This is a genomic window from Allorhizobium sp. Av2, assembly GCF_021462805.2.
In the GTDB taxonomy this organism is placed as follows: Bacteria; Pseudomonadota; Alphaproteobacteria; order Rhizobiales; family Rhizobiaceae; genus Allorhizobium; species Allorhizobium vitis_G.
Genome location: NZ_CP192696.1, coordinates 3,500,001 through 3,730,686, shown reverse-complemented (window position 1 = coordinate 3,730,686; position 230,686 = coordinate 3,500,001). Strand labels below are relative to the sequence as shown.

General features: G+C 57.8%; 206 protein-coding genes, 4 tRNA genes, 2 rRNA genes, 1 other RNA gene and 3 pseudogenes (1 of these 216 running past the window's edge). 83 read left to right on the top strand and 133 right to left on the bottom strand.

Translation table 11 applies throughout. The features are described from left to right. Positions 1–63: 63 nt before the first annotated feature. The 5 genes from FS819_RS17370 (at position 64) to FS819_RS17350 (ending at position 5,893) form a co-directional block, all read left to right on the top strand. Entirely contained in the window at positions 64–1,074 is a 1,011-nt protein-coding gene (locus tag FS819_RS17370; RefSeq protein ID WP_156629798.1) for a hypothetical protein, read from the top strand. Continuing rightward, complete coding sequence (locus tag FS819_RS17365) at positions 1,055–3,064, top strand: SpoIIE family protein phosphatase (RefSeq protein ID WP_156629799.1); 2,010 nt, start codon at positions 1,055–1,057, stop codon at positions 3,062–3,064. The genes FS819_RS17370 and FS819_RS17365 overlap by 20 nt, the downstream gene beginning before the upstream one ends. Before the next feature lie 3 nt (positions 3,065–3,067). Then, the gene (locus FS819_RS17360; RefSeq protein ID WP_156629800.1) at positions 3,068–3,502 is read left to right on the top strand and encodes an ATP-binding protein; all 435 of its coding nucleotides are present in this window, start codon (positions 3,068–3,070) and stop codon (positions 3,500–3,502) included. 210 nt (positions 3,503–3,712) lie between these two features. Then, a complete protein-coding gene (locus FS819_RS17355) occupies positions 3,713–5,380 on the top strand; it encodes a Na/Pi symporter (protein ID WP_156629801.1) in 1,668 nt (555 codons plus the stop codon). A 138-nt stretch (positions 5,381–5,518) separates the two neighbouring features. Continuing rightward, complete coding sequence (locus tag FS819_RS17350; protein WP_234624729.1) at positions 5,519–5,893, top strand: nuclear transport factor 2 family protein; 375 nt, start codon at positions 5,519–5,521, stop codon at positions 5,891–5,893. A gap of 249 nt (positions 5,894–6,142) precedes the next feature. Here the strand turns inward: FS819_RS17350 and FS819_RS17345 are convergent, their stop codons facing one another. Further along, positions 6,143–6,523, bottom strand: a complete 381-nt coding sequence (locus FS819_RS17345; protein ID WP_156629802.1) for a tautomerase family protein — start codon at positions 6,521–6,523, stop codon at positions 6,143–6,145. A 95-nt stretch (positions 6,524–6,618) separates the two neighbouring features. Between FS819_RS17345 and FS819_RS17340 the strand changes: the two genes are divergently transcribed. The 3 genes from FS819_RS17340 to FS819_RS17330 all read left to right on the top strand — a co-directional run bounded on the left by FS819_RS17340 (position 6,619) and on the right by FS819_RS17330 (position 8,959). Beyond that, a complete protein-coding gene (locus FS819_RS17340) occupies positions 6,619–7,476 on the top strand; it encodes a LysR family transcriptional regulator (RefSeq protein ID WP_156629803.1) in 858 nt (285 codons plus the stop codon). Positions 7,477–7,684: 208 nt separating this feature from the next. Then, positions 7,685–8,491 carry an AraC family transcriptional regulator gene (locus FS819_RS17335; protein ID WP_156629804.1) on the top strand — a complete coding sequence of 269 codons (807 nt, stop codon included), beginning with the start codon at positions 7,685–7,687 and terminating at the stop codon, positions 8,489–8,491. 66 nt (positions 8,492–8,557) lie between these two features. Continuing rightward, entirely contained in the window at positions 8,558–8,959 is a 402-nt protein-coding gene (locus FS819_RS17330; RefSeq protein WP_008994910.1) for a DUF2000 domain-containing protein, read from the top strand. Positions 8,960–9,380: 421 nt separating this feature from the next. On the opposite strand, the gene FS819_RS17325 is transcribed toward FS819_RS17330, so the two are convergent. Beyond that, the gene (locus tag FS819_RS17325; protein WP_156629805.1) at positions 9,381–10,490 is read right to left on the bottom strand and encodes an IS110 family RNA-guided transposase; all 1,110 of its coding nucleotides are present in this window, start codon (positions 10,488–10,490) and stop codon (positions 9,381–9,383) included. Positions 10,491–10,604: 114 nt separating this feature from the next. After that, positions 10,605–11,648 (bottom strand): SDR family oxidoreductase, encoded by a 1,044-nt coding sequence (locus FS819_RS17320; RefSeq protein ID WP_156629806.1) that lies wholly within the window; start codon positions 11,646–11,648, stop codon positions 10,605–10,607. A 75-nt stretch (positions 11,649–11,723) separates the two neighbouring features. Between FS819_RS17320 and FS819_RS17315 the strand changes: the two genes are divergently transcribed. Beyond that, the gene (locus FS819_RS17315) at positions 11,724–12,149 is read left to right on the top strand and encodes a MerR family transcriptional regulator (RefSeq protein WP_156629807.1); all 426 of its coding nucleotides are present in this window, start codon (positions 11,724–11,726) and stop codon (positions 12,147–12,149) included. A 607-nt stretch (positions 12,150–12,756) separates the two neighbouring features. Here the strand turns inward: FS819_RS17315 and FS819_RS17310 are convergent. Beyond that, on the bottom strand, positions 12,757–13,659 hold the full coding sequence (locus tag FS819_RS17310) for a LysR family transcriptional regulator (RefSeq protein WP_156549133.1): 903 nt from the start codon (positions 13,657–13,659) through the stop codon (positions 12,757–12,759). Between the two features lie 109 nt (positions 13,660–13,768). Here FS819_RS17310 and FS819_RS17305 point away from each other — a divergent pair, with 109 nt between their 5' ends. From FS819_RS17305 to FS819_RS17290, 4 genes are all read left to right on the top strand, one after another. Continuing rightward, positions 13,769–15,340, top strand: coding sequence for an NADH-quinone oxidoreductase subunit L (locus tag FS819_RS17305; RefSeq protein ID WP_234624730.1), 1,572 nt, complete (start codon positions 13,769–13,771; stop codon positions 15,338–15,340). A 19-nt stretch (positions 15,341–15,359) separates the two neighbouring features. Continuing rightward, positions 15,360–17,798, top strand: coding sequence for a YbcC family protein (locus FS819_RS17300; protein ID WP_156549129.1), 2,439 nt, complete (start codon positions 15,360–15,362; stop codon positions 17,796–17,798). Positions 17,799–18,011: 213 nt separating this feature from the next. Continuing rightward, positions 18,012–19,574, top strand: a complete 1,563-nt coding sequence (locus FS819_RS17295) for a putative bifunctional diguanylate cyclase/phosphodiesterase (RefSeq protein WP_234624751.1) — start codon at positions 18,012–18,014, stop codon at positions 19,572–19,574. Between the two features lie 111 nt (positions 19,575–19,685). Next, complete coding sequence (locus FS819_RS17290; RefSeq protein ID WP_156549127.1) at positions 19,686–20,678, top strand: adenosine kinase; 993 nt, start codon at positions 19,686–19,688, stop codon at positions 20,676–20,678. A 43-nt stretch (positions 20,679–20,721) separates the two neighbouring features. On the opposite strand, the gene FS819_RS17285 is transcribed toward FS819_RS17290, so the two are convergent. Beyond that, entirely contained in the window at positions 20,722–21,261 is a 540-nt protein-coding gene (locus FS819_RS17285; protein ID WP_156549125.1) for an SH3 domain-containing protein, read from the bottom strand. Positions 21,262–21,549: 288 nt separating this feature from the next. On the opposite strand from FS819_RS17285, the gene FS819_RS17280 reads away from it, so the two are divergent. Further along, positions 21,550–22,554, top strand: coding sequence for a 2-hydroxyacid dehydrogenase (locus tag FS819_RS17280; protein ID WP_156549122.1), 1,005 nt, complete (start codon positions 21,550–21,552; stop codon positions 22,552–22,554). Between the two features lie 79 nt (positions 22,555–22,633). Here the strand turns inward: FS819_RS17280 and FS819_RS17275 are convergent, their stop codons facing one another. Genes FS819_RS17275 through recF form a run of 3 tightly spaced genes read right to left on the bottom strand, consistent with a single transcriptional unit; the run spans position 22,634 to position 25,083 of the window. Continuing rightward, the gene (locus FS819_RS17275) at positions 22,634–23,110 is read right to left on the bottom strand and encodes a GNAT family N-acetyltransferase (protein WP_081355219.1); all 477 of its coding nucleotides are present in this window, start codon (positions 23,108–23,110) and stop codon (positions 22,634–22,636) included. A 42-nt stretch (positions 23,111–23,152) separates the two neighbouring features. Beyond that, entirely contained in the window at positions 23,153–23,923 is a 771-nt protein-coding gene (locus tag FS819_RS17270) for a molybdopterin-synthase adenylyltransferase MoeB (protein ID WP_156549420.1), read from the bottom strand. A 35-nt stretch (positions 23,924–23,958) separates the two neighbouring features. Next, positions 23,959–25,083 carry a DNA replication/repair protein RecF gene (recF, locus tag FS819_RS17265; RefSeq protein ID WP_156549120.1) on the bottom strand — a complete coding sequence of 375 codons (1,125 nt, stop codon included), beginning with the start codon at positions 25,081–25,083 and terminating at the stop codon, positions 23,959–23,961. A gap of 191 nt (positions 25,084–25,274) precedes the next feature. On the opposite strand from recF, the gene FS819_RS17260 reads away from it, so the two are divergent. Next, the gene (locus FS819_RS17260; RefSeq protein WP_156549118.1) at positions 25,275–25,499 is read left to right on the top strand and encodes a SlyX family protein; all 225 of its coding nucleotides are present in this window, start codon (positions 25,275–25,277) and stop codon (positions 25,497–25,499) included. 41 nt (positions 25,500–25,540) lie between these two features. Here the strand turns inward: FS819_RS17260 and dnaJ are convergent, their stop codons facing one another. The 4 genes from dnaJ to FS819_RS17240 all read right to left on the bottom strand — a co-directional run bounded on the left by dnaJ (position 25,541) and on the right by FS819_RS17240 (position 31,887). Continuing rightward, positions 25,541–26,683, bottom strand: a complete 1,143-nt coding sequence (gene dnaJ / locus FS819_RS17255) for a molecular chaperone DnaJ (protein ID WP_156549116.1) — start codon at positions 26,681–26,683, stop codon at positions 25,541–25,543. 4 nt (positions 26,684–26,687) lie between these two features. Continuing rightward, positions 26,688–27,149 (bottom strand): hypothetical protein, encoded by a 462-nt coding sequence (locus FS819_RS17250; RefSeq protein WP_060719309.1) that lies wholly within the window; start codon positions 27,147–27,149, stop codon positions 26,688–26,690. Next, entirely contained in the window at positions 27,149–29,065 is a 1,917-nt protein-coding gene (gene dnaK / locus FS819_RS17245; RefSeq protein WP_156549114.1) for a molecular chaperone DnaK, read from the bottom strand. The genes FS819_RS17250 and dnaK overlap by 1 nt, the downstream gene beginning before the upstream one ends. Positions 29,066–29,385: 320 nt before the next feature. Continuing rightward, a complete protein-coding gene (locus FS819_RS17240; protein ID WP_156549111.1) occupies positions 29,386–31,887 on the bottom strand; it encodes a transglycosylase domain-containing protein in 2,502 nt (833 codons plus the stop codon). A 214-nt stretch (positions 31,888–32,101) separates the two neighbouring features. Between FS819_RS17240 and FS819_RS17235 the strand changes: the two genes are divergently transcribed. Further along, on the top strand, positions 32,102–32,425 hold the full coding sequence (locus tag FS819_RS17235) for a hypothetical protein (protein WP_012654727.1): 324 nt from the start codon (positions 32,102–32,104) through the stop codon (positions 32,423–32,425). 128 nt (positions 32,426–32,553) lie between these two features. Here the strand turns inward: FS819_RS17235 and FS819_RS17230 are convergent, their stop codons facing one another. The 3 genes from FS819_RS17230 to FS819_RS17220 form a co-directional block, all read right to left on the bottom strand. Beyond that, entirely contained in the window at positions 32,554–33,012 is a 459-nt protein-coding gene (locus tag FS819_RS17230; RefSeq protein WP_156549109.1) for a YbaK/EbsC family protein, read from the bottom strand. Positions 33,013–33,492: 480 nt separating this feature from the next. Further along, the gene (locus FS819_RS17225) at positions 33,493–34,881 is read right to left on the bottom strand and encodes a dipeptidase (protein WP_156549107.1); all 1,389 of its coding nucleotides are present in this window, start codon (positions 34,879–34,881) and stop codon (positions 33,493–33,495) included. Between the two features lie 72 nt (positions 34,882–34,953). Next, complete coding sequence (locus FS819_RS17220; RefSeq protein WP_156549105.1) at positions 34,954–35,403, bottom strand: MarR family winged helix-turn-helix transcriptional regulator; 450 nt, start codon at positions 35,401–35,403, stop codon at positions 34,954–34,956. Positions 35,404–35,789: 386 nt separating this feature from the next. On the opposite strand from FS819_RS17220, the gene polA reads away from it, so the two are divergent. Then, a complete protein-coding gene (gene polA, locus FS819_RS17215) occupies positions 35,790–38,768 on the top strand; it encodes a DNA polymerase I (protein WP_156549103.1) in 2,979 nt (992 codons plus the stop codon). A 42-nt stretch (positions 38,769–38,810) separates the two neighbouring features. Here the strand turns inward: polA and FS819_RS17210 are convergent, their stop codons facing one another. The 5 genes from FS819_RS17210 to FS819_RS17190 form a co-directional block, all read right to left on the bottom strand. Then, positions 38,811–39,671: a C40 family peptidase gene (locus FS819_RS17210; protein WP_156549101.1), complete on the bottom strand. Its 861-nt coding sequence runs from the start codon at positions 39,669–39,671 to the stop codon at positions 38,811–38,813. Between the two features lie 2 nt (positions 39,672–39,673). Continuing rightward, positions 39,674–40,024 (bottom strand): MarR family winged helix-turn-helix transcriptional regulator, encoded by a 351-nt coding sequence (locus FS819_RS17205; protein WP_012654721.1) that lies wholly within the window; start codon positions 40,022–40,024, stop codon positions 39,674–39,676. Between the two features lie 90 nt (positions 40,025–40,114). After that, a complete protein-coding gene (locus tag FS819_RS17200) occupies positions 40,115–41,485 on the bottom strand; it encodes a cytochrome b/b6 domain-containing protein (RefSeq protein ID WP_156549099.1) in 1,371 nt (456 codons plus the stop codon). Positions 41,486–41,670: 185 nt separating this feature from the next. Continuing rightward, positions 41,671–42,318 (bottom strand): YceI family protein, encoded by a 648-nt coding sequence (locus FS819_RS17195; RefSeq protein ID WP_070163939.1) that lies wholly within the window; start codon positions 42,316–42,318, stop codon positions 41,671–41,673. A gap of 648 nt (positions 42,319–42,966) precedes the next feature. Then, the gene (locus FS819_RS17190) at positions 42,967–44,355 is read right to left on the bottom strand and encodes a leucyl aminopeptidase family protein (RefSeq protein ID WP_070163940.1); all 1,389 of its coding nucleotides are present in this window, start codon (positions 44,353–44,355) and stop codon (positions 42,967–42,969) included. A gap of 274 nt (positions 44,356–44,629) precedes the next feature. Between FS819_RS17190 and FS819_RS17185 the strand changes: the two are divergent. After that, positions 44,630–45,439 (top strand): annotated as a pseudogene (locus tag FS819_RS17185) (tetratricopeptide repeat protein); the annotation flags it as partial. 96 nt (positions 45,440–45,535) lie between these two features. Here FS819_RS17185 and FS819_RS17180 read toward each other — a convergent pair. From FS819_RS17180 to phnG, 15 genes are all read right to left on the bottom strand, one after another. Further along, a complete protein-coding gene (locus FS819_RS17180; protein ID WP_156549096.1) occupies positions 45,536–46,165 on the bottom strand; it encodes a LysE family translocator in 630 nt (209 codons plus the stop codon). Positions 46,166–46,369: 204 nt separating this feature from the next. After that, entirely contained in the window at positions 46,370–46,993 is a 624-nt protein-coding gene (gene phnN / locus FS819_RS17175) for a phosphonate metabolism protein/1,5-bisphosphokinase (PRPP-forming) PhnN (protein WP_409050031.1), read from the bottom strand. Next, a complete protein-coding gene (locus tag FS819_RS17170) occupies positions 46,993–48,144 on the bottom strand; it encodes an alpha-D-ribose 1-methylphosphonate 5-triphosphate diphosphatase (RefSeq protein WP_156549095.1) in 1,152 nt (383 codons plus the stop codon). The genes phnN and FS819_RS17170 overlap by 1 nt, the downstream gene beginning before the upstream one ends. Continuing rightward, positions 48,144–48,845, bottom strand: a complete 702-nt coding sequence (locus tag FS819_RS17165) for a DUF1045 domain-containing protein (protein ID WP_234624733.1) — start codon at positions 48,843–48,845, stop codon at positions 48,144–48,146. Before FS819_RS17165 ends, FS819_RS17170 begins: the two co-directional genes overlap by 1 nt. A 112-nt stretch (positions 48,846–48,957) precedes the next feature. After that, a complete protein-coding gene (gene phnE, locus FS819_RS17160; protein ID WP_156549090.1) occupies positions 48,958–50,457 on the bottom strand; it encodes a phosphonate ABC transporter, permease protein PhnE in 1,500 nt (499 codons plus the stop codon). Between the two features lie 9 nt (positions 50,458–50,466). Continuing rightward, complete coding sequence (phnE, locus tag FS819_RS17155; RefSeq protein WP_156549088.1) at positions 50,467–51,429, bottom strand: phosphonate ABC transporter, permease protein PhnE; 963 nt, start codon at positions 51,427–51,429, stop codon at positions 50,467–50,469. Positions 51,430–51,633: 204 nt separating this feature from the next. Beyond that, on the bottom strand, positions 51,634–52,542 hold the full coding sequence (gene phnD, locus FS819_RS17150) for a phosphonate ABC transporter substrate-binding protein (RefSeq protein WP_156549086.1): 909 nt from the start codon (positions 52,540–52,542) through the stop codon (positions 51,634–51,636). A gap of 155 nt (positions 52,543–52,697) precedes the next feature. Then, complete coding sequence (gene phnC / locus FS819_RS17145; RefSeq protein ID WP_070163946.1) at positions 52,698–53,537, bottom strand: phosphonate ABC transporter ATP-binding protein; 840 nt, start codon at positions 53,535–53,537, stop codon at positions 52,698–52,700. Between the two features lie 116 nt (positions 53,538–53,653). After that, on the bottom strand, positions 53,654–54,277 hold the full coding sequence (locus tag FS819_RS17140) for a DapH/DapD/GlmU-related protein (RefSeq protein WP_156549085.1): 624 nt from the start codon (positions 54,275–54,277) through the stop codon (positions 53,654–53,656). 75 nt (positions 54,278–54,352) lie between these two features. Then, a complete protein-coding gene (phnL, locus tag FS819_RS17135) occupies positions 54,353–55,081 on the bottom strand; it encodes a phosphonate C-P lyase system protein PhnL (protein ID WP_070151207.1) in 729 nt (242 codons plus the stop codon). A 12-nt stretch (positions 55,082–55,093) separates the two neighbouring features. Then, on the bottom strand, positions 55,094–55,870 hold the full coding sequence (phnK, locus tag FS819_RS17130) for a phosphonate C-P lyase system protein PhnK (RefSeq protein ID WP_234624734.1): 777 nt from the start codon (positions 55,868–55,870) through the stop codon (positions 55,094–55,096). Next, complete coding sequence (locus FS819_RS17125) at positions 55,867–56,775, bottom strand: alpha-D-ribose 1-methylphosphonate 5-phosphate C-P-lyase PhnJ (protein ID WP_156549083.1); 909 nt, start codon at positions 56,773–56,775, stop codon at positions 55,867–55,869. Before FS819_RS17125 ends, phnK begins: the two co-directional genes overlap by 4 nt. 142 nt (positions 56,776–56,917) lie before the next feature. Next, on the bottom strand, positions 56,918–58,024 hold the full coding sequence (locus FS819_RS17120; RefSeq protein ID WP_156549081.1) for a carbon-phosphorus lyase complex subunit: 1,107 nt from the start codon (positions 58,022–58,024) through the stop codon (positions 56,918–56,920). After that, on the bottom strand, positions 58,025–58,630 hold the full coding sequence (gene phnH / locus FS819_RS17115) for a phosphonate C-P lyase system protein PhnH (protein ID WP_409050030.1): 606 nt from the start codon (positions 58,628–58,630) through the stop codon (positions 58,025–58,027). It abuts the gene before it with no gap. Then, the gene (gene phnG, locus FS819_RS17110; RefSeq protein WP_409050029.1) at positions 58,630–59,103 is read right to left on the bottom strand and encodes a phosphonate C-P lyase system protein PhnG; all 474 of its coding nucleotides are present in this window, start codon (positions 59,101–59,103) and stop codon (positions 58,630–58,632) included. The genes phnH and phnG overlap by 1 nt, the downstream gene beginning before the upstream one ends. Before the next feature lie 93 nt (positions 59,104–59,196). Between phnG and phnF the strand changes: the two genes are divergently transcribed. Then, positions 59,197–59,934: a phosphonate metabolism transcriptional regulator PhnF gene (gene phnF / locus FS819_RS17105; RefSeq protein WP_234624752.1), complete on the top strand. Its 738-nt coding sequence runs from the start codon at positions 59,197–59,199 to the stop codon at positions 59,932–59,934. Here the strand turns inward: phnF and deoA are convergent. The 9 genes from deoA to FS819_RS17060 form a co-directional block, all read right to left on the bottom strand. Then, positions 59,918–61,237, bottom strand: coding sequence for a thymidine phosphorylase (gene deoA / locus FS819_RS17100; protein WP_156549073.1), 1,320 nt, complete (start codon positions 61,235–61,237; stop codon positions 59,918–59,920). The genes phnF and deoA overlap by 17 nt on opposite strands. 1 nt (position 61,238) lies before the next feature. Continuing rightward, positions 61,239–62,012, bottom strand: a complete 774-nt coding sequence (gene deoC, locus FS819_RS17095) for a deoxyribose-phosphate aldolase (protein WP_197434078.1) — start codon at positions 62,010–62,012, stop codon at positions 61,239–61,241. Then, on the bottom strand, positions 62,005–62,814 hold the full coding sequence (locus FS819_RS17090; protein WP_156549069.1) for a purine-nucleoside phosphorylase: 810 nt from the start codon (positions 62,812–62,814) through the stop codon (positions 62,005–62,007). The genes deoC and FS819_RS17090 overlap by 8 nt, the downstream gene beginning before the upstream one ends. Further along, complete coding sequence (locus tag FS819_RS17085; protein ID WP_012654697.1) at positions 62,811–63,203, bottom strand: cytidine deaminase; 393 nt, start codon at positions 63,201–63,203, stop codon at positions 62,811–62,813. The genes FS819_RS17090 and FS819_RS17085 overlap by 4 nt, the downstream gene beginning before the upstream one ends. A gap of 1 nt (position 63,204) precedes the next feature. Beyond that, positions 63,205–64,176 carry an ABC transporter permease gene (locus tag FS819_RS17080; RefSeq protein WP_060719335.1) on the bottom strand — a complete coding sequence of 324 codons (972 nt, stop codon included), beginning with the start codon at positions 64,174–64,176 and terminating at the stop codon, positions 63,205–63,207. A gap of 12 nt (positions 64,177–64,188) precedes the next feature. Then, positions 64,189–65,352: an ABC transporter permease gene (locus tag FS819_RS17075; protein ID WP_156549067.1), complete on the bottom strand. Its 1,164-nt coding sequence runs from the start codon at positions 65,350–65,352 to the stop codon at positions 64,189–64,191. 7 nt (positions 65,353–65,359) lie between these two features. After that, positions 65,360–66,871 (bottom strand): ABC transporter ATP-binding protein, encoded by a 1,512-nt coding sequence (locus FS819_RS17070; RefSeq protein ID WP_234624735.1) that lies wholly within the window; start codon positions 66,869–66,871, stop codon positions 65,360–65,362. A 163-nt stretch (positions 66,872–67,034) separates the two neighbouring features. Beyond that, positions 67,035–68,027, bottom strand: a complete 993-nt coding sequence (locus tag FS819_RS17065; RefSeq protein ID WP_156549063.1) for a BMP family lipoprotein — start codon at positions 68,025–68,027, stop codon at positions 67,035–67,037. Positions 68,028–68,601: 574 nt separating this feature from the next. Further along, the gene (locus tag FS819_RS17060; RefSeq protein WP_156549061.1) at positions 68,602–68,922 is read right to left on the bottom strand and encodes a hypothetical protein; all 321 of its coding nucleotides are present in this window, start codon (positions 68,920–68,922) and stop codon (positions 68,602–68,604) included. A 308-nt stretch (positions 68,923–69,230) separates the two neighbouring features. Here FS819_RS17060 and FS819_RS17055 point away from each other — a divergent pair. Beyond that, positions 69,231–69,320 (top strand) — tRNA-Ser (locus FS819_RS17055). A 72-nt stretch (positions 69,321–69,392) separates the two neighbouring features. Here FS819_RS17055 and FS819_RS17050 read toward each other — a convergent pair. Further along, entirely contained in the window at positions 69,393–69,878 is a 486-nt protein-coding gene (locus FS819_RS17050; RefSeq protein WP_156549059.1) for a MarR family winged helix-turn-helix transcriptional regulator, read from the bottom strand. A 61-nt stretch (positions 69,879–69,939) separates the two neighbouring features. Here FS819_RS17050 and FS819_RS17045 point away from each other — a divergent pair, with 61 nt between their 5' ends. Together FS819_RS17045 and FS819_RS17040 are read left to right on the top strand one after the other, a co-directional pair. After that, the gene (locus tag FS819_RS17045) at positions 69,940–70,896 is read left to right on the top strand and encodes a quinone oxidoreductase family protein (protein WP_194417160.1); all 957 of its coding nucleotides are present in this window, start codon (positions 69,940–69,942) and stop codon (positions 70,894–70,896) included. Positions 70,897–71,051: 155 nt separating this feature from the next. After that, complete coding sequence (locus FS819_RS17040; protein ID WP_194417161.1) at positions 71,052–71,564, top strand: hypothetical protein; 513 nt, start codon at positions 71,052–71,054, stop codon at positions 71,562–71,564. Between the two features lie 16 nt (positions 71,565–71,580). On the opposite strand, the gene pncB is transcribed toward FS819_RS17040, so the two are convergent. The 7 genes from pncB to FS819_RS17005 all read right to left on the bottom strand — a co-directional run bounded on the left by pncB (position 71,581) and on the right by FS819_RS17005 (position 80,340). Next, positions 71,581–72,885: a nicotinate phosphoribosyltransferase gene (gene pncB, locus FS819_RS17035; protein WP_156549057.1), complete on the bottom strand. Its 1,305-nt coding sequence runs from the start codon at positions 72,883–72,885 to the stop codon at positions 71,581–71,583. A 179-nt stretch (positions 72,886–73,064) separates the two neighbouring features. Next, positions 73,065–73,346 carry a hypothetical protein gene (locus FS819_RS17030; protein ID WP_156549055.1) on the bottom strand — a complete coding sequence of 94 codons (282 nt, stop codon included), beginning with the start codon at positions 73,344–73,346 and terminating at the stop codon, positions 73,065–73,067. Between the two features lie 82 nt (positions 73,347–73,428). Next, positions 73,429–74,391: a 2-hydroxyacid dehydrogenase gene (locus tag FS819_RS17025; RefSeq protein ID WP_156549053.1), complete on the bottom strand. Its 963-nt coding sequence runs from the start codon at positions 74,389–74,391 to the stop codon at positions 73,429–73,431. Between the two features lie 28 nt (positions 74,392–74,419). Next, positions 74,420–76,048: an ABC transporter ATP-binding protein gene (locus tag FS819_RS17020; protein ID WP_156549051.1), complete on the bottom strand. Its 1,629-nt coding sequence runs from the start codon at positions 76,046–76,048 to the stop codon at positions 74,420–74,422. After that, positions 76,045–77,181: an ABC transporter permease gene (locus FS819_RS17015; RefSeq protein WP_156549050.1), complete on the bottom strand. Its 1,137-nt coding sequence runs from the start codon at positions 77,179–77,181 to the stop codon at positions 76,045–76,047. The genes FS819_RS17020 and FS819_RS17015 overlap by 4 nt, the downstream gene beginning before the upstream one ends. Then, positions 77,181–78,272 (bottom strand): microcin C ABC transporter permease YejB, encoded by a 1,092-nt coding sequence (locus tag FS819_RS17010; RefSeq protein ID WP_012654685.1) that lies wholly within the window; start codon positions 78,270–78,272, stop codon positions 77,181–77,183. Before FS819_RS17010 ends, FS819_RS17015 begins: the two co-directional genes overlap by 1 nt. 172 nt (positions 78,273–78,444) lie before the next feature. Further along, positions 78,445–80,340, bottom strand: coding sequence for an extracellular solute-binding protein (locus FS819_RS17005; protein WP_197434080.1), 1,896 nt, complete (start codon positions 80,338–80,340; stop codon positions 78,445–78,447). Positions 80,341–80,629: 289 nt separating this feature from the next. Here FS819_RS17005 and mepA point away from each other — a divergent pair, with 289 nt between their 5' ends. The 6 genes from mepA to FS819_RS16975 all read left to right on the top strand — a co-directional run bounded on the left by mepA (position 80,630) and on the right by FS819_RS16975 (position 86,652). Beyond that, positions 80,630–81,640: a penicillin-insensitive murein endopeptidase gene (mepA, locus tag FS819_RS17000; protein ID WP_156549410.1), complete on the top strand. Its 1,011-nt coding sequence runs from the start codon at positions 80,630–80,632 to the stop codon at positions 81,638–81,640. Positions 81,641–81,723: 83 nt separating this feature from the next. Then, the gene (locus FS819_RS16995; RefSeq protein WP_070163966.1) at positions 81,724–82,104 is read left to right on the top strand and encodes a methylglyoxal synthase; all 381 of its coding nucleotides are present in this window, start codon (positions 81,724–81,726) and stop codon (positions 82,102–82,104) included. Between the two features lie 47 nt (positions 82,105–82,151). After that, positions 82,152–83,174 carry a glucokinase gene (locus tag FS819_RS16990; protein ID WP_156549048.1) on the top strand — a complete coding sequence of 341 codons (1,023 nt, stop codon included), beginning with the start codon at positions 82,152–82,154 and terminating at the stop codon, positions 83,172–83,174. Between the two features lie 104 nt (positions 83,175–83,278). Continuing rightward, complete coding sequence (locus tag FS819_RS16985; RefSeq protein ID WP_156549047.1) at positions 83,279–85,069, top strand: ABC transporter ATP-binding protein; 1,791 nt, start codon at positions 83,279–83,281, stop codon at positions 85,067–85,069. Between the two features lie 100 nt (positions 85,070–85,169). Next, complete coding sequence (dapB, locus tag FS819_RS16980) at positions 85,170–85,982, top strand: 4-hydroxy-tetrahydrodipicolinate reductase (protein WP_156549408.1); 813 nt, start codon at positions 85,170–85,172, stop codon at positions 85,980–85,982. A gap of 34 nt (positions 85,983–86,016) precedes the next feature. Beyond that, positions 86,017–86,652 carry a 2,3-bisphosphoglycerate-dependent phosphoglycerate mutase gene (locus FS819_RS16975; RefSeq protein ID WP_087727025.1) on the top strand — a complete coding sequence of 212 codons (636 nt, stop codon included), beginning with the start codon at positions 86,017–86,019 and terminating at the stop codon, positions 86,650–86,652. 53 nt (positions 86,653–86,705) lie between these two features. On the opposite strand, the gene FS819_RS16970 is transcribed toward FS819_RS16975, so the two are convergent. From FS819_RS16970 to FS819_RS16940, 7 genes are all read right to left on the bottom strand, one after another. Then, a complete protein-coding gene (locus tag FS819_RS16970; RefSeq protein ID WP_156549044.1) occupies positions 86,706–87,242 on the bottom strand; it encodes a TIGR02281 family clan AA aspartic protease in 537 nt (178 codons plus the stop codon). Positions 87,243–87,372: 130 nt separating this feature from the next. Next, positions 87,373–88,002, bottom strand: a complete 630-nt coding sequence (gene upp / locus FS819_RS16965; protein ID WP_060719365.1) for a uracil phosphoribosyltransferase — start codon at positions 88,000–88,002, stop codon at positions 87,373–87,375. An 84-nt stretch (positions 88,003–88,086) separates the two neighbouring features. Further along, a complete protein-coding gene (locus FS819_RS16960) occupies positions 88,087–89,085 on the bottom strand; it encodes an adenosine deaminase (protein WP_156549042.1) in 999 nt (332 codons plus the stop codon). After that, the gene (locus FS819_RS16955; protein ID WP_070163972.1) at positions 89,082–90,302 is read right to left on the bottom strand and encodes a phosphopentomutase; all 1,221 of its coding nucleotides are present in this window, start codon (positions 90,300–90,302) and stop codon (positions 89,082–89,084) included. The genes FS819_RS16960 and FS819_RS16955 overlap by 4 nt, the downstream gene beginning before the upstream one ends. A gap of 146 nt (positions 90,303–90,448) precedes the next feature. Next, entirely contained in the window at positions 90,449–91,033 is a 585-nt protein-coding gene (locus FS819_RS16950; protein WP_070163973.1) for a TadE/TadG family type IV pilus assembly protein, read from the bottom strand. Beyond that, positions 91,030–91,653 (bottom strand): TadE/TadG family type IV pilus assembly protein, encoded by a 624-nt coding sequence (locus tag FS819_RS16945; protein ID WP_156549040.1) that lies wholly within the window; start codon positions 91,651–91,653, stop codon positions 91,030–91,032. The genes FS819_RS16950 and FS819_RS16945 overlap by 4 nt, the downstream gene beginning before the upstream one ends. A 232-nt stretch (positions 91,654–91,885) precedes the next feature. Beyond that, positions 91,886–92,281 (bottom strand): pilus assembly protein N-terminal domain-containing protein, encoded by a 396-nt coding sequence (locus tag FS819_RS16940; protein ID WP_234624736.1) that lies wholly within the window; start codon positions 92,279–92,281, stop codon positions 91,886–91,888. Between the two features lie 426 nt (positions 92,282–92,707). On the opposite strand from FS819_RS16940, the gene FS819_RS16935 reads away from it, so the two are divergent. The 11 genes from FS819_RS16935 to FS819_RS16885 all read left to right on the top strand — a co-directional run bounded on the left by FS819_RS16935 (position 92,708) and on the right by FS819_RS16885 (position 102,670). Continuing rightward, a complete protein-coding gene (locus FS819_RS16935) occupies positions 92,708–92,893 on the top strand; it encodes a Flp family type IVb pilin (RefSeq protein ID WP_012654669.1) in 186 nt (61 codons plus the stop codon). 188 nt (positions 92,894–93,081) lie between these two features. Further along, positions 93,082–93,267 (top strand): Flp family type IVb pilin, encoded by a 186-nt coding sequence (locus FS819_RS16930; protein ID WP_070163975.1) that lies wholly within the window; start codon positions 93,082–93,084, stop codon positions 93,265–93,267. 202 nt (positions 93,268–93,469) lie between these two features. Further along, a complete protein-coding gene (locus FS819_RS16925) occupies positions 93,470–93,988 on the top strand; it encodes an A24 family peptidase (protein ID WP_156549038.1) in 519 nt (172 codons plus the stop codon). A 110-nt stretch (positions 93,989–94,098) separates the two neighbouring features. Beyond that, on the top strand, positions 94,099–94,908 hold the full coding sequence (gene cpaB / locus FS819_RS16920) for a Flp pilus assembly protein CpaB (protein WP_012654666.1): 810 nt from the start codon (positions 94,099–94,101) through the stop codon (positions 94,906–94,908). 14 nt (positions 94,909–94,922) lie between these two features. Continuing rightward, entirely contained in the window at positions 94,923–96,482 is a 1,560-nt protein-coding gene (locus tag FS819_RS16915) for a type II and III secretion system protein family protein (RefSeq protein ID WP_409050034.1), read from the top strand. An 11-nt stretch (positions 96,483–96,493) separates the two neighbouring features. Then, positions 96,494–97,186: a CpaD family pilus assembly protein gene (locus tag FS819_RS16910; RefSeq protein ID WP_156549035.1), complete on the top strand. Its 693-nt coding sequence runs from the start codon at positions 96,494–96,496 to the stop codon at positions 97,184–97,186. 26 nt (positions 97,187–97,212) lie between these two features. After that, positions 97,213–98,499 carry a CpaE/TadZ family protein gene (locus FS819_RS16905; protein ID WP_156549034.1) on the top strand — a complete coding sequence of 429 codons (1,287 nt, stop codon included), beginning with the start codon at positions 97,213–97,215 and terminating at the stop codon, positions 98,497–98,499. 48 nt (positions 98,500–98,547) lie between these two features. After that, positions 98,548–100,026, top strand: a complete 1,479-nt coding sequence (locus FS819_RS16900) for a TadA family conjugal transfer-associated ATPase (RefSeq protein ID WP_156549032.1) — start codon at positions 98,548–98,550, stop codon at positions 100,024–100,026. 3 nt (positions 100,027–100,029) lie between these two features. Next, the gene (locus FS819_RS16895) at positions 100,030–101,034 is read left to right on the top strand and encodes a type II secretion system F family protein (protein WP_156532479.1); all 1,005 of its coding nucleotides are present in this window, start codon (positions 100,030–100,032) and stop codon (positions 101,032–101,034) included. Between the two features lie 10 nt (positions 101,035–101,044). Continuing rightward, positions 101,045–102,025 (top strand): type II secretion system F family protein, encoded by a 981-nt coding sequence (locus FS819_RS16890; protein WP_156549030.1) that lies wholly within the window; start codon positions 101,045–101,047, stop codon positions 102,023–102,025. A gap of 267 nt (positions 102,026–102,292) precedes the next feature. Then, positions 102,293–102,670 (top strand): hypothetical protein, encoded by a 378-nt coding sequence (locus FS819_RS16885; RefSeq protein WP_156549028.1) that lies wholly within the window; start codon positions 102,293–102,295, stop codon positions 102,668–102,670. Positions 102,671–102,764: 94 nt separating this feature from the next. Here the strand turns inward: FS819_RS16885 and FS819_RS16880 are convergent. Continuing rightward, a tRNA-Leu gene (locus FS819_RS16880) sits at positions 102,765–102,851 on the bottom strand. Between the two features lie 393 nt (positions 102,852–103,244). Between FS819_RS16880 and FS819_RS16875 the strand changes: the two genes are divergently transcribed. After that, positions 103,245–103,652: a BA14K family protein gene (locus tag FS819_RS16875; protein WP_156549026.1), complete on the top strand. Its 408-nt coding sequence runs from the start codon at positions 103,245–103,247 to the stop codon at positions 103,650–103,652. Between the two features lie 250 nt (positions 103,653–103,902). Here FS819_RS16875 and pheT read toward each other — a convergent pair whose 3' ends face one another. From pheT to infC, 9 genes are all read right to left on the bottom strand, one after another. Then, positions 103,903–106,341: a phenylalanine--tRNA ligase subunit beta gene (pheT, locus tag FS819_RS16870; RefSeq protein ID WP_156549024.1), complete on the bottom strand. Its 2,439-nt coding sequence runs from the start codon at positions 106,339–106,341 to the stop codon at positions 103,903–103,905. Next, positions 106,338–106,757 (bottom strand): hypothetical protein, encoded by a 420-nt coding sequence (locus FS819_RS16865; RefSeq protein ID WP_041696084.1) that lies wholly within the window; start codon positions 106,755–106,757, stop codon positions 106,338–106,340. The genes pheT and FS819_RS16865 overlap by 4 nt, the downstream gene beginning before the upstream one ends. Then, a complete protein-coding gene (pheS, locus tag FS819_RS16860; protein WP_156549022.1) occupies positions 106,757–107,842 on the bottom strand; it encodes a phenylalanine--tRNA ligase subunit alpha in 1,086 nt (361 codons plus the stop codon). The genes FS819_RS16865 and pheS overlap by 1 nt, the downstream gene beginning before the upstream one ends. A 126-nt stretch (positions 107,843–107,968) precedes the next feature. Then, a complete protein-coding gene (gene rplT, locus FS819_RS16855) occupies positions 107,969–108,373 on the bottom strand; it encodes a 50S ribosomal protein L20 (RefSeq protein ID WP_012654655.1) in 405 nt (134 codons plus the stop codon). Positions 108,374–108,412: 39 nt separating this feature from the next. Continuing rightward, positions 108,413–108,616 carry a 50S ribosomal protein L35 gene (rpmI, locus tag FS819_RS16850; protein WP_012654654.1) on the bottom strand — a complete coding sequence of 68 codons (204 nt, stop codon included), beginning with the start codon at positions 108,614–108,616 and terminating at the stop codon, positions 108,413–108,415. 227 nt (positions 108,617–108,843) lie between these two features. Further along, positions 108,844–110,199 carry a sensor histidine kinase gene (locus FS819_RS16845; protein WP_234624737.1) on the bottom strand — a complete coding sequence of 452 codons (1,356 nt, stop codon included), beginning with the start codon at positions 110,197–110,199 and terminating at the stop codon, positions 108,844–108,846. After that, the gene (locus FS819_RS16840; RefSeq protein ID WP_156549018.1) at positions 110,193–110,861 is read right to left on the bottom strand and encodes a response regulator transcription factor; all 669 of its coding nucleotides are present in this window, start codon (positions 110,859–110,861) and stop codon (positions 110,193–110,195) included. Before FS819_RS16840 ends, FS819_RS16845 begins: the two co-directional genes overlap by 7 nt. A gap of 154 nt (positions 110,862–111,015) precedes the next feature. Continuing rightward, on the bottom strand, positions 111,016–111,462 hold the full coding sequence (locus tag FS819_RS16835) for a PepSY domain-containing protein (protein WP_156549016.1): 447 nt from the start codon (positions 111,460–111,462) through the stop codon (positions 111,016–111,018). A gap of 819 nt (positions 111,463–112,281) precedes the next feature. After that, entirely contained in the window at positions 112,282–112,818 is a 537-nt protein-coding gene (infC, locus tag FS819_RS16830; RefSeq protein WP_041696081.1) for a translation initiation factor IF-3, read from the bottom strand. 321 nt (positions 112,819–113,139) lie between these two features. Between infC and FS819_RS16825 the strand changes: the two genes are divergently transcribed. Then, entirely contained in the window at positions 113,140–113,949 is an 810-nt protein-coding gene (locus FS819_RS16825; RefSeq protein WP_156549014.1) for an alpha/beta hydrolase, read from the top strand. A gap of 179 nt (positions 113,950–114,128) precedes the next feature. After that, on the top strand, positions 114,129–114,743 hold the full coding sequence (locus FS819_RS16820; protein ID WP_041696079.1) for a transglutaminase-like cysteine peptidase: 615 nt from the start codon (positions 114,129–114,131) through the stop codon (positions 114,741–114,743). A 78-nt stretch (positions 114,744–114,821) separates the two neighbouring features. Here FS819_RS16820 and mbfA read toward each other — a convergent pair whose 3' ends face one another. From mbfA to cmk, 3 genes are all read right to left on the bottom strand, one after another. Then, positions 114,822–115,805, bottom strand: a complete 984-nt coding sequence (mbfA, locus tag FS819_RS16815) for an iron exporter MbfA (RefSeq protein WP_156549012.1) — start codon at positions 115,803–115,805, stop codon at positions 114,822–114,824. A 160-nt stretch (positions 115,806–115,965) separates the two neighbouring features. Continuing rightward, complete coding sequence (rpsA, locus tag FS819_RS16810; RefSeq protein WP_060719485.1) at positions 115,966–117,669, bottom strand: 30S ribosomal protein S1; 1,704 nt, start codon at positions 117,667–117,669, stop codon at positions 115,966–115,968. A 168-nt stretch (positions 117,670–117,837) separates the two neighbouring features. Further along, the gene (cmk, locus tag FS819_RS16805; RefSeq protein WP_234624754.1) at positions 117,838–118,482 is read right to left on the bottom strand and encodes a (d)CMP kinase; all 645 of its coding nucleotides are present in this window, start codon (positions 118,480–118,482) and stop codon (positions 117,838–117,840) included. Between the two features lie 280 nt (positions 118,483–118,762). On the opposite strand from cmk, the gene FS819_RS16800 reads away from it, so the two are divergent. Together FS819_RS16800 and FS819_RS16795 are read left to right on the top strand one after the other, a co-directional pair. Further along, positions 118,763–119,149 (top strand): TIGR02300 family protein, encoded by a 387-nt coding sequence (locus tag FS819_RS16800; protein WP_060719389.1) that lies wholly within the window; start codon positions 118,763–118,765, stop codon positions 119,147–119,149. Positions 119,150–119,300: 151 nt separating this feature from the next. Further along, a tRNA-Ala gene (locus FS819_RS16795) sits at positions 119,301–119,376 on the top strand. Here FS819_RS16795 and FS819_RS16790 read toward each other — a convergent pair. Continuing rightward, on the bottom strand, positions 119,365–119,658 hold the full coding sequence (locus FS819_RS16790; protein ID WP_156549008.1) for a hypothetical protein: 294 nt from the start codon (positions 119,656–119,658) through the stop codon (positions 119,365–119,367). The genes FS819_RS16795 and FS819_RS16790 overlap by 12 nt on opposite strands. Positions 119,659–119,818: 160 nt before the next feature. Between FS819_RS16790 and FS819_RS16785 the strand changes: the two genes are divergently transcribed. Beyond that, positions 119,819–121,198, top strand: coding sequence for an MFS transporter (locus FS819_RS16785; protein WP_156549006.1), 1,380 nt, complete (start codon positions 119,819–119,821; stop codon positions 121,196–121,198). Positions 121,199–121,279: 81 nt separating this feature from the next. Here FS819_RS16785 and FS819_RS16780 read toward each other — a convergent pair whose 3' ends face one another. Then, positions 121,280–121,816, bottom strand: coding sequence for a hypothetical protein (locus FS819_RS16780; RefSeq protein ID WP_070163995.1), 537 nt, complete (start codon positions 121,814–121,816; stop codon positions 121,280–121,282). A gap of 236 nt (positions 121,817–122,052) precedes the next feature. Here FS819_RS16780 and FS819_RS16775 point away from each other — a divergent pair, with 236 nt between their 5' ends. Next, positions 122,053–122,688, top strand: coding sequence for a trimeric intracellular cation channel family protein (locus FS819_RS16775; protein WP_012654642.1), 636 nt, complete (start codon positions 122,053–122,055; stop codon positions 122,686–122,688). A 64-nt stretch (positions 122,689–122,752) separates the two neighbouring features. On the opposite strand, the gene irrA is transcribed toward FS819_RS16775, so the two are convergent. After that, a complete protein-coding gene (gene irrA / locus FS819_RS16770) occupies positions 122,753–123,169 on the bottom strand; it encodes an iron response transcriptional regulator IrrA (protein WP_070147497.1) in 417 nt (138 codons plus the stop codon). A gap of 307 nt (positions 123,170–123,476) precedes the next feature. Here irrA and fabA point away from each other — a divergent pair, with 307 nt between their 5' ends. The 3 genes from fabA to fabI are packed head-to-tail and all read left to right on the top strand — an operon-like array spanning position 123,477 to position 126,062. Further along, the gene (gene fabA / locus FS819_RS16765; protein ID WP_070163996.1) at positions 123,477–123,992 is read left to right on the top strand and encodes a 3-hydroxyacyl-[acyl-carrier-protein] dehydratase FabA; all 516 of its coding nucleotides are present in this window, start codon (positions 123,477–123,479) and stop codon (positions 123,990–123,992) included. Positions 123,993–124,026: 34 nt separating this feature from the next. Beyond that, a complete protein-coding gene (fabB, locus tag FS819_RS16760) occupies positions 124,027–125,250 on the top strand; it encodes a beta-ketoacyl-ACP synthase I (RefSeq protein ID WP_156549004.1) in 1,224 nt (407 codons plus the stop codon). A gap of 5 nt (positions 125,251–125,255) precedes the next feature. Beyond that, positions 125,256–126,062 carry an enoyl-ACP reductase FabI gene (fabI, locus tag FS819_RS16755; RefSeq protein ID WP_156549002.1) on the top strand — a complete coding sequence of 269 codons (807 nt, stop codon included), beginning with the start codon at positions 125,256–125,258 and terminating at the stop codon, positions 126,060–126,062. Positions 126,063–126,132: 70 nt separating this feature from the next. On the opposite strand, the gene FS819_RS16750 is transcribed toward fabI, so the two are convergent. From FS819_RS16750 to FS819_RS16705, 10 genes are all read right to left on the bottom strand, one after another. Further along, complete coding sequence (locus FS819_RS16750) at positions 126,133–127,149, bottom strand: class I SAM-dependent methyltransferase (RefSeq protein WP_156549000.1); 1,017 nt, start codon at positions 127,147–127,149, stop codon at positions 126,133–126,135. A gap of 173 nt (positions 127,150–127,322) precedes the next feature. Beyond that, complete coding sequence (gene pnp / locus FS819_RS16745; protein ID WP_156548998.1) at positions 127,323–129,467, bottom strand: polyribonucleotide nucleotidyltransferase; 2,145 nt, start codon at positions 129,465–129,467, stop codon at positions 127,323–127,325. A 438-nt stretch (positions 129,468–129,905) separates the two neighbouring features. Further along, positions 129,906–130,175, bottom strand: a complete 270-nt coding sequence (rpsO, locus tag FS819_RS16740; protein WP_234624738.1) for a 30S ribosomal protein S15 — start codon at positions 130,173–130,175, stop codon at positions 129,906–129,908. 204 nt (positions 130,176–130,379) lie between these two features. Continuing rightward, complete coding sequence (gene truB, locus FS819_RS16735; protein ID WP_156548996.1) at positions 130,380–131,309, bottom strand: tRNA pseudouridine(55) synthase TruB; 930 nt, start codon at positions 131,307–131,309, stop codon at positions 130,380–130,382. Positions 131,310–131,313: 4 nt separating this feature from the next. Next, positions 131,314–131,727: a 30S ribosome-binding factor RbfA gene (gene rbfA, locus FS819_RS16730; RefSeq protein ID WP_012654633.1), complete on the bottom strand. Its 414-nt coding sequence runs from the start codon at positions 131,725–131,727 to the stop codon at positions 131,314–131,316. A 164-nt stretch (positions 131,728–131,891) separates the two neighbouring features. Further along, positions 131,892–134,678, bottom strand: coding sequence for a translation initiation factor IF-2 (gene infB, locus FS819_RS16725; RefSeq protein WP_234624739.1), 2,787 nt, complete (start codon positions 134,676–134,678; stop codon positions 131,892–131,894). Between the two features lie 103 nt (positions 134,679–134,781). Next, on the bottom strand, positions 134,782–135,477 hold the full coding sequence (locus tag FS819_RS16720; protein ID WP_234624740.1) for an RNA-binding protein: 696 nt from the start codon (positions 135,475–135,477) through the stop codon (positions 134,782–134,784). Further along, a complete protein-coding gene (gene nusA, locus FS819_RS16715) occupies positions 135,477–137,093 on the bottom strand; it encodes a transcription termination factor NusA (protein WP_070164003.1) in 1,617 nt (538 codons plus the stop codon). Before nusA ends, FS819_RS16720 begins: the two co-directional genes overlap by 1 nt. A 58-nt stretch (positions 137,094–137,151) precedes the next feature. Then, positions 137,152–137,766, bottom strand: a complete 615-nt coding sequence (gene rimP / locus FS819_RS16710) for a ribosome maturation factor RimP (RefSeq protein WP_156548992.1) — start codon at positions 137,764–137,766, stop codon at positions 137,152–137,154. A 73-nt stretch (positions 137,767–137,839) separates the two neighbouring features. Further along, positions 137,840–138,256: a hypothetical protein gene (locus FS819_RS16705; RefSeq protein WP_234624756.1), complete on the bottom strand. Its 417-nt coding sequence runs from the start codon at positions 138,254–138,256 to the stop codon at positions 137,840–137,842. Between FS819_RS16705 and FS819_RS16700 the strand changes: the two genes are divergently transcribed. After that, positions 138,138–139,697, top strand: a complete 1,560-nt coding sequence (locus FS819_RS16700; RefSeq protein WP_234624755.1) for an MFS transporter — start codon at positions 138,138–138,140, stop codon at positions 139,695–139,697. The two genes, FS819_RS16705 and FS819_RS16700, sit on opposite strands and share 119 nt — an antisense overlap. An 83-nt stretch (positions 139,698–139,780) precedes the next feature. Then, complete coding sequence (locus FS819_RS16695; protein ID WP_156548990.1) at positions 139,781–142,282, top strand: beta strand repeat-containing protein; 2,502 nt, start codon at positions 139,781–139,783, stop codon at positions 142,280–142,282. A 72-nt stretch (positions 142,283–142,354) separates the two neighbouring features. On the opposite strand, the gene FS819_RS16690 is transcribed toward FS819_RS16695, so the two are convergent. Further along, positions 142,355–143,401: a glycosyltransferase family 61 protein gene (locus tag FS819_RS16690; RefSeq protein WP_156548988.1), complete on the bottom strand. Its 1,047-nt coding sequence runs from the start codon at positions 143,399–143,401 to the stop codon at positions 142,355–142,357. 328 nt (positions 143,402–143,729) lie between these two features. Between FS819_RS16690 and FS819_RS16685 the strand changes: the two genes are divergently transcribed. After that, complete coding sequence (locus FS819_RS16685; protein WP_156548986.1) at positions 143,730–148,679, top strand: beta strand repeat-containing protein; 4,950 nt, start codon at positions 143,730–143,732, stop codon at positions 148,677–148,679. A 442-nt stretch (positions 148,680–149,121) separates the two neighbouring features. Then, a complete protein-coding gene (locus FS819_RS16680) occupies positions 149,122–152,559 on the top strand; it encodes a beta strand repeat-containing protein (protein ID WP_156629809.1) in 3,438 nt (1,145 codons plus the stop codon). 42 nt (positions 152,560–152,601) lie between these two features. Here FS819_RS16680 and FS819_RS16675 read toward each other — a convergent pair whose 3' ends face one another. Together FS819_RS16675 and recR are read right to left on the bottom strand one after the other, a co-directional pair. Beyond that, the gene (locus FS819_RS16675) at positions 152,602–153,834 is read right to left on the bottom strand and encodes a lytic murein transglycosylase (protein ID WP_197434089.1); all 1,233 of its coding nucleotides are present in this window, start codon (positions 153,832–153,834) and stop codon (positions 152,602–152,604) included. Between the two features lie 61 nt (positions 153,835–153,895). Then, positions 153,896–154,501 carry a recombination mediator RecR gene (gene recR, locus FS819_RS16670; protein WP_156548978.1) on the bottom strand — a complete coding sequence of 202 codons (606 nt, stop codon included), beginning with the start codon at positions 154,499–154,501 and terminating at the stop codon, positions 153,896–153,898. Between the two features lie 56 nt (positions 154,502–154,557). On the opposite strand from recR, the gene FS819_RS16665 reads away from it, so the two are divergent. Then, positions 154,558–155,175 carry an MOSC domain-containing protein gene (locus FS819_RS16665; RefSeq protein ID WP_156548977.1) on the top strand — a complete coding sequence of 206 codons (618 nt, stop codon included), beginning with the start codon at positions 154,558–154,560 and terminating at the stop codon, positions 155,173–155,175. Positions 155,176–155,337: 162 nt separating this feature from the next. Then, on the top strand, positions 155,338–155,895 hold the full coding sequence (locus FS819_RS16660; RefSeq protein WP_234624741.1) for a DUF992 domain-containing protein: 558 nt from the start codon (positions 155,338–155,340) through the stop codon (positions 155,893–155,895). A 76-nt stretch (positions 155,896–155,971) separates the two neighbouring features. Here FS819_RS16660 and FS819_RS16655 read toward each other — a convergent pair whose 3' ends face one another. Continuing rightward, complete coding sequence (locus FS819_RS16655) at positions 155,972–156,973, bottom strand: aldo/keto reductase (RefSeq protein ID WP_156548973.1); 1,002 nt, start codon at positions 156,971–156,973, stop codon at positions 155,972–155,974. Positions 156,974–157,177: 204 nt separating this feature from the next. Here FS819_RS16655 and FS819_RS16650 point away from each other — a divergent pair, with 204 nt between their 5' ends. Beyond that, positions 157,178–158,068, top strand: a complete 891-nt coding sequence (locus tag FS819_RS16650; RefSeq protein WP_156548971.1) for a LysR family transcriptional regulator — start codon at positions 157,178–157,180, stop codon at positions 158,066–158,068. A gap of 46 nt (positions 158,069–158,114) precedes the next feature. On the opposite strand, the gene FS819_RS16645 is transcribed toward FS819_RS16650, so the two are convergent. Beyond that, the gene (locus FS819_RS16645; RefSeq protein WP_156548969.1) at positions 158,115–159,068 is read right to left on the bottom strand and encodes an aldo/keto reductase; all 954 of its coding nucleotides are present in this window, start codon (positions 159,066–159,068) and stop codon (positions 158,115–158,117) included. Between the two features lie 142 nt (positions 159,069–159,210). Here FS819_RS16645 and FS819_RS16640 point away from each other — a divergent pair, with 142 nt between their 5' ends. Beyond that, positions 159,211–160,197: a Gfo/Idh/MocA family protein gene (locus FS819_RS16640; protein WP_156548966.1), complete on the top strand. Its 987-nt coding sequence runs from the start codon at positions 159,211–159,213 to the stop codon at positions 160,195–160,197. A gap of 19 nt (positions 160,198–160,216) precedes the next feature. Here FS819_RS16640 and FS819_RS16635 read toward each other — a convergent pair whose 3' ends face one another. Further along, positions 160,217–160,591: a GtrA family protein gene (locus FS819_RS16635; protein WP_156548964.1), complete on the bottom strand. Its 375-nt coding sequence runs from the start codon at positions 160,589–160,591 to the stop codon at positions 160,217–160,219. Further along, positions 160,588–161,592, bottom strand: coding sequence for a glycosyltransferase (locus tag FS819_RS16630; RefSeq protein WP_156548962.1), 1,005 nt, complete (start codon positions 161,590–161,592; stop codon positions 160,588–160,590). Before FS819_RS16630 ends, FS819_RS16635 begins: the two co-directional genes overlap by 4 nt. 160 nt (positions 161,593–161,752) lie before the next feature. On the opposite strand from FS819_RS16630, the gene FS819_RS16625 reads away from it, so the two are divergent. Next, entirely contained in the window at positions 161,753–163,648 is a 1,896-nt protein-coding gene (locus FS819_RS16625; protein WP_156548960.1) for a hypothetical protein, read from the top strand. A 30-nt stretch (positions 163,649–163,678) separates the two neighbouring features. Here the strand turns inward: FS819_RS16625 and FS819_RS16620 are convergent, their stop codons facing one another. Then, positions 163,679–163,906: a hypothetical protein gene (locus FS819_RS16620; protein WP_156548959.1), complete on the bottom strand. Its 228-nt coding sequence runs from the start codon at positions 163,904–163,906 to the stop codon at positions 163,679–163,681. Between the two features lie 152 nt (positions 163,907–164,058). Between FS819_RS16620 and xseA the strand changes: the two genes are divergently transcribed. From xseA to FS819_RS16600, 4 genes are all read left to right on the top strand, one after another. Further along, complete coding sequence (xseA, locus tag FS819_RS16615; protein WP_156548957.1) at positions 164,059–165,684, top strand: exodeoxyribonuclease VII large subunit; 1,626 nt, start codon at positions 164,059–164,061, stop codon at positions 165,682–165,684. 324 nt (positions 165,685–166,008) lie between these two features. After that, complete coding sequence (locus tag FS819_RS16610) at positions 166,009–166,218, top strand: cold-shock protein (RefSeq protein ID WP_025427963.1); 210 nt, start codon at positions 166,009–166,011, stop codon at positions 166,216–166,218. A gap of 428 nt (positions 166,219–166,646) precedes the next feature. Continuing rightward, entirely contained in the window at positions 166,647–166,871 is a 225-nt protein-coding gene (locus FS819_RS16605; RefSeq protein ID WP_156548955.1) for a hypothetical protein, read from the top strand. A gap of 33 nt (positions 166,872–166,904) precedes the next feature. Next, complete coding sequence (locus FS819_RS16600) at positions 166,905–167,285, top strand: DUF6481 family protein (RefSeq protein WP_156548953.1); 381 nt, start codon at positions 166,905–166,907, stop codon at positions 167,283–167,285. 161 nt (positions 167,286–167,446) lie between these two features. Here the strand turns inward: FS819_RS16600 and FS819_RS16595 are convergent, their stop codons facing one another. The 3 genes from FS819_RS16595 to FS819_RS16585 all read right to left on the bottom strand — a co-directional run bounded on the left by FS819_RS16595 (position 167,447) and on the right by FS819_RS16585 (position 169,776). Next, positions 167,447–168,697 (bottom strand): aminopeptidase, encoded by a 1,251-nt coding sequence (locus FS819_RS16595; RefSeq protein ID WP_156548951.1) that lies wholly within the window; start codon positions 168,695–168,697, stop codon positions 167,447–167,449. A 197-nt stretch (positions 168,698–168,894) separates the two neighbouring features. Then, positions 168,895–169,368: a Cys-tRNA(Pro) deacylase gene (gene ybaK / locus FS819_RS16590; RefSeq protein WP_156548949.1), complete on the bottom strand. Its 474-nt coding sequence runs from the start codon at positions 169,366–169,368 to the stop codon at positions 168,895–168,897. Between the two features lie 48 nt (positions 169,369–169,416). Further along, a complete protein-coding gene (locus FS819_RS16585; RefSeq protein ID WP_156548947.1) occupies positions 169,417–169,776 on the bottom strand; it encodes an ArsC family reductase in 360 nt (119 codons plus the stop codon). A 346-nt stretch (positions 169,777–170,122) separates the two neighbouring features. Here FS819_RS16585 and FS819_RS16580 point away from each other — a divergent pair, with 346 nt between their 5' ends. Next, a complete protein-coding gene (locus FS819_RS16580; RefSeq protein WP_156542678.1) occupies positions 170,123–170,491 on the top strand; it encodes a hypothetical protein in 369 nt (122 codons plus the stop codon). A 53-nt stretch (positions 170,492–170,544) separates the two neighbouring features. On the opposite strand, the gene FS819_RS16575 is transcribed toward FS819_RS16580, so the two are convergent. Further along, on the bottom strand, positions 170,545–171,948 hold the full coding sequence (locus FS819_RS16575) for a nicotinate phosphoribosyltransferase (RefSeq protein WP_234624742.1): 1,404 nt from the start codon (positions 171,946–171,948) through the stop codon (positions 170,545–170,547). Between the two features lie 403 nt (positions 171,949–172,351). On the opposite strand from FS819_RS16575, the gene FS819_RS16570 reads away from it, so the two are divergent. After that, positions 172,352–174,496 carry a hypothetical protein gene (locus FS819_RS16570; RefSeq protein ID WP_156548943.1) on the top strand — a complete coding sequence of 715 codons (2,145 nt, stop codon included), beginning with the start codon at positions 172,352–172,354 and terminating at the stop codon, positions 174,494–174,496. 47 nt (positions 174,497–174,543) lie between these two features. Here the strand turns inward: FS819_RS16570 and FS819_RS16565 are convergent, their stop codons facing one another. The 3 genes from FS819_RS16565 to FS819_RS16555 all read right to left on the bottom strand — a co-directional run bounded on the left by FS819_RS16565 (position 174,544) and on the right by FS819_RS16555 (position 177,686). Continuing rightward, complete coding sequence (locus FS819_RS16565; protein WP_012654602.1) at positions 174,544–175,491, bottom strand: AEC family transporter; 948 nt, start codon at positions 175,489–175,491, stop codon at positions 174,544–174,546. Positions 175,492–175,603: 112 nt separating this feature from the next. Beyond that, positions 175,604–176,098, bottom strand: a complete 495-nt coding sequence (locus tag FS819_RS16560) for an acyl-CoA thioesterase (protein ID WP_070164098.1) — start codon at positions 176,096–176,098, stop codon at positions 175,604–175,606. A 163-nt stretch (positions 176,099–176,261) separates the two neighbouring features. Beyond that, the gene (locus FS819_RS16555; protein ID WP_197434090.1) at positions 176,262–177,686 is read right to left on the bottom strand and encodes a phosphomannomutase; all 1,425 of its coding nucleotides are present in this window, start codon (positions 177,684–177,686) and stop codon (positions 176,262–176,264) included. Between the two features lie 829 nt (positions 177,687–178,515). On the opposite strand from FS819_RS16555, the gene FS819_RS16550 reads away from it, so the two are divergent. Both FS819_RS16550 and FS819_RS16545 read left to right on the top strand, forming a co-directional pair. Then, the gene (locus tag FS819_RS16550) at positions 178,516–180,042 is read left to right on the top strand and encodes an alkaline phosphatase family protein (protein WP_156548939.1); all 1,527 of its coding nucleotides are present in this window, start codon (positions 178,516–178,518) and stop codon (positions 180,040–180,042) included. 98 nt (positions 180,043–180,140) lie between these two features. After that, positions 180,141–180,767: a ribonuclease D gene (locus tag FS819_RS16545; protein WP_156548937.1), complete on the top strand. Its 627-nt coding sequence runs from the start codon at positions 180,141–180,143 to the stop codon at positions 180,765–180,767. Positions 180,768–180,846: 79 nt separating this feature from the next. Here FS819_RS16545 and lepA read toward each other — a convergent pair whose 3' ends face one another. Together lepA and ftsZ are read right to left on the bottom strand one after the other, a co-directional pair. Beyond that, positions 180,847–182,670, bottom strand: a complete 1,824-nt coding sequence (gene lepA / locus FS819_RS16540; RefSeq protein WP_156548936.1) for a translation elongation factor 4 — start codon at positions 182,668–182,670, stop codon at positions 180,847–180,849. A gap of 87 nt (positions 182,671–182,757) precedes the next feature. Then, positions 182,758–183,744: a cell division protein FtsZ gene (gene ftsZ / locus FS819_RS16535; protein WP_070164102.1), complete on the bottom strand. Its 987-nt coding sequence runs from the start codon at positions 183,742–183,744 to the stop codon at positions 182,758–182,760. A gap of 184 nt (positions 183,745–183,928) precedes the next feature. Here ftsZ and FS819_RS16530 point away from each other — a divergent pair, with 184 nt between their 5' ends. Both FS819_RS16530 and FS819_RS16525 read left to right on the top strand, forming a co-directional pair. Continuing rightward, positions 183,929–184,513 (top strand): helix-turn-helix domain-containing protein, encoded by a 585-nt coding sequence (locus tag FS819_RS16530; RefSeq protein WP_156548932.1) that lies wholly within the window; start codon positions 183,929–183,931, stop codon positions 184,511–184,513. 16 nt (positions 184,514–184,529) lie between these two features. After that, positions 184,530–185,054 carry a GNAT family N-acetyltransferase gene (locus FS819_RS16525; RefSeq protein ID WP_156548914.1) on the top strand — a complete coding sequence of 175 codons (525 nt, stop codon included), beginning with the start codon at positions 184,530–184,532 and terminating at the stop codon, positions 185,052–185,054. Between the two features lie 49 nt (positions 185,055–185,103). Here the strand turns inward: FS819_RS16525 and FS819_RS16520 are convergent, their stop codons facing one another. Beyond that, entirely contained in the window at positions 185,104–185,292 is a 189-nt protein-coding gene (locus FS819_RS16520) for a YegP family protein (protein WP_012654592.1), read from the bottom strand. Positions 185,293–185,432: 140 nt separating this feature from the next. Between FS819_RS16520 and FS819_RS16515 the strand changes: the two genes are divergently transcribed. Then, positions 185,433–185,756, top strand: coding sequence for an Rdx family protein (locus FS819_RS16515; RefSeq protein ID WP_156532528.1), 324 nt, complete (start codon positions 185,433–185,435; stop codon positions 185,754–185,756). 36 nt (positions 185,757–185,792) lie between these two features. Here the strand turns inward: FS819_RS16515 and FS819_RS16510 are convergent, their stop codons facing one another. From FS819_RS16510 to ffs, 3 genes are all read right to left on the bottom strand, one after another. Beyond that, entirely contained in the window at positions 185,793–186,116 is a 324-nt protein-coding gene (locus tag FS819_RS16510) for a YbaB/EbfC family nucleoid-associated protein (RefSeq protein WP_012654590.1), read from the bottom strand. A 99-nt stretch (positions 186,117–186,215) separates the two neighbouring features. Beyond that, entirely contained in the window at positions 186,216–188,111 is a 1,896-nt protein-coding gene (locus FS819_RS16505) for a DNA polymerase III subunit gamma/tau (RefSeq protein WP_156548911.1), read from the bottom strand. 71 nt (positions 188,112–188,182) lie between these two features. After that, positions 188,183–188,279, bottom strand: an RNA gene (gene ffs / locus FS819_RS16500) — signal recognition particle sRNA small type. Positions 188,280–188,424: 145 nt separating this feature from the next. Between ffs and FS819_RS16495 the strand changes: the two genes are divergently transcribed. The 3 genes from FS819_RS16495 to FS819_RS16485 all read left to right on the top strand — a co-directional run bounded on the left by FS819_RS16495 (position 188,425) and on the right by FS819_RS16485 (position 192,062). Beyond that, on the top strand, positions 188,425–188,832 hold the full coding sequence (locus FS819_RS16495) for an HIT family protein (RefSeq protein WP_156548909.1): 408 nt from the start codon (positions 188,425–188,427) through the stop codon (positions 188,830–188,832). Beyond that, a complete protein-coding gene (nudC, locus tag FS819_RS16490; protein WP_156548907.1) occupies positions 188,829–189,794 on the top strand; it encodes an NAD(+) diphosphatase in 966 nt (321 codons plus the stop codon). Before FS819_RS16495 ends, nudC begins: the two co-directional genes overlap by 4 nt. A gap of 297 nt (positions 189,795–190,091) precedes the next feature. Next, positions 190,092–192,062: a glycoside hydrolase family 3 protein gene (locus FS819_RS16485; RefSeq protein ID WP_156548905.1), complete on the top strand. Its 1,971-nt coding sequence runs from the start codon at positions 190,092–190,094 to the stop codon at positions 192,060–192,062. 41 nt (positions 192,063–192,103) lie between these two features. Here FS819_RS16485 and FS819_RS16480 read toward each other — a convergent pair whose 3' ends face one another. Together FS819_RS16480 and FS819_RS16475 are read right to left on the bottom strand one after the other, a co-directional pair. Continuing rightward, positions 192,104–192,901, bottom strand: a complete 798-nt coding sequence (locus tag FS819_RS16480; protein WP_070147540.1) for a prephenate dehydratase — start codon at positions 192,899–192,901, stop codon at positions 192,104–192,106. Between the two features lie 67 nt (positions 192,902–192,968). Next, positions 192,969–193,718 carry a 3-deoxy-manno-octulosonate cytidylyltransferase gene (locus FS819_RS16475; protein ID WP_156548903.1) on the bottom strand — a complete coding sequence of 250 codons (750 nt, stop codon included), beginning with the start codon at positions 193,716–193,718 and terminating at the stop codon, positions 192,969–192,971. A gap of 157 nt (positions 193,719–193,875) precedes the next feature. Here FS819_RS16475 and FS819_RS16470 point away from each other — a divergent pair, with 157 nt between their 5' ends. Then, on the top strand, positions 193,876–194,433 hold the full coding sequence (locus FS819_RS16470) for a c-type cytochrome (protein ID WP_156548901.1): 558 nt from the start codon (positions 193,876–193,878) through the stop codon (positions 194,431–194,433). Between the two features lie 153 nt (positions 194,434–194,586). Here the strand turns inward: FS819_RS16470 and FS819_RS16465 are convergent, their stop codons facing one another. From FS819_RS16465 to FS819_RS16415, 11 genes are all read right to left on the bottom strand, one after another. Continuing rightward, on the bottom strand, positions 194,587–196,308 hold the full coding sequence (locus FS819_RS16465) for an ABC transporter substrate-binding protein (protein WP_156548899.1): 1,722 nt from the start codon (positions 196,306–196,308) through the stop codon (positions 194,587–194,589). A gap of 44 nt (positions 196,309–196,352) precedes the next feature. Beyond that, positions 196,353–196,634, bottom strand: a complete 282-nt coding sequence (locus FS819_RS16460; protein ID WP_070164113.1) for a DUF2160 domain-containing protein — start codon at positions 196,632–196,634, stop codon at positions 196,353–196,355. A gap of 13 nt (positions 196,635–196,647) precedes the next feature. Then, positions 196,648–197,460 carry a carbohydrate ABC transporter permease gene (locus FS819_RS16455; RefSeq protein ID WP_156548896.1) on the bottom strand — a complete coding sequence of 271 codons (813 nt, stop codon included), beginning with the start codon at positions 197,458–197,460 and terminating at the stop codon, positions 196,648–196,650. A gap of 3 nt (positions 197,461–197,463) precedes the next feature. Then, positions 197,464–198,351, bottom strand: coding sequence for a carbohydrate ABC transporter permease (locus FS819_RS16450; RefSeq protein WP_087726971.1), 888 nt, complete (start codon positions 198,349–198,351; stop codon positions 197,464–197,466). Then, positions 198,348–199,442, bottom strand: coding sequence for an ABC transporter ATP-binding protein (locus FS819_RS16445; RefSeq protein ID WP_156548895.1), 1,095 nt, complete (start codon positions 199,440–199,442; stop codon positions 198,348–198,350). The genes FS819_RS16450 and FS819_RS16445 overlap by 4 nt, the downstream gene beginning before the upstream one ends. A gap of 3 nt (positions 199,443–199,445) precedes the next feature. Continuing rightward, entirely contained in the window at positions 199,446–200,549 is a 1,104-nt protein-coding gene (locus tag FS819_RS16440; protein ID WP_156548893.1) for an ABC transporter ATP-binding protein, read from the bottom strand. A 260-nt stretch (positions 200,550–200,809) separates the two neighbouring features. Further along, positions 200,810–202,360, bottom strand: a complete 1,551-nt coding sequence (locus FS819_RS16435; protein WP_197434081.1) for a glycerol-3-phosphate dehydrogenase — start codon at positions 202,358–202,360, stop codon at positions 200,810–200,812. A 76-nt stretch (positions 202,361–202,436) separates the two neighbouring features. After that, complete coding sequence (locus tag FS819_RS16430) at positions 202,437–203,207, bottom strand: DeoR/GlpR family DNA-binding transcription regulator (RefSeq protein ID WP_156548891.1); 771 nt, start codon at positions 203,205–203,207, stop codon at positions 202,437–202,439. A gap of 83 nt (positions 203,208–203,290) precedes the next feature. Then, positions 203,291–203,692, bottom strand: coding sequence for a DUF2177 family protein (locus FS819_RS16425; RefSeq protein ID WP_156548890.1), 402 nt, complete (start codon positions 203,690–203,692; stop codon positions 203,291–203,293). Between the two features lie 27 nt (positions 203,693–203,719). Further along, positions 203,720–204,412, bottom strand: coding sequence for a ChrR family anti-sigma-E factor (locus tag FS819_RS16420; RefSeq protein WP_156548888.1), 693 nt, complete (start codon positions 204,410–204,412; stop codon positions 203,720–203,722). Next, positions 204,412–204,978, bottom strand: coding sequence for a sigma-70 family RNA polymerase sigma factor (locus tag FS819_RS16415; protein WP_234624744.1), 567 nt, complete (start codon positions 204,976–204,978; stop codon positions 204,412–204,414). Before FS819_RS16415 ends, FS819_RS16420 begins: the two co-directional genes overlap by 1 nt. A gap of 247 nt (positions 204,979–205,225) precedes the next feature. On the opposite strand from FS819_RS16415, the gene FS819_RS16410 reads away from it, so the two are divergent. From FS819_RS16410 to FS819_RS16400, 3 genes are read left to right on the top strand one after another with little or no spacing between them, the layout of a single operon-like run. Continuing rightward, the gene (locus FS819_RS16410) at positions 205,226–206,584 is read left to right on the top strand and encodes an NAD(P)/FAD-dependent oxidoreductase (protein WP_156548887.1); all 1,359 of its coding nucleotides are present in this window, start codon (positions 205,226–205,228) and stop codon (positions 206,582–206,584) included. Further along, positions 206,581–207,384, top strand: a complete 804-nt coding sequence (locus FS819_RS16405) for a DUF1365 domain-containing protein (protein ID WP_156548885.1) — start codon at positions 206,581–206,583, stop codon at positions 207,382–207,384. The genes FS819_RS16410 and FS819_RS16405 overlap by 4 nt, the downstream gene beginning before the upstream one ends. Next, positions 207,381–208,595: a class I SAM-dependent methyltransferase gene (locus FS819_RS16400; protein ID WP_156548884.1), complete on the top strand. Its 1,215-nt coding sequence runs from the start codon at positions 207,381–207,383 to the stop codon at positions 208,593–208,595. Before FS819_RS16405 ends, FS819_RS16400 begins: the two co-directional genes overlap by 4 nt. 66 nt (positions 208,596–208,661) lie before the next feature. Here the strand turns inward: FS819_RS16400 and FS819_RS16395 are convergent, their stop codons facing one another. The 3 genes from FS819_RS16395 to FS819_RS16385 all read right to left on the bottom strand — a co-directional run bounded on the left by FS819_RS16395 (position 208,662) and on the right by FS819_RS16385 (position 210,752). Further along, a complete protein-coding gene (locus FS819_RS16395) occupies positions 208,662–209,432 on the bottom strand; it encodes an SDR family NAD(P)-dependent oxidoreductase (protein ID WP_156549395.1) in 771 nt (256 codons plus the stop codon). After that, positions 209,432–209,986: a DUF3833 family protein gene (locus tag FS819_RS16390; RefSeq protein WP_156548881.1), complete on the bottom strand. Its 555-nt coding sequence runs from the start codon at positions 209,984–209,986 to the stop codon at positions 209,432–209,434. The genes FS819_RS16395 and FS819_RS16390 overlap by 1 nt, the downstream gene beginning before the upstream one ends. 67 nt (positions 209,987–210,053) lie before the next feature. Continuing rightward, entirely contained in the window at positions 210,054–210,752 is a 699-nt protein-coding gene (locus FS819_RS16385) for an SDR family NAD(P)-dependent oxidoreductase (RefSeq protein ID WP_156548879.1), read from the bottom strand. A gap of 130 nt (positions 210,753–210,882) precedes the next feature. On the opposite strand from FS819_RS16385, the gene FS819_RS16380 reads away from it, so the two are divergent. Further along, the gene (locus tag FS819_RS16380; protein ID WP_070164126.1) at positions 210,883–211,284 is read left to right on the top strand and encodes a hypothetical protein; all 402 of its coding nucleotides are present in this window, start codon (positions 210,883–210,885) and stop codon (positions 211,282–211,284) included. 13 nt (positions 211,285–211,297) lie between these two features. Then, positions 211,298–211,777, top strand: a complete 480-nt coding sequence (locus FS819_RS16375; protein WP_156548877.1) for a hypothetical protein — start codon at positions 211,298–211,300, stop codon at positions 211,775–211,777. On the opposite strand, the gene iolB is transcribed toward FS819_RS16375, so the two are convergent. From iolB to FS819_RS16345, 6 genes are all read right to left on the bottom strand, one after another. Next, positions 211,774–212,592, bottom strand: coding sequence for a 5-deoxy-glucuronate isomerase (iolB, locus tag FS819_RS16370; protein ID WP_156548875.1), 819 nt, complete (start codon positions 212,590–212,592; stop codon positions 211,774–211,776). The genes FS819_RS16375 and iolB overlap by 4 nt on opposite strands. After that, entirely contained in the window at positions 212,589–212,795 is a 207-nt protein-coding gene (locus FS819_RS16365; protein WP_070164129.1) for a hypothetical protein, read from the bottom strand. Before FS819_RS16365 ends, iolB begins: the two co-directional genes overlap by 4 nt. A gap of 108 nt (positions 212,796–212,903) precedes the next feature. After that, complete coding sequence (gene iolE, locus FS819_RS16360) at positions 212,904–213,806, bottom strand: myo-inosose-2 dehydratase (protein WP_156548873.1); 903 nt, start codon at positions 213,804–213,806, stop codon at positions 212,904–212,906. 1 nt (position 213,807) lies between these two features. Then, the gene (gene iolD / locus FS819_RS16355) at positions 213,808–215,643 is read right to left on the bottom strand and encodes a 3D-(3,5/4)-trihydroxycyclohexane-1,2-dione acylhydrolase (decyclizing) (RefSeq protein ID WP_156548872.1); all 1,836 of its coding nucleotides are present in this window, start codon (positions 215,641–215,643) and stop codon (positions 213,808–213,810) included. 27 nt (positions 215,644–215,670) lie between these two features. After that, positions 215,671–217,575, bottom strand: coding sequence for a bifunctional 5-dehydro-2-deoxygluconokinase/5-dehydro-2-deoxyphosphogluconate aldolase (locus tag FS819_RS16350; protein WP_234624746.1), 1,905 nt, complete (start codon positions 217,573–217,575; stop codon positions 215,671–215,673). A gap of 127 nt (positions 217,576–217,702) precedes the next feature. Next, positions 217,703–218,551, bottom strand: coding sequence for a MurR/RpiR family transcriptional regulator (locus tag FS819_RS16345; protein ID WP_234624747.1), 849 nt, complete (start codon positions 218,549–218,551; stop codon positions 217,703–217,705). Positions 218,552–218,805: 254 nt separating this feature from the next. Here FS819_RS16345 and iolG point away from each other — a divergent pair, with 254 nt between their 5' ends. Together iolG and FS819_RS16335 are read left to right on the top strand one after the other, a co-directional pair. After that, the gene (iolG, locus tag FS819_RS16340) at positions 218,806–219,795 is read left to right on the top strand and encodes an inositol 2-dehydrogenase (RefSeq protein ID WP_156548869.1); all 990 of its coding nucleotides are present in this window, start codon (positions 218,806–218,808) and stop codon (positions 219,793–219,795) included. 227 nt (positions 219,796–220,022) lie between these two features. Next, positions 220,023–221,027 (top strand): hypothetical protein, encoded by a 1,005-nt coding sequence (locus FS819_RS16335; protein ID WP_156549389.1) that lies wholly within the window; start codon positions 220,023–220,025, stop codon positions 221,025–221,027. An 81-nt stretch (positions 221,028–221,108) separates the two neighbouring features. Here the strand turns inward: FS819_RS16335 and FS819_RS16330 are convergent, their stop codons facing one another. Further along, positions 221,109–222,140, bottom strand: coding sequence for a LacI family DNA-binding transcriptional regulator (locus tag FS819_RS16330; RefSeq protein WP_156548867.1), 1,032 nt, complete (start codon positions 222,138–222,140; stop codon positions 221,109–221,111). Between the two features lie 162 nt (positions 222,141–222,302). On the opposite strand from FS819_RS16330, the gene FS819_RS16325 reads away from it, so the two are divergent. Together FS819_RS16325 and FS819_RS16320 are read left to right on the top strand one after the other, a co-directional pair. After that, positions 222,303–223,250 carry a dihydrodipicolinate synthase family protein gene (locus FS819_RS16325; RefSeq protein WP_197434083.1) on the top strand — a complete coding sequence of 316 codons (948 nt, stop codon included), beginning with the start codon at positions 222,303–222,305 and terminating at the stop codon, positions 223,248–223,250. A gap of 317 nt (positions 223,251–223,567) precedes the next feature. After that, a complete protein-coding gene (locus FS819_RS16320) occupies positions 223,568–224,950 on the top strand; it encodes an MFS transporter (protein ID WP_156548865.1) in 1,383 nt (460 codons plus the stop codon). Between the two features lie 167 nt (positions 224,951–225,117). Here FS819_RS16320 and FS819_RS16315 read toward each other — a convergent pair. Further along, positions 225,118–226,140 (bottom strand): annotated as a pseudogene (locus FS819_RS16315) (IS5 family transposase); the annotation flags it as partial. A 65-nt stretch (positions 226,141–226,205) separates the two neighbouring features. On the opposite strand from FS819_RS16315, the pseudogene FS819_RS16310 reads away from it, so the two are divergent. Beyond that, positions 226,206–227,431 (top strand): annotated as a pseudogene (locus tag FS819_RS16310) (IS3 family transposase). 261 nt (positions 227,432–227,692) lie between these two features. Here the strand turns inward: FS819_RS16310 and FS819_RS16305 are convergent. The 3 genes from FS819_RS16305 to FS819_RS16295 form a co-directional block, all read right to left on the bottom strand. Further along, a tRNA-Met gene (locus FS819_RS16305) sits at positions 227,693–227,769 on the bottom strand. A gap of 130 nt (positions 227,770–227,899) precedes the next feature. Further along, a 5S ribosomal RNA gene (gene rrf / locus FS819_RS16300) occupies positions 227,900–228,014 on the bottom strand. A 340-nt stretch (positions 228,015–228,354) separates the two neighbouring features. Continuing rightward, positions 228,355–230,686, bottom strand: a 23S ribosomal RNA gene (locus tag FS819_RS16295); it runs 467 nt beyond the window's last position.

The following is a 230,686-nucleotide window of genomic DNA, read 5'->3' as shown; positions in this document are numbered from 1 at the left end:
CGCCCTCGCGGCTGCAGCCTGATTTTTTTGGACGACACCCTATAGCACTGTGGATTAGTTCTTTTGCCAAATTCGACGACGATACCCGACACCTATTTCATCGGACTGACGCAGCAATCGTCGGCAGGCGGACTCGCCCGTCTTGCCGCCGGTGCGGCCGAAATCCTGCCGGCGTTCAAGGTCTATCCCGGCCGCGCCAGCTTTGCGGAGTTCGTGCGTCCGATCGAGCAGCGTCTGGATGGCGATCCGCATGTCGAAAAGGTCGCAATTCAGCCGGTGTTGGGGCGCTACGGGGCAAGTCAGGAGCTATCAGTCGGCCTGGAAATACTGGCGTCGGAAGGGTTCAATGCGGCAGCATTGGCCGAGACCGTGTTCCGGCAGGCGCGAGCGGCTCGGCAACTGGACGCTTTCGTTGGGCGCGTTCTTCTGCCCGGCGAGTGGACGGATAATGCGAGGCCAGGATTGACCGTCCTGTTCCGTGAGCCGCGCCGCATCGGAGAATTGGGTTCATTGCGCGCCGAAATCGGTTCGTTTCCGGGCGAGGGTTGGCCGATCGACGGCTTCACCACCATACCGATCCGCGGCGGAATGGTGGGCATGGTGAAAGGGCTGCGCTATGTTTTTCTACCCGAGATCAGCATCCGATGGGACGCGGCACTGTACGAGCGATTGGCAGGAGAGCCGGAAGAGATGGAAATCATCCTCATTGATCAGGCCACGAAGATCGGCAGGCTTCGCAAGCCGCTTCTTCAGCATTCCTATATCGAGGACGCCTATCTGAACTGGTTCGACGTGATCGTAGGAGGGATAGAGAACTATGACGAAATCATTGGGCGGCTCGCGGCGACGGTCGCGGTGCACGTCCGCAATCACGCGTCGATGACGCGTAAGCCATTCTCGGAGATTTTGCAGCTCGACAGTGCGGCAGTGCTCCAAGACCGGCTTTTTCACATAAGGGCATCTGCCATGATGCTCGGCCAAACAACTGCTTCACGCGCGCACGATCTGCAGAGCACCTCTCGCACCGGGATTGTCGAACCGAAAGTGAGTGAGAATGTCCAAGCCTACGGCTGAACCGAGCGGTTCCCTTTTTGCGCGCTACAACAGAATTATGCGCGGGACGTTTCTGGCGGTGCTGGTCGTCGCCTCCGCCTTGCTTTATCTTCAATACACGCAGCAGCGAGATGCGAACCTGCTCATTCTGTCGCAGCGGCTGCAGGAGCAGTCGGTCGCGCTGGATGCAATTCTCAAAAGCAGCGCTGATGCAGTCAAAGCCATGCGAATGCAAGGCGAGACTTGGTATGCGACCCATCCCGGCTCAACTGCTCCATCCGTGCTTTTGCAGTCGATCATCGCGTCGCAGGCTCAAGGAAAAGTCACCCTCGATTCCATTCCAGCGCCCTGGACGCCGGGGGACGTCGGAAATCTGACCGTCGGGGCCGATCTCGTCGACCCGCCCTTGCTGAAAGACATGGAGATGGCTTTGGATCTGAACACGTCGTTTAAGTCTGTTAAAGCCAACATCCCTAATGCGGCCTGGATCTATTACACGTCGAAACGCGGCTTCATAAACATCTATCCGTGGATTGCCTCATCCAAATTCGCCTATTCCGACACGCTGCTGGAGAAGGCGTTTTACCGCGGTGTGACGCCGGAAAAAAATCCCGATCGCTCCGTTTTGTGGACGGAGGCCTACCTGGATGAGGCTGGACAGGGTCTCATGGTCACCGCGTCATCGGCCATCTACGACGGCGATACTTTCCGAGGCGCTGTTTCACTGGATTTGACGCTGAACGAGCTCAATACCATTGTCGGCAGCTGGCAGCTCCAGTTCGGCACCCTGTTCATCATCAACGATCACGACCAACTCCTGGCTCATCCCTCACTGATAACACCCGGATTGACCGCTGTTCTTCCGGCCGCAGCCGCGTTGCCGAATAATTTGGGGATCGATACCGTCAGACATAATGAGGCCGTCCTCGGATTGGTGGGTGACTATTACGTCGAAATGCTAACGGTCAAGAACGCGCCGTTCAGTCTCGTGCTTGTCGTTCCCAGGAACGACCTGATGCTGTCATCCCTGAAAACCGGCATGCTAACGGTCGCGCTCCTCGTCGGCGGCCTGACATTGATCATTCTACTTTCCAATCTACTGACGCGGCGTGAAGCCATCTCGCCGGCACAACAGCTGGTGCGCTATATCGAAGATGAAAGCCGAGGGGCCGCGCTCGCCATCCCGCACGTCCCACCGGCATGGCGACCTTGGTTCGAAACGATCCGGCGCGTCTTCAATGCCCACAGCCAACTCATCTCGATACAACAGGAGCTGGATGTCGCAAGACGCATGCAGCAGTCAATCGTTCCGACCCGGTTCCCAAGCCGCCGGGATCTGGCGCTCTTTGCCAGAATGATCCCCGCCAAGGAAGTGGGCGGCGATTTTTATGATTATTTCTGGTTGAGCGATACGCGCATCGGTGTCGTGATCGCCGACGTTTCGGGGAAAGGCGTGCCCGCGGCCTTGTTCATGGCAGTGGCGCGGACGTTGTTGAGAGCAACCGCACCGGCGGCAAACGGGCCGGGATCATGTCTCACGATGACGAATAATCTTCTCGCCCAAGACAATGACGCGACGATGTTTGTCACTTTGTTCTACGGGATCATCGATGTCGAGACCAATGAACTCGTCTACGCCAATGGTGGCCATAATCCGCCCTTTGTTCTCGATAAAGAAGGCGCTGTGCGATCGTTGCCGGCAACTAAAGGGATGGCGCTCGGCGTGTTGGAGGATATGGTATATGAGGAGAGGTCTGTGCGTCTGGAGCCGGGAAGCACTTTGTTACTGTATACCGACGGAATTACGGAAGCCTTCAATCCCTCCGGCGAGGATTTCACCGAGGAACGCCTTGAACGGGCATTTTCGGGATGTGTGGATCTGCCGGTTGAGGAATGCCTGGAAACCATTGTGACGGCCGTGACGACATTTGCCAGCACAGCTCCGCAGTCCGATGACATCACTTGCCTGGCTGTCCGTTACTTTCCACCCCGAGATCCAACCGGGGTTTGAACGATGGGACAGCACTTCTCATGCAGGCTGCCGCCGACGCCGAGCAACGTAGGAGTATTAATTTCAGGTGTGGAAAGTTTTCTTCACGCTAACGGCATCCCCGAGAACCATCAACATTTGTTTGCACTCGTCTTGGATGAAGTCCTTATGAATATCGTTAGTTATGGCTTTAAGGCAGATGGTAATCATTTTATGGAGGTGAGCTTGACCGTCGCCCAAGGTCTCGTTCGGACCGAAGTCGTCGACGACGGTATCGCTTTCAATCCGTTGCTCTCTCCAGATCCCGACACCACGCTTGGGGTGGAAGACCGCGAGATCGGTGGCCTGGGGCTCTTTTTAGTTAAGAAGCTTATGGATAAGGTCGAATATGAAAGACGCGATAATCTCAACAATCTCAAATTTACGAAAGATTGTTCTGCAAAAGGCGCTTCATCGTAGCCTCATGGCGTCACCCCGTCTTCCTTTTCCAAGGGAAGGGGCCGGACGAATTATGATTCGGCCCAGGAACGGTCGTGGCAGCCTTTCTTCGACGGGATATGCGCTGCTGCTCTTGCGCACTCGGGGAATTTTCACCATTTGGGTTCGGCAACTGTCATCATCGTTCATTACCTGATTTTGGTTGTTCGTCAGAAAGAATGATGGGACAAGATGAGCATCTTTGCTACGATCTTTGCGGGGCTGGGTTTATTCTTTATCGGTGTCAAGCTGATCGGCGGCAATCTCCGATTGATGGCCGGCCGAGGCTTCCGCGCAGTGATAGGTCGCGCCGTAGCCAGGCCTTCGATCGCAGCCGCGCTGGGCGTCGTCGCCGGCGCTCTGACCCAGAGTACTAACGCTGTTACCTTCATCTGTATCAACACGGTGGCGGCCGGATTGGTGCAGGCGCGCCAGATTCTTCCGGTCATGATCTGGGCTAATGTGGGTACATGTGCGCTTGTGTTGTTGGCGGCGCTTGATGTTCACCTTCTCGTCCTGCTGCTGATCGGCACGGTCGGACTGCTTTACTATCTGGAACTCGACAAATCCGCACGGTTTCGGCATCTCGTGGCCGTCTTGCTAGGGGTAGGGCTGTTGTTCTTCGGCATCGACCTTATCCGCGATGGCGCCGATGGACTGAGGCGGATGCCCGAGGTGCAGACGGCAATCAACTATGGCCACAGCTCGTTTATTCTTATCTTCCTGATTGGTGTTGTCATCACCGTCATCGCCCAATCCTCGTCAACGGTAACGGTGGTTGCCGCCGCTATGGCGCAGGCCGGCGTCCTGGATCTGAACCAAGCTATCATTATCGTCTATGGAGCTGGTCTCGGTTCCGGCATCGCCACTTGGTTGATGGCCGCCAAGCTCTCCGGCACACCCAAGCGCCTAGTGCTGCTGCAGACCTTCACCAAATCCGTCGGCATCGTGGTGCTCGTACCGCTTTTGGTTGTGGAGATGCAATTCGAGCTACCATTGGCGAGGTCTCTGGTTGAGTTTCTATCACCCAGGGTGCAAGAGCAGATCGCTCTGGTCTATGTCCTTTATCAGCTGATCTCGGCCTTCGTCATCTCCGCTGCATTGGATCCCTTCTATCGACTGATACAGCGACTCTATCCCGAAACGATGGAAGAAAGCTTGTTCAAGCCACAATTCGTCTATGCCGGGGGTGATATCGAGGCAGAGACCGGAGCGCTGCTGGTGGAAAAGGAGCAACAGCGCCTTGTCGGCTTCATCCGCGACAGCCTTGACCATGTGCGCGCGGACGCGGAGGCAGGCAAAGCCGGGCGACCCAAACCGCAGCTTTTGCATCAGGCGCGGCAATCCGTCGGCAGCGAGATCTCGGCCTTCATCGGTGAGCTTATGGGTTCATCTCCGCCTCGGGAGACGATGGAGCATTTGGCCGGCCTTCATTCGGCTCAAGGCTTGCTTGACGACCTCGGTAATGAGGTTCATACGCTCGTAATGCATCCGGGTGTTTATACGCCCGCTTCCTCATTGGCCTCGCTAATCAACAATATGATCGAAAGCCTGCATCTGATCGTCACGACGTTGTTTGACGAACTGGAAGATCCCGAGGCATTCCGGTATTCCAGTCTCCTCGCAATGACGTCCGATCGTTCCGATATGATGGGTAAGTTGCGGCGGGATTTGATCCGTGGGAACGAGGCACTCGGTAACACCCAGCAGGAGACACTCTTTACCGCGACGACAGTCTTTGAGCATTCGGTCTGGTTGGTTCGGCGCTATCTTTCATTGGTGAATGCCGGAAAACTTTCAGCGCAGCCAGAGCCTCTCGTCGCGTCGCTCTCAAGATCAGGATTGGCTCCTAGACCTTAGGACACTTCTAGCACACCAAGGAAAAGGTGCGATGGCCGCGAGGATAAGAAGAGCTGCCTGGCCGTCTTGTGCCCCTGACTTTCTTTGATTGGTCGTGAGGGATGCGTCCTGTATCAACCCAAGCCCCGCGAGACACCAGTGAGCGCCACCCCTGCCGATAACGTCTACCCTGTTCAAATGCAGCTTGAGGCCTATAACGCCAGAGACATCGAAAGCTTCATGCAGTGGTGGGCCGAGGATTGCCGGTACTATGCCTTCCCCGACACACTTCTTGCAAACGGCACCGACGCAATACGGGAACGTCACGTCGAGCGGTTCCAGGAGCCGGACTTGCATGGGACGCTTCTGCACCGCTTAAGCGTCGGCAATATGGTAATCGACCACGAGACCGTCCGCCGGACCTTTCCCGAAGGTCTCGGCGAGATTGACGTTGTCTGCATCTATGAGGTCGAGAACGGCAAGATCGCGAAGGCTTGGTTCAAGATCGGCGATAAGCGTCTGCTCGACCGTTAAACGAACTCCAATGGGCTGACCAACGTCGACTCTCTTGAGTTCTGGTTAATCTGCTGAATGGCTTTGAAGGGTCGTACCGTTCCGTCCTTCACCTGCTGGACGCCGATATACCCGAAAGGCCTGGCATAGCTCGCCCCATGCCAGACGGTCTCCGGGGATCAGCCTGATACAGTCCCCCAGACATCGATGGCATCGCCGCCGTCACGTTGAACGAGACAGAGCCGTCCACCACACCCAAAGGCTCTTGCCTCAAGCGTATTGCGCAAGGCCATTCCCGAGCGACCAGTTCTCTTTTGCCACTTCGACGATGTTGACGAACACGTCCTGTGGCCGAATGCCGGGGTTCTCACCGAGCAACTCCACGATCCGCCGGAACAGTGCCTTCTTCTGCTCTACGGTGCGGGTGTTGTTCGCGGTGATCTGGACGTAGACGAGGTCATCGCTCCGATCGACCCCAAGATAGGACGCGCTGTACCGGAAGTTCTCGGCGTCATGCTCAGTAATTGTCATGAATTGATCGTCTTCTGGCACTTTGAACGTTTCATGCATGGCGTGATATAGGCCGTCGAAGATTGCCTGGCGGTACGTCTCCGGCTTTCCAGCGCGCAGCGAGATATGAACAAGCGGCATCGTAGTTCCTTTCCATTTTTTCTCCGCTTGACAGTAGCCGGGGAAGAGTCATTTTGGCATGACATGGAATCGGATATTTAAGATTAAGATTGCAAATGATGGACCATCCTCTTGACCTTGATGCGGTCCGAACCTTCGTGCGTATCGCCGAACTCGCGAGCTTCACACGCGCCGCGGAGGCGACGGGGATGACGCAAGGAGCGGTCAGCCTGAAGCTGAAGCGTCTCGAAGAGAGGCTCAAGTGCCGCCTCTTCGAGCGAACGCCGCGATATGTACAACTCTCGGCATCTGGCGCCGCCTTCCTTAATCTCGCCCGCGAACTGCTGGAGGTTCATGATCGTGCGCTCGCCTCGCTTGCGCGGGAGCGGCAGCGCATCGCCATCGGTATCAGCGACCACGTGGCGGGGCCTGAGCTTCCTGCCCTGATCGCGCGGATGAACGCACAGGATCCGCAGCTGGCGATCGAAATCCGCATCGGCTCATCGGATGATCTGCTTCAGAGCTTCGATCGACGCGAACTCGACACGGTGATCGTCCGCTTGCACACGAGGCGTGACGACGGCGAGCTCCTCACTGAAGAACAGTTTGGCTGGTTCGCGGCGCCAAGCTGGCAGCAGCGGGCGGATGAACCTTTGCCAATTGCCACCATGGCCGAGCCCTGTGGGGTGCGGGCATTGGCCGGGCAGCTTCTCGACGCGGCAGGCGTGCGATGGACGGAGATTTTCGTCGGCGGCGGTGTGACGGCGGTGGCGGCGGCCGTCACGGCCGGGCTCGGCGTCGCGGCGTTGTCGCCGCGCATGGTGCCGTTTGGCGCTGTCGACGTCGGTCCAAGGCTCGGGCTTCCTGCCTTGCCGCGTCTCCCTGTACTCCTCCACACCAGGATCAAGGACGGACGACCGCGCGACGCGCTCGCGGCACTTTCGGCCGCCTTCAGGAGTGCGGTCCGAGGCTGATGATTCCAACACAGTCGAGGAACGGCGGCTTGGCTGGAGTATCGTGGATGGTCGCCGCTTTGTGGCCGGCACTACGCTTGCGCTCAAAGTGGAATGCTTTGCGACATACGCTTTAAAAACATGGGGAAAGTGCCCGTGATGCGCGCAAAATGGTCGACTGCGCGCCTCGCTGCTTTATTTTCTCCGGCAAATGACTCAATTCTAGACGATGCAAACAGGACGCTACCATCACCTGAGCTGGCTGCAGGGCATCGAAATCTTCGAAGCCGACTTCACCTCGCACACTTTTGGGCGCCATTCTCATGAAGGCTTCGCAATCGGCGCCATCGCAGCGGGAGTCGGCGGATATCTGTTCCGGGGAGCGAACGTCCTACTCCCGGCGGGCTCCCTTTCGCTCATGAACCCGGATGAAGCCCATACAGGGCATGCAGCATCTGATGAATTGCGTTACAACATGCTTTACGTGAGCGAGGAAGCGGTCCGCACGCTTCTCGACCTGCGCGAGCTACTAGGGTTCTCGCAGATCGCGCCGGGGGACCCAGGCCAGGAGCTTTCGCATCGGCTCGCTTTTCTGGCCGCGCTTCTCAACGCGGCCGGAACCGCAGATCAGCGTCTCGCGATCGAAGAAGGCGTGCACTCGGTTCTTGGCGGCGCATTCGTTCGGTACGGCCGCGCCAAACTGCGTGCTCCCGGCAGCGAGCCGAGAGCCCTCGTGGAACTGCGTGAGCGGATCGCAGCCGCCGTTGCAGACGGAAGCGGCCTGTCACTGGGCGAGCTGGCCGCCGGCATCGGTTTGCATCCCTCCTATCTCATCCGGACAGTTCGCCACGCCACCGGTATGACGCCTCACGCCTTGGTGCTCCAAAAAAGAGCCTCGCGCGCCCGCGAGCTTCTGCTCCAGGGTATGCCAGCGGCCCAGGCCGCGACGGCAGCGGGCTTCAGCGATCAGGCGCACATGATCCGGCAGTTCCGCCGGCACTACGGGGTGACTCCTGGAGCACTGATCCGCCACTGAAGGTCAATTTCCTTCAATCCGTGAGGTGGGCCAAACGGCATGGGTATGGTGGAAAGGATTCTCCGCATGTCCCTTAAACCTGTTGTTATTCTCGCAGAAACCCTGCCCATCGGGCTGAAGGTCAACTTCGCCGCCGTCCTTGCTATGAGCCTCGGAAAGCTCATGCCCGAACTGATTGGGGCCGACACGCCCACCGAAGACGGCGTCGGCCTTCCTGGCATCACCACCGTCGGAGTGCCGATTTTAACCGCCCCGCAAGGCGCGCTTTCAGGACTGTTCCTTGAGGCCGGGAGTTTACCGCTGCGCCTCGTCTACATGCGTGCAGCGTTCGAGGCCCGGACCTACGAAGACTACACGCTCAGGATCGCGGCGGCGCCATTTGAAGCGCATGACCCGCAGGCCCTTCTTCTTGCCGGGCCTCGTAAGGCCGTCGATCGGATCTGCGGCCGCTTGGCTCTGGTGAAGTAACGCATGGGTGCGGATCGAGACGGTGAGCGCCACGGCTGCGTTTGCCTTAGTCGCCTCTAGCGGGCAGCACGCGGCCATGATCGGGCATTACGTCTACGCCCTCATGCCCGTCATTTTGGAGTAGAAGCATAGCAAAGCGACGTCGATGATAACGCGACGTGTGTTTTTTTCAACCTGACGGGTGTGCCGCGATCCGATCGGCGACGATCAATCATGCTCTCATCCGCGGATTGGCTACCGCATTTCCCATGTCCGTCGCGGGCCTGCCTCTGTCTATAGACGGGCATAAGCACGAAGCTTGCCCTAGCCTAGATCGAGGATTGCCTATCATCCCAGGATTTCGCGGCACGCCGGTCAGGTTGTTATCAGCATTGCCGGGGTCAATCTCCTTTCCTCCGATGGTTCTTGCGGCGATTGATGATCAGCGCGAAGCGGTCGGCGTCTTGCGGGCGATGTCCCAGACAAAGCCGACCAGTTCGCGCGCAATAGCGACGATGGCCTTCGATGGAGGCTTGCCCGCGGCGACAAGCCGGCGATAGCGCTGACACAAACGGGTCTGCGCTTTCCAGCCAATGGAGCGGATTGCCTCGGGTAAACCATCGACCCGTTTGCGATATCCCCACGCTTCCCGGGCTGGGTAGTGATAGCACCATGCTGCTTCCACCAGCATGGCCCGCGCCTCACCATTGCCTGCTCCGGTGATTGCGCCGCGACGGGTGCGTTTGCCGCTTGAGGCCTCCGACGGCACAAGCCCCAGCCAGCTCATCAGATGCTTCGGAGAAAGGAACCGGCTCATATCTCCGATTTCCGCCACCAGCGTCGCCGCTACGACGAGCCTCACGCCGCGCAGGGCTTGCAGCGCCCGGACGAGAGGCGCCAGTGACCAGTTGGCGACAGCCTCTTCCAGCATCTTATCCAGCCGTTCACAACGCCCCTGACATTCCTCGATCCGGCGCAGGCATTCGGCAAAGACGAATTGCTGGTGTGAATAGGAGAATGCCTGCTCCCCGAGCCACTTCCAGTAGCTTCGCGTCCAGGTCTTCCGTCCCGGATACTTGCGGCCATGCCTCAGCAGGAAACCATGCAGCATCTGGCGCGCCATCGTGAAGTCGGTCTTTGCTTGCCGACGAGCGCGCACCAGGTCGCGCATGGCCTCGTGATGTTCGTCCGGCACCCACACCGCGGTCAGTTCGCCAGCACGCAGCAACCGTGCCAGGGCAACTGCATCGCGACGATCATTCTTGATCCGGTCACCCGGCTTCTTCGGCATTTTCGACGGCGCGACGATGATGCAGGATGCGGCCAACTGCGTCAGTTGACGATAGAGCCCATAGCCGCAGCCTCCAGCTTCATAGCAGAAGTGTAGTTCAATCTCCGGTCCAGAGAGCCTGTCGAACAAGCGGCGTACCGCATCCGGGGTATTGGGTATCATTCCGTAAAAACGAGCCGTGCTGGCGCGCTCCTCATCGACCACCGCGACTGCGATTGTCTCCTTGTGAACATCAAGGCCAATGAATTTTATCTGGAGCATGACTTTTCTCCCGAAAGTAAGTTGCGTCGAAATCAGCTATGCAACTTACTCCCTTCACCGGGGGAAATGGCGGGCATAGGGTCTATAGCCTTTAATTGCGCCTATTCACGCCCCTCAACTCGGCAAAAGGCCGTGCCGCCGGAACCAGTCAACTTCGTCGCGCAAGGTTTCGGTAACCGGCCGGAACTCCAGACCTAATTCTCGTTTGCTCCTTGCCGGGTTATAGCGAGAACGATCATTCTCGGTCGCAACCGTACGAGCCATCGCCCAACTCAAAAGCACTGGCCTGCTGGTTATCCGGGCGTAAAGTTCATTGCCAGCACCGATCAGATACAGAAGGAACAAGGGAATGCGCCGCGTCGGCGCTGCGACTCCGACGGCTTGCGCGATCAGCGGCAGTAGGTCGCCCATCGTCATATGGCGCCCTGCTGCCAGGTAGCGCTCGCCACGTCGCCCCTGTTTGTTGGCAAGGATCATTGCCTTGGCCACATCTCGGGCGTCGACCACCGAGAAGGAACCGGGCGGAACACCGGGCAGCCGTTCGAACGCCACGTCCAGGACGGTTTGACCTGCCGATGTCGGCCCAATATCACCCGGTCCGTGCATCCAGCCGGGGAGCACCATCAACGCCCAGAAATCGGGATGCAAATCGAGAAAGCTGAGCACGGCGCGGTCCGCCAAGATCTTGCTTCGGTAGTAGTCGTCGGCGTCTCGCTCATCCCGGAGCATGGTTTCGTCGATGATCTGCCCAGGGATACCGCGCAGCACCGCAACCGAACTCGTGTGGACGAAGCGCCGCACACCTGCACGCCAGACGTGATCGAGCAAATCGCGCGTGCCTTCAACGTTGGCCGCATGGAGCGCATCCCAATGCCGCCCTCCTTTGTAGGAGTCCCGAAAATAGGCGGCCGTGTGGAAAACTACGTCGACGCCCTGAAGAGCATCCGCAAAGCCGGGTATATCGAGCATGTCGCCGGTCACGATCTCTAAATCTAGACCGGCAAACTGCTTGGCCGCCTTTTCAGGCGAGCGGACCAACGCCCGCACGCGCCAGCCATCGGCGATCAGTTCACGCACCAGGTTGTTGCCGAGGAGCCCGGTCGCTCCTGTCACGAAGGCAAGCGGCGAAGGGAAAACGGTATTGTCATTGATCGGCATGAAACTGCTCCACAGGTGATGAAGCATGGTCTATAAGGCTGGACCAAGGTCCATGGTCAAGAGTGAAAGAGACAAATGCTTATCGGGGAATTCGCCCGCCGGACGGGGCTCAGCCAAGACACCATTCGCTTTTATGTTCGCAAGGGTCTGCTCACGCCGCAGGTCGGTGTAAAGGGCGGTCGCAACCCCTACCAGATATTCACCGAACGGGATGCCTCGTCGGCGCGGATGATCCGTTTTGCGCAATCGCTGGGTATGCCGCTCAAGGAGATCGCAGAGATCGCCAGCGAACTGCAACGTGACGGCCTTTCACAGGTGCGTGAAATCGAGATTATGGATGACCAGCTAGCCAAACTCGTGCAGAAGGCAGCCGAGCTGGCCGAATTGACTGATTATCTACGAGCAAAGCGCGACTGGGTCACGCGCGGTAAGCCAGGTGATGAGCCGCGGTTTACCGACGAAGCACTTTGCCTGGCTTCGACATGGACGGGCTTGCGATAATGTGTGGGCTATCGGCGGTATTTGCACAGCATCGCGCAAGATAGCGCGCTATAGGGCACAATCGGCGGGGCTGGCGGGGCGGAAGGGATTCGAACTCCACATAACGGGATGGCCGGGAACGTCCACCTCGCCGAAACCAGATGCGCCCCTTCCGATCACGACAGGTTAAGATCGCCGTGCCGAATTTCTGCTGGGAACAACATTGGGGGAGGGTGGACGCAACCCTAATTCAGCGAACGCTCGGCTGCGACAATGATAGGCATACATCACGACGCATGGAGAGAATCGGATCGTTTCCTGAATTGCGCGGTTGACGATAGTCCTCGAAAGCACGATTTCCGATTTCAGAACAAAAAGTGCAATGATTTCAAGAGCGCCGTTTTTTGACGGTTTGACAGTCGGCACGTTGAGAACAGAAATATTTTTTATACATATTTTTCAGTATCTTAACTTAACCGCCAATGATCGAGTGGGAATGATGTAAAGCTGGGACGGGACCGCTTCTCGTCCTATTTTGCCCAGATCCTTGGCGCGCACGCATTGTTAGAGCACTGTGCAGAAAATCGAAACCAGCACGATGCTCTCAGTTTTTGTGTGCGCATCGGATTTATCCGAAAACCGGTTCCCACTTTTCGGTCCGATGCTCTAGCAATTCAGCCAGCAAGGTATTTGGAAACCGCCGCTTCTGAATGATGGCATAAAAGCTCTCCGTGACTTCGGGAATACGGCAATGCTCGATGAGCAAGCCAGCCTCCAGTTCGTCGCGCACGACAATAGGCGGCACCAGCGTGACACCTTCGCGCTCGCGCGCCAGAAGGCGCAACATCGCCATGTCATCGACCTCGGCAAGAATGATGGGTCTGATGCCGGCCATTTCGAGAATCCGGTCGAAGGCCACGCGGATATCACTGTCGAGGCTGGGCAAAAGCAGCGGCTCGGTGCGCAGATCGTCGGGGAATGTGAAACTCTGCCCACCAGGCCGGGGCCGCCCGACCAGGCTGACCGGCTGCTCGTTCAGCAGATGATTGCGCAGCAGTGAGCGTGCATCGCGCGGGGCGGCGCTGTTTGCCAGCACCACATCGACGGCATGGGCTTCGAGTTGCGCTAAGAGATCACGCATATTGCCGGAGCGCACGATCAGTTCCACGTCGGAGCGACCGACCAGCGGGCGCAGGAATTCCAGCTGGAAGTTGCGCGACAGCGTCGTCAGCGCGCCAACCCGCAACACTTGGCGGCTGGAGGTGGGGCGGCCACTGAGCGTGCTCATTAATTCGTCACCGGCCTTGAACACCGTATCTGCATAATCGAGCGCGATCTGCCCAGCCTCTGTCAGCACCAGCTTCTTGCCGACACGCTCGAACAGCGCATGCCCCATCTGATGTTCAAGTTTCTGGATCTGAACCGAGAGTGCCGATTGCGACAGGTTCATGTGTTGAGCGGCACGTGTCAGGCTGCCTTCATGCGCGACCGCCCAGAAATAGCGCAGATGATTGAAATTAAGATCTCTCATATCGTTCTTTTAAAACGAACGATATCGACAAAACAATGAATTTTTCTTGGGTTCAGCGCTTGGATAAGAGTGGTCCCTGAAGTGATCATGCCTGAAGGGAATACCACCCGTGTCCATCCAGTTCCTGCCCTTACTGGCGCCCTTTGCCCTGCTTGCGAGCGCCGCCATCAGCTTTGCCCAAAAACAGCAAAGGCCCAGACATAGCCCTCGGATTGCAGAAGTAGCCGCGCTGCTGGCGCTTGCAATCGCGCTGGCCTCCGTCATCGCGCTGATCATGATTGGCCCCGGCAGCAGTCCGTTGATCGGATTTTCCACGGTGGGTCTATCGGTTCGGCTGGATGCTGTCAGCGCCACCATGCTGGTTCTGGTGACATTCATTGGCTGGGTGGTCATACGCTATGCCGCCACCTATCTGGACGGCGAGGACCGGCAGGGGCCGTTTACCGGCTGGCTCTGCACCACACTTGCCTCGGTGCTGCTGCTGGTCACGGCGGGCAACTTGCTGCAACTGGTGCTCGCCTGGATCGCCACCAGCCTGTTTCTCCATAAATTGCTGTTGTTTTATCCGGGCCGGGTGGCGGCCCAGCGCGCCGCACGCAAGAAATTCATCACCGCCCGCCTCGGCGATGCAGCGCTGGCTGCGGCGGCCGCTTTGCTGGCAATCGCCTATGGAACCGCCGATATCGGCGCAATCCTAAACGCGGCCCGTGCCGGACATGCCGCAGGGCAGAGCGGAGGCCTTGTTGTTGCCGCAGTAAGTCTTCTAGCGCTGGCAGCCGCGCTTAAATCTGCGCAGTTTCCCACTCATGGCTGGCTGACCGAGGTGATGGAAACCCCGACCCCCGTCTCAGCGCTCTTGCATGCGGGGGTGATCAATGCCGGTGGCTTTCTGCTGATCCGTTTTGCCGATGTCATGCTGCTTGCCCCCGGCGTGCTGGCAGCGCTGGTCATACTGGGCGGTTTCACTGCCTTGTTCGGCAGTCTGGTGATGCTGACCCAGCCGGCGGTCAAGACCTCGCTCGCCTGGTCAACCGTTGCGCAAATGGGCTTCATGATCTTCGAATGCGGCCTTGGGCTGTTTACGCTAGCCCTGCTGCATATCGTGGCCCATTCGCTCTATAAGGCCCACTCCTTTCTCTCCTCCGGTGGCGCGGTGGAGCGGGTCGCCGCACTTCCCCGGCCCGGCCCGGTGGCCGTACCCGATGCGGGCGCGGTCGGGCGAGCTTTTCTGTCGGCTCTTGCCATCTATTGTGTCGTCGGCCTGTGTTTTGGGCTGACACATAAATCGCCACAGGCCATTGCACTTGGCGCCATCCTGATTTTCGGTGTCGCCTACATGCTCGCCCAAGGCTTTGCCGATGCAGCCCCCAAGGCATTGACCCGGCGCACGGCGGTTTATGCCATAGCGACCTCGGTCGGCTATTTCGCACTGCAAATGGCTGCCACCCTGATGACCTCAGGGATCTTGCCCCCCACGCCTGCACCGCAACCGCTGGAATGGGCGCTGATCGTGCTGGCCGTCGTCAGCTTCGGTCTGGTTGCCGTGGTGCAGGCCATGTTTCCGCTCTGGGCCTATCATCCGGCAGCGGCGGGCCTGCGCGTCCATCTTTCCAACGGCTTCTACGTCAATGCCATCTTCGACCGCCTGGTCGGTGGCTGGTCGATCCGTAGCCTGTCTTGATGAAATCGGAGTTTTGACCATGTTGCATAGCCATATTTCGACCAAAGCCGATCCAATGATCTTCGAGACGGCGGCAGACCGTGCCGCACGAGCCATTCCTCCCGTCTGGCCGCTGATGTCGAGCGTCGCCGTCAATCCCTTTCTCGGGCAGGCTGGCGAAACCCTAGCCCAGGCGGGCGCCCGGCTGGCGCGCGTGGCAGGCATCACCATCACCATGCCGCGCCACTGGTACCAGCAGAAGATCGCCGCAGGCGAGATTTCCGATGCGGATCTGCTGGCCGCCTGGGCCTGCGCGCCTGCCGATCTGCGGCCAACCGATCTTGCCGCCCTGAAGGCTGCCGCCACTCTCAACCCACCAAGGCCAAAAGCACTGGCCTCAGTGGCGGATCTGGCGGCGCAGGCCTCCGGTGTGGATTGGCCAGGTCTCATCACTGAACGGTTGAGCGCCTGGATGGCAGGCTATTTCGATGAGGGACAGGCGCTTTGGGCCGCGCCGCGTGGTAAGAGCGCCTATGGCGCCTGGCGGGCCGTGGCAACCCATGACCTGACGCCGGAAATCGCCGGTCTGCGCGGCTTTGCCCGGCATGTCTCGGAGGCGCCGGAAACGGCGATGGCGGTTATTGCCCGTGCATCCATCCGTCTAGGTCTGTCTGCCGAGGCGCTGGAGACCTATTTTCACCAGATGCTGATGTCATTGGGCGGTTGGGGACAATATGCACGCTACAAGCTCTGGCAAGCGGAACTGGCCGGTGGCACCGACCAGACAACCACCGACCTTCTGGCAATCCGCCTGATCTGGGAAGAGGCGCTGTTCCTGCACTATGGCGCTCAGATCGGCGAGCCATGGGTGCATGTGCGGGCGGCCCATGCGGCACCGGTCGTGGCGACTCCCGATCTAGTAATCAACGCCATCCTTCAGGATGCCGCCGACCGCGCGGCACAGCGGAAACTGGCTCGGACTCTGACGCAGACGCGGGCAAAAAACGCCTCGCAGATCCACGAGACTCGGCCTCTGGTCCAGGCCGCCTTCTGCATCGATGTGCGCTCGGAAGTGTTTCGCCGTGCGCTTGAGAGCATCGACCCTCATATCCAGACGCTCGGCTTTGCAGGCTTTTTCGGTCTGGCCACATCGCATCGCCGCTATGCCTCCGATGTCGCGGAATCAAGGTTTCCGGTTCTGCTTAATCCTGCGCTCAAGTCCCACGCTGGTGGACCCTACAGAGCCGAGGATGCCGAGCCGCAACGGGTCAAGGCGCGGGCAAAGCGGGCCTGGGGCCGCTTCAAGCTGGCCGCCGTCTCCTCCTTTGCTTTCGTCGAGGCGACAGGGCCGATCTATGTCGGCAAATTGCTGGGTGATGCCCTCGGCCTCCCCCACGCTCCAGTTCCAAATGATCCCGCCCCCCAACTCGACCCGGCGCTTGATGTAGCGACCCGGATCAAGGCCGCCGGTGCGGTGCTGCGCGCCATGTCGCTGACCACGGGCTTTGCACGGCTTGTGCTTCTGGCAGGACACGGCGCCAATACCGTCAACAATCCCCATGCCAGTGGCCTGCATTGCGGCGCCTGCGGCGGCTATTCGGGCGAGGTCAATGCCCGGTTGCTGGCGGCCTTGCTGAATGACCCTGATGTCCGGGCCGGACTGATCGAGACCGGTATCGCGATCCCGCAGGATACACTGTTTCTGGCAGCCCTTCATGATACGACCACCGACCGGGTGATGCTCTATGCGGATGATCATCCCTCCCAAACCCATGAGGCCGATATCGCGCAGGCCAGAACCTGGCTTGCCGATGCCGGCAGGCTTGCAAGAGGCGAGCGTGCCCTTCGCCTACCGCGTGCCGCAGACGAGGCATCCATCTCCAAACGCAGCCGCGACTGGGCAGAGACCCGGCCCGAATGGGCGCTGGCTGGCTGCAAGGCCTTTATCGCCGCCCCCAGATCCCGCACGGCTGCTAAAAACCTCGAAGGCCGGGCCTTCCTGCATGATTATGATTGGGCGCTGGACAACAGCTTCAACACGCTGGAACTGATCCTGACCGCCCCGGTCATCGTTGCGAGCTGGATCAGCCTGCAATATTACGGCTCGACCGTGGCACCGGACGCTTTCGGCGGCGGCAACAAGCTTCTGCACAATGTCACCGGCGGTATCGGCGTGGTGGAAGGCAATGGCGGGCTTTTGCGGGCCGGTCTTCCCTGGCAATCGGTCCATGACGGACAGGATTATGCGCACGAACCGCTGCGCTTGTCGGTCTGCCTTGAGGCGCCCGTCGAGGCAATCACCGAGGTGCTGGACCGCCATGAAGGGGTACGCGCCTTGTTTGACAATGGCTGGCTGCACCTCTTTTCTCTTGATGAGGAGGGCCGCATGGCCTGGCGATACAATGGCGGTCTGCAATGGGTGTCGATGGGTGACACAGAGGACGCCGAACAGAGGCCAAAATTCAAGGTTGCCGTGTAATCAGGACTGGCGGCGAAAACAGGAATTCAATGAGCGCGGTCTGGGGTGGGCATCCCGTCGGTGATGATCCCAATCTGGCATCACAATTATGCCCATCACATCTGCGTATTTCCTATTTAAGGAATATTTTTAACGGCTATTTCACAGTGATTGTGCTTTCGTCATGACTGGCAAACGGGGTTGACCGTAGCCGGGGAGATCGACAGCGTGAAGATGGCATCTATATTTCGAAACAAGCCAATAAAAGACGGCGCTATATTGCTGAGCGTCGGGGCTGCGATATGGGCCATTGCTATCCAATTCGACTTCCATGAGCATCTCGATGCCTTCCTGCACCGCAATGAAGCCTGGCAACTCGATGAATTTTTCAACGTCGTGACGATTACCGGTCTGCTTAGTCTGATCTTCGCGGCCAGGCGCATTGGCGAGTTGAAGGCCGAGATCCGCTTGAGAAACACCGCCGAAGACAATATGGACTGGCTGGCCCATCACGATCCCCTGACGGGCCTTCCCAATCGCCGGGCCCTGTCCGATCGGCAGGCGGAGATGGAAACCTTGCAGGATGGACGCCATTGGGTGATCTATTCGATAGATCTCGACGGGTTCAAGAAGGTCAACGACCTCGTGGGCCATCAGGGCGGCGACCTGCTTTTGCGGGAAGTGGCGCAGCGCTTAACGCATGCCTTGCCCAATGCCGATGTCTACCGGATGGGCGGCGATGAATTCCTGCTGGTCAGCCCTCGCTCGGCGAATATGGATTATCGCCATGCAGGCCAGCATATCGCCAGGCTTTTGTGCAATCCTTACGATATTGGCGGCATGACCAGCGAAATCGGTGCCAGTGTCGGCTTTGCACTGTTTCCGGAAGACAGCGACGACTTCAAGGATGCCACGCACTGCGCCGATGTGGCGATGTATGTCGCCAAGAAAGCCGGGCAGAACAGCGTCTATGGCTTCGAGCGGATCATGGAAGACCGGGTCATGCGGCGGGCCGAAACCGAAATGGCGCTGAAGCGTGCGATCCGCGACAATCTGATTGTTCCCTACTACCAGCCATTGATTGACCTCAAGTCCGGTGAATTGCGTGGATTCGAGGCTTTGGCGCGGTGGAAGACCGGCCCCAACCACTATGTCCCCCCCAGCGACTTCATCGAATTGGCGGAAACCGCCGGGCTGATCGTTGAGCTGTCGGATAGTCTGTTTCGCCAGGCCTGTCTTGACGCGCTGCATTGGCCCGACACGGTGCGGCTGGCCTTCAACATCTCGCCAACGCAATTCATTGACCGGCAGTTGAGCCTGCGGATCATGTCGATCCTGATGGAGACAGGATTTCCGCCCAGCCGGCTGGAAATCGAGATCACCGAGACAGCGCTGGTGCATGATATCGAACTGGCATCCCAGATCCTGGCCGACCTCCGACAGAGCGGCATCCGCATTGCCTTGGACGATTTTGGCACCGGCTATTCCAGCCTGTCGCAATTGTCGAAATTCACCTTCGACAAGATCAAGATCGACCGGAGTTTCGTCATGAGCTACGACGTCGATAAAAAACAGGAAGACATCATGCGCGCCATTCTGGGCCTCGGCCAGGGTCTTGGCATTGCCACTACCGCCGAGGGTATCGAGGACGAGAACCAGTTGGCATTTCTGAAAAGCATCGGCTGCGATTTCGGCCAGGGCTTTTTGTTCAGCAAGGCGCTGCCAGCAGAAGAGGCGCTCTCATTAACGACCAAGGATGCCACAATAAAGCCAGATTCGGCAACCGTGGCACGATAGAAACTGAGCTCGATAGCCGGCGGGGCCATTCAGGCCGGCAATTTTATCTTTCCTGAACGCCAAAATTCGCTAAGAGCTTATCGTAATATCAATGGACGGATTCAGCCTCCCATGACGCAATTTGACGTGCTCACCATCGGCAACGCTATCGTTGACATCATCTCCCGCTGTGAGGATCAGTTCCTGGAAGAAAACGGCATCGTCAAAGGCGCCATGAACCTGATCGATGCGGAGCGCGCCACACGGCTCTACAGCTTGATGGGGCCAGCCATCGAGGCCTCCGGCGGCAGTGCGGGCAATACGGCGGCAGGCATTGCGAATTTTGGCGGCAAGGCGGCCTATTTCGGCAAGGTCGCCGAAGACGAATTGGGTGAAATTTTCGCCCATGACATTCGCGCCCAGGGCGTTCATTACCAGACCACGGCCAAGGGCCAGCATCCGCCAACCGCTCGCTGCATGATTTTCGTCACCGAAGACGGCGAGCGCTCGATGAACACCTATCTCGGCGCCTGCGTGGAGTTCGGTCCTGAAGATGTCGAGCCGGAGGTGGTGAAACAGGCCAAGGTCACCTATTTCGAAGGCTATCTCTGGGACCCGCCGCGTGCCAAGCAGGCGATTGTCGATTGCGCCCGCATTGCCCATGAGCATGGACGGGAGATGTCGATGACCCTGTCCGACAGTTTCTGCGTGCATCGCTACCGTGCCGAATTCCTCGACCTGATGCGCTCAGGCACCGTCGACATCGTGTTTGCCAATCGGCAGGAAGCACTCGCCCTCTATGAGACGGAGGATTTCGACGCAGCGCTGGACCAGATCGCCAAGGATTGCAAACTGGCCGCCGTGACCATGAGCGAAGAGGGAGCGATGATCATCCGCGGCAGCGAGCGCATCCATGTGCCTGCCACCACCATCGCCGAACTGGTCGACACGACCGGTGCTGGCGATCTGTTCGCCTCCGGTTTTCTCTACGGCTATACGCAGGGGCGATCTCTGGAAGAGTGTGGCAAGCTCGGTTGCCTGGCAGCCGGTCTGGTCATCCAGCAGATGGGACCGCGACCGCTGGCCTCGCTGCAAGAAGCAGCCGCCGAAGCAGGGCTTATTTAAAAGGCCCGCTTATGGGAAGCCTTACGTTATCTAGAGGCTCCCCTTATTTGAAGGCTTCTCCGGGATAGGCGCCCCAGATTTCACCCTGGGCAACCCATCCTTTGGTGCCGTCGACTTCGGCGCGGCACCAATTGCCATTGCATTCCAGCAGCTTTATCAGCACGCCGGGTTGAAGCTTGGCGACCACGCCCGCCCCGGCCTGCCCGTCGCGCCGCATATTCACATAGATATCGTCGCCCTTGCCCTTCATCCACGGAGCTGCAAGGGCGCTGCGTTCACCGGACAGCAATGTCTGGTTTACCCAGCCCTCGGTACCATCGGCGTCACGAATACGCCGCCAATTGTCATATTCCTGAATGATTTCAACCGGCAAACCTGCACGCGTATACATCCAGGACGTGGCATAATCCGTGCTGGGACCGATTCGCAGATTGACCCGCGCCGATTTCAACGTCACGAAACGCGGCAGCGGCAGGCCGCTCATGCCCTTCGTTGGACCTTGCGCGACGGCGGCGCCTGCCCATATGACACAGAGAGCGGCGATGAAAGGAATGAGACAGGAGCGTTTGAACCCGTTGGGCATGGCATTTCCGTTGATCGATCGATAAAACGAAACCCGAAGCCCCCGCCAGCGGTTCCGTCGCTTGTATGTGATCCTTAACGGCGAAGATATAATTGTCTTCCCGAACAGGTTTGATAGAAATAAGCCGGACTGCGCAATATCTCTCTCGACCATAATGGCTCGAGAATAATAGTGCGGAGCTGGCGAAACCTCTTGAAACATCCGTCCCGCGCCAGCGACGCGCGACGACTGGCCGGAATCATCGCCTGTGTTGGTTAAGGACCTGTTTACAAAGCATCGAAAGTCTTCATGACCCAGCGGAAAAAGACCAAGGTTTACATCACGCGCAAACTGCCGGACGCAGTGGAAACCCGCATGCGGGAATTGTTCGAGGCAGAGTTGAACATTGACGACACGCCGCGCAGCCGGGACGCCCTGATGGATGCGGTGAAAACCTGTGATGTTCTGGTGCCGACCGTGACCGACCGAATCGATGCCGGATTGATCGAGGCGGCTGGCCCGCAACTGAAACTGATTGCCAGTTTTTCCAACGGCACCGACCATATCGATGTCGATGCCGCGGCCCGCAAGGGCATTACCGTGACCAATACGCCGAATGTGCTGAGCGAAGATACCGCCGACATGACCATGGCGCTGATTCTCGCCGGCCCACGGCGCCTGGCGGAAGGCTCGCGCATTCTGACCGACCAGCCCGGCGAATGGGCCGGATGGTCGCCGACCTGGATGCTGGGACGGCGGATCTGGGGCAAGCGGATCGGCATTGTCGGCATGGGCCGGATCGGCACCGCGGTCGCCAGGCGGGCCAAGGCGTTCGGACTTGCTATCCACTATCACAACCGCAAACGGGTCAGCCCGCAGACGGAAGATGAGCTGGAGGCAACCTATTGGGACAGTCTGGACCAGATGCTGGCGCGGGTTGATATTGTCTCGGTCAATTGTCCATCCACACCGGCCACCTATCATCTGCTTTCGGCGCGGCGTTTGGCGTTGATGCAGCCGACCAGCTATATCGTCAATACCGCCCGGGGCGGCATTATCGACGAGAGTGCCCTCATTCAATGCATCCGTGACGGCAAGATCGCGGGCGCAGGTCTGGATGTGTTCGAGAATGAACCGGCGATCAATCCGAAGCTGTTGAAACTGGCGGAAGACGGCAAGGTCGTGTTGCTACCGCATATGGGATCGGCGACGATTGAAGGCCGGATCGATATGGGTGACAAGGTGATCATCAATATCCGCACCTATTTTGACGGCCACAGGCCACCGAACCGGGTTCTGCCAGGGCGCGACTGATCACACGTACTTTCATAAAAGGCTTGAGGTAGTCGAAACTGAAATACGAACAGCCATGTTGAATGGCTGTTCGTATCAATCAGACGAGTGGCTTTTCCATCAGCACGAACGTCGCCCGGTCATAACCGGGATGGCTTTTTTCCCCGACAACATGGAAGCCCCATTTTTCGAAGCGCTTGTGATTGTTATCAAGCTCGATACGGGTTTCCAACTGCAAGTGCCTGACACCACAGGCATGAGCAACACCTTCTGCCGCTTTCAGCATGGCGCGGCCAATCCCTTGCCCCTGAAGACCCGGAAGAACGGCGACCTTGCCGACATAGAGCCGATCCGCCTCACTCTGGCGGCAGAACAGACAGCCGACCAGCTTGCCATCGATCAGGGCGGCATAACCGATTTCCTCATGCGCCTTGGCTTTCAGGGCTTCCGCCGTCAGCTTCAACGCCGAAGATGGCGGATCGATCAGCGGATGCATGTAGTCGAAAGCTTCCAGCACCAGGGCCAGAAGATCATCCCAATTTTCAAAATGCTCGTCGATCTGAATGATCTCGACCATGGTCAGCCTTTCCTGTTCCTGTCACCGCTCTGGCCTGCTCTGTCATGGCGCGGACCTGTTCTTGTCACGGCGCCGATAGCGCACTGTGTCAAACCGGGCGGACAGGGCATCATACATTAGCAGACGGCCTACTAACGGTTCCCCAATGCCGGTAATAAGTTTGATCGCTTCCATCGCCATCAAGGTGCCGATTACCCCGGTCAGCGCACCGATAATGCCGGTCTCGGCGCAGGTGGGAATGAGACCCGCAGGCGGCTTTTCCGGAAAAAGATCGCGGTAGCCAGGATAGAGCACTCCATCAGGCCCGGTCTCATAGGGTTTCAGCACGGTCAGCGAGCCTTCAAAACGCCCAACAGCACCCGTCACCAATGGGCGGCAATGCTGTTGTCCGGCATCGGCGGCAGCATAGCGGCTGTCGAAATTGTCCGAACCGTCGATCAGCAGATCGAACCCGGGCAGATGCGTTGCGGCGAAGTCCGCATCGAAGCGCTGCTCGAACTGTATCACGCGCACATGGGGGTTGAGCCTGGCAATCGCCTTTGCGGCGCTTTCCGTCTTCAGGTCGTTCAGCGTGCCGCTGTCATGGATCACCTGCCGTTGCAGATTGGACAGCGAGACGTGATCGTCATCGGCAATGCCCAGCATGCCGATACCGGCTGCCGCCAGATATTGCAGCACGGGCGCGCCGAGCCCGCCTGCGCCAATCACCAGCACGCGGGCGGCTTTCAGCTTCTGCTGACCTGCCCCGCCGATTTCCGGCAAGAGGATGTGGCGTTGATAACGCTGGATTTCTTCGGGTGAAAGCGGCTCCATCGCCTGTTGTCGCATGTCTTTGGCTTTCCGAATAGTCACAATGACAGATGGCCGTCATCCACGGTCACGAATTGCGCGCGATCCCCCAGACTTGCAAACATCTGTGCATCGGTGCCGGTCATGAAGGCCTGGCCGCCGAGCACGTCGATCCGGTCGAACAGGGCAGCACGTCGGCCCTCGTCGAGATGGGCGGCAATTTCATCCAAAAGCAGGATCGGTGCAAAGCCGGTCATGGTCGCCACCAGTTCGGCATGGGCAAGGATCAGGCCGATCAGCAGAGCCTTTTGCTCGCCGGTCGAGCAACGTTCAGCCTCCATGTCTTTTTCCCGGTGCCTCACCAGAAGGTCGCTGCGATGCGGCCCCTCCAGCGTGCGGCCTGCCGCTGCATCTCTGCCCCTGGAACCGGCCAAACGATCGCGATAGCTGTCTTCGAGATCGATAGCCGCCGTGCCCGCATGGTCATCCATGAAGCCCGACAGCATCAGTTCTGCCCCCGGAAAAGTTTCAGGCTCGCGTCTCTGCTCGATAAGGGCGGCCAACAGCCGCATCATCTCCTGCCGGGCGAGCGCCATGGCAATGCCAAGCGCTGCCATCTGCTGCTCGATCCCGGCAAGCCAACTGGCGTCGAAACGGCCCTCGGAGAGCAGTTTGTTGCGGCTGCGCATGGCGCGCTCGAAGTCGCTGGCGCGGCGGCCATGCTGCGGGTCAATCGACAGGACCAGCCGATCCAGAAAGCGACGGCGCTCGGAAGAGGAGCCGGTAAAGAGCCCGTCCATGGCCGGCGTCAGCCACAGGACGCGCAAATGATCGGTCAATTCGTCGACGGAGCGCACCGAGGCCCCATTGATGCGCAGACGCCGCACCGCCGTCTCCTCCAGAACCTCCGAGCCGGTGCCAAGCTCCACGTCCCCGGCCATGCCCTCCAGGCTGGCAAAAATCGAAAATCCACCTGCCGCACCAGCCCGCGCCACATCCGACAGTACCGCCCGGCGCAACCCGCGCCCCGGCGACAGAAAGGAAACCGCTTCCATCAAATTGGTCTTGCCGGAACCGTTATTGCCGGTCAGCACCACATGGCGACCATCGAGCCGCAAAGAAGCAGAACCGTAATTGCGGAAATCTGTCAGTTGCAGGCGGTTGATGAAGGTTTTCTCAGCCATGCATTCCCATATCAAGCCGTCTCACGGGACAAAGCTGTAGTGTCATATGTAAGACACGAAAGAAGCTGTATCATTTTATTGTCCGCATCAAGCCCAAAGCAATTCCGTTTCAGGCAATTATGCAGTAGCTCGTCCTGACGAAGACAATGGCAGCAGCACACCGGCCAAGAAGCAACCGGAAGGAGCACACCATGGCTAGCGCAAAAGAGCCCGATCCAGAAGGCCGCCTGATCCGGCTTGAAGAAACGGTTGCCTATCAGGCCAAGACCATTGAAGAGCTTTCGGATCAGTTGACCGAGCAGTGGAAAGTGGTGGAGCAGACCCGGGCCAAACTTGATCGGCTGACGGAACGGTTTCTCAGTCTCGAAGAACAATCAGCCGACAGTGTGCCGATCACCAAGCCACCGCATTATTGACCATGGAAAAGGCCGATGCGAAACGCACCGGCCTTTTTTCATCAACCCTCGAAGAACTCTTTCATCCGGGCGAAGAATCCAGTCGATTCCGGATTGTTCTCCTTGGAGGAAATCTGGTCGAATTCCTGCAGCAGCTCGCGTTGACGCTTGGTGAGCTTCTGCGGCGTCTCGATCTGGATCTGGATATAGAGATCACCCATCTGCGCCGAGCGCAGCACCGGCATGCCCTTGCCCTTCAAACGGAACTGCTTGCCGGGCTGGGTACCATCAGGCACGGTAACGCGCGACTTGGTTCCATCCAGCGTGGTCACGTCGAACGTGCCGCCCAGTGCGGCTGTTGTCATCGAGATCGGCACGGAGCAGTAGAGATCTGCACCTTCACGCTGGAAGAACTGGTGCGGCTTGACCGACAGGAAAATATAGAGATCGCCTGACGGCCCGCCTCGCAGGCCCGCTTCGCCCTCGCCTTGAAGACGAATACGTGTCCCATCTTCAATACCGGACGGAATGGACACTGACAGCTGACGCTCTTCCGTAACGCGGCCCTGGCCATGGCACTTGCCGCAGGGATCGCTTATCGTCTGGCCCCGGCCCTGGCAGGTCGGGCAGGTCCGCTCAATCGAAAAGAAGCCCTGAGCAGCCCGCACCCGGCCAGACCCCTGGCAGGTGGCGCAGGTGGTCGGCTTGGTGCCGGGCTTGGCGCCCGAACCGGAACAGACTTCGCAGGTAATCGAGGTTGGAACCCGGATCTGCGCCGTCTTGCCGGTAAAGGCTTCCTCCAGCGAAATTTCCATATTGTAGCGCAGGTCGGCGCCGCGTTCACGGCCACCGGTGGAGCGTCCACGCGCATTGCCGCCACGTCCGCCGCCCATCATCTCGCCGAAAATGTCCTCGAAAATATCCGAGAAGCCGCCGCCGGCAAAACCGCCACCGCCGCCAGCGCTGCCCATGCCACCCTGCTCAAAGGCAGCGTGGCCGAAACGATCATAGGCCGCCCGCTTTTGCGGATCCTTTAGCGTTTCATAGGCCTCGTTGATTTCCTTGAACTTCCGCTCGGATTCCGCATCACCCGGATTTTTGTCCGGGTGAAACTTCATCGCCAACTTGCGGAAGGCGCTTTTCAGCTCTTTTTCATCTGCGGTTTTGGAGACACCGAGGGTCTCGTAGAAATCTGCTTTTGCCATCGTCCTACAAAGCTCTCAAAGCTTTTTCCACACCCGCGTGGTTGCTTGTCTTCTGTCCCACCTGCGCGTCGCAAGCAGACATGTCCCTGTTAAAATCCGCCGCCGCCTGGCGGGCATCATCCATCAGCATTTTTCGCGCAGCACCCTTTTGTGTGACTGCCTCCGACAGCGACATGCCAGCAAAGCCCAAGGAGTGGGCCGCCAGATCGCAGGACGACACCTGCCCACCGGACTTCTTGCGCTTCAAGGCATCCTCGATCAGCGGACCGAGACCACCAACGGTTCGCCGCAGCAGCGCCGTATCCCGCTTGGCAATCGCCTGGAGGATAGACGCTTCGGCAGCACTGACTTTCTGGTGAACATCGGCCCCCGCTGCCGCATGCGCGGCGAGGCACCCTGCCAAAGCAAACGCGGCTGGCCCGAAGGCCAGCCATCTCACAAAGGTATGACGCCGCGAAGTCCGCATCAAGCAGACTTCTTCGTGTTGTCGTCCTTCACTTCTTCATAATCGGCATCGACGATGCCGTCATCATGGTGACCACTTGGCCCACCCTCGGCACCGCCTTCGGCCTGCTGGGACTCGTAGATCGCCTGACCAAGCTTCATGGACACTTCCATCAAGGTCTGGGTCTTGGCCTGAATGTCCTCGGCGTTCGGCTCCGAGGTTTCAACCGACGCCTTCAGGGCTGCAATCGCATCCTCGATCGCCTTGCGGTCCTCTGCCGATACCTTGTCGCCGTAATCCTTCACCGACTTCTCGGTGGAGTGAACAAGGCTTTCAGCCTGGTTCTTGGCTTCGACCACAGCGCGACGGTTCTTGTCGGCTTCAGCATTGGCTTCAGCGTCCTTGACCATCTTCTCGATGTCAGCATCCGACAGACCACCGGAGGCCTGAATGCGGATCTGCTGTTCCTTGCCGGTGCCCTTGTCCTTGGCCGAGACCTGCACAATACCGTTGGCGTCGATATCGAAGGTCACTTCGATCTGTGGAACGCCGCGTGGTGATGGTGGCAGACCAACGAGGTCGAACTGGCCAAGCAGCTTGTTATCCTGCGCCATTTCGCGCTCGCCCTGCGATACGCGGATGGTCACAGCCTGTTGATTGTCATCAGCAGTCGAGAACACCTGGCTCTTCTTGGTCGGGATCGTCGTGTTACGGTCGATCAGACGGGTGAAGACGCCGCCGAGAGTTTCAATGCCGAGCGACAGCGGGGTCACGTCGAGCAGAAGAACGTCCTTGACGTCGCCCTGCAAAACGCCAGCCTGAATAGCAGCGCCCATGGCAACCACTTCGTCCGGGTTCACACCCTTGTGTGGTTCCTTGCCGAACAGCTGCTTCACAACTTCCTGCACCTTTGGCATACGGCTCATGCCGCCAACCAGAACAACTTCATCAATGTCAGCGGCAGTGACGCCAGCGTCCTTGAGGGCTGCCTTGCACGGTGCAACAGTGCGCTGAACCAGATCATCCACCAGGTTTTCAAACTTGGCGCGGGTCAGCTTCATGGTCAAATGCTTTGGACCAGAGGCATCAGCGGTGATGAACGGCAGGTTGATTTCGGTCTGCTGCGAAGAGGACAGTTCGATCTTGGCCTTTTCAGCGGCTTCCTTCAGGCGCTGCAGAGCGAGCTTGTCGTTCTTCAGCTCAATGCCCTGTTCCTTCTTGAACTCGGCAGCCAAATATTCGACCAAACGCATGTCGAAGTCTTCACCACCGAGGAAGGTGTCACCGTTGGTGGACTTCACTTCAAACACGCCATCGCCGATTTCCAGAACGGAAATATCGAACGTACCACCACCCAAGTCGTATACGGCAATGGTCTTGCCTTCGGTCTTGTCAAGGCCATAGGCCAAAGCAGCAGCGGTTGGCTCGTTGATGATGCGCAGAACTTCGAGACCCGCGATGCGGCCTGCATCCTTGGTGGCCTGACGCTGGGCGTCATTGAAGTAAGCGGGAACGGTGATAACGGCCTTTTCGACCTTTTCGCCGAGGTAAGCTTCTGCCGTTTCCTTCATCTTCTGCAAGATCATTGCAGAGATCTGGGCTGGCGAGTAACCTTTGCCCTGAGCTTCGACCCAGGCATCACCATTGTCGCCCTTGATGATCGGGAAAGGCACGAGGCCCTTGTCCTTTTCAACGGTCGGATCTTCGTAGCGGCGGCCAATCAGGCGCTTGACAGCGAAGAGTGTGTTGGTGGGATTGGTCACCGCCTGACGCTTGGCCGGCTGGCCGACAAGGCGCTCACCATCGTCCGAAAAAGCCACCATGGACGGCGTGGTGCGCGCGCCCTCTGAATTTTCAATGACCTTCGCATCCTTGCCGTCCATGACAGAAACGCAGGAATTGGTCGTTCCAAGGTCGATACCGATTACTTTTGCCATTTTATTCTCTCCTTGAAGCAGGCTGTCCGAACCCCGACAGGCATTCCAGTGACAGCCCCTCGACGTGGATTGTGGTCTACGGGATTGCGCAGCGACGCTGCCTTATGCGGGCTATATAAGAACCGAAATTTACGACTGCAAGGCACCAAATTCACGCCGACCACCAAGTTTACGCATTTCCCGCAAAACAAGGTATTGCGGATGGTACCAAGGTGAACAAGCCATACAACCGGGACCAAATCCCATCAGATGTCGCAGGCATTGCTTGCCTGGAGCCTGCGACACGATCAAGGCGTCATAGCACATATAAAATCCAGCCATTACCGCCCCATGATCACATCCAGCAGCGTGGTCTTTCCATCGCCATGGCTTTGCGCGCGGGGCTGTTGTCCTTCACCCACGTCAGCCGGAGGCGCATAGCCACCATCGGCACCGTAGGGATTGCTGTCCGGATCCTCACCCGGATAGCCATCCTCAGGCATCGGATCGTTGCGGCGCAAAGCCCCCGGCGGCACCCGGCCTTCCAGAACGGCGCCATCGCGTGGATTGACCGGCGGACGCGGCTGTAATGGGGGCTGGCCCGGGATTTGTCCCGGGTTCTGGTTTGGAGTCTGGCGCGCTTGAGGTGGATAAGCCGGATTGGCATCACCAGGCTGAGTGCCGGGCGCATTGCCGGACAGCGGACCCGGCGTGTTGGCAGGCGCCGGTGGCGCCGGTGGATAGCTGTTTTCCTGATCGGAAGGGGCAGGCGTGGACGGGGTGCCGGACAGGACCTGCTGGATCATCGTCGTCAGCGACGGACTTTCCTCGGTCTGTGGCGTCGGATCGCCAAACAACGGCACCGGTGTCAGCCCTTTATGGGCAACAGTCATGAAATCCTTCCAGGTCTTGGCAGGAAGACCGCCGCCGGTCACCTTCTTCATCGGCGCCCCGTCGTCATTGCCGAACCAGACACCGGTGGTGAGATTGCTGGTAAAGCCGACAAATAGCGCGTCGCGGAACGACTGCGTCGTCCCGGTCTTGCCAGCCGCTTGCCAGTTCTTGAGCTTGGCCGCCTTGCCGGTGCCCTCGGTCATCACAGATTCCATCATTCGGGTCATCTGCCCGACAACCTGCTGATTGAGCACCCGCGGGGGCTCGCCGTAATCGGCGGTATAAAGCACCTTGCCATCGGCATCGGCAATCTGGCTGATCACATGCGGGGTTGCCTTGTAGCCGCCATTCATGAACGGCGCATAGGCTGCCGTCAGTTCCAGCAGCGACACTTCCGAGGTGCCGAGCGCAATCGACGCATTGCTTTGCAGATCCGATTCGACACCGAGACGGTGGGCAAGCTTGATCACTTGATCCGGGCCAACCTCCATGACCAGCTGGGCGGCAATGGTGTTGAGCGAATGGGCGAGCGCGTAGGAAAGCGTCACCGGTCCATTGTATTTTTGCTCGTAGTTTTCAGGGGTCCAGTTACCGATCTTCACCGGACCGTCATTGCGGACAGTGCCGGGCGTATCGCCGATTTCCATGGCGGCGGCATAAACGAAAGGCTTGAAAGCCGAACCCGGCTGCCGTTTGGCGGTTACGGCCCGATTGAACTGACTGGTCGCATAATCACGACCGCCGACCAAAGCGCGCACCGCGCCATTGCCATCAATGGCGACAAGAGCCGCTTGCGAGGCGTTTGATTTCTTACCGTCCTTGTCCAGCGTGGCGGCAATTGCTGCCTGCGCCGCATCCTCCAGCGTCGGATCGATGGTCGTGGTGACGACAATGTCCTGCTTGACCTCGCCGATCAGCCCTTTCAACTGGCCCGCCACCATATCGGCCACATATTGGCCTGCACCATCCGCCTGCCGCTTGGCATGGTCAGGGGACTGTTTCATGGCGCGGTCGAAGTCGCTGTCCGTGATGTAGCCCTGTTCGCGCATGGCGCCCAGCACGATCTTGGCCCGATCCTGGGCCGGCTTTGGATCGTTGACCGGCGACAGCCGCGACGGCGCCTGGACCAGGCCGGCCAAAAGCGCCGCTTCGCCCAGATTGACGTCGCGCGCAGAGGTATTGAAATAGCGTCGCGATGCCGCTTCGACGCCATAGGCATTGTCGCCAAAATAGACCCGGTTCAGATACATGGCCAGGATCTGATCCTTGGTATATTTCTGCTCCAGCCACAGTGACAGCAGCACTTCCTGCACTTTGCGCTCAAAGGTCTTCTTGGGCGACAGAAACAGGTTTCGGGCCAATTGCTGCGTGATGGTCGAGCCGCCCTGAGCCTTATGGCCCAGCAGAATATTGGTGACGAAAGCGCGGCCAACCCCGATGAAGTCAACACCGAAATGGTGGTAAAACCGTTTGTCTTCAATCGCCACGATGGCTTCCGGCAGATAGGGCGACATTTCATCGATGGACAAGGCTTCGCCACCGGTGACACCGCGATTGGCGATCAATGCGCCATCGACAGAGACAATCTTGATATTCGGCGCGCGGGCCGGCACGGTCCAGGAACTGGCGCTCGGCATCTGGGCGGCAAAATAGATGACCAGGCCGACAACGCCGATCGTACCCCATATGCCCAGCACCACGCACCAGTAGAACAGCCTGCGGATACCACCCAAGAGGCCGCCGGACCGGACTTTCTCTCGCTTCGGGCGCGGATCGGCAACCTCTCTCGACCGTTTGGAATTGGCGCCCGGCGTTTTTTTCCCACCCGAAGCCGAGCGCCCACCGAGCACGCGATCATTGCTGTCGAGCCTGATCTCGTCACCATCCTCATTCTCGGCGTCGCCAAGCCTGGGCTCAATGCGGTTTCGTGACTTTTTCATGCCTGCCATGGCTCGAGGGCCGTTCTCCAGAAGGGTGCCAGAAAGGTAATCATAGGGGCTGCTTCAATCCCCTGCTTATAATGTCTTGGGCATGGATGGAAGACTGATGGGACGAGCAATGCATGTCCGTTGATTCCATCCCATTGCGTTCTTTTCGAGAACCGAATGGAACCAAAGCGGCATGGAACCGTTATTTTCCTGAAAACACAACAGGGAGTTACCCATGGCTGATACGACGCGTATGCAAGCTGAAATGCGTGAGCTTCAGGCTCAGATCGCGCAATTGAAGGACAAGTTGGCTGAACAGGGTCATTCTGTGGCCGATCAGGTTCGTGGCACCACATCCCACGCGCTGAGCAACGCTGCCCGCAGTGCGCAGGACGTGGCACGCTACGCCAAGGATGAGGCAACATCGGTTGCCGGTATCGTGCGCGAGCATCCGACCGCAACATCCACTGCTTTGCTTGGCATTGCCCTGGTGGGTGCGTTCATTGGTTATCTGGTGGCAAGCCAATCTACGCCAGAACCCCGCCGTCGCTGGTACTAAAGCACTGATTCGAAACTGCCATGCAGTTTCGCAGGATAGGCATTCGTCGTTTTATGGCGAGGAGGAAAGGCGGCGCAGGGTGCGCCGCCTTTTTTGTATTCGATCACTATTACAACTGATTCTTCATCTTACTGGCAGACATCGACCCACTCCGCACCCGTCAGATCGACTATTCGTTGCGGCGCGATTTTGACGGCGGAATTGGTGGCTCCGGCGGCCGGGACAACAATGTCGAAACGCTGCAACGACACATCGCAAAATACCGGAATCGGCGTCGCCAGCCCGAAAGGACAAACACCGCCCACTGGATGGCCGGTCAGGGCCACAACCTCTTCCGCTCCCAGCATGCGGGGCTTGCCCCCGAACCGCTCCTTGAATTTCTTGTTGTCCAGCCGCCGTTCTCCTGCGGCAACCACCAGCATGGTGATGTCACCAACCCGCAAACAAAGGGTCTTGGCGATCTGATCCGGCTCAACGCCATGCGCCAAGGCAGCCAAAGGCACGGTGGCCGAGCTTTGCTCGGTTTCAATCACGGTAATATCCGGCGCATGGGCGGAAAAGAAATCTTGGACGGATATAAGGCTCATAGTCTTTTCATAAAAGGGCGAGCGCCGACCTGCAAGGGTTTGCAGATCGGGAGGATCAAGAAAATTACCCCCAGTGCTGTCCGCCCACTGCTGCATAATTCCTCAATCGATGCCGATTTAAGAATTATGCAGCAGAGCCCTTGAAAAGCCGCAATGAGATGCCATTTATGATGAAGACGTGAAGGACGGGGCATTGCTGCCGAGGTCGCTGACGATGCTTAATACAAGTTTAGGCATTTGGCGCGATACTCATTCAAAGGCGGCAAACAGGGTGAGAACCCGGTCCTCCTTCAGGTTGAAGCCTCGCGCTTCGTTGACCACGGATGTACTGGCAACGATAAGAGTGAGTTTTGGAAAGGTCGGGTTTACTCCCCGGCCTTTTTGCTTTTTAGGCCCCTTATCCTTCCCGCGCTACGATACGCGATCCAAATGAAAACGCCCGGAGTTCGTCCGGGCGTCGTCGCAATCGCGTGTTTGGTATCAATGCGCCAGCGCGTCCAGAATACGGATCCAAGACCTGATACCCTTGTGGAAGGATTCCAGCTCGTATTTCTCATTGGGCGAGTGGATGCGGTCATCCACCAGGCCAAAGCCGACCAGCAGCGAATCCATGCCCAGCATGGTCTGGAAATCCCCGACAATCGGGATAGAGCCGCCCATGCCGATCACTTCAGCGGGCTTTGGCCATTCATCCGACAGAGCGGATTTAGCCTTGGTCAGGAAGGGCGAATCATAGGGAAGCTGGATGGCTGGCGATGCCCCATGCTCATGAAATTCAACCGAGCAGTCGCCGGGAATGCGCGCCTTGACGAAAGCCCGGAAGTTTTCGCGGATTTTCGCCGGGTCCTGCTCACCGACCAGACGGAAAGACACCTTCGCCGAGGCTTTTGAGGCGATCACCGTCTTGAAGCCTTCGCCGGTATAGCCACCGGTAATGCCGTTGACTTCGGCGGTCGGACGCGCCCAGGTCAATTCCAGGACGCTACGCCCCTTTTCGCCTGATGGGATCGACAGGCCGACATCATTGAGAAACGTGTCGGCGGTGCGGCCCAACTTTTCCCAGGAGGCCTTGATATTGGCAGGCGTCTCCTCAACACCCTCGTAAAAACCGTCAATGGTGACCCGGCCCGTCTCGTCATGCAGGTCGGCCAGCACCTTGGCAAGAATATGGATCGGATTGGCCGCAGCCCCGCCGAACAGGCCGGAATGCAGATCGCGGTCCGCAGCCGTCACGGTCACTTCCTCGCCAACCAGGCCGCGCAGGGCCGCCGCAATCGCCGGGGTTTCGCGGTCCCACATGCCGGTATCGCAGACCAGGGCGAAATCGCATTTCAGCTCGTCTTCATTGGCCGCAAGAAATGGCTTCAGCGAAGGCGAACCGGATTCCTCTTCGCCCTCGAACAGGATGGTGATCTTGACGGGCAGGCCGCCATGCACGGCCTTATAGGCCCGGCAGGCCTCGACAAAGGTCATCAATTGGCCCTTGTCATCAGAGGTGCCGCGTCCGGTGATCACCTTGCGGCCCGGCTCGATCTCCTTGATGGCAGGCTCGAACGGATCGTTTTCCCAAAGATCGAGCGGATCGACCGGCTGCACATCGTAATGGCCGTAAAACAGCACATGTGGCGCATCCGGGCGGTCAGCATCATGATGACCAACGACCATCGGATGGCCGGGCGTGTCGCGCACAGAGGCATTGAACCCGAGGCCCTTCAGCTCCTGCGCCAACCATTCCGCCGCCTTGCGACAATCGGCCTTATAGGCCGGGTCGGTGGAAATCGAGGCAATACGCACAAGGTCGAAAAGCCGATCAAGGCTTTGTGGCAGCGCCTTGTCGGCCTCGGCGAGAATGGGGGCTAGATCGGTCATGGGCATGTCCTGGACTGTTCAAATCAGCGGGGACGATAGACCATGAGCCCGACAGTTTCGAGACAAGCAGCCTCAAATATTTGGGCCATTTTCGCGACTGCGGGCATTTTCCAGTGCCTGGCGGATGAATTCCAGCATCAATTCCTTCTCGAACCGTCGAAATCCTTGAAAAAGCGCCTCATCGGCTTCGCAGGCGGCGGAAATTGCCTGATCTCGCAGCCCATCCCCCTTGGCGGTCAGGAAAACCAGCTGGGCGCGTCTATCTGTCGGATGCGGCTTTCGTTCGATCAATCCGTCGCGCTCCATGCGAGACAGGGTATTGGCCATGGTCGCCTGTTCCACGGCCACCCGCTCCAGCAATTGCTTCTGGGTCAGGCCTTGCTCTTCCCAAAGCTCCAGCAGGATTGGAAACTGACCGGCGGAAAAGCCGAGCCCCTCGGCCCGAACCTGCAAGGCACGGGCAAATTCCTTGGCGAGCTGGCTCACGAGATAGGTTGGCGATTGCCGACGATCAAACAGCATGGTGTCGATGATAGGCCGGTTTCAAAGCCGAGGCAATGTGGCCACCTTTATAGCAGAAATACCAGGCACAAACAAAAAAGTCGTCACGGCTGGAGGCGGCGCCGTGACGACTTTTCGTAACAGGGGACAAAGGCCCGGAGAGGGGGGATAAGGCCTTTGTCCTGAAGTCTGAAGCGGCGGGGGACGAGCCAACTTTCAGACTGCGGCGCTCATTGTGCGCCGCTGACTAGTAAATGCGCGGCCAAATGTGTTTTTTCAAGGGAAGGAATGATTACAAAGCGGTAAGCTTTTCGTGATGACACAGAAAAATCGTCACTTCACTCTGTAAACGGTTTTGGCGTGATGTGGCATGGACCTTTTTGAGCCGCCGCGCTATCCCTTGGCGCATGAAAAAAGGCGATCATCTCTTTCTTGTCGACGGCTCCGGCTTCATCTTCCGGGCCTTCCATGCGCTTCCGGCACTGACCCGCAAATCGGACGGGCTGCCGGTTGGCGCGGTCTCGGGCTTCTGCAATATGATGTGGAAGCTGCTGACCGAAGCACGCGACACGTCAGTCGGTGTCACGCCCACCCATCTGGCGGTGATTTTCGACTATTCGTCGAAAACCTTCCGCAAGGATCTCTATCCAGAATACAAGGCCAATCGCTCCGCCCCGCCGGAAGATCTGGTGCCGCAATTCGGGCTGATCCGCCAGGCGACGCGGGCCTTCAACCTGCCGTGCATCGAGACCGAGGGTTTCGAGGCCGATGACATTATCGCCACCTATGCCCGGGCTGCCGAAGCCATCGGCGCGGATGTCACCATCGTCTCCTCCGACAAGGACCTGATGCAGTTGGTGACTGCCAATGTCCATATGTATGACAGCATGAAGGACAAGCAGATCGGCATTCCCGAGGTCATCGAGAAATGGGGCGTGCCACCGGAAAAGATGATCGACCTGCAATCGCTGACCGGCGACAGCACCGATAACATTCCCGGCATTCCCGGCATCGGCCCGAAGACGGCGGCGCAATTGCTGGAGGAATATGGCGATCTGGACACGCTGATGGCGCGGGCCTCCGAAATCAAGCAGAACAAGCGGCGCGAAAACATTCTGGCCGGTGCCGAACTGGTCAAGCTGTCGCGGCAATTGGTGACGCTGCGCACCGATGTGCCGCTGGACATGCCGCTCGACGCGCTGATGCTGGAAAAGCAGGATGGACCAAAGCTGGTCGCCTTCCTGAAAACCATGGAATTCACCTCGCTGACACGGCGCGTCGCCGACAATTGCGAGTGTGATGCGGGCGCCATCGAACCCGCCACGATCTCGGTGGAATGGGGTTCGGCAGCCCGTGGCCCGGATCTCGACGCCGGTGAGGCTGCACAGCGGCCAGCCTCCAGCCAAGAAGCCGGACCCTCAGCACAATCCGCCAAGGCCGAGGGCGCGACGCCTGCCGATCTTGCCGCTGCCCGGCAATCAGCCTTTGGTGGCCAGCCCATCGACCGGTCCACTTATGTGACCATTCGCGATCTTTCCACCCTGGAAGGCTGGATCGCCTCAGCGCGGGAGGCCGGTGTTGTCGCCTTCGATACCGAAACCACCTCGCTTGACCCGATGCAGGCCGATCTGGTCGGTGTATCACTCGCCCTTCAGGACAATGCGGCGTCGCCGGGCGCAGCAACCATTCGCGCCGCCTATGTGCCGCTTGGCCACAAGACCGGGCGTGACGACCTGTTCAGCGACGGCCTGAAACTGGCAGACAACCAGATCCCGATGAGCGAGGCACTCGCCGCCTTGAAGGGCCTGCTGGAAGATCCATCGGTTCTGAAAGTGGCGCAGAACCTGAAATACGATTACCTGGTCATGAAGCGGCACGGCATTGTTATCAGGGGTTTCGACGACACGATGCTGCTGTCCTATGTGCTGGAAGCTGGCGTCGGCGCGCATGGCATGGACAGCCTGTCGGAACGTTGGCTCGGACATACGCCCATTCCCTATAAGGAGGTGGCAGGCTCCGGCAAATCGCTTGTCACCTTCGATTTCGTCGATATCGACAAGGCGACCGCCTACGCCGCAGAGGATGCGGACGTCACGCTGCGTCTCTGGCTGGTGCTGAAGCCACGGCTTGCAGCTGTAGGCTTGGCCCGCGTCTACGAGCGGCTGGAACGGCCCCTGGTGCCGGTTCTGGCCGAGATGGAAGAGCGCGGCATTACCATTGATCGGCAGATCCTCTCGCGGCTGTCAGGCGAGTTGGCGCAGAAGGCCGCCGCCTTTGAGGATGAAATTTACGAACTGGCTGGCGAGCGTTTCAATGTCGGTTCGCCCAAACAGCTTGGCGATATCCTGTTTGGCAGAATGAACCTTCCCGGCGGCTCGAAAACCAAGACCGGCCAATGGTCAACCTCCGCGCAGGTGCTGGAAGATCTGGCCGCCCAGGGCGAGCCCCTGCCCCGCAAGATCGTCGATTGGCGCCAGTTGACCAAGCTGAAATCCACCTATACCGACGCCCTGCCCGGCTATGTTCACCCGCAGACCAAGCGGGTCCACACATCCTATTCCATGGCGGCCACGACGACAGGTCGCCTGTCGTCATCCGAGCCGAATCTGCAAAATATCCCGGTGCGCACTGCCGAAGGCCGCAAGATCCGCACCGCCTTCATTTCCACCCCAGGCCATAAGCTCTTGTCTGCCGATTATAGCCAGATCGAGCTGCGGGTGCTGGCCCATGTGGCGGATATTCCGCAATTGCGCCAGGCCTTTGCCGATGGGGTCGATATTCATGCGATGACCGCCTCTGAAATGTTCGGCGTGCCGGTGGACGGCATGCCGTCTGAAGTGCGCCGCCGCGCCAAGGCGATCAATTTCGGCATCATTTACGGCATTTCCGCCTTCGGTCTTGCCAACCAGCTCAGCATCGAGCGGTCGGAAGCGGGCGAGTATATCAAGAAATATTTCGAGCGCTTCCCCGGCATCAAGGACTATATGGAAAGCACCAAGGCCTTCGTGCGCGAGCATGGTTATGTCGAAACCATCTTTGGACGGCGCGCCCATTACCCGGAGATCAAATCCTCAAACCCATCGATGCGGGCCTTCAACGAGCGGGCAGCAATCAACGCGCCCATCCAGGGCTCCGCCGCCGATGTCATCCGCCGCGCCATGGTGCAGGTGGAACCGGCGCTGGCCAAGGCCGGTCTCGGTGACAAAACCCGGATGCTTCTCCAGGTGCATGACGAACTGATCTTCGAGGTCGAGGATGAGGCCATCGAGGCTGCCTTGCCGGTGATCGTCTCCACCATGGAAAATGCCGCCATGCCCGCCATCGCCATGCGCGTCCCACTGAAGGTGGATGCCCGCGCCGCCGATAACTGGGACGAGGCACATTGACAGGCTTCACCTGATTGGGTTGACCGGTCGAAGCGTGGGTCTCTAAGCGATCCGTTCCGGTCTGCGATAACCGGTCGGCTGCTGGTAGAGCCAGCCGATCCGGGCGATGGCGGCGTCCACGTCTTCGCGGGCGACGCTCATCGTGTGACCATTGGCATGCAGCAGGGTGCGCTCGTCTTCCATGATACCGGCATGGCCTTTCCAGAAGATCAGGTCGCCCCGGCGCAGATCGCTCCGGTCAATCGGGTTGCCGAGGCCCGCCGCCTGCATGTCGCTGTCGCGCGGGGCGCTCAGCCCGCACATCTGCATGGAGAGCTGGACGAGGCCGGAGCAATCGATGCCAAGTCCGCTGCGTCCGCCCCAGAGATAGGGCGTTTCCAGAAAACGGGCGGCGATGGCCACATAATCCTCGCCTGCCGGTGTACCCAGAGCGCGGCAATGATCGGCAATCACCGCATGACCGTCACTTAGCAGAAAGTAGCGAGTGCCACGGGTCTCAGTCTCGCCGGTGACCGTTATCCGGCTCCCCATCGAGATGGTCCGCGCATTGGGATAGCGCAGGTCCGGGCCGGTGTAGAGAAAACTGCGTGGCACTGTTATCCAATGCGTGGGTGGCGCTTCGATGGCGGCTATTGCCGTTTCCGGCAGATAGCCGACATAGCCATCCAGACCGGCTTTCACCCAGGCCCAGCCATCGGCGCGGTCAAACACTGTAACCTCTTCGCCCAGCAGCATCTCCGTATCGATTCCACAGGCAAAATCCGGGCGCGGGCGCAATGCGATAACCGGCACGACAATACGCGCCGGGGTGCCGCTGACATAGCGCTCGGCCTCCACCCGGTCGCGCAGGGCCGCATCGGCGAGATCAGGTCGATAGGCATTCAGCCGACGGTCCAGTTGCATGTTCACGTCCTCATGCCACGCGCCTGCTCAATGATCAGGTCGCCGAATTTTTCCAGATAAAGCGCCCCTGCCACCGTGCGCTTGATGATGACATTGCGCTTGTCCATATCATCGCGCACCCGGTCGACAAACCCCATGCCGCCCATGGTATCGAGCGCACGGGTAATGACCGGCTTGGTGACCTTGAGGGTGGCGGCAAGCCCCCGAACGGTATGCGGCGGCGGAACCAGATAGATATGCAGCAGGATTGACAGCTGGCGCAGCGTCAGGTCGCGGCCATCCTCCTGCACCTGGCGCAAGGTTACGTGATGCCAAAGCCCCAGCGCCGCCGTTGCGGTCAGTTCCAGGCTCATCCTCGGCTCCGCTCTCGTTTCGTACCCGTTATATATCACACGACAAAGCCCGGCACTGCAAGAGGCCGGGCCTGTCATGGATGGATGCGATCAAGAGCCCGATTTTGTTGCTGTCACCGCAATCTTGACAGAGATGGATTTCGACACCCATTCCGCCGATGGATCGGAAAACATCCCGAGATTAAGGGCTGCGCGATCCAGTTCCAAGGCGCCCTCCACCTGCGCCTTGTTGCCTTCCATTTTCAAGCTGAAGGGCAGAACAACCGGCAGAGGTTTGTTCTTGATGCTGAGAGTGCCTTTCGCCTCATAGCGATCGCCTCCCAGGGCGCGAAATTCCGTGGTTTCGAATTTGGCCTCTGGAAACCGGGTGGAATTGAGCCATTCACCATTCTTCAACGAACCTTCCTGGGTCGCATCGCCGGTTTTGGCAGAGGCGGTTTTCACCAAGATCACCGCTTTCGAACCAGCAAGATTGGCAGGATCGAAGCGAATATCACCACTCCACTCTTCAAACCGGCCATTGAAGGCATTGCCTGCATGGGTGCCACCAAAGCCGATGCTGGACGATGCCATATCGATGGTCCATACGGGGGCGGTTGCCGCCTGGACCGGCGCGGTTTGGACATCGGTTTGCGCAGGGTTGGCCTGGCTGGCATTTGCGGATGGCTGCGGCGCTGTGGCGGGCGGTTCAGCTTGTGCCTCCACCGCCGATGGCTGCTCGGCAAGCGGCGGCGGCAAATGCATGACCCAACCAATGGCCGCCGCCATAACGACAAGCGCCAAGCCGAAGCCATGCGACAAGCCACTCGTCTTCCCTTTGCCAGACGTGCTGTGAGCAGCCTTACCGGCCCGCAGAAAAGGCACCATCTGCGCCAAAACACCATCCCGCTCGATAAAATGATGCTTCAAGGCCGCTGCGACATGCAGAACGATCAGCACTGCACCGCCGTAAGCCATATAGCTATGGGCACCCATCGCGCCGAAGGCGAGGTTGCGATGTCCCTCAAGGCCCGGAAGATGCGGGATTGGAAACAGGCCAAACCAGGAGGTAGCCACATCGAGCGGGCGGTCCGTTGCAATCGCCCAGCCGGAAGACACGTAGATCCAGCCGGTCAAGGGCAGGACCAACATCAGGCCGTAGAAAGCGATATGCGTGGCATTGGCGAGAAACCGTTCCCAGAGCTTCATGCCGGATGGCAGGGCTGGCGGCTTATGGGTTGCCCGCCAGACGATGCGCAGCACGGTCAAAGCCAGAATGGCAAATCCGATGGATTTGTGGATCTGAAACAGCTGATAGGCCAATTGCTGGGTCTCAGGCCTTTTCAAGGCCCGCACCATCCACCATCCCATCGGGATCATCGACAGGATCATCAGCGCGATCGCCCAATGCAACGCGATGGCAACGCCGGTATAGCGTACCGCAGCCCGCGGTACTGTCTGGTGCTGAAACGCCGTGTTCATGGCTCTTAAAACCTATATTTATCAATGATAAAATTCGGAAAATTCTGCGAGCCGGATGCCCGCTGCGACGCAGGCTCTGGGCCGATTGAGGATGCTGATTGCGCCACCAACCCCATCGGCCCAAAGGCATTTACGCAGAGGCCTGTGCCTCACGTGCTGCTTTCACCATTACTTCAGGTCAACCATCACTTGGATGGAGATGCTGCCGGGTCCTGGATGAACTCACCGTCAAAGCGGATCGTCACATCCTTGCCGACGTAACCGACAGGTTGGCCAAACGCCGTTCTGTCAAACGTACCTTCCGCGGCAAATCCAATGGCGGGAACGCCTGCAAATGGATGGCTGTCAATCGCCCCGTTCAGCGTTGCATTCAGTGTCACCGGCTTGGTGACACCCAGGAATGTCAAATTGCCGACGATTTCCGCTGTCTTGTCACCGGTCTTCTTCACGCTGGTCGATGCGAAAGTGATCTTCGGGAAGGCGTCACTGTTGAGCTTTTTCGGATCCTTGCTGATCTCCTCAGTCCAGGTCGCATAAGGCGATTTGGCGTGGGTGGCTTTATAATCCGCTGGATAGGGTACATCCACCGATGTCGGATCAATCGTTACCTCGATCTTGGAGGCTTCGATTTTTGCCGGATCGAGAGAAAGCGTCGCTTCCAGCTTTCCAAACCGGGCCGTGTAGTTGGAAATCGTATTGTGCTTGACCGACCATGTCAGGTCGGCATGGGTCGGGTCTAGCTTATAAACACCAGCGGGCGGCGCACCCTGGGCATCCTGCGCCGAAGCTGTTGCCACGCCGCCAATGGTCAGGCCACCAAAACCTGTTGCCATTCCAATAAATACTGAATTTATAACGATTTTTCTCATATTGAAATTCATTAAATCAATCTCCTTTTTCCGTTCCATGCGCCGAAAACGTGTGGAGCGGAGATGCCAATGTAAAATAAAAAAAATTTGAATTTTCTAAGTCTTGAAATTTAACATGTAAAAATTGAAATGCCGAATAATTATTTTAATTCAAATAAAAATCCCTCCAAACCGGTTCTTTTTGCGCTTTAGCGCGATATCAGGCTTTTCAAACAGGCCTGTAATGCTTTGAAAATAAAGGCTTTCGAGATCAGCTGACGATGTTTAGGTGAATAACTGCTCTGGACCCATCAAGGAGAGGTCTTACACCTGGCATTGGGAATAGTCGGCTCCTGACGCTCAAAACACGATAATCATAGTCAAAATAAAAAATGAACGATAGCCTCTTTGTCGTCAACAGATGATGAACAGTCTGTCAAACGGCACAACAATACTGAGGCCCTGATAACCCCAAACTGGCGTCAGGTTCTTCAACTGAGAAATGATGAGTGCAGCGGCCTTAAGGAATGGTCACTGAAGATAGATTGCCGGATTTCAGATTTCGGCGCACCTTCACCCTCGAGAGATTTTCAAACCTCTCGAGGGTGAAGACAGCATCATCAACGCTTTCGCTTATTTGAGCGCAGCGATATAGCGATAAAGCGCGCGAATCGCCTGTGCCTCGCCACCAACCGGGCTATGAGGCCGCTCTTGCGGCGCCCAGCCGAAAATGTCGAAATGCGCCCAGCTTGCCGTTCGGGTGACAAAGCGCTTCAGGAACAGCGCAGCGGTGATTGCCCCTGCCATGCCGCCCGCAGGTGCATTAGTGAGGTCGGCAATCTGCGAGCGGACCATTTTCTCGTAACCAGGGAAAAGCGGCAGGCGCCACATCGGGTCGTCCGTTTCAAGGCTTGCATCTGCCAGCTCATAGGCAAGCGCATCGTCATTGGAGAAGAAGGCCGGCACATCCGGCCCGAGCGCCACACGGGCAGCCCCCGTCAGTGTCGCCATGTCAATCAGCAGGTCCGGTTCCTCTTCATCGGCATAGGTCAGGGCATCGGCCAGGATCAACCGTCCCTCGGCATCCGTATTGTCGATCTGAACCGTCAGGCCCTGACGGCTTGTATAGATGTCACCGGGCCGGAACGCATTGCCGGCTATGGAATTTTCCACGGCAGGCACGATGACGCGCAGATCCACCTTAAGCTTGGCATCCATGATCATAAGGGCAAGGCCCAGCACATTGGCCGCGCCGCCCATGTCCTTCTTCATCAGCAACATGGATGAAGACGGCTTGATATCCAGCCCGCCGGTGTCGAAACAAACGCCCTTGCCGACCAGGGTGATCTTCTTGTGGCCCTTCTTGCCCCAACGCATTTCGAGAAGCCGCGGCGCTTGGGCGCTGGCCCGGCCCACGGTGTGAACCAGCGGGAAATTCCGGTGCAGCAGCTCATCGCCAATCACCACGCTGACCTCTGCCTTATAATGATCGCCCAGCGCCCGGAAGGCTTTTTCCAGATCTACCGGCCCCATGTCATTGGTGGGCGTATTGATCAGGTCGCGGGCCAGGAAAACGCCTGCCAGCTGGCGGGCAATGTCGCTGGCATCCGCATCCTGAGGCATCAGCAGTTTGGGATGATCCGAACGCTCGGCCTTATAGCGCTCGAAACGATAGCTGCCCAGGCCATAGCCCAGAACCAACCGGTTGGCCGTCAATGGCGCGGTCTCGATATGCCAGTCGCCAGCCGGTAATGCCCGCGCCAGCTTGCCCGCCAGAAACGGATTTTCTCCTGGCGCGCCGCCGAGGCCAAGGAGCGCTCCGCCCAATTGTCCATCGCTGGTGGGGATCAGCAGCAGCGAACCCACATCCGCCTTGTAACCTGCCTTCTTCGCCCAATCGAGCGCAACAGGGTCAATCGCCCCGGTTTCGATATGGGCCGGCGTCACCGCGAAAATCGGCAGGGACTTACCGCCCTTGGTCAGAAACGGGGTGGGTCTTTCAATATATTGATAGGGTGCCATGATTGCCCTTTTGCTGTTCCATCACTTCACAGTCAGCTTTACCGCAAAATTCCTTAGAATCGGTTCCTTCGCGGAGGTTTTCTCTGGTGAGAAGGCCGGGTCCGATTTTTCCCGCAGATATACGGCTGACTAAAATGTCAAACGCCGGATGGTCTCGTAGACCAGAGGCATTTTAACACTCCATTAGGGTTAACAGATTATTGCTTTTCTATGGTTGCAGGGTCGATGACGGTGATTCGTCCGCCTGTGAATTCAGGGGTATGGGGATAGAGTGATGGCTGTTTGGCGTTCATCCATTCAGATTTGTGGGGCACTGCCGGCTCTTTCGGTGTTTGCTCTGGCGCTGGCGCTGACGGGCTGCGCCACCACCTCCAACACCGATAAAATGCCGACCGGCTCGATCCCGAGCATGACCAAGCCCGTTGATCAGATGACGCCGGGCGAAATCGCCATGGCCACGGACAGCATGGGCCGGGCCTATGAGAAAAATCGCAAAAACGCACAGGTCGGCGTGGCCTATGCCAATCTGTTGCAGATGGGCGGCCGCGCGCCGCAGGCTTTGTCTGTCATGCAGCAAGTGGTGATCGCCAATCCAAATGACCGCCAAGTGCTTGCTGCCTATGGCAAGGCACAGGCTGCAGCCGGCCAGCTGGAACAGGCCTTGACGACGATTGGCCGTGCCCAGACCCCCGACCGGCCAGATTGGCGGCTGTATTCGGCCCAGGGCGCGGTTCTCGACCAGCTCGGCCGCACCCAGGAAGCGCGTGCCGCCTATCAGCAGGCCTTGCAGATCCAGCCCAACGAGCCATCGGTGCTGTCCAATATGGGCATGTCCTATCTGCTCGGAGGCGACCTGAAAACGGCTGAAACCTATCTGCGCAGCGCATCCCAGCAACCCGGCGCCGACAGCCGGGTCCGCCAGAATCTTGCCCTTGTCGTCGGCCTTCAAGGCCGTTTCGACGAGGCCGACCGGATTGCAAGAGCCGAACTTTCACCCGACCAGGCAGAGGCCAATGTGGCCTATCTGCGCACCATGCTAAACCAGCAGAATACCTGGAAACAATTGGCGTCTAAGGACACAGCCCAGAACCCCGTCAGGAAACCTGCCCAGTCCCCCGCTAGGGATCAGCCCCCCGTCAAGGATACGAGCCTGGCGGCAACCCCTCTTCGGTAAAAGGCGTCAGGGCCGCGCGCCCTCGAACACAAGGCGAAGTCCAAGTCCACCCAGAACCAAAGCCGCTAGGCGATCCAGCGGCTTCTTGGCTGCAATATAAGCCCGCCGGGGTATCGGCGCGGAAAAGACCAGCGCCACCAGCGCATACCAGCCCGCCTCCACCAGAAAGACCACGCCTGGCAGCATGATGAAGAGCAGGCTATCGGGCCGAGACGGCAGCAGAGCCGCGAAAATACTGGCATAGACAATCGCGGTTTTCGGATTGCTGATCTGCGTCAAAAAGGCGCTGAGATAAATCCTGCTGAAAGACCTGGGCGCAGCGGCGGCCTGCTCCAGATTGACCGGTTGGGCCGCACCGCGCCAGAGTTTCCATGCCATGTAGGCGAGGTAGAGGCCCCCCGCGACCTGCAAAACCTTATGAAGCCACGCAAGCTGGGTTATCAGGGCTGCCAATCCCGCAAGCGCCAGAACGGCGAAGATCAACCCGCCGGTCCCCATGCCGAGCGCTGTTACCAAGCCAGCTGCTCTGGAGTGGGTCATGGATGTGTGGCTGACCAAAAGAAAACTTGGACCGGGACTGGCTGCACCAATCAGCAAGGCGAATGCTATGGCAAATAAAGTGGCAAACATCGTCATGCGGCATCTCCATAATAAAAGGAAATTGCCCAGGCGCGCGGCGCGGATGATCCGCTAATCGCTCATCTCCAGAAAGACGAGCGCCACGCTTCCCGATGGTAGTCCATCTTCAAGCGAGCAAGAAAGCTGCCGCAATCCTTTGCATTAGCATCCTGCCGACTACGCTTTTATCGCCAGTAACGCGGTTAAATTGCCTATCACATTTTATAGCGCTGTTTCAATCGTCTCGATGAAACGCCTGCCCGCCTCTTCCAGCGTGCCGGAATTGTCGATGGTTACGACAGGATAATCACCGCGAATGTCAGGCGGGCTGCGTTGAAGCCGTTGCAGAATGTCCTCGCGGCTTTCCCGGCCCCTCGCTTCCAGCCGATCGGCCAGAACCTCGGGGCGGGCCGTGACATTCACCACCAGCATTCGCGGAAAAACCTGTGCAAACCGGGGAAGTACCGAACGTGAGCCGTTGGCGATCACCACGCTGCCATTCGATAGCCAGCGATGCACATCGTCAGGAATGCCATAGCTTAGACCATGCGCATCCCAATCGACCGCAAAACCGCCGGCGGCCTTCAGATCGTCGAACTCGGAGGGACTGACGGGGCGATGATCCTCCCCGCCCGCATTGGCGGCCCTTGTGATGACCCGCTGGACGAAATGCACAGGGCAGCGCTCAGCGTCAGTCTGTTCGGTAAAATACCGCTTGGCATAGGCAATCAGACTATCCTTGCCCGCTCCGCTTGGGCCGACCACGACAATCATCCGGCCTTTATCTTCAGCCTTGTCGCCCGGATGATCAGGCCTGTTATCAGGCATGGCGGAATGCGGCGCCATCACGCAACCCTTCTGCCCTGGCGCCAGACGGAGCGTACCACCGGCACGCCACCGTGATTTTCGCTGTAGCGCACCCGCACCAGATCGGCGCGCAGGCCAGGGGCAATCCGGCCCCGGTCTTCCAGCCCGACGGTGCGGGCCGGTGTCGAGGTCACCATGGCGAGCGCCTGCGGCAGGCTGATCGCCTCATAGCGATGGGCAAGCACGAAAGGCGCGTGCAGCAGGCTGAGCGGGATATAATCGGAAGACAGCACGTCGAGCACGCCGCGCTCGGCCAGATCCGTAGCGGCAATATTGCCGGAATGGGAGCCACCACGCACCACGTTCGGCGCGCCCATCAGCACGCTCATCCCCGCCTGGTGCGAGGCATCGGCGGCTTCAAGACTGGTCGGAAACTCGGCCAGACGCACACCGTGGCCCTTGGCCTCTTCCACATGGGCAAGCGTCGCATCGTCATGGCTGGCAACAGTAATGCCACGCTCAGCGCAGATGCGGGCCAGCGTATCACGGTGCTGGGAAGAATAGGCTGCCGATGCCTCTAACCGCTTTTCGACGAAGCGGGCGAAAGCCTCCTCGCTCAAGCCCTTCTTGGTCTTATAATAGAGTGTATATTGGTCCATGGTCTGGAACTGCCGCTGGCCTGGGGAATGGTCCATCAGCGACACCAGCCGCACATGCGGGTCCTGCGCGAAATCGGCGAAATGGTCGAGGACATTATCCGACGCCACTTCGCAGCGCAGATGCAGCAGATGCTCGGCGCGCAGCCGGTCATCCTTCTCGGCGGCCTGGATGGCATCGGCCATGTCGCGCATTTCGCCTTTCTCAAACCCGCCATCCTCGTCCGATCCCATCCGCAGACAATCGAATACGGTGGTAATGCCTGAGGTGACGATCTGTGCATCATGGGCCTGAATGGCCGCCGTCTTGTTCCAGCGCACGCCGGGACGCGGCGAATAATGCGATTCCAGATGATCGGTATGCAGCTCGACCAGGCCGGGGATCAGATAATCGCCGCCGAAATCCTCGCCGATGCGGCTAGTGCCTTCTGAGATTTCAGCAATCAGGCCATCGCGAATGACCACGGCGCCCTTCAGAAGCAGCCCACTTTCCAGCACCACAGTTGCATTGGACAGCACGGTTTCATTCGACATCACAGACTTCCTTCAGACCCGGCAAGGGGCAACCAGCGGTGAACGGTAAAGGGCGCATTGCGGCTCGGCTCGACAAACAGGCCAAGCCCGCCAATCGGCAGCGCCCGGTTGGTAAAATCAGCGAACCGGTTCTCCAGCACAGCGCGCATCGCATCGCTGCGCTCGGCATCAACAGGTCCGGTCAGGGTCATGTGAAACCGGAATTCCTCCATGACATAGGGATAGCCCCAGGTGTCCAGCAGCGCACGCTTGCGCTCGGAGAGTTTTTCCGGCTTGCGCCTGATAAGATCGGCCTCGCTCAAGGGCGCGCGAAACGGCTCGAAAACTTCGACAACCGAAGCGGCAAAATCCTGCAAGGGTTGATGGATATCTTCAGGAACCACGGCAAAGAACGGCCCAAGCTGATTGACCACGACCTTCGGGATCTCAAAGGCGGGCGTCGCCTTGCAAAACCGCGAAAACATCTCCAGCAGCGCTGCTTCGCTCTCACCTTCCTTGAGGGAAAACGGCGCTTTCAGCGTCGCATGAAAGCCGTAGCGACGCGGATCGGCGGTCAGGGCGGTGATCTCATCGTCTGAAAACCCTTCCACCGGCTGCCGGTCAAGATCCGCGCCGGTGAAGGCATCGCGGCCAAGCCAAAGTGCTGCGGCAAGGGTCAACGGATCGTCTTTGGGCGGTGTAAAATAAAGGGCGTAACGCACGGCAATCCTATCCCGGGAATCAGCTTGGAAGAGCCTGTATCTGACCCTTCTCAAGCGATGGAAGCAAGCCTTGTCTGGCAGGCGGCGATGCCGAAACTGCACCAGAGGAAGATCATTTTTGCGCGCCGATCAGTTTTGAGCGCAGCAGGTTGGACACGGCATCGAAGATAAACACCACCAGCAATATCAACAGCACCATATAGCAGACATTTTCCCAATTCTGGTTGGTACGCATCGCTTCCCAGAGCTTCAGGCCAATGCCACCCGCCCCGACCGCACCGATAATGGTGGCCGAACGGGTGTTGGATTCCCAGAAATACAAAGCCTGCGATGCAAAGACCGGCAGAACCTGCGGCAACACGCCGAAGCGCTGCACGGCGAGCGGCGAAGCGCCGACCGACTTTACCCCTTCGCGCTGCTTGTCATCGATATTTTCAAGCGCTTCGGAATAGAGCTTGCCGAGCGTGCCCGTGTCGGTGAAGAAAATCGCCGAGATCCCGGCCAGCGGCCCCGGCCCGAAGGCGCGGGTGAAAAACAGCGCCCAGATCAGCATATCCACCGAGCGCAGGAAATCGAAGAACCGCTTGGTCAGTTGGTTGACCGGACGGTTGCGGGTAATGTTGCGCGCCGCGATGAAGGACAGCGGAAAGGCGATCAGCGAGGCAAACACCGTGCCGACAAAGGCCATAACCAGGGTCTGCGCCAGCTTGGTCCAGACATCCAGATGCTGCCAGGAAGGATTGTAGAGAATATCGTTCCAGGCCAGCGACAGGTTGGACTGTTGTGGATCGAGCCTTGGACCGGTGGCGATCAGGCTGACCACTTCGGTTGCGGACCTGCCGAAAAATGCGGAATTGGTATCGAACAGGAAATTGGCCCAGCCAAAGAACCGGTTGCGCACCCTGACCCGGTCGGCGCTGATATCCGCCCAGCCCTGAAAGCCGAAATAGGCCATGACCCTGCCGCCACGTTCACGCTGTTCGACCCAGCCCGGCAGTGGGCCATCGGCAAGAACGGTGCCCGCCTTGCGGTCAAGCATCAGGGTGACGCGCTCGGCGCCCCGGTTCAGGACTACACTTTCCGGGCTGACCAGCAGCGAAGCGCTGGAGCCGAGATTGACATCGGCCTCCCTGATCACCTCTTCCTGGCGCGTGACCGGCGCTGCTTGGGCCGCGACCGGCGCCTGTTGCGGGGCTGCTGCCATGAAATTGAAGCTGGAAGCTTTTGGCGCGGGTGCCGCTGCCGCTGGCGCATCGGCAGCAGTAGTCGTGCGGGTCATCATCTCTTTTTTGGTCACCAGCCAATCCGGGTTCGGATTGGGACCAATTGGGTCGAAGCGCGAATAGGCAATGGAAATCGCCCCATCGGGCGCGATATTGATTTCCGGCCGGATCTCATAGGAAACCCAATCGGCCAGATAGTTGCCGGCAATCCCCCAGCTGGCGGTGGAGACCACTTTTCCAACCGCAAAGAACCACCAGGAAAAGGTGAAATACAGCGCAAGCAGGACAATGGTCAGCGGCACGCGGTAGCGCTGCCAAAAGCTGCGGCGGAAGATCTCCGGATGGCGGGCGGCGATCAGGTCCATTTGGGTGGCGTCGAGATGTGTCATGGCCGGACCTCAGGAAACAGCATGGAAGGCTTGCTCACCAACCAGTTTGCGGCGCAACCAGGCCGAAAACTGATCGACGGCGATCACCGTGGTCAGGAGCAGAATGATGATAGCAACGGTTTTCGCCGCATGGCCCTGGCTGATCGACAGGCGCAGCGGCTCACCAATGCCGCCACCGCCGACAGCACCGATAATCATCGATGCGCGCACATTGATTTCCATGCGCAGCAGGGCGTAACTGATGAAATTCGGCATGACCTGCGGCACCATGCCGAACCACAGCCGCTCCAGCCAATTGCCGCCGACGGCACGCAGGCCCTCGTCCGGCTTCATATCGGCATTTTCCACCACTTCGAAAAACAGCTTGCCGAGCGCGCCGACCGTGTGGACTGAGACCGCAATCATCGCCGGGATCGGGCCGATGGAGAGAATGGCGAGGAAAAACCCGGCCAGCACCACTTCCGGAAAGGCTCGCAGCAATTCCATGAAGCGGCGCACCGGCCAGCGGATGAACCTGTTCGGCATCATATTGCGGGCCGCCATGAAGGAAAAACAAAAGCCCAACATGCCGCCAATCAGGGTCGAGACCAGTGCGATATTCAGCGTCTCGATCATCTTGTAGAAATATTCCGGGATATAAAGCGTCTGGGTGAGATAGTAGCGCCCTTCCGGATAATTGTATTTCAGACTGCCATCGTCATAGGGCGACGGCAGGTCGAACATCGCCCGCCAGATCTCATTGCCATCGCGCGGAATGAGCGTTTCGACGAAATCGAACAGATGCGGCAGACGGTCGAAGAACTTGCCCGAATTGGTATCATTGGCAAACCATAGCGACCCCGCCAGCGCCAGAAGCAACACGGCAAGACCGGCTACCGTGTAAAGGCGGCGGGTTTGCGCCAGCGCATTCCAGTGGCTTTCGATCACGCGCCCCTGCTCGCTCAGCAAGGACAATCTGGCGGTATGGCTCATCTGGCACTTTCCAAAATGGACTAAATACCAAGGCATCGAAGATGCTCACGCATCCTCGCCTTGAAGGCATTGCAAATATCTCAAATGCATCGGTCGCTTGAGATATTTGCAAAAGGAATACGAACGGTCATTGAAAATGACCGTTCGTATAGTGGGTAAGCCGCCGGTGTTTGATACCGGCGGCTCTGATGTTTCCAGCTGCGATCAGCCGCCGATGGTTGCCTTGCGGGCGTCGATGACCGGCTTGTAGAAATCGACATTCACAGCCGCAAAGCCCTTGAAATCGCCGCCTTCGATGGCGGAGAAGCAGGCGGCGTCGGTCTTCGGCAGGTCCATCATGAAGGCCTTCACCTTGGTCTTCATGTCCTCGTTCATCGAGGAGCGGATGACGATCGGGCCGTTCGGGATCAGCGGCGACTTCCACAGTTCCACCAGGTCGTCCATGTTGAGGACACCCTTGTCGACCATCTTGCGCAGGTTGCCGGACGTGTAGCCGTCCTTGAAATTGCCAACCCCGGAGCCGAAGGTGGTGCCGGCATCGAACGTGCCCTTCAGCACTTCGAGAACCAGGTTTTCATGGCCGCCGCCAAAGCCTGTCGATGCCACATATTCCTTGACCGACTTGCCGCCGAGCGCGTCAGGCAGGGTCACGGTCGGGATCAGGTAACCAGACGTGCTGTCAGGATCGGCAAAACCGAGCTTCTTGCCCTTGATGTCGGTGACTTTGGTCATGCCGCTGTCCTTGCGGGCCACCATAATCGAGTAATAGCCCATCGAGCCATCGGTCTGCACCGTGGTCAGGATCGGCTCGACGGCCTTCGGGTTGGCGAGATAAGCCTTGGCATAGCCGGAAGCGCCAAGCTCGGCATAATCAAGCGTGCCACCCAGAAGACCCTGGATAACGCCGTCATAATCCGAGGCCGGGAACAGCGAGACCTTGGTGAAGCCGAATTCCTTCTTCAGGTGATCGGACAGGCAGTTGTAATTGCGCAACCGGTCGGCTTCGTTCTCGCCGCCGAGAATGCCGATGCGGAATTCCTTCAGGTCTTCGGCAGCAGCCACGCCAGCCAATGACAGAAGCGTCACCGAGGCAAGCAGAATTTTCTTCAACATGGTCTTTCTCCTGGTTTTCCGGTCTGGTTTCCCCGATGGACCGGATCTGTCTCTTGAACTTAAGAAAGGTGCCTTTGACGCGGGCAAGCGAAGGCGCTGCCATCGGGCTGGATGCCACGATAGAAATGCTATTTTTCAGGTCACGAATTGCTGGCTCAGCTTGCGGTGGCCGCCACCATCGGCACGGAAAGGGCAACCTCCGGCTTCGGCAGGCGGATCGCGGTCGATGTCATGCTTTCGTCAATGCCGTTGCCATCCTGGCCAGTGCCATAGATCTCCTGCACCGCCTGCGCCGTCAGCGCATCCGGCGGACCGTCGAACACCACCTTGCCCGCCGCCATGCCGATGATCCGCTCGCAATAGGACCGCGCCGTATCCAGCGTGTGCAGATTGGTGATCACGGTAATGCCTTCGCGCTCGTTGATGTCGCGCAGCGCATCCATGACGATCTTGGCGTTCAGCGGATCGAGCGAGGCGATCGGCTCGTCGGCCAGCAGCATTTTCGGCGCCTGCATCAGTGCGCGGGCAATAGCCACCCGCTGCTGCTGACCACCCGACAGCGTGCCAGCTGGCTGCAAGGCCGTCTGCTCGATGCCAAGCCGCTCCAAAGCGGCAATCGCCATGATCCGCTCTTCCCGGGAGAAGATATTGAGGATGCTCAGCGCCGTGGAGCGATGGTTGAGACGCCCCAGCATGACATTGGTGAGCACATCCAGGCGCGGCACCAGGTTGAACTGCTGAAAAATCATCGCACAATCGCGCTGCCAGCTGCGCAACGCCGAACCTTTGAGGCGCGTCACGTCCTGATCGCCGAACCGCATCGACCCGGAGGTCGGATCGGCCAAGCGGTTGATCATCCGCAGCAAAGTGGACTTTCCCGCACCGGAGCGACCGATAATGCCGACCATCTGCCCATGCGGAATGGACAGGGTCACGGCCTCCACGGCAATCTTCTTGCCAAAACGCCGCGTCACCTCGGTCAGTTCGAAATTCATGCGCTTGTTCCGATGTCATATCCAAATCCAGAGCGAGCTATAGTTCAGGTCGGTGAAGCGCCCATGTCAGTTTCATGACATTTCTGTTAAAATCAGAGGGTAGAAAGGCCTATACTTCAGGCTAAGACTTCATGTCGGGCCAGAAAATCTTCGGCGGAAAGTGTGCGGAAGTCGGCAAGGGCCGCGTGAAGTCGCTCATGCTGCCAATCCCACCAGGCAAGTCTGTCCATGCGCGCGCCGATACCTGGACCAAACCGGGGCTTGATCGGCTTGGCTGGCACCCCGCCGACGATGGTATAAGGCTCCACCGACTTAGACACGACCGCGCCTGCACCGACGACCGCGCCATTGCCGATGGTGACGCCGGGCAGGATGGTGGCGCCATGGCCGATCCAGACATCATGACCGATCACCACTCGGTTTTCCCGCCGCCAGTCGAAGAAATCCGTCTCCAGATCCGCCCCTTCGAAATAATCGACGGCGCGGTAGGTGAAATGATGCAGCGTGGCCCGCCATGTCGGATGATTGGGGGCATTGATGCGGACACTGGCGGCGATATTGGCAAATTTGCCGATGGTGGCGCACCAGATGGAAACATCCTGCATCACATAGGAATAGTCGCCCATCTCGACCTCATCGAGACGGCTGCGCTCGGCCACTTCCGTGTAGCGCCCAAGGGTGCTGTTCGTGACGCTGGCGGTCGGGTTGATTTGGGGCTCAAGTCCGAGACGGGTGCTCATGCGGCGATGCTCCTAGAGTTTGTCAGGGAAAAGTGGGTACTGGTTTTCCCGAAAAGACAAACGAAAACAAGAAAGCTAGAGGATGGCTGGTTCAATCTGAACCTGACGGCCCCTAGGTGAGAATTGCGAGACATCGAGAATGGTGTCGGCAACCGCTTCGCGCACTTCCTCGTCGTGGAAAATGCCGAGCATGGCGACGCCCTCGGCCTTTTTTCCGGCAATCAACTCGATGACCACGGCCCGGTTTTGCGCGTCGAGCGAGGCTGTCGGTTCATCCAGCAGGAGGATTTTATGATCGGTGATGAAGCCGCGGGCAATGTTGACGCGCTGCTGTTCACCGCCGGAAAAGGTGGCGGGCGGCAATTGCCAGAGCGCCTTGGGCAGGTTCAGCCTGGCCAGCAGATCACTTGCCACTGACCTTGCTTCGTCGATGGCCACGCCGCGCGCCGTCAGCGGTTGAGCCACGACATCCAGCGCCGACACCCTTGGGACGGTGCGCAGAAACTGGCTGACATAGCCCATCGTATCGCGGCGGATATCCAGCACCATGCGTGGCATGGCCGACGCCAGATCCACCACCGTATCGTGATGGCGCACCAGGATCTGCCCGCTATCGACGGCGTAATTGCCGTAGAGCATTTTCAGGATCGAGCTTTTGCCAATGCCGGACGGGCCGCCCAGCACGCTGCAACTGCCACTATTGACGGAAAAGCTGACATTGCGCACCACCGGCAGGACAAGCCCGTCGCGCAGATGCATGGTGAAACTTTTGGCGACATCGGAAACGATGAGAGGTGTGGGCATGGGTCTATCCAATCACACTTGAAGAATCGAAGAGACGAGCAATTGCGTATAAGGCTCGCGCGGGTCGTCCAGCACCCGGTCGGTCAGGCCCTGCTCGATCACATGGCCGTCCTTCATCACCATCATCCGGTGCGATAGCAGCCTTGCAACAGCGAGGTCATGGGTGACGACGATGACCGACAGGCCAAGATCAGCCACCAGTCCGCGCACCAGATCCAGAAGCCGGGCCTGGACCGAGACATCCAACCCGCCAGTTGGCTCGTCCATGAACACCAGACGCGGATTGGTGACGAGATTGCGGGCGATCTGCAAGCGCTGACGCATGCCGCCGGAAAAAGCACGCGGTTGGTCGTCGATGCGGTCGGCGGCGATTTCCACCCGGTCCAACCAATCGGTGGCGGTGGCGCGGATATTGCCATAATGCCGTTCGCCGACCGCCATCAACCGCTCGCCGACATTGGCTCCGGCTGAAACGGTCATGCGCAGGCCATCGGCAGGGTTCTGGTGAACGAAGCCCCAGTCAGTGCGCATCAGAAAGCGCCGCTCGGCCTCGCTCATGTGATAAAGCTCGCGGTAGGCACCGCCACGCATCCGGTAATCGACACTGCCGGTGGTCGGCATCAGCCGGGTGGACAGGCAGGACAATAGCGTCGTCTTGCCGGAACCGGATTCGCCGACCACGGCCAGCACTTCACCCGGCCAGAGATCGAAGGAGACATTGGCGCAGCCGATCCGCCGTCCGTAGAATTTCGACAGGTCGCGAACCTTCAAAAGCGGTTGCTGGGTCACTGGGCAGCCTCCTCATGCTGTGTTTCGGCCAACATCTCACCCCGATGACCTTTGGCGCGGCGATCCTCGCAATGGTCCGTGTCGGAGCAGACGAACATTCGCCCGCCCTTGTCGTCGAGGATCACTTCATCGAGATAGACATGCTCGGCACCGCAGAGAGCGCAGGGCTTGTCGAAGCTTTGCACCGTGAAAGGATGATCCTCGAAATCCAGGCTGACGACATCGGTATAGGGCGGCACGGCATAGATCCGCTTTTCACGGCCCGCGCCGAACAATTGCAGGGCCTCTGACCGGTGCATTTTCGGATTGTCGAATTTCGGTGTCGGAGACGGGTCCATCACATAGCGGCCCGCCACCTTGACCGGATAGGCATAGGTGGTGGCAATCCGGCCATTGCGGGCAATGTCTTCATAAAGCTTCACATGCATCAGCCCGTATTCTTCCAACGCATGCATCTTGCGGGTCTCTGTCTCGCGCGGCTCCAGGAAGCGCAGAGGCTCCGGGATCGGCACCTGATAGACCAGCACCTGGCCCGCCCGCAGCTTTTCCTCCGGAATCCGGTGGCGGGTCTGGATGATGGTGGCATCGCCCGTATGGGTGGTGACCGCCACATTGGCGACCTTCTGGAAAAACGCCCGGATCGACACGGCATTGGTGGTGTCGTCGGCGCCCTGGTCGATCACCTTCAACACGTCTTCCGGCCCAAGGATCGCCGCCGTCACCTGGACGCCGCCGGTACCCCAGCCATAGGGCATTGGCATTTCGCGCGAGGCGAACGGCACCTGATAACCGGGGATGGCAATGGCCTTCAGGATCGCCCGGCGGATCATCCGCTTGGTCTGCTCATCCAGATAGGCAAAATTATAAGTAGCAATTTCGTCCGCTAATGAAACTTCCGTAATCATTGTGCGTTACCCTTCCAGAAATTCGCAAACAGGGAGCAATGAGCATGGAAATCGAAATGATGTTCGCCGTCTTCGTGACCCTCATGCTGGGCGTTTCGACGCTTTGCGCTGTCTGGTATGCCGATCACGACTGATAGGCCGGTCATTCCGCTGCCTCGCTCAGGTCCAGCCCTTGCTGGCGGGCCTGTTCATGATCGGATTGCATCCGCCGCACCAGATCGAGTTCTGCCTGAAAATCCACGTAATGCGGCAGCTTCAGATGCTCGACAAAGCCTGTTGCCTGCACATTGTCACAATGGGACAACACAAATTCCTGGTCCTGGGCAGGGGCGGTGATATCTTCGCCCAGTTCTTCGGCGCGCAGTGACCGATCCACCAGCGACATGGCCATCGCCTTGCGCTCACTCTGTCCAAACACCAGGCCATAGCCCCGGGTGAATTGCGGCGGGGCCTTTGACGATCCCTTGAACTGGTTGACCATCTGGCATTCCGTGACCTGAATACGCCCAAGCGACACGGCAAAGCCAAGCTCCGGCACATCCATCTCCACTTCGACCTCACCCAAGCGGATTTCCCCCGCAAAAGGATGGCTGCGGCCATAGCCGCGCTGGGTGGAGTAAGCGAGGGCCAGAAGAAAGCCTTCATCGCCACGAGCCAGCGATTGCAGTCTCAGATCCCGCGCCATCGGAAACTCGATGGGCTGGCGGGTAATATCACCCGCCTGATGATCTTCAGGCATATCACCATCGGGTTCGATCAACCCTTCCTCACGCAGGATGTCGGAGACCCGCATGGCGGCTTCACCGGTCGGCGTTTTCTGGACTGGTGGCTTCACCTCGCCTTCTTCCAACAGGGACGGGTCGAGCAGACGGTGGGTATAGTCGAAGGTCGGACCTAGCAGCTGGCCGCCGGGCAGGTCCTTGTAGGTGGCGGAAATCCGGCGCTCGATCCGCATTGCACCGGTATCGACAGGCTCCGACAGACCAAACCGCGGCAGCGTGGTGCGATAGGCGCGCAGCAGGAAAATCGCCTCGATCATATCGCCCCGTGCCTGCTTGATGGCCAACGCCGCGAGCTTGCGATCATAAAGCGAGGCCTCGGCCATGACGCGGCCAACCGCCAGCGCCAATTGCTCGACAATCTGATCGACGGTCATTGTCGGCAGGCTTCGATCACCCCGGCGACGGTCGGCCAGCAGGCTGTGGGCATTGGCAATGGCGGTCTCGCCGCCCTTTACAGCAACATACATTTACGCCTCCTCGTGTAGGATCGCGCAGCTGCGCGGCAGGCAGAGAAAATCCCGACCGGCGGTGAAAATCACATCGACGCCGCGCGGAAACAGGGCATGATTGTCCTGCCAATGACGCAGAAAACCGTCCGGCAAGCCAAGCGGAGCGATTATAGTCCGGTCTTGGATGCCGGGACCCTTCAGGGTGAGCGGTTGGCCGCCATCGAGACTGGCCACGTCATAAACAAGGGTCACCGAGCGATCAGGATAGTCCTGCGTGCCGGTGGAAAATTGCGCGAATGCCGCAAGCGGGCTGCCTGCTTCGAAAAACGCAAACTGCGCTTCGGTCTTGTCGGCTGTCGTCCCAGCGCCGGTGTGAAAGCTCAGCCAGGCGGGCACGGCACTTTTGGCAAGTCCGCCGCTCAGCCAGACGCGGGTATCGACGTCACACAGCGTCAATGCAATGGCCGCCTGCGCCAGACCGAAAGGGGATGGCGGTTGCAGCGATAGGGCGACAGTCTGGTGGGTGCCGGGCCGGGCCATACCGTCCATGACGGCACGAAACACGCTTTGCGCCTCAAATACTGGTTGAGAAAAACCGCCGGTCAGGCTTTCCGCTTCGAGCATCAGTCTTCTCCTCTGACCATGGTGAAGAAATCCACCTTCGTTGCCGCCACCTGCTCCGCCTTGATGCGGTCGCCTTCATTCAGACGCCGCTCCACAGCCGCCAACAACGGCTCAATCTTGTCGCGATGCGCGTCATCCTGCCAAAGAGCGTCGAAAATCGCTGAGAGACGCGCCTTTTCCTTTGACGTGCCAAGTGCCTGGGCATGCCCGACCTGGCCGGATGCCAGCCTGCATGTCGCCCGCGTCACCGTTACTTCACCCAGATTGAAGGACGCGCCGCCGCCACCGATACGTCCACGCACCATGACCAAGCCAGTCTCCGGTCCGCGCAGGAATTGTGCTTCCGGCGCAAACGGCAGCCCGCTCCACAGCACCTTCAATTCGTCCAGATGGGCCGCGGCCAAAAGGTCGACAACTCTTTTTCGATGCACATCATCCGGATTTGCACTTTTTGCTCGTGCGCCCATTGTCAAATCTCCATTTGTCTATTAATATAGACAACCATACAACTTATCTTTACAAATATTCCTCCGGGATGACAAGCGTGTGACATGACGGTGCAGAAAGTGGCGGGACAAAAAGCAATCGAAAGACAGACCGGCGTGGCGCTTTGGCGCCAGATTGCTGATCGAATCCGGGTATCGATCAGCGATGGCACCTATGACACGACGGGCATGGTGCCGCCGGAAACGATTCTGGCCGGAGAATTTGGCGTCAACAGACATACGGTGCGCAGCGCGCTGGCAGCCCTTGCCCAGGAGGGGATCGTGCGCGCGGTTCAGGGACGCGGCACACTGATCGAGCGACGGGATCGGATCAGTTTTCCGATTTCAAAACGCACCCGTTTCACGCCCGGAATCGGCGGTCAGGCGCGGGCGCTTGAAGGTTTGTTGCTGGAAAGCGCCGTCGAGAAACCCAGCTCGGATCTGATGGAACATTTGCAATTGGCAGACGGCGTTCGGGTGATCCGGCTGGAAGTGCTGCGCAAAGCGGATAGCCGGGCCGTGTCACGCTCTACCAGCTGGTTTCCCCTGCCCCGTTTCGAAGGGATCGATGTGGCATATCGGCAGAGCGGCTCAATCACCGCCGCCTTCGCCGCCTGCGGCCTTGCCGATTATCTGCGCGTGCGCACCGACATCAGCGCCGTCCATGCCGATCCTTCCGACCGGGATGAACTGGGCCTGTCACCCGGTGCCATCGTGATGATCACAAAGGCCCTGAACACCGATCTGGACGGCGCGCCGGTTCAATATGCCGTGACACGCTTTCCCGCCGACAGGGTGCAGTTCACGATTGAGAGTTGAGCCGTTCAACCACCGCAGACACAGGGGCAGGTGCCTCATCGCCGATGGCATAGCTTGCCGCGATGACCTGCGCGGCGCGGGTGCCGCTAACCTCATCGGCGGCATGGACCACAGCCAGAACGTCGCCTTTGGTAACAGCGGTCCCCACCCGCAGGAAGCCGCTGAAGCCAACCGAATGGTCAATCCTGTCCGAGGGGCGGCGGCGACCACCGCCAAGGTCGATCACCGCAAAACCGATATCGCGCGTAGCAACCGTGGAAATGAAGCCGGATTGCGTGGCAAGAACCGGAATATCCAGCACCGATTTGGGGAGATATTGCCCAACCCTGTCGATGAAATCCACCGGCCCGCCCAGACCATGCACCATGCGTCCGAAAATCTCGGCAGCCCGACCGCTGTCCAGGGCTTGGCGACACCTGATGTCAGCAGCGTCACGATCCGGCTCGACCCCGGCATTGACCAGCATTTCGGCACCGAGCGCCAGTGTCACGGTTTCCAGCCGGGTTCCAGCCTTCTCCCCTCGCAGGAAGGCAACTGCATTGGCTATTTCCACGGCATTGCCTGCACAATCCGCTAAGGGTTCGTTCATATCGGTCAGCAGCGCAGAGGTTCTGGTGCCTGCGCCATTGGCGACCGCCACCAGTGAGCGTGCAAGCGCCCGGGCCTCTTCCACCTGACCCATGAAGGCGCCATTGCCGAACTTGACATCCATCACTAGGCTTTCCAGCCCGCTGGCGAGTTTCTTGGAAAGAATGGAGGCGGTAATCAGCGGCACGGATTCCACCGTCGCCGTCACATCGCGGACCGCGTAAAGCCGTTTGTCGGCGGGGGCGAGATCAGCGGTCTGGCCGATGATGGCGCAGCCAATCTCCTCCACCAAGACATGGAAGACCGAGGCATCGGGCGCAATATCATAGCCGGGTATTGATTCCAGCTTGTCCAACGTCCCCCCGGTATGACCAAGGCCCCGCCCGGAAATCATCGGCACCGCCAGCCCGCAGGCGGCCATCATCGGGGCCAGCATCAACGAGACATTGTCGCCGACGCCGCCGGTGGAATGCTTGTCGGCCACCGGACGGCCCGCCGTCTTCCACGATAGAACCGTACCGCTGTCGCGCATCGCCAAGGTCAGCGCCACCGTCTCGGCATCGCTCATACCCCGCAGGAAGACCGCCATGGCAAAAGCGGCGATCTGCCCTTCCGACAATTCATCCCGGCTCAGGGCGCGGATGAAGGTCTGGAGATCGGCACTGGAAAGCTCCGCCCCGTCGCGCTTGCGGCGAATGATTTCCACGGCCTGCATATCAATAGCCGCTAGCTGGGGCCGAGGATTTTTCGCCGGATAGAATGGCCAGGATATCGTTCAAAAGGCCCGACGCGCCGAAGCGGAAGGTGGATGGCATCACCCAGTCATCCCCCATGATCGCACTGGCGTGGCGGAAATAAAGGCTGGCATCCTTGACTGTGGAAATGCCACCCGCCGGCTTGAAGCCGACCTTGCGGCCGCTGTCGCGGATTTCCTGGAGCATGATATCGGCTGCCTCAAGGGTGGCGTTGACCGCGACCTTACCAGTCGATGTCTTGATGAAATCGGCTCCTTCCGCAATCGCGATCTGTGAGGCACGACGGGTCAGGGCCGCGCTTTTCAACTCGCCGGTTTCCAGAATGACCTTGAGAATTGCGGGCGAGGCGATCACGGCCCTCACAGCCCGGATCATCTCCATCACGGCCGTTTCATCGCCTTCGATAAAAGCCCGGTAGGGAATGACCAGATCGATCTCGTCGGCGCCGTCGGCCAGAGCCGCTTCGGTTTCGGCGACCACCGCCGCAACCTCAAGATCACCCGAGGGGAAATTGACCACCGTTGCGATTTTCAACTGACCGTCGTGACCAAGCAGGCCACGCGCCTGGGCGACAAAGCGCGGCCAGATGCAGATCGCCGCCGTATGGCCAAATGGCGTTACGGCACGGGCGCACAGTTCATCGATCTCTTCGGGTCTGCAATCGTCTTTCAGATTGGTCAGATCCAGCACCGACAGGGCAACGGAAGCGCATTCGCGCAGTTCACGGCTATCCAAGATCTGCTCCTCCATGAACGATCATTCGCTTGAGGATGGCGGCAAGCCGTCTCCCGCCAATCGGGGCCATGTCCTTGGTCTCCTCGTGGCTGAGTTCGGCGCCCGTCATCCCTGCTCCATAATTGGTGATAACCGACGCCGCCGCAACCTTCAGGCCAAAAAACCTTGCCAGAATGACTTCCGGCACGGTGGACATGCCGACCGCATCGGCACCCAACGTCCGCGCCATGCGGATTTCCGCTGGCGTCTCAAAACTTGGTCCAGAAAACCACATATAGACACCGGATGACAGGGACATATCTTCAGCGTCTGCCGCCCGGCGCATGGCCTCGGCCAATTCTCCGTCATAGGCCTGGGTCATACCGACGAACCGGCCATCCCCCGCCTCGCCGATCAGCGGGTTGAGGCCGGAGAAATTGATGTGATCGGTAATCTGCATCACCGAACCGGGCGGCATATCGGCCCGCAAGGAACCGGCGGCATTGGTCAGGATCAGCGTCGTGACTCCAAGCGCTGCCAGCGTCTCGATGGGCAGCCGCATGGCTGCCGCATCGCCCGCCTCGTAATAATGCACCCGGCCCGCCAGCATGATAATCGGCTGGCCAGCGAAAAGCCCGGCCACCAGCTCCTTGGCATGGCCGGAAACGCCGCCCTGCGGAAAACCCGGTATGTCGGCAAAGGGAATTCGAACCGCGTTCTCCACTTCGTCCACCAACCCGCCAAGGCCGGAACCGAGCACGATGGCGATGCGTGGCAGAAGCCCGTTCAGCCTGTCGATGAGCAAATCGACCGCCGGGGTCATCCGAGTGTATCCGTCTCGAAGCTGAAGGGCAGCAACTCGTCCATGCTCATCACCTTTTGCACGCCCACCTCGTCGCAGAGGTAGATTTTCGTCTCGGGCGAAGCAAATTCCCGGATTTTCTGACGGCAGCCGCCGCATGGCGGGCAGAGCGCCAGCTTTTCAGCGATGACGGCGATCTCAACGATCTTCCGTCCGCCGCCCATGATCATGCAGCCGATAGCCGTAGGCTCGGCGCACCAGCCTTGAGGAAAAGACAGGTTCTCGATATTGGCGCCGACATAGATCTTGCCATCATCGGCGCGGATCGCAGCGCCGACCGGAAATTTCGAATAGGGCGCATGCGCATGGCGCATGGCATCGCGGGCCGCCTCGAACAGGTCGTGAGACATATTACCGTTCCTTCACATAGGGCACGCCGCCCGCCTTGGGACCATTGGCCGCCCCGATAAAGCCAGCCAGCAGAATACAGGTGAGAATATAGGGCAGAGCCTGGAAAATCTGTACCGGCACTTCGCCAATGCCCGGAACCGCCTTGCCCTGCATGAAATTGGACATCGCATCGAGAAAGCCGAACAGCAGGCAGGCGAACATCACAGGCACCGGCTTCCATTTGGCAAAGATCAGCGCGGCGAGCGCGATATAGCCCTTGCCCGCCGACATATCGCGGATGAAGGCCGCCGATTGGGCGATGGCGAGATAGGCTCCGGCAAAGCCGCAGAGAAAGCCTGCAACAATCACCGCCCGGTAGCGCAGCCAAGCAACGGAAATCCCTGCCGTATCGACCGCACCTGGATTTTCACCCACGGCCCGCAGCCTGAGGCCAAAACGGGTGCGATAGAGCACCCACCAGCTCAGCGGCACGGCCAGAAAGGCCAGATAGGTCAAGGCATTGTTACCGGAAACGACATTGGCATAGAGAGGACCGAGAAACGGCACGTCACGCAGGGCCTCGGCACCCGGCAACACGATTGGCTGAAAGCGGGCATCGCCCGGCAGCTGTGGGGTGCGTCCGCCCTGGCTGAACCAGGCCTGTCCCAAGACCGCTGTCAGCCCAGCTGCGACGAAATTCAGCGCCACGCCGGAAATGATCTGGTTGCCGCGATTGGTGATCGAGGCAAAGCCGTGGATCAGCGAAAAGCCGATGGAAACCGCAATGCCGCCCGCCAGCCCCGCCCAGGCCGAGCCGGTGAGATAAGCAACGCAGGCTGCCGCGAAAGCACCGGCCAGCATCTTGCCTTCCAACCCGATGTCGAAAACCCCGGCCCTTTCGGAAAACAGCCCGGCCAGCGCCGTGAAAATCAGCGGGATCGACAGACGCACCGTGGAGCCCAGGATGCTGACGATCATATCGAAATTGTCCATATCGTCAGATCCTCACTTGTTTGACGGGGCGGGGTTTGACTTGCCTGGGCTTGACTGGGCGGGGCTTGACTGGGCGGGGCGGGCAATCGTCTGGTAGAAACGCACCAGTGCCGGTCGGAACATGAATTCCAGCGCGCCCGCAAACAGGATCACCAGACCCTGGATGACCACGATCATATCGCGGGTGATATTGGGCATATCGAAGGACAGTTCCGCGCCGCCCTGGTAGAGCACGCCGAACAGGATGGCGGCGATGACGATGCCGAGCGGATGGCTGCGCCCCATCAGGCTGACCGCGATACCGACAAAGCCCGCGCCACCGACAAATTCCACCTGGAGGCGAGCGGAAGCGCCCATCACCGTATTCAGCGACATCATACCGGCCAGGCCGCCTGATATCAGCATGGTGATGATGACGATCTTGGCATAGGGAATACCGGCATAGGCCGCCGCAGACCGGCTGATGCCGAGTGTGCGCATTTCATAGCCAAGCTTGGTGCGCCAGATCAGCACCCAGACGGCGAAAGCCATGACCAATGCAATCAAAAAGGACACATTGAAGGGTGCCGGGCCGAGTTTCAGGCCAAACAGCGCCATCAACCAATCCAGCTTCGGCAATTGTCCACCTTCAAGAAAGGTCCGGGTTTCCGGCGCCATCTTGCCCGGCACGATCAGCACATGCACCAGCAGATAGACCATCAGCGCGGCGCCGATGAAGTTGAACATGATGGTGGTGATGACGATATGGCTGCCGCGTTTTGCCTGCAACCAGGCTGGGATCAATGCCCAGGCAGCCCCAAACAGAGCCGCCCCGATCACCGCAAACGGCATGGTGACATACCAGGGACAATAATGGTCCAATGCCAAGGCCACCAGCGCCGCACCAAGTCCGCCGACATAGGCCTGACCTTCGGAGCCGATATTGAACAGCCCCGCATGATAGGCAACAGCGACCGATAGGCCGGTAAAGATGAAATTGGTGGCATAATAGAGCGTAAAGCCAATGCCTTCACCGCGACCCAGCGCGCCCTGAAGCATGAGGACAAGCGCGTCCCAGGGATTTTCGCCAATGATCCACACGACCAGGCCGGAAATCAAAAAAGCCAAGAGCAGATTGATTACCGGCAAAAGCCCGTAGGTGATCCAGTTCGGCAACGGAATGGAAGCGGTACTCATCAAAACCTCAAGCGGCAATGCCGGCCATCATCAGGCCCAGCGTCTGTTCATCGGCATCTGCCGTCTTTTCGCCCACCACCTTGCCGGCGAACATCACCAGGATGCGGTCGGACAGGGAGCGGATTTCATCCAGTTCCACCGAGACCAGCAGCAGCGCCTTGCCCTTGTCACGGGTTTCGACGATCCGCCGGTGAATGAATTCGATGGCGCCGATATCGACGCCACGGGTCGGCTGGCCGATAATCAGCACGTTCGGGTCGCGCTCGATCTCGCGGGCAACGACAATCTTCTGCTGATTGCCACCGGAGAAATTGGCAGTCTTCAAGCGGGGATTGGGTGGGCGGATGTCATATTTGGCAATCTCGACCTCGGCAGCGGCGCGGATCGCCTTCGGATCGAGAAACATGCCCTTTCCATAGCGCTCGTCGCGGTGATAGCCAAGAATAGCGTTCTGGCTTTCCTCAAAGGGCAGGACGAGGCCCATGTGATGGCGATCTTCAGGGATATGGGCAAGCCCAAGATCTCTCAATCGAGCCGGATCATAACCGGTCACCAATTTGCCCGCGATGAGGATCTCGCCTGACACCGGCTTGCGAATGCCGGTGATCGCTTCCAGCAATTCGCTCTGGCCATTGCCTGCTACGCCAGCAATGCCGACAATCTCACCTTCGCGCACATCGAAGGACACATCATCGACCATGATGACGCCGCGACTGTCCTTGACGGTCAGGTTGCGCACCGACAGCAGAACGTCTCGCGGCTGTGCAGGCTGCTTGTCGACCCGCAGCAGCACCCGGCGGCCAACCATCAGCTCCGCCAATTCTTCCACTGATGTCTCCGCCGTCTTGCGGGTGGCAACGATTTCGCCGCGCCGCATGACGGAAACCGTATCGGTAATCGCCATGATTTCCCGCAGTTTGTGGGTAATCAGGATAACTGTCTTGCCCTGATCGCGTAGCACGCGCAGGATCTTGAACAGATGATCAGCCTCGGCCGGCGTCAGCACTCCCGTCGGCTCATCGAGAATGAGAATATCGGCACCGCGATACAGCGCTTTCAGAATTTCAACCCGCTGCTGGCGACCGACCGGCAATTCCTCGACCACGGCATCGGGATCGACATCCAGCCCGTAATCCGTTTCCAGCTGTTTCAGGGAGGCGCGGGCCGCTGCCGTTCCCTTGGCCAGCAAAGCGCCACCTTCGGCACCCAGCATGACATTTTCCAGCACGGTAAAATTTTCAACCAGCATGAAATGCTGATGCACCATGCCGATGCCGCTTGAAATGGCCGCCTGACTGTCCTTAATGATCGTGGCCTGGCCGCCGATTTTAATCTCGCCGCCATCTGCCTGGTAAAACCCATAGAGGATCGACATCAGCGTCGATTTCCCGGCACCGTTTTCACCGATAATGCCATGGATCGAGCCCTTGGCCACTGTCAGGTTGATATTCTTGTTGGCATGAACCGGACCGAATTTCTTATCGATCCCGATGAGTTCAATCGCAGGGGTTTGGGCCACGTGCAAAACTCCGGAGAGAGTATTTCCAGCAAAGGTGCGAAGCCGTTTTGCGTCCGGAAATGCAAAAAAAGAGAGAATTTTCGCTGTTCGACGAAAAGCGGAAGCGCTCTAACGGACATGAAAAGGGCGCGAGGCGGAATGCCGCCCGCGCCCTCGTTTCAGATCACTTCGGGCAGGAATTGTCTGCCATGTAATCATGAACCTTGACTGTGCCAGCAATGATATCGGCGCGTGCCTTTTCGACAGCCGCCTTCATTTCCGGTGTAATCAACGCCTTGTTGTTGTCGTCGAGCGCTGCCATTACGCCGTCTTCCTTGACGCCAAGCACTTCGAGGCCAGGCTTGAACTTGTCAGCCTTGGCATCGGCATAGGCGTTATAGACAGCAAGATCGACGCGCTTGACCATCGAGGTCAGCACGGAACCCGGATGCAGATGGTTCTGGTTGGAATCGACGCCGATCGACAGCTTCTTGGCATCGGCTGCCGTCTGCAATACGCCCATGCCGGATGCACCAGCCGCTGCATAGATCACGTCGGAGCCCTGGTCCATCTGGTTCTTGGTCAACTCGCCAGCGCGGACCGGATCGTTCCAGGCCGCACCTGTCGTGCCAACCATGTTCTGCAACACTTGGATCTTCGGATTGGCAGCGCGTGCGCCCTGCTCATAGCCGCATTCGAATTTGCGGATCAGCGGAATGTCCATGCCGCCGACAAAGCTGACTTTGCCGGTTTTGGACGCCATGCCGGCCAGCAAGCCAACCAGATAGGAGCCTTCTTCTTCACGGAAGACGACGGAGCGAACATTCGGCTTATCCACGACCGAATCGACGATCACGAATTTGGTTTCTGGAAATTCGGTCGCGACCTTTTCCATAGCCGAGGTCCAGGCGAAGGATACCGCGACAATCGGGCTGAAGCCCTTGGAGGCAAAGTTGCGGATCGCCTGCTCGCCCTGGGTATCGCTGGTCGGTTCGAAATCCCGGAACTTGATGCCGGTTTCCTTCTCGAACTTGTCCGCGCCGTTGAATGCTGCCTCGTTGAAGGATTTGTCGAACTTGCCGCCGGTGCCATAGACGAGCGCCGGCTTGATGTCGGCAGCGAGCGCCGAGGCCGACATGGCGGCCATGGCAAACAGCGTGATTAGGGATTTCTTCATTGTGCAGCCCTGATGTTGCTTGTGTTGTTCTTTATAGGCTTTCCATGCGCGACGGAGAATTACGTCACCACGGCCAGCCCGCCCCCTCTTAGGTTCGGCTGGGCCGCATCCTTGCACGGCTTTCCAAAAAATTCACCAGATTTTTTTCAACTGGTAAATATTAACAGGACTGCTGTTTTTTAAAGCTGAAAGACGAAAAACAAGCCGCATCAACGGCTTGTTTGCTGTATTTTTAGCCGACAGGCGGCTCGCGTCTGTATAGCACAGCCCGTTTTAACCACAGGTGTTGTTTGGCAAACAGCGCTGATGGCCTACCTCGGCGTCATAAAACGGACCCGCCCGAGTAGTTTTTACGGCAAACGTCTCTCCGCAACCAGCCTTTTACAGCTCTAAATCCACATGACGCCAGAATACACCTCAGAGCGATAGGTATTACCGACGTCATAGACCGGGAGCGTGCATTACAGCGCCGTGCGTTTTATAAAACGCACAAAGGACGCTGTAACACTTTAAATCTACTGCATAATTCCTTAAATCGATTCCGATTTAAGGAATTATGCAGTAGATCGGAATATCAGGCTGCAAACCGCCCGGCAGGCGACCGCCGTTTATAGCCGGCGATCCACAGCAAAAGAGCCATGGTCAGAAAAACCGCAAAAGCCGGTTGCTGCAATATGCCTTTATCCGCAAGCTGCAAAGCGTCGCTGCTGATGTGAGCGGTGATTGCCTGCTTGACCACGGCAAGGCTTGCCGGGCCGATATCGGCCCAAAGCGAACCGAAACCCGTCGTCACGACATCAGAGGAAGCGACGGACTCTATGGCATCGGTCGTCCCCGCTACGATGGCAAGGACCAGCATGATGAAGCTGAGAATGCGCAGTAAAAACCGGATCATCACCTTCCACTTCCCCTTCCATCTCACTCGCTCCCGCTTTTACAGGACCGCTCGTCTACTGCATAATTCTTTAAACCGGAATCGGTTTAAAGAGAAAATTATGCAACAGATTTAAACAGCGACAGCGAAGCTTTGTGCGCCATATAGGGCGCTCCGCGCTGTAAGCCCAAGCACGCAATCTGGGGCCTGACAAAAGATTTCCGAGGCTTTGTCGAAAAACTGTCAGATTTGGGTTGATCGCCGCCGAATCCTTGATATATGTCCCGCCCGAACGGTCAAGCTGCCCAGCAGCAAGCTTTTCGAAAAACGGACAGGTGGCCGAGTGGTTTAAGGCGCACGCCTGGAACGCGTGTGTGCGTGAAAGCGTACCGAGGGTTCGAATCCCTCCCTGTCCGCCATTGTCACTCCATGTTCATTGCTAGGACGCTCGTCAATGAGCCTCTTTTGGTGAAACTGGATGATAGTCCCAATTAGGGATCGATCACCGGCTCTTCCTTCACGGCATCTGCAAACTTCCGTGTCAATCGCACGAGATCTTCTATATCGCGATCTTCCCAGTTGGCGAAAATGGCGTGGCCGATTTTTTCGCGGGCTGTGTCGACAAGGTCGGTCATTGCCTTGCCTTTCGCAGTAATAACAGCCTCGCGTATGCGGCGATCGGCTGTACTGGCGCGACGCTCCACAAGGCCGAGGTTTTCAAGCTTGGCCACCTGCCTGCTGACGGTGGTATAATCGCGCCCATTGCGGTCGGCAAGCTCCACCACACCGATAGGGCCGAATCTCTCTATATTGACAAGCAATGGAAACAGCGCCCGATCCAGAGGGATGCCCGCTGCCTTGATCAGGATTTCATCGCGCTGCGGGCGGTTCATCACAGCCACGATATCGAGCAGGGACATATGAAGCGTACGAAGGCGCTCATCATTGTGTGTATTTTGCACGCTTTTTATTGACATCGATGAGATCTCCATTTATGTGCATATTACACATTAAATCTCCCATGAAAAGGAAGAGACCGTGAAAGCCGCTATTGTATACGGAGCCAAACAGACGCCTCTTTATGGCGACTTTGAAGAACCTGTTGCGCAGACGGGCGAAACCCTCATCACGGTCTCGGCCGCAGCGCTTAGCCATCTCGTTAAAAGTCGTGCTTCCGGCACGCATTACAGCTCATCGGGAAGCTTCCCCTTTATTACCGGAATAGATGGCGTCGGGCGTAAAGAGAATGGGGAGCGAGTTTATTTCGCCCTGCCGAAAGCACCATTTGGTAGCATGGCCGAGAAGACTGTCGTTGCCTCCGTCCAATGCCTTGCCGTCCCCGACGATCTGGACGACATCACTGCCGCCGCAATCGTCAATCCAGGCATGTCGTCATGGATGGCTTATCGTGAAAGAGCAAAGTTGATTGCTGGAGAGACCGTGCTGATCAATGGCGCAACAGGCATTGCTGGACGGCTTGCCGTGCAGATTGCCAAGCATCTTGGTGCGAAGAAAGTCATCGCCACAGGGCGAAATCCTCAGGCTCTGCAATCACTGTCAGCGCTTGGTGCAGACGTGACAATTTCCCTGTTGCAAGATGAGGAGGCTCTGGCGGCAAGTTTCAAAGCGCAGTTTGCAGACGGAGTGAATGTCGTTCTGGATTATCTTTGGGGTCAGAGCGCGGAATTATTGCTTGACGCGGCGGCAAAGGCCAATGCCGTGCCTCTTCGCTTTGTCCAGGTTGGCGCTGTCAGCGGAGGTCAAATCTCACTACCAGCTGCCGTGTTACGATCCTCCGCCATCGAGCTCATGGGAAGCGGTATCGGCAGTGTACCAAGGAACCGAATGATCCAGACGATCGGTGAATTGCTTCAGGCGGCAAGGCCCGCAGGATTAAAGATCGCGACAGCACCGGTGGCCCTCTCAAAAGTGCAGGAGATTTGGGACACTGACGACAGCACGGTACGCACCGTCTTAACGACGGGTGCGCTATAAACGGCTATCCTGTCAAACCGGCTTGCCCTGCACCCCGCTGAGACAGCCACAGCCACGCCGAACCCTGTCATTCAACGATGACAAACCCGCTTTCCAGCTCGCCTTACGGTCTGAACCCGGATACACCGCTTCGAAAAAGCAGTGGTGATCGGACGATGGCGAAAGCAGAAAAACAGATGAAAGCTGCGGAGGTCGAGCGTCTCCGCGCAATGTTTCCCGGCATTTACAGTGATTTTTTAGCGGGCCGTATTGGTTCTCTGCGGGTCGCGCTTGAAGTGGCGGGGCTGCGGCCGCAACGCAGCCGGTTGGAGAAGCTGAAAAACTCCTGGAAAAAGGCGAGTTTGGAGGAGCGACGGGCGTTTATCGCCTGGCTGGCGGCCCAGGAAAATGGCGAGGCACTGGAAAGCGCTGTGTCGCGGTCAACCATGTCCGTGCAAAAATCTGCCGCCAGCCCGATTGCCAATGGCCGCTATCTCTTGCCGGAGACGATTATCCGCATTGAAACGATCATGGCGCGGCGGCGGCTGAAGCCGGGCGAGGTGATGCAGGAACTCGGTTTTGGCGCCAATGACAGGAGCCTGTTAAAGGCTCTGGCACGCAAAGCCGCATTGAGGCTGAAAGCCATCGCGGCGCTCGAAAGCTGGCTCGCCGAAAACGAAATTTCCTGACCCTTCGACGCAGGCTTTACACCTTGACGGCGTGCTCCACACGGTCCTCGGACCCGAAGAATTTCAGGTAGCGTTCGACTTCGGCGGGTTCGCCCGTTGCCTTCAAGGGATTGTCGGAGAGTTTGACGGCGGGACGGCCATTGGCTTCGGTGATCTTGCAGACGATGGAAATCGGCTTTAGCCCGGCAATGTCATGGGGTGCGCAGCCGATGAAATCATTGGTGAGGTTGGTGCCCCAGCCAAAGCTCATTCGCACCCGGCCTTCAAAATGACGGTAAGTGTCAATGATGGCGTCCACATCCAGCCCATCGGAAAAGATCAGCAGTTTCTGGCGCGGATCGCGGCCCATCTTTTCCCACCAGGCAATGATCCTCTCGCCGCCCTCAATCGGTGGGGCGCTGTCGGGGCGAAAACCCGTCCAATCCGCCACCCAGGGCGGCGCATCGCGCAGGAAAGCCGAGGTACCGAAGGCATCGGGCAAAACAATCAGCAGATTGCCGTTATAGAGTGTGTTCCAGTCCTGAAGCACCTTATAGGGTGCATTGGCCAGGTCGGCCTCGGTCTTCGCCAAGGCCGCCGCCACCATCGGCAATTCATGGGCATTGGTGCCAACGGCTTCCAGATCCGAATCCATAGCCAGCAATACATTGCTGGTGCCGGTAAAGGCTTCGCCAATACCTTCCTTCAACGCTTCCACACACCACCTTTGCCACAGGAAGCTATGGCGACGGCGGGTACCGAAATCGGAAATCCGCAGGCCCGGCAATTGCTTCAGCCGCTCGACCTTTTCCCACATCTTCGCCTTGGCACGGGCGTAGATAACATCCAGCGTAAAATAACCAAGTGATTTCAGCGCAGCTCGCGAACGCAATTCATTGATAATTGCCAGAGCCGGGATTTCCCAGAGCGTGGTTTCCATCCATCGCCCGCGGAAGGTCAGTTCATATTGGCCATCGCGCTTGGATAGCTCGTACGGTGGCAGACGGATTGTTGACAGCCAGGCCAGAAACTCTGGTTCAAAAATCTGGGTGCGGCCATAGAAACTATTGCCTGCCAGCCAGATCAGTTCTTTTTTGCTGATGCCAATTGTGCGGACGTGGTCGAGCTGGGCGCGCAATTCCGCCTCGTCGATCTCGTCGGCGATGCGTACCTTTGTCGTGCGGTTGATCAGCGTGAATGTCACATCGACATCCGGATAGAGTTTCCAGATCATCTGCAACATCAACAGCTTATAGAAATCGGTATCGAGCAGGCTGCGCACGATAGGGTCGAGCTTCCAGGCATGGTTATACACCCGCCGTGCAATATCCGCCTTTGCCATTCGTCCTCGCCGCCTGCCATCGGCCTGGTTTTGGCCGCACCATTTCGACCATAGCCTTATGGCTTTGGTCTTTTCCGGGCCAACCTTATCGAAAAAACTGTGACCAAAGTCCAGTGGCCGGAAACTTCATTATTGTCCTACTGCACCCGCTCCCGCCATCAGGGGCCCGTCTATCGCTATTAAGGTGTTGTGCTTGGTTGGCTCGGCTGCTGGGGAGCGGTGGTCGGGCGCGTCGTTTCTGTGGCCGGATCGGTCGAAGGTGCAATTTTCTGCCCCCACCATTCCGCCGGTATCCACGCAACCAGCGCCAGAACCAATCCTGCCAGCAGAACGATCAGCACAGGTTTCCCGCGAAAGCCCTGCCGCGCCTCGGTCGGCTCCAGCGGGCGTTCTGCTCCCGGCGTTTCGGGGGTCGTATTCAGGTTTCTATCAGCGGGGTCGAAATTGCCTGGTTCTGCCATGCGGAGAGCCTCCATCTGTTTTATACGCATAAGCGTAAACACTCATGAAGGCCAACGTACCGACACGGCAAAGGTTCCGGGATCAATACCCCGCCGAACGGTCCACGACATGCTCCAGCGCCTCACCGTCCTCATACCGGGCAATCTGCGTCTCCACATGGACAAACAGCGCCCGCACATCCGATGCCGCTGCGGCATGAGGGGTCACGAGGACATTCTCCATGGTCCATAGCGGGCTATCCGTTGCCAGCGGTTCTTTTTCAAACACATCAAGCGATGCGCCACCCAGTACGCCTTTCTGCAAGGCGGCGATGACGTCCACTTCCACCTGGCTTCCACCGCGACCCGCATTGAGAAACACCGGCTTGCCCAGCGCTCCGCCCTGTCGCAGCCTTGAAAACAGGCTGCTATCGTAGAGGCCCCGGGTTTCCGGGGTCAGCGGCAGGAGGCCGACAAGGATATCGGTGCGGGCCAGGAACTCATCGATCCGCGCCTCGTCATAGGTGTCGATCCCGTCGATCTCGCGTCTGCGCCGCGACCAGCCGATCACGTCAAATCCCATCACCTTCAGTTTGCGCGCCGCATCCTGGCCCAGAACACCCAACCCCATGACGCCGACGGTAACATCGCGGGCTTCCGGCTGGAGATCCAGCTCATTCCAGACCTTATCGCGCTGCTGCCTGAGATATTGGCCCATATGGCGCAAGTGATAGAGACAGTTCAGCACCACCCATTCGCTCATCCGGTCCGTCAGGCTGCGGTCAACGAAGCGCACGATCGGCAAGCCGGGAAGTCCCGGCAGGGTCAGGACGTGATCGACACCGGCGCCACCGGAAAACAGGACTTTGAGACCCGAAGCGCGAGTAAACAGCGATGGCTCCGGCTTCCACAACACCGCGTAGGCTGCTGCCGACAGGTCCCTGTCAGCGTTCTCGGGATCACCGAGATCGATCACCTCACGGTCCGGAAAGGCCCCGGCCAGCGCGGCCTGCATGGCGGCGCGTGAAAACTTGAGGTCGATCACCACGGGAGGCTTGGGGAACATGCGGGGGCATCCTTGCAGAAGGCTGATATTATTGGCTGATGCCACCGATATTCATGGCCTTGAGGTCGAATGCGGCAGCCAGAAGCGCCTTGGTATAATCCTGTTTCGGCGCAGTGAAAACCTCCTGCGCCGGTCCCTGCTCGACAACTTTTCCTGATCGCATGACGATGATGTCATTGGCCAGCGCCTTCACCACCTTCAGGTCGTGGCTGATGAACAGATAGGCGAGGTCATGGCGGCTCTGCAAATCGCGCAACAGGTCGACCACTTGCGCCTGCACAGTCATATCCAGCGCCGAGGTCGGCTCATCCAGCATCACGAAGCGCGGTTTCAGCACCATGGCACGGGCAATAGCGATCCGCTGCCGCTGGCCGCCCGAAAATTCATGCGGATAGCGCCAGCGGGTGGTGATATCCAACCCGACTTCCTCCAGCGCCCAGCAGACCCGGCTGTCGCGCTCTGCTGCCGACAGGCTCCGTTCATGCACTCGCAGGCCTTCGGCAATGATGTCACCCACCGACATGCGTGGGCTGAGCGCCCCGAACGGGTCCTGGAACACCACTTGCAAACGGTCGCGCAGCGGTCGCATCTGCTTGAATGAATAGCCATCGATATTCTTGCCGAGAAAGCCAATCCGGCCCTCGGACGAGATCAACCGCGCCAGCGCCAGCCCCAGCGTGGTCTTGCCGGAGCCGGATTCACCGACCACGCCAAGCGTCTGTCCGGCGCGCAGCGTCAGATCGACACCGTCCACCGCCTTCACATTGTCCACCACGCGGCGCAAAAATCCGGCCTTGATCGGGAACCAGACACGGATTTCCTGCCCTTCCATCACCACAGGTTTTGCCAGATCGGTTTCCGGCGGCACACCACGCGGCTCGGATGCCAGCAATTTCCTGGTATAGGCATGTTGCGGATTGGCGAAGATCGACTCGACCGGGCCGCTTTCAACGATTTTACCGCCGGTCATCACACAAACGCGGTCGGCGAATTTACGGACAATGCCGAGATCATGGGTGATAAACAGCATGGACATGCCATGCTCACGCTTCAGCCCGGCCAAAAGCTCGAGGATCTGCGCCTGTACCGTCACATCCAGCGCCGTGGTCGGCTCATCGGCCACCAGCAGCTTTGGCCGATTGGCAAGCGCCATGGCAATCATCACCCGCTGACGCTGGCCGCCGGACAATTCATGCGGAAAGGCCGAGAGCCGCTTTTCCGGCTCGCGAATGCCGACCTGAAGCAGCAGTTCCAGCGTCCGCTTGCGAGCGGTGTCACCGGTCAGCGACTGATGGAGTTCCAGGATCTCGCCAATCTGCTGCTCGATGCTGTGCAGCGGGTTGAGCGAGGTCATCGGCTCCTGGAAGATCATGGTGATGTCATTGCCGCGCACCCCCCGCAAAGCCGGTTCCGACAGGGTCATCAGATCCCGCCCGTCAAACAGGATCTGGCCGGAGGGATGGCTGGCAGCGGGATAAGGCAGGAGTTTGAGGATCGAGGCAGCCGACACCGATTTGCCGGAGCCGGATTCACCCACCAGCGCCAGGATTTCACCCGGTGCGATGTCGAAACTCACATGATCAACGGCAAGGCTCTGGCTTTCGCCTTGATGAAAGGCGACCGATAGATCGCGAACGGAGAGAAGAGGCGCGCTCATTTGAAGGTCTTCCTCGGATCAAAGGCATCGCGCACCGCCTCGCCGACGAAAATCAGCAGGGACAGCATGATCGCCATGGTGAAGAAGGCCGTCAGCCCCAGCCAGGGCGCTTGCAGATTGCGCTTGCCCTGGGCAATCAGCTCACCCAGCGAAGGCGAGCCGGGCGGCATGCCGAGGCCAAGGAAATCCAGCGAGGTCAGGGTGGTGATCGATCCCGACAGGATGAAGGGCAGGAAGGTCAAGGTCGCCACCATGGCATTGGGCAGCAGATGGCGGCGCATGATGGTCCAATTGCCGACACCAAGCGCCCGGGCGGCGTTGACATATTCGAAGTTTCTGGCCCGCAAAAACTCCGCCCGTACGATACCGACGAAATGCACCCAGGTGAACAGCAGCATGATGCCCAACAGAATGAAAAATCCCGGCGGCAGCAGCGAGGCGATGATCAGCAGGATGTAAAGCAGCGGGATCGACGACCAGATCTCGATGAACCGCTGCATCAACAGATCGGTCTTGCCGCCAAAATAGCCTTGCACCGCACCGGCGGACACGCCGATCACGGCGGAAATCATCGTCAGCGCCAGACCGAACAGCACAGAAATCCGAAAACCATAAATCATCCGCGCCATGACATCGCGGGCCTGATCGTCGGTGCCAAGCCAGTTCATGTTGCCGATGATGCAATTGGGGTCATCCGCACCCTGGGGGTAAGCCGAGCAGCGTTGCTTGGCGTCCATCAGCCAGAAGGGCGGCGTCGGGGCCGATTGCGGGATTTCCGAATTCACCGTGCGATAGGAATAGCGGATCGGTGGCCAGATCATCCAGCCATGGGCATTGATCTCGTCGGAAACGAAGCTGGAGCGATAATCGGTGACAGCGAGAAAGCCGCCGAATTTCTCTTCCGGATAGTTGATAGCGACCGGAAACAGGATCTCGCCCTTGTAGGAGGCGATGATCGGCCGGTCATTGGCGATCAGCTCGGCGCAGAGGCTAAGCCCGAACAGCACCATGAAGATCCAGAAGGACCAGGAACCGCGCCGGTTGGCCTTGAAGTTTTCCAGGCGGCGGCGGTTGATCGGGGTCAGGAACGGCTTTTTCGGTGGTTTGGCCAAGTGTTCGGGAACGGCTGCCATCAGACATCCCTCCGGTCAAAATCAATGCGGGGATCAATCCAGGTATAGATCAAATCCGAGACAAGGCTGACCACGAGGCCCAGCAGCGAGAAGATATAAAGCGTGGCAAACACAATCGGATAATCGCGGTTGATGATCGACAGATAGCCGAGACGCCCCAGGCCATCCAGTGAGAAGATATTCTCGATCAGCAACGAACCGGTGAAGAAGGCCGAGACGAAAGCGCCGGGAATACCGGCAATGACGATCAGCATGGCATTGCGAAACACATGGCCATAGAGCACCCGATGCTCGCTGAGACCCTTGGCACGGGCCGTCACCACATATTGCTTCTTGATCTCGTCGATGAAGGAATTCTTGGTGAGCAGCGTCGTGGTGGCAAAGGCCGAAAGCAGCAATGCGGTCAGCGGCAGGGTCAGATGCCAGAAATAATCGAGGATCTTCTGCCACCAGCTAAGATCGGCGAAATTATCAGAGGTCAGGCCACGCAGCGGAAACCAATTGTAGAAGGAGCCACCGGCAAACAGCACGATCAGCAAAATACCGAACAGGAAGCCCGGCACGGCATAGCCGACCACGACAATGCCGGAGGTCCAGACATCAAAGGTCGAGCCGTCCTTGACCGCCTTGCGGATGCCGAGCGGTATGGAAATCGCATAGGACAGCAACAGAACCCAGACGCCGAGCGAAATCGACACCGGCATTTTCTCGACAATCAGGTCGATCACCGAGGTGTTGCGGAAGAAGCTCTCGCCGAAATCAAAGCGGATATAGTTCCACATCATGTCGAGAAACCGGGTAAGCGGCGGCTTGTCGAAGCCGAACTGCTTTTCCAGTTTCTTGATCAGGTCCGGGTCCAGCCCCTGCGCACCGCGATAGTTCGAGCCGCCATCACCCATGCCGCCCTGGCTGACGATATCGCCACCGCCAGAAAGCCGCTGGTCGGCGCTGTCACCCTGGCCGCTCAACTGCGCCACCACCTGTTCCACCGGACCGCCGGGCGCAAACTGGATGACCAGGAAGGAAATGCCCATGATGCCGACCATGGTCGGGATCATCAACAGCAGGCGTCGCAGGATATAGGCGCCCATCAGCAGAACGCTCCCGTGTTCACCATGCCATCACGTTTTGCCAATCCATCCGTCCTTTATTGCTCTTGCCGTAGTTTGGGGCGCTGATTCGCCGTGCCTATTGGTAGCGGCTGAAATGCGGCCTGCAAAGCAGGCTGTCACTGCCTATGCCGCCGCATGGTCATGCATAGGGTTAGTTCGGGGCTTGCTTTGACCACCAGATATCGGGGAAACCACTGGAAAATTCCGGCAGGTCCTGGGGATGGGCAAACTTGTCCCAATAGGCAAACCACACCTCACCGCGCGTGTAGGACGGCACGACATAGGCGCCAGCCAGCAGCAGCCTGTCGAGGGCGTGGGCGGTTGCGATCAAAGTGTCGCGGTCTTTCGCAAAGACAATCTGGTCGATCAAGGCATCGATGCCCGGGTTTTTAATGCCGGCATAATTGCGCGAAGCCTTGGTGTCGGCACTGGCCGACCCCCAGTAATCGCGCTGCTCATTGCCGGGATTGGTGGATTGCGCCGCAACATAATAGACGGCGTCATAATCGAAGCTACGCAACCGGCTGGTGAACTGAGACGAATCGACGCTTCGAACATTGACCTCGATGCCGATTTTCCTCAGATTATTGGCATAGGGCAATGCCACCCGTTCGATGAGCGGACCATCCAGCAAAATTTCGAACGTGAACGGTTTGCCGGTCGCCTTGGACACCATCCGGTTGCCGCGCAATTCGTAGCCTGCCTTGGCGAAAAGCGAAATGGCCATGCGCAGATTGTCACGCTGCTTTGCGGGGTCTCCATTGACCGGATTTTTATAGACCGTGGAGAACACCTCCGGCGGCACATATTGCTTGATGCCGTTCAGGATCTCCAACTCCTTGCCCTCAGGCAAGCCGCTGGAGGCCAGGTCATTTCCATAGAAATAGCTGTCGATTCGCTTGTAGAGCCCGAAAAACGCCGTGCGGTTCAGTTCCTCGAAATCGAAAGCGTAGTTCAGCGCCTTGCGGACATTCACATCCTTGAACTGCTCCCGCCGCGTATTGAGGAAGAAGCCCATCATCAAGCCGGCTTTGCGGTAATCGTTCGGGATCTGCTCGCGCTTGATCCTGCCTTGGACGGCAGCCGGAAAATCGTAGGACTTGGTCCAGCGCATGGCGGAATTTTCAAGCCACAGATCGGTCGCGCCAGAACGGAAACCTTCGAATGCGACATTGATATCGGCATAATAGGTGTAGGATATACTGCGGAAATTATTGTAGCCGATGTTGACGTTGATATCCTTGCCCCAATAGTCATCCCGCAATTCGTAGCGCACCGATCCGCCCGGCGAAAATCCAGCAATCCGATAGGGACCAGACCCCATGATCGGCTCAAGCGTCGTCTTGGAGATGTCACGCGGCTTGCCATCGGGGCCTTGGGCTTGCCACCAATGCTTTGGAACGACGTCGAGTTGCCCGACAATCGAAGGCAGTTCCTTGTTGCCTTTCTGATCGAACGTGAATGTGACTTCCCGTTCACCGGTCTTTTCGGCCTTCACAACATGATTATAATAGATCGCAGCCGCCGGATTGAGCTGCTTGACGGCATCGAAACTGAAGACAACATCATCCGGGGTGACGGGCTGGCCATCCGCCCATTTGGCCTCGCGTCGCAGCCGAAATTTCACATAGGAAACGTCGTCGGGATAGGCAAGCGCCTCCGCCAGAAGACCGTAGCTGACGCCATCCTCATCGAGCGAGGATTTGAGCAGGGTTTCGGTCACAAGCGACGCGCCAGGGGGCGACGATAGCAGAACCTGGACACCATCTGCCAACTGCCCCTTGCCCGCGAGCGGATTGAAGGTGTCGAAGGTGCTGCCGAACGACGACAGTTTCAATTCACCCGCCTTCGGCGCATCGGGATTGACATAGTCGAAGCGTTGAAAACCCTCGGGATATTTGGGTGCGTCGATCAAGCCGATGGCGTGGCGCCATTGTAACTCCTCTGCGAAAGCCTGGGTGGCCAAGCTCTGTGCGGCACAAAGACCCAAGAACAATGGACCCAAGAACAATGCGCGTATTTTTGCCCCGACACGGATGACAGCCATAAATACCCCCTCGAATTTCAACAGAAAGGCCGAAAATGCCTTTCCACCTGCGTGACGTCCCACATTCCTGGCGGAGAAAGAGAACCTTGCCGTGGTGATTTGGCTGACAGGATTAAGACAAAACCGGGCGAAAGACAGGCTTTGGCACGCAAACCCTCACAAACTCTTCGGTTTTGAGGAAAGCCGGGTTCCACTTTTGCCTGACAGACCCTAGTTTCATACCGGTGCAGACGATGATTCCGCAAGGACGAGGTGAAATTTGACGAGACGATCAACAGTGTTGCGAGCGATGACAGCCGGGCTGGCGGTTCTTTCACTCGGGCTCGACATGGCCATGGCCGGGCCGGATCAACCCGCAAAACTCGCCTTTCCCCAGGAAACCCTTCCCAATGCGGGGCCGTCCACGCCCTATGGTTCCTATGCGCGGGGCTGCATGAGCGGAGCGGTCGCCTTGCCAACGGATGGGCAGAATTGGCAGGCCATGCGGCTGTCGCGCAATCGCCGCTGGGGCAATCCGGCGATGATCCAGACCATTGAGCAATTGTCACGGGATGCGCCGAAAATCGGTTGGCCAGGCTTGTTGGTTGGTGATATCGCCCAGCCGCGCGGCGGGCCGATGGCCAATGGCCATGCCTCCCACCAGATCGGGTTGGACGCCGATATCTGGCTAACCCCGATGCCGACAAAACGCCTGACCGTGCAGCAGCGCGAGGATCTGCCCTTCACCTCGATGATCCTGAAGGATAAATTCCTGACGATCAATCCGCAGACCTGGACACCGACCCATGCCCGGCTGCTGATGCTGGCGGCCAGCTATCCGCAGGTCGAGCGGCTGTTCGTCAATCCGACCATCAAGAAGAAACTCTGCGAAAGCTGGACAGGCGACCGGACCAATATGGGCAAGATCCGTCCGATCTATGGCCATGACGCCCATTTCCATATCCGGCTTTCCTGCCCGCCCGGCGCCGCCGGTTGCAAGCCGCAAGCACCTGTTGCCCCCGGCGACGGCTGCGACAAATCGCTGGCCTGGTGGTTTACCAAGGAACCGTGGGAACAGAAGAAACGCGACCCGAATGCCAAGCCCCCACCGCCACCTCGGCCCGTGATGGTTTCGGACCTGCCCAAGGCCTGCGCCGCCGTGCTGGAGGCTCCGGCTGTCGCCAGCGAGAAACAGGCGACCTTTGGCGGCGCTAAGGCCTATGTCAGTCCGGGGTCTGCCTCGGTGAAAGCCTCGTCAGCCACCCCTGACGATGCAAACCTGCCCAGCGAGGACGTTCCATCACCGTCGCCGCGCCCCTAAGATCAGGCGGGGGCGGCTTTTCAATTCCCCGCCGCTTGGTATAAGAGATCCGCAAATCGATTTAAACGCTCAGGGGAGAACCAATGGCTGAGCGCCAGAAGATTGCGCTGATCGCGCATGACAAGATGAAGGACGAGATGGCGGCGTTTGCCCGCCATCATCAGAGTTTTCTTGAGCAATGGCAGATTGTCGCCACCGGCACCACGGGCGCACGGGTGCAGGACGCCTGTCCGAAACTGGACGTTCTCAGGATGAAAAGCGGCCCTCTGGGTGGCGACCAGCAGATCGGTGCGATGATCGCCCAGGAAGAAGTCGCCATGCTGATCTTCTTCGTCGATCCCCTCACCCCCATGCCCCATGACGTCGATGTCAAGGCGCTGATGCGACTGGCCATTCTTTACGATACACCGATGGCGCTAAACCGCGCGACAGCTGACCGTCTGTTGCCCGTGATTACGGAATAATATCAAACCGCAAGGCCGAAGCCGCGTGACCAGAAATGGATTTTTCAATGCCAAAACCTCATGACAATGATCACATGCCCTTTCCGGTTCTTGTCGGCGATATCGGCGGCACCAATGCCCGCTTCTGGATCCTCATGGATGCCCATGCTGCGCCCAAGGAATTTGCCAATATTCACACGGCGGATTTCCCGACCATCGACCAGGCCATTCAGGATTGCATTCTCGACAAATCCGGCTTCCAGCCGCGCTCGGCCATTCTGGCTGTGGCCGGGCCGATCAAGGATGACGAAATCCCGCTGACCAATTGCCCCTGGGTCATTCGTCCCAAGGCGATGATTGCCGATCTCGGCTTTGACGACGTGCTTGTTGTCAATGATTTCGAAGCGCAGGCGCTGGCTGCTGCATCACTGGGGCGCGACGACCGCGAACCGATCGGTCCTTTGAGCGAAACCTCGCTGAACTCCCGCGTCATTCTGGGACCCGGCACCGGGCTTGGTGTTGGCGGGCTGCTTTATACCCATCAGACCTGGTTTCCGGTTCCAGGCGAAGGCGGCCATGTGGATATCGGGCCGCGCAGCGAGCGGGATTGGCAGATTTTTCCGCATATCGAGCGGATCGAAGGCCGGATTTCCGGCGAGCAGATCCTGTGCGGGCGCGGCATCCTGCATCTCTACAATGCCATCTGCGCTGCCGATGGCATTGAGCCTGTATGGACCGATCCAGCCGATGTGACCCAGCATGCCCTGAAGGGCAATGATCCGGTCTGCGTGGAAACCATGACACTGTTCGTGACCTATCTTGGCCGGATTGCCGGTGACATGGCCCTGGTTTTCATGGCCCGTGGCGGCGTTTTCCTGTCCGGGGGGATTTCGCAGAAGATCATCCCCCTGCTGAAGAGCCCGGTCTTCCGCGCCGCTTTCGAGGACAAGGCACCGCATACGGAGATGATGCAGACAATTCCCACCTTTGTCGCCATTCACCCGCAGGCCGCCCTTTCGGGGCTGGCAGCCTATGCCCGCACGCCGTCGAGCTATGGCGTGAAGCATGAGGGCCGTCGCTGGCAGCGTTGATTGCGTCGCGCATTGCTCTATGGTCAAAAGCAGCCGGACTGGCTATAGACCGGCTGGCGCGGCCATGACGGTCGCTATGACGAACCGAATGGGAAAGACATTTCTTGCGCGACACCATCAAGACCTCCCTGCCAGAATCGTCGGAAAGCATTACGGCAGTTCTCAAGCGGGTCATCGCCGAAAATGGCCGTGATCATGTGCGCGGCTATGTCTTCGCCATCATCTGCCTGGCAACCGTGGCCCTGACGACGGCCTTTACCGCCTGGATCATGGAAACGGTCATCAACGAGGCCTTCGCCAACAAGCGTGCCGATCTGGTCTGGATCATCTGCGTCTCGATCTTCGTCGCCTTTTCGCTGCGTGGCCTTGCCAGCTATGGCCAGGCGGTGGCTTTATCCAAGATCGGCAATAATATTGTCGCGCGTTATCAGAAGCGGTTGTTCAGCCACTTGATGACGCTGTCCATGGGCTATTTCAACGAAGCCCGCTCGGCGCATCTGGCCGCCCAGGTCAGCCAGAATGTCAATGGGATCAGGGATGTCCTGAACCTGACCGTCACCTCGACGGCGCGAGATCTGCTGAGCCTCATCGGCTTGATCGCCGTCATGCTCGCCAAGGACTGGGTGCTGACGCTGATCGTCTTTGTGGTGGCTCCCCCGGTTCTCTATTCGCTGCGCTATATTTCCAAGCGGCTGCGCAAGGCGACCACGGATTCCGTCATGCTCAACAGCCGGGTGCTCGGCGCCATGCAGGAAAGCGTCCAGGGCATTGCCGTCGTCAAGGCCTTCACCATGGAAGAAGAGCTTGGCCGCAAGGTGGAGGGCATTATCGACAGTGCCGAAAGCCGCGCCAACCGCATCGCCCGTTTGAGCGAACGCACCTCGCCGATTACCGAGAGCTTTGCCGGTCTCGCCATTGCCGCCGTCATTGCCTATGCCTCCTACCGCACCATTGCCGGTGGCATGTTGCCGGGCGCCTTCTTCTCCTTCATCGCCGCCCTGCTGATGGCCTATGAGCCTGCCAAGCGGCTGGCGAAATTGCAGATCCAGATGGAACGGGCCGTGGTCAATGCCCGGATGATCTATGCCATCCTCGATACCCAACCGCACCAGCGCGACAAGCCGGGTGCTGGCGAATTGAAGGTCAGTGAGGCCCGTATCGAGTTCAAAAACATTCATTTCGCCTATGGCAACGGCCCTGAAATTCTGAAGGGCGTCGATATCACGGCCGAAGGCGGCAAGACCACCGCACTGGTCGGGCCATCGGGGGCCGGAAAATCGACGATCATCACGCTGATCCCGCGCTTCTACGATCCGCCGCAGGGCCAGATCCTGATCGACGGGCAGGACATTGCCGATGTGACCAAGGCCTCGCTGCGCAAGCATATCGCCTATGTATCGCAGCATCCCTATCTGTTTGAAGGCACGATCCGCGACAATATCCGTTATGGCCGTCCCGACGCCACCGATGCCGACGTGGAAGAAGCCGCGCGCCTTGCCCATGCGCATGATTTCATCCTGGCGCAGCCCTATGGCTATGAAACACCGGTGGGTGAAAACGGCCTGACGCTGTCCGGTGGCCAGCGCCAGCGCCTATCGATTGCCCGCGCTCTGGTGCGCAACGCGCCGATCCTGCTTCTGGACGAAGCAACATCCGCTCTCGATACAGAATCGGAGGCCGCCGTGCAAAAGGCATTGGACGAAGCCATGAACGGGCGGACCGTCGTGGTCATCGCGCACAGGCTGTCCACCGTGGTCAAGGCCGACAAGATCGTCGTGATGCAGGATGGCCGGGTGGTCGAAGTGGGCAACCACAGGACGCTGACGGAAAAGCCGGAAGGGCTTTATGCCCGGCTGAACAACATGCAGGCAACCAATGGAAGCCCTTCACTGTAAGCACGAAGCCTGTGCGGAAGGACGGATGAGGACGGAGAGAGGCATGACAGTTGCGTTGAACACCGATCCGATGAACGCTGGGCCGATCAAGACTGGACCGATGAAGCTGGTCGTGGTTGGCGCCAGCGGACGCATGGGGCAAGCGCTGGTGCGGATCATCTGCGAGACGCAGGGTGCCGTGCTGCATGCGGCGGTGGGTCGTCCGGGCTCCGCCTCGATTGGCCGGGATGCCGGTGATCTGGCCGGCGTCGGTCCACTGGGTGTTCCCGTCACCGACGATGCATTGGCCGCCTTCGTCAATGCCGATGGGGTGATCGACTTTACCAGACCGGAAACCTCGGTGGAATTTGCCGCCTTGGCAGCCCAGGCCCGCATCGTTCATATCATCGGCACCACGGGATGCTCACCAGTTGATGAGGCGAAGTTCGAGGCGGCAGCGCGCCATGCCAGAATCGTCAAATCCGGTAATATGAGCCTAGGTGTTAATCTGCTCTCTGTTCTGGTTGCCCAGGCGGCAAAGGCTCTGGAGGCCTCCGGCTGGGATATCGAAGTGCTGGAAATGCACCACAAACACAAGGTCGATGCGCCCTCAGGCACCGCCCTTCTTCTGGGTGAAGCCGCCGCCAAGGGGCGTGGCGTCGACCTCAAGGACAACGCCGTCAAAGTGCGCGACGGACATACCGGGGCGCGTGCGCCCGGATCGATCGGCTTTGCAACGCTGCGCGGTGGCTCTGTCATCGGCGAACATTCCGTTCTGCTGGCTGGCGAAGGCGAGATCGTCACGCTCTCCCATAGCGCCGGCGACCGTTCAATCTTTGCACGCGGCGCGGTCAAGGCCGCGCTCTGGGCGCAGGACAAGAAACCCGGCCTTTATTCCATGCTCGATGTTCTCGGGCTTTCATCTCCGCAATAATGTTTCCAGTAACGTCAATGAGAGGATTTTGTCGATGACCGGTACCCTCGTGCTCGTGCGCCATGGCCAGAGCGATTGGAATTTGAAGAACCTGTTCACCGGTTGGCGTGATCCCGACCTGACCGACCTTGGCGTGCAGGAAGCCAATGCCGGCGGCAAGGCGCTAAAGGATTACGGCATTCAATTCGATATCGCCTTTACGTCCGATCTTTCCCGCGCTCAGAAGACCTGCGGTATCATTCTCGACAATCTTGGTCAGTCCGGCCTTGAAACCATCCGCGATCAGGCGCTCAACGAGCGCGATTATGGCGATCTTTCCGGCCTCAACAAGGATGACGCCCGCGCCAAATGGGGCGAAGAACAGGTGCATATCTGGCGCCGTTCCTACGACATTCCGCCACCGGGCGGCGAAAGCCTGCGCGATACCGGAGCCCGCGTCTGGCCCTATTACCTCACCGAAATCCTGCCGCGCGTGCTGCGGGGCGAAAAGGTACTGGTGGCAGCCCACGGCAATTCGCTGCGCTCGCTGGTGATGGTGCTGGACAAGCTGACCAAGGACCAGATCCTCAGCGTCAATCTCGCCACCGGCGTGCCGATGGTCTACAAGCTGAACGCCGATTCCACCGTAGCCTCCAAGGACGTGCTGGGCGACATGTCCGGCGCGCATTGAGCGCGGTTCAACAGTTTTAATCTATGACGTCAGGGCTCCTCCAAGAGGAGCCCTTATTTTTGACTGAGCTTCAACTGGCCATCTTCAACTTTGTAGCTGCCAAGCTGTTTCAGGAATGTCATGCCGATCAGCGTGCCGGACAGGGCCTTGTCCTTCATCACCATGGCTTGAACCTGCGTGACGCGCACCCCGCCGACCTCAACCCGGTCCAACGTCACGACCGCAGCCAAAGTGTCGCCATTGGCGGTATTGACCTTATATTTGAAGTTCAGATCGTTGCCGCCGAAGCCAAGCCTGCGGGCGGTGGTCTCGTTAATGGCAACCGTACTTGCGCCGGTATCGATCATCGCATCGACGGTTTTGCCGTTGATGCGGAAGGGCGCGATGAAATGGCCCCGGCCATCGGCTTTCAGGATCGCCTGACCTGAACCGGCGACCGGCTGTGGCGCAACCGCGAGACGGGTTGCCTCCCGGCTTGGCGCTTGAGATTGCTTTTCCTGTAGACTTTCCGCCCTGCCCTGCAAATAGGCAGGCAATTGCGTGGCGACGAGGACTGTCAAACCGGCAAAAACCACAACCCGCATGAACATCACATCTCTCTCCAGATCTATCGAAGATAGAAACGGTGGGCAGGATTTCACTTCGGTTAACATGACCGCTCAAAAGCAAACCCCGGCGCAGGAAGCACCGGGGTCGAAGCCGTTCGTCGTTAAGAAAGCTTTACTTCGTGCCGTACATCCGGTCACCGGCATCGCCGAGACCTGGCACGATATAGCCCTGCTCGTTCAGGTGGCTGTCGATTGACGCCGTAAAGATCGGCACGTCTGGATGGGCTTCGCGGAAATGCTTCAAGCCCTCAGGAGCTGCCAACAGGCAGACGAAACGCAGGTTTTTGGCGCCGCGCTCCTTCAGCTTATCGACGGCAGCAATGGAGGAATTGCCGGTGGCCAGCATCGGATCGACGACAATCACCAGCCGCTCCGACAGGTTTTCCGGGGCCTTGAAGTAATATTCGACCGGCTGCAAGGTCTCATGATCGCGGTAGACACCGACATGCGAGACACGGGCGGAGGGGACCAGATCCAGCATGCCTTCCAGCAGGCCATTTCCGGCGCGCAGAATGGAGGCGAAGACCAGCTTCTTGCCTTCCAGCACCGGCGCTTCCATTTCCACCATCGGCGTTTCGATGGTTTCCACGGTCAGTTCCAGATCGCGGGTCACTTCATAGCAGAGCAGCGTCGAGATTTCCCGCAACAGCCGGCGAAAGCCCGCCGTCGAGGTTTCCTTGCGGCGCATGAAGGTCAGCTTGTGCTGCACCAGGGGGTGATTGATGACTGTGACGCCGTCCATGGGAAACCTCTTGTCTCTTCCGCTCTATTCCTGACTGTGATGTTTCTTCCAACGAATCGGTGGGATGAGCAAGGCTTGCAGCCGTTAAATTGCTGCCTCATCCCCAGAACCAGCCACTTGCAGCCGCCGCAACAGGTTTTGGCGGGTCGCCTCATCCACGAAAGCCGCTTCGATTGCCGTCTGGGTCATGGCGTTGATCTCGGTGTTTGAAAAGCCCATCTCCGCAGCGATGGCATAGTCATTGGCCAGCGATGTGGCAAAAAACGGCGGATCGTCGGAGTTGATGCATATCCGCACCCCAGCATCAGCCAAGTCGCGCATGGGATGGCTGGCATAATCCTCAAACACCTTGAGCGCGATATTTGAAGCCGGGCAGACTTCCAGCACCACGCCCTCATCCGCCAGTCGCTGCACCAGATCAGCGTCCTCAATCGCGCGCACGCCATGGCCAATCCGGCTTGGACGCACCAGATCCAGCGCGTCACGAACGCTGAAAGCGCCACAGAGCTCGCCCGCATGGATGGTAATGCCATAGCCCGCTTCACGGGCGATGTCGAAGGCCGGGGCGTAATCCGCCACCCGGTTCACCCGCTCCTCACCCGCCATGTTGAAACCCGTGATCAGCGGATGCTGGTAATCGGCCAACCATTTCGCCCGGCGCAAGACGTTTTCCGGCCCCAGATGCCGTTCGCCGATAATCACCATCCGGCATTCGATACCGGTCTTGGCCCGGGCAGCGACAATGCCCTCTGCCAAGCCTTCAATATAGGCTTCGGCGGACAATCCCACCGCCTCGCCGTGATCAGGCGAAACGAATAGCTCACTATATATCGTATTGACGCCCGCCAGTTCGCTCAGATAGGCCTCAGCCAGGGCGGCAAAATCCTCCTCGCTGCGAAACACCGAGGCGACGAAATCATAGGCGGCTATGAAACTGGTGAAATCCTCCCAGACATAGACGCCATTGCGGATAAAACTGCTGGCGTCGATACCGTATTTCTCGGCTTGGGCCGCGACCAGAGCCGGAGGTGCGGCGCCTTCGATATGGCAATGCAATTCGGCCTTCAACAGCGATGCGGTCATAGGAAACTCCCGCCATGGCGACCCGGAGCAATGCCGAGATGGGCCGCAATTGTCTCACCGATATCCGCATAAGTGTCGCGAATGCCGAGAGAACGCGCCCGGATGCCGGGACCGAACGCCATGATCGGCACCCGCTCACGCGTATGATCGGTGCCACGCCAGGTCGGATCGCAACCATGATCGGCGGTCAGGATCACCATGTCGCCGGGGATAAGCTTGCGGTAGACATCCGGCAGCCAGAGATCGAAGGCTTCCAGCGCCGCAGCATAGCCCGGCACATCGCGGCGATGGCCGTAGAGCATATCGAAATCGACGAAATTGGTGAAAACCAGATCGCCCTCTGCTGCCTCATCCATCACCGCCAGCGTCGTCTCCATTAGTGCGGCATTGCCATTCGCCTTGATTTCGCGGCCCGTCCCCTGATGGGCGAAGATATCACCGATCTTGCCAATCGCATGCACCGTGCGGCCCGCTTCACTCAGCCGGTCGAGCAGCGTCGGCTCCGGAGGCAGGACCGAATAATCCCGCCGATTGCCGGTGCGTTGGAAATTCGAAGCGCTATTGCCGATAAAAGGGCGGGCGATCACACGGCCAATCCTGTAGGGGGTCAGCAACTCCCTGACAATTTCGCAGAGCCTTAGCAAACGCTCCAACCCGAACACGTGCTCATGGGCGGCAATCTGGAAGACGCTGTCAGAGGATGTATAGCAGATCGGCTGGCCCGTTCGGCAATGCTCCTCGCCCAACCGGGCCAGGATGTCGGTGCCAGAGGCATGACAATTGCCGAGGATTCCGGGAAGATCGGCGCGTTTGCAGATCTCGGCGACGAGATCGGCTGGAAAGGCATCGCCTTCTTGCGGGAAATAACCCCAGTCGAACATGACCGGCGTGCCAGCAATTTCCCAATGGCCGGACGGTGTATCCTTGCCCCGGGACACTTCATTGGCCGCACCGTAAAGACCAAAGACCCGCTCCGGCAGGTCCATGCCCGCAGGCAGGCTGCCGCTGGCCAGGCTGGCAATCTGCAACAGGCCCAGCGCCGACAGGTTCGGCAACATCAGGGGTCCGGCTCTCAGGCCATCGCGGTCTCCGGCACCGGCGGCGCAGAATTCTGCGATATGGCCCAGCGTATCGGCCCCCTCATCGCCATAGGCTGGCGCATCGGGGGCGCCGCCGACACCGAAGGAATCGAGAACAAACAGAAAGGCTCGCGCCATGCTTCACCCGTCAGCCCGGTCTTGCCTTGCATTTCACCTTGAACCACTTCGGGATTAAAATGAAATCAGGCAGCATCGGGCAGTTGAATATCAATCGGACGGATTGAATAGACATTTAGGCAGGCAATGGCAAATCTCTACTCAAATCAGCAATCCGAGCAGGCAATTTCACCGTTCTCCCGCTGACGGAAGTAATAATCCCTGGCGATGGTAATGGTGTTGACGCTCGATCCCGAAAATCCCGGCAGATAGGTGACAAGCTCATGCGGCACAGTCAGTTCCGCGTGAACGAAAAAGGCATTGGCAGCCGCCATGCCAGACGGAAGTGTTACCGTTGCACCTGTTTCATAGGGTTTGGATCCATCCTGCGCCCAGGACCAGGCAATCGTCGCCTTGACATTGCTGTCCACCTTGATGCCGGTGATCTTCAGCGCATAGCCCGTTGTCGCTGTTGGCGCGAACATGGCTTTCAGCACATCCGGCATAGTCGCCAGAAAGGTCTTGTTGACCGTTGTCTGCTGGCGCGCGACGATATCGGCGATGGCCCCGGCGCTGGTGGTGGCGCGCTGGGAAACGCTGAGCGCCATGGTGAGTTCGAACGCCCCCAGATACAGAACCAGAAGCAAGGGCACGATGAGGGCAAACTCCACCGCGCCCACGCCGGATCGATCCACGGCCAATCGCTGGAAAGGTCTGCACAGACGCAACATCAACACAGATATCGACCTCATGGATAATTCTCGTTCTGGAATGCCATGGTCGACACGATCAGATAATCTGAGTTGCTGGAAACGCCGGGGCGATGGATCGTGGCGATATAGGGACGGACAAGATCCGTGGTGACCGGCCAATAATAAAAGGCGCGCAGCATATTGATCGAACTTGCTCCACCCGGCGTGAAGGCAAAACTGGACGTATCGAGACTGCCCGCCGTCGTGGCGATGGTGGTGGGCATGGCAGAAAACGCCGAGAAGGTTCGCACATCGAGCCAGAGCCGGTTGGGCGTCGCGACTTCATCCGCGTCGCAGGTGAGGAGAAAGGAAATCTCGTTGCAGAACAACTGGCGGAATTCCGTGGCCGTCTTATCGGTGCTACGGGCCTGATTATAGGTGATATTGCCGGTGCGCAATTGCCTGCCGAGCGTGTCGACCGCTGAATTGACGGTCTGCTCCGCAATGAAAGCCACGAATGTTTCCAGAATGGCAAAAATGATCAGGAAGTAAGGAATGGCCAGAATGGCGAATTCGATGGCCGCCGATCCGTCACGGGAACGACGCAAACGCCTGGCCGCTACTATCCATCTGCGCCATCGTCCGTCGCGTTTGTCACGGGTGCCATCTGGAAAGACCATCGCTGAATGCCGGTTGTTGTGCCTGATAGCAAGCTAGGGCTGGATCTATTTAATTTTCGTTGCCGAATTCCTTCAGTTTGAACAGGATGATACGGAAACGACCAAAAAATTAATTTTAGATATTCTGAATAAATTCATATTATTACTGCATGATTTCTTATGCAGGAGCGAATTCAGGAAAGATATAGCCGATAACGCCCGCCATATCCGCCCAGTGTTTTCGCGCTTACCGCTATTGGGCGGTGACGCTTGACGTACTGTTGCTGGAGGACGCATCTCCAGTGGAATTTCCAGACTGCGAATGCTGCTCGCAGCTTGGCGTGCAGGACAGAACGGTGCGTTGCGTCTGTTTGTATAGCCGCACTGTATTGGCTTCATCGATAGAGACAAGAATGCGCTCGTCGAAAATCGCATTGCCCTGGCTGTCAAGCAGAACCAAATTCGTCGTTCCGAAGCTTCGCCCCGTCAACACGATGGTTTTCGGGTCTGCCACGGTGGCATCGGCGACTTTCTCATTGCCGATGATGACCTTGCTGACCGGCCGATCGAGTTTGAGAATGCGGGCCTGGTTCATGACCACGCGCAAAAGCGGGTCTTCAGCATGCGCTGTGCCGGAAACTGTCGACATTCCCGCAAGCAATAACGCAAAACAGCAGCGAAACGACATCGTCAATGTCATGGAAAATATTTCTCTCGTGCAGATCAGATCCATAGATTGAGATAAAATGGTAAATGAACCCTAAAGCCACCGTCTCCTGTCAGGACATAATACGGTTCATCTCGCAATAAACACTGGCATATCAGCGGCCACAACTGACACATACTTGCATAATTTTGCATGTAAACATGCTGTAGGCTGGCCTTTTTCCGGAGTGAATACAATTTTTCCGACTATCTTTCGGCTTCATTTACCACACTGAAATCAAGCTGCCGTTCAAGGATAATTAACTTGTTTTCTTAAGGCGATAGCAATGCGGCGACCTGTAATTTCAGCTCAACCGGACAACAAAAATAGTTGGCGGATAAGAAAAACCTTATGGAGCAGGAGAAGAGCATGTCCAAGATTTTCGCACGTTTTATGAAGGACGAATCCGGCGCAACCGCCATCGAATACGGTTTGATCGCCGCTTTGATTTCCGTCGCACTCGTGGCTGGCGCAACGTCGCTCGGCTCGAGCCTGAACAATACGTTCACCAATCTGACTACGCAGATGAATAAGGCGGCCACCGCATCCAAGTAATGTCGTTGCTAAAGCTGATAAGATATTAGGGCATTTTCTTGTCTGAAAATTCTTAAAACTTTAGAATATCTCACCGGTTCAATGCAGAGTGAAATACCCTAACAGGATGCCGATCTGCATTTTTACGTCAACCGTTCAGTAGAAACATTTCACTGGTCAGAACAACACTTGTGGAGCATGAAAAGCGCATGTCCAAGTTTTTCGCACGTTTTATGAAAGATGAATCCGGTGCAACGGCCATCGAATACGGCCTGATCGCCGCTCTGATTTCCGTTGCACTCGTCGCTGGCGCAACCACACTCGGTACCAGCATTGGCAACACCTTTAATAACCTGACAACGCAGATGAATAAGGGTGCGGACGCAACCAAGTAAGCTTGAAACGAGCCGCCTCAAGGCTATAAGAGCCGCCTCGCAAGGGCGGCTTTTCTCTTTGATGGACGGGAGAGCCTGTCCTAAATATTTCCCACCCCAAATATTCTGAGTGACCAGAATTTTCAGTCCAGAGAATGATTCGGTAATGGCTTTGCGCCATGGTCGATTCTTTAAAATCACGTCGTCAAAGGGTTCATCCGCCATGCTGGCTGTCACGCTGTCACTGATTTTTCCTCTTTGCCTGGCGCTGGCGGCCTTTACAGATCTGTTCGAGATGAAGATCCCCAATGCGATCCCCCTTGTGCTGCTTATCGGTTTTACCGCCCTCGCTCTGGTGTTGGGCCTGCCTATAGGATTGGCCGGACTGCATCTCACGGCGGGTCTGATCGTGTTTTTCGGTTGCTTCACGCTGTTTGCATTAAACGTCATGGGCGGCGGCGACGCCAAGCTTTTGACGGCTGCTGCCGTATGGTATGGTTTCAATATCAGCCTGGTGGAATTTCTGATTGAAGTCGCGGTGTTCGGCGGCGTGCTGACCCTGATGATCCTGGCTTTGCGCAGCCAGGCCAATACAGTAATGGCCCTTGGACTGCGCCTGCCGCGCTCGCTGATTGTCGAGAAAAAAATTCCCTATGGTATTGCCATCGCCATTGGCGGTTTTTGCAGTTTTCTCAGTGCCCCAGTGGTGACATTGGCCTTGGCGACAGTTTCGCCGAAATAAATCCGGCAATATTTTGTTAACCACGCCAGTAAGGCGGTTGTTAACTATAATTACACCAATTTCTGTTCTTTTCGACCTTAAGAAAGCTTCCGCCGACTTAAGGACAGACCATGAAGCCCGCCCGCATTCTCATTCTCTTCGTCGCCGTGGCCGCGGCCGGTCTGGCCGGTCTGCTGGCCATGGGGCTGAGCGGGCAAAAGCGCGTCGTGGTGCAGCAATCCGAGCCTGTGGTGACGAAGGAACCGACCACCAAGGTGCTGATCGCCGCCGCCAGCCTGCCGGTCGGCGCCCGCCTGACCGATAAGGCCATGCGCTGGATGGACTGGCCGAAGACCGACCTGGTCGACGGTTTCGTGACGGAAGAGAACCGTCCCCAGGCCTTGAGCGACCTCGCCGGGCTTGTCGTGCGGCTACCGATTTTCGAAGGTGAGCCGATCCGAATCGAAAAGATCGCCGACGCCTCCAGCCGGACCCTTTCAGCGCTGCTTCCAGCCGGAAAGCGGGCAATCTCCACGGAAATTTCCGTGGCAACCGGTGCTGGCGGCTTCATCCTGCCCAATGACCGGGTCGACGTAATCATGGTCCGCAAGGGCGATAACGATAACCATCTGACCGAAACCGTGCTGTCCAATGTCCGCGTTCTCGCAATCGACCAGCAGATCGAGGAAAAGAACGACGGCACCCGTTCGGTCATCGGCACCACCGCAACACTGGAACTGACACCGGAGCAAACCAAGGTGCTGACGGTTGCCCAGCAGATGGCCGAGCGCCTGTCACTGGCGCTGCGCTCAGTGGCGGATGCCCAGGAGCAGGACAATAGTTCCGCCAGCTACCTGCTGAGCGGCGATAGCGGTGGGCCACAGGTGCAGGTCATCAAATCCGGGCAGATCGTCAAGAGCGCGGGAGCTGCAAAACAATGAACGGACGATTTTCCATGCGCCTCACCCCTGCTCGCCTGCTGCGGATCATGATCACCGGCAGCCTTTCGCTTGGCCTGTCGATTACCGGCTTGCCGGGAGAAAATATGCTTGTCTGGCAGGCTGACGCGCTTGCCGCCGGTGCCCAGAGCCTGGTGCGCATCGCCCAAACCGGCCCCGGTGTGCGGCGTGACCTGAAGCTTGGCCTCAACAAGGCCATCGTCGTCGATCTGCCGGAAGATGCGCATGATATCCTGGTGGCCGATCCGGAACTGGCCGATGCCGTCACCCGCACCTCCCGCCGGATCTATCTGTTCGGCAAGAAGGTTGGCCAGACCAATATTTTCATTTTCGGGGCGGATGGCCGCGAGATCGTCAGTCTCGATCTGCAAATCGAACGGGATATCGAGGGTCTGCAAACCAACCTGAGCCGGTTCATCCCTGAGTCCAATATCAAGGTCGAGATCATCTCTGACAACGTGGTGCTGAGCGGCACAGTGCGCACCCCGCAGGATTCGTCGCGGGCCGTCAGCCTAGCCAAGGCTTTCCTCCAGGGTGGTGAAGCCACCACCCGCGGAGAAACCGCAACCAGCAACAGCAGCGGCGACGGAGCGGTGGCGATCTATGCGGAAGATCGTCAAACCTCGCAGATCGTCAACATGCTGACCATCGAAGGCGAAGATCAGGTCACGCTGAAAGTCACCGTTGCCGAAGTCAGCCGTCAGGTACTGAAACAGCTTGGCGTCAGCGCCAGCGCTACGGATGGCACCAGCGGCATCAGCTACGCCAATCCTTCCAACCTCGGCAATTCCGTCGACGTTGGCGGCACCGCCACGATTTCCAAGACCTTCGGCAGCTTTGGCATCAGCGCTTATGTCAACGCCATGGAGCAGGCGGGTGTAATGCGCACGCTGGCTGAGCCCAGCCTGACGGCAATTTCCGGCGAACAGGCGAAATTCTATGTTGGCGGCGAATATCGTCTGGCAGCCGGCCAGGAAATCAGCACCGACAGCACCACCGGGCAGAAAACCGTCTCTCGCACGACCTCGACCGTCGATTACGGTATTCAGCTGAACTTCCGGCCAGTCGTGCTGTCTCCGGGCCGTATCAGCCTGGCGATCGAAACCAATGTTTCCGAACCGACCTATGAAGGATCGGTGGTAGAGGGCAATTCGGATGCGTCCATCCCTGGTTCCACCTATCTGTCGATCCGCAAGCGCGAGGCCTCGACCACGGTCGAGCTGCCCTCCGGTGGATCGATTGTGATTGCCGGTCTGGTTCAGGACAATGTCCGTCAGGCCATGTCTGGACTGCCAGGCATTTCGAAAATCCCGATCTTCGGCACGCTGTTTCGCAGCAAGGATTTCGTGCGCAACGAAACCGAACTGGTGATCATCGCAACGCCTTATCTGGTCCGGCCCGTCACCCGCAACGCGCTGGCGCGTCCCGACGACAATTTCAATCCTGCCGGAGACGGCGCCATGTATTTCCTGAACCGTGTCAACAAAGTCTACGGTCGCAAGGAAGCCACGGCAAACGGCGCCTATCACGGCACCGTCGGCTATATTTACAAATGAGGGCGGACACGATGATACTTCACCCTACCTTGTCCGTCACACGCGCTTGCGCCCTCCTCCTCGGGTTGACGGCCATCCTGCCGCTTAGCAGCTGCGGCGGTATGAAAGACGAGATGTCCACCGGCTCGATTCCCGACGATTACCGTACCCGCCATCCGATCATCGTCACCGATGTCGAGCATTCGCTGGATCTTCCGGTCGCGCAGGGCTCAAGCCGCCTGACGATCGGCATGAGCGATGCGGTGACGGGCTTTGCCCAGGATTACCGCAATGCATCCACCGGCTATGTGCAGATCCTGGTGCCGCAAGGATCTCCCAATACAATGGCGGCCTCCAGCATCGCTCGCCAGGTGCGCAGCCTGCTGGTATCCAAGGGCATTGCCGCCCCCAAAATCGTTGAACGGCCTTACCGGGCCAGCGCAACAGGTGATGCCGCGCCGATCCGGCTGAGCTATGTCGCAACTACGGCGGTGGCCGGACCGTGTGGCCAATGGCCGGAGGATCTCTCCAACGACACGGCGCAGAACAAGAACTGGCAGAATTTCGGCTGTGCCTCCCAGGCCAATCTGGCGGCGCAGGTTGCCAGCCCGACGGACCTGATCGCGCCGCGCGGTATGACGCCGATCGATGCCGAGCGTCGCTCGACGGTGATCGACAATTATCGCGACGGCAAGGACACCTCAACCACGACATCCACGGATTGATCGACAAGGATCGCGGGGGCAGGCTGATGAATACCATCAAATACGATATCGCCGGATCGAACGAAGACGGCCTGGCCGCGGAACCGGTGAGAACCGGTAATCTCGAGCAATTGCGGCCCTTGCCGCGCATTTCCGTGCATGCGTTCTGCATCTCGGACAGTGTGCTGGCAGTGATGGAAGAAGCCGCCCGTGACCGGCGCATGACAAAGGTCAGCATGCGGGTAACAAGCGGCGGCATTTCGGCGGCGGTCAATATGTTTGCCGGGGCACCGACCCCCAATCTGGTCATTCTGGAAACCGATGCGAAGCCTGAGAACCTGCTCTTAGAGCTGGCGCCGCTGGCCGATGTCTGCGACCCCTCGACCCGGGTCATCGTCGTTGGACGCTATAACGACATCGCTCTTTACCGCGAATTGATGCGCAATGGCGTCTCCGATTATATCGTGGCGCCAGTCAGCATGGCCGACGTCATCGGGGCCTTGTCATCGATCTTCATCGACCCCGATGCCGAGCCGCTTGGGCGCAGCATTGCCTTCATAGGCGCAAAAGGCGGCGTCGGCTCCTCCACCATCGCCCATAATGCCGCCTTCATGGTCGCCTCGCTGTTTTCCTCCGAAACCATCCTGGCCGATCTGGACCTGCCCTATGGCACGGCCAATATCGATTTCGACCAGGACCCGGCCCAGGGCATAGCCGAAGCGGTCTTTGCTCCGGAGCGCCTGGACGAAGTGTTTCTCGATCGCCTACTGACCTCCTGTTCGCAAAACCTGTCCCTGCTGGCCGCCCCCTCCCTGCTGGACCGGGCCTATGATTTTGAGCGCGGCGCCTTCCTACCGCTGTTGGAAACCCTGCAACGCAGCGCTCCGGTCGCGGTGCTGGACCTGCCGCATAGCTGGAATGAATGGACGCTGGCGCTGCTATCGGAAGTGGACGAGATCGTCCTGACCTGCGTGCCGGATCTTGCAAATTTGCGCAACGTCAAGAACCTGCTCGATGCCTTGAAGCGTCTGCGGCCGAACGACAAGGCGCCGCATCTGATTCTTAACCAGGCCGGAATGCCGAAACGGCCGGAAATTTCGCCCAGCGATTTTTTCGAACCGCTGGACATGCAGCCGGCCGCGATCATTCCTTTCGATATTCAGCTGTTTGGCAATGCCGCCAATAGTGGCCGGATGATCGCCGAGATCGATGCGAAAAGTCCGACGGCGGAGACGTTCTCGCAGCTCGCCCATCTCATCACCGGACGGGTCAGTATCAAGAAGCCGAAAAGACCGGGTCTCAGCACGATCTTCGCCAAGCTGGCCCGCAAGTAAACATGCAACCGAGGGCGTCTCGCATAGACGCCCGACTGGAACGAGACAATGTTCGGTAAACGAGGAAATGAAGGGTCTGTAAAGTCCGGTTCCGGCATGGCGCCGCCGGTCTCGGCACTGTCATCGCCCGGCATGCCAGCATCCGTGTCGGCCTCCGGACGGATCGAACCGGGTCGGGCCGAGTCACCCAGGCCAGCCGCTCCCGCCGATCCCGCGCAGCGTCGTCGCCAAAACCGGACCGAGGATTATTACGATACCAAGAGCCAGGTTTTTTCGGCGCTGATCGACACGATCGACCTGTCGCAGCTTGCCAAGCTGGACGCGGAAAGTGCGCGCGAGGAAATCCGCGATATCGTCAACGATATCATTTCCATCAAGAATTTCGCCATGTCGATCTCCGAGCAGGAAGAGCTGCTCGACGACATCTGCAATGACGTGCTGGGCTACGGCCCGTTGGAACCCTTGCTGGCCCGCGACGATATTTCCGACATCATGGTCAACGGTGCCGGCCAGACCTTTATCGAAGTCGGCGGCAAAACCATCGAATCGGATATCCGATTTCGTGACAATTCCCAGCTTCTCTCGATCTGCCAGCGCATCGTCAGCCAGGTTGGCCGACGCGTCGATGAGAGCAGCCCGATCTGCGACGCCCGCCTGCCGGATGGTTCGCGCGTCAACGTGATCGCTCCGCCGCTGTCCATCGACGGTCCGGCGCTGACGATCCGTAAATTCAAGAAGGATAAGCTCAATCTCGATCAGCTGGTCAAGTTTGGTGCCATTACGCCGGAAGGTGCGCAAGTCCTGCAAATCATCGGGCGGGTGCGCTGTAATGTGGTGATTTCCGGCGGCACCGGCTCGGGCAAGACCACCCTGCTCAATTGCCTGACCCGTTATATTGACGCCGACGAACGGGTAATCACCTGCGAAGATACAGCAGAATTGCAATTGCAGCAGCCGCATGTCGTCCGGCTGGAAACGCGCCCGCCGAATATCGAGGGCGAAGGCGAAATCACCATGCGTGATCTCGTCAAGAACTGCCTGCGCATGCGACCGGAACGAATCATCGTCGGCGAGGTGCGCGGATCGGAGGTCTTCGACCTGTTGCAGGCGATGAATACCGGCCATGACGGCTCAATGGGCACCATCCACGCCAATACCCCACGCGAATGCCTGAGCCGTATGGAATCGATGATTGCCATGGGCGGCTATTCCCTACCGGCAAAGACCGTGCGCGAGATTATTTCCGGCTCGGTCGACATCATCATCCAGGCTGCCCGTCTGCGCGACGGGACACGCCGCATCACCCAGATTACCGAGGTGGTGGGGATGGAGGGCGATGTGATCATCACCCAGGACCTGATGCGTTTTGAAATGGAAGGCGAGGACCTGACCGGCAAGATCATTGGCCGCCATGTCTCCACCGGCATCGGCAAGCCACATTTCTGGGAACGCGCCCGCTATTACAACGAGGAACGGCGCCTGGCGGCGGCGCTCGACGCCATGGAACAGAAAACCGGTGTGGTGTAAGCCATGAACATCAATGTGCTCGCCATCGTGCTTCTTGCAGCCCTCGCGGCGGGATCGCTGGCCTATGTCCTGTTGTTTTCACGGGTGCAGGCCGACAAGAAAACCGCCACACGCCTCGCCCGGGTGAAAAATGCCGAAGCCGATACCGCCAAGAAACAGGTGGCGCGCGACCGGGTTCAGGAGCTTTCCAAGCGACGCAAGTCCGTGCAGGACACGCTGAAGGAAATCGAACGCAAGCAGAATGAGAAAAACAAGAAAATCTCCAGCCAGTCGCTGAAACAGCGGCTCGGCCAGACCGGTCTAGATGTCAGCCTGACCCAGTTCAGCATTGCCAGTACCACACTTGGTCTGGTGTTTTTCTGCCTGTGCTTTGTCCTCGGCATGTCTCTGTTTGTGTCCTTGGGGATTGCCTTTACGGCTGGTGCCGGCCTGCCGCGCTGGATCGTCAGCTTCCTGATCCGCCGACGCCAGGAAAAATTCCTGACCGAGTTTCCCAATGCGCTGGACGTGATGGTGCGGTCGATCAAATCCGGCCTGCCGCTCAACGATTCCCTGAGGATGATCGCCGTCGATGCGCAGGAACCGGTCAAAACCGAGTTTCGCCGTGTGGTCGACGCCCAGCAACTGGGTATAACGGTGCCGGAAGCCTGCGGGCGTATGTTCAACTCCATGCCTTTGCAGGAGGTCAGCTTCTTTGCCATCGTCATCGCCATTCAGTCGCAGGCGGGCGGCAATCTCTCCGAAGCCCTGTCCAATCTATCGAAAGTGCTGCGTGAGCGGCGCAAGATGAAGGCCAAGGTCAGCGCCTTGTCGATGGAGGCCAAGGCATCAGCGGTCATCATCGGCGCGTTACCCTTCATCGTCGCCTTTCTCGTCTACATTTCCTCTCCAGCCTATATCATGGTGCTGTTTACCGACCCGCGCGGCCATATGATTCTGGGGTTCTCGGCGTTCTGGATGTCTATCGGCATTTTCGTCATGCGTAACATGATCAATTTTGACATTTGAGGACGTGCCAATGTCTGCCGATCTTGCCGCCACACTGACCAACCCGACCCTGCTGATCGCCGTATTGGTGGCCATTGCGGTTTTTGCCACCCTTTACACCCTGATTTCACCGCTGCTGGAGCGGAGTGACCTCAACAAGCGGATGAAGGCCGTATCCTCCGAGCGCGAACTGATCCGCGCCCGCGAGCGGGCCAGAATGAACAGCGAGGGCGGACGCGGCAGCCTGCGCAATACTGATAACAGTTCGGCGCGCAAGATCGTCGAGCGTTTCAACCTGCGCAAGGCGCTGGTGGACGACAAGACCATGGACCGGCTGAAAACCGCTGGTTTGCGCTCCCAAAATGCCCTGAACATGTTTCTGACGGCCCGTTTCCTGCTGCCCTTCCTGTTTCTGGCCCTGGCAACCACCTGGATCTTCGCCTTGCACAACATGCAGTCCAGGCCGTTTGCCGTGCGTTTCCTGGCGACGGTTGTGGCGGGTTATGTCGGCTTTTATCTGCCCAATATCTATATTTCCAACCGTATCACCAAACGGCAGCATTCAATTCGCCGAGCCTGGCCCGATGCGTTGGACCTGATGCTGATCTGCGTCGAATCCGGCATGTCGATGGAAGCGGCGATGCGGCGTGTCGCCGATGAAATGGCGTCTCAATCTCCGGCGCTGGCCGAGGAAATGGTGCTGACCACGGCGGAACTGTCCTTCCTCCAGGACCGCCGGACGGCCTATGAAAACCTTGGAAACCGAACCCAGCTGGAAATCGTCAAGTCTGTCTGCCAGGCGTTGATCCAGGCGGAACGCTACGGAACGCCAATCGGCCAGGCCCTGCGCGTTCTGGCGCAAGAGGGCCGCGACGAGCGGATGAATGCCGCAGAAAAGAAAGCCGCCGCCCTACCCCCAAAGCTGACCGTGCCGATGATCCTGTTTTTCCTGCCGGTGCTGGTCGCCGTTATTCTTGGTCCAGCCGGGATTCGGGTCTCGGACCGGTTCTAGGTATTTTGGCATAGCTAAGCGTTTGATGGAACATTGTCACCCGGTGCCTGTTGGCGAAACCGTGATCAGCAAGACCTGCCTTATGCCCTTTTGCCCATGCTTAGGCCTTCCTATATCAGAGAAGACAGGCCCAGCTTTGGGCAGGCACGAAACGGGCCATCGATTGTTTGTCAGGAACACCGCTCACCGATTTTCCTGATCCGACAAGCTTGAAAAGGGGACTGGATATCCGCTCCTTTGGCGCGGTGTCAGAAAATGGAGATCGACATGCAGAACCGAGCAGCAAGATGGACGGCAGCGCTGGTGGCAGCAGGATTGACCATTGCGGCACCAGCCTTTGCCGACCAGAACAAGAAACCCACCATGGATAACTGGTCGCAGCCCTTGAAAGGTTACAAGGACCTGCCCGGCGTGAAGACGCAGGCCGAAATCGACCGGCAGAACCTCCAGCCAAGTTACCGCTGCAAAACCGAGACCGTGCTGATGCAAGGGCGCGGCACCCGCGATTTTCATTTTCTCGGCTCCGGCATGCCGCGAACCGTCTATCGCTGCACCACGGATGAAGGCATTACCTACACAGGCAGCGAGCAACCGCGCACCGGCGCCTGGCTGCCGGGCATCAATCCGAGAGATGTCGGGGAATAAAACCTCAAACAGAAAAACCGCATAAAAACAAAAAAGCCCGGCGAACCGGGCTTTTTTGTATTCATAAACCAAATCAAAGATTTGGCTTGGGAATTGGTGCCCAGAAGAGGACTCGAACCTCCACACCCTTTCGAGTACCAGCACCTGAAGCTGGCGCGTCTACCAATTCCGCCATCTGGGCGACGAGGAGGGATTTAGTAGGCCAGCCCGCGCCTGTCAACACGGTTTTTGAAGTTTTCATGTCAGGACCGTTTTTTTTCCGATTGCCTCTATCCCGTTCATTTTGCAGCATCATTCAACATTCGCCCAAGCACCTGAATCTAGTGGTTTTAATAGAGACAATCCGCGCAACAGAGAAAACTGGCGCCAATAATCGCCTTATCTAACATACAAAGCGATCTCGCCCGAAAGCCTGAGTTTTTGATGGGTGCAAGCGCAAGACCGATGGAATCATGTCGCCAGAAAAATTGCCTTGCCTTGAAATTGTCCCCACCCTCGAAGCTTGGGCCTTGAAGCTTGGACGACGAGATTTATGTAATTCGGCATGTCCGGTTTTAGTGTGAGGAGGCGTAGAATGCCAGTGTTCCGCAATGCCTTGGCTGGGGTTGCGTTCGTCCTTGTCGGCAGCCTGCCCGCTGTCGCATCGGCGACCATGCCGTTTGCCATGGCCCCGCCGAGCGGCAACCCATCCCAAGTCATCGATATCCGCTATGTCTGCGACGTCTATGGTTGCTATGACCGGCCCGATTACGGCAGGCCGCCGCCACCACCGCCAGGTTATTACCGGCCAGTACCGCCGCCACCCGGCTATTATCGCCCAGCACCTCCGCCACCAGGTTACTACCGTCCAGCGCCACCGCCGCGGGTATCGAACCGCCATATCCGCTGGTGCATGGATCGCTATCGGTCCTATGATCCACAAACCAACCGCTACATCGCCGGGGATGGCCGCATGCGGGTCTGCCGCTCACCATTCCGATGATTTATACGAAGGTTCATTGAAAATGACTCTTCGTATTCCATTTGAAAATATCTCAAGCCTCTGGCGCATTTGAGATATTTTCAATTTTTCAAGTCGAGGATGCGTGAGCATCTTCGAGACTTGGTATTAGGCGTCTGACTGTGTTGAAAACCTGAGAAACGCAAAACCCCTCGAAATATTCGAGGGGTTTTTACAATCACGATAAAAACAGCGGGACAAAGTCCCCGCCACCTGGCCCTGAAGACAGGTGTCAGGCGCGTAAAGCACCGCCTGTGGTCTTCTCCACATTGCCGACGATCTTCTTGGTCAGCGCGTCAAAATCCTCATCGGTCAGGGTCTTGTCCGATGGTTGGATCAGCACTTCAATGGCCACCGATTTCTTGCCTTCGCCAACGCTTGCCCCTTCAAACACGTCAAACACGTTGACGCCCGTGATCAGCTTGCGGTCGGCGCTGGTGGCAGCCTTGATGATCGCGCCCGCTTCAACCTGTTTTTCGACCACAAAGGCGAAATCGCGCTTCACCATCTGCAAGGGCGAGAGATCCAGCGCAGGCTTGGTGCGGGTGGCCTTCTTCTTTGGCTCCTGCATGGCATCAAGATAGATCTCAAAGCCGCAGAGCGCACCGGAAACATCCAATGCGGCCAGCGTCTTGGGGTGGAACTCACCAAAGTAGCCGAGCACGACCTTTGGACCCATCTTGATGGTGCCGGAGCGGCCCGGATGGTACCATTCCGGGCCACCCTGCTCGATCTGCACATTGCCCATCGGCAGGCCGCAGGCTTCCAGCACGGCCAACGCATCGGCCTTGGCGTCATAGACATCCACTGGCTTGCCGCCGCCCTTGGCAGCGTTGGACCACATGCGACCAGCACCTGCGAGCGATGCCGTGCCACGGCGCACGCCACCTGCCACGCGGCGCTGACCTTCTGGCGTATCGCCTTCATAGGTGCCGGAGACTTCGAAAATCGCCACATCGCCAAAGCCACGGTCGGCATTGCGCTGGGCAGCGGTGAGCAGACCCGGCAGCAACGATGGGCGCATGTCTGACATATCAGCGGCAATCGGGTTGACCAGTTTCAGCGCTGCGCTACCGCCGCCAAACAGTGCGGCCTGTTCTGCCGAGATGAATGACCACGTTACCGCTTCCATCATGCCACGGCTGGCAAGCGCCCGCCGTGCTGTGCGGGTGCGGATCTGCAAGGTGGTGAGGATCTTGCTGTTGACCGCGCCCATGGATGGCAGCGGCTCTGGCGTGATCTTATCCACGCCATGCATCCGCATGACCTCTTCCACCAGATCGGCCTTGCCGTCCACATCCGGCCGCCACGATGGCACGGCCACCTTGACCACGTCGCCCTCGCCAGACACCTCAAAGCCAAGGCCGGTGAGGATGGTACGGGATTCCTCGGTGGAGACATTAAGTCCTGTGAGGCGCTTGACTTCCGAGAATGGGAAATCAACCACCTTTTTGCTGTGACCCTGATAGCCAACCACCTTGGAGCTTGCAGCCTTTCCGCCGCACATCTCCAGCACCAGTTCGGTGGTGCGCTCAAGGCCGGGCACCATATAGTCCGGGTCAACACCGCGCTCAAACCGATAGCGGGCATCAGTGATGATGCCGAGCGAGCGGCCCGATTTAGCAATGTTGATCGGGTCCCACAGGGCCGATTCAATCAGCACGTTACTGGTGTTTTCATCGCAGCCGGAATGCTCGCCGCCCATGATGCCGCCAATGGATTCAACGCCCCCGGACTCTAAGCCATTGTCATCGGCAATCACTACGGTGTTGGGTGTCAACTTATAGGTGCGGGTGTCGAGGGCGAGAATTTCCTCGCCATCCTTGGCACGGCGAACCGTGAGCGCACCCTTGACCTTATCGGCATCAAACACATGCATGGGCCGACCTTGATCAAAGGTCATGTAATTGGTCACATCCACCAGCGCAGAGATGGGGCGCAGGCCAATGGCAATCAGCCGCTTTTGCATCCAGACCGGGCTTGGGCCGTTTTTGACACCGCGCACGAGGCGATAGGCAAAGCCGGGGCAAAGCTTGGCATCATCCAGCTCCAGCTTCACCTCAACCGAAGTCTCGCCTTCCACCGCAAAGCTTGGAACCTTTGGCTGCTTCAACGTGCCAAGGCCGGAGGCGGCCAGATCACGGGCAATGCCGTAAATGCTGGTGCAATCGGGCCGGTTGGGCGTGAGATTGATCTCGATGACCGGATCATCAATGCCGGCATAGGCGGCGAAAGAGGTACCAACAGGCGCATCTTCGGGCAGATCGATAATGCCATCGTGGTTATCAGACATGTTGAGTTCTTTTTCAGAACACATCATGCCGTGGCTTTCCACGCCACGAATATTGCCGACAGCCAGTGTCACATCCAGCCCCGGCACATACATGCCCGGACGGCCAAACGCGCCAATCAAGCCCGCCCGCGCATTCGGCGCGCCGCATACGACCTGAACGGGCTTGCCATCACCAGCATCAACCGACAAAACTTTCAGACGATCCGCAGATGGATGTTTTTCTGCGCTCAAAATCTTGGCAATTACAAACGGTTTATAGGCCGCCTTGTCATCAACATCCTCAACTTCAAGGCCAATGGCGGTAAGGCGCTCGCAGACCTGATCCAGCGTGGCATCGGTGTCCAGATGGTCTTTCAACCAGGAGAGTGTGAATTTCATTGCTTTTCTCTCAACTCGTGGAATCTCAAGATCGTAAAATCTTCAGAAGTTGGCGTTAGCCCTAGCTCACGCCGAATTTGAGATCTCACGTACTTCATCAATTCAGTAGTATTTGAACTTCCATCTACCTTAAGATCATCACTGTATTTCTTCGTTAATCTTAAAAGCTCTGGATCACCGAAAACCTGAACTCTATCAACAGCACGCTCAATCGCCTGCATTTCGTCCTGCGGACTCACAAAGGACGGTGTAGCAATAGCATCATACGTTTCAAGCAGGTACTTCACGATCAGCTCACGTCTTTTATTGTACTTCTCTCTTCTGGAAGACAATAAATGTGTAAGCCAAGCGACAACAGCCCCGCCAATCACAGCACTTGTTAACGTTAGCGATGCGGTGAGGACAGCTTGCTCCATCAAACGCTCAATCCACCAAACAATGTCGGCACATCCAATGGACGAAAACCGTAGTGGTTCATCCAGCGGACGTCGGCGTTGAAAAAGTCGCGCAGGTCCGGCATGCCGTATTTCAGCATGGCGATGCGGTCGAGGCCCATGCCCCAGGCAAAGCCCTGGTATTCATCGGGGTCGAGGCCGCCGGCGCGCAGCACGTTGGGGTGGACCATGCCGCAGCCGAGGATTTCCATCCAGTCCTTGCCTTCGCCGAATTTAACAATCGGGCCAGAGGAGCGGTCGCACTGGATGTCCACCTCAAACGATGGTTCCGTGAACGGGAAGAACGACGGGCGAAAGCGCATCGTGACGCTATCGACTTCAAAGAAGGCCTTGCAAAATTCCTCCAGAACCCAGCGCAGATGGCCAACATTGGCGGTCTTGTCAATCACCAGACCTTCGACCTGATGGAACATCGGCGAATGGGTGGCGTCGGAATCCTGTCGGTAGGTCTTGCCCGGAATAACGATGCGGATCGGTGGCTTTTGCGCTTCCATGGTGCGCACCTGCACCGGCGATGTATGGGTGCGCAGCACTTTGCGCTCGCCATTAGCGTCGGGCTGGAGGAAGAATGTGTCATGCATTTCGCGGGCCGGATGGCCCTCGGGGAAGTTCAGCGCCGTGAAATTATAGTGGTCTGTTTCGATATCCGGGCCTTCGGCAATGGAAAAGCCCATATCGGCAAAGATGGCGGTGATTTCGTCAATGATCTGGCTGATCGGATGAATACGACCACGCTCGGCAGGCGACGAGCGCACGGGCAGCGACACATCCAGCGTTTCAGCCTTCAGCCGCGCATTGATGGCGGCATCCTTCAGCTCGGTTTTCTTGGCGGTCAGCTGTTCGGTGATCTCGTTTTTCAGCGCGTTGATCGCGGCGCCACGGGTCTGGCGCTCTTCTGGCGTCATGGAGCCAAGCGTTTTCAAAAGCTCGGAGACCGCGCCTTTCTTGCCCATGGCGGACAGACGCACAGCTTCAATGCCCGCCTCGTCGCTGGCGGCAGAAATGTCGGCCAGAAGGGATGTTTTCAAACTCTCAAGATCGGACATTGTTGTCTTTCCTGCCCATGTTCCGCCAGCGGATGTATCGCCAGTATCAAATAAAAAAGAAAAAACCCGCGCCAGTTCTCCCAGCGCGGGTTTCCCAATACCAAATTTCAGTTTGGGACGCGCTGGTTACTTAACCGCGGTCTCAAATTCGTTCTTCGTGCCGGTGTCCTTCAGGTAGGACAGAGCCTTCTTGGAGGCTTCAACCAGCGCGCCGAAAGCTGCCGGTTCATGGATGGCCATGTCGGACAGAACCTTACGGTCAACTTCAATGCCAGCCTTGTTCAGGCCGTCGATGAAGCGGCCATAGGTCAGGCCAGATTCGCGGACAGCAGCGTTGATACGCTGAATCCACAGGGCGCGGAAGTTGCGCTTGTTGACCTTGCGGTCGCGGTAGGCGAACTGCTTGGAACGATCCACCGCAGCCTTTGCAGCGCGGATGGTGTTCTTGCGGCGGCCATAAAAGCCCTTGGCGGCCTTCAGAACCTTTTTGTGCTTGGCATGAGCGGCAACGCCGCGTTTTACGCGTGACATGTCATGATCTCCTTAAATGATCCAAAAAGCGAAAGGGTCTCAGAGACCGTTAGGCAGGTAGTTCTTGATGACTTTCTTGCCGTCTGCTTCGGCAAGTACCATCGTTCCGCGTGCATTGCGGATGAACTTGTTGGACCGCTTGATCATGCCGTGACGCTTGCCAGCGGCAGCAGCCAGGACCTTGCCGGAGGCAGTGATCTTGAACCGCTTCTTGGCGGAGGACTTCGTCTTCATCTTGGGCATTTTGCTACTCCATTGTTCTTGTATCGAAACAGGCAGACGAGGCCTGTTTTCAAGCATAAAGAACGGCCACGGCATGCCCTGCCGGACCGTTCGGACGGGCGCTTATAACCGCAGGCCCGGCAAAGTGCAACGGGATTCAAGTGTGTGAGGCAAAAATCGCTTTTGTGGCCTGCTGACACCAGAAAATCGACGGCATAAGCCAATTATCCAGGCCAAGTGTCCCACCGTTAGATCGGGTGAGCTGGGATCTGACGGCCACCGTTGCGGGGAAATTGCAGCGTGACAAGCAAGCCGCCAATATCGGCCTGATCCAGGCTGAGATTGCCGCCGTAAGCGGTCATGATATCGGCGCAGATTGCCAGGCCCAGACCGGAACCGCCTTGGTCTGCGTCCAGAAATTCGCCCCGGCGAAGCACCTGCTGCCGGTCTTGCGGGCGCACACCTGGCCCGTCATCATCAATGACGATCATCGCCATATCCCGATCCCCAAACGCGCGGACTTGAATGACCGAGGAGGCCCATTTCGTTGCATTGTCGAGAATGTTGCCGATTGCTTCGGCAAGATCGGCAGCGTCGGCCTCAATCGCCAAGCCTGGCTCCACCTCGACATCCCAGACAAGGTCCCGCGCCCGGGCAATCGGGTCAAGAACCTTGACCAGTTTGCCTATCAGACCTTCCATGTCGGTTACCTGCATCTGCTCGACACCAAGGCGGGCAGCCTGCAATTGCCGGTCCGCCCGCTGGCGTACCAGGTTGATTTGCTCGAAAGCCGCTTCACGCTCGGCGGACGGCAAATGCTGCACCATTTGCGCCAACACCGTCAGCGGTGTTTTCAACCCATGCGCCAGATCGCTAGCTCTGCTGCGCGCCTTCTCGATCGCGTGCTGCCGTTCGGTGAGCAAAAGATTGATTTCCTCGACAAGCGGCATCACTTCAATCGGCACGCCGTCATCCATGACCCGCAACTGGCCGGCCCGGACCATCGACACCTGATGTCGCACGCGCGTCAGCGGCTGCAAAATGACCCTAGCCTGGAGCAGCGCCGCGCCTAACAGAACCAGGGCGGTGATCAGCATGACGGAACGCGAGCGCTCCCGATGCTGATCGAGCGGCTCCATCAGATTGGCCAAAGGAAAGCCGGCATAGATGATAACCGGATAGTCTATGCCCTCATCCGAGATTTTGATTTCGCTGCGGAGCAGTAAAATATCCTCGCCATCTGGCCCCTGCGCGCGACTGAAATCGAATGGACCTTCCTGATGCAATCCAGTTCTGGGCAGTTCCACATCCCAGAGCGACCGCGACCGCAGGCTGCGGCCATCAGGCGTCCATACCTGCCAGTAACGCCCGCCGCTGACGGTGGAAAAACGGGGATCTGCCGGTGGTGAGACGATCTCAATCTTGCCATTTTCCACCTTGAGACGGGATGCAATGGTATTGGTAGTGACATTCATCTCGGTTTTGAATTGCTGACCGACATAGTTGATGAACAAATAACCGACAGAGAACCAAAGGACCATCAGCGCCAGCCCGATTGCCAGGAAGGAGCCGACCGCGACCCTGAGGCGCAGCGATCTCAGCATGAATTTTCGTCCGGCACGACGTAGCCAAAGCCGCGCCGTGTTTCGATAGCACTGGCATCCGTTTTCTTGCGGATCCGCGCCACCATGGCTTCGACTGCATTTTTCGAAGCATCATCATCGCGGCCTTGGATCTGAGTGGCGATCTCATAGGCTGAAAATACCCGGCCCTTGTTTTGGACGAGAATCTGGATCAAACGAAACTCCAGCGGGCTGACATCCAGCAAGGCACCATTGAAGGTGACGGTCCGACCGGACTCATCCACCTGAAAACGCCCGGCTGAAAAAAGGGTATGGCTGGTTTTTCCAGCGCGCCGCAGCAATGCGCGAAGCCGGGCCAATAACTCCTCTGTCCGGAACGGTTTCGGAAGATAATCATCCGCCCCGGCATCGAAACCATCGACCCTTTCCATCCAGGACCCTCGCGCCGTCAGGACCAGAACGGGTGTCTGGATCCTATCCTTGCGCCACCGTCTTAAAATCGAAAGGCCATCCAGCCCAGGCAGACCGAGATCGAGAATGATGGCGCCGAGGCCGGTATCCTCTCCAGCCTCCCAGACATCCGGCCCCTTGCTGACCAAGGTCACCTCGTAGCCCTCGCCTCTCAACGTCTCCGCCACATGGCGCCCGATATTGGCGTCGTCTTCAGCCAGTAAAATACGCAAGATTCAATGCTCTCCAAAAGACCGCCGTGAAAGAAGTTACAATCCGCGCAAGATTATATCGTGCAGGGCGCTATAGGATTTTGTTTGTATCGTATTATCCAAAAACCGGTTTCCATTTTTCGGTACGATGCGATGTAGGCTGTCGCTGCAGGCTTTATCGTGCCAGTTTTCCGGTTCGCGCATCCACTTTCAAGGTGCGAAACCGCCCGGACATGTCCTTTATGGTCAGCAAGTAAAAATCACCGTTGGAGAGATAGCGTAAATCCACGTCGATCAACCGCGAACCTTCAGGCAGTTTGAGATTGCCAAGCACCTCTCGTAACGAACGATAGCGGCCACTTTTGACGCCGTCCAGCACCTGTGGCCGGACGATGCTCGGATCGTCATCTGGAGATGAGCCGTTCGGAGATCCGCCTGGACCTCCACCGCCGGGCCTGCTGCCAAAAGGCCCAGGAGAGCCTGAAAAACTAGGAGGGCCACCACTCGGCGGATCGCCGCCTCGCCATCCACCTGGAGGACCGCCTGGAGGCCCACTGCGATTGTCAGAGGCCATGACGAGACTGGTAAAGAACAGGGATACAAGAAACAGAATTGCCGCCACACCTCGACCATAGACGCGGCAACCCTCTGGCCCTTCTTTCGCAAAACATCTCAGACACGAAAGTTGGCGCCGGATTGCTCTGGCGACCTCCTTTTTTCCATCTTCCGTTGAGCTGCTTCTCATGTCCATTCCGGTATAAGCAGAGGGCGACACTGGCTGACAAACTTTAATCGGCGCTCGGTTGCCTGTATTCAGTCATAAAATCCCATTGGACCTCAGATAAATTATCCAGTCAACGCGACGTTTGATGCGCAAGGTGATCCGACCGCATTCTCAGGTTGAGTCGTATAGTGCCATTTGAATATAGAGGCCGCAAACAGCTGTAAAGCTAAATTACAACTTATAAAAAGATTCCTCAGTATTTTTTTAATATTTCGAAAATTTCATGACGAATAATTCAAAATATTTCAATTGCAAATACATTTTAATTTCAGTTGATCTTCTGCACGAAGAAGAAATTACATAATTCATCTGGAATCCCCAAAAAACAGGAATCTATACGTTCCCAAATAAGGAACTCCGCCGTTCCATTTAGAGACGGCGGAGTTTCCAATAGGCTTATAGCCTTGTCGTCACCCAGGGGCATAGGATGACATAACAGACCGGGAACGTTGTGGGGACGTGGGGTAAATCCCGTCTGTTGAAAATGACAATGCCAAAACACCGCTGACATCGCGCTGACGCCATTGTCAGGATTTTGTCAGGTTTACGCGTTCGAAGGCGACAAGTAATTTACGTAAAAAAGCGACCTGCGCTCGATAAAACGCATGTCGCTTTAAACTGGCAGATGCTCGCGGGTCAGACTGACACGCCGCTGGCTTATTTAGGTGCCAGCACCATCATCATCTGACGACCTTCGAGCTTGGGTTCAGCTTCAACCTTGGCAACCTCGACTGTGTCTTCCTTCACCTGCATGAGCAATTTCATGCCAAGTTCCTGGTGGGCCATTTCGCGGCCGCGGAACTTCAGGGTAACCTTGACCTTGTCGCCGTCTTCAAAGAACCGCGACATCGACTTCATCTTCACCTCATAGTCATGGGTGTCGATGTTCGGGCGCATCTTGATTTCTTTGACTTCAACGATTTTCTGTTTCTTGCGCGCTTCTGCCGCCTTCTTCTGGTTGGCGTATTTCAGCTTGCCAAGGTCCAGGATCTTGCAAACGGGCGGTTCAGCATTCGGCGAAATTTCGACAAGATCGAGACCGGCTTCTTCCGCCATGCGGAGCGCCTGGTCCGTCGGCACGGCGCCGAGATTCTGGCCTTCTGCGTCAATCAACTGGACCTTTGGAACCCGGATCTCCCGGTTGGAGCGCGGCCCGTCCTTAACGGGGGCATCGGCTTTGAACGGTCTGCGAATGGTCGTATTCTCCTCAATAATTTCGGATCGTCATATCGGTGATTTCGGAACGTCAGATAGGCCCGATTGTCCCGCCTTGCAAGGCTGGGCACTCTCTCGGACCACTGTTCAAAGGGTGATAGCATAGTTTTTTAAAAAAATCACCTGCTGTCGTGAAGAGAAGAATCTGTTTTATACCAAATGCGAAGGCCGGAAGATGCTCACGCACCCCCGCTTTCAACCGACTTTGAATATCTCGAATGCATCAAAGGATTGAAATATTCGAAACCGGACTACGAACTGCTCTCTTCAAGGGCAATTTGACCACACCTGGAGACAATGATGACCCATGCCGGACAGATAATCGAAACCCATGCAATCACCGTGGGACAGGGAAGCGATGCGCGCAGCATAGCCGCACTGGTACGGGCGCCGGTGGGAGAGAATCGCGCCACCTGCATCTGGCTTGGCGGCTACCGGTCCGACATGACAGGCACCAAGGCAGTGGAAATGGACGATCTGGCCGCATCTCTTGGGGTTGGAGCGATCCGATTCGATTATTCCGGGCATGGCACCTCTGGCGGAGCCTTTCGCGACGGCACCATTTCCCGCTGGCTGGAAGAGGCTCTTTCCGTTGTCGATCACTTCAAACCGGAAAAACTCGTTCTGGTCGGCTCCTCCATGGGCGGCTGGATTGCATTGCGACTGATTCAAGAACTGAAAGCCCGCCCCGACAATCCGTCCCAGGTGTCTGGAATCGTGTTGATCGCACCGGCTCCCGACTTTACTTCGGACTTGATCGAGCCACTCCTTGGCGACCGGGAGCGGGCAGAGTTGGCCGAGAAAGGCTATTTCGAGGAGGTCTCGGAGTATAGCCCGGAACCGAATATCTACACGCGCGCGCTGATAGAAGACGGGCGTGCTAATCGGGTAATGACCGGCATTATCGATACCGGCTGCCCCATCCATATCCTGCAAGGCATGGCCGATCCTGACGTTCCCTACCAGCATGCGCTGAAACTGGTCGAACACCTGCCCGCCGACGATGTTGTGTTAACATTGGTGCGTGACGGCGATCATCGCCTGTCGCGTCCGCAGGACATCGACCGGATGCGCAACGCTATTTGCGCCATGATCGAACCAAAACCGTAAAGGCTAGGGGCAAGCCCAAGCCCACCCCGGGGAGCATTCAGCAAAAATGCGACAAAAACTTCACACTCATTAACGGATTTTAACCATATTGGCCGATTGAGCCGCCCCTCGACCTTGGAACGATTGACTCTCTGCCCTGGGTAATCTTAACTATTTGTTAAGAATTCAAGGGACGTCTCATGACCTTCAGGCTCTCAGCTCTGGCAGCTTTTCTGGCACTTCCGCTGTTTTTCGCGGGCAATGCGGCTGCGGATATGACATCGGCTGTTCCAGCCTCGATGGTTACCGGCGGCATCACCTCGCAGCCCATCGGTCATTATGAATTTTGCCTGCGCTACAAGGCCGAGTGCCAGGTGCGCAGCAAGCCTGCTCCTGCGCGCCAGGTTACGGAGCACGGTTGGGATATCGTTCACGCCGTTAACATGGATGTGAACAAATCCATCACTCCAATGACCGATATGGACGTTTATGGACGTGAAGAATGGTGGGAATATCCCGTTGACGCCGGCGATTGCGAAGACTTTGTTCTGTTGAAGCGCAAGCGTCTGCTCCAGGCTGGCTTCTCGGAAGCGGATCTGCTGATTACCGTCGTGCGCAAAGCCGATGGCGAAGGCCATGCCGTCTTGACGCTGCGCACATCCGCAGGCGACTATATTCTCGACAATCTGGTTGATGACGTCAAACTCTGGAGCCAAACCTCCTATACCTATCTAAAACGGCAGGCGAGTTTCGATACCGGTCGTTGGGTCACGATTGAGAGCGGCAAGGATGTTCCGGTCGCGGCGTTGAAATAGGCCAACAGACAATCGGCACAGACAATCGAAAAAAGGTCCTGGATGTGGAAACACTCCAGGCCTTTTTCATGGACTGTTTCAACCACTGCCGATCAGGATACCTGCGGCCAGCACCAACGAACCGCCCAGCACCACCTGCATGGCCGCACGCCAGAACGGCGTTTCCATATATTTGTTCTGGATGAAGGCGATGGCCCATAATTCGATGAACACCACCACGCCCGCCGTCGCTGTCGCCGTCCAGAAATGCGGAATGAGATAGGGTAGCGCATGGCCCAGTCCGCCCAGCGCCGTCATGATGCCGCAGGCAAGGCCGCGCTTGATCGGCGAACCTCGGCCGGAAATCTTGCCATCGTCATGGGAGGCTTCGGTAAAGCCCATGGAAATGCCCGCCCCCACCGAGGCCGAGAGGCCGACCAGAAAGGTCTGCCAGGTATCGCCGGTGGCAAAGGCCGCCGCAAATATCGGTGCAAGGGTCGAAACCGAACCATCCATCAATCCGGCAAGGCCCGGCTGCACATAGGTTAGAACGAACTGCCGCTTGGTGGTTTCCTGCTCCAGCTTCTGAACATCCTCCGGCCGATGCTTTTCGCCCAACATGTGAGCCACATCCTCATGGCCTTGCTCCGCCATGGCCAGATCGCCGAGAAGCGTCCTTGTGCGGGCGTCCGAGACGTGTTTTTGGGCCTCAACATAAAAATTATACGCAGAGCGCTCCATGGCCTCGGCTTCTTCGCGCACCTGATCGACGGAAAGTTGGGCCTGAAGCCAATCGGGTTTTCGTGTCATGAACCCCTGAACATGCTCCCGGCGGATCAGCGGAATGTGCTCGCCAAATCGCTGGCGATGCATGTCGATCAGCATGTTGCGGTGCGTGTGCTCCACCTCAGCCATATCTTTGAAAACCTTGGCCGACTGGGGATATTGATCCTTCAACCGCTCCGCATAGGCCAGATAGATCCGCGCATCGTCTTCCTCGGAAGAAATCGCCAGCGCAAGAACCTCCTGTTCGGTGAGACTATCCAGACGTCGCTTCGCAGGGGCGAATAAGGAGCGAAACATGATGGCCGATCTCCAATTTAGAATAATTCTAAATTTAGAGCATTGTTCGATGAGCGGCAAGAGCCGTTTTCGGCAATCATCACGCCAGCAACCATCAAGCCAAAGAAAAACCCGCCGGACATTGCTGCCCGGCGGGTTTTAATCTTCTAAACCGCGACGATTAGTCGTTGCTGCGGTTCTTCAGAGCTGCCCCCAGGATGTCGCCGAGCGAAGCGCCGCTATCGGACGAACCGAACTGAGCAACAGCTTCCTTCTCTTCAGCGATTTCCAGCGCCTTGATCGACAGCATGACCTTGCGATCCTTCTTGGAGAAGTTGGTGACGCGAGCGTCAAAAACCTGGCCAACGGAGAAACGCTCAGGGCGCTGGTCGTCACGGTCACGAGCGAGGTCGGCGCGGCGGATGAAGGACACGATGTCTTCATGGTTGACGAGCTTGACTTCGACGCCACCGTCATTGACCGCGATCACTTCGCAGGACACGACAGCATTCTTACGCAGATCGCCGGAAGCGGCGGCATCACCGACCGAGTCCTTACCGAGCTGCTTGATGCCGAGCGAAATACGCTCCTTTTCGACATCCACATCGAGAACAACGGCGCGAACGACGTCGCCCTTGTTGTATTCTTCGATGACCTGCTCGCCTGGACGGTTCCAGTCGAGATCCGACAGGTGAACCATGCCGTCAACGTCGCCTTCGAGGCCGATGAACAGGCCGAATTCGGTCTTGTTCTTGACTTCGCCTTCGACTTCAGCGCCAGCCGGATGGCTGTAGGCAAATGCCTGCCATGGGTTTTCGAGGGTCTGCTTCAGGCCAAGCGAGATACGACGCTTGGACGGATCGACTTCAAGAACAACCACGTCAACTTCCTGGCTGGTGGACAGGATCTTGCCGGGGTGTACGTTCTTCTTGGTCCAGGACATTTCGGAAATGTGGATCAGGCCTTCGATGCCTGGCTCCAGCTCAACGAATGCACCGTAGTCGGTGATGTTGGTGACGGTACCGGAGATCTTCTTGCCAACCGGGTACTTGGCAGCAATGCCATCCCAAGGATCAGACTCGAGCTGCTTCATGCCGAGCGAGATGCGGTGGGTTTCCTGGTTGATACGGATGATCTGAACCTTGACCGACTGGCCGATGGACAGGATTTCCGAAGGATGGTTCACACGACGCCATGCCATGTCGGTGACATGCAGCAGACCGTCGATGCCGCCGAGGTCAACGAACGCACCGTAATCGGTGATGTTCTTGACGACGCCTTCAACAACCTGGCCTTCTTCGAGGTTCTGAACGATTTCAGAACGCTGCTCGGCGCGGGACTCTTCCAGAACCGTACGGCGCGAAACCACGATGTTGCCGCGACGCTTGTCCATCTTGAGGATTTCGAAGGGCTGCGGGTTGTGCATCAGCGGGGTCACGTCGCGGATCGGGCGGATATCCACCTGAGAGCGCGGCAGGAAGGCAACGGCGCCGTCGAGATCGACGGTGAAACCACCCTTGACCTGGTTGAAGATAACGCCTTCAACGCGCTCACCAGCTTCGAACTTGGCTTCGAGCTTGATCCAGCTTTCTTCGCGACGGGCCTTTTCGCGCGACAGAACAGCTTCGCCCAGCGCGTTTTCAATGCGCTCGACGTAAACTTCAACTTCGTCGCCAACTTTCAGCTGGCCGTCCTTGGCGCGCGCGCCAAATTCCTTCAGCGGAACGCGGCCTTCGACCTTGAGGCCGACGTCAACGATCGCGACGTCCTTCTCAATGGCCGTCACGATGCCCTTGGCAACATAGCCTTCGGCCAAATCGGTCTTTGCAAAGGATTCTTCCAGCAGGGCCGCGAAATCGTCCCGTGTCGGGGTAGAAACAGACATGAAATCTCCTAATCGCATCCCCTTGGGAATGCGCAGTGCGCCGGTGGGTTGGTGTTGATAACGGCCGATCCCGCGTCCGCCCTTCATAAAAGGACAACCCGGCGCAAGGACGCTGGTTTCGGCTGGTCCAGACAAAACCGGTCGTCGGTGCTGTCTGCTGAATGCATGCTAATTTTTTTTCAATGCCGCATCGATCAAGGAACGCGCAGCTTGAAACGCCGCCTCTATACTCATTTCGGACGTATCTAGCAAGTGCGCGTCTTCAGCAGGTTTCAACGGGCTGTCGGCGCGGCCCATGTCGCGCTCGTCGCGCCGCTTCACATCCTCAAAAACCGCCGGATAATCGGCCACACCGCCATGGGCGACAATCTCGTCATAGCGGCGCCGGGCGCGCACTTGCGGAGAGGCCGTGACATAGAGCTTGACCGCCGCATCCGGGCAGACAACGGTGCCGATATCGCGCCCGTCCAGCACCGCACCAGGGGATTTCAGCGAAAACCGCCGCTGCGCCTCGACCAGGGCGCGGCGCACGGCTGGCATGACGGCGATCTTAGAGGCCGCCTCGCCGATATCGTGCTTGGACAGAACCTCGCGGTCGAGACCAGCCAGATCGAGCCCCAGCGCCACCTGCTCGGCCACGGCCTCATTATCGAGCGGCAGGCTTTTTTCCAGAAGCGCCTTTGCCGTAGCGCGGTAGGTCAGGCCGGTGTCCAGATGATGAAAGCCGTAACTGTCGGCGATGCGGCGTGACAGCGTTCCCTTGCCGGCAGCCGCAGGACCATCGATGGCGATTACAAACGTGTTTCCCGTCACCTCAGTCAAACAGCCATCCTCTTCCTGTCTGCATACCTCATGTTGCACGGCCCCGTAGCACACCCGAGGTCCAAGGTCATCCCCGCTTCATCGCCCTCCATTCCTGTCTCTTGCCTGTCTCTGGCTGGCGCGAAAGCGGCGAGCCTGCGGATCAACCAGCCAGTTTGCCTTTGACAGAAGCCAGCACAACGATTAAGGGACCGACGACAGTTGGACCGGCCTTCGGGTCCGGGTCCTTGGCGCATGCCCTCTTTTCCAACGATTTCATGAGGCTTTGACAGTGGCGAAGGCAGAACTTGGAACCAAACGCACTTGCCCCGACACCGGCAAGAAATTCTACGATCTGAACAATGATCCGGTCGTATCCCCCTATACGAAGAAATCCTGGCCGCTCTCTTACTTTGAAGAGACCTCGGTAGCCGCCATCATGGAAAAGGCTGAAGAGGAAGAGGTCGCGGAAGTCGATACCGAGAACACCGATGTCGAGCTGGTTTCGCTGGAAGACGCGGACGATGCAGCCGGTGGCGACGACATTCCTGATATCGGCGATGACGATGTCGAAATCGGCGACGACGATGACGACACCTTCCTGGAAGCCGACGAAGACGACGAAGACGACGACATGTCCGGCATTATCGGCGTGACCGGCGACGACGACGAAGTCTGATTCAACAGGTCTCCGCCCCCGGATGACAAAAAAACATCCGGGGGTGCATTTTTTGGCTTGTCATGTGCAAAAGCAGCACGTATGAAGCCGCCACACCGAACGAAGCACTGCTTCACACGGTTCCCGGACCCGGCAAATGTCGGACCCTTATGGGGCTATAGCTCAGCTGGGAGAGCGCTTGCATGGCATGCAAGAGGTCAGCGGTTCGATCCCGCTTAGCTCCACCAAATCTTCTTTGTGTATAGATTTGAATAATCTGCGATCTGTTCCATGAGATACTTCTGGCGCTGAGCAATCAGCGAATCGATTTTTCTGAAAATTGGCGTTTTCTCCATCAGAGCGCTTGTTAACAGTTGCCTATTCTGCCAACGGGGATGCGGCACAAGCAATAATCCGAGCGTCCCGGTTACCCACTCAAAGTCAATTGCAACCAGGCCCCGCGCGATTACGCATTCGGCCTGATGCTCCATCATTGGCCTGAAGGATATTGGTGCTTTTGGGTTGTACATCCGTCTTGACCTTATTATGGTCGGACTGGATTTTGGTTGTAATAAATTAATCTACTATCATTGGTGGGTAAAATTGCGTTTATTGAATTGTCAACGGAGGGTTGGCAATTTGGCTTTTTCCTCATCCCACTGATGAAATGCTTGTTGGGAGGGAACAGATATGTCCTTAGATCGTGAAAAAGCGCAGAGACAATCTCGTGTCGCCACTGCCAGCGGCTGGATTGGCTCCGCGCTGGAATATTATGATTTCTTCATTTACGCCACCGCCGCAGCGCTGGTTTTTCCTCAGCTGTTTTTTCCATCCGCAGATCCGACAACCGCAATCGTCGCATCACTGACGACCTATGGCGTGGGCTATGTCAGCCGCCCAATCGGTGCCTTCGTTCTGGGTCACATGGGCGACGTTTACGGACGTAAAAAAATGATGCTGACCTGCCTGTTTCTCATGGGCTTTTCGACACTGATGGTCGGCCTGTTGCCCACCTATGAGCAAATCGGCATCTGGGCTCCGATTTTTCTGGTCGTGCTTCGCCTGATCCAGGGCTTTGCTGTCGCCGGTGAAATTTCGGGTGCATCGTCAATGATTCTGGAACATGCACCAACCGGCCGACGGGGCTTTTTCGCATCCTTCGCACTTCAGGGCGTCCAGGCGGGACAGATTCTGGCTGCCGCCGTGTTTCTGCCGCTCGCCCACTACATGGAACCCGCAGCGTTCAACAGCTGGGGCTGGCGTATTCCCTTCCTCCTGTCGATCTTCGTGGTAATCGTCGGCTTTGTCATCCGCCGTCTGGTTGAGGAGACACCGACCTTCATCAACGCCAGCGAAAGCGGTGCGGTCCCGAAAGCGCCCATTGTCGAGGCTTTCCGCCATGGCTGGGCCGATATCATCCGCGTCATGTGCATGTCGCTTATGAACGTCATTCCAACGGTGACAACAGTGTTCGGCGCGGCCTATGCCGTGCAGCCAGCTTACGGTGTCGGCTTCAGCAAGGACGTCTACCTGTGGATTCCGGTTCTCGGCAATATTGTTGCCGTTCTGGTCATTCCCTTTATCGGCGGCCTTTCCGACCGTATTGGCCGCAGACCACCGATCATCATCGGCGCGTTGCTGTCTGGCGCTTTGTCGTTTGGCTATCTCTATGCGATCAGCATTCACAATGTCCCGATGGCCATCGTCATGTCGCTGTTGATGTGGGGCGTGATCTATCAGGGATATAACGCCGTCTTCCCGTCATTCTATCCGGAATTGTTTCAGAGTCGCATCCGCGTCTCCTCAATGGCCATCGCGCAGAATGTGGGCACCGCAATCACGGCCTTGTTCCCGGCCCTGTTCACCGCCGTTGCACCGCCCGGATCGCTGAATATCCCTGTTGTCATCGGCTGCTGGACGCTCGCCGTTACCGTGATTTCAGCACTGGCCGCACTCTCTGCCCGGGAAACCTACCGAATCAGTATCGATGAGCTGGGCAACAAAACGGCAAAGCCAATCACCAAGGACGAGTATAATCGTATGCGTGCGCAATCCATGGCAAAGGCGTAGCCCAAACGCACTCGCGTTCAAACACACGTTGCGACAGCATGATGCACCCTTCTGAATGCACCATGCTGTCGCTGTTTCAGACTATTTCTTGACGATCGTCACGAACATCACGCCGCGCACCCGCACAGTCATTTCACATTGCGGACCATCGGTGCGGTCGCAGAAATGCGGCGGCATTTTCAGCACGAAAACCTTGTTGCCGTAACGCTGGATGAAGTCATAGCCAAAGATCTTGGCGCTGGCGATCATCAGATAGCCGCCTTCCTTGACCTGGACATAGAAATTATAGGGGCAGCCTTCGGAATCGCAGTCGGGACCGCGCTTGCCATCACAGGTCAGCGCGCCTTCGTTGACGACCGCATCGACAATGCCATCATTGTTGATATCCAACCGGGTGACGTAGTTGTCATCGAACTCAGCTGTCTTGCAGACCTTACGGAAATGATCCTTCTCGTAGATTTCCGGGTCACTCACCAATTGCTGTTGCGCCAGGGCAACCGAGGCGGACAGGGGCAACAACAGGCACAGGAGCAGGCGAAAAAGCAATTTCACGGCATGAACCTTCGATAGGATTGCGGCCCTATGGCGAGAACGAAAATCTAGCGCATTGCGGACCATCCGCAGTGCCAAAGATCCCGATAGCGTAACCAGCTTGTGCCGCCCTTGCCATCAATCCGGTTTGCGACGGCCCGACTGGCAGCGTTTGGTTGGCAAAGGCAAGAGCGCGCGCTTATTGAAACCGGGAATCCTTATGCCTTGGGTAAGGCGTGATAGTGTAAAACAGTGCGAATCCACCCCAGCGCCGCACATTTCGCGTCCATTTATCGGCAGATCATCGCAACGTCAGGGCCACTATGTCGCTTCTTCTTTATCTGGATTATGCAGGTGTTGCGCTATTTGCCGCCACCGGAGCTTTGGCCGCCTCGCGCAAACAGCTGGATCTGATCGGCTTCCTGTTTTTTGCCACGGTCACCGGTACAGGCGGCGGCACGGTGCGCGATATCATTCTTGGGCGCCTGCCGGTGTTCTGGGTGGTCAACCCGAGCTATATCCTGATCTGCTGCGCTGTCGGCGTGCTGGTGTTCTTCACCGCGCATCTGGTGGAATCGCGCTACAAGCTGCTGATCTGGCTCGATGCTATCGGGCTTTCCGCCTATTGCGTGATGGGAGCGGCCAAGGGAATGGCAGCGACCGGCTCACCCACCATCGCCATCGTCACGGGCATGATGACGGCCACCCTGGGCGGCGTGTTGCGCGATCTGCTGGCCAATGAGCCTTCGGTGCTGCTGCGTCCGGAAATTTACATCACCGCAGCCTTGATCGGTGCCTGTGTGTTTACCGGAGCTTTCATGCTGGCCGCGCCCTTATACTGGGCGTCCGCAGGTGGGGTGCTGGCAGCCTTTATGGTGCGCGGCGGCGCATTGTATTTTGGCTGGACATTTCCAAGATATGGGCACCAGGCCGGGCGCCATCCTGATGACGTGATGTGAACCGGATATGGTCTGAGCCGATCATGGTCATCACGACAGGCTTGGAGATCGGGCCGCCAAGAGATCAGGCCTTGGGACGCAACCGGATCACCACGTCGACATGAGAAATTTCCATGCCTTCTGGCGGCGCAGGCAGGTTGCCGATTTCAATATTGCTGACCGGAATATCCAGAACCTCGTTGCGGCCCTCCACAAAAAAGTGGTGGTGATCCGACACGTTGGTATCGAAATAGGTCTTGTTGCTCTCAACCGCCAGAACCCGGATCATGCCGGCCTCGGTAAACTGATGAAGTGTGTTGTAGACCGTGGCCAGAGAAACGGGCACGTCGGCGGCGACCGCTTCTTCGTGCAGTTCCTCGACGGTCAGATGGCGATCGCCCTTGGCAAACAATAGCGAAGCCAAGGCAACCCTCTGCCGTGTCGGCCGCAGACCCGACCGACGCAGTTTTGCTTCCACGTCCCTAGAGGCTTGCGCCATCATACCGGCGATCTCCGCATTGTCCCTTGAAATCTCACTATCATCGTACTGATATACCTGCTGACGGGCCTGCTTTCAATAGTTTGACGGCGGGTAAATCCAGTGAAAGCCCTTATATTGAGGCAGTTGACCGATTTTAGCACTGGTGGAGTATGGACGCTTCCTGTATTCGGTCGGCGGAAAGCGGCCAGGATAGAGGCCATACGACACAACGTAAAGCGTTGGAATGAATTGGCATCGGCTTCAATTCGTCGCCATCTTGCTTTAAGTCTCCTAAGCGGAACGCCTGAAGGGGGGAATTGAAAGACCGATGAACGAAAAACAAACAAGCTATAATTACGACGAGATTCTCGCCTGCGGTCGGGGTGAACTGTTCGGCCAGGGCAATGCGCAATTGCCGCTGCCGCCCATGCTGATGTTCAATCGCATCACCGATATTTCGGAAACCGGCGGCCCGCATGACAAGGGCTATATCCGCGCCGAATTCGACATCACTCCCGATCTCTGGTTCTTCCCCTGCCATTTCCAGGGTGACCCGGTGATGCCGGGATGCCTTGGTCTGGATGCCATGTGGCAATTGACCGGCTTTTACCTCGGCTGGCTGGGCGAACCCGGCAAGGGCCGGGCGATCTCGACAGGCGAAGTGAAATTCACCGGCATGGTTACGCCATCCACCAAGCTCGTGGAATATGGCATCGACTTCAAGCGCGTCATGCGCGGACGTCTGGTGCTGGGCATTGCCGACGGCTGGATGAAGGCCGATGGCGAGGTCATTTACAAGGCAACCGATCTGCGTGTCGGGCTTTTCAAGGAAAAGGCCGACTGAGCGCATCACCCCCACCAAGCAAAAGGTCGATTACATGAGACGGGTAGTAGTTACGGGTCTGGGCATTGTGTCCTCCATCGGCAATAATGCCGAGGAAGTCACGGCATCTCTCCGCGACGCCAGGTCCGGCATTTCCTTTTCTCCCGATTTTGCCGAGCATGGCTTCAAATGCCAGGTCTGGGGTCAGCCTTCGCTGGACACGACCGACCTTGTCGACCGGCGCGCCATGCGCTTCCTGTCACAGGGCGGCGCCTGGAACCATGTGGCGATGAAGCAGGCGATTGCCGATTCGGGCCTGGAGGAAAAGGATTATTCCGCCAACGAGCGCACCGGCATCATCATGGGCTCAGGCGGTCCTTCGACTCGGCAGATCGTCGAGGCTGCCGATATTACTCGCCAGAACAAAAGCCCGAAGCGCATCGGACCGTTCGCCGTGCCAAAGGCCATGTCATCAACGGCATCGGCGACGCTTGCCACCTGGTTCAAGATCCACGGCGTAAACTACTCGATCTCGTCGGCTTGCTCGACCTCGGCCCATTGCATCGGCAATGCTGCTGAAATGATCCAATGGGGCAAGCAGGACATCATGTTCGCAGGCGGCCATGAGGATCTCGACTGGTCGATGTCGGACCTGTTCGATGCCATGGGCGCAATGTCCACCAAATACAACGAGACGCCGGCTCTGGCTTCGCGTGCCTATGACACCAACCGCGATGGCTTCGTCATCGCTGGCGGCGCAGGCGTGCTGGTTCTGGAAGAACTGGAACATGCCAAGGCGCGTGGCGCCAAGATCTATGCCGAACTCACCGGCTATGGCGCGACCTCGGACGGTTACGACATGGTCGCTCCGTCTGGCGAAGGCGCTATCCGCTGCATGCGCCAGGCACTCGCAACGGTGAAGGGCGACGTGGATTACATCAATACCCACGGCACATCGACCCCGGTTGGTGACAGCAAGGAAATCGGCGCGATCCGCACGGTATTCGGCGACAAGATCCCGCCGATTCAGTCCACCAAATCGCTGACCGGCCATTCGCTGGGAGCGGCTGGCGTACAGGAATCGATCTACGGCCTGCTGATGATGCAGGAAGGCTTTATTGGCGAAAGCGCCCATATTACCGAACTCGATCCAGAATTCGAAGGCGTGCCTGTTGTGCGCAAACGGATCGACAATGCCAAGATCGACACAGTCCTGTCCAATTCCTTTGGTTTTGGTGGAACGAATGCGACGCTGGTGTTCGAGCGTCATAACGGATAACAGCGATGATCGCTTCCATGCAAGGTAAACGCGGGCTCATCATGGGCGTTGCGAACAATCACTCGATTGCCTGGGGCATTTCCCAGGCTCTCGCTTCCGCCGGTGCCGAGCTGGCCTTCACCTATCAGGGTGAAGCACTTGGCAAGCGCGTCAAACCGCTGGCTGCTCAGCTCGGCTCGGATCTTGTTCTGCCTTGTGATGTCGAGGATCTGGCCTCTGTTGATTTGACCTTTGCCGCGCTTAGAGAGCGCTGGGGCAAGCTCGATTTTGTCGTTCATGCCATCGGCTTTTCCGACAAGAACGAGCTGAAAGGCCTCTATGCCGACACATCGAGGGAAAATTTCACCCGCACCATGGTGATTTCCTGCTTCTCCTTCACCGAAATCGCCCGGCGGGCATCAGAGCTGATGACGGATGGCGGATCGCTGCTGACGCTCACCTATGGCGGCTCCACACGGGTCATTCCGAATTACAACGTCATGGGCGTTGCCAAGGCGGCGCTGGAATCCTCCATGCGCTATCTGGCCAGCGATTACGGCCCGCGCGGCATTCGCGTCAACGCCCTTTCGGCTGGCCCGGTGCGCACACTGGCCGGTGCAGGTATTTCCGATGCCCGCGCCATTTTCAGCTGGAACCAGAAGAATGCGCCGCTGCGCCGCACGCCCACCATCGAGGACATCGGCGGGTCGGCGCTCTATCTGTTGTCGGATCTGTCCAGATGCGTAACGGGCGAAATCCATTACGTCGATGGTGGCTATAACATCACGTCACTGCCAGCCCTGGGCGTGCTGCGCAGCAATGACGCAGAATAGGCACTGAATTCACGTTCAAATAAAAAAGGCGCCAGGATCTCTCCCGGCGCCTTTTTTGTCATCGTTCGGCTTATTTCTTCGCCCACAGCACCTTGTAGCGGGCATTGCGGCAGGTCTCGCCATGCTGACGAAAATTGGCCGCCAGGACCGGTTCATAGGCGAGGCCGCGATTGGCCACCATCAGCAGGTCTCCGCCGCCACGCAAAGCATCCGCCGCTGCCTTGATCATTGCCTCTCCAATCGACGGCTCCGTCGCATGGCCTTCGTGGAAGGGAGGGTTCATGATAACAAGATCGTATTTTTCCTTGGGCGGCTCAGCGCCCAGATCCTGCCAGAAGAAGCGCGCCGTCAGGTTAGGGCAGTTGCGGGCCAGATTCTTCTTCGCCTGTTCCAGTGAATCGTAGTTGGCCTCGAACAGGTCGATACGGTTGGTGCGCCGCGCCTTCTCCGCCAGCATCACCGACAGATAGCCCCAACCCCCGCCGAAATCGGCGGCATTACCATCGAAATCCTCCGGCAACCGGCTGACAAGCAGTTCAGAGCCGGGATCGGCATGCATATGGGAAAACTGTCCGGCAAAGGTTTCGAACCGGCCCTCGACCATGACAGGCTTGGAAGCGAGCGCGGCCACCGCAGCAGCCTTATCGTCAGGCACGGTGAACCAAACGGCAATGCCGTGATATTTTGGCAGGGATTGCGGCTCAAGACCAAGGCGGTCGATCTGCTTGCGCAGCGGCTGAATACCGTCTTCCTTGGCACCGGCCACAATGATGACGCCACCGGCCCGGACACGCGCCAGCGCTTCCGCGACGCGGTTTTCGTTGAGACCCTTGTGCTTGCCAGCCAGAACCAGCGCGCCGTCATAGTCCTCACCTGCCACAACAGGAACCGGCGTCTGACGGGCTGCCTCCAGGCGGCGAAAATCGGGTCGGAAACCTTGGACCACGGTCAATTCGGCACCAAAACCTTCCGGTTTCACGAAACCGGCCTCGGCGCCGAGAAACAGGAAGCGTTCGTCTTCGCCCGGCAGAGCAACGGCTTCGGTGACAAAGGGATGAAAAATGGTCTTCAGGGTTTCGCGGCTCATGGCTCGGCAATCTCGTGATTAGAATCTCTCGGTTTCGCGGCGAAACAGACAGTCTCTATTTTCTTTTGTTTTCGTTTGTCTTCGGGAAACCCAGTTTCCACGTTTTCTGACAAACTCCCGGATAAAAAAAGGCGCGGAAAATCTCCCGCGCCTCGTCATATAATCAAACCCGCTTATTCAGCGGCAGCGTCGCCTTCGGCCTTCTTGTCGCCAACGATTTCCTTGCCGGTTGCCTGATCGACAACCTTCATGGACAGGCGCACTTTGCCGCGCTCGTCAAAGCCCATCAGCTTGACCCAGACCTTGTCGCCTTCCTTGACCACATCCTGGGTCTTGGCAACGCGGTCCACAGCCAGCTGGCTGATGTGGACGAGGCCGTCACGCGAACCGAAGAAATTGACGAAAGCGCCGAAGTCAGCAGTCTTGACGACCGTGCCTTCATAGACAACGCCGATTTCAGGCTCGGCAACAATCGAATGAATCCACTTGCGGGCCGCTTCGATTTCCTTGCCGGAAGCAGATGCGATCTTGATCGTACCATCGTCTTCGATGTTGATCTTCGCGCCGGTCTTTTCGACGATTTCGCGGATAACCTTGCCGCCGGAACCGATGACTTCACGGATCTTGTCGACAGGGATGGTCATGACTTCGATGCGCGGTGCGAATTCGCCAAGCTGCGAGCGACCTTCGGTGATGGCATTGGCCATTTCGCCGAGGATGTGCTTGCGGCCATTCTGGGCCTGCGCCAGGGCAACCTTCATGATCTCTTCGGTAATGCCGGCGATCTTAATGTCCATCTGGAGCGAGGTGATACCGGCTTCCGTGCCTGCTACCTTGAAGTCCATGTCACCGAGATGATCTTCATCGCCGAGAATGTCGGAAAGAACAGCAAAACGTTCGCCTTCCAGGATCAGGCCCATGGCAATACCAGCCACCGGCTTGGCCAGCGGAACGCCCGCATCCATCAGTGCCAGCGAGGTGCCGCAAACGGTTGCCATCGAGGACGAGCCGTTCGACTCGGTGATCTCGGAGACAACGCGCAGTGTGTAGGGGAACTGTTCCGGCGTTGGCAGCATCGGGCGAATAGCGCGCCATGCCAGCTTGCCATGGCCGATTTCGCGGCGGCCCGGGGAGCCCATGCGGCCAGTTTCACCAACCGAATAGGGAGGGAAGTTGTAATGCAGAAGGAAACGTTCCTTGTACATGCCCGTCAAGCTATCGACATACTGTTCGTCTTCGCCAGTGCCGAGCGTGGCAACCACGATGGCCTGGGTTTCGCCGCGGGTAAACAGCGCCGAACCGTGGGTGCGTGGCAGGATACCGACTTCCGAGACGATCGCGCGGACCGTTTCGAGGTCGCGGCCATCGATGCGGCTCTTGGTGTCGAGAATGTTCCAGCGAACAATCTTGGCCTGCAGGTGCTTGAAGACAGCGCCGATCACTTCGTTGGTGTATTTAGGCTCTGCACCCTCTGGGAAGAAGTGTGCCTTGACCTTGGCCTTCACAGCATCGACGGCCGTATAACGATCAGCCTTCTGGGTGATCTTGTAGGCATCGCGCAGTTCGGCTTCGGCAATCGAGAGCATTTCGGCTTCGAGAGCGGAATGATCTTCCGGTTCGAATTCGCGCGGTTCCTTGGCAGCCACTTCGGCGAGCTTGATGATCGCGTCGATGACTGGCTGGAAGCCACGGTGACCGAACATCACGGCGCCGAGCATGACGTCTTCGTTCAGTTCCTTGGCTTCGGATTCAACCATCAGCACGGCGTCCTGCGTACCGGCAACCACGAGGTCGAGAACCGACTCATCCATCTCGTCGAGATGCGGGTTGAGGACGTATTCGCCATTGATATAGCCGACGCGTGCGCCGCCGACCGGGCCCATGAACGGTACGCCAGACAGTGTCAGGGCAGCCGAAGCGGCAACCATCGACAAGACGTCCGGGTCGTTTTCAAGGTCATGCTGGATAACGGTCACGACGACCTGCGTGTCGTTCTTGTAGCCTTCCGGGAAAAGTGGGCGGATCGGGCGGTCGATCAGGCGGGAAACCAGGGTTTCCTTTTCGCTCGGACGGCCTTCGCGCTTGAAATAGCCGCCTGGGATCTTACCGGCGGCATAGGTCTTTTCCTGATAGTTGACGGTGAGCGGGAAGAAATCCTGACCCGGCTTCGGCGACTTGGCGGAAACGACGGTGGCCAGAACAACGGTTTCGCCGTAGCTGGCGAGAACGGCGCCGTCAGCTTGACGGGCGATCTTGCCGGTTTCCAGCTTCAGCGGCCGGCCGGCCCACTCGATTTCAACGCTGTGAACATTAAACATATCTTGTCCTTCATATGCGCTGGCAATTTGTCTGCCAAAGGCATCAAAATCGCGGTCAGACGCATCGTGCTGAACCATCACGGGCAAGACAGTGGGAGGCTTCGCAATGATCCCTGCCCCGGAGACATCCGGACCAGAGATCCGCCTTGCGGCGCAAGCATCCAACAATCCTGCCCCATGACAGGCCATCGGTTGTCGTCGGCAGTACCGGCCCATCCGGACTGCCTGGTTTGCAATGCCTTGAGCTTTTCAAAGCTCTGGGCAGGTTGCAACATCTCCATGCGGTGCATGGCTTTTCCCGGATCCATACGACCCAGGCTTCATTCAGTCTGTCAGCGGGCAGAATTGCCGCGCAAACCTTTCAAGCCGGAGCCTTTTCAGCGCCCCGGAAAAAGTACCGGCGGGTCCTTCCTTATCGGAAGCCCGCCGGTCCATTCTTTAGCGGCGAATGCCGAGGCTCGCAATCAGCTTGCTGTAACGGCCTTCGTCCTTCTTCTTCAGATAATCAAGAAGCGAACGGCGGGTGGATACCAGCGTCAGAAGGCCACGACGGGAGTGGTTGTCCTTCGTGTGGCCCTTGAAGTGCTCGGTCAGATTGGTGATCCGCTCGGTCAGGATAGCGACCTGGACTTCCGGTGAACCAGTGTCACCTTCGTTGGTTGCGTATTCCTTGATGAGGGCTGACTTGCGCTCTGCAGTAATCGACATCGTATGTCCTTTCTTGAAAGGGAGGATTAGGTCGCCTGCGGCCGGGATGTCGTCCAGCGGAGGCCATGAACGCACGCATAGTTCTGCAATGCTGGGGCCGCCTATATACTATTCCGGCAGCCAAGGGAAGAGGCGCGCTTGGCCAGCCGATCAAGCCGCAAGCGCGGAGCGTTCCCGTCCAATAACAGACGGGAAAGCTGAATGTCAGGCAAAAACCCGCTTCGGGCGGAACTCGCCCTCGCCGATTTCGCCGATCGCCACCAGCTTGCCACCGGCCAATGCGACCGCTTCCGGTTCTGCCACTGGCGCATCGCGACCGCGCAGGATGATTGGATTGCCCATCCGCAAGCGATGTGCCTGGTCGTCGCTGATCCGGATCTGCGGCAGGGCCATCAGCGCCTCACCAGTGTCAAACAGGAAAGCATCGAGTGCTGCCAACCGCTCGTCACGATCCTCGATCTTTTCCAGCTCCACGAGGTCTTCGAGCGGCACCATCATGTCTTCGGCAAACGGCGCGACGAAAGAGCGCCGCAGCTCCGAAATATGGCCGTAGCAGCCAAGATCACGGCCCATGTCGCGCGCCAACGAACGCACATAGGTGCCCTTACCGCATTCGACCTCGAAATAGGCGCAGTCGCGGTCGGCCCTCAGCAGGGTCAGCCGATGAATTTCCACCTCGCGGGAGGGAATATCGACCACCTCGCCTTCACGGGCCAGATCATAAGCACGCTCCCCGGCAATCTTGATGGCCGAAAACTGCGGGGGGATCTGGTTGATCACCCCGGTATAATGCGGCAGCAAAGCGCGGATCTGTTCTTCGGTCGGGCGTTGGTCGGAGGTTTGGGTTGCCTCGCCTTCCAGATCGTCGGTCGAGCGTTCTTCGCCCCAGGTGACGGTGAATTCGTAGATCTTGCGGCCATCCATGACGTAGGGAACCGTCTTGGTGGCATCGCCCAGCGCAATCGGCAACATGCCGGAGGCCAGCGGATCGAGCGTTCCGGCGTGACCCGCCTTCTGGGCGTTGAACAGCCATTTGATCTTGCCGACGGCCTCGGTCGAGCCGTAATCCACGGGCTTGTCGAGGATAAGCCAGCCGGAAACCGGACGGCCCTTGGGTTTTCTGGGTTTGGACATCGTCTTATTCGTCTTCTTGCTTGTCTTCGTCTGGCCCCAGATCGCGCGCCACTTCCGGCGAGCGCAGCAGCGCATCGATTTTCTGATAATTGTCGAAGCTGGTATCGTCGCGGAACCGCACTTCCGGCATATATTTCATCTGCCGCAACTGGCCACCGATCCGACCGCGAATATATTTCGCGTGGCGGTTCAACGCAGCGATCACCGTGTCATGGTCGCTGACGCCGAGCGGCGAGACATAGGCGGTGGCGACCTTCAGATCAGTCGACATCCGCACTTCGGAAATCGAAATAACGGTCTTTTCAATCAGGTCATCACGCACTTCGCCGCGCTGCAGAACCTGGGTGATGGCGGCGCGGACCTGTTCGCCAACGCGCAACATGCGCTGCGATGGCGCGGAATTTGTTGGTTTGCTCATTATCGTTTCTCATTTGCCTTCAAACAGGCGGATGGGGATCGAACCCTGGGACTGATCAACCTCATCTTCCTCAAGAAGACACGAGGCTCAAACAGCTTTCGTTTTCACGCATGTGAACAGAAAGGCCGCTCGAAAAAGCGGCCTTTCTGGATGGTAACCGCTGCTTACAGCGTACGGGTGATATGCTCGACGCGGAAGCACTCGATGGTGTCGCCAGCGCGGATGTCTTCGTAGTTTTCGAAGGCCATACCACATTCCTGGCCCATCGGCACGTCTGCCACTTCGTCCTTGAAGCGCTTGAGTGTCTTGAGCTTGCCTTCGTGGATAACGACGTTGTCGCGCACCAGACGCACACCTGCGCCACGCTCGACCTTGCCCTCGACAACACGGCAACCGGCAACCTTGCCCGTTTTCGTGATGTTGAACACTTCGAGGATCTCGGCATTGCCGAGGAAGGTTTCGCGGCGTTCCGGCGACAACAGACCCGACATCGCTGCCTTCACGTCATCCACCAGATCGTAGATGATGTTGTAGTAGCGGATTTCGGTGCCGGTGCGCTCGGCCAAGGCTCGAGCCTGAACGTTTGCACGAACATTGAAGCCGATGATCGCGGCGTTGGATGCTTCGGCCAGCGAAATATCCGATTCCGTGATGGCACCGGCGCCCGAATGGACGATCCGGGCCCGCACTTCGTCGGTTCCCAGCTTGTCAAGCGCTGCGACGATGGCTTCGACAGAACCCTGAACGTCGGCCTTGATGACCAGCGGGAATTCCTTAAAGCCGGTATCCTGCAGCTTGCTCATCATCTGCTCGAGCGAACCGCGCTGACCGGACTGGCGGGCAGCGGCCTTGTCGCGGGCCAGACGCTGACGGTATTCCGAGATTTCACGAGCGCGGGCTTCGCTTTCAACTACGGCGAACTTGTCACCGGCGGCAGGCGTACCTGACAGACCGAGAACCTCGACCGGCATGGCAGGCCCTGCTTCCTTGACGTGACCGCCCTTGTCGTTGACCAGGGCGCGCACGCGGCCCCACTGATCGCCAGCGACGATGATCTGACCTGGACGCAGCGTGCCCTTCTGAACCAGAACGGTAGCAACGGCGCCGCGGCCCCGATCGAGCTGGGCTTCAATGACCAGACCTTCGGCAGTCCGGCTCGGATCGGCCTTCAGGTCGAGAATTTCGGCCTGAAGAAGCACGGCTTCCAGCAGCTTGTCGAGATTGAGCTTGTTCTTCGCCGAGACTTCGACGTCGAGCACTTCACCGCCCATGGATTCGACGAACACTTCGTGCTGGAGCAATTGCTGGCGCACTTTTTCCGGGTTGGCCTCATGCTTGTCGATCTTGTTGATCGCCACGATGATCGGCACATTGGCCGCCTTGGCGTGGTGGATCGACTCGATCGTCTGCGGCATGACGCTGTCATCGGCGGCAACCACCAGGATGGCAATGTCGGTCGCCTGGGCACCACGAGCACGCATCGCCGTGAAGGCGGCGTGGCCAGGGGTGTCGATGAAGGTGATTTTGTGGCCGTTCTGCTCCACCTGATAGGCGCCGATATGCTGGGTAATGCCACCGGCTTCACCCGAAACGACGCTGGTCTGACGGATGGCATCGAGCAACGAGGTCTTGCCGTGGTCGACGTGACCCATGATGGTCACGACCGGCGGACGCGACACCATTTCGCCTGCGTCGTCCTTGACGTCGAAAATGCCTTCTTCAACGTCGGATTCGGAAACGCGCTTGACGGAATGGCCAAATTCGGTGGCGATCAATTCGGCCAGATCGGCGTCGATGACGTCGCCCGGCTTCATCATCTGACCTTCCTTCATCAGGTACTTGATCACATCGACAGCCCGTTCGGACATGCGCTGCGACAATTCCTGAATGGTGATGGTTTCCGGCAGAACCACTTCACGCATGACCTTTTCGCGGGGTTCCTGCATCTGGCTGCGGCGGAATTTCTCCTGGCGACGGCGCATGGCCGACAGCGACCGGCCACGCGCATTGCCGTCTTCATCGACAGCGGCGGTGGTAACGGTCAGCTTGCCACGGCGGCGCTCATCCTCGGTTTTGGGGCGAGCCGGAACCTTGGCAGGCTCGGGACGCACGACCTTGCCGCGCACCGGACCGCCACGGGCGGGACCGCGATTTTCATCTTCTTCGCCTTCCGGCTTGCGACCGCGCACAAAGCTCGGAGCAGGTGCTCCGGCAGCCGGTCTTGCACCAGCAGGCGACGGCGCCCGGGCAGCAGGCTCGGCAGGACGCGGGGTTTCCGCGACAGGCGCGACTGGCTCTGCGACAGGCTCGGGCGCATTCTTGGCTTCAAGCGCGCGGGCCTTGTCTTCTTCGGCCTGGCGAATGGCTTCCAGAGCGGCAAGACGCTGACGCTCGACCTCTTCAGCCTGACGGCGAACCTCTTCCTCGGCGCGACGCTTGGCGTCCTCGACTTCGCGGACCTGGGCTTCTGCCAGAGCGCGGCGGCGCGCATCCATCTCGCTGGCGGACAGATCGTGCAGTACCGCGCCGCGCGGCCGGTCGGGCTGGCGGCTCGGCTGGCTCGACGCCTGCGGACGGTTCTGCTGGCCTGGATGGCGCTGCTGCGAATATTGATTTGTCTGTTGAACGCGCTGCGGCGGAGCGGCTGGGCGCGGTGCCTCCTGTGCAGCGGCGACTGGCGCCGGAGCCTGCACAGGGGCTGGCGTCTGCACGGGGGCAGCAGCAGCTGTCGCAGGTGCCGGTGCATCGTCGCCAACGCGACCCTGCGGCTGGCCTGCACGTTCGTCTTCAGGACGGGTCGGGCGGCGCTTGCGCGTCTCGACCACAACGGCCTTCGTGCGACCGCGACCCATATCTTGGCGCACGGTACCCTGGTTCACTCCCGTCGGCTTGAGCGTGAGTGTCTTCTTGCCCGTAACGCTGAGTGTCTTGTCGTCTTTGCTGTCGGTCATTCCGTTCCCGTTCCTTCGAGCGAGGCCGGATGACTACCGCATCAGACCACGCCGTTCACATACTGTCCTACACCACGGAGGCCGGTTTGCACCGGTGACCGCGTCATTGTGGTTTACGGCCAGCGCTACTTGCCATCCGCGGCGAAAGGCCACGATAGGTTTCAAGCAGAGTTGCGCGCTTCACTACACCTTCACCCGCCTGTCCTGCAAGCGCGCAGGCATGGATAAAAGCGTTCTGGCCCATCAGTTCTTGCATTTCCGCCTCGGAAAAGAGCCGATAAGAACGAATTTCCTCATCCGTTTCCATTCCGAGATGCCAGGCCTTGCGGGCCTGGTCCAGTTTTCGAACGCCATCTGCGGCGGCATCGGTGGCGTGAAACACGCCAAGCGCGGCACCGCTGCGGATCGCGAGATCGACCTTGGCCGACCCTGTTACAAACTGGCCCGCCTTGCGCGCCAGGTTCATCATTCCCGCCACCTGCTGAACAAGCAGCCTGTCGACACGCGCTCCCATCTCGGGATCGACGGTGACATCCGTCTTCAAGGCACGGGCGAAAAGCTTTTTCGCCACAGCCTTGTCCACGGCCTCGCGGGAAACGGACACCCAGCAGCCACGGCCGGGCAATTCCCGTTTCAGATCCGGCACGAGCGTGCCATCAGGGCCTGCCACAAACCGGATCAGTGTATCTGGCGTTCCCGGCTGGCGGGTGACGATGCAAGTCCGGTCGTTCTGACCGTCCTTTACCGCCTTCACCGGCTTTGCCGGACGCCCTTCCTCCAAAGATGGATCGGAGGCCATCACGAGCCCTGCTCAGCCTCTTGCGCCTCATCCTCGACGACTTCTGCCTCAGCCTCGGCGGCAATATCCGCTTCGGTGATCCAGCCAGCCGCCAGACGAGCCTGAACGATCATTTGTTCCGCCTCGGTGCGCGAAATGTCGATTTTCGAGAACAGACCCTCGAATTTCTTGGTCTCGCCATCCTTACGCTCACTCCAGCCGATCAGGTCGTCTGCAGCACAGCCGGCGAAATCCTCGACCGTCTTGATGCCGTCTCCCCCGAGCGCAACCAACATTTGCGTTGTCATGCCATCAATGCTGCGCAGCTCGTCGGACACGCCGAGCGCCTTGCGCTTGGCATCCAGTTCGGCTTCCAGCTTTTCGAGATATTCGCGGGCGCGGGTCTGGATTTCTTCTGCGGTATCGCCGTCAAAACCATCGATGGAAGCGATTTCCTCCAGATCGACATAGGCCAGCTCTTCAACCTGGGCAAAACCTTCCGACGCCAGAACCTGGCCAACCATTTCATCGACGTCGAGCGCATCCATGAACAGATTGGTGCGTTCGTTGAATTCCTTCTGACGGCGCTCGGACTCTTCCGCTTCCGTCATGATGTCAATATCCCAGCCGGTCAGCTGTGACGCCAGACGGACATTCTGACCGCGACGACCAATGGCCAGCGACAGCTGTTCATCGGGAACCACGACTTCGATACGCTCGGCATCCTCGTCCAGCACGACCTTGGCGACTTCCGCCGGTTGAAGCGCGTTGACGATGAAGGATGCCGGATCGGCAGACCACGGAATGATATCGATCTTTTCGCCCTGCAATTCACCAACCACGGCCTGAACGCGCGAACCGCGCATACCGACGCAGGCACCGACCGGATCGATCGAGCTGTCATTGGAGATCACCGCGATCTTGGCGCGTGAACCCGGATCACGGGCCACCGACTTGATCTGGATGACGCCGTCGTAGATTTCAGGCACTTCCATGGTGAACAGTTTCACCATGAATTGCGGATGGGTGCGCGACAGGAAAATCTGCGGGCCACGCTGTTCGCGGCGCACGTCATAGACATAGGCGCGAACGCGATCACCGTAACGCATGGTTTCGCGCGGGATCATTTCATCGCGGCGGATAATGCCTTCGCCACGACCGAGGTCGACGATGACATTGCCATATTCGACGCGCTTGACCGTGCCGTTGATGATTTCGCCGACGCGATCCTTGAACTCGTCGAACTGCCGATCACGCTCGGCTTCGCGCACTTTCTGCACGATGACCTGCTTGGCGGACTGGGCGGCGATACGGCCAAAATCCATCGGTGGCAGCGGATCGGCAATGTAATCGCCCAGCTTGGCATCGACATTGCGGTCGCGCGCCAGTTCGAGTGCGATCTGGGTGCCGTAATCCTCGACCTTTTCGACCACTTCGAGCAGGCGTTGCAGACGGATCTCGCCGGTCTTGGAGTTAATGTCGGCGCGAATATTGGTCTCGGAACCGTAACGCGAACGCGCGGCCTTCTGGATGGCGTCAGCCATCGCAGCAAGCACGATTTCGCGGTCGATGACTTTTTCGCGTGCGACCGCATCCGCGATCTGCAACAGCTCGAGCCGATTAGCACTGACTGCCATTGTTTAAAGTCTCCGTCTTCCTGCCTGGGGCATGTTCGCCTGCCAGGCGCGTTATCGGTTATTGGTCTTCGCCGGTTTCGTCGTTCTGGTTTGCAGCTTCAGCTGCGGCCTTTGCCTGTTTGTCGGCGCGCAGCGCATCGCGCACCAGATCATCCGTCAGGATCAGCTTGGCCTCGGCCAAGGCCGTGAACGGGATGGTAAGCCGTGGCTCCTCCCCAGCGGCGACCTGATCGCGCTCCAGAACGAACCCGTCCTGGGTGACATCCGCAATCTTGCCACGAAACCGCTTGCGATTGTCGATCAGAATGGACGTTTCGCATTTCAGCAGGTTGCCCTGCCAGCGCGTGAAATCGGATGCGCGCACCATCGGACGGTCGATACCGGGCGACGAGACTTCCAGATGATACTCCTTATCGACGGGATCTTCCACATCCAGGACAGGAGAAATCGCCATCGACAGCTCTTCGCAATCCTCGACGGTCATCGTGCCGTCCTTGCGCTCGGCCATGATTTGCAGCGTCATGCCGTTCTGGTTGAGGATCCGGACACGAACGAGCTTGAAACCAAGCTCGACGATCACGGGCTCAATGATATCGGCGATACGCCGGTCGAGGCCGGTTTCGGTAATCAGACGTGGCTCGGGCGCCTCATCGGCTGGCACGTGTTCGGACAAACCTGTCCTCCTCGGTATGGAGCTTCATGGTCCATCGCCAACAAAAAAGAGCGGGTCCTTGCGGGCCCACTCTTCATCTGGCGATCAAGAATTTGAACGCCGTATACGCCCTTAGCGCCAACAATGCAAGCATTTCAGAAAAGGCGATCCAATCACCCTCAAACGCAGACGTGAGTTCATTTTGCCCAAATAAGGACTGTTTTCTTGGCTTCAAGGGATTAGGTTGTGCAACAAGCGAGTCGCCTCTCGGTCGGCTGCCCTTCATCGCCCATCCCAGCCTGCAACCGATCGAGCGGAAAACCGTGCCGGACAGAAAATCATCATTGGCGCCTTTCAAGAACCAGATCTTTCTGACGATCTGGCTGGCGAGCATCACCTCCAACTTCGGCGGCCTTATCCAGGATGTCGGTGCTGCCTGGATGATGACATCGATCTCCTCTTCGGAAAGCATGGTGGCGCTGGTCCAGGCCTCCAATACCGCGCCGATCATGCTGTTTTCGCTGGTGGCCGGCGCGCTGGCCGATGGGTTCGACCGCCGCCGGGTCATGCTGTTTGCGCAAGTCTTTCTGCTGACTGTCTCGGCGCTTCTGTCGCTCTTCACGTGGTTTGGCCTGCTGACACCATGGTCGCTTCTGGCCTTCACCTTTCTGATCGGCTGCGGAACGGCCTTGAACAGCCCGGCCTGGCAAGCCTCGGTCGGCGATATCGTCGGGCGCGAAGACCTGCCCTCCGCCGTCTCGCTCAACAGCATGGGCTTCAACATCACCCGCAGCGTCGGCCCCGCCATTGGCGGCCTGATCGTCGCTGTGGCAGGCGCGGCGACGGCCTTTGCCATCAATGCTGTGAGCTACCTGGCGATGATCTATGCTTTGTTTCGCTGGAAGCCGGTCTATCCGAAAAACACCCTGCCGCGCGAAAATCTCGGCCACGCCATCGCCGCTGGCCTGCGCTACATGGCCATGTCTCCCAACCTGATGAAAGTGCTGTTTCGCGGGTTTTTCTTTGGCTTTTGCGCAACCGCGATCCTGTCGCTGCTGCCGCTGGTGGTGAAGGATAATCTCGGTGGCGGTCCACTGGCCTATGGCGGCTTGCTGGGCGCTTTCGGGATTGGTGCCATTGCTGGTGCGATCTCCAATGCCCGTATTCGTGAAAAGCTGAGCAGCGAACAGATCGTCAGCTGTTCGTTTGCCGGCTTCGCGCTGGCCTCCGTTCTAACCGGCATCAGCCATCATTTCTGGCTGACGGCCCCTGCCCTGGTGCTGGCCGGAGCCTGCTGGGTGCTGTCGCTGTCGCTGTTCAACACGGTGGTGCAGCTTTCGACCCCGCGTTGGGTGGTGGGCCGGGCGCTGTCGCTCTACCAGACCGCCACCTTCGGCGGCATGGCGGGCGGCGCCTGGATCTGGGGATTGCTGGCCGAATCCGGCAGCGCAGGCCATGCCCTGGTGATGGCGGCGGGGCTGATGGCTCTCGGTGTCGGCATTGGTCTCGCCTTGCCGATGCCCGCGTTTGCGACACTCGATCTCAACCCGCTGAACCGCTTCAACGAACCGCCTTTGCGGCTGGATATCCGCCCGCGCAGCGGCCCGATCGTTATCCAGATCGATTTCGAGATCGATGACAAGGACGTGCCGGAATTTTTAGAGGTTATGGTCGAGCGGCGCCGCATCCGTCTGCGAGATGGCGCGCAGAACTGGGCGCTGATGCGCGACCTGGAAAACCCTGACATTTGGACGGAAACCTATCACACCCCGACCTGGGTCGATTACGTGCGCCACAACCACCGCCGCACCAAGGCCGACGCCGAAATCACCGACCGGCTGGGAGACCTGCACAAAGGCTCAAAACCACCGCATGTCCACCGGATGATCGAGCGCCAAACCATCCCGCCTGCCGACGACATATTCCACAAACCGCATATCGATCATCATTGAATTATTTTTGGCATGTAATTTTCACACTACACAACCAAATTTAAACGTGCAAACTATTCCTGTTTCAATCAGGGGCGGTTTAAATGGTATATATTTTGGGTGGAAGTGGCAACGATACAATCACAGGCACGTCTGACTATGACAGCCTCAGCGGAGGCCTGGGCGATGACACCATCAATGGCGGCGCAGGCAACGATTCGCTCTCAGGGGATGGGGGAAATGATGCAATTTCGGGAGAAGACGGTTCCGATTCCATTCGAGGAGGCTCAGGCAACGACAGCCTCTCCGGCGGCGATGGAGTTGATACTCTTTATGGCGAAGCCGGCGATGACAGCCTTTCCGGCGATGCCGGTAACGATGTTCTGAATGGCGGAGCCGGGGCCGATATTCTGAACGGCGGCGATGGCACGGATACTATCAATTATACGTCAAGCGGTGCGATCAATATAAATCTCGCGACGGGACTGGCGAGTGGAGGCGATGCGCAAGGCGATACCTTTATCAGCATTGAGGTCATCAGTGCATCGAGCCAAGACGATGTTCTTGTCGGCGACGATGACGACAATGTCTTCAAGGGCGGCTATGGCAGTGATACCATTAGTGGTGGCGACGGCGATGACACGTTAGCAGGCGGCTTCGATGCGGATGTGATCAATGGCGGGAACGGCTCCGACACCGCAAGTTTTGTCGACAACATGGCTGTGGTGGTCAACCTCAAAACCGGCGAGATGAGCGGCGATGCCCAAGGTGATGTCCTGATCGACATCGAGAACCTCATGGGCTCCTACTATGACGACACCCTTACCGGTGACGACGGCGATAACGTTATCGATGGATATTACGGTTGGGACCTTTTGGATGGCGGCTTGGGTGCCGACACACTCAAGGGCGGGGCGGATGGTGGAGCCGCAGTCTACACCTACTCGAACGAAGCTGTGCAGATCAACATCGACACCGGTATTAACACCGGCGGTTATGCCGAAGGTGATGTTTTCGAGAAAATACTTCAGGTCTATGGCTCTGCTTTCAATGACACATTTACCGCCTCGAAAGATGCCCGGTTTGCAGGCGGCCTGGGTGATGATCACTACATTGTCAATAGCACCTCCATTTATCTGATCGAACAGGAGGGCGAGGGCATCGACACCGTGACGACCGGGTTAAACAGCTATTCTCTGACCAGGAATTTTGAAAACCTCACTTACACCGGTACGGCCAATTTCACTGGATCTGGAACGGTGGCCGATAACGTGATGATCAGCGGGGCCGGTGCGGATTACCTGTTTGGAAACAACGGTAATGATACACTGATCGGTGGTGCAGGCGCAGACAAGCTGAGTGGTGGCGGTGACAATGATACATCCAGCTATCGTGACTCGACGTCAGCGGTTACTGTCAATCTGACTACGGGTCTTGCGCAAGGTGGATTTGCACAAGGAGATACGTTTATCTCTATAGAAAGCCTGGAAGGTTCTAAATATAATGATACGCTGACCGGCAACAGAGAAGGCAATACACTGCGCGGCGGCGATGGCGGCGATGTATTGGACGGCGCGGCGGGCAGCGATACGGCGAGTTACCTGGATTCGACCAGTGCGGTCACAGTTAATCTCCAAACCCGCACGCTATCCGGCGGATTTGCGAATGGAGATACCATCATCTCCATCGAAAATCTGGAAGGCTCAACCTATGCTGACAGCCTGACGGGAGACGATCAGGCTAACGTTCTAACCGGCGGAACGGGTGCAGACCTTCTGGATGGCGGAGCCGGTTCCGATACGGCAAACTATAGCGACTCCACCGCAGGTGTGATCGTCAATCTCGTAACTGGCCAAACAGCCGGCGGCTCAGCAGAGGGCGATGTCCTTGTCTCGATAGAGAACATCACGGGCTCCAGCGAATCGGATTACCTGACGGGCAATGATGGAAGCAATGTGCTTTCAGGTGGAGAAGGCGATGACCATCTGATCGGCGGCGGCGGCGACGATCTGCTGAACGCAGGCAGCGGCGCGAACATTCTGGATGGCGGCGACGGTAGCGATACTGCAAGTTACGCCGACTCTTCCGTTGGTATCAGCGCAAGCCTCTCCGGAGACGCAGGCGTCGGCGGTTCGGCAGAAGGTGATGTTCTGATCTCCATAGAAGCGTTGGAAGGTTCCTTTTACGCCGACACTCTCACGGGAAGCGGATATGCTAACGTTCTTAAGGGTGGCGAGGACGCTGATACGCTCTTTGGTCTTGAAGGTGACGATTCGCTTTACGGCGATGGCGGTGATGACGTCCTTTATGCGAACGCTGGCGATGACACGCTTGCCGGTGGTGAAGGCGACGATGCCCTCTATGGTGGTGAAGGCAGCGACGTTTTCGTGTTCAACTCTAACTATGGCAACGATGTCGTTTTCGACTTCGACTCGTCGGCGGATTCGATCGACCTGACCAGCATGGGCTTTGCCACCGTCAGTGACGCCGCCGCCTATGCAAGCGAGATCGAAGGCGGCGTGCTGTTCACCTTCAGTAACGTGGATACGCTGACAGTGTATGGCTTGAACTATGCAAGCCTGACATCCAGCGACACATTGATGTAAAAATCGACTTGTGGCCGGGTTGCTTTCGCCCCGGCCACAAGCTCCTGCGTCAATTTTGATTTCATTGGCCAATCATGCAGTCAAGACCTTTTCCAGCAGGGCAAGATCGACGATTTGCCACATGTCGTTTCTGGTCTTGATCTCTTTCAGCGTCCCATCCGCGTCCTGCCCGGGCCTATCGGGATTTATGATTGCCGTATAATCCAGTCGTTTTTCCTGGGAAATTCGCGCATAGCAGGCATTGATGCAGTTGACCTGCAACAGTTCGATAACCCTGGTTTTGATGCCCGGCTGGCAATAGACCAGGTTTGCCAAGCCTGCGCCATGCGGAGCGACAATCACCTCGGCATCGCGGAAAGCGGCAACCTGTTCTTTCACGGAAAGCTCACCTGGTGTGAGGATTTCAAACCCATGGCTTTCGAGCAACGCACAGACAGCCCTTTCATTGACAACCCGGCGCACATCTCCAGCATCCAGGCGCGAGACATAGATCTTGCGGCTGAACCGGCGATCAACTGTGACACGTTGCGCAAGCGCTTCGAATTCAGCGATGACGGCTGGATGAGGCAGGTTGGCAAAGTCGCCGCCTATCAGATTACTCGTGATGCAGTCATCGACATGCAAAACATGGTGATAGTCCATCTCGAGCAATTGCCCATTAAATCCGGTTAGCGAAAGAGCTTCATTCCTCCACCCGTTCAGACGCGGCATTGCCAATAGAGTATTACCATAATCGCGATGTCTTTTATAAATCAACAGACAGCCGATGGCCTGTAACGTCCAATGATAATAGTTTTTGTACCAACCATTACCAATGACAAGTGGAGATACCTCCTCTATCTGCGATATTTTCGCATTTTTAGGAACCAATTCATCGACTATATCTGGATATACGCCATAGAGCGTGTGTTTGATATCCCCGAAATTTTTCGATTTTATCGCACCGCACCAGCCCAGAACGAAGGATTCCCCAAGCCTGCGAAAGGTGATTTCCGGGCTAATATAACCAAGCGGAATGTCCTGTCGAAATGCCTCCAGCTCGTCGTCACCCTCAGCATCGGCGGCAACGTAAATTTCTGGTGTCCAGGAACGCACTTCAGCGGCTGCGATGTTCAGCATTGTTTTTAAATCTCTTTACTCAAAAAAATGTCGGAAAGCTCCAATGGGAGACAACCGAGCATAGTCCACAACCCGGATAGCTAGAAAGTGACAACGCTGTAGGATAGCCAAACAAAGAGACAAATGAACAGGTTTCATCGTAGCAAATGCCAAGCCGATTGACGCTCACGGCTGCGTTTTTGAGCGTAATACTGCACTTATGGCAGTTCAAGCCCTCAACTTTCAACTTATAATTTTATATTTTCTAAATTAGCCAAATAAATTCCCTCTATGCGATTATATTTGGATATGCGAACTATAGATTCGCACGCAATCAGGGGTATATTATATGGCAACTATAACGGGCGATTCTGGAAACAACACTTTAACGGGAACAACTTCGGCTGATACGATTTCAGGCCTGGCTGGTGATGATACGCTAAAAGGTGGGGCAGGCGCCGACGCTCTCGACGGTGGATCGGGCTCCGACACGGCTAGCTATGCGGGAAGTGCGGCGGTCAACGTCAACCTCAAGACCGGCATCACGTCCGGTGGAGAAGCCGTTGGAGATACGTTCACAAGTATCGAGAATCTGACAGGGTCGAACAACGCCGACACGCTGACCGGCGATGATGGTGACAACGTTATATCCGGAGGCCGCCACAATGACACCCTGGACGGTGGCAAAGGAGCCGATACGCTGAACGGCGGCACCGGCACTGACACGGTAACCTACGCCAATTCAGATGCCGCTGTCCAAGTGATCTTCGATGAAAGTGATAATGGCAATGGCTATGGATTGGGTGGCGATGCTCAGGGTGATAATTATATCTGGGTCGACAAGGTCATTGGATCAGACTTCGATGATACATTTACCGGGATAAAGTCTACCGTTACCTTTTCAGGTGGCAAGGGTAACGACACCTACGAAATTAGCAACGCAAGTTTCACTGTGATCGAAGCCAACGGCGAAGGCAACAATGACACAGTCCTTACGTCAATCAATTATACGCAGCCGGACTATGTCGAAACGCTGAAATATACTGGAACCGGTGACTTTACCGGCACTGGAAACGATCAGAACAATACCATCGTTGGCGGCGCGGGTAACGACACGCTGATCGGCAATGGTGGAGCCGATAAGCTAGACGGCGGATCGGGCTCCGACACAGCCAGCTATGAGAAAAGCGCAGCGGTCAATATCAACCTCAAGACCGGCGAGAAATCAGGTGGAGATGCCGCTGGCGATGAATTCACCAGCATCGAAAACCTCACAGGGTCAGTTTATAAAGACACGCTGACTGGTGACGACGGTAACAATGTCATCGATGGCGGCGGTTCCGACGATGTTCTGGAAGGTGGCAAAGGTGCTGATACCCTGATAGGTGGTAGCAACACAGATACGGCCAGCTATGCTGGCTCCGACGCAGCAGTACAAATCAATCTCGTCACGGGCATTCACACGGGCGGCGATGCCGAAGGCGACACATTAACCACAATCGAAAAAATCGCCGGCTCAGACTTCAAGGACACATTCACCGCATCAAGCTCCATCACCTTCGCAGGTGGAAAAGGGGATGACACTTATGTCGTTGGCAGCACCAGCGTCACCGTCTCCGAGGCAGCAGATGAGGGCAGCGATACTGTCCGGACATCAATTGATTACACCCTAACGAACAATGTCGAGAATCTCGTATACACCGGCTCCAATAACTTCACCGGTACGGGTAACACCCTGAACAACACCATCACCGGCGGCACGGGTAACGACACGCTGATCGGCGATGGTGGAGCCGATCAGCTAAAAGGCGGGTTAGGATCCGACACGGCCAGCTATTACGGAAGCAACGGCGTTACGGTCAGCCTGGCCAGCAGCATCGGCGCAACTGGCGATGCAATTGGCGATACGTTTGACAGTATCGAGAACCTGACAGGGTCGGGCACCGCCGATACCCTTACGGGCGACGACGGTGACAATGTCATATCCGGTGCCAACGGCAATGACACGCTGGACGGAGGCAAAGGGGCCGACACGCTGGACGGCGGCGCTGGCGGCGGTGATACCGTAACCTACGCCAAATCAGATACCGCTGTTCATGTGATCTTCGATGAACGTGATAATGGCAATGGCTATGGATTGGGTGGCGATGCACAGGGTGATGATTATCTCGCGATCGAAAAGGTCATTGGATCAGACCTCAATGATACTTTTACCGGGATAAAATCAAAAGTTACATTTGCAGGTGGCGATGGTGACGACACCTACGAAATTAGCAATACAAGTTTCACTGTGATCGAAGCCAACGGCGAAGGCAACAATGACACAGTCCTTACGTCAATCAATTATACGCAGCCGGACTATGTCGAAACGCTGAAATATACTGGAACCGGTGACTTTACCGGCACTGGAAACGATCAGAACAATACCATCGTTGGCGGCGCGGGTAACGACACGCTGGTCGGCAATGGTGGAGCCGATAAGCTAGAAGGCGGATCGGGCTCCGACACAGCGAAGTATGAGGGAAGCGCGGCGGTCAATATCAACCTCAAGACCAATGTAGCGACTGGCGGCGAAGCGGCTGGCGATACATTCTTCAGTGTCGAGAACCTGACGGGTTCCAGCTACGCCGACACGCTGACGGGTGATGACAACAACAACGTACTCAACGGTGGCGCTGGCAATGACACGCTGGCAGGTGGTAAAGGCGCTGATACGCTGAACGGTGGTTATGGCGATGACATCTTGGTAGGTGGCGAGGGAGCCGACACGCTGACCGGTGGCGGTGACACTGACACGGCAAGCTACGCCAGTTCGTTAGCCGCTATCCAAATCAATCTCGTCACCGGCGCGAATACGGGCGGTGATGCAGCAGATGATATGCTGAGCGGCATCGACAAGATTATCGGCTCAGACTTCAACGACACATTCACCGCATCAAGCTCCATCACCTTCGCAGGTGGAAAAGGAGATGACACCTATGTCGTGGACAGCACCAGCGTCACCGTCTCCGAGGCAGCAGATGAGGGCAGCGATACTGTCCGTGCATCAATGGATTACACCCTAACCAACAATGTCGAGAATCTCGTATATACCGGCTCCAATAACTTCACCGGTACGGGTAACGCCCTGAACAACACCATCACCGGTGGCTCCGGTAACGATACGCTGATCGGCAAGGCAGGCGCTGACGTTCTGATCGGCGGGTCGGGCGCCGATACCGCAAGCTATGCTGGAAGCGCAGCGGTCACTGTCAACCTCAAGACCAATCTTGCGACCGGCGGCGAAGCGGCTGGCGACACATTCTCCAGCATCGAAAACCTGACAGGCTCAAGCAGCGCCGACACGCTCACGGGCAATGACAGCAACAACGTTCTCAACGGTAGCGGTGGCAATGACACCTTGGCAGGTGGCAAAGGCGCCGACACGCTGAATGGTGGCGATGGTTCCGACACGGCAAACTACGCCAATTCCTTTGCAGCCATCCAGATCAATCTCGTCACCGGCACGCACACGGGCGGTGATGCCGCTGATGACACACTGAGCAGCATCGAAGGCGTGATCGGTTCTCAATATGATGACCGGTTCACGTCGGCATCAACAGGAACGCTTTCCGGTGGTGGTGGCAATGACACCTATGTTGTCAGCCAGGGTGCCACAACGACGGTTCTGGTCGAAGAAGCCAGCGCTGGCACGGATACGGTTGAAACAACCTTAACCAGCTACACGCTGAAAACCAATTTTGAAAACCTCACCCACACTGACTCGACCAATTTTCTCGGTTACGGCAATAGTGCCGACAATGTCATCGTCAGTCAGGGTGGCGTCGATAAGCTTTATGGCTATGCTGGCAACGATACGATCCGTGGCGGCAGTGGTGGCGATACCATTGATGGTGGCGATGGAAGCGACACGGCAAGCTACAGCGATTCCACTGCAGCGGTGACCATTAATCTTCTCACGAAAACGATCTCCGGCGGTTACGCAACAGGCGACGTGTTCACCAGCATCGAAAATGTCGAAGGGTCGGCCTATGCCGATACGCTGACGGGAGACACCGGGGCCAACCTGCTATCGGGTGGAGCGGGCGATGACCTATTGATCGGCGGTGCGGGTGCTGACACGCTGAATGGCGGCGCTGGCCAAGACAAGATCACCTATGAAGCGTCGGCTGCGGCAGTCAAAGTTGATCTCAGCACTGGGACAGCAACCGGCGGCGATGCGCAAGGCGATAAATTCAGCAGCATCGAACGTGTCATCGGCTCCAGCTTCAACGACACGCTGATTGGAAGCAGCGCGGCGGAAATGTTAACCGGCGGCGCTGGCGACGATATTCTGATCGGCGGCGGTGGCAATGACGTCCTGAACGGTGGAGAGGGTGCCGATGTCCTCGATGGCGGCGCGGGGAATTACGACACGCTCAACTACTCTGCCGCAACATCGGCAGTAATGCTGGATCTGACGACAGGAACCGGCTCCGGCTACGCGGCGGGCGATACGTTTACCGGGATCGAGGCCTTCACCGGCAGCACTTATGGTGACACCTATACCGGCAGCACCTATGCTGCCGAATATAATGTCGGTGCTGGCAATGACACTGTGTTGGCTGGCTCCGGCGCCGAGAAAATCAATGGTGGCACAGGGACAGATACCGCAAGCTACGACCTTTCCACAGCGGGTGTTTCCGTCAACCTGGTGACAAATGTCGGCAGCGGCGGTTACGCCGAGGGCGATCACTATAGCAGCGTCGAAGTTGTCGTCGGCTCCGCCTTTGGTGACACATTCACCACAAGCACCGACAAGACCCTGTCAGGCGGCCTTGGCGATGACACCTATGACATCGGAAATTCGGCAAGCGCTATTACGGAAAATGCCGATGCGGGGATCGATCTGGTCAAGACCAGCAGTGCCAACTATACGCTGGGCGATAACCTCGAAAACCTCACCTATACCGGCACAGCCAACTTCACCGGCTCCGGCAACAGCGCCGACAATGTGCTGACGGGTGGTTCTGGCAATGATCAGCTGGATGGTGGCACCGGCAATGACGAGCTTTACGGTGGTGAAGGCAGCGATGTGTTCGTGTTCAACACCAGCTATGGCAATGATGTCGTTTTCGACTTCCAGTCCTCGTCAGACACAATCGATCTGACCGGCATGGGCTTTGCCACCGTCAGCGATGCCGCCGCCTATGCAACCGAGATCGAAGACGGCGTGCTGTTCAACTTCGGCAACGGCGATACGCTGACAGTGCATGGCTTGAGCTATGCAAGCCTGACATCAAGTGATTCATTGATGTAAAAAATCGACTTGTGGCCGGGGTGCTTTCGTCCCGGCCACATGCTCCTGTTTCAATTTTAACGTCATTTGGCGATCATGCAGTCAAGACTTTTTCCAGCAAGAAAATGTCGGCGACGAGCCACATGTCGTTTGGGATCTTGATCTCTCTTTGGGTGTTCCGTCTGCATTCTGACCGGGCATATCTGGGTTGAGGGCCGCCGTATAATCCAACCCTTTCGCCTGAAAAACTCTTGCATAGCAACCATTGATGCAATTCGCCTGGAACAGTTCGATAACCCTGGTTTTGGCGCCCGGCTGGCAATAGACAAGATTTGCCAAGCCCGCGCCATGCGGGGCGACAACCTAGGATTTTATTTTACTAAATTAGACGAAAAAATTCCCTCTATGCGATTATATTTTGATATGCAATTTATAAATCAGGGTGCAATCAGGGGTATATCACATGGCGACTTTAACGGGCGATTCTGGAAATAATACTTTAAACGGAACAACAGCGGCAGATACAATTTCGGGCCTAGCTGGCGACGACATATTAAACGGTAGCGATGGTAACGATACGCTAGATGGTGGCGAGGGAGCCGATACACTGAACGGCGGCGCTGGTACTGATACGGCAAGCTACGCCAGTTCGTCAGCCGCTATCCAAATCAATCTCGTCACCGGCACGAATACGGGCGGTGATGCCGCAGGTGATACGCTGAGCGGCATCGACAAGATTATCGGCTCTGACTTCAACGACACATTCACCGCATCAAGCACCATCACCCTGGCAGGCGGCAAAGGAGATGACACCTATGTCGTGGGCAGCAGCAACGTCACCATCTCCGAAAGCACTGGTGCGGGCAGTGACACGGTCCGGGCCTCGGTGAACTACACGCTGTCGAACTATGTCGAAACGCTGGAATACATAGGAGTTGGCGACTTTACCGGTACCGGCAGCGCGCAGGATAACACGATCATCGGTGGCTCCGGGAACGATACGCTAATCGGCAAGGCTGGTGCCGACATCCTGAACGGCGGTGACGGCTCCGACACGGCGAGCTATGAGGGAAGTGCAGCGGTCAATGTCAATCTCAAAACCGGGGTAACATTCGGTGGAGACGCCGCTGGCGATACATTCACCAGTATCGAAAACCTCACAGGCACCAGCAGTGCCGACACGCTGACGGGGGATGACAACAACAACGTTCTCAACGGTGGCGATGGCAATGATACGCTGGCAGGCGGCAACGGAGCAGACACGCTGAACGGTGGTAATGGTGCTGACACCTTGGAAGGTGGCGAGGGTGCCGATACGCTGAGCGGTGGGAATGATGCTGACAGCTTGGTAGGTGGCGAAGGTGCCGACACCCTGACCGGCGGTGATGGCGATGACACCTTCGTAGGTGGCGAGGGTGCCGATACGCTGAGCGGCGGCGCTGGTACTGACACGGCAAGCTACGCCAGTTCGTTAGCCGCTATCAAAATCAATCTCGTCACAGGCACGAATACGGGCGGTGATGCCGCAGGTGATACGTTGAGCGGCATCGACAAGATTATCGGCTCAGACTTCAACGACACATTCACCTCGAATTCCGAGAATACCTTGGCAGGCGGCAAAGGGGACGATACCTATGTCGTGGGCAGAAGCAGCGTCACCATCTCCGAAAGCACTGGTGCGGGCAGTGACACGGTCCGGGCCTCGGTGAACTACACGCTGTCGAACTATGTCGAAACGCTGGAATACATAGGAGTTGGCGACTTTACCGGTACCGGCAGCGCGCAGGATAACACGATCATCGGTGGCTCCGGGAACGATACGCTAATCGGCAAGGCTGGTGCCGACATCCTGAACGGCGGTAACGGTTCCGACACGGCGAGCTATGAGGGAAGTGCAGCAGTCAATGTCAATCTCAAAACCGGTGTAACATCCGGTGGAGACGCCGCTGGCGATACATTCACTAGCATCGAAAATCTCACAGGCACCAACAATGCCGACACGATGACGGGGGATGACAACAACAACGTTCTCAACGGTGGTGGCGGCAATGACACGCTGGCAGGCGGCAACGGAGCAGACACGCTGAACGGCGGTGATGGCGATGACAGCTTGGTAGGCGGCGAGGGAGCCGATACGCTGAGCGGCGGCGCTGGTACTGACACGGCAAGCTACGCCAGTTCGTTAGCCGCTATCAAAATCAATCTCGTCACCGGCACGAATACGGGCGGTGATGCCGCAGATGATACGCTGAGCGGCATCGACAAGATTATCGGCTCTGACTTCAACGACACATTTACCACATCAAGCACCATCACCCTGGCAGGCGGCAAAGGAGATGACACCTATGTCGTGGGCAGCAGCAACGTCATCGTCTCCGAAAGCACAGGTGCGGGCAGTGACACGGTCCAGACTTCGGTAAACTACACGCTGTCGGATTATGTCGAAACGCTGGAATACATAGGAGCTGGCTACTTTACCGGCACCGGCAACACACAGGATAACACGATCATCGGTGGTGCTGGCAACGATACGCTGATCGGCAAGGCGGGTGCCGACATCCTGAACGGCGGCGACGGCTCCGACACGGCGAGCTATGAGGGAAGTGCGGCGGTTAATATCAACCTCAAGAGCAATGTAGCGACCGGCGGCGAAGCGGCTGGCGATACATTCACCAGTATCGAAAACCTCACGGGCACCAGCAGTGCCGACACGCTGACGGGTAATGACAACAACAACGTTCTCAACGGTGGCGATGGAAATGACACGCTGGCAGGTGGTAAAGGCGCCGATACGCTGAACGGTGGGAATGGCGATGACACCTTGGAAGGTGGCGAGGGTGCCGATACGCTAAGCGGTGGTATTGGTACTGACACCTTGGTAGGTGGCGAAGGTGCCGACACGCTGACCGGCAGTGATGGCGATGACACCTTCGTAGGTGGCGAGGGCGCCGATACGCTGAGCGGTGGCGCTGGCACTGACACGGCAAGCTACGCCAGTTCGTCAGCCGCTATCCAAATCAATCTCGTCACCGGCACGAATACGGGCGGTGAGGCAGCAGATGATACGCTGAGCGGTATCGACAAGATTATCGGCTCAGACTTCAACGACACATTCACAGCAAACTCAACAATAACCTTTGCAGGCGGCAAAGGTGACGACACCTATGTTGTCAGCCAAGTTGCCACAACGACGGTTCTGGTCGAAGAGGCAAGTGCTGGCACGGATACGGTTGAAACAACCTTGACCAGCTACACGCTGAAAACCAATTTTGAAAACCTCACCCACACCGCTTCGACCGATTTTCTCGGTTACGGCAATAGTGCAGATAATGTCATTATCAGTCAGGGCGGTGTCGATAAGCTCTATGGCTATGCCGGCAACGATACGATCCGTGGCGGCAGCGGTGGCGATACCATTGATGGTGGTGACGGAAGCGACACGGCAAGCTACAGCGATTCCACCGCCGCGGTGACCATTAATCTCCTCACGAAAACGATCTCCGGCGGTTACGCAACAGGCGATGTGTTCACCAGCATCGAAAACATTGAAGGATCGGCCTATGCCGATACGCTGACGGGAGACACCGGGGCCAACGTGCTATCGGGTGGGGCTGGCGATGACGTGCTGGATGGTGGCACCGGCAATGACGGACTTTATGGCGGTGAAGGCAGCGATGTGTTCGTGTTCAACACCAGCTATGGTAATGATGTCGTTTTCGACTTCCAGTCCTCTTCAGACACGATCGACCTGACCGGCATGGGCTTTGCCACGGTCAGCGATGCCGCCGCCTATGCCAGCGAGATTGAGGACGGCGTGCTGTTCAACTTCGGCAACGGCGATACGCTGACAGTGCATGGCTTGAGCTATGCAAGCCTGACAAGCAGCGACACATTAATGTAACGCTCGAAATGCCGCCGAGATCCCTGTCTCGGCGGCATTTTCTTACTTCAATTTTGCCTTCAGGCCCTCATCGGGAAAGCAGGTCGGTTTCAGCCCGTTTTTCGTCTGCCAGTCGCCCAGCGACCGTCGGGTCTTGAAGCCTGCGAGACCATCGGCCTTGCCGACATCATAACCCTTTTTCACCAGTGTCTGCTGCATGGACTGTACGTCGGAGCGCAGCATATGGCCGACATCGCCCCACGGCGCCGAAAAGCTGTCTGAACCATAGGCGATCCGGTCGGCAAGATTGCCGATGAACAGGGCATAGAGGTCGGAATTGTTATATTCCTTCAGCACATAGAAATTCGGCGTCACCAGAAATTCCGGACCATGGGTTCCGGCGGGAACCAGCATCATGGTCGGGGCGGAAAGATCCTGTTTCGGGAAGGATTTGCCGCCAATGCGGCTGATGCCGGTTGCAGCCCAGGCCGACATCGGCTTTGCCAGATCCGGCCCTTCCTGAGCGCAGGAGACGCCGGACGGTATCGTCACTTCGAACCCCCAGTCGCGGCCACGCTGCCAGCCTTTCTGCACCAGGAAATTGGCCATGGACGCCAGGCTATCCGGCACCGAGGTCCAGATATTGCGATGACCGTCACCGTCAAAATCCACCGCATATTGCAGGAAGCTGGAGGGCATGAATTGCGGCTGGCCCAGCGCTCCCGCGCTTGAACTGAGCATGGCGTCAGCAGCGATATCCTTGCCATCAATGATATGCAGCGCATCGATCAATTCGCGGGTGAAAAGCTCCTGCCGTGTGGACATGAAGGCGCTAGTGGCCAGAACATCCACGGCTTCGTAGGGAAGCTTTGCCCGGCCATAGCCGGTTTCCCGGCCCCAGAGCGCCAGAAGAATCGGACCGGAAACGCCGTATTTGGCCTCGATCTTTTTCAACGTCGCGGCATATTGATCGGCCAGCGCCCGACCGCTTGCGGCCAGCGCCTGCATGCGGGCCTCGCGGAAATACGGCCCGGGAGAGGAAAATTCCGCCTGGCTCTGCGGGCGCTGCTTCGACGGCGGGAAGCCGGGTGGCGCCAGATCGGGAAGCGACCAGTCAAGCTTTACGGTCTTCATCACCGAGGTAAAGGTCGCTTGCGAAATGCCGGCCTTTTTGGCTTGCGACCAGAGATCCCGGCTGATCCAGGACTGGAACTGGCTTTCCACCTGTGCTTTCGAGGGTGCTGCCATGGCGGGTGTGATCGTCAGAAAGCAGAAGGCTGCTGCAAGCGCAGCCATAAGGGGGCGGCGAAAATGGGTCATGTCGTCTCCCTGTCAAAATGCGCGATCAAGCGTCGATCTATATCAGCGTGCGAGCGCGAAGTGCCGCCGAGAGCGTACCCTCGTCCAGATAGTCCAATTCGCCGCCCACTGGCACGCCATGGGCGAGCCGGGTGGTTTTCACCCCGAGCCCGGCCAGGTGATCGGTAATGTAATGGGCCGTCGTCTGACCCTCCACCGTCGCATTGACCGCGATAATGATTTCCCGCACGCCGCCTTTTGCCACCCGGTCGATCAGGCCCTTGATGTTAAGATCGTCAGGCCCGACGCCGTCGAGCGGCGACAGCGTGCCGCCCAGCACATGATAGGCGACATTCATCGCGCCCGACCGTTCCAGCGCCCAGAGATCGGAAACATCCTCCACAACGATGATCATCGATTGGTCGCGCCGCTCGTCGGTACAGACAGTGCAGGGATCGATGGTATCGACATTGCCGCAACAGGAGCAGATCTTCACCTTCGCGTGGGCCTCGCCCATGGCCAGCGCCAGCGGCCCCATCAATTGCTCGCGCTTCTTGATCAGATGCAGCGCCGCCCTTCGGGCCGAGCGGGGGCCTAGCCCCGGCACTTTCGCCAGGAGCTGGATCAGTTTTTCGATTTCGGGACCAGTGACTCGCTTTGCCATGGCGCGTTCTTAGCCCATATCTATCGGAAACGGAATCGTCGAAGGAGAACGGCCCCATGAAAATCCTCGCGGTCTGCCTTGGTCAACCACAAACCTTGCCCGGTAAAAGCTACAGGACAGGGATTTTCAAATCGGCGCGGACAGGTCCGGTGATGGTCGATGAACACGGTCTCGTCGGCGATGCGGTGCTGAATCGCAAGTATCATGGCGGGCCGGACCAGGCGATTTATCTGGAAGGCGCACTGACCTTGCAATGGTGGGAGACGCAACTGAACCGGCAGATCACACCCGGCCTGTTTGGCGAAAATCTGGTTATCGACGGTCTCGACAACCGCGATCTTGCTGTCGGCGACCGGCTTTCCATCGGTGATGTGCGGCTGGAAGTGACGGCAGCGCGCACTCCCTGCGCTACATTCTCGGCGAGCATGGAAGATCCCGGCTTTGCGAAACGCTATGCCAAAGCCGCACGACCGGGCGCTTATTGCCGGGTGCTGCAAGCCGGGATGGTCGAAGCGGATATGATTGCAGATTGGACGGCGCGCGATGGCGACAGGCTAATGCTGGCAGAAATGATCGGCAAATCCTTCAAGTTTCTCGATCAGCATCAGAAAGCCCGCTATCTTGCCACCCCCATCGCAGCGCGGATCAGGGCTGAAATTACCAATAGCCTTTAACCCGATGCCATATTTTGTCGCCCGCAGTCAAAAATCAGTGACGGCCTTGACGAATGCCAAACGGGAACAAAAATTTACGGCAAGACTTCTAACGGCAGCACGATCCTGCCTGAATTATACGATTAGGCTCGATCACAGCATTTATCCATGAAGGAGAAACTCATGTCATCGCTCGCTCAATCATCGCTCGCAAAGCTGTCTGCGGTGGCGCTTGTCACCGCCCTCGCTGTTCCGCTGGGCGCCACGGGCGCCAAAGCCGCGGTGCAGGTTGGCATGCTCACCTGCGAAATGAGCCCAGGCATCAGCGCGGTCGTCGGCTCCAGCCGCGACCTGACCTGCGAATTCAAGCCGACCACATCGGCACCGGTCGAATATTACCAAGGCACGCTCAGCAAGATCGGCATCGATCTCGGCTATGTGCAGGGCGGCAAAATGGCCTGGGCGGTCTATGCGCCGGGTCGTCTGGTGGAAGGCGCCTTGCAAGGCAGCTATGGCGGCACCAGCGCCAATGCCGCTGTTGGGTTTGGCGGCGCGGTCAACCTGCTGATGGGCGGCTTCCAGGGTTCAGTCGCCTTGCAGCCTATCGCGCTGGAAAGCACGCTCGGCGTCAATCTCGGTGCGACACTTGCCTCGCTGAAGCTCGCTTATATGCCGCCATCCACGCCAAAGTCGCTGGATAATGGTCCCCCGCTGCGCCATGGCAAGCATTACAAGGGCTGATCCGCCCTTCTGCGGTCTTCATCTCCCCGGCAAAACCCATGCCGGGGAGACCCTTTTATCAAGCGATGTGATTTGATTACTTATTGGCCATCGCCGCCATTTTTTCGGGATAGCGCCCGCCAGCCACCTTCTGTGGCGACAACAGTTCTCCCAAAGCGCGCACCTCTTCCTCGCTGAGGACGATATCGACGGCCCCGATATTCTTTTCCAGATTGGCTATTTTCGTTGTCCCCGGGATAGGCACGATGAAATCACCCTGGGCCAACACCCAGGCGAGCGCCAGTTGGGCGGCTGACGCGCCCTTTGCCTTGGCCATATCTTCCAGCACATTGATCAGCGCCAGATTGGCGTCGAAATTTTCCTGCTGAAAGCGTGGCAATCCCCGGCGGAAATCGGTGTCGGAGAGGCCATCGAGGTTTTTCAATGCGCCGGTCAACGCGCCGCGACCGAGCGGGCTGAAGGGAACGAAGCCGATACCCAGTTCACGGCAGGTGTCCAGCACGCCGTTTTCCTCGGGGTCACGAGTCCAGAGGGAATATTCACTCTGAATGGCGGCGATGGGATGGACGGCATGGGCGCGGCGCAAGGTATCGGCACTGGCTTCCGACAGGCCAAGAGCGCGCACTTTGCCCTGCTTCACCAGATCGGCCATTGCCCCGACCGTCTCTTCAATCGGCACATCGGGATCGACACGATGCTGGTAGAAAAGGTCGATGACATCGATGCCGAGCCGTTGCAACGAGGCTTCGCCCACCGCTTTCACATGCTCAGGCCGGCTATCAAGGCCGACCATGGCATTTTGTGAGGATTGCGTCGTATCGATCTTGAAGCCGAACTTGGTGGCGATCACCACCTGGTCACGGTAGGGCTTTAATCCCTTGCCGACCAGAATTTCATTTGTGAACGGCCCGTAGACTTCCGCCGTATCGAAGAATGTCACGCCAAGCTCAACGGCCCGCGCCAGCGTGGCAAGCGAAGCGCTTTCATCAGCAGACGGACTATAGGCATGGCTCATCCCCATGCAGCCAAGGCCAATGGCGGAGACGGACAGGTCGGAGCCGAGTTTTCGGGTTTTCATGGTCTTCACCTTCTCAATCAGGAGCGATAGAGCATTTCCAGGAAAAGTGGAAACCGGTTTTGCCAACCGGAAATGCGCAAAACAAAGAGCTAGAGCGCTGCTGCGATTCCATGAATTGCAGCAGCGCTCTAGAAACAAAATACCGTCTTTGCCGCGAAAGATAATGGATGCAAATGCGCAGGCACTATTCTAACAAATAGAACAATGAACAGGATTCAATTATCCCAACTGGCGGTGCTGGCAACGGTGGCCGAAACATCGAGCTTCAGGAAGGCGGCGGAAGAACTGGGCATTGCGCCTTCCGCTGTCAGCCACGCAGTGTCGGCGCTGGAGGCCAGCCTTGGCGTGCGGCTGCTGGCGCGCACCACCCGCAGCGTCGCTCCGACCGAAGAGGGGCGGCAATTGCTGCAAAAGCTGGCACCAGCGCTGGCCGATATCGGTACGGCGCTGGAAACCCTGGCGGAAAACAAATCCAATCCCGCCGGACCGCTGCGGATCACCATGCCGGCGCTGGCTGCCGAAGACCTGATCGTACCACGGCTTGGAGACTTCCTCAGCCTCTATCCGGATATCCAACTCGAACTGATCACCAATGATCAGTTCGAGGATATTGTCGAAAAGGGTTTCGATGCAGGGCTTCGGCTTGGCGAACATCTGGAAGCGGATATGGTGGCAGTCAAGGCAAGCGGCCCAATCAGCGGCACGATTATCGGCGCGCCCAGCTATTTCGAAAGGCATCCCCTACCCCTCCACCCACATGACCTGATGGAGCATCGCTGCATTCGCCGCCGCTTTTCCAGCGGGCGGATCTATCGCTGGGAATTGGAAAAACACGGCAAGCAGATTGCCGTGGATGTGCCTGACGTTCTGACGCTGGCCGACCAGAGACTGATCCGGCTGGCGGCGCTAACGGGTGTCGGGCTGGCGTTTGTCTTTGACCAGCGGGTAGACAAAGACATCCGCGAGGGCAGGCTGATCCGGGTGTTGGAAGACTGGTGCCCGCCGTTTGACGGGTTTTACATCTATTACCCCACCCGCCGCCAGATGCGACCGGCGCTACGCGCCTTCGTTGACTTCTTCCGGCACCGGAGCTGAGCCGGATTATGGCCCGCGCGAAGCTCTATCGACTCGCCATGCCTCGTTATTCTGCTCCGGCCTCGTTCAGGCTTTGCATCTGCGCCGAAGACAGTTCCAGTGTTCCAGCCCTGACCATCGCTTCAAGCTGCGACAGGCTGGTGGCCGAGGCGATGGGCGCGGTAATGCCGGGGCGAGCTGCGACCCAGGCAATGGCAACCGTGGCAGGCGTCGTGCCGGTCTCAGCAGCGACCGCGTCCAGGGCGGCGAGGATGCGGTGGCCCTTGTCGTTCAGATAGTTGGTGACACGGTAGGATCGCGCCTTGCCCTCGGCATCCTCCACTTGGCGATATTTGCCGGTGAGAAAGCCTGCCGCCAGCGCGTAATAGCTGATGACACCGATCTCTTCACGCATGCAAAGCTCTGCCAGCGACCCCTCGAATTTCTCGCGGGTATAGAGATTATATTCGGGCTGGATCACATCATAGCGCGGCAGGCCAGCCTTGGCCGCCGCATCGAAGGATGCCTGCAATTGGGCGGCATCGAAATTCGAGCAGCCGAAGGCGCGGATCTTGCCCTCATCCTTCAGCCTGGCATAGGCACCCAGCGTTTCCTCATGCGGTGTATCGGCATCGAAGGTATGGGAGAGATAGAGATCGATATAGTCGGTCTGGAGCCGTTTCAGGGAGTTTTCAACCGCCTCGACAATCCATCTGGCCGAAAGCGCAGGTTTGCCCTGGCCCATATCCATGCCGACCTTGGTAACGATCACCGCCTTGTCGCGCGCGACATGTCCCTGTTTCAACCATTTGCCAATCACGGTTTCGGATTCGCCGCCGGAATGACCGTCTATCCAGCGCGAATACACATCCGCCGTATCGATGGCATTGTAGCCAGCATCGAAAAACGCATCGAGCAGCCTGAACGAGGTTTGCTCGTCCGCCGTCCAGCCGAACACATTGCCGCCGAACACGACGGGGGCGATCGCCAGACCGGAACGTCCGAGATTTCGTTTCTGCATGACAGGTCTCCATGAAAGTCCAAGAGGGAAAATTCGACAGGAAAGTAACGCTTACTGCGTCGATGACAACCAAGCCCTGTTCACAATCCGGGCATAGGCGTTATGTGTCGTCTACCGAAATACGATGTGCGGAGGAAAAATCATGCTGCGGTTTGGAATTTTATCGACGGCGAAAATTGGCCGTGAACTGGTCGTTCCCGCCATTCAGGATGCGGAAGGGGCCGTGGTCAGCGCCATTACCAGCCGTGACCTTGCCAAGGCCCGCGCCATGGCCGACCGCTTTTCCGTACCGCATGCCTTCGGGTCCTATGAAGAGATGCTGGCGTCTGACCTGATCGATGCCGTCTATATTCCCCTGCCAACCGCCCAGCATGTGGAATGGACGATAAAAGCTGCCGATGCGGGCAAGCATGTGCTGTGCGAAAAGCCGATTGCCCTGAAAGCAGAGGACATCGACAGCCTGATCGCCGCGCGCGACCGCAACAAGGTGCTGATTTCGGAAGCCTTCATGGTCACCTATGCGCCTGTCTGGCACAAAGTCCGCGCCCTTCTGGCCGATGGCGCCATTGGCAAGCTGCGGCATGTGCAGGGCTCTTTCACTTACTTTAACCGCGACCCCGGCAATATGCGCAATATCCCGGAACTCGGCGGTGGCGCGCTCCCGGATATTGGCGTCTATCCGACCATCACCACCCGCTTCGTGACAGGCCTTGAACCGGTGCGGGTACAGGCGGTGACGGAACGCGACCCCGAATTCGGCACCGACATTTATTCCAGCGTCAAAGCCGATTTCGGCAGTTTCGACATGAGTTTTTACATCGCCACCCAGATGGCCGCCCGGCAGACAATGGTGTTTCATGGCGATGAAGGGTTTATCGAGGTGAAATCACCGTTCAATGCCGACCGCTGGGGGGCGGAAGAGCTGGAACTGACCAACCGCAACCATAGCGAATCGCAAATCTTCCGCTTTCCCGACAGCCGCCAATATCGTCTGGAGGCTGAGGCGTTTGCCAAGGCAGCCCGGGGTGAAGAGAGCAACGTTGTGACGCTGGAAAACTCCCGCGCCAACCAGCGTTTCATTGATGCCATCTACCGGGCCAGCGAAAAGGATGGTTGGGAACCGGTTTGATCCAACCAATTGCACTGCTTCAACGGCGAAACACAAACCGCGAATAGCCGAAAAAGCTGAACGCCATCGCGGCAAGCGATGCGAAAACCAGCGCCGCGAAAGGATTGAGTGCCGGGATGGCGATCAACAACCCGGCATAAAGACCGTAATTGACCAGCGCCGAGATGAGCCCGACCGAGCCATAGCGAAAGCCCTCGACGGCGAGGCTTCGCCGGGACGCGCCGAAGGTGAAGGCACGGTTAAGCCGCCATGTGACGAACAGGGCCGCCAGAATGGCAAGGGCGCGGGCAGCTAAGGGGCCGAGAGCGCTGCAAGACAGAAGCAGCCATAAAAGCCCGGCATCCACGGCAAAACCCGTACTGCCGACAACAGCAAAACGGACCAGCTTCTTCATGCAGCATCCGCAGCCGAGCGAGCCGGATCGATGACGGGATCAGCCGCTGCCAAGGCGGGGTTTTCAGGTGCGGTAAAGGCGGGCAAGGCGATATAGGAAAGCCGCAAATGCTCGGCCCGCGCCCTCGATAGCGAGTCGAGGATCAATCCCGCGGTAAACAAGAGCTGGCTCATCAACAGCAGCGCCACCGACAGAACCCAGGTCGGCAGCCGCGAGACGAGGCCGGTGGTGAAATATTCGCCCAGAACCGGTGCCATGAAACCGAGGCTTATCACCAGGACCAGCCCGGCCAGCGCCGAAAACGTCGCGAATGGCCGCGTCTCCTTCGACAGCATGGCGAACATCCAGAGGATTTTTGCACCGTCGCGTAAGGTCGATAGCTTGGAATGCGAGCCTTCTGGCCGGCGTCCGTAGTCAAGTTCCAGTTCCACGACCGGCAACTTCAGCCGCGAGGCATGGACGGACATTTCTGTCTCAATTTCAAAGCCTGCCGACACCGCCGGAAAGGTTTTGACATAGCGGCGCGAAAAGGCACGGTAGCCGGAGAAAATATCGGTAAAGCCCGGCCCGAACAGAAAGCGATAGAGCCTGTTGAACAGGCGATTGCCAAGCGCATGCCCCTGGCGTCCGGCATCATTGTGGACATTCCGGCGCGTGGCGACCACCATGTCGGCGCGCTCTTCGATCAGCAGATGGATCAAGGCCGTTGCGTCCTGCGGCGCATAGGTGCCATCGCCATCGGCCATCAGATAGATATCGGCGTCGATATCGGCAAACATCCGGCGCACCACATGGCCCTTGCCCTGCCGGCGCTCGTGCAACACCTCGGCACCGGCCAGCATGGCGGCCAGCGCCGTACCATCAGTGGAATTATTGTCATAGACATAGACCCGCGCCTGCGGCAGGGCGGTACGGAAGCCGCGCACCACTGAGGCAATGGTGCCGGCCTCATTGTAGCAGGGAATAAGGACCGCCACGTCCGGTACTGGTGTCTGGCCCATGAACTTACTCGATACACGTGTTCGGGCAGCCGAAACGCGGCTCCTTGAGATTTTACTATTTCTTGAGAAGGTTAAGGCTAGGTTTCGGACAAGCCGAACAATCGAAGAATCTTGGTCGCATCCCCCCGAAACGGGAGGCCCCGAACAACCGGAAATACCGATGACGTCCAGTTCTTCTCTTCCTGCATCCTCTGCATCATCTCTGGTGACGGCACCTGGGACCGCCCCGCGCCTTCTGCCGGTGATGCTGGGCTATTGCCTTCTCGTCATCGTCGTCCTCTGTGCGACGACGCTGCCTTTTGCCAAGGATTATGTCGGCGCTGACAATGACGATGCCATGCGGCTGATCGAGGTTCGGGATTATCTTGCCGGTCAGGGCTGGTTTGACATGATGCAATACCGCCTGGGTCTGTCGCCCGGCACGCTGATGCATTGGTCGCGGCTGATCGACTGGCCGATTGCCACCTTAATCCGGCTGGCGGGTATCTGGTTTGCACCGCACACAGCCGAAGCCGTGGCCCTCGCCATCTGGCCGCTCCTCTGGACCGTGCCGGTCATGCTGTCGTTCGGTGCTGCCGGATGGGTGCTGGGCGGACGGGTGACCATGCATCTGGCGCTTTGCCTGAGCGCCCTTTACCTTCTGACATCCAACCGTTTCCTGCCCGGCTCAATCGATCATCACAATGTCCAGATCGCCCTGATCGCATTCCTGACCGCCGTACTTTCCACGGCAGCGCCAGGGGCTCAGACTAGGCGCCAGAATGGAACGCGCTCATCGACATGGTTCGCGCTGGCCGGTGCGGCGGCGGCGCTGGCGCTCGCCATCGGCGCAGAAACCACGCCGCTGATTGCCACGGCCTGCGCTATCGTCGCCCTGCTCTGGGCCCGGCATGGTAAAGCGATGCGGACCTGCGCCATGGCCTATTCTCTCAGCCTGGCGCTGTCGGTCACGTTGCTATTTGTGGCAACCGTGCCTGCGCAATCCTATCGCACGGTGACATGCGACAATCTCTCCTTCGGGTTTTACGCCCTGACGGCGATTGGCGGCGGATTGCTGTTTTCCGCTGCCGCCTTTGCCAGCCGGTTTCCTGCCGGTGTTCGGCTGTTCTTGCTGCTGGTGATCGGTGCCAGCGTCGGTTTCTCGGCCCTGATTGTCGCGCCACAATGCCTCGGCAATCCGCTCGCCAATCTCGATCCGATGCTGGTGACGCTGTGGCTGAACAATGTCGGCGAGGCTCGCTCGATCCTTGCCATGGCGCAGCAGGAGCCGGGAACTCTCGGCGGCTTTTACGCTGTCGGCCTATTCGGGCTTTTGGTCTGCCTTACCCAGGTCTGGCGGAAAAACCAGATGGAGGCGCATCTGGCACTGGCGCTCTTGCTGGCGGTCAGCGTCGGTGTCGCGCTGATCCAGGTGCGCGGCGCAATGTTTTCCAACCTGATCCCGATCCTGCCGCTCGCGCTGCTGGTTGCCGATCTGCGCGGGCGTGCAATGCTGCGACCAGCCCGCATTCTCTCAAGCCTTGCCTATATCGCCAGCATTCTTCTGTCGGTCCCTTCCGTGTGGGCAATCGCAGGCACGCTTGCCGTGGAAGGAACGGCACGATTAAAACTACAGACTCGCTCCGGCCCGGCATCCCAGGATGCCAGCCGTGATTGCTCATCTGAAAAAGCTCTTGCTCAATTGGCGGGCTTGGCCCAATTGACGAGTTTAGCGCCGACGACGGTTGCCGCCCCATCGGAAAGCGGCACTTCCATCCTGCGCTTTACCTCGCATCGGATATTGACCGCGCCCTATCATCGCAACCAGGCAGGCATGCTGACGGAACTGCATATCGGCCTCTCGACACCGCCGGACGCCCTTGCTTTTCTGGTGGGTGCCCATGTCGGCATTCTCGCCTTCTGCCCCTCCGATGCACAAACCCGCCAGTTGATCGCCTTGAAGCCCGACGGGCTTTATGCAGATCTGAACCGCAACAGAGTGCCTGATTATCTTCAGCCGCTTGCAGCCGACAGCCAGTCCGGCCTGCGGATCTTTGTGGTCAAGCCGCAGCCGTGAACGGATAGAGTTTAGAAACGGATAGTGAAATCAGGCGATCTTGCGCTGTGACAAGGCCAGCGAGACCATCAGGCAATCGATAAGCCCGACATTATAGGCGATCAGAGCCGTCAGCAGATCCATCGCCATCATCGCAGGCGAAAGAGCCAGCATGACCAGCCCCGCCGTCAAAAGCACCAGCGAAACCGCTACAATCGCCAGGATGCTTCTGGTCGTTGCGGTGGCGATGCCAATTGCCATGGCGATGAGAAAGGTCATGGATGCGATCCCGTATGACAGACAAATCGTGATGTCAGGCATATTGCCATCCGAGAGTTAACGATTGGCCCATCAAAACAGCCAGAACAAAGCCTGTTTACTTCTTTCCAAAAAAAGATGCGTTTTTTTGCAAGCTTGGATAAAACACTGTCATGGCCTCTTTCTTTGACGACGACCAGCCCAGCAATCTGACCGAATTTTCCGTCTCGGAGCTTTCCGGATCGATCAAGCGCACCATCGAAACCGCCTTCGATCAGGTGCGAGTGCGCGGCGAAATTTCCGGCTTTCGAGGCCAGCATTCCTCCGGTCATGCCTATTTTTCGCTTAAAGACGACAAGGCGCGGATCGACGCGGTGATCTGGAAAGGGTCGTTTTCCAAGCTGAAATACCGGCCCGAAGAAGGTATGGAAGTGATCGCCACCGGCCGCATCACCACCTTTCCCGGCTCGTCCAAATACCAGATTGTCATCGAGCAGATGGAGCCGGCTGGTGCTGGTGCCCTGATGGCGCTGATCGAGGAGCGCAAGCGTCGGTTTACGGCGGAAGGCCTGTTCGATCCGGCCGCCAAGCAATTGCTGCCTTTCCTGCCGAAGGTCATCGGCGTCGTCACCTCCCCCACCGGCGCCGTGATCCGCGACATTCTTCACCGGATTTCAGACCGCTTTCCGGTGCATGTCCTGGTCTGGCCCGTCAAGGTGCAAGGCGAAGGTTCCGGCGACGAGGTTGCCAACGCGATCAACGGCTTCAATGCCTTTCAGCCTGATGGTGTCATCCCGAGGCCGGATGTGCTGATCGTCGCGCGCGGTGGCGGCAGCCTGGAAGACCTGTGGAGTTTCAACGACGAAGCGGTGGTACGCGCCGCCGCCGCCAGCGCCATTCCGCTGATTTCGGCGGTCGGCCATGAAACGGACTGGACACTGATCGATTATGCAGCCGATGTCAGGGCGCCGACGCCGACAGGCGCGGCTGAAATGGCCGTGCCGGTCAAGGCGGATCTGGAAGCGCAACTGGCCGGGCTTGCTGCCCGATTGGCAGGCGCCGTCAACCGCCAGATGGATCATCGCCGCCAGAACCTGCGGGCGCTGGCCCGCGCCCTGCCCTCCCTTGATCAATTGCTGGCGCTGCCCCGCCGCCGTTTTGATGAGGCCGCCAGCGGTCTTGGCCGTAGCCTGGAACTCAATACCATGACCAAGCGGCAAAGTTACGAGCGGGCCGCCGCCAAATTGTCGCCTGATATGCTTGTGCGCCGCCTGGTGGAACGTCGCCAGCGTGTCAACGAACGCGCCGCCCTTGCCGACCGGATCATCGAGCGGCTGATCGAGCGGCAAAAAGCCCATCTCGGACGGATCGATGCAACATTGACGGCGGTCCCGGCCCGGCTGAAGGCCCAAACGGGACGCTCGAGGGACCGGCTGGACAGCTTTTCGCGCCGGGCCGACAGCGCTGTTATCAACGATCTTCGCCGCGCCCGCTCCACGGTGTCGGCCCATGACCGGATGCTGCAATCGCTGTCCTACAAAAATGTCCTGATGCGCGGCTATGCCGTGATCCGTGGGGAGGATGACAGGCCCCTGTCGCGTGCGGCAGGTCTTGAGGATGGGCGGGCCATCGCCATCGAATTTGCCGATGGCCGGGTTTCCGCCGTGACCGGTGATGGTGATAAGGCGTCACCTTCACCGCAAGCCGCTCCTGCCACGACAGCCCCAGCAAAACCGAATCCCCCGCCCAAATTGCCGAAAAAATCGGAGTCACCCGCCGGACAGGGTAGCCTTTTCTAACAAAAACGGCGCAAACGGCACCGTGATGAGCGACAAAATGGACGTTTGAACGCGGTGCCGCACGGACAGAGATTACGGTGCGGATACAAGGCTTTGGACCCCTTCGCCATAGTCCGGAATAAAGGCGGATCATAATAAATTCAAAGCTTTGGTTGACATGCATGCCTTTAGGGGGTATCTATTGGTCATCGATATTTGCTTGCTGAGCTTTGGTTACCGCGCAATTAGCACCGCGCCCTGAACGAACCTTCCTTTCAAAAATCGCTATCCTCATCCACGGCGTTTTGCGCTATGGTCACTCAATATGCTATGAAAGGGTTCATCATGACCACTGGCACAGTTAAATGGTTTAATTCCACTAAGGGCTTCGGCTTCATTCAGCCTGACAACGGCGGCCCGGATGCATTCGTGCATATCTCTGCTGTTGAACGCGCTGGTATGCGTGAAATCGTCGAAGGCCAGAAGATCGCCTACGACATGGAACGCGACAACAAGTCCGGCAAGATGTCGGCCTGTAATCTCCAGGCTGCTTAATATAGGGTTCGGCTTTCCTTTGACCACGGATGTACTGGCATTGTTGAGAGCATGATCCAACCAAGGTCAGGCAGTTTGCCTGGCCTTTTTTATTGCCTGCCGCGCCGTCGCAGACCGCGCTCACACGATTTCCTGTTGCATAACGTCTTGCGCCCGGTTTGGGTCGCACATGAAATATGCAGCAGATGGTATGCGAAGAGACCGTGAAGATGGCAATTTCTATGCCGTTTGCAAACATCTCAAGTCCTTGTTGTCTTTGAGATATCTGCATGTCTTCAGGGCGAGGATGTGATCTGCATCTTTGGGCCTTCGTAATAAGTGTCACAGCGGCCTCACGTACACCTGGATGTACACGGCGCAGAATGTCGTAGCGTTTTTTGCGCGCCATGCCCGGCACGCGGCGCTGCCACCCAGAAAGGCGCGACCCCATGGCAGAAAACTATAGTAAATCACGTCAGCAGGCGGAAATCGCTTTTGACAAGGAGCAGTCGCAATTCTTCGCGCGCGGTCGTGCCGTGGAAGAACAGGATTCGCTCGTGCTTGCCCGTGAAGAAAAAACCCTCAGGCTGCGCGAAGCACGGCTTGCCAAGGAGTTGCAGGACCAGCAGATGGCTGACGCCGCGACCGCTGCCAAATCGACCCGAAAAGCCTGATTTGCAGGCCCTATCTACAACTGGAACATCTCTTTGAAAAATAGCCGGAAAAATGAAGTCGTCGACCGCCGTACCACCGCTGCCGACGCAAAGGCCGCTCTCCTTCAGGCCTATAAGGCCGCGCAGGAAGCGTCGGAACCAACCCGTCTTGCCCGCCAGGCAGAGCGCCAGGCGATAGCCGAGGCCAGAGAAGCACGGCGCGCCGAGCGCGAACAGACAAAATTGCAGGAACAGCAACAGCTTGCAGCCGAGACAGCTGCTCGTGAAGCGGCGATTGCCGCTGAAGCAACAGCTGAAGCCGATGCCCGCGACGCCGCTGAAAAAGCCAGAATTTCCCGTCTGCTTGAAGACGAAGCCACCCGCAAGGCGCAACGCGATCAGCGTTATGCCAACCGTAAGGCCAGACAGGGCTGATCGGCCCTATTGCATAATTCTTTAAACCGGAATCGGCTTGAAGAGAAAATTATGCAACAAATTCAAAGTTTTATAGAGAATTTCGCGCACCATATATGATGCGCGGGTCTCTATTTAGATGAAATCGGCCTGCGTTTATCAAACGCAGGCCGAATGCATTTTCAGGCCCATTCGCCCTTGCGCATCACGGGCACCGTTGTGCCATCCGCTTTCACGCCGTCAATATCGACCTTGTCGGAACCGATCATCCAGTCGATATGGATCAACGACGAATTGCCGCCTTGGGCTATGATCTGCTCCGGCGTCAGCGACGCCCCGTCCAGGAAGCATTTGGAATAGCATTGGCCAAGCGCGATATGGCACGAGGCGTTTTCGTCAAACAGCGTGTTGTAGAACAGGATGCCGGACGCCGAAATCGGCGATGAATGCGGCACCAGGGCCACTTCTCCCAAACGCCGCGCGCCCTCGTCAGTGTCCAAGACCTTATTGAGCACTTCCTCGCCGCGCGAAGCCTTGGCCTCGACGATCCGACCCGCTTCGAACCGCACCTGGATATTGTCGATCAGCGTGCCCTGATGCGACAACGGCTTGGTGGAGGAAACCACACCGTCCACTTTCAGCGCGTGCGGCGTGGTGAACACCTCTTCCGTTGGAATATTCGGATTGCAGGTAATGCCATTCTTGGCCGTGGAGGCGCCCCCGTGCCATTCGTGGCCATCGGCCAGGCCAACCCGCAGATCCGTGCCGGGGCCGGTAAAATGCAGACTGGAGAACCGCTCGCCATTCAACCAGGCCGAACGCTTGGCCAGTTCGCCATTATGGGCCATCCAGGCCGCGACCGGATCGGGCTGATCGACCCGGGACGCGGCAAAAATCGCATCCGCCAGCTTTTTCACCGCCTCATCCAGGGGCAGATCCGGAAACACCTGTGCTGCCCAGGACGGGTTGGGATATGAGGAGATATTCCAGTTGATGTCGAAATTGGAAATCGGCTCCAAGGCAGGCTTATAGGCAATTGAATTGGCCTTGTTGGCCCGCGCCACCTTGGCCGGGTCCTGGCTGGCGAGCAGCATGGGATTGTCGCCGGAAATCGCCAACCGCGCAGCACCCCCCGCATAGGCTTTGGCCATACCCTCGTAAAGCCAACCGGAAGCCCGATCGAAACTGGCATCCGAGCCATGGGCATAGCGGGCCAGCGTCGTCTCTTCATCCGAATAGAAAGTCGTCACAAGACCGGCACCGGCCATATAGGCATGGCGAGTAATGTTGCGCACAAGCGGCAGCGCGTTGAGCGGCGCGGTGATCACCAGATCTTGGCCCGGTGCCAGCCGCAGGCCAACCTTGACGGCCACTTCGGCCAGTTTGTCGAGCTTTACCGGATCGATGGAGTTTGAGAGGTCAGGCAGGGTCATGCATTTTTTTCCTGGTTTTCGAAACGAAAGCACCTACGCTTTTCAATCGCGCAGAGGCCGCAGTGGCTTCCGGTTGCGTCAATCCGGTCCCCACCGGTACCGGATCAGCGGTGAGCTAAAGACCCACGTGATCACGAGACAGAGATAGGTCATTTCATACAGAATTGAAGGCAAAAACACAGCCAACCAATCAAACGTCAGGCAATCACAGGCGCGGCAATGGCGTTGAGCGCGACTTGCGCCGCCTTTGGCTCCAACCGGACCTGTAAGCCACGCTGGCCACCATTGAGATAGACATGCGGCTCGTCGAGTGCCGACAATTCGATCACGGTCGGCACCAGTTTTTTCTGGCCGAAAGGGCTGATGCCGCCGACAACGAAGCCGGTGAGCTTTTCGGCGGCGGTGGGCTTCATCATCGCGGCATGTTTACCGCCGATGGCGGCGGCCAGTTTCTTCATGCTGACCTCTTGGTCGGAGGGCAGGACGACGCAGACAGGCTTGCCATCCACTTCCGCCATCAGGGTTTTCAACACCCGGCGCGGCTCCTCGCCAATCGCTTCCGCCGCTTGCAAACCGATCCGCTCGGCGTTCGGATCGTAATCGTAGTGATGCACGGTAAAGGCAAGACCAGCCTTTTCCATTGCCAGCGTGGCGCGGGTCGATTTCGACATTGTTTGCCTCTTTACAGCGATGTGCACCCTGGACCATCGAACCGAAAGTTAAGAACTGGTATTGGCGAAAACAGTCTGATACTGCTCCGGCTTGAAGCCCACCGTCAGCGCCCCGTCCGTGTCCAGAACCGGTCGCTTGATCATAGACGGTTGCGCCAACATCAGATCCAGAGCCTTTTCCTCATTCATATCGGCCTTGGCTTCATCAGGAAGCTTCTTGAACGTCGTACCCGCCCGGTTCAACAATACCTCCCAGCCAAGCTTGGCACTCCAGGCCTGAAGGCTGGCGCGGTCTATACCCTTGGCCTTGTAGTCGTGAAAAGCATAATCGATACCCGCCGTCTCCAGCCAGGTCCGCGCCTTTTTCATCGTGTCGCAATTCTTGATGCCATAAAGCGTGATCGTCATGGGAGCCACCTCATCCTTGTTGCCCCATGCCTATCAAAAACGGGCGCTGTTGCAAGCTCCGCAGCACCTGGATTTCATCACTCAAAGGGTGCGATCTCAACGAGGCCTGACGTCCGTCAAGGTAAAATATATCTTTCCGGCAATGTCGGTTTCATCAGTATTTCCTTAAAGATTTCGGCCTAGCTTTTGCCCTGGCAGCAAAACGGACGAAAGCTCGAGCCGGCTGCCAAAGATCGATGGGACAGGCCGGGCGCAACGATGTGTGCGCATCCAAGCCATTGCCCGTTCAAGCTGAAGCCATAGCGACCATGGATGAAGCCATGTGCGCCTGACCTGTGTGACCATGATGGATACTGCATCAATTGCGAGAGACGGTGTTTTGCTTTCCTCCGCGCCTTCCGCCCAGGCCTATCCTGTGGAACGGACTGTGCGGCTCGGAGCGGCACATGACGACAGCCAGCAGATCGGGTTCCTGTTCTCCACCCCTCAACGCCAGCTGCCGAGGGAGGAAATTCCACCACTTTCTGCGGAAATGATCGAGGAAATTGCCGAGATCAAGGCAGACGACGTCAAGGAAGAAGAGCGACTGCCGGCCAATTGGCTTGATGCCATGTCCTCAAGCGAGGAGGACGGATCACCGGTTATCGAGCGTCCTTCGGGCTTCCTTGCCGACGATAATGGTCTCTATCGCATGTTCCTGCCCGACACCGTTTGAAGCAGAAACCCCAAAGAGCACTTCAGAATTGACCACCGATTGACGCCATCGCATCACATATCCATGCGATGCGGCGTCCTGGCTTTTGCTTTGATTTCGTCAAAGCTCCATTCTTTCAGCAGGCGGCCATTTTCCCAAACCGGCTGCAAATGATTGGTGCGACGGCCTAGGTCCTCCAAAGCAATGGAGGCAAACTCGCCTCCTTCCACGATGACGGCGCGACGCCCAGGTTCCGGCAGGCGTTCCTGCATCGTGACCGGGCGGCGGGAAATGGGACGCCAGCGCTCCTGCCCGTCCATGATGGCACTGCATTTCATCGTGAAGGAATAGGTGGAGCGGCTGACCTTCTGCAATTGCGATGCGCCGATGCCGAAGGAAATATTTTCCGCTGAAAAGCCCATGGCTTCCAGCCGACCGAGGATCATGGTGATATCGCGCAACGACACGCCATCCGCCTGCAAGACCCGAACCTTGTCATCCAGAACCTTGTAGCCTTTGGCATTCAAGCGCGTGCCGAACTGATAGGCGAGCTGGGCCACCGTCTGGACCGGAACATCGATCGGATCACCACTATCGGGCCGTACAATCAGCCTGCCGGGCTTGGAGCGCACTTTCTGTTGCAACGTTTTGCCCCAGATTTCGGACACCGCATTGTGAATGTCATAGCTGTCCGAGACCACTGAATAGGCCGGATAATCGCCGAACCGGTCGATCATATTGGCGAAGGACTGCACTTCCTGGTCCTGGCCCCAGGCGATCATGGTCGTATGTTCCGAGGCCGGAATCGAGAGACCGGCCATCTCAGCACCATAATAGCGGCGGGCGTAGAGCACGGCTTCCAGCGTATCGGTGTGGTCGAAATGCAGCAGGTTGGCCACACCGCCCAATCCGGCCTGTTCGAGGCTTGCTGCACCGCGCGCGCCGTATTCGAACAGCCGCGACCCGATAACGCCAGCCGGGTCGTCACAGCTTTTATCGAGAAAGGGCTTCAAAGTCTGCTTCACATGGCGAAGCGAGCTGGCGACCGTGGACGGATACCACACCGCCCGCAACAGCGCCGTTTCAATATAGGAGGGCAACCAGAAGCAGGCCGGATCGGTATTGACCACCTGCACCATCGGCACGCCGCGATGCAGGAAGCTTCCCTCTGGCAGCGCCTCTATGCGCAAAGGCAGAAATCCGCCATGGGCGGAGAGAATATAGTGCCAGCCGGCCTGGTCGAAAGGCTGGCCGTGCAGGGCGGCCAGTTCCTGCGCTTCATCAATATCGGCCTGGGTAATGGGCTGTGACAGATATTCCTTCAAGAACATCTGCAGGCCGAAAAACACCACTTCCGGTCGCAGGGAAGCACCACGGGTGGTGACATAACCACTCACCGCCCGGGTTCCCGGAGGATATTGCAGGAAATGCCCCAGCTTGTAGCTATCGGTGTTCAAGATCGGATTGATACGGCTCATCAGGCTCACCGGCATGTTGCAATCGGGCAGGGTTATGGTGTGGCGTATGCTACTTCATAATTCCCGAAACCGGAATCGATTTAAGGAGAAAATTAACCAGCAGATAGAATGGATTACGGCGAAACGCTCTCTCCGAGACGCACAGATCAGAGCTTTAACATATTGTTAACCATGTGCGACCATTCTATCCTGATAAGGTGATTCGCAACTGCCTTGCACGGCGTCCGACGCAATCCCGCGTAGCTGGGGTGCAACGGGTTTCAGGTCCGGTGCATAAGGTTCTGGGCCGGGGCAGTCGATATCAAAGCCGCATGAGCGGTTTTCCAGCACACTCTGCCCTTAAACTCCGGATTGCACGGCCGGGCCTTGGTTGGCGAGGTCCTTCTGCAAAAAGGGATATGCTATGTTGCCTCCCGTTCAAGCTTTATCGCGCACTGCGCCAAATTTTCACGACAGCGCCACCGAGGCCGCCCTGTCCGACACGGCCATGAGCGGCTTGACGAGCGATAGCATGATCCGGGTGGACCGGGAGGGCGGTTCGGCGATTGCCGGACGCATCAACAACCTCTTGCTCAGCAGCCGGGAAAGCGTGCAGACGGATCTGGCGGAAATCGCCGATCTGGTCGGCCAATCGATCGGGCTGAAGCGTGATCCCGGCGAAACCGACGCGGCCTTTGCCCAGCGCTTCGCGACAGCTCTTGCCAATCTGGACGATGGCCAAAGGACACGACTGCAAACGCAGCTGACCCAAGCCCTGAAAGGATTGCAGATCGAGGTCCTGTTGCGGGTTCTACAAAATACCGATGGTCCGGAAGCAGCCTTGCTATCCGCCTATATGGAAATCAAGCGCAACAATAGCGGTGATCTGAAGGCGCTGAACGTGGTTTCCTCCTATAGCCAAAATGGCGCGAGCGCATCCAACCCACCACCACCTCAATACGCCGGGGCCCCGCCAGCATCGGACCAGACAGCGGCACCGCAAACGTTAAATCCTGCAACAGGGCAACACGTGCCAGCTGCCGGGTTAAGCGAACAGTCTCCTGGCCCGGTTGCGGGACAACCCGTAACCGCGGCACTCGCAGCGCAAAGCGCGGCGGTCTCTACCGCGCAACCGCGAGCCGAACAGGCGGCATTCGTTGCTCAAACCGTGCCGATTGTGTCGGAACCGGAAGACGTCACCACGAACCGCACGCCATCCACACCAGTTCTTGATGGTACGCAGGCTGAGGAAACTCCGGCCCCTCGCAGCCTTTCGGCGCAAGCGTCCGCAAACCCTGAAGTGGCAGGGCGCCAGACGCCTTTGCAAGCTATCCGCCCTGAAGCGCTTTCTGCCGCAATGGCGCTGGTGACAAACGAAACGGCAACGACAGGCGCAGCACCAGCCACGGACAACAGGTCAATTGCTGGCAATATGGTACAATCCGAAACGGTTATGACCCGCATGGATGACCTGACGGAGGAAACAAGCACGGGACTTGCGGCCAAAGCTGCCACGGAGACAGGCTTGAAAGCGTCAGCTTTCGACCGCAATGGCCAGACTGGAACCTCAGGAATGGCTGGAACGCCAGGAACAACCGGAACGCCCGTAGCCGTGGCGATGGGGAATAGTGCAATACCGCCTCTTGCCACAGGCCTTGCCCAGACGGGGCGGGAAGCCGCGATGGACGGTCTGGCGACACAAGCCACGAACCGAGCCTATGGAGCTTTCACCACATCCGCTCCCTTGCAGGATAATCGCCAGGACCCAATTCTGCGCCGCAGCACTGACGGCGATGGCATCGATACAATGGTCGCCACCGTGCTGTCTTTGAAGGGCTGGATGGATGTAACCGGAGCATCACTCCAAGCCCCGGCGACGCCGGAAGAGGATGCGGACACAGATTTGCTGCGCCAAATGTTTTTCCAGACGGAAGATATGCAGGAGAATGAACAGAACGATCTGCACCCTGCGATCAATGCCGATGCCCGCGCCAACCAGGCGGCATTGCTGGAGACAAACCACAGGCGTTTAAGCCAGATACAGGCAAATGCATCGGTAAACCAGACACCAGCCGGCGAAGCGCAGGCGGAGCTGGTTTCCGTACGGCAAGAAGAAATTACCCGCGAACAGGCCGTTCTATCGCTCGCCGGGGCACAGGCCATAGTGCATGCAACGGTTTTGCAGGTGCCGCCCTTCGTGCCGTTTCCGGTAGTAAGCTATCTCGCGGTTCAGCATGAACCCGGCCGCGGCAAGACTGAGAGTGTGGATGCGGTCGAGGCTTTGGACGATGATGACGCGCATCAGGACAACAACGGCCAGCATCAGCGTGACGGCTCTACCGAGGGTGAGGAATCGGCGGAAGAAGACGCTGGCAGCGCGGCAGAAACCCTATCCGAAAGCCAGCCCTATGCCCTGAGCGACGATGGCACGCTTGAAACAGCCGGGTACACCAACGTTCTGGAGCTTGAACTAGAGAATTATACTGCCCCGAACTTGGCGCTAGCGGCGCCGCAGGAAGACGCTCTACCCGCAGAAGCGCTCTATTGGCGGATCGCTGATCTGGCATGAGCTTTTTATAGCGTTCCAATTTTGGCTTTACACGCAAAGCCTTCGTATCACGCGCCCAGCAGCCATGCCCAGAACGTGACGGAAAACACGCCAAGCGCTGTCGTGATAGTGATGGTGGAGGCGGCCAGGGCATGGCCGACCCCAAAACGATTGGCGATCAGCCAGGCGTTGACGCCCGTCGGCACGGAAGACGTCAGCACCAGCGCCATGGTCCATTCATGCGGCAAATGCAGAAGGTGGCAGGCCATCCACACGGATGCGGGCATCAGGACCAATTTCAGAGCCGAGGTAACGCTGGCAATACCGACATTGCCGGTGACACGATATTTGGTCAGCGCCATGCCCAGCGAAATCAACGCCGCTGGTCCGGCCATGGCGGAGATCTGACTGAGCACGGTCTCGATCGTCGCCGGGATCGGCAGGCCGATCACATGCACCATAAGTCCGATGGCAAGGCCAATCACCAGCGGATTGGTGACGAGATTGCGCCCGACCTGGCGCAGGACGGCGAGCATTCCCCGCAATTGCACCCCGCTTTCCCGGCGCTCGGCATGTTCCATCAAGACTGTGCCGATCACCATCATCAAAGGCAGATGCACGGCCAGCAGAATGGAGAGAGCAACGACACCGTCATTGCCAAGCATGCGACTAACCAGGGGCAGGCCGATGAAAACATTATTGGCAAAGGCTGAAGATACCCCGGCCAGCACGCCGATCCGCTGGTCGCGGCCGAAAACCCGTGTCGCCACAAGATGACCGATGGTCCAGGTGACACCCACCCCGGCAAAATAGGCAATCCACAAACGAAAAGGCGATGCACCCTGAAAGTCGGCCTGGGTAATCGTATGCAGCAACAGAACCGGCACCGCGACCTTGAAAACAAATTCGCTTAGGGCGTCGCCGATATCCACGTTCAGGAACCGGCTGCGCACCAGCGCCCAGCCGGAAAAGATCAGCAGGAAAATCGGCAGGACATTCAGGGTGATTTCGGTCATGTCATCGATCTGTTCCGGCGGGAGAGCATCTATGGGGCCGCAGAGAGCCACAGGTCATAACGCAAAGAGGCGCCGGTGAGGGTTAAACGATCAAATCCCAAAGCATGATGTTTTAGTCCTGACCGGACAACTTGACCTGCTTGAAACGATGCTCGAATTCCTGACGCAGGGCGCGACGCTCACGGGCCGCCTTTTCCCGCCGGATTTTCGCTGGCGTTTCAGGACAGAAGGCCGGAACGGTGGTCGGCTTGCCCTCGGCATCCACGGCAACCATGGTGAAATAACAGGAATTGGTGTGGCGGCGTTCACCGGTGCGGATTTCCTCCGCCTCGACCCGAATGCCGATTTCCATCGATGTGCGCCCGGCATAATTGACCGATGCGCGGAACGTTACGAGTTCGCCGACATGGATCGGCTGACGGAACACCACCTGATCCACCGACAGCGTCACCGCATATTGCTGGGAAAAGCGCGAGGCACAGGAATAGGCGACCCGGTCGAGAATGTTCAGCAGCGCGCCGCCATGCACCTTGCCGGAAAAATTCGCCATATCCGGCGTCATCAATACCACCATTTCGAGTTCGCTAGGGTCGTGGCCGCGGTCCATCAGTCATCCTTTTTGCAAAAATCAATCCTGCAAATGGTGTAGCCGCAGCAGGCGCGCGGCGGAAGAGAAAAGCGCAGGGCCATCGCTCGCGCTCTACGCACAGCACCCCGCCGGGAACCGTATCACCTTGTTTATCGGCTTGATTGACAGGCCTGTGGGTTTGTCAACCCGGCCATTTCGCCAGCAGGTCAAGACCTTGGACCAGCAGGCTGACCGCCGATGCCTGGTCGCTTGCCTCGACATAGCAGCGCATTTCCGGGGCATTGCCGGAAGGGCGGAAATGGATGACCCTGCTATCACTGAGCGTCACCCGCAATCCATCGATATCGCTGGTTTCACGCACGCCCCCTATCGGCGCCAGGAATGCAGACAGGTTTTTATCCGAGCCACGCAGAAACGCCATCAACGCGCTGCTTTTGTCCAAGGCGTACTGTTCAAGACGGTCAGAAAGGGCAATCGGCAGGCGATAGTCTGCCACCACGGCGGAGAGTGTCCGTCCGGCGCTTGCCGCTGCATAGAGCGCTGCCAGGATTGGCACCACGCAATCACGCGTCGGCAGAGCGGCAAGCCTGCCGTCATGCACGGTGAAATCGGAGGCCAGCATGACGCCGCCATTCGCCTCAAAGCCGATCACGCCACTTTCACCCACCGAGAGCGCCGCATTCATGGCGGCAATCACATAAGGTGAGCCGACGCGGGTGCGCAGAACCGAAAACCCGCTTGCGGCTTCAATGCCCGAATTGGAGGTAACGGGTGTGGCGATCACCTTAGCGCCCAGCAGGTTTGCCGTGATCAGGCCGAGCAGATCGCCGCGCAAGGGTGCGCCCTTTTCATCGGCCACCAATGGGCGGTCGGCATCGCCATCGGTGGAGACGATAGCATCCAGCCCGTGCTCGCTTGCCCAGGCCGAAAGCTTGCCGATTGTGTCAGTCGATACCGCCTCGGTATCAACAGGAACGAAGATCTCCGAGCGCCCCAGCGGCAGGACGGATGCGCCATGACCCTCAAGAAGGGTCACCAGCATGTCACGCGCCACGCTGCTATGCTGATAGACGCCGATTTTCATGCCCTCAAAGGCGGCAGGGGGCAGTACAGCCATATTGCGTTTCAGAAACAGGTCGACGGCAATGGCGTATCGGTCTTCGCCGGTGCCATGCTCGACACGGTTGGCGCGCTCATCAGCCACCAAGTCAGCGGCAAGCGCTGTTATCGCTTCTTCGTCAGCCTTGTCGATTTCTCCCTCCGGCCGATAAAATTTGATGCCATTGCGGTCGGCCGGAATGTGGGAGCCGGTGACCATCAGCGAGGCTGCGCCGATTCTGCTGCCGTAAAAGGCCAGCGCCGGGGTGGGAATAGCCCCACAATCGACCGGCACCAGTCCTTCCCGTTGCAGCGCCCCCATGCAGGTGGCAGCGATTTCCGGGCTGGAGGGGCGAAAATCCTGGCCGATCAGCACGGTAGCGCCCGGCTTGGCATAGCCCTTGACAAGCAGCATTCGGGCAAATGCCGTCGCATGCAGCGCAGAAACGCTGCCGACCAGGTCCACAGAGAGACCGCGTAGTCCGCTGGTGCCGAATTTTACCGCCATAGGGTCAAGCCTCGCTGTCATCAGGTACTGCATAATGTCCACCTTAAATCGGAATCGATTTAAGGTGGACATTATGCAGTAGATTTAAAGTGTTACAGCGTCCTTTGTGCGTTTTATAAAACGCACCGCGCTGTAATCGCCCACATTCTCTGCCCGATCATCGCGCTGAGGTGGTTCGATCAAGACTGTTTAAACCAATTCAAAGCAGACGAAAGCATCGTTTATGCATCGAACCGGACAAAACGGGGAACCGGATAAGACGGGATTGGAGAGAGAAGAGGCCGGAGCCAGAACGCAAAAGAGCCCGACGCGGGAGGAGGATGCGTCGGGCTCTTGAACTTGATCGGCAATTGGGAGGAGGAGTATCGCCGATCCCTTCAAAGCGACACTGGGAGGAGGAGTGCGTCACTTTGATGATTTCAATATAGAGGATTTCCCGAGGATGAATATCGTTAATACCGCATTGCAGCAATGTATCCAGTGCATAGCGAAAGCATGAAAATACCGGCGTTTTGCGAAATCAATCAAGAAACGGTGGCTTTTCACCCTCCATCACCGATCATCCGCTGGCGAATGAGTAGAATTTGCGCACTTCCAAACGAGACGATTGCATAGCCCCCGGATCAAGCGCGGGCAGAGCTGGAAGATTGCCCACGAGCCCTAGCGGCGCAATGGGCTGAGAGACAAAGCGCCCTGCTGGAAGCCAGGCTCGCAAACCAAGCCCGCATGGACCTTAGAAAGACCCAAAAACCGTCCTAGGAAAACGAGATACTCGCCGATATAAATTTTGCACATCGCGTCCGTGGCAAAACAAGCAAAGACCTCATCCATGCAGAAAAAGCCGAATATCCTGCTGATCACCGCGGACCAATGGCGGGGCGATTGCCTGTCAGCGGTCGGCCATCCCGTGGTGCAGACCCCCAATGTTGACCGGTTGGCGGCAGAAGGCCTGTTGTTTCATCGACATTTTGCCGCAGCCGCCCCTTGCTCGCCAGCGCGCGCGGCGATCTATACCGGGCTTTACCAGATGAACAACCGGGTCTGTCGCAACGGCTCGCCCCTTGATGCTCGTTTCGACACGGTGGCGCTGGCGGCACGTCGGGGCGGTTACGATCCGACGCTGTTCGGCTATACCGATGTTTCGCCCGATCCACGGCGTCTGGCGCCCGCCGACCCGCATCTGACCAGTTACGAAGGGGTGTTACCGGGCTTTACGGTTGGACAATTGCTGCTGGAAGACGACCGGCAATGGCTGAGCTGGCTGAAAACCCGGCGTGGCGGCGCTCGGCCCGGACGCGAACTCCACCAGACCGGACAGGATCGGCCAGTCCAGCCCAATCAGGAGCCCCCGGCCTATAGCGCCGAGGAAACCCCAACCGCGTTTCTGACCGAGGCTTTCCTGAACTGGCGCGAGGAGCAGACGCAGCCCTGGTTTGCACATATTTCCTTCCTGCGCCCGCATCCACCCTTCTGCGTTCCCGAACCTTATAACCGGATGTTTACGCCGGGCAGCGGCCTCAAACCTGTACGTCATCCGACGCTGGAAGCGGAAATGGCCGTGCATCCGCTGTCGGACCTGATGCTGCCGCATCTGCCGCAATCCTCTTTCATTGCCGGTGCCGAAGGCCGCGTCTGTGACTGGAGTTCAGAACAGATCGACGTGATCCGCGCCACCTATTACGGCATGATCGCCGAGGTCGATGCCCAATTTGGCCGGATCGTCGATGATCTGAAGGACAGCGGCGTCTGGAACGACACGATCATCGTCTTCACCTCCGACCACGCCGAAATGCTGGGCGACCACTGGATGCTGGGCAAGGGTGGTGTCTATGACGGCAGCTACCATATTCCTTTGGTGATCCGCGATCCGGCGAACACCGGCACCCACGGTCAGGTGGTGGAGGCCTTCACCAGTGCCGCCGACCTGATGCCGACGCTGCTGGACCGGATGGGCGTCAGCCCGCTCAATCATCAGGACGGCGGCTCCCTATTGCCGTTTCTTAGCGGCATCCAGCCCGATGACTGGCGAGACCACGCATTCTGGGAATTCGATTTCCGGGAAGTGGTGACAAATTCCACAGAGAATGCCCTCGGTCTCAAATCCAGCCAGTGCAATCTCGCCGTGATTCGTGACGAAAAATTCAAATATGTGCATTTTGCCGGAATGCCACCGCTGCTGTTCGACCTTCAGGCCGATCCGGGCGAGTTGACCAATCTGGCCGAGGACCCGGCATATGTTGCGGTAAGGCTGCATTATGCCGAAAAGCTATTGTCGCTTCGCGCCGAGCATCTGGACCAGACCCTGGCCTATACCGAGCTTTGCGACGAAGGACCGGTGAGCAATCCGAAACTGTGACGTCATGATTTCAGGCGTGGTTCTTGATATTCGGTATCGCTGCACGACTGTTTCCGCTATAGGCCGCACAAAGACCAAAGAGACAGCAGGAGACAGGCATGGCTTCCACCATTCGCTATCATGAAGGCGATATCAGCAGTGAAGATGCGGCGCGCTATACCCGCGCCATCGCCATCGACACCGAAACGCTGGGACTGATTCCCCGCCGCGACCGGCTCTGCGTGGTGCAGCTTTCGCCGGGTGACGGCACAGCCGACGTGATCCGCATTGCGCCTGGCCAGCGCCAGGCACCCAACCTGACCGCCCTGCTGGAAGACCCGACCCGGGAAAAAATCTTCCATTATGGCCGGTTCGACATCGCCGTACTGTTTCACACCTTCGGCGTCACCACCACGCCGGTGTTTTGCACCAAGATCGCCTCGCGCCTGTCGCGCACCTATACCGACCGGCATGGGTTGAAGGACAATCTCAAGGAAATGCTTGAGGTGGATGTGTCCAAGGCCCAGCAATCTTCCGACTGGGCGGCAGAAACGCTGTCTCCGGCGCAGCTCGAATATGCCGCCTCCGACGTGCTCTATCTGCATGCGCTGCGCGACAAGCTGACGGCGCGGCTGGTGCGCGATGGCCGCATGGATCATGCGACCGCCTGTTTCGAGTTCCTGCCCACACGCGCCAAGCTGGACCTGCTCGGCTGGGAAGAGACCGATATTTTCGCCCATAGCTGAGTGCAGACTTTTCTCACAAAAAAGGCGGAAAACCTCCCGGCTTTCCGCCTTTTTGTTGAATTCTATCCACGTTAACCCGTTATTCGTCGCTCATCTTCAGGGCAGCGATAAAGGCTTCCTGCGGGATTTCGACCTTGCCGAACTGGCGCATACGCTTCTTACCGGCCTTCTGCTTGTCCAGCAGCTTGCGCTTGCGGCTGGCATCGCCGCCATAGCACTTGGCGGTCACGTCCTTGCGCATTGCTGAAATGGTCTCGCGCGCGATCACATTGCCGCCGATGGCAGCCTGGATCGGGATCTTGAACATATGCCGCGGAATAAGATCCTTCAGCTTTTCGCACATGTCGCGACCGCGCTTTTCCGCTGCCGAGCGATGCACCAGCATCGACAGAGCATCGACGGGCTCGCCGTTGACCATGATCGACATCTTGACCAAATTGCCTTCGCGATAAGCGTCCAGGTGATAGTCGAAAGAGGCATAGCCCTTGGAGATCGACTTCAATCGGTCGTAGAAATCAAACACCACTTCATTGAGCGGTAGTTCATAGGTCAGCATGGCGCGTTTGCCGACATAGGTCAGCTCGGTTTGCACACCACGACGGTCCTGGCAGAGCTTGAGGATGCCGCCGAGATAGTCATCCGGCGTCAGAATGGTCGCCTTGATCCACGGTTCGTGTATTTCCGAGATTCGCACCACATCCGGCATGTCCGCCGGGTTGTGCAATTCGCGCTCGCTGCCATCAGTCATGAACAGCTTGTAGACAACCGAAGGCGCCGTGGCGATCAGGTCAAGGTCGAACTCGCGCTCCAGCCGCTCCTGAATGATTTCCAGATGCAGCAAGCCCAGGAAGCCGCAGCGGAAACCGAAGCCCAGCGCTGCCGAACTTTCCATTTCAAACGAAAAGCTCGCGTCATTGAGGCGAAGTTTGCCCATCGCTGAACGCAGATCTTCAAAATCCGCTGCATCGACTGGAAACAGCCCACAGAACACCACAGGCTGGGCAGGCTTGAAACCGGGCAGCATGGTGGCTGTCGGGCGTTTGTCTTCCGTGATGGTATCGCCGACGCGGGTATCGGCCACTTCCTTGATCGAACCGGTGAAAAACCCGATTTCGCCGGGACCAAGACTGTCGACGGCCAGCATTTTCGGCGTCAAAACGCCGACACGCTCCACCTGATATTTCGCGTCCGTCCCCATCATCCTGATAGTCTGACCCTTGGTCAAAACACCGTCGATGACGCGCACCAGAACCATAACGCCCAGATAGGTATCATACCAGCTATCGACCAACAGTGCTTTCAGCGGGCCTTTGTCACCCAGCTCACTTTTCGGCGCTGGCAAATGTTTGACAATCGCTTCCAGCACATCGGGAATGCCAAGCCCGGTCTTGGCGGAAATCAGCACGGCTTCAGAAGCATCGATGCCGATGACTTCCTCGATCTGTTCCCGGATGCGATCAGGCTCGGCGGCAGGCAGATCGATCTTGTTGAGAACGGTGACGATCTCATGATTGTTGTCGATGGCCTGATAGACGTTGGCCAGCGTTTGCGCCTCGACGCCCTGAGACGCATCCACCACCAGCAGCGAGCCTTCGCAGGCCGACAGCGACCGCGAGACTTCATAGGCGAAGTCAACATGGCCGGGGGTATCGATCAGGTTCAGCACATAGGTTTCACCATCATTGGCCTTATAGTGCAGGCGCACGGTCTGCGCCTTGATGGTGATACCGCGTTCACGCTCGATATCCATGCTATCGAGCACCTGCTCCGACATATCACGCTCTGCCAGACCACCGGTGGTCTGGATCAGGCGGTCGGCCAGCGTCGATTTGCCATGGTCGATATGGGCGACGATGGAAAAGTTGCGGATATGGTCGAGAGGCGTGCGGTTCTGTGTGCTCATGGCCTGCGCATATAGCAGCGCGCCCGCATGCCGCAAAGCGGAAATGCGGGGCATTTGAAGGATAATTTGACCTGTGGTCGGGTGAAATCAGCGTACCTGCTGATGGTCGCCCTCTTCGCCAAGCCCGGTGGCGACCACCGACACTCGGAACGTGCCGTCCAGTTCCTTGTCGAAGATCGCGCCGACGACGATATCGGCCTCGTCATAGACCTCGTCGCGGATGCGGGTGGCGGCTTCGTCGACTTCGAACAGCGTCATGTCCATGCCGCCGGAAATCGAGATCAGCACGCCGCGCGCGCCGCGCATCGACACTTCGTCCAGCAGCGGATTGGCAATCGCCGCCTCCGCCGCCTTCATGGCGCGGCTGTCGCCGGTCGCCTCGCCGGTCCCCATCATTGCCCGGCCCATGCCCTTCATGACGGATTTCACGTCGGCGAAGTCCAGATTGATCAGGCCTTCCTTGACGATCAAGTCGGTAATGCAGGACACGCCCGAGAACAGCACCTTGTCGGCGATCACGAAAGCGTCGGCAAAGGTGGTCTTGGCATCGGCAATGCGAAACAGGTTCTGGTTGGGGATAACGATCACCGTATCGGCGGCTTCACGCAGCCGCTCGATGCCTTCTTCGGCAGCCTGCATACGGCGGCGGCCTTCAAAGCTGAAAGGCTTGGTGACAACGCCGACCGTCAGAATGCCGGCCTCACGAGCCGCACGCGCAATCACTGGCGCTGCACCCGTACCCGTGCCGCCGCCCATGCCGGCGGTGACGAAGCACATATGGGTGCCAGCCAGATGATCCATCACTTCATGCAGGGATTCTTCGGCGGCCATCCGTCCGGTTTCCGGCACCGAACCGGCACCGAGACCCTCGGTCATTTCGGCACCAAGCTGAATGAGGCGCGGGGCTCTCGACATGGTCAGCGCCTGCGCATCGGTATTGGCGGCAATGAAATCGACGCCTTGCAGGCCTTCGTTGATCATGTTGTTGACGGCATTGCCGCCACCACCACCAACCCCGATGACGGTAATCTTCGGCCGCATTTCCTCGATTTGCGGTTTTCTGATCTCAATCACGTCTGTCTCCTTGGGGTTGTGCTCGACTCGTCCTGTCGTGCGAATCATACGCTCTCTTGGCACGCGAAAAAGGCCGGGAGTTGGGCGACATGCAAGAGGCTTGTTGATAAAAGGTGATTTTGCTGACGAGAGCTGTGCCAGAAAGGCCATTGACTCCACTATAAGATACTATATTTCTTATATCATGGAAAATGTGCCCGATACCCTCACTCTTGCCATTGCCGCAAGGCTGAAAGCGATCCGCACCGAACGCGGCCTGACACTCGACCAGTTGGCGGATCTGTCCGGTGTCAGCCGGGCCATGATTTCCCGTATCGAGCGCGCTGAAGCCAGCCCAACCGCAACGCTATTGGCACGGCTATGTTCGGCGCTGGGTCAATCGCTTTCAGTGTTTTTTGCCGAACCCGATCATGGCTCATCGCTGATGCGCCGCGCCGACCAGCCGGTGTGGCGCGACCCCGAAACCGGCTATATCCGCCGCGCCGTTTCAGCACCCGGCACCGGTGCACGGGTCGATGTGGTGGAGGTGGAGCTGCCGCCGGGCGCGCTTGTCCAATTTTCAGCGCAGCCCGCCAGCCCCCATCCCAGCAGCAGGCAATGGCAACATGTCTGGCTGTTCGAAGGCACTATCGAGCTGACAGTTGGTGATATTGTGCATCGTCTGGAGCCGGGTGATTGTCTTTTCATGGCTATCGGCGAGGTCCACGCCTTCCATAACCCCACGGACCGCCCTGCCCGCTACGGCGTGATCATCGATCTTGGCCGCTGATTCAAAGGAAATGACCATGACTGCAATTCGGCTGCTGAACGCCGCTGACGCCCGTGAAGCGATACCCGACCTCTGTGAAATTCTCTCCGATTGCATCAATGGCGGCGCATCGGTGGGCTTCATGTTGCCGTTCGACCTTGAAACGGCCAGGCCTTTTTGGGAGGGCGTCGCCGATGCGGTCGAGGCAGGAGATAGTCTGCTGCTGGTGGCAGAGCATCAGGACCGTCTGGTGGGCACGGTACAGATCGGCCTCAAACAGCCGCCCAACCAGCCGCACCGTGCCGATCTCAAAAAATTGCTGGTGCATCGCAACGCTCGCGGTCTTGGTCTCGCCCGCTTGCTGATGGCGGAGGCCGAACAGCGGGCAGCGCGCGCAGGCAAGACCTTGCTCGTGCTGGATACGGCAACCGGAGAACCAGCCGAAGCAATTTATGAAAAGCTGGGCTGGACGCGGACCGGTGTCGTGCCGGATTATGCGCTGTTTCCCGACGGGCGCTTCTGCGATACGACGATTTTCTACAAGCGTGTGGGCTCTCTATAAGAGCTTGGACACATCGGCGAGGCAATTTGGCCACGCCGATCACGCCCTATCAGACCGTTGCCGTGGTCTGGTCTTCGATCTTTGCCTCAGGCGCATTTTTCTGAATGGAGGCAATCGCGCTCATCACTGAGGCTTTTGCCTTGTAGCCTTCAGAGCTGAACATTGTTTCGCCATTCGACGCCTTGAACCGAAACCGGAATTCGCCTGCCTTGTCTTTATAGACTTCAAATTTGTACATTATTCCCTCCCTCGCTGGTGTTGAACAAGTCTCGGACGATCACGCCCAAGCCTACACCGGGAAAAGTCCAAATTCAATTTCACTTATGCTGTATTTATGCGCCAACACGACCTATACCAAACACTGAGAGCCTTGTCCCAATGACCTATGAATCTGCAACCGCTAAACCCAAAATCACCATTCTCTACTGCACCCAATGCAATTGGTTGCTGCGCGCCGCCTGGATGGCACAGGAACTCTTGCAAACCTTTGGCGATAGCCTAGGCGAAGTGGGCCTGATCCCCGGCACAGGCGGTAATTTCGAGATCCGCGTCAATGGTGCGCTGATCTGGGAACGCAAGCGCGACGGCGGATTTCCGGGGCCAAAGGAATTGAAACAGCGGGTGCGTGATGTGATCGAACCCGGCAAGGATCTCGGTCATGTCGACCGCACTCATGGCAAGACGGAAAAAGGCGAGGAATGACCTCGCCTTTACGAATTCGGAACTGTCGCGACCAACTTAAAACGGCAGCTTGAAACCGGGCGGGATCGGCAGGCCAGCGGTCATGTCCTTGGTCTTTTCCGCGGCAATCGCCTCGGCCTTGTCCTTGGCATCCTTGTGGGCGGCAACGATCAGGTCTTCGAGGATTTCTACGTCGTCTTCCTTAAAGAGCGACGGATCGATTTTCAGGCCCTTCAACTCACCCTTGCCGGTCATCGTCACAGTCACCAATCCGCCGCCGGATTTGCCTTCGACCTGAAGCGATGCAATCTCTTCCTGCATCTTCTCCATCTTGGCCTGCATTTCCTTGACCTTGCCCATCATGCCCATGATGTCGCGCATATGACCTGCCTCCTTTTATATAGTCCGTTGTTCTTGGCTTCGTCTGCCAAACGCGCGGCGATTTCACGCCTCCGCGACAGATGATAAGCCGGCTAAAATCTAAAACTCGATATCATCTCCTGGAAGGATATCACCCTCTGCGGATTCAGCCGCGGCTGGCGGCGGCAGGGCCTCGTCTTCTTCCTCGGCGACGGTGCGGATGCGTACGTCGGTGATTTTCGCGCCGGGAAAGCGCGACAGGATCGCCATGACATCCGGATCGGCGGCGGCATCGGTCATCCGCGCTTCGTGATCGCTCTTTTCCTGCTCGGCCAGAGTCTTTGCCCCCGGCTCGCGGCTAAGGATGACCATCCAGCGAATATCAGTCCATTCCTCCAGCCGCTTTTGCAGATCGCCAACCAGCGATTTCGGCGCCTCCGGCGGCATGTTGATCTCCAGCCGGCCATTTTCCAGCTTGACCAGCCGCACATAGGCGCGGGTCAGCGCCTTCAGCTTCGGATCGCGGTTTGCGGTACAGAGATTGACAATGTCATCCAGCGACCGCACGGGAACCTTCGGCTCCGGCACATCCGGCTGGACGTCAGGCTTTATCTCCGGGCGGGCGGCAATGTCCGGCGAAGGCGATGCCTTGGGAACCACCTGCAAATGCGCGGTCGGCTGGGTCTGGCCTAATGCACGCGGTGCCGGATCGCTTGATGCCCGCGCCACCGCCTGCCCGCCATAACTGGCAGATGCACCGCCTCCATTACCGCCTCTAGGACTGGACCCTTGCGGCGCACCACCACCATCCTGCGCCATGTCCAGCAGGCGGCGCGCCGCTTCTTCCGGCGACGGCAGATGGGCGGCATGGGCCAGCCGGATCAGCACCATTTCGGCGGCACCGGCCTGACGGGAAGCGTTTTCCACCTCGGGAATGCCCTTGAGCAACATTTGCCAGATGCGCGACAGCGTGGTGACGGCAACGCTCTCGGCGTAGTCCGCCCCCCGCACCCGCTCGACTTCACTCAGCGATGGGTCATTGGCACCATTGGGTACATATTTCAGCCGCGTCACCAGATGGGTGAAATCGGCAAGATCGGTCAGCACCACGCTCGGGCTGGCACCGGCTTCATACTGGCTGTTGAATTCCGAAAGAGCCGCGGCGACATCGCCAAGCACGATATGGCCAAACAGATCGACGACACGGGCGCGGTCGGCCAGACCCAGCATCCCACGCACCGCCTCTGCTTCAACCCGCCCTGCGCCGTGGGCAATGGCCTGATCAAGCAGGGAAAGTCCGTCACGGGCAGAGCCTTCGGCGGCACGGGCGATCATTGCCAGCGCCTCGTCTTCCGCCTCGATATTTTCCTTGGAGAGAATGGTGGAAAACAGCCCGACCAGATCCCCGGCGCTGATGCGGCGCAGATCGAAGCGCTGGCAGCGCGACAGCACCGTGATCGGCACCTTGCGGATTTCGGTGGTGGCGAAGATGAATTTGACGTGTTCCGGCGGCTCTTCCAGCGTCTTCAACAAGCCGTTAAAGGCGGCGGTGGAGAGCATATGCACTTCGTCGATAATATAGACCTTGTAGCGGGCCGATACCGGGCGGTAGCGCACCTGCTCGATGATTTCCCTGATATCGTCGATACCGGTATGGGAGGCGGCGTCCATTTCGATCACATCGACATGGCGGCCTTCCATGATCGCCTGGCAATGCTCGCCGGGGATTTTCAGGTCGATCGTCGGGCGGTCGATCTCAGAGGTCTTGTAGTTCAGCGCACGGGCGAGAATGCGAGCGGTCGTGGTCTTGCCGACCCCGCGCACGCCGGTCAGCATATAGGCCTGGGCAATCCGTCCTGTTTCGAAGGCATTGGTGAGCGTACGGACCATCGGCTCCTGGCCGACCATCAGGTCCGTGAAATCCTTGGGGCGATATTTGCGCGCCAGAACCCGGTAAGCACCGGAGGCTTGGCCGGACGCGGGAGCAGCTTGTGCTGTGGGTTCCAGATCGGACATCGCGCTGCCAGTCTCCCCGTTTCGGGCGGGATACGGCCACGCTTGATTAGGACTGGCCATAAACATGAAGGGTGGGAGGCTGGCACGATGACCCGTGCCGCGCTCGTTAGGGCTGCTTCCTTCCGGACCTGACCCGGTTGGCGAGTGGCTCGTCCACCACCAACCTCCCGAGCGACATATCGGCAATTCCTACGGCAATTGCAAGCCGAGGACCAAAAAAACTATTCGCCTTTCCGGTAAAAGTGGATATCGGCTTTACGGTCAGGCATGCATAAAACGAAATGACCTCGAGGAAACAATCAGGAGACCGACCTTGGAGCCTTTCCGTCTCGATGAACGGCTGGCGCGCGACAGCCAGTCAATCTTGCAGCTGCCGTTAAGCGACCTGCGCCTGTCCAGGGATAGCCGCTGGCCCTGGCTGATCCTCGTGCCGCGCCGCAATGATGTCGCTGAGATTTTCGAGCTTTCCAAGGACGATCAGATCCAGCTGCTGCACGAACAGGTGCACGTCGGTGCCGCCTTAAAATCCGCAACCGGCGCCACCAAGATCAACATTGCCGCCATTGGCAATGTGGTTCGACAGCTCCATGTTCATGTCGTCGCCCGCTTTGAAAACGACCCGAACTGGCCGGGGCCGATCTGGGGCCATGGGGTGGCAGAACCCTATTCGGACGCAGCCCTTGCGGCGATGACAACGACAATTCTGGACGCGCTGACATGACCCAAATTTCCCTGTTTGAAACCGATACACCGCATCCGGAGGCAAGCGCCCTCACCGCTTTTGCCGGTAATGGATTGGAACGCTACGCCGAGCATCGCTCGGAAGAGAGCCTTTCCGAGGCTTTCAAGGCCGAGGGCATGCATGTGCTGGCTTTTGCTGGCAACCGGCTGGTGTTCAAGCATGAAGGACTGGTGCTGGACCCGCTATTTGCACCTTACGAGCTGACCGCCCTGCAACCGGACCTCGACAATGCCGTGCTTTTGGGGCGCCGCCCCAGCGGCGAGCCGCGCATTGCCGTCCCCGTGACAATCAGCGAAGAGCAGCTTGCCACTGGCTACAAGGCTTTAACGGCGCGCGAGCTGTTTCGTGATCCCAATATTGAGGCCGAACTGGTCGGCGAAGCCGCGCAGGGTTTCAGCCTGTTGCACTGGAACAGTGAGAACCGCTTCTGCGGCACATGCGGCAAACCGATGGAGCCGCGGCTTGGCGGCTACAAGCGCGAATGTCCAGCCTGCGGGCGCATGGCCTTTCCGCGCACTGATCCGGTGGTGATCATGATGACCGTGGATGAGGAAAACGACCGCTGCCTGCTGGGGCGCGGAGCGCATTTTCCCGAAGGCATGTATTCCTGCCTCGCAGGCTTTGTCGAACCGGCGGAAACGATTGAAAACGCCGTGCGGCGTGAGACGTATGAAGAGGCCGCCATCACCATCGGGCGTGTGCGCTATCATGCCTCCCAGCCCTGGCCGATGCCGCATCAGTTGATGATCGGCTGCTATGCGCAGGCCCTGAGCTTGGAGATTTCCCGCGATGAGAACGAGCTGGCCGATTGCCGCTGGTTCAGCCGCGCCGAGATACAGGCGATGATTGACCTTGAAACTGAAACGGTAAAAGCTCCTGCGCCAGGCACCATTGCCCATCGGTTGATGAGCGACTGGCTCGATTGGGGCAAGGCTGGTTAAGATGGTAAAGTCTGCGTCCGGAAAGGACTTTAACACCATTTACGCGAAAAACGTGTGAGGCTATGGTAAGCGAATGTGATGTCATTGTCCGATGGGGAGGGGTCAACGGAGGATGAAGCAAAACATCATGCGCGATAGAATTAGCCTATCTCGAGGGAGGATATATCTTTGCTTTCAAAATCCAATGCCACGGTGAAACGGCGGGCTGTGCCTCGATAGGCTTCCGCGCTCGGCCTTTCAGCAATCCGCTTTTCAGCCCGTTTTTCGGCGAAAATTCATCAATTCAGGAAATCATCGATGAAAATGTTTAGCTTGGCGTCCTGCGCCATTCTGATGGCGTCTGTTGCCATCGCGCAAAATCAACCTGTCGTCGTCGCCCGTTCCGCGGCAATCCTCACGGTCGATGGAAAGACCTTCAAGGACCTTAACCGCAACGGCCGCCTCGACCCTTATGAGGATTGGCGCCGCTCGCCTGCGGAGCGGGCAAGTGACCTCGTCAGCCAGATGAGTTTGATCGAAAAGGCCGGATTGATGATGCATGGGACCGCCCCGGCTTTGGCGTCCGGATCGGAGGCCGGCCAGGGACGCGGCAGCGGGTATGATCTGGAGCGGATCAAACCGCTGATCAACGATGCCAAGGTTGCCACCTATATTACCCGGCTATCCCTACCGCCCGAACAGCTGGCCGCAGAAAACAACAAGCTCCAGGAGATTGCCGAGGCAAGCCGGCTTGGCATTCCGCTGACCATCAGCACCGACCCGCGCAACCATTTCCAATATGTGCTGGGCGCGTCGGCCCAGAACGGCGGTTTCTCCAAATGGCCGGAAAGCTTGGGTTTTGGGGCGCTCGACGACGCGAAACTGACGCGCCGTTTCGGCGATGTCGCGCGGCAGGAATATCTCGCCGTCGGCATCCAGCAGGCCTTGTCACCGCAAATCGATCTTGCCACGGAACCACGCTGGCCACGCTCGACCGGCACGTTCGGAGAAGATCCGCAGATTTCCAGGCGCATGGCAGAGGCCTATGTCGCAGGCTTCCAGAACGGCACTACCGGTCTGAAACCCGGCAGCGTCAGCGCTGTCGCCAAGCATTGGGTGGGATATGGCGCAGCACCTCAGGGCTTTGACGGCCATAACTCCTATGGTCGCCATGTGGTTTTTAAGGCCAAGGACTTCGAAAAGCATGTCACCCCCTTCAAGGGTGCCTTTGCCGCCAAGGTGGCGGGCATCATGCCGACCTACTCGATTGTCGATGGCGTCAAGCTTGATGGCAAACCCCTGGAGCCCGTCGCCGCAGGCTATAGCAAGCAATTGCTGACGGATCTGCTGCGCAAGCGCTACAAGTTCGACGGCGTCGTCGTCAGCGACTGGCTGATTACCAATGACTGCAAGGATGAATGCCTGAATGGCGAAAAGCCCGGCGACACCCCGATCATCCGGCCCGACACATTCGGCATGCCCTGGGGGGTCGAGGATCTCAGCCGCGAGGATCGTTTTGCCAAGGCGGTGAACGCCGGTATCGACCAATTCGGCGGCGTCGCCAATTCCGATATCCTGGTGAAAGCGGTCGAAGACAAGAAAGTCAGCGAAATCAGGATCGATCAGTCGGCCAAGCGGTTGCTGATCCAGAAATTCGAGCAGGGCCTGTTCGAAAACCCCTATGCCGACCCGGAAAAAGCCAAAGCCATCGTTGGCAATGCGGATTTTGTCGCCGAGGGCGAAAAGGCCCAAGCCCGCGCCATGGTTGTTCTGCAAAACAAGGGGAAGATTCTGCCGGTCAAGCCTGGAAAGAAAGTCTATCTTCTCAATGTCGATGCCGCCATCGCCCAAAAACGCGGCTATCAAGTGGTGACAAAACCGGAAGAGGCCGATTTTGCCCTTGTCCGTCTGATGGCACCGTTTGAGCGTCTGCATCCCAACTACTTCTTCGGGGCGCGGCATGAGGAAGGCGATCTGTCCTTCAAGCCCGGCAACCCGGATTACGATGCCGTGACAGCCATTGCCGGAAAGACACCGATTATTGCCACGGTGTTTCTGTCACGCCCGAGTATTCTCACCAATCTGAAGGACCAGACAAAGGCGTTGGTCGGCAATTTCGGCGCCAGTGACGAGGCACTGTTCAATGTCATCGAGGGCAAGCAGAAGGCGCGGGGCAAGCTGCCGTTTGAACTGCCGTCTTCAATGCAGGCTGTCGAGGCACAGGCGCCCAGCACACCGCATGATTCGAAAAAGCCGCTCTATAAGATCGGCTATTCGCTGAAGTATTGAATACGCAAAGCAATGGCGGCACCGCGCCGCCATTGCTTTGATTAAAACTTGCCGCGCATGGCATGAGCCTTGTAGACGCCGAGAATGTGGACCTTCTCGGAGAAGAAGCGCAATTCCTCCAGCGCCCGCTTGACCGGCGCATCCTCTGGGTGCCCTTCGATATCGGCATAAAACTGGGTGGCGATGAATTTGCCGCCGATCTGGTAGCTTTCCAGCTTGGTCATATTGACCCCATTGGTGGCAAAACCACCCATGGCCTTGTACAGCGCTGCCGGAATATTGCGGACATTGAAAACGAAGGTGGTGATGAAGCTTTCATCCGCAGCCGTCCGCTTCAACGCCACCTCATCGCGCGACAGCACCACGAAGCGGGTGATGTTGTTTTCCGAATCCTCGACATTTTCGGCGAGAATATCCAGCCCGTAGAGCGAGGCGGCAAGGCGCGGCGCCAAGGCCGCCATGGAGCGGTCGCCCAGTTCCGCAACCTGCTTGGCAGCCCCTGCCGTATCGCCCGCCACCACGGCCTTCCAGCCATGGCTACGGATGATCTTCCGGCACTGGCCAAGCGCATGGATATGGCTGTGAACCGTGCGGATCTCCTCGGCCTTCACCCCCGGCAGCACCATGAGCTGAAACCGGATCGGCATGAAATATTCACCGATAATCTTCAGGCGTGACAGCGGCAGCAGATAGTGAATATCGGCGACCCGCCCAGCCAGCGTGTTTTCAATCGGGATCATCGCCAGATCCGCCTCGCCATTTTCCAGCGCCATGAAGGCGTCCTCGAAGGTCGGGCATGGCAAAGGCTCCATATCCGGGAACATGTCACGGCAGGCCATGTCGGAATTGGCGCCATAATCGCCCTGAAAAGAGATCTTGTTGGTGAGCGTGACCACGAGCTTATCCTTATTTTGCAGCCAGAATGGCGCGGGCTTTTTCGAGATCCGCCGGGGTATCAACGCCAAGCGGCACGGTATCGACGATTTCGACATCGATGCGCATGCCCGCTTCCAGGGCCCGCAGCTGTTCCAGCGATTCGCGCTTTTCCAGCACTGAGGGAGACAGCGCCACGAACCGTTCCAGCGCGGCGCGGCGATAGGCGTAGAGGCCGATATGATGATAAAGCGGCCCCTTGCCATGGGGCGCGGTGGCGCGGGTAAAATAGAGCGCCCGCAGGCGATTGTCCGACAGCGGCGAGCCGACAACCTTCACCACGTTGGGATTGGTCTTTTCTGCCTCATCCTCGATCTCCACCGTCAGCGTGGCGATATCGACTGCGGGATCGTCCAAGGGCCTCAGGGCGGCACGAATCGTCTCCGGGTCAATGGTAGGCAGGTCGCCCTGAACGTTGATGATGATCTCGGCCTCGCCCTTCGGATCGACCGTCATCAGCGCTTCATAGATGCGATCCGAGCCGGATTGATGCTGCTCGCCGGTCATCACGGCTTCAAAACCGGCTGCCGTCACCGTGGCGAACACGTCAAGATGATCCACCGCCACGACGATACGTCCGACATTGGCTTCCGCTGCACGCTTTGCCACCTGAACGATCATCGGCAGACCGGCAATGTCAGCCAGGGGCTTGCCGGGAAGCCTTGTGGAGGCCATGCGGGCGGGGATGAGAACCAGTGTTTTGAAGCGTGTATGGTCAGACATCGGTATTCGCCTTTGAAAGCAATGGGGGTAAGTGGCAAAACGTCTCAGGGCGGCGGAGCATAATCGGGTTGCAACTGTCAAGCAAAAGTCTTAGCCTTTTCATAGATGGAGGCTTGTCCGATTTCTACTGCGCGGACTGCATGGGGAGCGATAACCAATGAATTCCTACATGAATATGGGAGCAGGCGCATTGCTTGGTACGATCTTCGTACTGATGTCAGTGTCCATTGCGTCGGAGGGGATTTTCCACGCGCCGACCCCCGAAAAGGAAGGCTATGCCATCGTGGCTGCCGAAGCGCCTGCCGCTGGCGGCGCGGAAGGTGCGGCACCAGCCGCAGCCGACAAGCCGATTGCCGAACTGCTGGCATCGGCAGACGTCAAGGCTGGCGAGGCCATTTTCAAGAAATGCACAGCCTGTCATAGCGTCGACAAGGGCGGAGCCAACAAGGTTGGACCCAACCTTTGGGGCGTTGTCGACCGGCCTGTCGCCAGTCATGAAGGCTTTGCCTATTCCGCCGGCATGAAGGATTTCTCCAAGGGCAGTTCGCAGCACTGGACCTTTGAAAACCTCAACCATTTCCTGACTGCGCCAAAGAAATTCGTGGCGGGTACGGCGATGGGCTTTGCCGGTATTCCCAAGGAACAGGACCGCGCCAACCTGCTGGTGTATCTTCACAACCAGTCCGACAATCCAGTGGCGTTGCCAACCAATTAATCGCCCGCTGTCGTAAACGCGGCAGGGGAAAAGCGTGACATAGATAAAACGCCCGGCAACATTGCCGGGCGTTTTTTGTACCGTATTTTGCTGCTGTGAAGAAGGTTTCCGATGCCGCGCGTCATTATGCGCGGCATCGATTATTGATGTTTCTTACTTCTGCCAGCTTTTCACCAGTTCATCGTAATTGATGGTGATCGGCTTTTCCTTTTCGTTGGCCAACTTGGGCTGCGGCGCCAGGCTGCCGTGGTCCTTGGCATATTTTTCCCAATAGGCTGCGTCCTTTGGCTCGTTCAGCTTGGGGCCGAATTCGCCCTGGACCTTGGCGCGTTCCAGACGGGAGAGAATGCCCTCCTGGGCCTTGCACAAGGCATCCATGGCTTCCTGCGGGGTCTTGGCACCGGCTGCCGCATCGCCAATATTCTGCCACCACAATTGCGCCAGCTTCGGATAATCAGGCACATTGGTTCCGGTTGGCGTCCACTGCACGCGGGCAGGCGACCTGTAGAATTCCACCAGACCGCCGAGTTTCGGGGCGCGGTCCGTGAAGGTCTTGTCCATGATCGACGACTGGCGGATGAAGGTCAGGCCGGTCTGGCTTTTCTTCACATCCACGGTTTTGGAGGTGACGAACTGGGCATAGAGCCAGGCCGCTTTGGCGCGATCCGTTGGCGTGGACTTCATCAGCGTCCAGGAGCCGACATCCTGATAGCCGAGCTTCTGGCCTTCATGCCAATAGGAACCATGCGGCGACGGTGCCACACGCCATTTCGGCGTGCCATCGTCATTGACAACGGGCAGGCCGGGCTTGGCCATATCGGCGGTAAAGGCCGTATACCAGAAGATCTGCTGGGCGATATTGCCCTGGGCAGGAACCGGGCCGGATTCTGAGAAGGTCATGCCCTGCGCTTCCGGCGGGGTATATTTCTTCAACCATTCCAAATATTTGGTAACGGCATAGACCGAGGCCGCCCCATTGGTATCACCCCCGCGATCCACGCAGGAACCGGTCGGCTGGTCCTTGTCATTGACGCGGATACCCCATTCATCGACGGGCTTGCCATTGGGCAGGCCCTTGTCGCCATTGCCGGCCATCGACAGCCAGGCATCGGTAAAGCGCCAGCCCAGCGAGGGATCCTTCTTGCCATAGTCCATGCTGCCATAGACTTTCTTGCCACCGATCTCGCGTCCGGTGAAGAATTTGGCGATGTCCTCATAGGCCGACCAATTGACCGGCACGCCCAGCTCGTAGCCGTATTCCTTCTTGAAATCCTCCTTGATCTTCGGGTCGTTGAACCAATCGTAGCGGAACCAGTAGAGGTTGGCGAACTGCTGGTCGGGAAGCTGGTAGAGCTTGCCATCCGGCGCGGTGGTAAACGACAGGCCGATATAATCCTTGAGGTCCAGCATCGGATCGGTGACATCCTTGCCCTCGCCCGTCATCCAGTCCGTCAGGTTGCGGACTTGTCCATAGCGCCAATGGGTGCCGATGAAGTCGGAATCGTTGACCCAGCCGTCATAAAGGTTCTGGCCGGTCTGCATCTGGGTCTGGATTTTTTCGACGACATCACCCTCCTGAATGACGTCGTGAATGAGCTTGATGCCGGTGATCTTGCTGAACCACGGCGCCAGCACCTTGGATTCGTAGGCATGGGTGGTCAGCGATTCGGAGACAACATGGATTTCCATGCCCGCAAAGGGCTTGGCCGCATCCACATACCATTGCATCTGCTTTTCCTGATCCGCCCGCGACAGCGAGGATTCCCCCTTGATCTCCTGATCGAGAAATTGCTTGGCCTCATCCATCCCGGCATAGGCAGCACCAGTCATAGCCAGCAGCATCGCCGCCGTTGTCGTCATTAAGTGCTTTCGCATCATGTCCTCCCAGAGTTTGCGATTGCATGCGTAGTCTTAAAGCTTCAAACCGTCCGGAACACGCCGATAGCGTAGATGACCGAAAGACCGAGAGCCCACCACAGGCTGAGACTGGATAGCCCCAGCCATGCGAGATGAATGAAGGCGGAGCCGAGCAGCGACACAAACAGCCTGTCGCCGCGTGTCGTCTCGAACCGCAGAATGCCGACGCGGGGATTGCCGCCGGGCGAAACATATTCCCAGACCGACAGGGCGATCAGCAACGCCAGAATGGTGATGAAGAACAGCGCCGTGGGCGTGGTCCAGGCCATCCATGACAGGTTCATCATGTCCTCCTCCTCAGACGCGACCGAGGGCAAAGCCCTTGGCGATATAATTGCGAACGAAATAGATCACCACGGCACCGGGGATCAGCGTCAGCACACCGGCAGCGGCCAGCAGGCCCCAATCGACACCGGAGGCAGACACAGTGCGGGTCATCACAGCGGCAATCGGCTTGGCATCAACCGTGGTCAGCGTGCGGGCGATCAACAGCTCTACCCATGAAAACATGAAGCAGAAGAAAGCCGCGACCCCGATGCCGGAGGCAATCAGCGGTATAAAGATCTTCACGAAGAAGCGCGGGAATGAATAGCCGTCGATATAAGCCGTTTCATCGATTTCCTTGGGGATACCGGACATGAAACCTTCCAGAATCCACACCGCCAGTGGCACGTTGAACAGGCAATGAGCCAGCGCCACTGCAATATGCGTGTCGATCATGTCAAAAGCCGAATAGAGCTGGAAGAACGGCAGGGCAAACACCGCAGGCGGTGCCATACGGTTGGTCAGCAGCCAGAAAAACAGGTGCTTGTCGCCCAAAAACCGGTAGCGCGAGAAGGCATAGGCAGCCGGAAGCGCGCAGGCGACCGAAATCACCATGTTCTGCACCACATAGATGATCGAGTTGATATAGCCCGAATACCAGGACTGGTCGGTGAAGATGGTGATGTAATTCTTCAGCGTCGGCTCATGCGGATAGAGCGTCAGGGAGCTCAGGATTTCCTGGTTGGTCTTGAAGCTCATGTTGACGAGCCAGTAGATCGGCAACAACAGAAACAGGATATAAAGGCTGATGATCAGCACTGAGCGAAGGGATCGGCGGTTGTTCATGGCTTAGTCCCCCTTCGGTGCTGACGCACTCTGGGCGTCGCTATGGGTCATGACAGTGTAGAAGACCCAGGACAGCAGCAGGATGATCAGGAAGTAGATGATCGACATCGCCGCCGCAGGCCCGAGGTCGAACTGGCCGAGTGCCATTTTCACCAGATCAATCGACAGGAAAGTGGTGGAATTGCCCGGACCGCCGCCGGTGACGACGAAAGGCTCGGTATAGATCATGAAACTGTCCATGAAGCGCAGCAGCACGGCAATCAGCAGCACCTGCTTCATCTTCGGCAGCTGGATGTAGCGAAACACCGACCAGCGCGAGGCGCCGTCGATCCGCGCTGCCTGGTAATAGGCATCCGGGATCGACACCAGACCGGCATAGCAGAGCAGCACGACAAGACTGGTCCAATGCCAGACATCCATGACGACGATTGTCGCCCAGGCATCAAATGGATTGGCCACGTAATTATAATCGAGACCGATGGCGTTGAGGGTATAGCCGAGCAGGCCGATATCGCTGCGCCCGAACACCTGCCAGATGGTGCCGACCACATTCCATGGGATCAGCAACGGCAGGGCCATCAGCACCAGGCAAACAGGCACGCCAAGCCCGGTCTTCGGCATGTTCAGCGCGATCAGAATGCCAAGCGGCACTTCGATGGCGAGAATGATCATCGAGAAGATCAGGTTGCGCCATAGCGCATCCCAGAACCGTTCCGATTGCAGGGTCTGGGTAAACCAGTCCGAACCAGCCCAGAAGAAGTCGTTATTGCCGAACGTGTCCTGCACCGAATAATTCACCACGGTCATCAGCGGAATGACAGCGGAAAAGGCGACCAGCAGCAGCACCGGCAGCACCAGAAACCAGGCCTTGTTATTCCAGGTCTTGTTCATGGCCTTAACCCTCCCAATCCGGCACCGGCGAAATCAACCCGCCAGGAATTTGCGTAGATATTGATGGCGGCCGGATCGAAGCTCACCTTCGGCTCAGTGGGAATATCGGCATCTTCCCGCAGCACGATAGAAATCGGCTGATCGGCAAAACGGGCGCGCACGATTTTCTGGCGACCGATATCCTCGACTTTGGAAATCTGCACCGGCATGCCCTCGCGGCCAAGGCGAATGAATTCCGGGCGAATGCCAAGCTCGGTAAGGGCTTCGCCCGGGATGACCGGACGGCCCGGGAGGGAAACCCGCTCTCCGCCGATCATCGCGGTATCACCATCGATGCCAGCGGCCAGCACATTCATGCCCGGCGAGCCGATGAAATAGCCGACGAATGTATGTTTCGGGCGGTCGAACAATTCGGCTGGCGTACCGATCTGGACAATCTGTCCGTCATACATCACCACCACCTTGTCGGCGAAGGTCAGCGCCTCGGTCTGGTCATGGGTGACATAGACCATGGTATAGGCGAATTCCCGATGCAATTGCTTGAGTTGGGCGCGCAGCATCCATTTCATATGCGGATCGATCACCGTCAGCGGCTCATCGAACAGGATGGCATTGACATCGGAGCGCACCAATCCACGACCAAGCGAGATCTTCTGCTTCTGGTCGGCGGTCAGACCCTGCGCCTTGCGCTTGGCCCAGGCTTCGAGATCGATCATTTTCAGAATGGTGCGCACCCGCACATCCACCTCAGCCTCCGGCACACGCCGATTTCTGAGCGGAAAGGCCAAATTATCGTAAACCGTCATGGTGTCGTAGACGACGGGAAACTGGAACACCTGGGCAATGTTGCGCGCCTCGGTGGACAATTGCGTCACATCCTTATCGCCAAACAGGATGCGCCCATCCGAAGGCTGCAACAGGCCGGACATGATATTGAGCAGGGTGGTCTTGCCGCAGCCGGAAGGACCGAGCAGGGCATAGGCACCGCCATCGTCGAAGTCGTGATGCACTTCCTTCAGCGCATAGAGCGGATTGGCGAGCCCCTTCGGGCCATAGGCGTGGCGGATATGATCGAGGGAAATTCGGGCCATATCTTACTCCCCCTGTGCTTCGAGCTGTCCGGCAAGATGTCCGGCAAGCGCCCGGCCGTCGCCATCGAAAGCCATCAGGTGACGGGTATCGAGATGAACCTGCACGTCGCGGCCCGGTTCGATATCGTGAATGCCATGCTCCAGCATCACCCAGCGCTCACCGGCATAGTCGAGGTGAATGTAGCTTTCCGAGCCGGAAATTTCCGAGATCATCGAGCGAGCCACCAGGGAACCTGCGCCATCGCTCGACGAGGCTCTCGCCAGCGACAGGTGATGCGGGTGAAAGCCCAGCGTCAACGGCTCCTCTGGCACATGCGACAGGTGCCTCGGCACTGTCAGAACCGGAATGCCGCCGATCATAAAATGGCCCTCGCGCCGGATGGCCTGAACGGTGTTCAACGGCGGATCGGCGAAGGTTCGGGCGGTTTTCAAGTCTGCTGGGCGGCGATAGACGTCGATGGTCGGGCCGTATTGCGTGACGCGGCCCTCCGAGAGTGTTGCAGTATGACCGCCCAGAAGCAGGGCTTCCGACGGCTCCGTCGTCGCATATACGAAAATCGCGCCCAGTTCGGCAAAGATCTTCGGCAGTTCCTCGCGCAATTCCTCGCGCAATTTATAGTCCAGATTGGCCAGCGGCTCATCCAGCAGCACTAGGCTGGCCTGCTTGACGATGGCGCGGGCCAGCGCCGTGCGCTGCTGCTGGCCGCCGGAGAGATTGAGCGGCGTGCGCTCCAGATAGGGCGTCAGCTTCAAAAGCTCGGCAGCTTTTTTCACCTCCCGGTCGATGGTGGCACGATCAACCTTGCGCACTCTGAGCGGCGAAGCGATGTTTTCATAGACGCTGAGGGCCGGATAATTGATGAATTGCTGGTAGACCATGGCAACCGACCGGTCCTGCACCCGCACACCGGTGACGTCCTTGCCATCGAACAGCAGGGAGCCGGATGTCGGCTTGTCCAGCCCGGCCATCAGCCGCATCAATGATGTCTTGCCCGACAGGGTCGGCCCAAGCAGAACGTTCAGCGACCCGCGTTGCAGGGTCAGGTTGACGGGATGGATGTGAACATCCCCCGCCACCACCTTGGACAGGTTTCGCAATTCCAGCATTGTGCGTCAGGCCTCCTCCGCCCGCCGACAACGACAACGGTCTGCGTCGGAACCGACACATCCATCCGCTATCATTCTTGTATTTGCCGCTTCAAACCCTTTGACCGACACGGTCCAGGTTCTTATCGGCATCTCCCTCTTGCGCGCCTACAGCGCCGTGCGCCATATATGGCGCACAAAGGTTCGCTGTAGCTCTTTATATCTGCTGCATAATTTTCTCTTTAAACCGATCCCGGTTTAAAGAATTATGCAGTAGCCTGTCAGGCCGCCCGCGCCTCCTCGATATAGTCTTCCAGCACTTTTGCCTGTTCGGCACTGAGGAACAGGCCCTGTTTGGTGCGGCGCCAGAGAATATCCTCCGCCGTTGCCGCCCATTCACGGGCGATCAGCCAATCGACTTCCGCCTGATACAGGGTTCCTCCGAAATAGCGCCCCAGCCCCTCCAGGCTTTTGGCACCATTGACGATCGTCGTGGCAAACGTGCCATAACATCTCACAAGCCGACGCGCGCACCGATCCTCCAGGAACGGAAAGGCCTTTTGCAGCCTCTCCACTTCCGCCAGATAGCCGGTCGCCGGAAAATCACCGCCCGGCAAATGGCTGGTCGCCGTCCAGGGCTTGCCCTTGACGCCGATCGCCTCACCAATCTTTTCCAACGCATGTTCACCCAGGCGCCGATAGGTGGTGAGCTTTCCGCCAAAAACGTTGAGCAGCGGCGCGGATTTTTCCGGCGTTTCCAGTTTCAGCACGTAATCTCGGGTGGCCTCCTGCGCTTTGGAGGCACCGTCATCATAAAGCGGCCGAACGGCGGAATAGGACCAGACAATGTCCTCAGGCCGGACCGGCTCGGCAAAATATTCGCTGGCAGCATCGCAGAGATAGGAGATCTCGGCACCGGAAATCTTCACATCCTTCGGATCGCCCTGATAATCCTGATCAGTCGTGCCGATCAGGGTGAAATCCGTCTCATAGGGAATGGCGAAGATGATGCGATTGTCCGGATTCTGGAAGAAATAGGCACGGGGATCATCGAATTTCTTCTTTACCACGATATGGCTGCCCTGCACCAGCCGCACATTATGAACATTGTTTCTGCCGACCGCATTGGATAGCACGCTATCGACCCACGGCCCGCCCGCATTGACCAGCATCCGCGCCTTGTAGGTGCTGCGCGCGCGACTGGCGCGGTCTTCGACCTCAACGATCCAGAGATCGCCGTCCCGACGCGCACCGATAACGCGATTGCGGCTGAGGATTGTGGCACCACGATCCGCAGCGTCGCGGGCATTCAGCACGACGAAACGGGCATCGTCGACCCAGCCATCCGAATATTCAAAGGCGCGGGTAAACAGCGGCTTCAGCGGATTGCCCGCCTTGTCCTTGCGCATATTCAATGTCTTAGTGGCGGGCAGCAATTTACGGCCACCCAGATGATCGTAGAGAAACAGGCCAAGCCGGATCAGCCAGGCGGGACGAATGCCGCCCTTATGGAACGGCAGCACGAAACGCATCGGCCAGATGATGTGCGGTGCCATGGCCCAGAGCACTTCACGCTCCATCAGCGCTTCGCGCACCAATCGAAATTCATAATGTTCAAGGTAGCGCAATCCACCGTGAATGAGCTTGGTGGCGCCCGAAGACGTGCCAGAGGCGAAATCGTTCATTTCCGCCAGCGCAACGGTATAGCCGCGCCCGACGGCGTCACGGGCGATGCCGCAGCCGTTAATACCACCACCAATAACAAATATGTCGAAGACAGGATCGCCGGACACGTTTCTCTCCCTTTCGCAATGCAGCATTATAGTGCGCATGCGAAACTGGATACAGCTAAAACGAACTTAAAACGAATGTCAAACGAAAGTTTAGCAGTCTCTATTGATCAGACCGCTATGGGACGCGGAATGCCTCGATCAACCGCACATCATGGTCACGGCAAATAGCGGCAAGGCCGTCAATATCGCAGACATCAGTGATGAACGTGTGAACCTGGCTGAGATGGCCGATGCGCACCGGGGCGGCGCGCTCGAATTTGGAGGAATCGGCCACCAGAATCACGTGCCGGGCATTGGCGATAATCGCCTGCGCTACCTTCACCTCCCGGTAATCGTAGTCCAGCAATGCGCCATCAGGATCGATGGCCGAAGCGCCGATCACCGCATAATCCACCTTGAACTGCCGGATGAAATCCACCGCCGCTTCCCCGACGATCCCGCCATCGGAGCCACGCACAACGCCGCCGGCGATTACCACCTCAATGCCTGGAAAAACCCGCAAGCGATTGGCAACATTGATATTATTGGTAATGACCATCAGGTCCTTATGATCCAGCAATGCTTCGCCCACCGCCTCGGTCGTCGTACCGATATTGATGAACAGAGATGCATTGCTGGGGATCAATTCGGCGGCAGCCCTGCCAATCGCCTGCTTTTCCGGCGCGGCCATCGAGCGGCGCGCTTCATAGCGAACGTTTTCGGCACCGCTTGGAAAGATTGCTCCTCCATGGACCCGCGTCAGCCGGCGCGTCTCGCAGAGATCGTTGAGATCCTTGCGGATGGTTTGCGGCGTGACCGAAAAGCGAAGCGCCAGGTCGTCCACCTGCACCCGGCCTTCCGCCTTGGCGATGTCGAGAATGTCGGATTGCCGGGCAGACAGAAACATGCACCCCTCCCCGTTTTCGTTTTTCTTTCATCATAATCCAAAACGAAAGCGGTGCAATGCACCTGACGTCTCACGTGAAACGTTTATACAAACCGGCTGGTAATCAGATAGCCAAGCCCGGCTGCGGTGGCCGTCAGCACCGTGCCCCAGGCCATGTCGACCAGACTGAGCGTCAGTGACCAGGATTTCAACGTCGCCAGATTGGTCATGTCATAGGTGCCGTAGGCAATCAGACCCAAAAGCGCGCCGCTAACCACAGCCGTCAACAGGCTGCCGTTCTGGAGGGCTGGACTGACCGCAAAATAAACAATGCCGACGATATAAACCAGATAGAACAGACCCGCAGCGGTAAAATTGGGCTGATCCCGCATCATATCGCCGATGCGGGACTTGTAAAAACCCAGCGCAATTTTGCTGAGCCATAGGAAATCCAAGGTGAAAAACACCGCAGCCGTGGCACAATAGGCAATCGCATAGCTGCGCATATGTTTTCATTCCCTTTAGAGTGAAGGCTATATACCGAGGATAGGTTGAAATAGCCGGACAAGGCGGCTCTTGAATCGTAGAGGTGCATCAGTGACGGCAAGGCAGATGCAATCTTCGCCGTCTTCAGCAATAGGCTGATGTTCCAACTGCTCGTCGGCTTCCTCCAGGTCGCCGCGTGCAAACCGGCCCTGTCCATCATGGAAGCTGCCTTTCAGCACCAGCGTCAGCTCGCGCCCACCATGGCTATGTTCCGGCACCGGCTTTCCGGCCGGAATGCGCAGCAGCCGCACGCTGGTTTCTCCATCGCGGGTCTTGATCGGAATGTGATAGGCACCGCGCCCAAGCGACTTCCATTTCAAACCATCGATATCCTGCCCCAGATAGGAGCGAAGCGGTTCCGGCAGGATCGCATCGTGCTGCCGGGAGGTGGTGTCCGGCGCCGGTTCAACCCGGCTGACAGTGCTTTCCCTGGTCCGTTCGCCGGAGGCAGCAAGCCTTGCGCGCATGTCCTGCCAGGAGCGGTCGACGCTGAGATCGGCATCGACAGGTTTTTCCGCCTCCAACAATGCCCCGGCAGTCACCTCCATGGCCGCGAGGCGCCGGCGACAATCGGGACATAAGGCGAGATGGGTGGCAATGGCGATGCCCCAGCCTTCGGCAAGGCTGCCATTGGCGTAATCGAGCAGCAATTCATCGCTGACATGATGGTGAACAGTCATCAGCGATCCTCCTCTGAGCGGTCTTCAAGGGCGGCACGAAGCTTGGCAAAGGCCATGCGGATTCTCGACTTCACAGTGCCGAGCGGAAGATTGAATTCCTTGGCAAGCGCGCTGTGAGGAATTTCGTGAAAGAACGACCGTTGCAACAGTTCCAACTGCTCCTGAGGCAATTGTCCCATGGCCTTGTGCAACCTTTCAGCGTCCTGGCGGTTTTCCAGATCCTGATCGGCTGGCATCACCTCGTCAGGCACGAAGGCCGGGTCGTTCGGATCGAATTCCGGCCGGTTCTGCTTGCGATAGGCCGAAACCCGGAGATTTCTGGCGATGGTAAAAATCCAGGCGGAGACATTGCCCCGGGCCGGATCGAATAACGCGGCCTTGTTCCAGACCACCATCATGGTTTCCTGCATCAATTCCTCTGCCGCCTGCTGGTCACGCGCCTGACGAGCCATATAAGCCTTTACGCGCGGACCGTAATGGCGGAACAACGTTTCGAATGCTTCCACATCCCGTTCGCGAGCAACTGCTGCGAGCATGGAAGACATGTCTTCGGTTTCAGCCTTCATAATCATCCCGTTTGCGCCAGAAGGCACGGATCTCCCACCCAACCGGCTGCGTCTGAAAAGGCGCGGGGCCGTCACTCTTCTATTGTGGCATTCCAGAGCCGCTTGGGAAATGATTATTGTCATGGCGCTTTCTACGCCTTGTCGCGAAAGCTGGATCACTGCCTGAAAAAAAATCCGCTCATGGCAATCCAGCCTCCGCTAGCGTTCGTAAATACTGTAAACGAACAACCGGGAGGCGACCGCTCTTATGAAGATCGGATTAGACAGCGGATTGACCACAGGCACAAAGCGCATTGCAGTTGTGGGATCGGGGATTTCCGGTCTGTCCTGCGCATGGCTTTTGTCCAAGGGTTTCGATGTCACGGTGTTTGAGGCTGAAAACCGCTTCGGTGGTCACGCCAATACCGTCAACGTCGCAGGACCAAACGGACCTGTGGCTGTTGATACCGGGTTCATCGTCTATAACGACCGAAATTATCCAAATCTCGTTGCCCTGTTCGATCATCTCGGCGTGCCAAACCAAGCCTCCGACATGTCCTTTGCAGCCTCGCTGGATGCGGGCCGTTTCGAATATTCCGGCTGCGGGCTGGCGGGTTTGCTCGGTCAGCGCAGCAACGTGCTTCGCCCGCGCTTCTGGCGCATGGTGGCTGACATAATGCGCTTTTACCGGGAAGCGCCTTTGCTGCTCGAGCGCCAAGACCTGACAGCGGCAACGCTTGGCGATTATCTCGATCTGGAAGCCTATAACAATGCGTTTATCGAGGATCACCTGCTACCTATGGGCGCTGCGATCTGGTCAACAACGGCTGCCGACATGCGGGCCTATCCGCTGAACGCCTTTGTCCGGTTCTTCATCAATCACGGTCTGGTCACGTTGAAGAACAGGCCGCAATGGCGCACGGTAACGGGGGGCAGCCGTGAATATGTCCTGCGCATCAAGCAGGCGACCAATGCCGATTTCCGGGCCAACGATCCGGTCAAGGCTATTATACGCAGTGCGCTGGGGGTGAAGATCGTCACGCAAAGCGGCTATCAGGATCGTTTCGATCAGGTTGTTGTCGCCACCCATGCGGATGAAGCACTGGCACTGTTGGACGATGCGCAAGGGTTGGAACGGGCGCTGCTTGGCTGCTTCGATTACACCAAGAATGTTGCTGTTCTGCATTCCGACACCAAACTGATGCCAAAACGCAAGCAGGTCTGGGCGAGCTGGAATTATATCGGCGAAGAGCGCAAGGCTGGCGAAGGGCCGCTGTGCGTAACCTATTGGATGAACCGGTTACAGGGCCTCGACGCCTCGCTTCCGCTGTTCGTAACGCTCAATCCTTCGCGCGACATCGACGAGTCCAAGGTGCATCAGGTCTTCAACTACACCCATCCGCTTTTCGATGCCAAGGCAATCGCCGCCCAGCGCCAGCTCTGGCAATTGCAGGGGCGCAACAGGACCTGGTTCTGCGGTGCGCATTTCGGCAGTGGCTTCCACGAGGACGGCCTTCAGTCCGGCCTGGCTGTTGCCGAACAATTGTCTGGAATTGCCCGTCCGTGGTCGGTGGAAAACCAATCAGGCCGGATTTTTGTCGAATCGGTGCTGGCGGCTGCACAATGAGCTGGTCATCGGCAATTTTCACCGGTGCGGTTGTGCATCAACGCCACCGGCCTAAAAAGCATAGTCTGCGATATCAGGTCTTCTGCCTGCTGGTCGATCTCGATGAACTGCCTGATATAGACAAGTCGCTTTGGCTTCTGGGATATAACCGCCGCGCCATCTTGAGAATTGACGACCGCGATCATGGCCTGGGCATTCCGGGAGGTTTGAAGACGTGGGTTGCCAACCATGTCGAGCAGGCCGGCCTTAACACCGAGGGCATGAAAGTGAGCATGCTCTGCTATCCGCGCATGTTCGGCTATGTTTTCAATCCCTTGACGCTTTATTATTGCTATGGGCCGTCCGGCGACCTGCTGGCCCTGCTTTACGAGGTTGAAAATACCTTTCACGAGCGGCACACTTATGTCATTCCGGCTAGCGTGGAAGAGGATGGCTCGATCCGCCACGCCTGCGCCAAGCAGATGTATGTCTCGCCCTTCATGCCGATGGAATGCCTCTACCGGTTCAAAATCGTGCCACCGGGCGAAACGGTGACAGTCGCCATCAACGAAGCCGACGAACAGGGGCTATTGCTCTATGCGTCGTTTTGCGGAAAGCGCCGCACCCTTGATGACCGGGCCCTGGCAAAGGTTCTGGTGCGTTATCCGCTGATGACGCTGAAAGTCATGGGCGCCATCCATTGGGAAGCGCTTAAACTCTGGGCGAAAGGCGTGCCATTGCATCGGCATCGCAAGGCGCAGAACCCGGTCGCCAGTTCCATCATTCCGCCTGAGGCTGCAAACGCAAGGAGCCCGTCATGACCCATGCCGACCAGCAAACCGCGACACTTTCTCTCACCTCCGCGCCGCTGTGGCAAAGGGTGCTGTGCGGCTGGGCGGGCCGCCTGACCCATGGCCATCTGACGCTGCTGTTTCCTGACGGCAAGGAACACCACGTCACCGGTCGTGAAGCCGGACCCTCTGCCGTCCTGAAGCTAAACAACGCCCGTCCGGTCTGGCGGGTGATGTCGGGGGGAACGCTCGGCTTTTCGAGGTCCTATATGGACGGCGACTGGGACAGTCCCGATATTGCCGGATTTTTGGAGCTTGCCATTGCCAATGAAGGCAATTGGCACGGGCTGATGTCACCCTCCGCACTGCTGGGCAAGCTGGCCCTGCTGCGCCATAAGCTGAGGCGCAATTCCAAGGCCGGAAGCCGGCGCAACATCGCCTTCCACTACGATCTCGGCAACGCCTTCTATCGCCATTGGCTGGATGAGACGATGACCTATTCATCGGCGCTCTATACCCATGCCCATCAATCGCTTGGCGAAGCGCAGTCCGCCAAATACCAGCGTATCGTGGAACAATTGGCGCTGGGGCCGGAAGATCACGTGTTGGAAATCGGCTGCGGCTGGGGCGGCTTTGCCGAACATGCCATCCGCGCCAGCGGGTGCCAGGTAACGGGCCTGACACTTTCCACCGAACAGGCCGCCTATGCGCGCCAGCGGATGCAGGCAGCGGGATATGCCGAGCGCTGCGATATCCGGCTGGAAGATTACCGGGATGTGCAGGGCCGGTTCACCAAGATCGTTTCCATCGAAATGTTCGAGGCAGTCGGTGAGGAAAACTGGCCGGTCTATTTCAACCGGGTGCGCGATCTGCTGGTAGACGGCGGGAAGGCCGTGGTTCAGGTCATCACCCTGGATGAGAGCCGTTTCGAGCAATATCAGCGCGAAGCGGATTTCATCCAGACCTATATTTTTCCAGGTGGCATGTTGCCCTCGGTCGAGCGATTCCAAGCATCGGCGCAAAAATCGGGATTGAAAACCTGCGATACTTTCCGCTTTGGTCTGGATTATGAGCGCACTCTGCTCACCTGGGACAAGAGCTTTACCGCCCATTGGTCCAAAATTGCACCGCTGGGGTTTGACGAGCGCTTCTTCCGCATGTGGCGCTATTATCTGCATTACTGCGCGGCAGGCTTTCGAACCGGACGGCTTGATGTGGTGCAGTTCGAGCTTGAAAAATAAACGTTCGATCATCAATCAAAAAGGGGGCGAAGGCCCCCTTTTGACGTTACAACACTCTCAAATATTTCAGCTTTTCCGCAGCATTTTGCGCGTCAACGCGAAATACAGCGGATAAGGCAAAAGCCTCAACAGCTTGAGTGACACCACCATTTGCCAGGGAAAGGCGATTTCAAATTTTCCGGCCTCCATTCCCTTTTCAATGTGATCGGCAGCCTGCTCAGCCGTCACCAGGAAGGGCATGGGGAAGTCATTCTTGTCGGTCAGCGGGGTTTTGACAAAGCCCGGATTGATAATGCTGATCGCCACGCCTTTTTCGGCAAGAGCCGGACGCAAGGCCTCGGCCAGGGTGATCATCGCTGATTTGGTTGCCCCGTAAATGCCGCCGCCCGGCAGGCCGCTATAGCCGGAGACCGAACCGACAAGGCCTATCCGGCCTTTGCCGCGAGCGACCATCACGGCAATCACCGCTTCCAGGCAATGGCCGGTGCCGACCAGATTGAGATCGACCATCCTGCGCAACTGCTCGGCCTCGAAACGCACTGCATTTTCGCGGATATAGGAGCCTGCGGAAAACACCGCCATGTCGATCGGGCCAAGCCTGGCTTCAATGTCGGCCACCACCTGTTTCACCGCGTTTCCGTCGGTAATATCCAGCGGAAAAGCATGAATTCGATCTGGATTTTCAGCCGCCAGCGCCAGCAGATCCTCGGTCCGCCTAGCACTGACGCCGACGATATAGCCTTGACGCGCCAATTTCAGCGCAAGCGCGCGCCCAATGCCGGAACTGGCGCCGGTGATCCAGGCAACCCTGGCGCGCGACGAGGATGACATGACCATCACGGTGCAATCTCCTGGCGCTTTTGTGCCTTTGTCTTGGTGGCATTGCCGGCCTTATGGAAGGAAACGGTGGTCTTGGCGACCGGAAAGCCAAATTTCGTAACCCAGGCGGTGTTGAGCACGGTACCATCCGGCTTCAACACCATTTTGTCGTAGAACCTGACCTTGTTGGACTGGGTCTCGGGCGAGAGATAGACGAGATAGTTGAAACGAGCGGTATCGCCGCTCAGCCGCACCAGCGCATTGCCCACCACATCCTCGCGGGTTCCGGTATAGGTCGTCGGCCCTGTTTTGACGAACTGCCAGGTTTTGCGGTCGCGCGTGCCATCCTCGAAGCGAAAATCCTCCCGCAGTGTCAGAATATGACCATCCCATTTGCCAGTGAGATCGACGGTGAACTTGCGACTGACACCATTGATGGCGGCGAAGTGTCCCTCGGCCACGGTCTTGCCGACGAAATAGTCCTCGAAGGTAAAATCAGCCGCCACTGCTGGGCTTATAGATGCAAATAGTCCGACGCCCAGACCCGCAAGTGCAGATTTCAGTCCCGACATGATCAAATCTCCGGTTCATTGCTATCAATACTTGAACTACGCGCCAAACGGGCTTCCGGATTGGTTGCTACCACTCGATCACGGAACCGTCATAGGCGAAAAAGCCGCCTGTCTGGGCGGGCGGGAGCGTGTCGAGCACGGATAGCAATAGGCCTGCGCTGTGATCCGGGGCAAACCGCTCATGACCCACGGCGAAATTAGCAGAAAGTCCGGTATCGACACTGCCGGGATGCAGGCTGACAATGACGGATTGCGGTCGTGATCGGGCGATTTCGATAGCGCTGGTATGAACGATCTGGTTGAGAGCCGCCTTGGATGCCCGATAGGAAATCCAGCCACCAAGTCGATTATCGCCAATCGAACCGACCCGAGCCGACAGAAAACCCATCAGCGACCGGCTGTTTTTCGCCAGAAGCGGCGTGAAATATTTGAGCACCAGCGCTGGACCAATGGCATTCAGCGCAAATTGGGCCGCCATCGCTTCAGAAGTTACGGCTTTGATGGCTTTTTCTGGCCCAACGCCGTTAATAGTCAAAGCGCCCGTTGCACAAACGATCAAATCGAAGCTGTGTTGCTGACCAGCCAGGCGCTCCGCACAGGCGGCGATGCTCGCCTCCTCCATCAGGTCGAAGCCGTTCTCTCGGCGCGATAGCGTCACCACCTCCCGACAGGCACTATCCGACCCCAATATCGCGCAAAGGGCTGAACCGATACCGCCGGATGCGCCGATAACGAGTGCGCTATAGCTTGGGCGAAGCGATGTCATTGATGTAAAGCGACGCATTTTCCACCTTTTTGCGACATTTATTGTGCTGCCAGTCATCCGAATGCTGACGGGCTGCGTAACACCTCTACGATTCTACTCAGAACGATGGATCACAGGAGGACTTGGAATCATGTCGTTTCGACGTTTATTGATCAGTATCGCCCTGGTTGCGTGTGCTACCGGCACCGCGCAGGCCGCCAATGAAAGCCGATATACCTCCACCGACATCAAAAGCGACATCATCGGCAAGCGCATCTATCTCGCCACGCCGATGGGCGGGGAGTTTCCGCTGAATTATCGCACAAGTGGGGTCGTTGATGGCTCGGGGGAAGCTCTGGGTCTTGGCCGCTTCGTGAAGCCCAATGATACCGGCAAATGGTGGATCAATGGCGACCGCCTCTGCCAGCGCTTTACCACCTGGTATAAAGGCACGCCGATGTGTTTCGAGCTCTATAAAACCGGCGATAAAAGCCTCAACTGGATCCGCGACAATGGCCAGAAGGGGACAGCCCGAATCGGGCAATCCCTGTAATCTGAGGTGGCAAATGCTGGAGTCTTTTGACCAATGGGACATTCAACCGTTTGGCAAATTGAAGCCGATTCCCTACACCGCACGATTTTCACTGGCGGAATATGAAACGATCAAGAAGGGTTTCATTCCAAATTCCATGGAGGATAAGTGGGTTATTTTCTTCGCCGCTCACTCACTATTTCTCCATCGGAGTTGGACGGGGGCGGCGGTATATCGCGTGGATTTTTCTGAAAGATCAAACACGTTTAATGTCAAAAATGCTTATGTTGACGAGGCTGTCTGTCAAAAAGACAATGGCGCGTATGATGCAGCACTATTATCCTTTTTAATAGACAATATTCTTCTCTCCAGAAACTCACCGTTCCCTATGATCGAGGCAAACAAGCGTTTTCCAACCGGTGCCTATCAACACCATATTGCGGGCACCGGATACAGGGAAACATCTTTCAAACCTCCCCGCCCCTGGTGGAGGTTTTGGGGAAGGGACCATTAAGCTTTTGGCGGATTGTCGCGTTTGAAAATCCAGTCATGGTCGGGGTGGTTCTGGAAGCGCCATTTGCGCAGCGGTCCGGCCATGACGTTGAGATAATACATCTCATAGCCATAAGGGGCACCGCATGGATGGTGGCCCTTGGGCACCAGCACCACATCGCCATCAGAGACGGCCATGGTTTCATCCAGCGTGCCGTCTTCGGTAAAGACGCGCTGGAAGCCAAAGCCTTGAGCCGGATTCAAACGATGATAATAGGTCTCTTCCAGATAGGTCATATCCGGGAAATTATCCTCATCATGCCGATGCGGCGGGTAGGATGACCAGTGGCCCTGCGGGGTAAACACTTCTGTCACCAGCAGACTATCGGCCACATCGCGCTCTTCCATGGCAATGGGGAAGATATAGCGGGTGTTAGCTCCCTTGCCGCGCTCCGTGAGGACCACGCCTGCCGGGCCAATCACCTGTGCCTCGCGGCCCGGTTTTGCGGGCGCGGTGCAGACGGCCAGCGTTACATCCGTGGTGGCGATGGCGCTCCACTCGCTGCCAGCCGGGATGTAGACGCAATGGGGCGGCTTTTTCTCAAACACATTCATGCGGTCGCCAAGCTCGCCGAAGCTTTTGCCCGCAGCCGAAATCTCGGCTTTGCCCTCGACCAGCACCAGAATCACTTCCGTCTCGCCCGTCTGTTCAGCGGCCTTTTCGCCTGCTTTCAGCTTATAAAGGCCAAAGCCGACATAGCCCCAATTGGCGCTTTCCGGGGTGATGTCATGCACTTTGCCAATGGCGGCCACGGGCTTGCGCAATAGGTTGGTCATTTTTCATCTCCCTTCCCCGGCGTTTTGTAAAACACCCAGAACAGTTGCAGACCGGCGTAAAACCCAAGCGCCAGCGAAATCATCGCCCAGGTTTGAGACCCATTATAAAGCTCGACCCCCGCCCAGACCAGCGGCACCAGCACGACCAGAATGCGCACCCAGAGCGGCTTAAAAAACGGGTGGTGGGGATCGAGAAATTGCATTGGCTTACCTTGTGTGTTCGGGTCAGGGCTGGCCCCTTCCCGTTGGAGGCTGTGGTGGGAGGGATATAGCATAGGTCGGTGCTTGCTTAACCCCCTCGCTCCGACCGATTAAGCCGCCTTATCCAACCCCGCAGCCTTAGCCATCGCCTTCAGCGAAGCAAGCCCAAGGCTCTGGTAATCATAGGGATTGCGCACATCCGGGTCCTGCTCGGCCTCAATCACCAACCAGCCTTCATAGCCATGTTCGCCTGCAATTTTCAGCACCGGCGGAAAATTGACACCGCCCTCACTGTCGCCCGGCACTGTGAACACACCACGGCGCACGCCTTCAAGGAAGGAGAGCTTTTCATCGCGCACTTGCTTTGCAATCACCGGGCGGATGTTCTTGGCGTGGATATGACCCACGCGGCCCATATAGTGGGTTGCCACGCGCTCCGGGTTGCCGCCGCCAAACAGGCAATGGCCGGTATCCAGCAACAGCTTGGCATGCGGGCCAGTGTTGGCCATCAGCTTGTCGATTTCTTCTTCGCTCTCGACAATCGTGCCCATGTGGTGGTGGTAAACCAGAGCAATGCCTTGCGCCGCCGCAAATTCAGCCAATGCTTCCACGCCTGCGCCAAAGCTGGCCCACTCACTATCAGCCAGTTTCGGGCGATCATTCACCGGCTTGCCGTCATCACCATGGATAGCATTCGATGTTTCGCAGACAATGATCACCTTGCTGCCCATGGCCTTCAACAGATCGAGGGCAGGCTGCATCGCTGCCTTTTCGTCCTCAATCGAATTTGTCAGCAGGTTCAGCGAATGCCAGCCGGAGACGTAGCGAAGGCCGCGTGGCTCCAACACAGCCTTCAGGGCCGCTGGTTCCTGCGGGAATTTATGGCCCTTTTCAATGCCGTCGAAGCCGATTTTGGCGGTTTCATCGAGGCATTGGTCGAGGCTGATATGGGCACCCAGCGTGCGGTCGTCGTCATTGGACCAGGCAATCGGGTTGGTTCCGTAGAGAATCATCTTACTGTCTTTCCTTCAGCGCTGCCACGTAGTGGGCGCGAGCCTGTTGCACTTCATTGCGGTCTGATACTTCTGGCACCGCCACATCCCACCAGTACCCGCCAGCTTCAGGCGTTGGGTAAGGATCGGTGTCAATGACAATCACGGTGGGTCGTGTCGCCTCGCGGGCACTGGCCAAAGCGGTTTCAAGCTCGGCAATGGTGGTTACTTTGCTTGAATCGGCACCCATGGATGCGGCGTGGGCGGCAAAATCGATTTGCGGCGCGTGGATATGCGAGGTGTGGGCGTAGAGATTGTTAAACTCCGCCCCGCCGGTGCCCATTTGCAGGCGGTTGATGCAGCCGTAGCCCCGGTTATCGGTGATGACAACGGTGATTTTCACGCCCAAAGCGCAGGCGGTGACCAGCTCGGAATTCATCATCATGTAAGAGCCGTCGCCGACCATGACGATCACGTCACGCTCCGGCTCGGCCATCTTGATGCCCATGCCGCCGGCAATCTCATAGCCCATGCAGGAGAAGCCATATTCCATATGGTAGGACAGCGGCAGTTTGGATTTCCAAAGCTGGTGCAACTCGCCCGGCATAGTGCCAGCGGCACACATCACCACCGTATTGTCACGCGAGGCGCGTTGCACGGCCCCAATCACCTGCATGTCTGTTGGCAGGCTGTTGCCATCCTTCGGCGGTGCCGTGACTGCATCGGCCTTTGCGAACCAATCGGCTTTGAGGCCTGCATCCGGCGTGGAAAAGCGATGATCCCCCAAAGCAGAGGAGATCAGTTCCAGACCAATTTTCGCATCGGCCACCAGCGGCAGGGCATCATGCTTGGCGCTATCGTAGGGCTGAACATTGAGAGCCAGAATCTTGCGGTTGGGGTTCTTGAACAGCGCCCACGATCCGGTGGTAAAATCCTGAAAGCGGGTGCCAACACCGATCACAAGATCCGCCCCCTCGCAAATCGTGTTGGCACTGGCTGCACCCGTCACGCCGACGGGTCCGAAATTCAGCGCGTCATCCCATGGCAGGGCCGATTTTCCGGCCTGGGTTTCCACCACTGGAATCTGATGCTTTGTCGCAAAATCCAGCAAGGTTTGGGTGGCCCCGGAAAAATGCACGCCACCGCCAGCAACAATCACCGGGCTTTTGGCGGATTTGATGGCGGCAATCGCCGTTTCCAGCTCAAACGCATCGGGCTGCGGACGGCGGATGTGCCAGATTTTTGGCGCAAAGAAGCTTTCAGGATAATCATAGGCCTCGGCCTGTGTATCCTGACAAAAGGCCAGCGTTACCGGGCCGCAATCGGCGGGGTCAGTCATGGTGCGAAAGGCGCGGGGAAGCGCGGTCAACAGATGTTCAGGCCGGGAAATACGGTCGAAATAGCGGCTGACGGGGCGGAAGCAATCATTGGCCGACATGACGCCATCATTGAAATCTTCCACCTGCTGCAACACCGGATCAGGTCCGCGATTGGCAAAGACATCACCGGGCAGAAGCAGAACCGGCAGGCGGTTAACATGCGCCAAGGCCGCAGCCGTGACCATGTTCAGCGCACCGGGACCAATGGAGGAGGTAACAGCCATAGCGCGGCGGCGGCCAAGCTGTTTGGCATAGGCAATGGCCGCGTGGGCCATGGATTGCTCATTCTGGCCGCGCCATGTGGTGACGCTATCTTTCGCCCCCTGCAAGGCCTCGCCCAGACCCGCAACATTGCCATGGCCAAAAATGGCCCAGACGCCAGCAATAAACGGCACGCCTTCCGGCGTCATCTGATTGGCAAGGTAGCGCACCAGAGCCTGAGCGGCTGTCAATCGCACCGTTTTCCCAGCGGTAGTCATTGTCTCTCTCCCTGAAATTCTAAAGGCTCAAGCGTTTGAACGCGCCCGATCCCATACCTGACACAGCGATGTGTATTTACCCACCATGTCCGCAATCGCATCGTCATCCGATAGTGTGCCAGCTAACCACTTGCGGGCCGCATCGCCAAAAATGGTGCGGCCAACGGCAAAGCCCTTGACCAGATCAAAGCTGGCTGCGGTTTTAAAGCTCTCCTCAAGCTCGGCAGCGGGCGCATCCAGACCCAGAACAACAATGCCCCGCGTATAGGGATCGTTGCGGGAAATGGCATCAACCGCCTTCGCCCAAGCACCTGTCGTTTTCATCGGCTCTAGCTTCCACCAATCGGGGTAGACGCCAATGTCGTAGAAGCGCTGGATGATGGTGGCGGCAGTATCATCATCGGTGGGGCCAACCTTGGAGGGGATAATCTCCAACAGCATTTCAAGCCGGTTACGCCGTGCAGCCGTGAAAAGACGTTTTACCGTATTTTCTTGTTGTTCCTTCAAAGCCGCATCATCATCGGGATGGTAGAAGCACAGAACCTTGACCACATTTTCCACCGGCCATTCGGTGAGGCCACCAAAATCTTCGCCCAGTTCCGGCTCCAATGTCAGCGGGCGCGAGCCCGGCCATTCCACGGGGCGGCCAATCCAAAGACCAGACCCGGAGGCCTGATAGAGCGCATCACGGCCCAAACGGCTATCACACAAAATGCCATAACCGGGCTGACCATTGGCCACCTGCTGCGCCGCTTTGAGGCAAAGCTGCTTGAAAGCACCGATCCGCTCATGGGATACACCCGCCTCATCACACATGGCTTCCAGCTGCATACGGTGATCGAAGGCAAACACCCGCATCTGCGGCCATTCACCATCACGGTTGGTGGACCAATGCACCTGCTCCAGCGCCGCATCCTTGCGGAGCGCTTTGTTGCGAATGCCGGTTTTGAAGAAATAATCCAGCTCTTCAAGGCTGGGATAGGCGGGCGTGCAGCCGTGGCGCGAGACGGCAAAGGCACCGCAGGCATTGGCATATTTCAAGGCCGTCGGCCAATCCTTGCCCGTCAACCAGCCTTTCAGCAGGCCAGACATGAAGCCATCGCCAGCGCCCAGCACATTGAAGACCTCAATGGGGAAGCCTTCGCCAGTCTGGCCATCGTCAAGGCTATCTGGAATTGCGCCATCAAACACCACAGCGCCCAAGGCACCGCGCTTGCACACCAATGTTGCCCCAGACACGTTCCGCACCGCCCGCAGCGCTTCCACCGTGTTGGTAGAGCCGCCCGCGATGTGGAATTCTTCTTCCGTGCCGACAATCAGATCAAACCAATGCAGGGTTGATTGGAGTTTGGCGGTGACGGCTTGCGACTCGATAAACCGGCTTTCGCCATCGCCATGACCCGCCAAACCCCAAAGGTTGGGACGGTAATCAATATCCAGCGCGGTTTTTGCGCCATTTTCCCGCGCCAATCGCAGCGCCTTCAGCACCGCAGCTTCGGTATTGGGATGCGACAGATGCGTACCCGTGACGCACACACAACCGGACTCGGCCACAAAGGCGGGATCAATATCATCCTCGCACAGCGCCATGTCGGCGCAGTTTTCTCTGTAGAAAATCAGCGGAAACTGGTGCTCATCGCGAATGCCGAGCAAAACCAGCGCCGTCAGCCGCTTGGGGTCCGTCTTGACGCCCCGCACATCCACGCCTTCGCGCACCAATTGTTCGCGGATAAAGCGACCCATATGCTCATCGCCCACGCGAGTGATCAGCGCGGATTTCAAACCCAACCGGGCCGTGCCTGCGGCAATATTGGTGGGGGAGCCGCCGATATATTTGTTAAAGGAGGCCATATCTTCCAAACGGCCACCCACTTGCGCGCCGTAGAGATCAACGGACGAACGGCCGATGGTGATCAGGTCAAGTTTTGGCACGCTTTCCTCCTTGGACGCGGCAGGGCTTGTTTCTCCTGCCGTCAATGACCTCACTCCCGGAAGGTCATTCTATTATCGCTTAAAAATGGACTATATATTCTATTTCTGAGCCCATCAACACAAATGTTCAGTCCTGTTGTCGGGCCGTTCCCACCGCAACCGAGAGCGCAATGGCCAGACAGAGCGTGGCAGAGAGTGAGCGAAACGCCCCAAAATCCACCTCGGCGACTGAGAGGGTTATTGCCCCCAGTTTGCGAAGCGGATTGACCACAGTATCGGTAATCGCCACCACAGAAATACCTCGCGCTGAGACCTGCTCAACCAGATCCAGCGTCTCGGTCGAATAGGGCGCAAAGGTAATGGCCAGCACCACATCGCCCTCGCGGATGGCATGCTGGCTTTCCAGCTTGCCAACGCCACTGTGCAACATGGCTGGAACTGCCATTTTTTCAAAAGCATAGGCAATATAGCTTGCCACCGGAAAGGAGCGGCGCAGGCCGACAATATGGATCATTCCAGCCGTGCCGAGGCAGGCCACGGCCTTTTCCAGCAGTTGCGGATCGACCGTTTGCAGCAATCCTTCCAGCGATACGCGCCCCGCCTCGACAAACTCTGCCAAAAGCGCCGATGGGCTGCCAGATGCTGTTTCCCGCAAATGATGCAGGCGGGTGGAATAATCCGGCCAGCCACCGACGAAGGAATCCCGAAACAGCTTTTGCATCTCGGAAAATCCAGAAAAACCAAATATTTGGCAAAAGCGCATAAAGGCAGAGGGCTGCACGCCTGCCCCTTCCGCCATTTCGGCCACAGTCGAGACGGCAATGCGGTCCTTATTGGCGGCCACATAGTCCGCGCATTGCTTGAGCCGCTTGGGCAGCGTGTCCGAGACCTGCATCAGCCGCTCTTCAAACGCCTTGACGCTGTCGGGGGCTTTGATGCTGTCGGTATCGATGCCCTGCGGCATTGTGTCTGACATCATTGTTTCTGACATGGCGGATATAGGGCCTCAAGTGTTGGCACGGGGGTGGTAATGGCGTGAAACCTGTCGAGGCGGCATCACAGCCTGCCTTGACATAAACACGATCCCAATCTAGCAAAATAGAACGTATATTCCAAACGAGGAGTGACGCAAGAGCTGGCGATTGTCATGGTTCGTGTCGTTTGGTTTGAGATTTTAACGTGTCATGTGCTTTGCGCCCCATCGGGTGCAGGCCAGGGAGGAGAAGAACGATGGTAAAGAAACTGGCCCTTCTGGGCGCAGGCCGTATCGGCAAGGTGCATGCCAAGGCCATTGGCGAAGACAAGCGCGCCCAATTGGTGGCCGTTGCGGATGCTTTCCCAGAAGCCGCCAAGGCGATTGCCGATGCCTATGGTGCAGCGGTCAAGACCATTGAAGAGATTGAGGCCGATGCATCGATTGATGCTGTGCTGATCTGCACCCCCACCAACACCCATTCCGATCTGATCGAACGGTTCACCGCCGCTGGCAAGGCCGTGTTCTGCGAAAAGCCGATTGATCTGGATGTGAAGCGGGCAGAAGCCTGCGCCGAGGTGGTGCGTGCCAACGGCGGCAAGGTGATGCTGGGCTTTAACCGTCGTTTCGATCCCCATTTTCAGGCGGTTCGCAAGGCGATTGATGATGGCAAGATCGGCAAGGTCGAAATGGTCACCATCACCAGCCGCGACCCCGGTGCGCCGCCGCCAGACTATATCAAGGTCTCCGGCGGTATCTTCCGCGATATGACCATTCATGATTTCGACATTGCCCGCTTCCTGCTGGGTGAAGAAATCACCTCGGTCATGGCATCGGCTGCCGTGCTGGTAGATCCGAAGATTGGCGAACTGGGCGATTTTGATAGCGCCAGCCTGGTGCTGACCACGGCGTCTGGCCGTCAGGCGATTATCTCCAACTCGCGCCGCGCCACCTATGGCTATGACCAGCGCATTGAAGTCCATGGTTCGGAAGGCTCGGTAGCCGCTGAAAATCAGCGCCCGGTCTCCATTGAGATCGCCACCAAGGACGGCTACACCCGCCCGCCGCTGCATGATTTCTTCATGACCCGCTACACGGCGGCTTATGCGGCGGAAATCTCGGCGTTCCTTGACTTTACTGAAAACGGAAAGGCACCGTCTCCATCCATTGAAGATGGCTTGATTGCGCTGAAGCTGGCGGATGCGGCAGTTAAGGCTGCCAAGGAAAAGATCGTCGTTACGCTGTAATCGAGAGTGTCCCCAAAGGTTAATAGCCGGGTTTTTCCAAAACCCGGCTATTTGCAAGGCATGTTGCCAATCATCAATCCCTGAACATTCTTGACTGCATCATTCCTTAAATCTGACCCGATTTGAGGAGAGGATTATGCAGCAAATTTAGAGTGCTACAGCATCCTGCCAGTGGGTTTCAGCCTCGGTAAGATTCGCAAAGCAACGGATGTTTCAGGAAGATGCGCATGAAATTCACTCCCAATTTTTTCAAATTCATCAGACTTTTCTCCGTCTTCGCTTTATCATCGGCATCCTCCCTGGCAATGGCGTCAGAAGGACAATCACACCTTCCAGACTGGCTGAAAAACCATGCGGGAGAAGGAACCGGGCAGATCGCCCCTGTCGTCCTGGAGAGGGCGCGTGCGCTCTACCTGGAGAGAGTGGCGGAAGGGAAGGTCCGGAACGCGTGTTACTTCGCGATGGATGCCACACGACCAAACGACCGTACCGATAGCGTCTCCGGGGGCCGCTTCTATGTCATCTGCGAGGCGGAACAGTCCTTTCGGGTTATATCAGCGGGACATGGCGGCGGGCGCAATCTCGGGGGCGTGGTCAATTTTTCAAACGGACGAGAATGCGCCAAGAACTTTGGCAACGCCCTGGATTCAAATCTGACGGCGGGCGGCGCTTACATGACGAGCGAAATCAAGACGTCCTTCAAAGGCTACTACCGCACCTCGGCCAATCAGGAGTCTTTCCTGACGCGTTCTTTCGTACAGTTCGATGGAACCGGTGAGACCGCCAATGCCCGCCAGCGGGCTATTGGCGGGCATGCGGCGGCATTGGTCTCCGGGATTTGCATGCTGAAAAAGCCTGAGAGCAGCTATGCCAATCGAGATGGCTATGTCCCGCGCGGTAATCTCGTCACTTACCCCGCTGGTCGCAGTGACGGCTGCACAAGTTGGTCGCCCGACGATGCGCCTCAAGTCCTGTCGCTGGTCAAGGATAACCCCACAACCCTCTACATCTATCCTGAGTCGCGAGACATCAACGCAGTGTCCCGGGACTTGGCGGCAGGCCGATCCTCGTCAGCGAATAAGACCTATTGGAATAATGCCTGCCTGAAGGAAATTGGCACCCCGACATTCTGGCCCAAGGAAAAGCTCGAGCCGATTATCGCTCAATACAAGCAGGATCATCCCGCACCTCCACCCCGTCCCATTCCGATCTGCGACGTACCGTCTCACTGATACGAAGAGTCATTTTCAATGAATCTTCGTATCATTCCCTCCATCGGTTGAAAGAGAAAATTATGCAGCTGGCATAACGTGCTACAGCGCCGGCTTCGACGTCGATTTGCGCGGGATAAGCGTCGGAGCCGAGATCCGTATCCTGTCTTCAGCCGTGACCGCCTCACTCAGCAATAGATCCAAAGCATGCGATGCGATCTGGTCGAAGGGAACCCGGACCGTTGTCAGCGGAATGGGGAGATGATTGACGATCGGAATGTCATTATATCCGACCACGGAAACCTCATGGGGTACTGAAATTCCAAGACGCGAAAGGCCCGAGAGCGCGCCGATAGCCGTGTTGTCGTTGACGGCAAAGATTGCTGTCGGACGATTTTCCAACCGCATCAGACATTCTGCGGCTTCCGCGCCGGCGTCGATCCCGAAGGTCGATGGAACGATTGCCTCTGGAAAGACCGGAAGTCCTGCTTCTTGCATAGCCTGCTTGTAGCCTTCCACCCGCCCGACCGAGCTGGAAGCATAAGATGGCCCTGCAATCACCCCAATATGCCGATGGCCCAGGTCTATCAGGTGGCGTGTTGCCAGGTACCCGCCCAACCTGTCATCGCCCACGGAACAGAGGCTTGCACCAGCCGTGCGAAGTGCGAAGACATGGGGCACTCCCCGAGCGATGAGGTCGTCAGGAAAATCATCATCCAGACGCGCTGTCGACAGGATGAGCCCATCGACACCACGGTTCAAAAGTGATTCGGCAGCAAGCCTGTCTGCTCTTGGCTTGTCATCGGTTGTCGCGACAATTGCAAAGCGGCCACTTCTGCTACAGGCCTTGGCCAGCGATTCGTAAAGCATGGCCATGACCGTATCGGTCAAGCGGGGCACGATGATCCCGACAGTCATTGTGCTACCACGCCTCAAGCTCGCCGCCGAGATATCCCGCACATATCCCAGCTCTTCTGCAATCTTGCGGACGCGACGCGCCGTATCGTTATCGGAACGGGGAAGCCGCTCATCCAGAATGCGCGATACCGTCGATTTTGAGACACCGGCAGCCGACGCGACATCGAGAATTGTCACGCGTCCCAGACGCCCTGCATCTTCGGTCCTTACAGTCATTCCACATTCTCCGCTGAAGCCCTGCGCAATTGCAGTTTCAACCATGCATTAAAAAAAATATTGACTCCAGTAAAATCAGAACCGATATTGGGAACGTTCCCATTAACGATCCTATCGCCGGTCGCTAAAGCGGGCGGCGGCTATCTGAGGAGGAGATACCCGATGCAACCAATGGACATGAGAGGGCTCAGCCCGGCACCAGTCACTGCCTTCACCCGCGATGGCGAGGTTGATTATGCTGCCAATACCCGCATCGCCAAATGGCTTGCGGGAATGGACGGCGTGAAAAGCCTTGTCATTCTTGGTCATGCCGGCGAAGGCACTTTCCTGACGGAAGAAGAGCGATTGAAGCTCATCCGCACCTATGTAGAGGCCGTCGACGGTCGGATTCCGATCATTGCTGGTATCACCGGTGAAGGCACCCGGGTCGCAGCGGAAGAAGCCAAGAAGTGCAAGGCAGCCGGGGCAACTGGCGCATTGGTTTATCCTAACCATGGTTGGCTCCGGTTCGGCTTCCAGAAGGGCGCCCCACAGGATCGCTACAAGGCGATCTGGCAGGAATCCGGTCTGCAATGCATTCTCTTCCAGTATCCGGATGCGACCAAAGCGTCCTATGACCTGGACACCCAGCTTGCAATCGCGACCCAGGATGGCGTCGTTGCCACCAAGAACGGTGTGCGCAACATGAAGCGCTGGTACGTTGAGATCCCGGAGCTCAAAAAGGCCAATCCCAACCTTCAAATCCTGAGTTGCCACGACGAGTGGTTGCTGCCGACGATGTTCGATGTTGACGGCCTGCTCGTCGGTTACGGAAATATCGCCCCGGAGCTCCTGATCGACCTGATCAAGGCGGGCAAGGCGCAGAACTATCCCGAAGCACGCAAATTTTTCGAGCAACTCCTTCCGGTTACCCGAGCCGTGTACCATCGGGGTTCTCACATGGAGGGCACCGTGGCTCTCAAGCTCGGTCTCGTCCATCGTGGCGTTCTGGAGCACGCCACAATCCGCGAGCCCCTGAAGAATCTCGGCGAGAAGGCTGAAGCTGAAATCTTTGCGGCCTTCGATGCTGCCGGAATCGGTCGCGTTGAGCAACTGATGGCGGCCGAATAGTCCGCAACTCCCCGCTTGTCATACCAAGGCGTGACGATGCTTTCGCATCTTCGCCTTGCTGGCAACAAAGGAATACGAACGGTCATTTCAATGATCGTTCGTATCAGGCGGGGGCATTCCAAGGGGAGGATATTGCGGCCGCATCTGGGAGTGATGCACCGCATCCGCACCGACTGCTATGCTTGGTGCGCACCTCACCGTGAAGAGCCGCGTCTTCCGGATTCTCGGTCATCCTGTGTCCAAATCCAGAAGTCGAGACGATCAACGCGTAGGTTCGACGCCGGCTGGGAGAATGAGCCAGGCAGAGGGAGGATATCATGAATATTGAACAACGGATCACGGCGGCGTCGCCGCTTGTTGACCCGCAAGCTGAAATTAGTGCGCGCCTTGAAAGGCTGCCCGTCACCCGCGAGGTTTTCTGGGCGCGGAACATTGTCGGCGCTGCAACCTTCTTTGACGGCTACACCGTCATCGCAATCGCCTATGCCATGCCGGTTCTGGTTCGCGAATGGAACCTCACTCCGGGACAAACCGGCATGATCCTGTCCATGGGCTATCTCGGGCAGTTAATTGGCGCGGTCTGCTTCGGTTGGATGGCTGAAAAGATTGGCCGCTTGAAAGTCCTGCTGTTCACCATTCTGCTTTTTGTCAGCATGGATATTGCGTGCTTGTTTGCAGCAGGCGCCGGCATGATGATGGCATTCCGGTTCGTACAAGGCATTGGAACCGGCGGTGAAGTGCCGGTCGCCAGCGCTTATATCAACGAGCTGATCGGCTCAAAAGGGCGCGGCCGTTTCTTTCTATTATACGAGGTCATGTTTCTGCTTGGCTTGGTGGGCGCAGGCTTGATCGGATACTTCATGGTTCCGCTCTATGGTTGGAAAGCCATGTTCGCCGTCGGCCTGGTTCCCGCGATGCTGATGATCCCCCTGCGCTGGTTCCTGCATGAATCTCCTCGCTGGTTGGTTGCCAATGGTCGGTATGAAGAAGCTGATCGTATCGTCGCCAAGTTGGAGAACAGCGCCCGGGCCGCCGGCAACGAACTGCCTGAACCAAAAATCGTCGCCGCGCCCATGCGTCGCAAATCCGACTGGCGCGAACTGTTTCAGGGCATTTATCTGAAGCGCACGTTATCAATATGGGCGATGTGGTTCTGCGCTTATATGGTGGCCAATGGGACGATCACCTGGCTTCCGACCCTTTATCGCCAGACATTCAATCTTCCGCTGGAAACAAGTATCCTCTACGGCTTTATCACCTCGGTCGGTGGCGTCATCGCGGCGATTATTTGCGCATTGCTCATCGACAAAGTTGGCCGTAAACGCTGGTATACCGGCGCGCTTATGATCGCACCGATCCCGCTGATCATTCTCGCGTGGCTAGGAGCGACGTCAGCAATTCAGGTTCTGGTTCTCGCGGGACTTTCGTATGCGATTGTCCAGACTGTAACGTTTTCGCTGTACCTTTATTCCTCGGAGATCTACCCGACACGTCTGCGTGCGATCGGCACGGGCACAGGTAGCGCCTGGCTACGGCTCGGATCGTCGGCTGGCCCGATCGCTGTCGGCTGGGTGATGACCTCAATGGGCATCCAATATGTTTTCGGGGCTTTCGCGGTAATTCTGCTAATTGGTGCTCTCGTAACGGCTCTCTTCGCAGTGGAGACCAAAGACCGCGTTCTTGAGGAACTCTCTCCCTGACAATACGATCCCAGATGGCTTGGTCACTCACCCACCAAAGCCATCTGGACACCTCGATTTACCCCGATTTCCTGCGGTGATGGGGCGATCTGAGCCTACCGTCGCGTTTAGCGGCGATTTTTGAACTGTTGATTTCGGCATTCCTGCCCCTTGCGGGGCGGCAAGCGTCATGCGGCGACACGGCGACCTTCGTGGAACACGTATCGGAGCATGTTGTAGGCGATATTGGCCATGCCGATCTTCACCTTGGCCCTGCCAATCCCAATCGTTCGGATGAAGAGCTTCATCTTGTCCTTCTGCCTGGCAAAGACATGCTCGACAGCGGACCTGATCTTGGATCGTCGCCCGTTTGCCCGCGATATCGTTTCCGGCATTGGCCTGCCCTCTGGCTTTCGCTGGTGGATGTCCGACTTCAGGCCATTGTCTTTCAGCCAGTCCTCGTTGGTCTTGGAGCGATAGGCGCTATCGGCCCAGACCGTCGAGGCGGTATTGTCCTTGGTCACGACGTTCCTGAGCTGAGCGCCGTCATGGGCGCTCGCGCTCGTCGCCGTCCATCACCGGATGAAGCCATGCGCCCGGTCAATGCCCGCATGATTCTTGTAACCGAACATCGGAATGGCAATGTCGTGGGTCTTCGTTGGTGCTGATGTCGGGATTTCCGTCGGCTGCTTTGCTTTGGAATATTTCACAGTCCAACGCGCATCCCGATCCTTCTGGGCAAGTTTGGCGGGTTTCTCCTTCCAGTCCTGCGGTATCTCTCCGGCCTTGATCGCTTGCTTCTCGTCCTGGCTGTTGTGCTGCCTCAGTGCCTGGATGATCGTCGCATCGACGATCTGCCCGCCCTTGGCCAGATACCCGGACCGCGAGAGATGCTTGTCGAAACGTGCAAACAGATTGTCGATGGCACCGGCTCGTACAAGGCTTTCGCGAAACAGCCAGATCGTCTTGGCGTCCGGCACCTTGTCGGAAAGGCCGAGCCCCAGGAACCGCATAAACGAAAGCCGGTCCTGGATGACGAACTCGGCCTGGTCGTCGGAGAGATTATAGAGCGCCTGGAGCACAAGGATCTTGAACATCAGCACAGCCGGAAACGGCGGACGCCCGCCCTTTGATCCATCCGATCGCTTCAGCGCCTTGGCCAGCGGCTTCTCGAACACCGGCCACGGGATAATGCTGTTCAGCTTCTCGAGATGACCTTGCCCCGTTTAAATAATCCATTTTGAAGTAAGCTCTGGCCCATTGAGAGGACCAGGGAATGAAGCGCAACCGTTTTACAGACGAACAGATCATCGGCATTCTGAAGGAGCATGAGGCGGGCACGCCGGTCTCGGAGCTTTGCCGCAAGCGCGGTGTCAGTGATGCGAGCATCTACAAGTGGAAGGCCAAGTTCGGCGGCATGGACGTATCCGAAGCCAAGAGGCTGAAGAAGCTAGAAGATGAGAACGCGAAGTTGAAACGGCTACTGGCAGACGCCATGCTCGACAATGCCGCTTTGAAAGACCTTTTGGGAAAGAAGTGGTGACGCCCGCAGCCAAGCGGAAAGCTGTCGCACATCTGATAGATCATCACCAGATGAGCGAACCATTGCCCGGCAGGCGGTGTTTACACCGCTGAGAGGGGCGGGCGTGTAAAGCCATCGGCTTTTGCCGGATGACGATCCGTTATGAAACCAGGCGCAGCGATGACCATGATCTTCGCGAGCGAATGAAGGCGCTGGCGCATGAACGCCGCCGCTTTGGATATCGGCGCCTTCATGTGCTGCTCAGACGCGAGGGCCACCTTGTGAACCACAAGAAGCTCTTCCGGCTCTATCGGGAGGAGAGGCTTACTGTGCGCAAGCGTGGCGGACGTAAGCGGGCGATAGGCACCCGAGCGCCGATGTTGATCCCGACGGCTGCCAATGATCGCTGGTCGCTGGACTTCGTGTCGGATCAACTCACTGATGGCCGCAGGTTCCGGATTCTGACGGTCGTGGATGACTGCACAAGGGAATGCCTGGCTCTCGTCACCGATACGTCCCTTTCCGGGCTACGGGTTGCCCGTGAGTTTGATCGGATCATCGAAGCACGCGGCAAGCCGAAGATGATCGTCAGTGACAACGGCAGTGAGTTCACCAGTAACGCAATCCTGCATTGGGCGGATCGGACCAAAGTGGAATGGCACTACATCGCCCCTGGCAAACCAATCCAGAACGCTTTTATCGAAAGCTTCAATGGACGGCTACGAGACGAACTCCTGAATGAAACCCTCTTCTCGTCATTGATCCATGCGCGATCAGAGCTTTCAAATTGGCGAGGCGATTACAACGAGCATCGACCACACTCTGGACTTGGCTGGATGACTCCTGCCGAGTTCGCTCAAACCATCAACCCGCGACGTGATGCGGTGCTGCGCAGCCGAAATGGCTCCGCACCGCAACCCGCCGCTACCGCACCAAATACAGCAACCCAAAACCGCCGGAGCGAACTCAAAACTGGATAAAACTTGGGGGCAAGGTCACACAGTTTCGATATTCGGCATTTATTTTATTATTTTAGGTGAGTTTGAGTTGGCGGTTTATGATTGGAGAGGTTTTGGCTTGTTTTGGAATTTGAAGAGTTTGTGAGCGTGATGATTAAATTTGCGTGGGGGCTTTGTTAGGTCAAGATACCCTTGGCTTTGTGCAATTGGCCAATATGAAACCAAGCAACGCAAAAAAGCCCCTGCGGTTGAGGGGCTTTGATGGTATTGCGGTGATTTATTTGGTTGCGGGGGCAGGATTTGAACCTGCGGCCTTCAGGTTATGAGCCTGACGAGCTACCGGGCTGCTCCACCCCGCGTTATATTTTAGTGTATTTTTCAACGTAAGAAGGGTCGCTTTATGCGACCCTTTTTGTTGTCGGCAGGGCCGAATTTTTGGAGAGAAGATGATTGATTTGATTGATGTCTTTACAACATTGCCATTAGCAGACCTGGCAGCGACCTACTCTCCCGCGTCTTAAGACGAAGTACCATTGGCGCAGGGGCGTTTCACGGCCGTGTTCGGAATGGGAACGGGTGCGGCCGCCCCGCCATGACCACCAGGTCAGCTAAGGGCAATGTTGATGCTCTCGCATCAACATTGTTCCCTTTTCTTTGGCAAACCCATCTTCTTCGCTTGCGCTCAGAAGGGTGCCAAAGCGTTGATACGGAACCGTATTGATGCTTTGCATAATTGAGAAGCTGGTGGGCGTTGCCCGTTTTCTTATTGTGTGAACACGTCTTTTTTGTTTCCGTGGCCGTGACGAGCTCCGCTCGCAAGGCCAAGGGCCGTCGCACCTGATGGTGCGGGCCGTCCGCAGCGAAGGCTCAAAGAGCCGACAGCGTCAGGACAAAACAGATGGCATCATCAAAGCCGAAGGCTTTGATGAGCATGGTCAATGAGAACGATTAAGCCAATCGAGCTATTAGTAACGGTAAGCTTCGCAGGTTACCCTGCTTCCACACCCGTCCTATCAACGTGGTCGTCTTCCACGGCTCTGATAGGGAATACTCGTTTTCAGGTTGGTTTCCCGCTTAGATGCCTTCAGCGGTTATCCATTCCATATATAGCTACCCTGCTATGCCGTTGGCACGACAACAGGTCCACCAGAGATATGTCCATCCCGGTCCTCTCGTACTAGGGACAGATCCTGTCAATATTCCTACACCCACGGCAGATAGGGACCGAACTGTCTCACGACGTTCTGAACCCAGCTCACGTACCGCTTTAATTGGCGAACAGCCAAACCCTTGGGACCTGCTCCAGCCCCAGGATGCGATGAGCCGACATCGAGGTGCCAAACAACCCCGTCGATATGGACTCTTGGGGGTCATCAGCCTGTTATCCCCGGCGTACCTTTTATCCGTTGAGCGATGGCCCTTCCACGCGGGACCACCGGATCACTATGACCGACTTTCGTCTCTGCTCGACTTGTCAGTCTCGCAGTCAGGCGGGCTTATGCCATTGCACTCGACGACCGATTTCCGACCGGTCTGAGCCCACCATCGCGCGCCTCCGTTACTCTTTCGGAGGCGACCGCCCCAGTCAAACTACCCACCATACACTGTCCCGGATCCGGATAACGGACCGCGGTTAGACATCCATGACGATAAGGGTGGTATTTCAAGGATGGCTCCACTCGAACTGGCGTCCAAGCTTCAAAGCCTACCACCTATCCTACACATGCCGACACGAATGCCAGTGTAAAGCTATAGTAAAGGTGCACGGGGTCTTTCCGTCTGACCGCAGGAACCCCGCATCTTCACGGGGAATTCAATTTCACTGAGTCTATGTTGGAGACAGCGGGGAAGTCGTTACGCCATTCGTGCAGGTCGGAACTTACCCGACAAGGAATTTCGCTACCTTAGGACCGTTATAGTTACGGCCGCCGTTTACTGGGGCTTCAATTCAAAGCTTGCACCTCTCCTTTTAACCTTCCAGCACCGGGCAGGCGTCAGACCCTATACGTCGTCTTGCGACTTCGCAGAGCCCTGTGTTTTTGATAAACAGTCGCTACCCCCTGGTCTGTGCCACCCCTCTCCACTTGCGTAAAAAGGGGTCACGCTTCTTCCGAAGTTACGCGTGCAATTTGCCGAGTTCCTTCAACATAGTTCTCTCAAGCGCCTTGGTATACTCTACCTGACCACCTGTGTCGGTTTCGGGTACGGTCTATACGGTGGAGCTATTTCCTGGAACCACTCCACTGCACAATCAATCCAGTAAGACTGTACAATTTGTGTGATCCGTCACTACCACCAGGCCCACGAATATTAACGTGGTTCCCATCGACTACGCATTTCTGCCTCGCCTTAGGGGCCGGCTAACCCTGCTCAGATTAACTTTAAGCAGGAACCCTTGGTCTTTCGGCGAGGGGGTCTCTCACCCCCTTTATCGTTACTCATGTCAACATTCGCACTTCCGATACCTCCAGGATGTCTCACGACTGTCCCTTCACAGGCTTACGGAACGCTCCGCTACCACGTGCATTACTGCACATCCTCAGCTTCGGTGCATGGCTTTAGCCCCGTTACATTTTCGGCGCAAAGACCCTTATTTAGACCAGTGAGCTGTTACGCTTTCTTTAAATGATGGCTGCTTCTAAGCCAACATCCTGGTTGTTTTGGGATCCTCACATCCTTTCCCACTTAGCCATGACTTGGGGACCTTAGCTGGAGGTCAGGGTTGTTGCCCTCTTCACGACGGACGTTAGCACCCGCCGTGTGTCTGCCGATTAGTACTCTCAGGTATTCGGAGTTTGGTTAGGATCAGTAAGACGGTGAGTCCCCATAGCCCATCCAGTGCTCTACCCCCTGAGGTATTCGATCGACGCACTACCTAAATAGTTTTCGCGGAGAACCAGCTATTTCCGAGTTTGATTGGCCTTTCACCCCTAACCACAAGTCATCCCAATCTATTGCAACAGATGCGGGTTCGGTCCTCCAGTTGGTGTTACCCAACCTTCAACCTGCTCATGGCTAGATCACTCGGTTTCGGGTCTAATGCAACTAACTCAATCGCGCTATTAACACTCGCTTTCGCTGCGCCTACACCTACCGGCTTAAGCTTGCTAGTTACACTAAGTCGTTGACCCATTATACAAAAGGTACGCAGTCAGGCTTTCGCCCTCCTACTGTTTGTAGGCATCCGGTTTCAGGTTCTATTTCACTCCCCTTGTCGGGGTGCTTTTCACCTTTCCCTCACGGTACTTGTTCGCTATCGGTCATGCACGAGTACTT

Bases quoted from the DNA above. Each gene is read 5' to 3' on its own strand.
- dnaJ (WP_156549116.1), bottom strand. From the start codon at position 26,683: ATGGCAAAAGCAGATTTCTACGAGACCCTCGGTGTCTCCAAAACCGCA.
- FS819_RS16620 (WP_156548959.1), bottom strand. From the start codon at position 163,906: ATGACCTTTCTCATCGCCATGGCAATTGGCATCGCCACCGCAACGACC.
- FS819_RS16375 (WP_156548877.1), top strand. From the start codon at position 211,298: ATGCTGGAGTCTTTTGACCAATGGGACATTCAACCGTTTGGCAAATTG.
- FS819_RS16485 (WP_156548905.1), top strand. From the start codon at position 190,092: ATGAAAATGTTTAGCTTGGCGTCCTGCGCCATTCTGATGGCGTCTGTT.
- FS819_RS17075 (WP_156549067.1), bottom strand. From the start codon at position 65,352: ATGAGTACCGCTTCCATTCCGTTGCCGAACTGGATCACCTACGGGCTT.
- FS819_RS17310 (WP_156549133.1), bottom strand. From the start codon at position 13,659: ATGAGAGATCTTAATTTCAATCATCTGCGCTATTTCTGGGCGGTCGCG.
- FS819_RS16460 (WP_070164113.1), bottom strand. From the start codon at position 196,634: ATGAACCTGTCATGGATGGCCTGGACCACGCCCACGGCGCTGTTCTTC.
- FS819_RS16640 (WP_156548966.1), top strand. From the start codon at position 159,211: ATGCTGCGGTTTGGAATTTTATCGACGGCGAAAATTGGCCGTGAACTG.
- FS819_RS16650 (WP_156548971.1), top strand. From the start codon at position 157,178: ATGAACAGGATTCAATTATCCCAACTGGCGGTGCTGGCAACGGTGGCC.
- FS819_RS17235 (WP_012654727.1), top strand. From the start codon at position 32,102: ATGGCTGATACGACGCGTATGCAAGCTGAAATGCGTGAGCTTCAGGCT.
- FS819_RS16435 (WP_197434081.1), bottom strand. From the start codon at position 202,360: ATGCGCACTATAATGCTGCATTGCGAAAGGGAGAGAAACGTGTCCGGC.
- FS819_RS16440 (WP_156548893.1), bottom strand. From the start codon at position 200,549: ATGCTGGAATTGCGAAACCTGTCCAAGGTGGTGGCGGGGGATGTTCAC.
- FS819_RS16680 (WP_156629809.1), top strand. From the start codon at position 149,122: ATGGCGACTTTAACGGGCGATTCTGGAAATAATACTTTAAACGGAACA.
- FS819_RS16935 (WP_012654669.1), top strand. From the start codon at position 92,708: ATGTCCAAGATTTTCGCACGTTTTATGAAGGACGAATCCGGCGCAACC.
- FS819_RS16885 (WP_156549028.1), top strand. From the start codon at position 102,293: ATGCAGAACCGAGCAGCAAGATGGACGGCAGCGCTGGTGGCAGCAGGA.
- FS819_RS16925 (WP_156549038.1), top strand. From the start codon at position 93,470: ATGCTGGCTGTCACGCTGTCACTGATTTTTCCTCTTTGCCTGGCGCTG.
- FS819_RS16785 (WP_156549006.1), top strand. From the start codon at position 119,819: ATGTCCTTAGATCGTGAAAAAGCGCAGAGACAATCTCGTGTCGCCACT.
- FS819_RS16960 (WP_156549042.1), bottom strand. From the start codon at position 89,085: ATGACCGCATCGCTGTTGAAGGCCGAATTGCATTGCCATATCGAAGGC.
- FS819_RS17040 (WP_194417161.1), top strand. From the start codon at position 71,052: ATGGCGAAAGCAGAAAAACAGATGAAAGCTGCGGAGGTCGAGCGTCTC.
- FS819_RS16395 (WP_156549395.1), bottom strand. From the start codon at position 209,432: ATGGTCATGTCATCCTCGTCGCGCGCCAGGGTTGCCTGGATCACCGGC.
- FS819_RS16865 (WP_041696084.1), bottom strand. From the start codon at position 106,757: ATGGAGCAAGCTGTCCTCACCGCATCGCTAACGTTAACAAGTGCTGTG.
- irrA (WP_070147497.1), bottom strand. From the start codon at position 123,169: ATGATGGCGCAAGCCTCTAGGGACGTGGAAGCAAAACTGCGTCGGTCG.
- FS819_RS16875 (WP_156549026.1), top strand. From the start codon at position 103,245: ATGCCAGTGTTCCGCAATGCCTTGGCTGGGGTTGCGTTCGTCCTTGTC.
- FS819_RS17285 (WP_156549125.1), bottom strand. From the start codon at position 21,261: ATGCCCAACGGGTTCAAACGCTCCTGTCTCATTCCTTTCATCGCCGCT.
- FS819_RS16530 (WP_156548932.1), top strand. From the start codon at position 183,929: ATGGAAAATGTGCCCGATACCCTCACTCTTGCCATTGCCGCAAGGCTG.
- FS819_RS16400 (WP_156548884.1), top strand. From the start codon at position 207,381: ATGACCCATGCCGACCAGCAAACCGCGACACTTTCTCTCACCTCCGCG.
- FS819_RS17280 (WP_156549122.1), top strand. From the start codon at position 21,550: ATGACCCAGCGGAAAAAGACCAAGGTTTACATCACGCGCAAACTGCCG.
- FS819_RS16470 (WP_156548901.1), top strand. From the start codon at position 193,876: ATGAATTCCTACATGAATATGGGAGCAGGCGCATTGCTTGGTACGATC.
- FS819_RS17090 (WP_156549069.1), bottom strand. From the start codon at position 62,814: ATGACCCCGGCGGTCGATTTGCTCATCGACAGGCTGAACGGGCTTCTG.
- FS819_RS17125 (WP_156549083.1), bottom strand. From the start codon at position 56,775: ATGATTACGGAAGTTTCATTAGCGGACGAAATTGCTACTTATAATTTT.
- FS819_RS16465 (WP_156548899.1), bottom strand. From the start codon at position 196,308: ATGCGAAAGCACTTAATGACGACAACGGCGGCGATGCTGCTGGCTATG.
- FS819_RS16385 (WP_156548879.1), bottom strand. From the start codon at position 210,752: ATGACATCGCTTCGCCCAAGCTATAGCGCACTCGTTATCGGCGCATCC.
- dapB (WP_156549408.1), top strand. From the start codon at position 85,170: ATGAAGCTGGTCGTGGTTGGCGCCAGCGGACGCATGGGGCAAGCGCTG.
- FS819_RS17365 (WP_156629799.1), top strand. From the start codon at position 1,055: ATGTCCAAGCCTACGGCTGAACCGAGCGGTTCCCTTTTTGCGCGCTAC.
- FS819_RS16410 (WP_156548887.1), top strand. From the start codon at position 205,226: ATGAAGATCGGATTAGACAGCGGATTGACCACAGGCACAAAGCGCATT.
- dnaK (WP_156549114.1), bottom strand. From the start codon at position 29,065: ATGGCAAAAGTAATCGGTATCGACCTTGGAACGACCAATTCCTGCGTT.
- rbfA (WP_012654633.1), bottom strand. From the start codon at position 131,727: ATGAGCAAACCAACAAATTCCGCGCCATCGCAGCGCATGTTGCGCGTT.
- FS819_RS17270 (WP_156549420.1), bottom strand. From the start codon at position 23,923: ATGGAGCCGCTTTCACCCGAAGAAATCCAGCGTTATCAACGCCACATC.
- truB (WP_156548996.1), bottom strand. From the start codon at position 131,309: ATGTCCAAACCCAGAAAACCCAAGGGCCGTCCGGTTTCCGGCTGGCTT.
- FS819_RS17180 (WP_156549096.1), bottom strand. From the start codon at position 46,165: ATGACGATGTTTGCCACTTTATTTGCCATAGCATTCGCCTTGCTGATT.
- iolB (WP_156548875.1), bottom strand. From the start codon at position 212,592: ATGACCAACCTATTGCGCAAGCCCGTGGCCGCCATTGGCAAAGTGCAT.
- FS819_RS16665 (WP_156548977.1), top strand. From the start codon at position 154,558: ATGAAAATCCTCGCGGTCTGCCTTGGTCAACCACAAACCTTGCCCGGT.
- FS819_RS17085 (WP_012654697.1), bottom strand. From the start codon at position 63,203: ATGTCTCACGACCTGTTCGAGGCGGCCCGCGATGCCATGCGCCATGCG.
- FS819_RS17015 (WP_156549050.1), bottom strand. From the start codon at position 77,181: ATGGCAGCCGTTCCCGAACACTTGGCCAAACCACCGAAAAAGCCGTTC.
- FS819_RS16905 (WP_156549034.1), top strand. From the start codon at position 97,213: ATGAATACCATCAAATACGATATCGCCGGATCGAACGAAGACGGCCTG.
- FS819_RS17250 (WP_060719309.1), bottom strand. From the start codon at position 27,149: ATGCGGACTTCGCGGCGTCATACCTTTGTGAGATGGCTGGCCTTCGGG.
- FS819_RS17355 (WP_156629801.1), top strand. From the start codon at position 3,713: ATGAGCATCTTTGCTACGATCTTTGCGGGGCTGGGTTTATTCTTTATC.
- FS819_RS17030 (WP_156549055.1), bottom strand. From the start codon at position 73,346: ATGGCAGAACCAGGCAATTTCGACCCCGCTGATAGAAACCTGAATACG.
- FS819_RS17080 (WP_060719335.1), bottom strand. From the start codon at position 64,176: ATGGACAATTTCGATATGATCGTCAGCATCCTGGGCTCCACGGTGCGT.
- FS819_RS16845 (WP_234624737.1), bottom strand. From the start codon at position 110,199: ATGCTGAGATCGCTGCGCCTCAGGGTCGCGGTCGGCTCCTTCCTGGCA.
- ybaK (WP_156548949.1), bottom strand. From the start codon at position 169,368: ATGTCGAAATCGACCCGCGCCACGCTGGCAATGGAAAAGGCTGGTCTT.
- FS819_RS16950 (WP_070163973.1), bottom strand. From the start codon at position 91,033: ATGAGGTCGATATCTGTGTTGATGTTGCGTCTGTGCAGACCTTTCCAG.
- polA (WP_156549103.1), top strand. From the start codon at position 35,790: ATGAAAAAAGGCGATCATCTCTTTCTTGTCGACGGCTCCGGCTTCATC.
- iolG (WP_156548869.1), top strand. From the start codon at position 218,806: ATGGTAAAGAAACTGGCCCTTCTGGGCGCAGGCCGTATCGGCAAGGTG.
- FS819_RS17260 (WP_156549118.1), top strand. From the start codon at position 25,275: ATGGCTAGCGCAAAAGAGCCCGATCCAGAAGGCCGCCTGATCCGGCTT.
- rpsO (WP_234624738.1), bottom strand. From the start codon at position 130,175: ATGTCGATTACTGCAGAGCGCAAGTCAGCCCTCATCAAGGAATACGCA.
- FS819_RS16575 (WP_234624742.1), bottom strand. From the start codon at position 171,948: ATGAGCCGTATCAATCCGATCTTGAACACCGATAGCTACAAGCTGGGG.
- cpaB (WP_012654666.1), top strand. From the start codon at position 94,099: ATGAAGCCCGCCCGCATTCTCATTCTCTTCGTCGCCGTGGCCGCGGCC.
- FS819_RS16515 (WP_156532528.1), top strand. From the start codon at position 185,433: ATGACCTATGAATCTGCAACCGCTAAACCCAAAATCACCATTCTCTAC.
- fabI (WP_156549002.1), top strand. From the start codon at position 125,256: ATGATCGCTTCCATGCAAGGTAAACGCGGGCTCATCATGGGCGTTGCG.
- FS819_RS17190 (WP_070163940.1), bottom strand. From the start codon at position 44,355: ATGGCACCCTATCAATATATTGAAAGACCCACCCCGTTTCTGACCAAG.
- FS819_RS16825 (WP_156549014.1), top strand. From the start codon at position 113,140: ATGACCCATGCCGGACAGATAATCGAAACCCATGCAATCACCGTGGGA.
- phnL (WP_070151207.1), bottom strand. From the start codon at position 55,081: ATGCCCACACCTCTCATCGTTTCCGATGTCGCCAAAAGTTTCACCATG.
- FS819_RS16550 (WP_156548939.1), top strand. From the start codon at position 178,516: ATGCAGAAAAAGCCGAATATCCTGCTGATCACCGCGGACCAATGGCGG.
- FS819_RS17060 (WP_156549061.1), bottom strand. From the start codon at position 68,922: ATGATCCGGTTTTTACTGCGCATTCTCAGCTTCATCATGCTGGTCCTT.
- FS819_RS16415 (WP_234624744.1), bottom strand. From the start codon at position 204,978: ATGAAGGCTGAAACCGAAGACATGTCTTCCATGCTCGCAGCAGTTGCT.
- FS819_RS16820 (WP_041696079.1), top strand. From the start codon at position 114,129: ATGACCTTCAGGCTCTCAGCTCTGGCAGCTTTTCTGGCACTTCCGCTG.
- FS819_RS17325 (WP_156629805.1), bottom strand. From the start codon at position 10,490: ATGCTCCAGATAAAATTCATTGGCCTTGATGTTCACAAGGAGACAATC.
- phnD (WP_156549086.1), bottom strand. From the start codon at position 52,542: ATGTTGAAGAAAATTCTGCTTGCCTCGGTGACGCTTCTGTCATTGGCT.
- upp (WP_060719365.1), bottom strand. From the start codon at position 88,002: ATGGACGGCGTCACAGTCATCAATCACCCCCTGGTGCAGCACAAGCTG.
- FS819_RS16930 (WP_070163975.1), top strand. From the start codon at position 93,082: ATGTCCAAGTTTTTCGCACGTTTTATGAAAGATGAATCCGGTGCAACG.
- pheT (WP_156549024.1), bottom strand. From the start codon at position 106,341: ATGAAATTCACACTCTCCTGGTTGAAAGACCATCTGGACACCGATGCC.
- infB (WP_234624739.1), bottom strand. From the start codon at position 134,678: ATGACCGACAGCAAAGACGACAAGACACTCAGCGTTACGGGCAAGAAG.
- FS819_RS17200 (WP_156549099.1), bottom strand. From the start codon at position 41,485: ATGAACACGGCGTTTCAGCACCAGACAGTACCGCGGGCTGCGGTACGC.
- pheS (WP_156549022.1), bottom strand. From the start codon at position 107,842: ATGTCCGATCTTGAGAGTTTGAAAACATCCCTTCTGGCCGACATTTCT.
- FS819_RS17170 (WP_156549095.1), bottom strand. From the start codon at position 48,144: ATGTCGAATGAAACCGTGCTGTCCAATGCAACTGTGGTGCTGGAAAGT.
- FS819_RS17025 (WP_156549053.1), bottom strand. From the start codon at position 74,391: ATGTTCCCCAAGCCTCCCGTGGTGATCGACCTCAAGTTTTCACGCGCC.
- FS819_RS17315 (WP_156629807.1), top strand. From the start codon at position 11,724: ATGCTTATCGGGGAATTCGCCCGCCGGACGGGGCTCAGCCAAGACACC.
- mbfA (WP_156549012.1), bottom strand. From the start codon at position 115,805: ATGTTTCGCTCCTTATTCGCCCCTGCGAAGCGACGTCTGGATAGTCTC.
- FS819_RS16775 (WP_012654642.1), top strand. From the start codon at position 122,053: ATGTCGCTTCTTCTTTATCTGGATTATGCAGGTGTTGCGCTATTTGCC.
- FS819_RS16365 (WP_070164129.1), bottom strand. From the start codon at position 212,795: ATGCAATTTCTCGATCCCCACCACCCGTTTTTTAAGCCGCTCTGGGTG.
- FS819_RS17240 (WP_156549111.1), bottom strand. From the start codon at position 31,887: ATGGCAGGCATGAAAAAGTCACGAAACCGCATTGAGCCCAGGCTTGGC.
- FS819_RS16320 (WP_156548865.1), top strand. From the start codon at position 223,568: ATGAATATTGAACAACGGATCACGGCGGCGTCGCCGCTTGTTGACCCG.
- FS819_RS16695 (WP_156548990.1), top strand. From the start codon at position 139,781: ATGGTATATATTTTGGGTGGAAGTGGCAACGATACAATCACAGGCACG.
- recF (WP_156549120.1), bottom strand. From the start codon at position 25,083: ATGGCTGAGAAAACCTTCATCAACCGCCTGCAACTGACAGATTTCCGC.
- FS819_RS16390 (WP_156548881.1), bottom strand. From the start codon at position 209,986: ATGTCGGGACTGAAATCTGCACTTGCGGGTCTGGGCGTCGGACTATTT.
- rpmI (WP_012654654.1), bottom strand. From the start codon at position 108,616: ATGCCCAAGATGAAGACGAAGTCCTCCGCCAAGAAGCGGTTCAAGATC.
- FS819_RS16995 (WP_070163966.1), top strand. From the start codon at position 81,724: ATGGCTGAGCGCCAGAAGATTGCGCTGATCGCGCATGACAAGATGAAG.
- FS819_RS17300 (WP_156549129.1), top strand. From the start codon at position 15,360: ATGTTGCATAGCCATATTTCGACCAAAGCCGATCCAATGATCTTCGAG.
- nudC (WP_156548907.1), top strand. From the start codon at position 188,829: ATGACCCAAATTTCCCTGTTTGAAACCGATACACCGCATCCGGAGGCA.
- FS819_RS17345 (WP_156629802.1), bottom strand. From the start codon at position 6,523: ATGCCGCTTGTTCATATCTCGCTGCGCGCTGGAAAGCCGGAGACGTAC.
- FS819_RS17225 (WP_156549107.1), bottom strand. From the start codon at position 34,881: ATGACCGATCTAGCCCCCATTCTCGCCGAGGCCGACAAGGCGCTGCCA.
- FS819_RS16895 (WP_156532479.1), top strand. From the start codon at position 100,030: ATGAACATCAATGTGCTCGCCATCGTGCTTCTTGCAGCCCTCGCGGCG.
- mepA (WP_156549410.1), top strand. From the start codon at position 80,630: ATGACAGCCGGGCTGGCGGTTCTTTCACTCGGGCTCGACATGGCCATG.
- FS819_RS16955 (WP_070163972.1), bottom strand. From the start codon at position 90,302: ATGGCGCGAGCCTTTCTGTTTGTTCTCGATTCCTTCGGTGTCGGCGGC.
- FS819_RS17290 (WP_156549127.1), top strand. From the start codon at position 19,686: ATGACGCAATTTGACGTGCTCACCATCGGCAACGCTATCGTTGACATC.
- rplT (WP_012654655.1), bottom strand. From the start codon at position 108,373: ATGTCACGCGTAAAACGCGGCGTTGCCGCTCATGCCAAGCACAAAAAG.
- FS819_RS16510 (WP_012654590.1), bottom strand. From the start codon at position 186,116: ATGCGCGACATCATGGGCATGATGGGCAAGGTCAAGGAAATGCAGGCC.
- FS819_RS16945 (WP_156549040.1), bottom strand. From the start codon at position 91,653: ATGGTCTTTCCAGATGGCACCCGTGACAAACGCGACGGACGATGGCGC.
- FS819_RS16565 (WP_012654602.1), bottom strand. From the start codon at position 175,491: ATGACCGAAATCACCCTGAATGTCCTGCCGATTTTCCTGCTGATCTTT.
- phnH (WP_409050030.1), bottom strand. From the start codon at position 58,630: ATGCTCGAAGCGGAAAGCCTGACCGGCGGTTTTTCTCAACCAGTATTT.
- FS819_RS17320 (WP_156629806.1), bottom strand. From the start codon at position 11,648: ATGCCGATCAATGACAATACCGTTTTCCCTTCGCCGCTTGCCTTCGTG.
- FS819_RS17050 (WP_156549059.1), bottom strand. From the start codon at position 69,878: ATGTCAATAAAAAGCGTGCAAAATACACACAATGATGAGCGCCTTCGT.
- FS819_RS16505 (WP_156548911.1), bottom strand. From the start codon at position 188,111: ATGTCCGATCTGGAACCCACAGCACAAGCTGCTCCCGCGTCCGGCCAA.
- FS819_RS16560 (WP_070164098.1), bottom strand. From the start codon at position 176,098: ATGGACCGCGGCCACGACCCTAGCGAACTCGAAATGGTGGTATTGATG.
- FS819_RS16635 (WP_156548964.1), bottom strand. From the start codon at position 160,591: ATGAAGAAGCTGGTCCGTTTTGCTGTTGTCGGCAGTACGGGTTTTGCC.
- FS819_RS16645 (WP_156548969.1), bottom strand. From the start codon at position 159,068: ATGCAGAAACGAAATCTCGGACGTTCCGGTCTGGCGATCGCCCCCGTC.
- FS819_RS17010 (WP_012654685.1), bottom strand. From the start codon at position 78,272: ATGGGCGCCTATATCCTGCGACGCCTGCTGTTGATGATCCCGACCATG.
- FS819_RS16605 (WP_156548955.1), top strand. From the start codon at position 166,647: ATGGCAGAAAACTATAGTAAATCACGTCAGCAGGCGGAAATCGCTTTT.
- FS819_RS16610 (WP_025427963.1), top strand. From the start codon at position 166,009: ATGACCACTGGCACAGTTAAATGGTTTAATTCCACTAAGGGCTTCGGC.
- rpsA (WP_060719485.1), bottom strand. From the start codon at position 117,669: ATGTCTGTTTCTACCCCGACACGGGACGATTTCGCGGCCCTGCTGGAA.
- FS819_RS16990 (WP_156549048.1), top strand. From the start codon at position 82,152: ATGCCAAAACCTCATGACAATGATCACATGCCCTTTCCGGTTCTTGTC.
- FS819_RS16630 (WP_156548962.1), bottom strand. From the start codon at position 161,592: ATGGGCCAGACACCAGTACCGGACGTGGCGGTCCTTATTCCCTGCTAC.
- phnN (WP_409050031.1), bottom strand. From the start codon at position 46,993: ATGGCGCCGCATTCCGCCATGCCTGATAACAGGCCTGATCATCCGGGC.
- FS819_RS16405 (WP_156548885.1), top strand. From the start codon at position 206,581: ATGAGCTGGTCATCGGCAATTTTCACCGGTGCGGTTGTGCATCAACGC.
- FS819_RS17020 (WP_156549051.1), bottom strand. From the start codon at position 76,048: ATGAGCGCGCCTCTTCTCTCCGTTCGCGATCTATCGGTCGCCTTTCAT.
- FS819_RS17205 (WP_012654721.1), bottom strand. From the start codon at position 40,024: ATGAGCCTGGAACTGACCGCAACGGCGGCGCTGGGGCTTTGGCATCAC.
- FS819_RS16940 (WP_234624736.1), bottom strand. From the start codon at position 92,281: ATGTCGACAGTTTCCGGCACAGCGCATGCTGAAGACCCGCTTTTGCGC.
- FS819_RS17330 (WP_008994910.1), top strand. From the start codon at position 8,558: ATGTCCCTTAAACCTGTTGTTATTCTCGCAGAAACCCTGCCCATCGGG.
- FS819_RS16430 (WP_156548891.1), bottom strand. From the start codon at position 203,207: ATGTTTCTGTCTGCCCGGCAATCCGACATTCTCGACATCGCCAAGGCG.
- FS819_RS17275 (WP_081355219.1), bottom strand. From the start codon at position 23,110: ATGGTCGAGATCATTCAGATCGACGAGCATTTTGAAAATTGGGATGAT.
- FS819_RS16890 (WP_156549030.1), top strand. From the start codon at position 101,045: ATGTCTGCCGATCTTGCCGCCACACTGACCAACCCGACCCTGCTGATC.
- FS819_RS16545 (WP_156548937.1), top strand. From the start codon at position 180,141: ATGGCTTCCACCATTCGCTATCATGAAGGCGATATCAGCAGTGAAGAT.
- FS819_RS17295 (WP_234624751.1), top strand. From the start codon at position 18,012: ATGGCATCTATATTTCGAAACAAGCCAATAAAAGACGGCGCTATATTG.
- FS819_RS16780 (WP_070163995.1), bottom strand. From the start codon at position 121,816: ATGGTCCGCAATGCGCTAGATTTTCGTTCTCGCCATAGGGCCGCAATC.
- FS819_RS16330 (WP_156548867.1), bottom strand. From the start codon at position 222,140: ATGACTGTAAGGACCGAAGATGCAGGGCGTCTGGGACGCGTGACAATT.
- FS819_RS16790 (WP_156549008.1), bottom strand. From the start codon at position 119,658: ATGTACAACCCAAAAGCACCAATATCCTTCAGGCCAATGATGGAGCAT.
- FS819_RS16325 (WP_197434083.1), top strand. From the start codon at position 222,303: ATGCAACCAATGGACATGAGAGGGCTCAGCCCGGCACCAGTCACTGCC.
- FS819_RS16910 (WP_156549035.1), top strand. From the start codon at position 96,494: ATGATACTTCACCCTACCTTGTCCGTCACACGCGCTTGCGCCCTCCTC.
- pnp (WP_156548998.1), bottom strand. From the start codon at position 129,467: ATGTTTAATGTTCACAGCGTTGAAATCGAGTGGGCCGGCCGGCCGCTG.
- FS819_RS16420 (WP_156548888.1), bottom strand. From the start codon at position 204,412: ATGACTGTTCACCATCATGTCAGCGATGAATTGCTGCTCGATTACGCC.
- FS819_RS16655 (WP_156548973.1), bottom strand. From the start codon at position 156,973: ATGAAAACCCGAAAACTCGGCTCCGACCTGTCCGTCTCCGCCATTGGC.
- FS819_RS17065 (WP_156549063.1), bottom strand. From the start codon at position 68,027: ATGAAGAAATCCCTAATCACGCTGTTTGCCATGGCCGCCATGTCGGCC.
- phnE (WP_156549090.1), bottom strand. From the start codon at position 50,457: ATGACACATCTCGACGCCACCCAAATGGACCTGATCGCCGCCCGCCAT.
- FS819_RS16625 (WP_156548960.1), top strand. From the start codon at position 161,753: ATGACGTCCAGTTCTTCTCTTCCTGCATCCTCTGCATCATCTCTGGTG.
- FS819_RS16660 (WP_234624741.1), top strand. From the start codon at position 155,338: ATGTCATCGCTCGCTCAATCATCGCTCGCAAAGCTGTCTGCGGTGGCG.
- FS819_RS16455 (WP_156548896.1), bottom strand. From the start codon at position 197,460: ATGAACAACCGCCGATCCCTTCGCTCAGTGCTGATCATCAGCCTTTAT.
- FS819_RS17140 (WP_156549085.1), bottom strand. From the start codon at position 54,277: ATGAGCACCCGTCTCGGACTTGAGCCCCAAATCAACCCGACCGCCAGC.
- FS819_RS16580 (WP_156542678.1), top strand. From the start codon at position 170,123: ATGGATACTGCATCAATTGCGAGAGACGGTGTTTTGCTTTCCTCCGCG.
- fabA (WP_070163996.1), top strand. From the start codon at position 123,477: ATGAACGAAAAACAAACAAGCTATAATTACGACGAGATTCTCGCCTGC.
- FS819_RS16450 (WP_087726971.1), bottom strand. From the start codon at position 198,351: ATGAACAAGACCTGGAATAACAAGGCCTGGTTTCTGGTGCTGCCGGTG.
- FS819_RS16915 (WP_409050034.1), top strand. From the start codon at position 94,923: ATGCGCCTCACCCCTGCTCGCCTGCTGCGGATCATGATCACCGGCAGC.
- FS819_RS17335 (WP_156629804.1), top strand. From the start codon at position 7,685: ATGCAAACAGGACGCTACCATCACCTGAGCTGGCTGCAGGGCATCGAA.
- FS819_RS16480 (WP_070147540.1), bottom strand. From the start codon at position 192,901: ATGGCCTGCCGTGACATGTTCCCGGATATGGAGCCTTTGCCATGCCCG.
- FS819_RS16380 (WP_070164126.1), top strand. From the start codon at position 210,883: ATGTCGTTTCGACGTTTATTGATCAGTATCGCCCTGGTTGCGTGTGCT.
- FS819_RS16445 (WP_156548895.1), bottom strand. From the start codon at position 199,442: ATGGCCCGAATTTCCCTCGATCATATCCGCCACGCCTATGGCCCGAAG.
- FS819_RS16690 (WP_156548988.1), bottom strand. From the start codon at position 143,401: ATGCTGAACATCGCAGCCGCTGAAGTGCGTTCCTGGACACCAGAAATT.
- FS819_RS16685 (WP_156548986.1), top strand. From the start codon at position 143,730: ATGGCAACTATAACGGGCGATTCTGGAAACAACACTTTAACGGGAACA.
- pncB (WP_156549057.1), bottom strand. From the start codon at position 72,885: ATGGCAAAGGCGGATATTGCACGGCGGGTGTATAACCATGCCTGGAAG.
- recR (WP_156548978.1), bottom strand. From the start codon at position 154,501: ATGGCAAAGCGAGTCACTGGTCCCGAAATCGAAAAACTGATCCAGCTC.
- FS819_RS16585 (WP_156548947.1), bottom strand. From the start codon at position 169,776: ATGACGATCACGCTTTATGGCATCAAGAATTGCGACACGATGAAAAAG.
- FS819_RS16555 (WP_197434090.1), bottom strand. From the start codon at position 177,686: ATGGCGGTAAAATTCGGCACCAGCGGACTACGCGGTCTCTCTGTGGAC.
- FS819_RS17005 (WP_197434080.1), bottom strand. From the start codon at position 80,340: ATGGCTGTCATCCGTGTCGGGGCAAAAATACGCGCATTGTTCTTGGGT.
- FS819_RS16720 (WP_234624740.1), bottom strand. From the start codon at position 135,477: ATGGCCTCCGATCCATCTTTGGAGGAAGGGCGTCCGGCAAAGCCGGTG.
- iolD (WP_156548872.1), bottom strand. From the start codon at position 215,643: ATGACTACCGCTGGGAAAACGGTGCGATTGACAGCCGCTCAGGCTCTG.
- phnE (WP_156549088.1), bottom strand. From the start codon at position 51,429: ATGAGCCATACCGCCAGATTGTCCTTGCTGAGCGAGCAGGGGCGCGTG.
- deoA (WP_156549073.1), bottom strand. From the start codon at position 61,237: ATGCAGGCCGTGGAAATCATTCGCCGCAAGCGCGACGGGGCGGAGCTT.
- FS819_RS17195 (WP_070163939.1), bottom strand. From the start codon at position 42,318: ATGGCAACAGGTTTTGGTGGCCTGACCATTGGCGGCGTGGCAACAGCT.
- FS819_RS16475 (WP_156548903.1), bottom strand. From the start codon at position 193,718: ATGTCTGACCATACACGCTTCAAAACACTGGTTCTCATCCCCGCCCGC.
- FS819_RS16570 (WP_156548943.1), top strand. From the start codon at position 172,352: ATGTTGCCTCCCGTTCAAGCTTTATCGCGCACTGCGCCAAATTTTCAC.
- FS819_RS17120 (WP_156549081.1), bottom strand. From the start codon at position 58,024: ATGTATGTTGCTGTAAAGGGCGGCGAGACCGCCATTGCCAATGCCCAC.
- FS819_RS16975 (WP_087727025.1), top strand. From the start codon at position 86,017: ATGACCGGTACCCTCGTGCTCGTGCGCCATGGCCAGAGCGATTGGAAT.
- FS819_RS17210 (WP_156549101.1), bottom strand. From the start codon at position 39,671: ATGCAACTGGACCGTCGGCTGAATGCCTATCGACCTGATCTCGCCGAT.
- FS819_RS16970 (WP_156549044.1), bottom strand. From the start codon at position 87,242: ATGTTCATGCGGGTTGTGGTTTTTGCCGGTTTGACAGTCCTCGTCGCC.
- FS819_RS16525 (WP_156548914.1), top strand. From the start codon at position 184,530: ATGACTGCAATTCGGCTGCTGAACGCCGCTGACGCCCGTGAAGCGATA.
- FS819_RS16520 (WP_012654592.1), bottom strand. From the start codon at position 185,292: ATGTACAAATTTGAAGTCTATAAAGACAAGGCAGGCGAATTCCGGTTT.
- FS819_RS16675 (WP_197434089.1), bottom strand. From the start codon at position 153,834: ATGGCTGCGCTTGCAGCAGCCTTCTGCTTTCTGACGATCACACCCGCC.
- nusA (WP_070164003.1), bottom strand. From the start codon at position 137,093: ATGGCAGTCAGTGCTAATCGGCTCGAGCTGTTGCAGATCGCGGATGCG.
- FS819_RS16595 (WP_156548951.1), bottom strand. From the start codon at position 168,697: ATGACCCTGCCTGACCTCTCAAACTCCATCGATCCGGTAAAGCTCGAC.
- FS819_RS16705 (WP_234624756.1), bottom strand. From the start codon at position 138,256: ATGATCGGCGCGGTATTGGAGGCCTGGACCAGCGCCACCATGCTTTCC.
- phnC (WP_070163946.1), bottom strand. From the start codon at position 53,537: ATGAATTTCGAACTGACCGAGGTGACGCGGCGTTTTGGCAAGAAGATT.
- xseA (WP_156548957.1), top strand. From the start codon at position 164,059: ATGGCCTCTTTCTTTGACGACGACCAGCCCAGCAATCTGACCGAATTT.
- FS819_RS17230 (WP_156549109.1), bottom strand. From the start codon at position 33,012: ATGAGCCTTATATCCGTCCAAGATTTCTTTTCCGCCCATGCGCCGGAT.
- FS819_RS16335 (WP_156549389.1), top strand. From the start codon at position 220,023: ATGAAATTCACTCCCAATTTTTTCAAATTCATCAGACTTTTCTCCGTC.
- FS819_RS16425 (WP_156548890.1), bottom strand. From the start codon at position 203,692: ATGCGCAGCTATGCGATTGCCTATTGTGCCACGGCTGCGGTGTTTTTC.
- FS819_RS16750 (WP_156549000.1), bottom strand. From the start codon at position 127,149: ATGAGCCGCGAAACCCTGAAGACCATTTTTCATCCCTTTGTCACCGAA.
- iolE (WP_156548873.1), bottom strand. From the start codon at position 213,806: ATGATTCTCTACGGAACCAACCCGATTGCCTGGTCCAATGACGACGAC.
- lepA (WP_156548936.1), bottom strand. From the start codon at position 182,670: ATGAGCACACAGAACCGCACGCCTCTCGACCATATCCGCAACTTTTCC.
- FS819_RS17220 (WP_156549105.1), bottom strand. From the start codon at position 35,403: ATGCTGTTTGATCGTCGGCAATCGCCAACCTATCTCGTGAGCCAGCTC.
- fabB (WP_156549004.1), top strand. From the start codon at position 124,027: ATGAGACGGGTAGTAGTTACGGGTCTGGGCATTGTGTCCTCCATCGGC.
- FS819_RS17360 (WP_156629800.1), top strand. From the start codon at position 3,068: ATGGGACAGCACTTCTCATGCAGGCTGCCGCCGACGCCGAGCAACGTA.
- FS819_RS16900 (WP_156549032.1), top strand. From the start codon at position 98,548: ATGTTCGGTAAACGAGGAAATGAAGGGTCTGTAAAGTCCGGTTCCGGC.
- FS819_RS16345 (WP_234624747.1), bottom strand. From the start codon at position 218,551: ATGTCAGACACAATGCCGCAGGGCATCGATACCGACAGCATCAAAGCC.
- FS819_RS17340 (WP_156629803.1), top strand. From the start codon at position 6,619: ATGATGGACCATCCTCTTGACCTTGATGCGGTCCGAACCTTCGTGCGT.